The 190,345-nt window shown below is 71.2% G+C and carries 155 protein-coding genes, 3 tRNA genes, 3 pseudogenes and 1 CRISPR repeat array; of the genes and pseudogenes, 100 read left to right on the top strand and 61 right to left on the bottom strand.

Annotated elements, in window-relative coordinates:
• Nucleotides 1-8: 8 nt before the first annotated feature.
• Nucleotides 9-1,410: direct repeats of the CRISPR family, unit length 36 nt; unit sequence CCCTCAACGAAGGTCCCGGGCCGAAGCCCGGGAGAG.
• 394 nt (nucleotides 1,411-1,804) lie between these two features.
• The 5 genes from VB059_RS04335 to VB059_RS04315 are packed head-to-tail and all read right to left on the bottom strand — an operon-like array spanning nucleotide 1,805 to nucleotide 6,870.
• Complete coding sequence (locus tag VB059_RS04335; protein ID WP_323420797.1) at nucleotides 1,805-2,962, bottom strand: amidohydrolase family protein; 1,158 nt, start codon at nucleotides 2,960-2,962, stop codon at nucleotides 1,805-1,807.
• A 22-nt stretch (nucleotides 2,963-2,984) separates the two neighbouring features.
• Nucleotides 2,985-3,851 carry a hypothetical protein gene (locus VB059_RS04330; RefSeq protein ID WP_323420796.1) on the bottom strand — a complete coding sequence of 289 codons (867 nt, stop codon included), beginning with the start codon at nucleotides 3,849-3,851 and terminating at the stop codon, nucleotides 2,985-2,987.
• Complete coding sequence (locus tag VB059_RS04325; protein WP_323420795.1) at nucleotides 3,851-4,210, bottom strand: hypothetical protein; 360 nt, start codon at nucleotides 4,208-4,210, stop codon at nucleotides 3,851-3,853. Before VB059_RS04325 ends, VB059_RS04330 begins: the two co-directional genes overlap by 1 nt.
• On the bottom strand, nucleotides 4,207-5,493 hold the full coding sequence (locus tag VB059_RS04320; RefSeq protein WP_323420794.1) for a 4-hydroxybenzoate 3-monooxygenase: 1,287 nt from the start codon (nucleotides 5,491-5,493) through the stop codon (nucleotides 4,207-4,209). Before VB059_RS04320 ends, VB059_RS04325 begins: the two co-directional genes overlap by 4 nt.
• Nucleotides 5,494-5,520: 27 nt before the next feature.
• Nucleotides 5,521-6,870 carry an aromatic acid/H+ symport family MFS transporter gene (locus tag VB059_RS04315; RefSeq protein ID WP_323420793.1) on the bottom strand — a complete coding sequence of 450 codons (1,350 nt, stop codon included), beginning with the start codon at nucleotides 6,868-6,870 and terminating at the stop codon, nucleotides 5,521-5,523.
• Between the two features lie 131 nt (nucleotides 6,871-7,001).
• Between VB059_RS04315 and VB059_RS04310 the strand changes: the two genes are divergently transcribed.
• Complete coding sequence (locus VB059_RS04310) at nucleotides 7,002-7,916, top strand: LysR family transcriptional regulator (protein WP_323420792.1); 915 nt, start codon at nucleotides 7,002-7,004, stop codon at nucleotides 7,914-7,916.
• 108 nt (nucleotides 7,917-8,024) lie between these two features.
• Here VB059_RS04310 and VB059_RS04305 read toward each other — a convergent pair whose 3' ends face one another.
• From VB059_RS04305 to VB059_RS04295, 3 genes are read right to left on the bottom strand one after another with little or no spacing between them, the layout of a single operon-like run.
• A complete protein-coding gene (locus tag VB059_RS04305; protein ID WP_323420791.1) occupies nucleotides 8,025-8,666 on the bottom strand; it encodes an ATP-binding protein in 642 nt (213 codons plus the stop codon).
• A complete protein-coding gene (locus VB059_RS04300; RefSeq protein WP_323420790.1) occupies nucleotides 8,663-9,388 on the bottom strand; it encodes a carboxymuconolactone decarboxylase family protein in 726 nt (241 codons plus the stop codon). The genes VB059_RS04305 and VB059_RS04300 overlap by 4 nt, the downstream gene beginning before the upstream one ends.
• A 5-nt stretch (nucleotides 9,389-9,393) precedes the next feature.
• Nucleotides 9,394-10,050 (bottom strand): isoprenylcysteine carboxylmethyltransferase family protein, encoded by a 657-nt coding sequence (locus tag VB059_RS04295; protein WP_323420789.1) that lies wholly within the window; start codon nucleotides 10,048-10,050, stop codon nucleotides 9,394-9,396.
• A gap of 62 nt (nucleotides 10,051-10,112) precedes the next feature.
• Between VB059_RS04295 and VB059_RS04290 the strand changes: the two genes are divergently transcribed.
• Nucleotides 10,113-11,498, top strand: coding sequence for a DUF2252 domain-containing protein (locus tag VB059_RS04290; RefSeq protein ID WP_323420788.1), 1,386 nt, complete (start codon nucleotides 10,113-10,115; stop codon nucleotides 11,496-11,498).
• 40 nt (nucleotides 11,499-11,538) lie between these two features.
• On the opposite strand, the gene VB059_RS04285 is transcribed toward VB059_RS04290, so the two are convergent.
• The 3 genes from VB059_RS04285 to VB059_RS04275 all read right to left on the bottom strand — a co-directional run bounded on the left by VB059_RS04285 (nucleotide 11,539) and on the right by VB059_RS04275 (nucleotide 15,374).
• Nucleotides 11,539-12,669: an ATP-dependent 6-phosphofructokinase gene (locus tag VB059_RS04285; RefSeq protein WP_323420787.1), complete on the bottom strand. Its 1,131-nt coding sequence runs from the start codon at nucleotides 12,667-12,669 to the stop codon at nucleotides 11,539-11,541.
• A 147-nt stretch (nucleotides 12,670-12,816) separates the two neighbouring features.
• Nucleotides 12,817-13,419, bottom strand: a complete 603-nt coding sequence (locus VB059_RS04280; RefSeq protein WP_323420786.1) for an alpha-ketoglutarate-dependent dioxygenase AlkB — start codon at nucleotides 13,417-13,419, stop codon at nucleotides 12,817-12,819.
• Nucleotides 13,420-14,405: 986 nt separating this feature from the next.
• A complete protein-coding gene (locus VB059_RS04275) occupies nucleotides 14,406-15,374 on the bottom strand; it encodes a hypothetical protein (RefSeq protein ID WP_323420785.1) in 969 nt (322 codons plus the stop codon).
• A gap of 335 nt (nucleotides 15,375-15,709) precedes the next feature.
• On the opposite strand from VB059_RS04275, the gene VB059_RS04270 reads away from it, so the two are divergent.
• Together VB059_RS04270 and clpB are read left to right on the top strand one after the other, a co-directional pair.
• Nucleotides 15,710-17,488 carry a S49 family peptidase gene (locus VB059_RS04270; RefSeq protein WP_323420784.1) on the top strand — a complete coding sequence of 593 codons (1,779 nt, stop codon included), beginning with the start codon at nucleotides 15,710-15,712 and terminating at the stop codon, nucleotides 17,486-17,488.
• Nucleotides 17,489-17,717: 229 nt separating this feature from the next.
• Nucleotides 17,718-20,291, top strand: a pseudogene (gene clpB, locus VB059_RS04265) (ATP-dependent chaperone ClpB); the annotation flags it as partial.
• A 118-nt stretch (nucleotides 20,292-20,409) separates the two neighbouring features.
• Here the strand turns inward: clpB and VB059_RS04260 are convergent.
• A complete protein-coding gene (locus tag VB059_RS04260; RefSeq protein WP_323420783.1) occupies nucleotides 20,410-21,342 on the bottom strand; it encodes a putative ABC transporter permease in 933 nt (310 codons plus the stop codon).
• Nucleotides 21,339-21,905 carry a GyrI-like domain-containing protein gene (locus tag VB059_RS04255; protein ID WP_323420782.1) on the bottom strand — a complete coding sequence of 189 codons (567 nt, stop codon included), beginning with the start codon at nucleotides 21,903-21,905 and terminating at the stop codon, nucleotides 21,339-21,341. Before VB059_RS04255 ends, VB059_RS04260 begins: the two co-directional genes overlap by 4 nt.
• Before the next feature lie 325 nt (nucleotides 21,906-22,230).
• Here VB059_RS04255 and VB059_RS04250 point away from each other — a divergent pair, with 325 nt between their 5' ends.
• Both VB059_RS04250 and VB059_RS04245 read left to right on the top strand, forming a co-directional pair.
• Complete coding sequence (locus tag VB059_RS04250; RefSeq protein WP_323420781.1) at nucleotides 22,231-23,115, top strand: CoA ester lyase; 885 nt, start codon at nucleotides 22,231-22,233, stop codon at nucleotides 23,113-23,115.
• Nucleotides 23,116-23,295: 180 nt separating this feature from the next.
• Nucleotides 23,296-25,113: a choice-of-anchor G family protein gene (locus VB059_RS04245; RefSeq protein ID WP_323420780.1), complete on the top strand. Its 1,818-nt coding sequence runs from the start codon at nucleotides 23,296-23,298 to the stop codon at nucleotides 25,111-25,113.
• Between the two features lie 164 nt (nucleotides 25,114-25,277).
• Here VB059_RS04245 and VB059_RS04240 read toward each other — a convergent pair whose 3' ends face one another.
• Together VB059_RS04240 and VB059_RS04235 are read right to left on the bottom strand one after the other, a co-directional pair.
• Nucleotides 25,278-25,970 carry a hypothetical protein gene (locus VB059_RS04240; protein WP_323420779.1) on the bottom strand — a complete coding sequence of 231 codons (693 nt, stop codon included), beginning with the start codon at nucleotides 25,968-25,970 and terminating at the stop codon, nucleotides 25,278-25,280.
• Nucleotides 25,971-26,292: 322 nt separating this feature from the next.
• Nucleotides 26,293-28,230, bottom strand: coding sequence for a polysaccharide biosynthesis tyrosine autokinase (locus tag VB059_RS04235; protein WP_323420778.1), 1,938 nt, complete (start codon nucleotides 28,228-28,230; stop codon nucleotides 26,293-26,295).
• Nucleotides 28,231-28,335: 105 nt separating this feature from the next.
• Between VB059_RS04235 and VB059_RS04230 the strand changes: the two genes are divergently transcribed.
• Both VB059_RS04230 and VB059_RS04225 read left to right on the top strand, forming a co-directional pair.
• Nucleotides 28,336-29,382 carry a nucleotidyltransferase family protein gene (locus VB059_RS04230; protein ID WP_323420777.1) on the top strand — a complete coding sequence of 349 codons (1,047 nt, stop codon included), beginning with the start codon at nucleotides 28,336-28,338 and terminating at the stop codon, nucleotides 29,380-29,382.
• On the top strand, nucleotides 29,379-29,636 hold the full coding sequence (locus tag VB059_RS04225; protein WP_323420776.1) for a PqqD family protein: 258 nt from the start codon (nucleotides 29,379-29,381) through the stop codon (nucleotides 29,634-29,636). Before VB059_RS04230 ends, VB059_RS04225 begins: the two co-directional genes overlap by 4 nt.
• Nucleotides 29,637-29,741: 105 nt before the next feature.
• Here VB059_RS04225 and VB059_RS04220 read toward each other — a convergent pair whose 3' ends face one another.
• Genes VB059_RS04220 through VB059_RS04210 form a run of 3 tightly spaced genes read right to left on the bottom strand, consistent with a single transcriptional unit; the run spans nucleotide 29,742 to nucleotide 33,366 of the window.
• Complete coding sequence (locus VB059_RS04220; protein ID WP_323420775.1) at nucleotides 29,742-30,449, bottom strand: hypothetical protein; 708 nt, start codon at nucleotides 30,447-30,449, stop codon at nucleotides 29,742-29,744.
• Nucleotides 30,440-32,689, bottom strand: a complete 2,250-nt coding sequence (locus VB059_RS04215) for an N-acetylneuraminate synthase family protein (protein WP_323420774.1) — start codon at nucleotides 32,687-32,689, stop codon at nucleotides 30,440-30,442. The genes VB059_RS04220 and VB059_RS04215 overlap by 10 nt, the downstream gene beginning before the upstream one ends.
• On the bottom strand, nucleotides 32,686-33,366 hold the full coding sequence (locus VB059_RS04210) for an acylneuraminate cytidylyltransferase family protein (RefSeq protein ID WP_323420773.1): 681 nt from the start codon (nucleotides 33,364-33,366) through the stop codon (nucleotides 32,686-32,688). Before VB059_RS04210 ends, VB059_RS04215 begins: the two co-directional genes overlap by 4 nt.
• A gap of 249 nt (nucleotides 33,367-33,615) precedes the next feature.
• On the opposite strand from VB059_RS04210, the gene VB059_RS04205 reads away from it, so the two are divergent.
• The 6 genes from VB059_RS04205 (at nucleotide 33,616) to VB059_RS04185 (ending at nucleotide 40,372) form a co-directional block, all read left to right on the top strand.
• Entirely contained in the window at nucleotides 33,616-34,683 is a 1,068-nt protein-coding gene (locus VB059_RS04205; RefSeq protein WP_323420772.1) for an acyltransferase, read from the top strand.
• A gap of 586 nt (nucleotides 34,684-35,269) precedes the next feature.
• Nucleotides 35,270-36,271: a glycosyltransferase family 2 protein gene (locus VB059_RS14525; RefSeq protein WP_416339493.1), complete on the top strand. Its 1,002-nt coding sequence runs from the start codon at nucleotides 35,270-35,272 to the stop codon at nucleotides 36,269-36,271.
• A gap of 29 nt (nucleotides 36,272-36,300) precedes the next feature.
• Nucleotides 36,301-37,380, top strand: a complete 1,080-nt coding sequence (locus tag VB059_RS04200; protein ID WP_323420771.1) for a glycosyltransferase family 4 protein — start codon at nucleotides 36,301-36,303, stop codon at nucleotides 37,378-37,380.
• Nucleotides 37,377-38,459 (top strand): glycosyltransferase family 1 protein, encoded by a 1,083-nt coding sequence (locus VB059_RS04195; protein WP_323420770.1) that lies wholly within the window; start codon nucleotides 37,377-37,379, stop codon nucleotides 38,457-38,459. The genes VB059_RS04200 and VB059_RS04195 overlap by 4 nt, the downstream gene beginning before the upstream one ends.
• Nucleotides 38,456-39,385: a glycosyltransferase family 2 protein gene (locus VB059_RS04190; RefSeq protein ID WP_323420769.1), complete on the top strand. Its 930-nt coding sequence runs from the start codon at nucleotides 38,456-38,458 to the stop codon at nucleotides 39,383-39,385. Before VB059_RS04195 ends, VB059_RS04190 begins: the two co-directional genes overlap by 4 nt.
• A gap of 60 nt (nucleotides 39,386-39,445) precedes the next feature.
• Nucleotides 39,446-40,372 carry a polysaccharide pyruvyl transferase family protein gene (locus VB059_RS04185; protein ID WP_323420768.1) on the top strand — a complete coding sequence of 309 codons (927 nt, stop codon included), beginning with the start codon at nucleotides 39,446-39,448 and terminating at the stop codon, nucleotides 40,370-40,372.
• A gap of 22 nt (nucleotides 40,373-40,394) precedes the next feature.
• On the opposite strand, the gene VB059_RS04180 is transcribed toward VB059_RS04185, so the two are convergent.
• From VB059_RS04180 to VB059_RS04135, 10 genes are all read right to left on the bottom strand, one after another.
• Entirely contained in the window at nucleotides 40,395-41,531 is a 1,137-nt protein-coding gene (locus VB059_RS04180) for a glycosyltransferase (protein WP_323420767.1), read from the bottom strand.
• Between the two features lie 137 nt (nucleotides 41,532-41,668).
• Entirely contained in the window at nucleotides 41,669-44,734 is a 3,066-nt protein-coding gene (locus tag VB059_RS04175) for a glycosyltransferase (RefSeq protein ID WP_323420766.1), read from the bottom strand.
• Nucleotides 44,731-45,510 carry a hypothetical protein gene (locus VB059_RS04170; protein WP_323420765.1) on the bottom strand — a complete coding sequence of 260 codons (780 nt, stop codon included), beginning with the start codon at nucleotides 45,508-45,510 and terminating at the stop codon, nucleotides 44,731-44,733. Before VB059_RS04170 ends, VB059_RS04175 begins: the two co-directional genes overlap by 4 nt.
• Nucleotides 45,511-45,764: 254 nt before the next feature.
• Entirely contained in the window at nucleotides 45,765-46,781 is a 1,017-nt protein-coding gene (locus VB059_RS04165; protein ID WP_323420764.1) for a CgeB family protein, read from the bottom strand.
• Nucleotides 46,778-47,347, bottom strand: coding sequence for an acyltransferase (locus VB059_RS04160; protein ID WP_323420763.1), 570 nt, complete (start codon nucleotides 47,345-47,347; stop codon nucleotides 46,778-46,780). Before VB059_RS04160 ends, VB059_RS04165 begins: the two co-directional genes overlap by 4 nt.
• Nucleotides 47,344-48,504 (bottom strand): zinc ABC transporter permease, encoded by a 1,161-nt coding sequence (locus tag VB059_RS04155; RefSeq protein WP_323420762.1) that lies wholly within the window; start codon nucleotides 48,502-48,504, stop codon nucleotides 47,344-47,346. The genes VB059_RS04160 and VB059_RS04155 overlap by 4 nt, the downstream gene beginning before the upstream one ends.
• A 225-nt stretch (nucleotides 48,505-48,729) precedes the next feature.
• Complete coding sequence (locus tag VB059_RS04150; protein WP_323420761.1) at nucleotides 48,730-49,788, bottom strand: NAD(P)-dependent oxidoreductase; 1,059 nt, start codon at nucleotides 49,786-49,788, stop codon at nucleotides 48,730-48,732.
• A gap of 119 nt (nucleotides 49,789-49,907) precedes the next feature.
• Nucleotides 49,908-51,833, bottom strand: a complete 1,926-nt coding sequence (locus VB059_RS04145; protein WP_323420760.1) for an ABC transporter ATP-binding protein — start codon at nucleotides 51,831-51,833, stop codon at nucleotides 49,908-49,910.
• Nucleotides 51,834-52,017: 184 nt separating this feature from the next.
• Complete coding sequence (locus VB059_RS04140; protein WP_323420759.1) at nucleotides 52,018-52,968, bottom strand: glycosyltransferase; 951 nt, start codon at nucleotides 52,966-52,968, stop codon at nucleotides 52,018-52,020.
• Nucleotides 52,969-53,061: 93 nt separating this feature from the next.
• Nucleotides 53,062-54,342: a hypothetical protein gene (locus VB059_RS04135; protein ID WP_323420758.1), complete on the bottom strand. Its 1,281-nt coding sequence runs from the start codon at nucleotides 54,340-54,342 to the stop codon at nucleotides 53,062-53,064.
• Nucleotides 54,343-54,685: 343 nt separating this feature from the next.
• Between VB059_RS04135 and VB059_RS04130 the strand changes: the two genes are divergently transcribed.
• The 3 genes from VB059_RS04130 to VB059_RS04120 all read left to right on the top strand — a co-directional run bounded on the left by VB059_RS04130 (nucleotide 54,686) and on the right by VB059_RS04120 (nucleotide 56,590).
• A complete protein-coding gene (locus VB059_RS04130) occupies nucleotides 54,686-55,189 on the top strand; it encodes an ElyC/SanA/YdcF family protein (RefSeq protein WP_323420757.1) in 504 nt (167 codons plus the stop codon).
• Nucleotides 55,190-55,400: 211 nt separating this feature from the next.
• Nucleotides 55,401-56,084 carry a glycosyltransferase family 2 protein gene (locus VB059_RS04125; RefSeq protein ID WP_323420756.1) on the top strand — a complete coding sequence of 228 codons (684 nt, stop codon included), beginning with the start codon at nucleotides 55,401-55,403 and terminating at the stop codon, nucleotides 56,082-56,084.
• Nucleotides 56,084-56,590: a DUF2304 domain-containing protein gene (locus VB059_RS04120; RefSeq protein WP_323420755.1), complete on the top strand. Its 507-nt coding sequence runs from the start codon at nucleotides 56,084-56,086 to the stop codon at nucleotides 56,588-56,590. The genes VB059_RS04125 and VB059_RS04120 overlap by 1 nt, the downstream gene beginning before the upstream one ends.
• 20 nt (nucleotides 56,591-56,610) lie before the next feature.
• Here VB059_RS04120 and VB059_RS04115 read toward each other — a convergent pair whose 3' ends face one another.
• Together VB059_RS04115 and VB059_RS04110 are read right to left on the bottom strand one after the other, a co-directional pair.
• On the bottom strand, nucleotides 56,611-57,738 hold the full coding sequence (locus tag VB059_RS04115; protein ID WP_323420754.1) for a glycosyltransferase family 1 protein: 1,128 nt from the start codon (nucleotides 57,736-57,738) through the stop codon (nucleotides 56,611-56,613).
• On the bottom strand, nucleotides 57,735-58,904 hold the full coding sequence (locus VB059_RS04110; protein WP_323420753.1) for a glycosyltransferase family 4 protein: 1,170 nt from the start codon (nucleotides 58,902-58,904) through the stop codon (nucleotides 57,735-57,737). Before VB059_RS04110 ends, VB059_RS04115 begins: the two co-directional genes overlap by 4 nt.
• A gap of 99 nt (nucleotides 58,905-59,003) precedes the next feature.
• On the opposite strand from VB059_RS04110, the gene VB059_RS04105 reads away from it, so the two are divergent.
• From VB059_RS04105 to VB059_RS04090, 4 genes are all read left to right on the top strand, one after another.
• Entirely contained in the window at nucleotides 59,004-59,909 is a 906-nt protein-coding gene (locus VB059_RS04105; RefSeq protein ID WP_323420752.1) for a hypothetical protein, read from the top strand.
• Nucleotides 59,906-61,063 (top strand): hypothetical protein, encoded by a 1,158-nt coding sequence (locus VB059_RS04100; RefSeq protein WP_323420751.1) that lies wholly within the window; start codon nucleotides 59,906-59,908, stop codon nucleotides 61,061-61,063. The genes VB059_RS04105 and VB059_RS04100 overlap by 4 nt, the downstream gene beginning before the upstream one ends.
• A gap of 3 nt (nucleotides 61,064-61,066) precedes the next feature.
• A complete protein-coding gene (locus VB059_RS04095) occupies nucleotides 61,067-63,289 on the top strand; it encodes a DUF6541 family protein (RefSeq protein ID WP_323420750.1) in 2,223 nt (740 codons plus the stop codon).
• Nucleotides 63,290-63,412: 123 nt separating this feature from the next.
• Entirely contained in the window at nucleotides 63,413-65,404 is a 1,992-nt protein-coding gene (locus VB059_RS04090; protein ID WP_323420749.1) for a DUF6541 family protein, read from the top strand.
• A gap of 125 nt (nucleotides 65,405-65,529) precedes the next feature.
• Here VB059_RS04090 and VB059_RS04085 read toward each other — a convergent pair whose 3' ends face one another.
• Nucleotides 65,530-65,712, bottom strand: coding sequence for a PspC domain-containing protein (locus VB059_RS04085; protein ID WP_323420748.1), 183 nt, complete (start codon nucleotides 65,710-65,712; stop codon nucleotides 65,530-65,532).
• 40 nt (nucleotides 65,713-65,752) lie between these two features.
• Nucleotides 65,753-65,941, bottom strand: a complete 189-nt coding sequence (locus tag VB059_RS04080) for a PspC domain-containing protein (protein WP_323420747.1) — start codon at nucleotides 65,939-65,941, stop codon at nucleotides 65,753-65,755.
• A 283-nt stretch (nucleotides 65,942-66,224) separates the two neighbouring features.
• Between VB059_RS04080 and VB059_RS04075 the strand changes: the two genes are divergently transcribed.
• The 19 genes and pseudogenes from VB059_RS04075 to VB059_RS03985 all read left to right on the top strand — a co-directional run bounded on the left by VB059_RS04075 (nucleotide 66,225) and on the right by VB059_RS03985 (nucleotide 87,675).
• A complete protein-coding gene (locus VB059_RS04075) occupies nucleotides 66,225-67,136 on the top strand; it encodes a fused MFS/spermidine synthase (RefSeq protein ID WP_323420746.1) in 912 nt (303 codons plus the stop codon).
• A 162-nt stretch (nucleotides 67,137-67,298) separates the two neighbouring features.
• The gene (locus tag VB059_RS04070; RefSeq protein ID WP_323420745.1) at nucleotides 67,299-68,006 is read left to right on the top strand and encodes a class E sortase; all 708 of its coding nucleotides are present in this window, start codon (nucleotides 67,299-67,301) and stop codon (nucleotides 68,004-68,006) included.
• A 79-nt stretch (nucleotides 68,007-68,085) separates the two neighbouring features.
• On the top strand, nucleotides 68,086-68,652 hold the full coding sequence (gene pyrE / locus VB059_RS04065; protein WP_323420744.1) for an orotate phosphoribosyltransferase: 567 nt from the start codon (nucleotides 68,086-68,088) through the stop codon (nucleotides 68,650-68,652).
• A gap of 120 nt (nucleotides 68,653-68,772) precedes the next feature.
• Nucleotides 68,773-69,531: a LemA family protein gene (locus tag VB059_RS04060; RefSeq protein ID WP_323420743.1), complete on the top strand. Its 759-nt coding sequence runs from the start codon at nucleotides 68,773-68,775 to the stop codon at nucleotides 69,529-69,531.
• Between the two features lie 618 nt (nucleotides 69,532-70,149).
• On the top strand, nucleotides 70,150-70,869 hold the full coding sequence (locus VB059_RS04055) for an RNA methyltransferase (protein WP_323420742.1): 720 nt from the start codon (nucleotides 70,150-70,152) through the stop codon (nucleotides 70,867-70,869).
• A 330-nt stretch (nucleotides 70,870-71,199) separates the two neighbouring features.
• Nucleotides 71,200-71,967 carry a GntR family transcriptional regulator gene (locus VB059_RS04050; RefSeq protein WP_323420741.1) on the top strand — a complete coding sequence of 256 codons (768 nt, stop codon included), beginning with the start codon at nucleotides 71,200-71,202 and terminating at the stop codon, nucleotides 71,965-71,967.
• Nucleotides 71,968-72,198: 231 nt separating this feature from the next.
• The gene (locus tag VB059_RS04045; RefSeq protein WP_323420740.1) at nucleotides 72,199-72,861 is read left to right on the top strand and encodes a hypothetical protein; all 663 of its coding nucleotides are present in this window, start codon (nucleotides 72,199-72,201) and stop codon (nucleotides 72,859-72,861) included.
• 766 nt (nucleotides 72,862-73,627) lie between these two features.
• On the top strand, nucleotides 73,628-74,647 hold the full coding sequence (fbaA, locus tag VB059_RS04040) for a class II fructose-bisphosphate aldolase (protein WP_323420739.1): 1,020 nt from the start codon (nucleotides 73,628-73,630) through the stop codon (nucleotides 74,645-74,647).
• Between the two features lie 341 nt (nucleotides 74,648-74,988).
• Complete coding sequence (locus tag VB059_RS14520; protein ID WP_416339492.1) at nucleotides 74,989-75,621, top strand: DUF3151 domain-containing protein; 633 nt, start codon at nucleotides 74,989-74,991, stop codon at nucleotides 75,619-75,621.
• Nucleotides 75,622-75,811: 190 nt separating this feature from the next.
• Nucleotides 75,812-77,110: an adenylosuccinate synthase gene (locus VB059_RS04030; RefSeq protein ID WP_323420738.1), complete on the top strand. Its 1,299-nt coding sequence runs from the start codon at nucleotides 75,812-75,814 to the stop codon at nucleotides 77,108-77,110.
• Nucleotides 77,111-77,179: 69 nt separating this feature from the next.
• The gene (locus VB059_RS04025) at nucleotides 77,180-77,995 is read left to right on the top strand and encodes a nucleoside phosphorylase (RefSeq protein ID WP_323420737.1); all 816 of its coding nucleotides are present in this window, start codon (nucleotides 77,180-77,182) and stop codon (nucleotides 77,993-77,995) included.
• Nucleotides 77,996-78,104: 109 nt separating this feature from the next.
• A complete protein-coding gene (locus VB059_RS04020; protein WP_323420736.1) occupies nucleotides 78,105-78,800 on the top strand; it encodes a DedA family protein in 696 nt (231 codons plus the stop codon).
• Nucleotides 78,801-78,910: 110 nt separating this feature from the next.
• The gene (gene purD, locus VB059_RS04015; protein WP_323420801.1) at nucleotides 78,911-80,167 is read left to right on the top strand and encodes a phosphoribosylamine--glycine ligase; all 1,257 of its coding nucleotides are present in this window, start codon (nucleotides 78,911-78,913) and stop codon (nucleotides 80,165-80,167) included.
• 153 nt (nucleotides 80,168-80,320) lie between these two features.
• The gene (gene purB / locus VB059_RS04010; protein ID WP_323420735.1) at nucleotides 80,321-81,754 is read left to right on the top strand and encodes an adenylosuccinate lyase; all 1,434 of its coding nucleotides are present in this window, start codon (nucleotides 80,321-80,323) and stop codon (nucleotides 81,752-81,754) included.
• A 16-nt stretch (nucleotides 81,755-81,770) separates the two neighbouring features.
• Nucleotides 81,771-82,625 (top strand): annotated as a pseudogene (locus tag VB059_RS04005) (phosphoribosylaminoimidazolesuccinocarboxamide synthase); the annotation flags it as partial.
• A gap of 722 nt (nucleotides 82,626-83,347) precedes the next feature.
• Nucleotides 83,348-84,649: a TIGR04053 family radical SAM/SPASM domain-containing protein gene (locus VB059_RS04000; RefSeq protein WP_323420734.1), complete on the top strand. Its 1,302-nt coding sequence runs from the start codon at nucleotides 83,348-83,350 to the stop codon at nucleotides 84,647-84,649.
• 101 nt (nucleotides 84,650-84,750) lie between these two features.
• Nucleotides 84,751-85,005 (top strand): annotated as a pseudogene (gene purS, locus VB059_RS03995) (phosphoribosylformylglycinamidine synthase subunit PurS); the annotation flags it as partial.
• Nucleotides 85,002-85,679, top strand: a complete 678-nt coding sequence (purQ, locus tag VB059_RS03990) for a phosphoribosylformylglycinamidine synthase subunit PurQ (protein WP_323420733.1) — start codon at nucleotides 85,002-85,004, stop codon at nucleotides 85,677-85,679. The pseudogene purS and the gene purQ, both read left to right, overlap by 4 nt.
• A 4-nt stretch (nucleotides 85,680-85,683) precedes the next feature.
• The gene (locus tag VB059_RS03985; RefSeq protein WP_323420732.1) at nucleotides 85,684-87,675 is read left to right on the top strand and encodes a hypothetical protein; all 1,992 of its coding nucleotides are present in this window, start codon (nucleotides 85,684-85,686) and stop codon (nucleotides 87,673-87,675) included.
• A gap of 100 nt (nucleotides 87,676-87,775) precedes the next feature.
• Here VB059_RS03985 and lysX read toward each other — a convergent pair whose 3' ends face one another.
• From lysX to VB059_RS03970, 3 genes are read right to left on the bottom strand one after another with little or no spacing between them, the layout of a single operon-like run.
• Nucleotides 87,776-91,036 carry a bifunctional lysylphosphatidylglycerol synthetase/lysine--tRNA ligase LysX gene (gene lysX / locus VB059_RS03980; RefSeq protein WP_323420731.1) on the bottom strand — a complete coding sequence of 1,087 codons (3,261 nt, stop codon included), beginning with the start codon at nucleotides 91,034-91,036 and terminating at the stop codon, nucleotides 87,776-87,778.
• Nucleotides 91,033-92,187 carry an alpha/beta hydrolase gene (locus VB059_RS03975; protein WP_323420730.1) on the bottom strand — a complete coding sequence of 385 codons (1,155 nt, stop codon included), beginning with the start codon at nucleotides 92,185-92,187 and terminating at the stop codon, nucleotides 91,033-91,035. Before VB059_RS03975 ends, lysX begins: the two co-directional genes overlap by 4 nt.
• A 5-nt stretch (nucleotides 92,188-92,192) precedes the next feature.
• Nucleotides 92,193-92,969, bottom strand: a complete 777-nt coding sequence (locus VB059_RS03970; protein WP_323420729.1) for a PrsW family glutamic-type intramembrane protease — start codon at nucleotides 92,967-92,969, stop codon at nucleotides 92,193-92,195.
• Between the two features lie 127 nt (nucleotides 92,970-93,096).
• Here VB059_RS03970 and VB059_RS03965 point away from each other — a divergent pair, with 127 nt between their 5' ends.
• Nucleotides 93,097-94,500, top strand: coding sequence for a sensor histidine kinase (locus VB059_RS03965; RefSeq protein ID WP_323420728.1), 1,404 nt, complete (start codon nucleotides 93,097-93,099; stop codon nucleotides 94,498-94,500).
• Here VB059_RS03965 and VB059_RS03960 read toward each other — a convergent pair.
• Genes VB059_RS03960 through VB059_RS03950 form a run of 3 tightly spaced genes read right to left on the bottom strand, consistent with a single transcriptional unit; the run spans nucleotide 94,497 to nucleotide 97,167 of the window.
• Nucleotides 94,497-95,168 (bottom strand): response regulator transcription factor, encoded by a 672-nt coding sequence (locus VB059_RS03960; RefSeq protein ID WP_323420727.1) that lies wholly within the window; start codon nucleotides 95,166-95,168, stop codon nucleotides 94,497-94,499. The two genes, VB059_RS03965 and VB059_RS03960, sit on opposite strands and share 4 nt — an antisense overlap.
• 29 nt (nucleotides 95,169-95,197) lie before the next feature.
• A complete protein-coding gene (locus VB059_RS03955) occupies nucleotides 95,198-95,908 on the bottom strand; it encodes a hypothetical protein (RefSeq protein WP_323420726.1) in 711 nt (236 codons plus the stop codon).
• Complete coding sequence (locus VB059_RS03950) at nucleotides 95,905-97,167, bottom strand: AI-2E family transporter (RefSeq protein ID WP_323420725.1); 1,263 nt, start codon at nucleotides 97,165-97,167, stop codon at nucleotides 95,905-95,907. The genes VB059_RS03955 and VB059_RS03950 overlap by 4 nt, the downstream gene beginning before the upstream one ends.
• 131 nt (nucleotides 97,168-97,298) lie before the next feature.
• Between VB059_RS03950 and VB059_RS03945 the strand changes: the two genes are divergently transcribed.
• The 11 genes from VB059_RS03945 to VB059_RS03895 all read left to right on the top strand — a co-directional run bounded on the left by VB059_RS03945 (nucleotide 97,299) and on the right by VB059_RS03895 (nucleotide 112,980).
• Nucleotides 97,299-98,147 carry a fumarylacetoacetate hydrolase family protein gene (locus tag VB059_RS03945; RefSeq protein ID WP_323420724.1) on the top strand — a complete coding sequence of 283 codons (849 nt, stop codon included), beginning with the start codon at nucleotides 97,299-97,301 and terminating at the stop codon, nucleotides 98,145-98,147.
• Between the two features lie 156 nt (nucleotides 98,148-98,303).
• Nucleotides 98,304-100,949 carry an aminopeptidase N gene (gene pepN / locus VB059_RS03940; protein ID WP_323420723.1) on the top strand — a complete coding sequence of 882 codons (2,646 nt, stop codon included), beginning with the start codon at nucleotides 98,304-98,306 and terminating at the stop codon, nucleotides 100,947-100,949.
• 417 nt (nucleotides 100,950-101,366) lie between these two features.
• Nucleotides 101,367-102,629, top strand: coding sequence for a benzoate/H(+) symporter BenE family transporter (locus VB059_RS03935; RefSeq protein WP_323420722.1), 1,263 nt, complete (start codon nucleotides 101,367-101,369; stop codon nucleotides 102,627-102,629).
• Nucleotides 102,630-102,854: 225 nt separating this feature from the next.
• Nucleotides 102,855-105,104, top strand: coding sequence for a phosphoribosylformylglycinamidine synthase subunit PurL (gene purL / locus VB059_RS03930; protein WP_323420721.1), 2,250 nt, complete (start codon nucleotides 102,855-102,857; stop codon nucleotides 105,102-105,104).
• Nucleotides 105,105-105,255: 151 nt separating this feature from the next.
• A complete protein-coding gene (locus VB059_RS03925) occupies nucleotides 105,256-106,620 on the top strand; it encodes a dipeptidase (protein WP_323420720.1) in 1,365 nt (454 codons plus the stop codon).
• 129 nt (nucleotides 106,621-106,749) lie between these two features.
• Nucleotides 106,750-106,965 carry a hypothetical protein gene (locus tag VB059_RS03920; protein ID WP_323420719.1) on the top strand — a complete coding sequence of 72 codons (216 nt, stop codon included), beginning with the start codon at nucleotides 106,750-106,752 and terminating at the stop codon, nucleotides 106,963-106,965.
• 400 nt (nucleotides 106,966-107,365) lie between these two features.
• The gene (purF, locus tag VB059_RS03915) at nucleotides 107,366-108,946 is read left to right on the top strand and encodes an amidophosphoribosyltransferase (RefSeq protein WP_323420718.1); all 1,581 of its coding nucleotides are present in this window, start codon (nucleotides 107,366-107,368) and stop codon (nucleotides 108,944-108,946) included.
• Nucleotides 108,943-110,061, top strand: a complete 1,119-nt coding sequence (purM, locus tag VB059_RS03910; RefSeq protein ID WP_323420717.1) for a phosphoribosylformylglycinamidine cyclo-ligase — start codon at nucleotides 108,943-108,945, stop codon at nucleotides 110,059-110,061. The genes purF and purM overlap by 4 nt, the downstream gene beginning before the upstream one ends.
• Before the next feature lie 145 nt (nucleotides 110,062-110,206).
• Complete coding sequence (locus VB059_RS03905) at nucleotides 110,207-110,449, top strand: DUF3073 domain-containing protein (protein WP_323420800.1); 243 nt, start codon at nucleotides 110,207-110,209, stop codon at nucleotides 110,447-110,449.
• Between the two features lie 50 nt (nucleotides 110,450-110,499).
• Complete coding sequence (locus tag VB059_RS03900; RefSeq protein WP_323420716.1) at nucleotides 110,500-111,645, top strand: alpha/beta hydrolase; 1,146 nt, start codon at nucleotides 110,500-110,502, stop codon at nucleotides 111,643-111,645.
• Nucleotides 111,646-111,657: 12 nt separating this feature from the next.
• Nucleotides 111,658-112,980 carry an NAD(P)/FAD-dependent oxidoreductase gene (locus tag VB059_RS03895; protein ID WP_323420715.1) on the top strand — a complete coding sequence of 441 codons (1,323 nt, stop codon included), beginning with the start codon at nucleotides 111,658-111,660 and terminating at the stop codon, nucleotides 112,978-112,980.
• Between the two features lie 110 nt (nucleotides 112,981-113,090).
• Here VB059_RS03895 and VB059_RS03890 read toward each other — a convergent pair whose 3' ends face one another.
• The 3 genes from VB059_RS03890 to VB059_RS03880 all read right to left on the bottom strand — a co-directional run bounded on the left by VB059_RS03890 (nucleotide 113,091) and on the right by VB059_RS03880 (nucleotide 114,326).
• On the bottom strand, nucleotides 113,091-113,855 hold the full coding sequence (locus VB059_RS03890) for a fructosamine kinase family protein (protein ID WP_323420714.1): 765 nt from the start codon (nucleotides 113,853-113,855) through the stop codon (nucleotides 113,091-113,093).
• A 260-nt stretch (nucleotides 113,856-114,115) separates the two neighbouring features.
• Nucleotides 114,116-114,189, bottom strand: a tRNA-Phe gene (locus VB059_RS03885).
• A 63-nt stretch (nucleotides 114,190-114,252) separates the two neighbouring features.
• A tRNA-Asp gene (locus VB059_RS03880) sits at nucleotides 114,253-114,326 on the bottom strand.
• Between the two features lie 442 nt (nucleotides 114,327-114,768).
• On the opposite strand from VB059_RS03880, the gene VB059_RS03875 reads away from it, so the two are divergent.
• Nucleotides 114,769-115,332: a hypothetical protein gene (locus VB059_RS03875; RefSeq protein WP_323420713.1), complete on the top strand. Its 564-nt coding sequence runs from the start codon at nucleotides 114,769-114,771 to the stop codon at nucleotides 115,330-115,332.
• A 95-nt stretch (nucleotides 115,333-115,427) separates the two neighbouring features.
• Here VB059_RS03875 and VB059_RS03870 read toward each other — a convergent pair whose 3' ends face one another.
• On the bottom strand, nucleotides 115,428-116,873 hold the full coding sequence (locus VB059_RS03870) for a serine hydrolase domain-containing protein (RefSeq protein WP_323420712.1): 1,446 nt from the start codon (nucleotides 116,871-116,873) through the stop codon (nucleotides 115,428-115,430).
• A gap of 78 nt (nucleotides 116,874-116,951) precedes the next feature.
• Entirely contained in the window at nucleotides 116,952-117,626 is a 675-nt protein-coding gene (locus VB059_RS03865; protein ID WP_323420711.1) for a helix-turn-helix domain-containing protein, read from the bottom strand.
• Between the two features lie 263 nt (nucleotides 117,627-117,889).
• Here VB059_RS03865 and VB059_RS03860 point away from each other — a divergent pair, with 263 nt between their 5' ends.
• The 3 genes from VB059_RS03860 to metK all read left to right on the top strand — a co-directional run bounded on the left by VB059_RS03860 (nucleotide 117,890) and on the right by metK (nucleotide 120,333).
• Entirely contained in the window at nucleotides 117,890-118,387 is a 498-nt protein-coding gene (locus VB059_RS03860; protein ID WP_323420710.1) for a flavodoxin domain-containing protein, read from the top strand.
• 101 nt (nucleotides 118,388-118,488) lie between these two features.
• The gene (locus VB059_RS03855; RefSeq protein WP_323420709.1) at nucleotides 118,489-118,920 is read left to right on the top strand and encodes a thioesterase family protein; all 432 of its coding nucleotides are present in this window, start codon (nucleotides 118,489-118,491) and stop codon (nucleotides 118,918-118,920) included.
• Between the two features lie 216 nt (nucleotides 118,921-119,136).
• Complete coding sequence (gene metK, locus VB059_RS03850) at nucleotides 119,137-120,333, top strand: methionine adenosyltransferase (RefSeq protein WP_323420799.1); 1,197 nt, start codon at nucleotides 119,137-119,139, stop codon at nucleotides 120,331-120,333.
• Between the two features lie 7 nt (nucleotides 120,334-120,340).
• Here metK and VB059_RS03845 read toward each other — a convergent pair whose 3' ends face one another.
• Both VB059_RS03845 and VB059_RS03840 read right to left on the bottom strand, forming a co-directional pair.
• Nucleotides 120,341-122,848 carry a DEAD/DEAH box helicase gene (locus VB059_RS03845; protein WP_323420708.1) on the bottom strand — a complete coding sequence of 836 codons (2,508 nt, stop codon included), beginning with the start codon at nucleotides 122,846-122,848 and terminating at the stop codon, nucleotides 120,341-120,343.
• A 117-nt stretch (nucleotides 122,849-122,965) separates the two neighbouring features.
• Nucleotides 122,966-124,156, bottom strand: a complete 1,191-nt coding sequence (locus VB059_RS03840) for a glycosyltransferase (RefSeq protein ID WP_323420707.1) — start codon at nucleotides 124,154-124,156, stop codon at nucleotides 122,966-122,968.
• A 124-nt stretch (nucleotides 124,157-124,280) separates the two neighbouring features.
• Here VB059_RS03840 and VB059_RS03835 point away from each other — a divergent pair, with 124 nt between their 5' ends.
• Nucleotides 124,281-125,825 carry a methyltransferase gene (locus tag VB059_RS03835; RefSeq protein ID WP_323420706.1) on the top strand — a complete coding sequence of 515 codons (1,545 nt, stop codon included), beginning with the start codon at nucleotides 124,281-124,283 and terminating at the stop codon, nucleotides 125,823-125,825.
• A gap of 110 nt (nucleotides 125,826-125,935) precedes the next feature.
• Here the strand turns inward: VB059_RS03835 and VB059_RS03830 are convergent, their stop codons facing one another.
• The 4 genes from VB059_RS03830 to VB059_RS03815 form a co-directional block, all read right to left on the bottom strand.
• On the bottom strand, nucleotides 125,936-127,450 hold the full coding sequence (locus tag VB059_RS03830; RefSeq protein ID WP_323420705.1) for a sugar transferase: 1,515 nt from the start codon (nucleotides 127,448-127,450) through the stop codon (nucleotides 125,936-125,938).
• A gap of 152 nt (nucleotides 127,451-127,602) precedes the next feature.
• Entirely contained in the window at nucleotides 127,603-128,820 is a 1,218-nt protein-coding gene (locus VB059_RS03825; RefSeq protein ID WP_323420704.1) for a glycosyltransferase, read from the bottom strand.
• Between the two features lie 69 nt (nucleotides 128,821-128,889).
• Nucleotides 128,890-129,225: a hypothetical protein gene (locus tag VB059_RS03820; protein WP_323420703.1), complete on the bottom strand. Its 336-nt coding sequence runs from the start codon at nucleotides 129,223-129,225 to the stop codon at nucleotides 128,890-128,892.
• Complete coding sequence (locus VB059_RS03815) at nucleotides 129,222-130,136, bottom strand: hypothetical protein (protein ID WP_323420702.1); 915 nt, start codon at nucleotides 130,134-130,136, stop codon at nucleotides 129,222-129,224. The genes VB059_RS03820 and VB059_RS03815 overlap by 4 nt, the downstream gene beginning before the upstream one ends.
• A gap of 85 nt (nucleotides 130,137-130,221) precedes the next feature.
• Between VB059_RS03815 and VB059_RS03810 the strand changes: the two genes are divergently transcribed.
• The gene (locus VB059_RS03810) at nucleotides 130,222-131,544 is read left to right on the top strand and encodes a hypothetical protein (RefSeq protein WP_323420701.1); all 1,323 of its coding nucleotides are present in this window, start codon (nucleotides 130,222-130,224) and stop codon (nucleotides 131,542-131,544) included.
• A gap of 122 nt (nucleotides 131,545-131,666) precedes the next feature.
• Here VB059_RS03810 and VB059_RS03805 read toward each other — a convergent pair whose 3' ends face one another.
• The gene (locus VB059_RS03805; protein ID WP_323420700.1) at nucleotides 131,667-133,367 is read right to left on the bottom strand and encodes a polysaccharide biosynthesis tyrosine autokinase; all 1,701 of its coding nucleotides are present in this window, start codon (nucleotides 133,365-133,367) and stop codon (nucleotides 131,667-131,669) included.
• 133 nt (nucleotides 133,368-133,500) lie between these two features.
• Here VB059_RS03805 and VB059_RS03800 point away from each other — a divergent pair, with 133 nt between their 5' ends.
• The 10 genes from VB059_RS03800 to VB059_RS03755 all read left to right on the top strand — a co-directional run bounded on the left by VB059_RS03800 (nucleotide 133,501) and on the right by VB059_RS03755 (nucleotide 145,900).
• Nucleotides 133,501-135,594, top strand: a complete 2,094-nt coding sequence (locus VB059_RS03800) for a glycosyltransferase (protein WP_323420699.1) — start codon at nucleotides 133,501-133,503, stop codon at nucleotides 135,592-135,594.
• Nucleotides 135,594-137,003 (top strand): O-antigen ligase family protein, encoded by a 1,410-nt coding sequence (locus VB059_RS03795; protein WP_323420698.1) that lies wholly within the window; start codon nucleotides 135,594-135,596, stop codon nucleotides 137,001-137,003. Before VB059_RS03800 ends, VB059_RS03795 begins: the two co-directional genes overlap by 1 nt.
• Nucleotides 137,003-138,118 (top strand): glycosyltransferase, encoded by a 1,116-nt coding sequence (locus VB059_RS03790; RefSeq protein WP_323420697.1) that lies wholly within the window; start codon nucleotides 137,003-137,005, stop codon nucleotides 138,116-138,118. Before VB059_RS03795 ends, VB059_RS03790 begins: the two co-directional genes overlap by 1 nt.
• Complete coding sequence (locus VB059_RS03785; RefSeq protein ID WP_323420696.1) at nucleotides 138,115-139,140, top strand: glycosyltransferase family 4 protein; 1,026 nt, start codon at nucleotides 138,115-138,117, stop codon at nucleotides 139,138-139,140. Before VB059_RS03790 ends, VB059_RS03785 begins: the two co-directional genes overlap by 4 nt.
• A 116-nt stretch (nucleotides 139,141-139,256) precedes the next feature.
• Nucleotides 139,257-140,411, top strand: a complete 1,155-nt coding sequence (locus VB059_RS03780) for a glycosyltransferase (protein WP_323420695.1) — start codon at nucleotides 139,257-139,259, stop codon at nucleotides 140,409-140,411.
• Nucleotides 140,408-141,586 carry a glycosyltransferase family 4 protein gene (locus tag VB059_RS03775; RefSeq protein ID WP_323420694.1) on the top strand — a complete coding sequence of 393 codons (1,179 nt, stop codon included), beginning with the start codon at nucleotides 140,408-140,410 and terminating at the stop codon, nucleotides 141,584-141,586. The genes VB059_RS03780 and VB059_RS03775 overlap by 4 nt, the downstream gene beginning before the upstream one ends.
• Complete coding sequence (locus VB059_RS03770; protein WP_323420693.1) at nucleotides 141,586-142,545, top strand: glycosyltransferase family 2 protein; 960 nt, start codon at nucleotides 141,586-141,588, stop codon at nucleotides 142,543-142,545. Before VB059_RS03775 ends, VB059_RS03770 begins: the two co-directional genes overlap by 1 nt.
• 135 nt (nucleotides 142,546-142,680) lie before the next feature.
• Nucleotides 142,681-143,898: an ABC transporter ATP-binding protein gene (locus VB059_RS03765; RefSeq protein ID WP_323420692.1), complete on the top strand. Its 1,218-nt coding sequence runs from the start codon at nucleotides 142,681-142,683 to the stop codon at nucleotides 143,896-143,898.
• A complete protein-coding gene (locus VB059_RS03760) occupies nucleotides 143,895-144,713 on the top strand; it encodes an ABC transporter permease (RefSeq protein ID WP_323420691.1) in 819 nt (272 codons plus the stop codon). The genes VB059_RS03765 and VB059_RS03760 overlap by 4 nt, the downstream gene beginning before the upstream one ends.
• 26 nt (nucleotides 144,714-144,739) lie before the next feature.
• Nucleotides 144,740-145,900 (top strand): glycosyltransferase family 4 protein, encoded by a 1,161-nt coding sequence (locus VB059_RS03755; RefSeq protein WP_323420690.1) that lies wholly within the window; start codon nucleotides 144,740-144,742, stop codon nucleotides 145,898-145,900.
• A gap of 78 nt (nucleotides 145,901-145,978) precedes the next feature.
• Here VB059_RS03755 and VB059_RS03750 read toward each other — a convergent pair whose 3' ends face one another.
• Genes VB059_RS03750 through VB059_RS03735 form a run of 4 tightly spaced genes read right to left on the bottom strand, consistent with a single transcriptional unit; the run spans nucleotide 145,979 to nucleotide 150,193 of the window.
• Nucleotides 145,979-147,163: a glycosyltransferase family 4 protein gene (locus VB059_RS03750; protein WP_323420689.1), complete on the bottom strand. Its 1,185-nt coding sequence runs from the start codon at nucleotides 147,161-147,163 to the stop codon at nucleotides 145,979-145,981.
• On the bottom strand, nucleotides 147,153-148,025 hold the full coding sequence (locus VB059_RS03745; protein ID WP_323420688.1) for a hypothetical protein: 873 nt from the start codon (nucleotides 148,023-148,025) through the stop codon (nucleotides 147,153-147,155). The genes VB059_RS03750 and VB059_RS03745 overlap by 11 nt, the downstream gene beginning before the upstream one ends.
• Before the next feature lie 4 nt (nucleotides 148,026-148,029).
• Nucleotides 148,030-149,034, bottom strand: coding sequence for a glycosyltransferase family 2 protein (locus VB059_RS03740; protein WP_323420687.1), 1,005 nt, complete (start codon nucleotides 149,032-149,034; stop codon nucleotides 148,030-148,032).
• Nucleotides 149,018-150,193 carry a glycosyltransferase family 4 protein gene (locus VB059_RS03735; RefSeq protein WP_323420686.1) on the bottom strand — a complete coding sequence of 392 codons (1,176 nt, stop codon included), beginning with the start codon at nucleotides 150,191-150,193 and terminating at the stop codon, nucleotides 149,018-149,020. The genes VB059_RS03740 and VB059_RS03735 overlap by 17 nt, the downstream gene beginning before the upstream one ends.
• Before the next feature lie 133 nt (nucleotides 150,194-150,326).
• Here VB059_RS03735 and VB059_RS03730 point away from each other — a divergent pair, with 133 nt between their 5' ends.
• From VB059_RS03730 to VB059_RS03695, 8 genes are all read left to right on the top strand, one after another.
• Nucleotides 150,327-151,382, top strand: a complete 1,056-nt coding sequence (locus VB059_RS03730; RefSeq protein WP_323420685.1) for a glycosyltransferase — start codon at nucleotides 150,327-150,329, stop codon at nucleotides 151,380-151,382.
• A 221-nt stretch (nucleotides 151,383-151,603) separates the two neighbouring features.
• Nucleotides 151,604-152,059 (top strand): hypothetical protein, encoded by a 456-nt coding sequence (locus VB059_RS03725; RefSeq protein WP_323420684.1) that lies wholly within the window; start codon nucleotides 151,604-151,606, stop codon nucleotides 152,057-152,059.
• 130 nt (nucleotides 152,060-152,189) lie between these two features.
• Nucleotides 152,190-152,834, top strand: a complete 645-nt coding sequence (gene lepB / locus VB059_RS03720; protein ID WP_323420683.1) for a signal peptidase I — start codon at nucleotides 152,190-152,192, stop codon at nucleotides 152,832-152,834.
• Nucleotides 152,835-152,936: 102 nt separating this feature from the next.
• Nucleotides 152,937-153,935: a dTDP-glucose 4,6-dehydratase gene (rfbB, locus tag VB059_RS03715; protein WP_323420682.1), complete on the top strand. Its 999-nt coding sequence runs from the start codon at nucleotides 152,937-152,939 to the stop codon at nucleotides 153,933-153,935.
• A 19-nt stretch (nucleotides 153,936-153,954) separates the two neighbouring features.
• On the top strand, nucleotides 153,955-155,361 hold the full coding sequence (locus VB059_RS03710) for a sugar nucleotide-binding protein (protein WP_416339491.1): 1,407 nt from the start codon (nucleotides 153,955-153,957) through the stop codon (nucleotides 155,359-155,361).
• 62 nt (nucleotides 155,362-155,423) lie between these two features.
• A complete protein-coding gene (locus VB059_RS03705; RefSeq protein WP_323420680.1) occupies nucleotides 155,424-155,984 on the top strand; it encodes a hypothetical protein in 561 nt (186 codons plus the stop codon).
• Between the two features lie 182 nt (nucleotides 155,985-156,166).
• Entirely contained in the window at nucleotides 156,167-156,529 is a 363-nt protein-coding gene (locus VB059_RS03700; protein WP_323420679.1) for an RNA-binding S4 domain-containing protein, read from the top strand.
• Nucleotides 156,530-156,615: 86 nt separating this feature from the next.
• Complete coding sequence (locus tag VB059_RS03695) at nucleotides 156,616-157,854, top strand: glycosyltransferase 87 family protein (RefSeq protein WP_323420678.1); 1,239 nt, start codon at nucleotides 156,616-156,618, stop codon at nucleotides 157,852-157,854.
• Nucleotides 157,855-157,967: 113 nt separating this feature from the next.
• Here the strand turns inward: VB059_RS03695 and VB059_RS03690 are convergent, their stop codons facing one another.
• The gene (locus VB059_RS03690; protein WP_323420677.1) at nucleotides 157,968-158,396 is read right to left on the bottom strand and encodes an Hsp20/alpha crystallin family protein; all 429 of its coding nucleotides are present in this window, start codon (nucleotides 158,394-158,396) and stop codon (nucleotides 157,968-157,970) included.
• A 429-nt stretch (nucleotides 158,397-158,825) separates the two neighbouring features.
• Here VB059_RS03690 and topA point away from each other — a divergent pair, with 429 nt between their 5' ends.
• The 8 genes from topA (at nucleotide 158,826) to VB059_RS03650 (ending at nucleotide 170,447) form a co-directional block, all read left to right on the top strand.
• Nucleotides 158,826-161,618 carry a type I DNA topoisomerase gene (gene topA / locus VB059_RS03685; protein WP_323420676.1) on the top strand — a complete coding sequence of 931 codons (2,793 nt, stop codon included), beginning with the start codon at nucleotides 158,826-158,828 and terminating at the stop codon, nucleotides 161,616-161,618.
• Between the two features lie 187 nt (nucleotides 161,619-161,805).
• Complete coding sequence (locus tag VB059_RS03680; protein WP_323420675.1) at nucleotides 161,806-163,443, top strand: hypothetical protein; 1,638 nt, start codon at nucleotides 161,806-161,808, stop codon at nucleotides 163,441-163,443.
• A complete protein-coding gene (tmk, locus tag VB059_RS03675) occupies nucleotides 163,436-164,089 on the top strand; it encodes a dTMP kinase (RefSeq protein ID WP_323420674.1) in 654 nt (217 codons plus the stop codon). The genes VB059_RS03680 and tmk overlap by 8 nt, the downstream gene beginning before the upstream one ends.
• The gene (locus tag VB059_RS03670) at nucleotides 164,086-165,285 is read left to right on the top strand and encodes a DNA polymerase III subunit delta' (protein WP_323420673.1); all 1,200 of its coding nucleotides are present in this window, start codon (nucleotides 164,086-164,088) and stop codon (nucleotides 165,283-165,285) included. Before tmk ends, VB059_RS03670 begins: the two co-directional genes overlap by 4 nt.
• A gap of 116 nt (nucleotides 165,286-165,401) precedes the next feature.
• On the top strand, nucleotides 165,402-166,634 hold the full coding sequence (locus tag VB059_RS03665) for a DoxX family protein (RefSeq protein ID WP_323420672.1): 1,233 nt from the start codon (nucleotides 165,402-165,404) through the stop codon (nucleotides 166,632-166,634).
• 467 nt (nucleotides 166,635-167,101) lie between these two features.
• Nucleotides 167,102-167,941 (top strand): regulatory iron-sulfur-containing complex subunit RicT, encoded by an 840-nt coding sequence (locus tag VB059_RS03660; RefSeq protein WP_323420671.1) that lies wholly within the window; start codon nucleotides 167,102-167,104, stop codon nucleotides 167,939-167,941.
• Nucleotides 167,942-168,149: 208 nt separating this feature from the next.
• Nucleotides 168,150-168,222 (top strand) — tRNA-Thr (locus VB059_RS03655).
• Between the two features lie 407 nt (nucleotides 168,223-168,629).
• A complete protein-coding gene (locus VB059_RS03650; protein ID WP_323420670.1) occupies nucleotides 168,630-170,447 on the top strand; it encodes a polysaccharide deacetylase family protein in 1,818 nt (605 codons plus the stop codon).
• A gap of 320 nt (nucleotides 170,448-170,767) precedes the next feature.
• On the opposite strand, the gene VB059_RS03645 is transcribed toward VB059_RS03650, so the two are convergent.
• Nucleotides 170,768-171,526 carry a transglycosylase family protein gene (locus VB059_RS03645; RefSeq protein WP_323420669.1) on the bottom strand — a complete coding sequence of 253 codons (759 nt, stop codon included), beginning with the start codon at nucleotides 171,524-171,526 and terminating at the stop codon, nucleotides 170,768-170,770.
• A 178-nt stretch (nucleotides 171,527-171,704) separates the two neighbouring features.
• A complete protein-coding gene (locus VB059_RS03640) occupies nucleotides 171,705-172,172 on the bottom strand; it encodes a GatB/YqeY domain-containing protein (RefSeq protein ID WP_323420668.1) in 468 nt (155 codons plus the stop codon).
• 160 nt (nucleotides 172,173-172,332) lie between these two features.
• Here VB059_RS03640 and VB059_RS03635 point away from each other — a divergent pair, with 160 nt between their 5' ends.
• A complete protein-coding gene (locus VB059_RS03635) occupies nucleotides 172,333-173,571 on the top strand; it encodes an NAD-dependent epimerase/dehydratase family protein (RefSeq protein WP_323420667.1) in 1,239 nt (412 codons plus the stop codon).
• Nucleotides 173,572-173,589: 18 nt separating this feature from the next.
• The gene (locus VB059_RS03630) at nucleotides 173,590-174,741 is read left to right on the top strand and encodes a glycosyltransferase (RefSeq protein WP_323420666.1); all 1,152 of its coding nucleotides are present in this window, start codon (nucleotides 173,590-173,592) and stop codon (nucleotides 174,739-174,741) included.
• A gap of 63 nt (nucleotides 174,742-174,804) precedes the next feature.
• On the opposite strand, the gene VB059_RS03625 is transcribed toward VB059_RS03630, so the two are convergent.
• The 3 genes from VB059_RS03625 to VB059_RS03615 form a co-directional block, all read right to left on the bottom strand.
• Nucleotides 174,805-175,581, bottom strand: a complete 777-nt coding sequence (locus tag VB059_RS03625) for a class III extradiol ring-cleavage dioxygenase (RefSeq protein WP_323420665.1) — start codon at nucleotides 175,579-175,581, stop codon at nucleotides 174,805-174,807.
• A gap of 145 nt (nucleotides 175,582-175,726) precedes the next feature.
• Nucleotides 175,727-176,245, bottom strand: coding sequence for a SixA phosphatase family protein (locus VB059_RS03620; RefSeq protein ID WP_323420664.1), 519 nt, complete (start codon nucleotides 176,243-176,245; stop codon nucleotides 175,727-175,729).
• A gap of 105 nt (nucleotides 176,246-176,350) precedes the next feature.
• Nucleotides 176,351-177,391 (bottom strand): site-specific DNA-methyltransferase, encoded by a 1,041-nt coding sequence (locus tag VB059_RS03615; protein WP_323420663.1) that lies wholly within the window; start codon nucleotides 177,389-177,391, stop codon nucleotides 176,351-176,353.
• A 158-nt stretch (nucleotides 177,392-177,549) separates the two neighbouring features.
• Between VB059_RS03615 and VB059_RS03610 the strand changes: the two genes are divergently transcribed.
• The 3 genes from VB059_RS03610 to crcB are packed head-to-tail and all read left to right on the top strand — an operon-like array spanning nucleotide 177,550 to nucleotide 178,966.
• Nucleotides 177,550-178,092 (top strand): universal stress protein, encoded by a 543-nt coding sequence (locus VB059_RS03610; RefSeq protein ID WP_323420662.1) that lies wholly within the window; start codon nucleotides 177,550-177,552, stop codon nucleotides 178,090-178,092.
• Complete coding sequence (locus tag VB059_RS03605; RefSeq protein WP_323420661.1) at nucleotides 178,089-178,592, top strand: CrcB family protein; 504 nt, start codon at nucleotides 178,089-178,091, stop codon at nucleotides 178,590-178,592. The genes VB059_RS03610 and VB059_RS03605 overlap by 4 nt, the downstream gene beginning before the upstream one ends.
• Nucleotides 178,589-178,966: a fluoride efflux transporter CrcB gene (crcB, locus tag VB059_RS03600; protein WP_323420660.1), complete on the top strand. Its 378-nt coding sequence runs from the start codon at nucleotides 178,589-178,591 to the stop codon at nucleotides 178,964-178,966. Before VB059_RS03605 ends, crcB begins: the two co-directional genes overlap by 4 nt.
• Before the next feature lie 150 nt (nucleotides 178,967-179,116).
• On the opposite strand, the gene VB059_RS03595 is transcribed toward crcB, so the two are convergent.
• Nucleotides 179,117-179,680 (bottom strand): inorganic diphosphatase, encoded by a 564-nt coding sequence (locus tag VB059_RS03595; RefSeq protein WP_153572455.1) that lies wholly within the window; start codon nucleotides 179,678-179,680, stop codon nucleotides 179,117-179,119.
• A gap of 83 nt (nucleotides 179,681-179,763) precedes the next feature.
• Here VB059_RS03595 and dacB point away from each other — a divergent pair, with 83 nt between their 5' ends.
• The 11 genes from dacB to VB059_RS03540 all read left to right on the top strand — a co-directional run bounded on the left by dacB (nucleotide 179,764) and on the right by VB059_RS03540 (nucleotide 190,284).
• On the top strand, nucleotides 179,764-181,170 hold the full coding sequence (dacB, locus tag VB059_RS03590; RefSeq protein ID WP_323420659.1) for a D-alanyl-D-alanine carboxypeptidase/D-alanyl-D-alanine-endopeptidase: 1,407 nt from the start codon (nucleotides 179,764-179,766) through the stop codon (nucleotides 181,168-181,170).
• Between the two features lie 26 nt (nucleotides 181,171-181,196).
• On the top strand, nucleotides 181,197-182,126 hold the full coding sequence (locus tag VB059_RS03585) for a zinc-dependent metalloprotease (protein WP_323420658.1): 930 nt from the start codon (nucleotides 181,197-181,199) through the stop codon (nucleotides 182,124-182,126).
• Nucleotides 182,126-183,253, top strand: coding sequence for a tRNA lysidine(34) synthetase TilS (gene tilS / locus VB059_RS03580; RefSeq protein WP_323420657.1), 1,128 nt, complete (start codon nucleotides 182,126-182,128; stop codon nucleotides 183,251-183,253). The genes VB059_RS03585 and tilS overlap by 1 nt, the downstream gene beginning before the upstream one ends.
• 11 nt (nucleotides 183,254-183,264) lie before the next feature.
• A complete protein-coding gene (hpt, locus tag VB059_RS03575; RefSeq protein WP_323420656.1) occupies nucleotides 183,265-183,816 on the top strand; it encodes a hypoxanthine phosphoribosyltransferase in 552 nt (183 codons plus the stop codon).
• A gap of 164 nt (nucleotides 183,817-183,980) precedes the next feature.
• On the top strand, nucleotides 183,981-186,212 hold the full coding sequence (gene ftsH, locus VB059_RS03570) for an ATP-dependent zinc metalloprotease FtsH (RefSeq protein WP_416339494.1): 2,232 nt from the start codon (nucleotides 183,981-183,983) through the stop codon (nucleotides 186,210-186,212).
• Complete coding sequence (gene folE / locus VB059_RS03565) at nucleotides 186,205-186,822, top strand: GTP cyclohydrolase I FolE (protein WP_323420654.1); 618 nt, start codon at nucleotides 186,205-186,207, stop codon at nucleotides 186,820-186,822. The genes ftsH and folE overlap by 8 nt, the downstream gene beginning before the upstream one ends.
• Nucleotides 186,823-186,869: 47 nt before the next feature.
• Complete coding sequence (gene folP / locus VB059_RS03560) at nucleotides 186,870-187,724, top strand: dihydropteroate synthase (protein ID WP_323420798.1); 855 nt, start codon at nucleotides 186,870-186,872, stop codon at nucleotides 187,722-187,724.
• A 10-nt stretch (nucleotides 187,725-187,734) separates the two neighbouring features.
• Nucleotides 187,735-188,112 carry a dihydroneopterin aldolase gene (gene folB, locus VB059_RS03555; protein ID WP_323420653.1) on the top strand — a complete coding sequence of 126 codons (378 nt, stop codon included), beginning with the start codon at nucleotides 187,735-187,737 and terminating at the stop codon, nucleotides 188,110-188,112.
• A gap of 171 nt (nucleotides 188,113-188,283) precedes the next feature.
• A complete protein-coding gene (gene folK, locus VB059_RS03550; RefSeq protein WP_323420652.1) occupies nucleotides 188,284-188,832 on the top strand; it encodes a 2-amino-4-hydroxy-6-hydroxymethyldihydropteridine diphosphokinase in 549 nt (182 codons plus the stop codon).
• The gene (locus VB059_RS03545; RefSeq protein WP_323420651.1) at nucleotides 188,829-189,389 is read left to right on the top strand and encodes a DUF3180 domain-containing protein; all 561 of its coding nucleotides are present in this window, start codon (nucleotides 188,829-188,831) and stop codon (nucleotides 189,387-189,389) included. Before folK ends, VB059_RS03545 begins: the two co-directional genes overlap by 4 nt.
• Nucleotides 189,390-189,609: 220 nt before the next feature.
• Complete coding sequence (locus VB059_RS03540) at nucleotides 189,610-190,284, top strand: hypothetical protein (RefSeq protein WP_323420650.1); 675 nt, start codon at nucleotides 189,610-189,612, stop codon at nucleotides 190,282-190,284.
• Nucleotides 190,285-190,345 lie beyond the last annotated feature (61 nt).

Genomic DNA, 190,345 nt, shown 5'->3' with positions numbered 1-190,345 from the left:
CCGGCCTCCCCTCAACGAAGGTCCCGGGCCGAAGCCCGGGCGAGATCGCGTTGGGGGAGTCGGACCGGAGGACGACTTCCCCTCAACGAAGGTCCCGGGCCGAAGCCCGGGAGAGCTTGACGGCGAGCTGCAGCTTGCCGTGGTCCATCCGCCCTCAACGAAGGTCCCGGGCCGAAGCCCGGGAGAGGGGCCAGGCGCGCCCCGCTGAAGTCGCGGAGCTTCATCCCTCAACGAAGGTCCCGGGCCGAAGCCCGGGAGAGGCCCGGGTGTGGCGTGTCGTCGACACCATCCCCCTCCCTCAACGAAGGTCCCGGGCCGAAGCCCGGGAGAGGACCGTCGACTTCGGGCGAGACCCGGGCCAGACGGCCCTCAACGAAGGTCCCGGGCCGAAGCCCGGGAGAGGTGTTCTTCCACGACGACGTCGACATGGCCGCCATCCCTCAACGAAGGTCCCGGGCCGAAGCCCGGGAGAGCCCCTGGACGGTCTTCGCCGTGGGGGAGGGCCCGGTGACCCCTCAACGAAGGTCCCGGGCCGAAGCCCGGGAGAGCAGGGGACGGGCACCGTCCGCCCATCGGGGTAGATCCCTCAACGAAGGTCCCGGGCCGAAGCCCGGGAGAGTCCGCAAGGGCGACCGGAACACCCAAGGCGCCGGCCCTCAACGAAGGTCCCGGGCCGAAGCCCGGGAGAGAGCCGCGTGTTGGGGGCGACCACTCCCCCGTTGACACGCCCTCAACGAAGGTCCCGGGCCGAAGCCCGGGAGAGCCGCTGGTAGCGAGATCGACATCAGCCTCCTCCGCCCTCAACGAAGGTCCCGGGCCGAAGCCCGGGAGAGCCGAGGACGTGCAGGTACCAGCGGACGTGGGTCAACCCTCAACGAAGGTCCCGGGCCGAAGCCCGGGAGAGGAGGGGGTGCTCGGAGTGAGCTTGCCGAGGATGAGGCCCTCAACGAAGGTCCCGGGCCGAAGCCCGGGAGAGGGCCGCGCGGGCCGCAGTCCGGGACGACGCTATCTGCCCTCAACGAAGGTCCCGGGCCGAAGCCCGGGAGAGGGCCGGCCCGGCCGAGCCCCCCATCGAACGGGGCGCCCCCCTCAACGAAGGTCCCGGGCCGAAGCCCGGGAGAGTTCATCTTTCTCCTGGTTCGCTGTTGGCTCCTGCCCTCAACGAAGGTCCCGGGCCGAAGCCCGGGAGAGCCGGAACGGGATCCACCCGTCGAGCCACACCTCAGCCCCCTCAACGAAGGTCCCGGGCCGAAGCCCGGGAGAGCGGCGAAGTTGCCGACCTGACCCGGCGGGGCGCTCTTCTCCCCTCAACGAAGGTCCCGGGCCGAAGCCCGGGAGAGAGTCGGTTGCCTTGGCGTGGACTAGCGCACGGAGCCCTCAACGAAGGTCCCGGGCCGAAGCCCGGGAGAGTGACGCCCAAATCATGGCACGTCGACTAGGGGGGATGCTGACCGACGCGAGCGGTGATATCGACTTGGAACAGGCGAGCCTTTGTTGCATCTGAGTCGAACCTGACCGTTCGCTGATCACCAGTCCTGATGCGGGCGCCAGACTCGCGAGCGGCGCGCCATGTTCTCGTGGCCACCAGCTGCTCGCGCCGCAATGGTGTCGTGGCAGGGGCCCTCGATGCCCGCTACGTGGGATTGGGCAAGGAGGCGGATCATGATCGAGACGTCGGCGCGCGTGCGGTTCTGTGACATCAAGCCGTACGAGGCTCCTACGTCTGGCCGAGTTGTGCGGGCCACATGACCGCCGGGCTGAGGAGACCGCCCAGTCACCCCTGCCCCTCTCAGCTCATAGAATCTCAAGCCCGCACCGACATCGCCGGGCTGAGGAGACCACCCAACAGTCCGGCCGCGGTCCGACCGAGGATCGAGGCTTCCGCTGACGCGCCCAGGTCCGCCGATCGGACGAAGCCCACGGGGTCCTTCTCGGCCAGGTCGAAGGGATGGTCGGTCCCGAGCAGCACCTGGCCGGCGCCCACGGTGTCGACGAGGTGACGCAGCGCCTCGGGGGCGAACACGGCGGTGTCGTAGTACAGCCGGTCGAAGAGCTGGGACGGCGGCACCGAGGTCGTGTGCGCGACCCGCTTGCGTTCCCAGCCCATGTCCAGACGGCCCCGCAGGTCGCCGAGACAGCCCCCGCCGTGCGCGAGGCACAGCACCAGCGGCGTACGTTCCAGAACGCCACCGAACGCGAGGCGAGCGGTCGCGATCGCCGTCTCCATCGGGTACCCGACGAGCTGGGGGAACCAGAAGTCGCCGAGCCGGTCGGGGTCCGGCACGCCGGAGGGGTGCAGGAAGGTGAACGTCCTCCGTTCGCTGAGCAGGCTCCACAGGGGATCGTTGACCGAGGCGTCCAGGTCACGGCCGCCGCCCCTCGAGCCGATCGCGATGCCGGCGAAGCCGAGCTCGTCCAGGCAGCGGCGTGCCTCGTCCGCCGCCCCTGGCCAGCCCAGCGGCACCGCCCCGAGCGGTCGCAGCCGCTCGGGGGCCGTCGCGCAGTAGTCGGCGAGCGCGTCGTTGCCGCGTCGGACCACCTCCGCGACCAGGGCCGGATCGTCACAGGTGGTGGCGAACAGGAACGGCGGCAGCGAGACGAGCCCCATGTCGACGCCGGCGTTGTCCATCTCCCAGAGGCGTTCTGCCGGGTCGTGCATGGAGCGGGCGAGCGGCAGCGGGGCACCCGGGCCGACGCCGGAGATCCTCGGGTCGAGCACGACGATGTTGTCGTCCGTACGCGACAGGTCCGCCAGCCCCCGGTCCGCCAGCCAGCGCAGCACCGGCATCGGCATCGCGTGCGCGTGGACGTCGATCACCGGGGCATCGATCACGGCGACAGGGGGCTCCTGGCCCGGGGCCGCCTGCCCCGGGGTCACCGGGGTACGGGTCACCCGGTCGGGGGCCGCTGGCTCGGGGGTCGGCGGGGCGGTGGCGTCCGTGTCGATCACGGGGTCGGTCATGATGGTCCTCTCGGGTTCCCGTTCAGGGGACGAAGATGCTGGCGGGAGCCTCGACGGCCTCCCGGCCGGCCGGCTCGTGCAGGACGACGCCCATGCCGTTGATCCACTCGCTGATCGGTTCGTACGCCAGTGCGGTCGTCCGCGAGCCCTGCATCGCGCCGGCGCAGGCGGCCCAGGCGCGGACCTCGCCGGTGCCGTTGCCGGCGATCATCAGCTCGTCGTTGTCGATGTCGAGCAGCTCGGGCGGGCAGCCGAGCTCCAGTTGGCGCAGGAACCACAGGTCGAAGTCCTCGTCGATGTCGCCGACGCGCGGCTCGCCGACGAAGTGCGACAGCCCACCGGCGCCCATCAGCACGACCCGGTCCAGACCGGCGTACGCACGGATCGCCTCGCCGACCGCGGCGCCGAAGTCGTACGCCTGGCGCAGCGTCATGAGGGGCGGGGTGGTGCAGTTCATCACGATCGGCACCAGCGGCAGGTCCATCGCGGGGGAGAGCTCGTGGTAGACGGTCATGAAGCCGTGGTCCACCGTCAGCCGGCTGGCGAGGGAGGGCTGGAAGCCGCGCCGGACGGTGCCGGCCAGGATCGCGCTCCCCAGACCGGGGTCCCCGGGGACGAGCGTGCGCGGGATGCCCAGCCACTTCTCCACCGGGCCGAGATGGGACTCGCCGAGGCCGACGCTGAGCTGGGGCAGGTTGTCGAGGAAGAAATTGGTGAAGTGCTCCCCGGACATGAGCACCACCGCCTGGGCCCCGGCCTCGTGGACCCGGCCACGTACGTAGCCCATCGCGGCGAAGAAGCGCTCCCGCATCTCCGGCGGGGCCGATGCGGGGTCGGCGGACATCATCGGGGCGTGGGAGGCCGAGCAGGCCAGCACGATCTCGGCCATCATGCCTCCCGTACGGCGCCGCTGAGGTGGAACCGGCCGTCGGCCCCCAGGCGTCCGTCGGTGCGGGAGCCGTACCCGCGCCAGCGCGGGTGGCCGGTGACGGCGTCGGAGCCGGCGGGGAAGAGGACGCGGTAGTCCGCCCGCTTCCATCCGTTCGCCCGGCAGTACGCGTTGATCAGCACGGGGTGGACGCCGCGGGCGTAGAAGGCCGCCACGTCGCCGGCCCTCAGCGCAGCGCGTTCCTCGGCGGTGAGCTCGTAGCCGGTGACCGCCACGTCGTCGGGGCGCCGGGTGTCCGCCGGATCCTCGAGCCGGCGCAGGTGGTCGAAGATGGCCTGCTGCATCTGGTAGCTGCTCATCGGGTCGCCCCCACGCTCTCGGGCGCCGTGAGGGTGCCCGTTCCGGTCGCCGGCTCCTCCGGCCCCAGCAGATCGTACGGCCAGCCGGTGTAGCACTCGGCGAGGTACTTCATCGAGTCCGGCGACGACGTCACCGACATCAGCTCGCCGAGCTGGCGCTTCTCGGTGAAGCTGTTGGCGTCGGTGTGGGTGTGCAGCATCTGGGTCATCCAGTAGCTGAAGTTCTGCGCCTTCCAGATCCGCTTGGCCGCCCGCTCGCCGTACGTGTCGAGGGCGGAGCGGTCACCCGTCCGGGCCCACCGGACCAGCGCCGGGGCGAGCAGCGCGACATCCGCGAAGGCCAGGTTGAGGCCCTTGGCGCCGGTCGGCGGGACGGTGTGGGCGGCGTCGCCGGCGAGGAAGAGATTGGCGTGCTGCATCGGCTCCTGGACGAACGAGCGGAACTGGAGCACGGTCTTCTCGATGATCTCGCCGCGCTGCAGCCGGAAGCCGTCGGGGCCGTCGAGGATCTCGTCGAAGCGGTCCCAGATCTGCTCGTCGGTCCAGTCCGCTGCCTTCGTGGACGGGTCGCACTGGAAGTACATCCGCTGGATCTCGGGGGTGCGCTGGCTGATCAGCGCGAAGCCGGACTCGCCGTGGCAGTAGATCAGCTCGTCGGCCTGGAACGGGGTCCTCGCCAGGATGCCGAACCAGGCGAACGGGTAGGTCATCGTGTGCTTGACCCGGCCGGGCACCAGGTCGCGGCACTTCGACCGGGAACCGTCGGCGCCGACGACGATCCGGCACTCGATCCGCTTCGGCGTGCCGTCGGCATCGGTGAAGTCGATCGTCGGCCGGTCGGACTCGATGCCCTCGACGGTGACGTCCGAGACGCCGAACCGTACGTCGCCGCCGTCGCGCTCCCGGGTGGCCGCGAGGTCGAGGAACGCATCGTTCTGGGGGTAGAGCCAGACGGTCCGGCCGACGAGCTTCTTGAAGTCGAGATGGTGGTTCTCGCCGTTGAAGCGCAGGTAGATGCCGGCGTGCTCATAGCCTTCGGTGGGGATCCGGCTGATCGCGCCGGTCTCGGTGAGCATCCGTACGCTGCCGGCCTCGAGGATGCCGGCCCGGTGGGTGGTGGCGATGGTGTCGTGCGGACGGTTGTCGATCACGACGTTGTCGACGCCCTCGCGGGCGAGCAGGTGGGACAGCATCAGGCCGGCGGGGCCGCCACCGACGATGCCGACCGTGGTGCCGACGATCTCACGATCCTGGGCGTGCGCAGTCATGGTGTGCTCGGTCATGGTGTGCTCCTGGAAGGTGGTGGCGGGTCAGCGGCCGGTGGCCGGGCGGTCGTCGGTGAAGAGGCTGTTGTCGCGGTCGTCGACAGCGGCGTTGCTGCCGTGGTCATCGGGGGTGGCGCTGCTGTCGAGTGTGCTCCTGTCGGCGGCGTGGTGACCGAGCGGGGCGGGCGGGTCGGCCGGCACGGTGAGGAGGGCCACCAGGCCGAGCACGGCCACGACGGCGAAGAACCAGAAGCCCCATGGGTGGCCCAGCCCGTTGGCGACCAGTGCGCCGGTGACCATCGGGCCGGCGATCGAGCCGAGCCGGCCGATGCCGGAGGTCAGGCCCATCGCGGTGCCGCGGATGTCCGAGGGGTAGAGGTGGGCGACCAGGGCGTAGATCAGCGTCATCGCCGAGAAGACGAAGACACCGGTGACGAAGACCACCGCGTTGAGGGCGAGGGTGTGGGTGAACCTGATGCTCAGCAGGGCCAGGAAGACGGCGCTCAGCGCGAACCAGACGAGGGCGGAGGGCCGGATGCCCTTGGTGTCGGCGATCCAGCCGGCGAGCAGCAGCCCGACCACGGCGCCGACGTTCATCACGAAGAGCATCACCAGGGAGCTGTCCAGCGAGTACCCGGCCGACTTCATGATCTGCGGGAGCCAGGTGAGCAGGCCGTAGACGAGGAGCAGGCCCATGAAGGCGCCCACCCAGGTGCCGATGCTGGCCCGCCGGTAGGGGCGGCTGAGCAGCGCGGACAGCGGGAGCTTCTCGGCGCCGGAGTGCTGGGGGCGCGAGTCGGGCAGGGCGAAGAACTGGAGCACGGCGAGCACGAGGCCCAGACCGCCACCGACGTAGAACAGCAGCGTCCACTGGTGACCGCTGGCGAGGGCGAAGAGGGAGGCGAGGACGGCACCCAGGTGGTAGCCGGTCATGGTGACGGTGGTCGCCTTCGCCTTGTGCTTCGGTGGGGTCACCTCGCTCATGATCGTCAGGGCCACCGGCTGCACGGCGCCGAGGCCGACACCGGCGACGAACCGCAGGATCGTGAACATCGCCACGCTGGTGGCCAGCGGCTGGAGCAGGGTGAAGACCGAGAACAGCAGCACGGAGCCGATCACGGCGACCCGGCGGCCGAGACGGTCGGAGATCGGGCCGACCAGGCTGGCGCCGACCCCGACGCCGACCAGGGACATCGTGGCCAGCAGGGTCGCGGAGCTCGGGGTGAAGCCCAGGTGCTCGGTGCCCAGCAGGGCGGGGATCACCGCGCCGAGCGTCACGAGGTCGAATCCCTCGAGGATGACGCTGCTCCAGCACAGTGCGGCGGTGAGCACCTGCGCGCCCGACGTCCGCGGGCCGGCGTGCTCGTCGACCGAGGTCTGGGTGAGGGGGGTCATGGTTCGTGTTCTCCTCGTCGTTGAGGTCCGTCTCCGGAGTCGGGGGTCCTCCGGATGCCATGAGGCTAAGTGACCTGCATCACCCAAAGCGAATAGATGTTGAATGATTGGCATATAGATATCCTCTATGTGTGGCGGAGGATCTGAACTCGTTGCGTACGCTGCTCGTGCTGTACGAGACGCGGAGCGTGACCGCGTCCGCGGAGCGGCTGCACGTGTCCCAGCCCACCGTGAGCTACACGCTCGGGAGGTTGCGGCGCCGGTTCGGTGACGAGCTGTTCCGGCGGGCGGGCAACACCCTGGTCCCGACCAGCCGTGCGGCGGCACTGTACGACGCGCTGCGGGAGCCGCTGTCGACGATCGATTCCGTCACGGCCGCGGCAGCGGGTGAGTTCGACCCGGCGGCACTGCGCGGGGAGTTCGTCCTCTCGCTGTCGTCGATGGGCGAGATCTCCTGGCTGCCGACGATCGTCGGCGCGGTGGAGCGCCGGGCTCCCGGGGTGCGGCTGCGGGTCACGCCGCTCGACGTCGGTACGGTGGAAGAGGGGCTCGTCCGTGGCGTGGTCGACCTGGCCATCACCATGACCGTGCTGCGCAGCGAGCGGCTCTGGCGAGAACCTTTCTACGACGTCGAGTACGTCGCGGTCACCGGCGCCCGGTATCCGCTCGAGCCCGGTCAGCAGGGCCTGCAGTCGCGGCGCTTCGTCGAGGTCACCGGCACCGGAGGCCACGTGTTCCTGCGCGAGGCGCTGCACGAGCACGGGCTGGCCGAGCGGGTCTTCCTGGTCGTCGACGGATACGCGGCGGTGCCCCATGCGCTGGAGAGCACCGACCTGGTCGCGCTGCTTCCGCGCTACTTCGCGGAGACCTTCAAGCGGCGCCACGATCTGGCCATCCGGGCCCTGCCCTGGCCGGTGCCGAGCCCGCCCACCGCGGTCTACTCCCGGATCGGCTCCACGCTGTCACGTGGCCAGGCCTGGTTGCGTGGTGTCGCGCTGGAGGCACTGCGCACCGATCTGCCGACCTACCCCCGGCTCAAGGGCTGAGCCGGTCCGTCGAGAGTCGGCGGGACCAACAGCGCCGACCGTTAGCCGGTCCAGCCGGTGGCCGCCGCAGCGTCGGTCGACGGCGCCGACGCCCGGCCGGTCCGATCGTCAGGGCCAGCCGTCGTCGGCGTCCGGGTCGGGCGCCTCGCCGCCGCAGCAGTGCGGCACTTCCTGGCGTAGCAGCTGGATCGCCCGGCTGACCTTGTCGAGGAACGCCGGCGACGGGTCCACCACGTAGTGGTGCGGGTGGCTCGACCAGACCGCCAGGATGCGCTCGTCGATGGCCATCGCGTCCTCGGCCGATTCGACCCGCAGCGGGTTGAGCCGGTTGTAGCCCTGCGCCGCGGTGGGCGTACGCAGGTGGATCACCGCGTCGTAGCGGGAGAGCTCCTGTTGCAGGGTGGTGCCGACCGAGGCCCAGTATTCCTCGGGGCTGCCCGGCCAGTACGCGGCGCCGTCGACGGTGCCCCGGTCGCACAGCAGGATCGCCGGCTCATGGCTGTCGCCGACCGACTCCAGCTCGCGTTGCACGTAGTAGATCGCCCGTTGCCCGGCCTGCCGGGCGATCAGCGAGCCGTCGCGTGGGAAGCCACCACCGAACACCACCCCGGCCGCCTCCTGCACCACCACCACGTGACGGCAGAAGCTCTGCCGGGCGAGCTCGAGGAAGGCCGTCTTGCCCGCGCCCGGTCCGCCGGTGACCGCCACCCGGCGGGTCTCGTGGGAGCCGGTGCAGCCGCAGTCCGTCATGATGCGTCCTCCGTTCCGGGGCGGGGCCGCTCCCCAGGCTGTCGGGCGGGGGGTGCATCCTCTGGCTGTCCGGGATGGGGAAGATCCTCTGGCCGTCCGGGATGGGGATCCGCTGGCCGTCCGGGGTGGGGCGCGTCTCCTGGCTGTCGGGGACGGGGCGCGTCCGTCGGCTGTCCGCCCGCGAGGCAGTGGTCCCCGAAGCCGGCCGGCGGGACGTCGAGCGCCTGGGCGAGCCGGGCCCAGTGGTTCACCGCCGCGATCGCCGACGCCAGCTCCACGAGCCGGCGTTCGCCGAAGGTGGCCGCCATCGCGTCGCGGATCTCGTCGTCGATGTCGATCGGAGTGGCCGACATCCCCCGGGCGTACGCGATCACCAGCAGCTCGTCGGGGCTGAAGCCGTCCGCCGCCGAGGCCCGCCCGTCGCGCAGCGCGTACACCTCCTCGTCGCTGATCCCGGCCCGGCGGTGCCCGCTGGCGTTCATGTCGAGGCAGAACGCGCAGTTCACCGTCAGTGAGGCGGTCAGCCGGGCGAGCTTGAGCGTACGTTCCGGCAGTCCCGGGCCCGGGACGGGAGTGGTGGCCTCGAGCAGGCCCGCGCCGATCGCCACCCGCGGCGACCAGGCCAGCAGTCGCGCGATGGTCAGCCGGCGGCCGACGATCCGCTCGGAGACGGCCACGCCCAGCCGCATCAGCGGGTTGCGCAGCCGTGGCTCGGCGATCACGGGCGTCACGGGACGCCGCCGCTGGGCTCGTGCTCGGCCCGGCCGCTGGGCTCGTGCCCGGCCGCATCCCGGCGGCTGCGCTCGGCTCGGCTGCCGGGTCTCCGGTCGTGCTCCCGGCCGGCGTCGCTGTCAGATCCGTGCCCGGCCCGGCCGTGGTGCCCGGGCTCGGGGTCGCGCCGGCCGCCGTGACCCGGCACGCCCAGCCAGCGCGGGACGCGCCGACGGTAGTCCTCGTACGTCTCGCCGAAGAGGTCCTGCAGGGCGCGCTCCTCGGGCAGGATCTGGACCGCCGTGAGGATCCCGGCGAGCGCCGCCACCGGGGCGACCGCGCGGACCGAGCCGAGCCAGGCCGCGTTGGTCACCAGTGCCCCGGTGAGCGAGAGGTACATCGGGTTGCGGGTGAAGCGGTAGACCCGCTCGGTGACCAGCGTGCTGGCGTGTTCCGGGGTGCCGGGGTGGACCGTCGTGCCGCGGCGGATGAACTCGCTGACCGCGGCGATGCCGAGCACGGCACTGGCCGTGCCCACCGTGCCCGCCACGAGGAAGCGCGCCGGGCCCGGCCGGCGGCGGTAGTCCGGCCGGCCCGCGAGCAGCCACTGGACCACTCCGAGGCCCAGTGTCCACGCCGGCGGCGGGATGCGCGTGTCGAGCGGCGTTGCCATGACGGGAGCCTAGTCGCGAGTGTCCCGCGACAGGAGCGGTTCGGGGTGTCGATACTGTGCTCATGGACATCGTGCACGGGCAGGCGCGGGTGAACTCACGGGCGGAGGCGCTCGCCGAGGGCAGGGCCGCGCGGCGACGGTTGCCCCGCAAGGGCCTGGCCCGCAGCGTCCCGCACGGGCGCGACCCGATCGCCATCCTGGAGGAGCAGAACGCCATCCGGCTCCAGGACCTCATCCCGCTGCGTACGGAGCGGATGCTCGCCAGCCCGTTCGCGTTCTATCGGGGCACCGCGGCGCTGATGGCCGCCGACCTCGGCGAGGACCCGCACACCGGTCTGATCGTGGCGTCCTGCGGGGACGCCCACCTCAGCAACTTCGGCTTCTTCGCCTCCCCGGAGCGGCGCCTGGTCTTCGATCTCAACGACTTCGACGAGGCCGGCGTCGCGCCCTGGGAGTGGGACGTCAAGCGGCTGGCGACCAGTGTCGTCGTCGGCGGGGTGGACGCCGGCTACGACGAGGCCGCGATCCGCGCCATCACCACCGACACGGTCCGCACCTACCAGCGCTCGATGGCCTCGCTGCTGGCCATGTCGCCGGTCGCCCGCTACTTCCTGCACGGCAACATCGACAACTCCCGCGCCGCCCTGGACGACAGATCCCGCGGGGCGCTCGACGCCGCCCTGGCCCGGGCCCAGAAGCGTACGTCCGAGCGGGCCGTCCGGCGCACCACCGAGGTCGGGGCGGGTGGCGTCCGCCGGTTCGTCGAGGAACCACCGCGGATGACCCACATGGCCGTCGAGCAGGACGAGATGCTGCGCCTCTACGCGGAGTACCGCGCCGGCGTCGGGGTCGACCTGAGCCTGGTGCTGTCGCAGTACGCGCCGGTCGACGTCGTCCGCCGCGTCGTCGGGGTGGGCAGCGTCGGCACCCGCTGCTTCCTGGTGCTGCTGGAGGGGGCCGATGGCGACACCCTCCTGCTGCAGGTCAAGGAGGCGACGGAGACGGTCCTCAACCGCTACGGCGGGATGACCTTCCCCGACGCGGTCGTCGAGCGTTTCGGGGCGTACGGCGACGGCCACCGGGTCGTGGCGCTGCAGCGCGTCCTGCAGGTGGTGTCCGATCCGTTCCTGGGGCACTTCCGACTCGACGGCCGCGACTACTACGTACGCCAGTTCCACGACATGAAGGGCTCGATGGAGCTCGACGGCCTCGGACCGGAGGCCTTCGGGGCGTACGCCGCCACCTGCGCCACCATGCTGGCCCGGGCCCACGCCCAGAGCCCCGGCTTCGCCCGGATCGTCGGCTACCTGGGGCGGAACTCGGCGGCCGCGGACGCCATCGTCGACTGGTCCTTCGACTACGCCGAACAGTCCCTGCGGGACTTCCGGGCGTTCCGCGACGCGGTGGCCACCGGTCGGCTCCCGTCCCCGCCGGAGACGGTCGACTGAGCGCCGCCTCGGGGCGGCGCTCAGCTGCCGGCGTCGGGCGTCAGTCGCCCATGCCCGTCCCCACGTGGCGGGCGGCGAGCAGCCAGGGGTGGTCGAGGGGGACGGTCTTGAGGTGGCCGGCCACGTCCTCCAGCGGCACGGGCACCGCGGCCTGTCCCTGCGCGGTCACCGTCACCCCGTAGTGTCCCTCCGCGATCAGCGCGGCGCCGGCGCCGCCGAGCACGGTGCCCAGCACCCGGTCCTGGGCGTCGGGGGTGCCGCCGCGCTGGACGTAGCCCAGCACGGTGACGCGGGACTCCAGGCCGGTCGCGGCCTCGAGCGCGGAGGCCAGGTCGAAGGCGTTGCTGCGATGGGCGGCGACCACGGCGTTGAGGTGGGTCTTGGCGGCGGTCTTGGCCTCGGGGGTCGTCGCGCTGCGGACCAGCGCCTCGGCGGCGGCGAGATCGGCGGTGCGCTGGAGGTCGCGGGCACCCTCGGCGATCGCCACGACGGAGAAGTTGTGGCCGTGGGCGGCCCGCTCCTGGATCGAGGCGGCCACCGACTCGATGCTGTACGGGATCTCCGGCAGCAGGATGATGTCGGCGCCGCCGGCGATCCCGGCCCCCAGGGCCAGCCAGCCGGCCTTGTGGCCCATCGTCTCCACCACGATGATCCGGTGGTGGGAGTGGGCGGTCGAGTGCAGCCGGTCGATCGCGTCGGTGGCGATGCCCAGCGCGGTGGAGAAGCCGAAGCTGGTCTCGGTGTGGGCGATGTCGTTGTCGATCGTCTTCGGCAGGTGGATGATGTTCAGCCCCGCCTTGGCCAGCTTCAGGGCGTTCTTGGCGGTGCCGCCACCGCCGATGCAGACCAGGGCGGTCAGCTCGTCCCTCTCGTAGTTCTCGACGATCGTCGGCACCATGTCGACGGTTTCGTCGCCGACCCGGAACTTGTGCGGCTTGTCGCGCGAGGTGCCGAGGATCGTGCCGCCGGTGGTGAGGATGCCGGACAGGGCCACCGTGTCGAGCGGGACGTAGCGGTTCTCGACCAGGCCGCGGATGCCGTCGCGGAAGCCGATCACCTCCATGCCGTGGTGCCCCACAGCCGCCTTGCCGAACCCGCGGATCGCCGCGTTCAGCCCCGGGCTGTCGCCCCCTGCGGTCAGCACTCCGACCCGGTGTGTCTTCTTGCTCATCCGGCCCTCCTTGCGCGTACGGTCCGCCCAGCCTAGCGGCCTGGTCGCCCGTCCAGGCGGTCTCAGCCGGTCCCGACGTCAGCCAGGGCCGTACGTCCGGCGGGTCTGTACGGTCGGCGAGGGGTGCTCGGTCGGCGAGGCTGTATGTCAGGCGAGGGTGGTCACGGCGATGTCGATCCTCCCCTCGGTGAGGCCGCACCAGTCGGGGGCCGTGTGCGGGCGGGTGCGGGGCATCCCGACGAAGCTGGCCCGGGCGACACCGCCGTAGACGAACGCGTCGCCGGACTCCAGCAGGACGTTGCGATAGGGCCGGGTGGGCGTCTGTGTGTTGCCCAGCCGGAACTCGCCGGCGTCCCCGACGGACAGGATGACCACCGGGCCGGTGCCCTTGGGGCGGTGGAGACGCAGGAATGTGCCGGGCGCGAGGTGGGTCACCAGCGCACTGTCGGGCGTCCAGTGCTCCGGGTCGAGGCCGGCATGCCCGGCCGTCGGCAGGGCGTGGCCGAGCGCGGTGCGGGCGAGGTCGACCAGCCAGTCGGGCAGCTCGGTCACGTGCCGGCGCCGTGTCGCGCCGCGCGCGGTGATCTGCTGGCCGGGCCAGGACCGCGAGCCCGCCACGAGGCGGCGCTGGTCCTCCAGGGTGAGCAGATCCGGCACATGGGTCGCGTCCGGGCCGACGCGCCGGACCGGACGCTCCACCACGTCGACGGGGAACAGCGCCTCCAGCTGACTCATCGCGGTCCCGCCCATGTCGCTCCACCTCGCTCTTTCCGGCCCTCCGGCCCTCCGGCCCTCCGGCCCTCCGGCCCTCCGGCCCTCCGGCCCTCCGACCCTCCGGCCCTCCGGCCCTCCGGCCCTCCCGGGCTCATCGACCTTTTGGCCTTCGGGCCTCATCGGCCGTCGGGCTTCTGTTCTTCGACCTCCCGGCGCCCTGGTCGCCTGGCGTTCCGCCCCTTGCCTCTGCCCCTCTGCCCCTCTGGCCTTCGGGCACTCGGGCACTCTGACCTTCCGGCCCTATGGGTCGTCCTGCTTCCCGGTGCTCGAGTCTCGACTGAAAGCGTACATATGTTCTAGTGGTGGGGGTGTGTCACGCGCCGTGGCGTGCCGGCCGCGCGTCGACCCGAACCCTCCAGACGCTGCGGACCCTCCAGACGCTGCGGACCCTCCAGACGCTGCGGACCCTCCAGACGCTGCGGACCCTCCAGACGCTGCGGACCCTCCAGACCCTGCGGACCTTCCAGACGCTGCGGAAGTGTGCATACGCGGTGGGACTTCCAAACGCTGCGGGAAATGTGTAGACGCTGCGGGACTTCCGGTCGCGTTCGGTATTCCACGCAGCGTCTGGCCATGCCGCAGCGTCTGGCGCTGCCGCATCGTGTGTCGGTAACGCCCAGGCATAGGTGACCTGGCGTGGGAAACCTGGGAGTGGGGCCCGCCCGCTGGGCCCGGGGGCGTGGGGCCAATGGGGCGTGGGGACTGCCGGCCCTGGGGCCAGGTGTCGGCATGGGCTCGGCGGGCGTGGGTCCCTATCGGGTGTGGGGACAGGGGCGAGCACCGGGGGCGCCTGGATGTGGGGCCGCCTGCCGGCGTAGGTTCCGCCGGCGCCTCCGCTGTGACGTTCCGATCGTGAGCTGGTCTGACCGTGAGCTGGTCTGGCCGTGAGCTGGTCCGCTCCGGGCGGCGGGTCCGGCGGCCACCGCGTACTGCGGGCGAAGGGGCCCCTCCCGGGCGCCCGTTCAACCCTGGAGGCGCGGCCACCGCGTACCGCGGGCGAAGGCCTGACGCAGCTGGGCGGCGATCCGATCGGGCCTTCTCAGGTCCGCCCAGACGACACGCACCACCTGCCAGCCGAGGGCCCGCAGTCTGTCCTCCCGGCGCTTCTCGGCGACGAGGACCTCGTGGCCGGGCCGACCGGACGGGTTGCCGGCGCGGTATTTCACCACCCCGTCGAACTCGAGCAGCGTACGCATGTCGGGCCACCCGAGATCGGCGAAGGCCTCGAAGTACGGGTCCGACGGATCGGTGACCCGGTACTGGACGATCGGCGCGGGGAGTCCGAGGACGTGCAGCGCCACGCGTACGGCGGACTCGCCACCGTTCGCTGCACCCGGGTCGGCGAACGCGATGACCCGCCGGGCCCGTTCGATGCCCTTGCATCCCCTGAGACGTTCGGCCACCCGGGCCATCGCCAGCCGGATCTCCTCGGGTCGTCGGTCGCTGCGCAGGGCCCGGTCGGCCACGGTGACCGCCTGGTCGAAGGGCAGCGTACGGGCACAGTCGACGACCGTCCGTGCCAGGGCTGTCATGGGCAGCGGGTCGGCCGTGACGTCGTCGGGGCCGAGCCGGGTGGCGTGCACCTCGCGGTCGCCCCGGCTCCAGCCGCCGTCCGCGCCGGGGCGGCTGATGTGGAGCGCCGTGCCCACGATCCGCTCGTCCCGGGTGAGGCCGTGCAGCATCGCCGCGGTCGTGTGGCTGAACACCATCCCTGGCAGCAACCGCGGCGCCGAGGCGTACGCGCGGGCCACCAGTCGTGACGCGGCATCGGACGTGGGCTCCTCGACGTACGTCCCCCGGATGACGCGCTGCAGCCGGCCGGCCTTGGCGGCGCGTGCGACGTCGGCCGGGGTCCGCCCTTCCAGCTCCATGGTCCGGAGGCGGAGCAGGCGCGGCACGGCGGGCGGTTCGAGCGGTTGGACGGTGCGCATGGCTCCATTGCAGGGGCCGCCCGGCCGGACAACAAGGTGCCACCCGGGATCTGTGGACAGGTGTCGGGCTGTCCACAGGCCACGCCGGTCGTGTGGCTTCCGGGCACCCGTGGTGCCCCTCAGCTGACACAATCAGTGCGGCATGGCAGACGGTGGCTTCCGGGCACCCGCGGTGCCCCTCACCAACCAGGAAGGAACCTCCGCATGACCGAGGTGGCTTCCGGGCACCCGTGGTGCCCCTGCTTTGCCGGTCGCGGACATCGAACGGCGGTCCCAGGGCCACACGGCCGTACGAGTCCCCGCCGCGGCGAGAGGGGCCGACGTACCGTGGAGGCGTGCCGAACCTGACCTCCTTCCCGGACCTGCCGAAGCTGCTCCGACATGCCGTGGGGCGTGACGTCGAGGACGACGCCTCCACCTGGGCCCTGGTGGACCTGCACGGCGACTACCCGACCTTCCAGGGGCGCCCGCTGGAGTCCCTGCTGGGCCGCGCCGAATCGCTGGAGTCACTGACCGCGCGACTCGACCAGCTGGCCCACCTGGCGTCGGTCACCGGCGTGCTCGTCCGGATCGTCAACCTGACCGCCGGCCTGGCCGCGTGTGAGGCGATCAGCCGTGCCCTGGCACGCCTGCAGGACCACCGGCGAGTCGTCGCCTACCTTCCGCAGGTCACCATGCGCAGTCTGCTCGCGGCCGGTGGCGTACGTGAGGTGGTGGCGCCGGAGTCCGCCGAGGTGATGCTGCCCGGATTCGCCGCCGAGCGGGTCTACTACGGCGAATTGCTCAGCCGGCGCGGGATCGGCTTCGAGAACCTCCGGATCCGCGAGTACAAGTCGGCCCTGACCAGCTTCTCCGACGACCACATGGACGAGTTCGAGCGCGAGCAGCTCACCGCCTACCTCGACTCCGCGGAACGTACGTGGCTCGCCGCCGTCGGTCGCCATGTCGCCGAGCCCGTCGAGCCCGCCGAGCCCGCCGAGCCCGCCGAGCCCGTCGAGCCCGTCGAGCCCACCACGAGTGCGGCGCCCGATGCGCCGAGGACCGAGTCGGACACGCAGAGCGCCGCGCCCGCTGCGGAGCATGTCGAGTCGGCGCCCACCGCGCTCACCGCGGAGGTCCTCGACGCCGGGTTCAGCAACGCCGCCCAGTTGCTCGACGCGGGGCTGATCACCCGGATCGCGTACGACGACGAGATCGCCGTCCCGACCGAGCAGGACTGGTCGCGGGCGCTGCAGCTGGCCGGTGCCCGGATGGCCGGCCGGCGTCGGTCGAAGAAGGCGGACGGGATCGCCGTCGTGCCGGTGGCGGGCGCGATCGTGTCCGGGCGCAGCCGCCCGTCCGCGCCGCTGTTCGGCGGCGGGACGGCCGGCTCGGAGACGGTCGTGGCCGGGCTCCGCCGGGCCGAACGTGACGAGCACACCAAGGCGATCGTCCTGCACGTGGACTCCGGCGGTGGCTCCGCGCTCGCCTCGGACGTGATCTGCCGGGCGGTGGCGCGCTGCACCAAGCCGGTGATCGCCGTGATGGGCGAGGTCGCCGCATCCGGTGGCTACTACGTCCTCGCGCCGGCCGACCACGTGGTGGCCAGCCCGTTCACCCTCACCGGCAGCATCGGTGTCGTCGTGGGCAAGCCGGTGATCACCGACCTGAACGGCCGGATCGGCCGCAACCCGGAGACGGTCGGGCGCGAGATGGCGCTGTTCGGCAGCCCCAACCGGGCGTTCTCCGGGGGCGAGCGCGCCTGGGCGGAGCGGATGATGGACGAGGTGTACGGGCGGTTCGTCGCCCGGGTGGCCGAGGGCCGCCACCTCGACCGGGGCCGGGTCGACGAGATCGGGCGCGGGCGGATCTGGAGCGGGGCCGATGCCCTGGACCGTGGGCTGGTCGACGAGTTGGGGGACCTCGAGGCGGGCCTCGCCGCGGCGCGTCGGCTCGCCGGGCTGCCCGATGACGCCCCGGTGCGGCCGGTGTCGGGTGGCTTCTCGCTGCCGGGGATGCCGTCGTTCGGCAAGGATCCGGGCGCGGCGGTCGTCGGCGCGGCACTGGCCGCGGTGTGGCCGTTCGGGGAGGAGCGCGTCCTCGCCTGGTTCGACTCGTCGGTGACGATCCGCTGAGCCGGGCAGCGGAGGGATATCCGTCGGACGGGGAATAACCCGCCGCCTCACAGGGTTGAGTCGATGACGCTCAACTTTGGTCGCTGATCCCCGGCGGCACTACCGGGCCGCGGATCCCGGCCGAACGACGGCGTCGGAACCCCATCAGTGGCAGGCTCGGGAACGGGCCGGCCCCGAGCCGGAGCACCAGGGCCGGAGAACAGCACCAGAGCCGGAGAACAAAGGACACATGGACGCCAACAAGCTCACCACCAAGAGCCGTGACGCGTACTCCACCGCCGTACGCGACGCGCTCACCAACGGCAACCCCAACGTCGAGGCCGTGCATCTGCTGCACGCGCTGCTGATCACCCCGGAGAACACCGTCGGGCCGCTGCTCGAGTCGATCGACGCCGACCCGCGGACGCTCGAGGCCGAGGCGGAGAAGGCGATCAAGCGCCTGCCGGCCGCCTCCGGGTCGTCGGTCTCCCAGCCGCAGCTGTCCGGGGCGGTGGCCCGTGTGCTCGCCGACGCCGAGACCCGCGCCGAGAAGCTCGGTGACAGCTACATCGCCACCGAGCACCTGCTGATCGCCCTGGCGGCGATCGACTCCGAGGCGAAGAAGCTCCTCGAGCGGCAGGGGGCCGGCGCCCAGGCCCTGACCAAGGCCTTCCAGGACGCCCGCGGCTCCAAGCGGGTGACGTCGGAGGGCCAGGAGGGCACCTCGAGCGCGCTGGAGCAGTACGGCTACGACATGACCGCCGCGGCCCGGGAGGGCAAGCTGGACCCGGTCATCGGCCGTGACCAGGAGATCCGCCGGGTCATCCAGGTCCTCGCGCGGCGGACGAAGAACAACCCGGTGCTGATCGGTGAGCCCGGCGTCGGCAAGACCGCTGTCGTCGAGGGGCTGGCCCAGCGGATCGTGGCCGGTGATGTGCCCGACTCGCTGAAGGGGCGCCGACTGATCAGCCTCGACCTCGGCGGCATGGTCGCCGGCGCGAAGTACCGCGGCGAGTTCGAGGAGCGGCTGAAGAGCGTGCTCGCCGAGATCAAGGACGCCGAGGGCCAGATCGTCACCTTCATCGACGAGATCCACACGGTGATCGGCGCCGGCGCGACCGGCGACTCCTCGATGGATGCCGGCAACATGCTCAAGCCGATGCTGGCCCGCGGCGAGCTGCGGCTGATCGGCGCGACCACGCTGGACGAGTACCGGGAGAACATCGAGAAGGATCCGGCGTTCGAGCGGCGGTTCCAGCAGGTGTTCGTCGGCGAGCCGAGCGTGGAGGACTCGATCGCGATCCTGCGTGGCCTGCGGGAACGGTACGAGGCGCACCACAAGGTGGCCATCACCGACCAGGCGCTGGTCGCGGCGGCGACCCTGTCGCACCGCTACATCACCGGCCGCAAGCTGCCCGACAAGGCGATCGACCTGGTCGACGAGGCGGCGTCGCGGCTGCGGATGGAGATCGACTCCTCCCCGGTGGAGATCGACGAGCTGCGCCGCAAGGTGGACCGGCTGACGATGGAGCGGATGGCGCTGGCGAAGGAGTCCGACCCGGCCACCCAGGAGCGGCTGGCCCGGCTGAACGCCGAACTGGCCGACACCCAGGAGACCCTGCGCGGCCTGGAGCAGCGCTGGGAGGCGGAGAAGCAGGGCCTGAACCGGGTCGGTGAGATCCGCAAGCAGATCGATGCCAAGCGCTCCGAGGCCGACCGGGCCCAGCGCGACGGTGACCTGGGGCATGCCTCGGAGATCCTCTACGGCGAGATCCCGGCGCTGGAGAAGGAACTGGCGAGGGCCGACGAGGCCGAGAAGAACACCAAGCCGATGGTGTCGGAGGAGGTGACCGCCCAGGACATCGCCGAGGTGGTCTCCGCCTGGACCGGCATCCCGGTGGGGAAGATGCTGCAGGGCGAGTCGGAGAAGCTGCTGCACATGGAGGACTACCTCGGCAAGCGGCTGATCGGCCAGTCCGAGGCCGTCACCGCCGTCGCCGATGCCGTACGGCGGTCGCGGGCCGGGATCTCCGATCCGAACAAGCCGACCGGCTCGTTCCTGTTCCTCGGCCCGACCGGTGTCGGCAAGACCGAGCTGGCGAAGTCGTTGGCGGAGTTCCTCTTCGACGACGAGCAGAGCATGGTCCGGATCGACATGAGCGAGTACTCCGAGAAGCACTCGGTGGCCCGTCTCGTCGGTGCCCCTCCGGGCTACATCGGCTACGAGGAGGGTGGCCAGCTGACCGAGGCCGTCCGTCGCCGCCCGTACTCGGTGATCCTGCTCGATGAGGTCGAGAAGGCCCACCCCGAGGTGTTCGACATCCTGCTGCAGGTGCTCGACGACGGCCGGCTGACCGACGGTCAGGGACGTACGGTCGACTTCCGCAACACGATCCTGATCCTCACCTCGAACCTGGGCTCGCAGTTCCTCGCCGACCAGTCGCTGCCCGAGGACGCCAAGCGGGAGGCGGTGATGGGGGTCGTCCGGGCCTCGTTCAAGCCGGAGTTCCTCAACCGGCTCGACGAGGTGGTGCTGTTCAAGCCGCTGACCCGGGCGGAGCTGACCCGGATCGTCGACATCCAGCTCGGCCGGCTCAACCGCCGGATGGCGGATCGGCGGATCTGCGTCACGGCCACCCCGGCGGCGACGCAGTGGCTGGGGTCGAAGGGCTTCGACCCGGTGTACGGGGCGCGGCCGCTGCGCCGGCTGATCCAGTCGACCCTGGAGGACCAGCTGGCCCGCGCGGTGCTGTCCGGGCGGCTGCACGAGGGCGACAACGTCGTCTTCGACGTCACCCCGGACCACGAGGGCCTGCAGATCCTCGAGTCCGGGCTGTCCGGGGAGGGGGCGGTCGCCCGCACCGGCGACGAGTTCACCGATCGTCGCGACGAGATGGCCTCCGGCGAGGACCAGGGCTGACCCCGGCCCCGCGCGCCTCGGCTCAGTGTCCGTCGGCGCTGCGCGCATCGGTGCCGCGGCCATCGGCCCCGCGCTGATCGACCCCGTGCTGATCGACCTCGCGGCCCGGTCCACGGCGCTGCATCCGGCCGCGTGGGAACGCCTGGTCCAGACGACCGAGCGTCCCGCGCGACCGGCGCAGCACGCGCTGGTGGCGCAGCGCCGTGGTGGGGGAGGGCAGGGACGGCAGCGCGGCGCGGGCCTCTTGGAGCCGGTCGCGGGTCTGGTCGGCGTGCTCCAGCAGCCGGTCGCGGCCCTCGGTGAGGCGTTCCCGGCTCTCGGCGAGGCGCTCGCGGCCGTCGGCCACCTGCTCGTCGAGGGTGGCCGCCAGTTCGTCGAGCCGGCTCTCGAGGCGGGTCTGCAGGGCGGCGAGACTCTCCACCGCGGACTCGACCTCGGGCCGGACCCGGACGACCGCGACCACGGCGTGCACGAAGTCCACGACGACCAGGGTGGCCAGCACCGAGGCGACCGACAGTGAGGTGAGCAGGCCCAGGCCGTCGACGAACCGCGACAGCCACGGGTCGGCGACGTACACCACAAACAGCCCGGCGACCCCGAACCCGAGCGCATTGGTCAGGCAGACCCGGCCCTGGACGTTGGCGAACCGGCCGGTGTAGTCCCACAGCACCAGACCGAGCAGCTTCTCCAGCCCGAGGTGGCCGATGAACTCGATCACGCTGGCCGCCACCACGCCCACCACGAACACCAGCCACGGCTGGGAGCGGACGGGCGCGGTGAGCAGCAGAATCGCGACCGCGCCGAAGCCGTAGATCGGCAGCACCGGCCCGGTGAGGAAGCCCCGGTTGATCAGCCGGTGCTTCTCGATCAGCATGACGACGCCCTCAAGGATCCAGCCGAGGAAGCCGTACGCCAGGAACGAGATGATCAGGCGGCTCCACCACTCTGCCGTCATCGACGCTGGTGCCTCTCGTCATCGTCGCCGGACGGGGTGCCGGGCCCGACCAGGAGCCAGCTCAGCTGGGTGAGCATGTCGTCGGGGTTGCCCTCGGGCGTCGGCATGGTGAGGTAGGTCTCCCACACGATCGGCGCGGCGGTGTGGCCCTGCTCCCGCATCCAGTCCTCCAACTTCTGGTAGCTGGCGGCGAGGGTGTCGTACGACCCGCGGTGGATCATCTCGGCGACGCGGCCACCGGGCAGCTCACCGGGTGCGACGTCGCCGTCGGGGAGCACCCGGCCGGAGACCGGGAAGCCGGCGGCGAGATCGACCGTCTCGCCCGGTTGGCCGTAGTAGACGCCGACCGGGGCGCCGAGCCGGTGCAGGCCCTGCCGCTCGATGGTCTCGAGGACCTGCCGATAGGCCCGGTCGAAGAAGGCCGGCAGTTCCTCCATCCCCACGGTGTCGCGGATCACCGCCAACGCGACGGGACCGACGTCGCGGACGTGCGGGACGAACGCCTCGGGGGAGGGCATCGGGGATCGGGGAGTGGTCGACGGAGTGCCCGGGTCAGGAGTCATCGGAGTGCCTCTCCAGGAAGGGGGTCGGGGTGGGAAACAAGGGATGTATTGGGGTGGGCGAAAGGGCTGTGAGGACAGAAGGTATGAAGCCAGGAGCGTGCCAGCGGGTGGCGAAGACGGGCATGCGCGATGCGATGCGGGTGCGGTCTCCCTGTCAGTCTCACCCGTACGCGACCGGCCCGCCAGCGGTTCGACGCCCCGGTCGGCGGCGCTGGAGGAACAAGCCTTGACGATCCCTTGGAGGGCGCTCCACGGGATGTGACGCGGCGCGCATCCGGGGCGTGGGTGCGCTACCCTCGACCCACCTCCTGGAAGGATCATGCAGATGTCGATCATGCCCGCCACCGCTGTCGGAGCCGAGCTCGCCCGCTCCTGGCTGCTCGTGAACGCCGCGCACCCCGACCGCTTCGACCCGGCCGTCGCCAGCGCTGCTGATGTCGTCCTCCTCGACATCGAGGACGCCGTCGCCCCGGAGGGCAAGGACCAGGCCCGGGCGAACGTCGTCGAGTGGCTGTCGACCAACGGCAACCAGGGCTGGGTGCGGGTCAACGGCTTCGGCACCGAGTGGTGGGAGCAGGACCTGCGCGCGCTGGCCGAGGCGCCGGGCCTGCAGGGCATCATGCTGGCGATGGTGGAGTCGCCCGAGCACGTCCACCGCGCCGCACAGCACCTCGACACCAAGATCGTCGCGCTGGTCGAGACGGCCCGCGGCGTGCAGAACCTGCCGGCCATCGCCGACTCCCGGCACACCTTCCGCCTCGGCCTGGGGCTCGGCGACTACCGCCGCGACACCGGCTTCGACGACGACCCGATGACCCTGGCCTACACCCGCTCGCAGTTCACCATCGCCTCCAAGGCCGCCGGCCTGCCCGGCCCGATCGACGGCCCGGCCGTCGGTGCGCTCGGGGTGAAGCTGGCCGACTCGGCCGGGGTCACCGCGCAGTTCGGCATGACCGGCAAGATCTGCCTGATGCCCGAGCAGACCGCGACGGTCAACGAGATCCTCTCCCCGTCGATGGCCGACCGGTCCTGGGCGGTGGAGTTCCTCTCGGAGTTTGAGGCGCATGGCAGCCAGATCCGCAACGGCTCCGACCTGCCCCGCCTGGCCCGGGCCCGCAAGGTGCTGAGCCTGTCCCAGGCCTTCGGGCTGACCGTGCCGGAGGGCTACGACCTGCACTTCGAGGCTCCGCTCGACACGTACCACTGCTGAGGCCCCTCAGCGCCACGCCACGTAGGCCGCTGTCGGGGACCGGCGTCCGGGGACCGGCGTCCCTGACAGCGGCACATTCCTACAGGTTCCGTAGATCCGGCGTGGCGGTGCACCCCAGCGGTGTATATTCCATGCCCGGCACAGTCCGTTCACAGAGTCGTCCCCACGGGAGTAGCTTGCATGTCCGACCCAACGAGTAGCCCGGCGCCGTCAGGCGCGGCAAATGCGAGTAATGATCCGTTCCGCAAGCCTTCGCGGCGCAGCATCGTCGTCGGTGCCGCATGGGCCGTCCCGGCCGTAGTGGCTGTGCAGGGGACACCGGCCTGGGCGACCAGCCCGACCACGTGTCCGACCCTGAACTACACGCAGCTCCGCGGCGCCAGCCAGTTCCTCAGCGGTGTGCTGCTCGGCTTCCCGCTGAGTAGCATCTTCCCTGATCAGGGCGGGCCCGGTACGTTGGTCGACCTCAAGGGCCTGGAGGCCACCTGGACATCGGCGTCAGGCACGACCGTCGCCAACCCGGCGACCGCGAGCCCGGCCGGGCCGCCTGGGGCATACATCATGCCCGTCGACCTGTCGTTGTTGCACGCCATTGAAGTCGCCCTCAGTCTCCCGGCCCAATCCCTGATCACCACAGGCGCCGGCGCGATCAACGAGTGGGCGCAGGCGGCCGCCGGAGGGATCGCCAACGGGTCCACCGGCGCGATCGACAACAGCAGCGGCGCCATCAACTTCGCCCAGGCGAGCCAGCCGACAACCTGGGCGAGCATCAACCTGAAGAACCTGCTTAATAACGCCCTGAACGGGGGCCTCAACGGCCTCGGCGGCGCGGTGGCTGGCAACGTCACCGACCTGTCCCTCGACCTCGGGGCGATCGCCGGGCGCGCCTGGTGGAGCACTACGCCACCGGACTGCAACTGCGTCAAGCGCGACTACCTGCTCGCGTGGGCGAAACTGGTCCTAGACTCGCCGCTGCTCACCGCGCTCTACAACCTGCTGGTCCCGATCATCAACGGTCTGCAGGGGACCCTGAACACCGCGATCGGCCAGAGCGGCATCATCAACGGCCTGCTCACCCAGATCACTAACGCCATCAACGCGATCAACATCGCCGGGCTGGTCGGGCTCACGTCCTCTGCGAATCTTTCCGTCACGCTTAACGCCAGCACGGCGCTGAGTGCCCTCGGGAACGACCTGTTCCCGAGCTCGGACCTGATCGACGTCGGGCTCGGCGCCGGCAAGAAGATCACCGTTGACCTCGGTGTCCTCCTCGGCGGGGCCTACCAGCCCGATGGGACGAACAGTGCGCTCAACGGACTTGCCCCGAACACGAGCCTCCTCGTCAACGGCAGCGCCGTCACCAATCTGGTTGCCCAGCTCGGCCAGATCGGCACGAACGTCGTCGAGATCCTCCAGCACGCGATCAAGGTCAATCTCCACCTCGACGTCTACCTCACACTGACGGTTGTCAAGACCAAGGTCATCACAATCGACCTGTACTCGGGAAACAGTGGCACCAACCCAGCCTCCCTGTACGACCTACTGCACAACAACTTTTACCTCAAGGCCGAAGCCCTGAGCGGCCTTCCGATCGTGGGCCAGCTGCTGACCGCCGTCACCGCGTTGATCACGAGCACCCTCAACGGGCTCGTCGGCCAGATCGGCACCGCCATCAATACCCTCGTGGTGCAGCAGGTTCTCACAACCGCCGTCAAAACAGCGATCAGCAACCTGACCGGTTTCGTCAGCGACCTGCTTACCAAGCTATTCATCACCCCGGGGGTGCTCTCGCTCACCGCGAACGCCCAGAACGACCCGACCGTCGCCTGCACCCCGCCAGGCACCTACGGACCTGAACCGACGGACTGGACCGGGATCACGGACGGTGAGTACGACGTCGCGGCGCTGCGTCTGTCGGTGCTAGGGGCGGTGTCGACGAAGCTCGTCACCCTCTACCTCGCCCGGGCCGCAGTCGGCCCGATTACTCACACTCCGTGATGACCTAGCGGCCCGGCTTAGGGAACACAGAACCCCCTTTGCACCCTTCGGTGCAAAGGGGGTTCTGCGTCAACACCGTGGCCTTCGTCGCGAGGGAGCCGCAGCCGTCGTTCGCTGTGCCTGCGTTCACGTCGTGGGACCCTCCCGCGCCAATACCTCCGCGTTCACGCTCCGGCAATCACGACTGGCGAAACCGGGCTCCTTCGGCGACCGAACAGTGCGCCCGCAGCTTCACCGCGACGATCCCCCGAACCGGCCGGCCGCCCGCGCCACCGGTGGGGCCGGCGATGGACCGTCAGGGGGGCCAGCGCAATGAACACGGGGATGAAGCACAGGCCCCAGTAGTCGCCCCAGTTCCCGGTGCTGAACGCGGTCAGGAAGCCCAGCGGCAGCACCACCGCGGTGGTCAGGGCGATGGCCAGTCCCCGTGGACGTACGGTGAGCGCGCCGATCAGGGCCAGCACCGGCGTCAGGATCGTGACCACTTCGGGGAAGGGCGCCGCGTCCCATCCGAACCTCGCGGCCGCGTACAGCGCCTGGAGCCCGCCGTGCAGCCAGCGGGCGATCGATCCTCGGTCACCGGGCATTGTGGGGGCGAAGATGACGTGCAGGAGCAGGATGACGGCGGGCCCGACGGTGGCGATCGCCGGGAACCACCACGTACGGCGTCGGTCCGCGTGGCGGCCGCGTCGGGAGTCCCCGAACCACCACGCCACGAGCCACACCGGGATGAGCAGCACCATGAACTCCCGGCTGGCGACCGCAGCCAGCAGCAGCACCAGCGAGGCGACCCGCCAGCCGCGTACCAGGCACATCAGCGCCCCGAGCATGAAGAGCGCCGCCCAGATCTCCATCATGGTGAACCAGGGGAGCCGGTCCCAGGAGATCCCGGGGTGTCACGTCCCGGGGTGTCACGTCCCGGGGTGTCCTCGTCGTTGCTGATGAGGTAGGAGGGGGTCATCGTGGAGAGCTGATGTTGCTCTGTGGGAGACCCAATGTTGCTCTGTTGTCCAAAGCAATGGAGACGCCTCAGGACTTGACCCGAGGCGTCTCCGACAAACGATGCACCAGTGCCAGACGCTGCAGGGAATACCGAACGCGACCGGAAGTCCCGACGCGTATGCACATTTCCCGCAGCGTTTGGAGGTCCCGCAGCGAGTTTCAGTGTGGACCGGGCGCTCAGATGCCGCGACGCGGGGCGGGGGACCCGCTTAGGTCGTCGGCACGGTGCCCGCGCTGGCCGTACGTGGCGGCCGCGGTCTGGTCCTCCCAGCCCGTACGGTCGGAGAGCGCCTCGGTCCCGGGCATCTGCTCCGTCGCGAAGCTCTGGTCCGTCATGGCGGGGCCGGGCACTTCGGCCCGCGCCGCCTGCTGCCAAGGCTCCGCCGGTGCGTACGAATCCGCCGCCGCGTACGACTCCGCCGGCGCGTAGGGCTCTGCCTGGGTGTAGGACTCTGCCGGCGCGTACGGAGCCGCGTCCCGTGCTGCCGGGGCCGCGACGGGGCGAGCCGGCGCTGCCAGCGGCGCCACCGCGGGTGAGCCCGCCATGGTCGAGCCCACCTGGGGTGAGTCAGCCGGGGCCGAGTCTGCTGCACGCGAGCCGACCAGGGGTGAGTCAGCCGGGGCCGAGTCTGCCGCACGCGAGCCCACCGCAGGCAAGCCAGCCGGGGTCGCATCCGCCGTCGAGCCGGCCGCAGACGCCTCGGCCGCCACGCGCCGCCCGGACTTCCCGCGCTTGCGCTTGTGCTTGCGGCCGTCCTCGCTCACGTAGCCGTAGTAGTCGGAGGAGTAGCCGCCGTAGCCGGCGCCGTAGTACACCGACCCGACGCCCTTCTTCGGGGCCTTGTTGAGCACCGAGCCGAGCAGGCGCCCGTCGACCTGGGCGATCACCTTGGCGCAGTGGCGCACCTGTTCCTTCTGCGTACGCCCCACGGACATCACCAGGAGGGCGCCATCAGCGGCCGCGGTCAGCAGGCCGGCGTCGGTCACCGGCAGCATCGGCGTGGTGTCGATGATCACCATCTGGGTGGCGGTCAGAGAAGTGATCAGGTCACTCATCCGCTGCGAGCCGACGAGCTCGGAGGGGTTCGGCGGGATCCGGCCGGCGGGCAGCAGCAGCAGCCCCGGTGTGTCCGTCTCCTGCAGGGCCTGGTCGACCAGGACGTCTCCGGCGAGCACCTGGGTGAGCCCGACCGACCCGTCGATGCCGAACCGGCGGTGCTGGGTGGCGCGGCGCAGGTCGGCGTCGATCACGACGGTCGGCACGCCGGCCTCGGCCAGCATCCGGCCGAGGTTGGCGGCGACGGTGGACTTGCCGTCGCCCGGCTGGGCCGAGGTGACGACGATGCTGCGCGGCGGGTGGTCGACGTCGACGAAGCGCAGGTTGGTGCGCAGCTGGCGCAGTGCCTCGGCGGCGGGGCTGTGGCTGCCCGGGCCACCGGTGCGGCTCTTGTCGAGCTCGGGGGTGACCGGGATGACGGTCATCGCGCTGGCCCCGGTGAGCTGCTCGACGTCGGCGGTCGTCCGCACCCGCGAGTCGGTGCTGTGGCGCAGGAAGACGATCAGGAAGCCGAGGACCAGGCCGGCGCCGAGACCGGCGGCGAGGTTGCGCGGCCAGTTCGGCGAGGACGGTGCCCCGGGCAGACCGGCATCGGTCATCGGGACGATGCGGACCACCGGCTCGGCCTTGTTGCCGAGCTTCTCGAAGGCGACGGCCTCATCGGCGGTCGCCCGGGCGAGGGCGTTGGCCTGGTCACGGGCAGCTTCACGCGAAGTGGCCGTGGCGCTGAACTGGATCACCGAGGGGATGCTGCCGGCCTTCGCGCTGAAGCTTCCGAGCCCCTGCGCCCCGATGTCCTTGGCGATACGGTCGCGCACTCCGGCCGAGCCGGCCAGCGCCGCGTACGTCGAGGCCCGCGAGGTCGCGAGCCCGGAGCTGGCCTGGGCCTCACCGATCGAGCCGGCGCCGCCGGCGGTCACCACGCCGGTGGACGTCGAGGTGTAGAGCGTGGGCTGCAGGGCGGTGTAGCCGGCTGCGAGTGCCAGACCCGCCACCATGGCGATCAGCAACAGTTTCGCGTTCGCTCGGGTCAGGCGGATGACGTCCAGCAGTGTCACAGTGTCCTCTTCACTCGATCGATCGCGGCGACCCACACGTACGCGTCGACGCCGCCGGCGGATACATCAGACGCCCCCGGCGGGATTCATCATAGGATGCTGGAGATGCATGCTCCGATCGATGTCCCGGTGTGGCAGCGGATCCAGCTGGGTCACGCCGTCCTCGAGGTCATCGCCGAGGACGCCGGGGTGGACATCCTGCACCTCAAGGGCCCCGCGCTCGATCCGGTGCTGGCGCCCGCGCCGCGCTACTCCACCGACGCCGACGTGCTGGTGCGGCCCTCGCAGCTCGAGACGTTCCTCGCCGAGGTGCCGCGCCACGGCTGGTCGCTGGTCGCGGGCTTCGCCGACGGGTCACCCTTCGAACATGCCGCCACCTTCCGGCACCCCGAGTGGGGCTACGTGGATGTCCACCGCCGGTTCCCCGGGCTGCCGGGCGACGAGGCGACCTTCGACCGGCTGTGGCGGGACCGGAGCGCCCGGGTGATCGCGGGGCGTCCGTGCCCGACCCCGTCGGTGGTGGCCCAGCGGCTGGTGCTGATGCTGCACGCCGCCCGCAAGGACTCCCCGCACGGCGTGGAGGACATGCACCGCGCCTGGGGGGAGGCCGACGACGCCACCCGGCAGGACATCCGGGACCTGGTCGTCGAGCTGGGGGCCGAGATCGGCTTCGCCGCCGCCACCGGGCACCTCGACGACTTCCGCGGCACCCCCGAGGGCCGGCTGTGGGCGGCGTTCACCGGCCACGGCAGCCGTCTGGGGGAGTGGCGGGCCCGCTTCGGCCTGGCCCGCGGCTGGCGGGCCCGACTCGGGATCCTGGCGGTGATGGTCCGGGTGAACCGCCCCCGGCTCGAGATGGAGCTGGGGCATCCGCCGACCCGGTCCGACGTCGCGCGTGCGTACGTCGCCCGGGTGACCCGGGCACTGCGCGAGATCGGGCAGGCGATCGGGCGGCGGGCCACTGTGCTCCGACCGAGGCATCGGGGAGCCGAGGCCGAGGCCGAGGCGCGGGACGCCGGGGATCAGCACCCGACGCGTACGGAGCACCCGAGCGGACCCACGGACAAGCCGAGCGAACCGACGGACAATCCGAGCGAGCCCACGGACAATCCGAGCGGATCCATGGATCACCAAGGCGGAGGGCCACGATGAGGTACCGCTGGCCGGAGCGCATCGGCCACGTCGCCGACGGCGACCGGATCATCGTGGTGCTGCTGCCCGACGGGGTGCCCAAGGCCCTGGACGGCAGCGGCGCGGCCATCTGGCAACTCGCCGACCGCGCCACGGCCGAGGAGATCGCCGCCGACCTGGGCGAGGCGTACGGCACCGATCCGGCCGCGATCCTGCCGGGAGTGCGGGAGTTCTGCGAGGAGCTCGCCGGCCTCGGCCTGCTCGAGCGGGACTGATCCCGCTCGGCGTTCGCGCGGGAGGACCATCGGTTCCTCGACCGTGTACCACGGTCTGGGCAGTCGTGTGGTCTGGGCGGTCGTGTGGTCTGGGCGGTCGTGTGGTCAGGACAGTCGGGGCAGCAGCTGCAGCAGGTGCTCGTCGATCAGGTCGGCAGCCTGGTGGGCGGCGGCCGGCCCACGACCGTACGGGTCGGGCACGTCATCGGCGGGGTCGGCCGGTGGTCGGCGGGCGGCGACCCAGGCGACCAGGTCACCGGGCCCGAGCCGGCGCCCCGCCGACGCGACGGCGCGGCTGAACTGGCCGAGGGTGAAGACCCGGGCGTGGCTCGCGGGCGCCTCGTCGAGGAGCCGGGCGCGTTGCCGGGCCGTCATGGTCAGCACCAGATCGACGGCGGCGAGATCCTCCGGGGTGACCCGGGTGCCGAAGACCCCGGACGGGTCACCGCCGCGGGCGATGAGCTCAGCGGCCATCGGGCCGTCCATCGGCCGGGGCGACAGCCCGTCGGTCCCGGCGCTCGCGAAGCGCGTCATCCCGCGGCGCCCCACCAGGGCGCGGCTGCGGCACTCGGCGTAGGCGGAGCGGCAGATGTTGGCCGCGCAGATGTACAGCACGGTGAACGACCGCGGGAGGGCCCGCCGCGGGACGGACGGCAGGACGGCTGCCGAGCCGGTGTCGATCGCCCGACGGCCAGCGGCTGTCGGGCGACCACCGGTCGCTGACCCGGCGCCAGTGCCCGGGCCGCCACCGGCCGGGCCGGTGCCGAACGGTGTGCCGGACCCGGACGGCGCCCCGGGGCGACTCAGAACCACTGCTCCAGGATGTTCAGCGCGTGCCAGAAGCCCTGACCATTGTTGACGTGGCCCATCCAGATCTCCGGGATGAACGACTTACCCGGTGCCATCCGGTCCATCGCCTGCGCCAGGGCGGCGAAGTCGACCTCGCCCTCCCCGACCTGCACCCCCTCGCCGTCCACGCCGGTGGCATCGACGACGTGGAAGTGCTCCGACAGCGGCGTCAGCCGCTCCACGTACCGGGAGAACGGCACGCCGGTGAAGTTGGCGGCGAGCTTGGAGTGGGAGATGTCGAAGGTCAGCCTGTAGCCGTACGTCTCGGCGAAGGCGACGGTGTCGTCGAGGTGCAGGAAGAGGTTGTGGTACTGCTGGCCACCCATCAGCCACGGGTAGGGCGGCAGGGTCTGCGGGCACAGCCGCACCCCTGACGCGTCGACGCGCTGCAGTCCGTCGGCGATCCGCTCGTACATCGCCGGCACCCGGTCGCGGTCGACGAAGCCGTCCTTGGTGAAGCCGCCCAGGGTGGCGATGAAGATCGGGTCCTCGTCCTGGGTGAAGTAGGGCCGCAGCTGGCGGGTGCGGTCGATCGAGCGCTGCATCTCCCGGATCGAGCGCTCCCACACCTCGTCGTCGAACGACGCCAGGTCGAGGATGAAGTCGCCGGCGAACAGGTCGGGCAGGTGACAGGTGTAGCCGATCGGCAGCTTCTCGGAGAAGACCTCCGACGGCTCGATGTCGAGGTCCTTGTACGAGTAGTGGAACTCGACGAAGTCCGGGTCGGAGCCGGCCTGCAGGATCGGGAACAGGTCGTGGTAGCGCACCGGCACGCCCCACGGACGGTGGAAGGTGTAGGGCCGGGGGCGGGCCGCGGTGTCGTCGACGTCGCCGTCGTAGAAGAAGTCGCCCGGCTCGATGACCCGGACGCTCTGGCGGCCGAGCAGCTCGGGCAGCCGGTTGGGCTGCAGGCCGCGGCCGGGGCTCTTCACCGCGACAGCGTCGGCCTCGATCCGCATCCCGACCTCGATCCGCCGGGTGGCGACCAGGCTCTTGGCGAGGTTGGCGCGGTTCATCACCTCACCGGCCGACACCACCCGGGGGGCGGTGCTGCCGAGGGACTCCTCGACCTCGCGGATCTCGCGCACCATCGTGGCGAACTCGTCGGGCAGCAGCGACACCACATGGTCGTTGCCCTCCATCGACCGGTCGACGGTGAAGTGCTTCTCGATGATCTTGGCGCCGCGGGCGACGGCGGCGATCGGCACGTGCCAGCCGCGCTCGTGACCGGAGTAGCCGACCGGGCAGGCGCCGATCTCGGCCAGCCGGCCCATGTAGGCGAGGTTCAGCGACGCGTACGGCGCGGGATAGGTGGACTGGCACTGCAGCAGCGCGAACGGCACGCCGGCGCCCTGCACGAGGCGGACGGACTCGCGGATCTCCGCCTCGGTGGACATGCCGGTCGACAGCACCATCGGCAGGCCGTGCCCGGCGGCGGCGCGCAGCAGGGTGTGGTTGGTCAGGTCGGCGGAGGCGATCTTGAGCGCCGGGACGCCGTACGCGGCCAGCGCGTCCAGGCTGGGGATGTCCCACGGCGTGCACATCACGTCGACGTCGCGGGCCCGGGCGTGGTCGAAGACCTCGTACATCTGCTCGGCGGACAGCGAGAACCGGCTGAGCAGATCGAGGGTGTACTGCGCGCCGAGGTCCTCCCCGGAGGTCAGCGTCTCGCCCTGGTGGCGATAGAGCGCCGCCATGTCGCGCAGCTGGAACTTGACGATGTCGGCGCCGGCGTCCACGGCGAGGTCGATCAGCTGCTTGGCCAGGTCGACCGAGCCGTTGTGGTTGTTGCCGATCTCGGCGATGACGACCGCGGGGGCGTCGGGGGCGACCCGGTGGCGGCCGAGGTGCAGCTCGGCCGGCTGCTGCACGGCGATCGCGACCAGCCGCTCCTGCGCATCGACGACCGGGATGTGGGTCACCCCGGGCCGGAACAACGCCTCGATGTCGGCGACCGGCGTGCCGTCGGTGACCCGGGTCAGCGCGGTGTTCGCCACGGCCACGGTGGCGGTCGACAGGTCCGGGGTCGGCTGGTCGACGATCCAGCGGCGGAAGTCGCCGTCGGAGAGGGACCCGTCGAGGTGGCCGTGCTCGTTGACGCAGAAGATCTGGCGGGCCTTGTTGGCGGTGATCTTCTGCAGGGCGGTCAGCACCGGGTCCTCGGAGAAGACGACGTACGGGGCGAGCTGGCGCTCGATGATCATGCGGTGATCCATTCGGGGTGCGAGAGGTAGGCGTCGGCCAGGTGCAGGTCGGCGAGGGTGTCGATGTCGATGCCCTCGACCTCGTGCATCACGAACAGGCCGATCCGCCCGCCGATCCGGTTGTGCTGCTCCCGGTAGACCGACGTCCGGGTGAGGTAGAGCGAGCCGTTCTCGTAGTAGCGCAGCTGCTCGGGGCGCAGCTCCTGGCGGCGCGGGCGGTGATCCACGTCGTAGTCGGCGGTCGGCGGGTCGGAGGCCCACCAGAAGAACGGCGACTTCGGGATGACCCCGATCAGCGAGTCGACACCGCTGTCGGTGTACTGCTGGACGGCCCGATCGAGCGTGCCGGGCAGGCGGATCGGTGAGGTGGCCTGCAGCAGCAGGACCGCCTCGGGCTCCGCGCCGGTCGCCTCGGTGACCCTGTCGATGGCGTGCTCGACGGTCGGCTCGGTGGCAGCGGTGTCGACGGCCAGCTCGGCCGGCCGCAGCCACGGCACATCGGCGCCGGCAGCCCGGGCGACCTCGGCGATCTCCTCGTCATCGGTGGAGACCAGGACGTGCAGGTCTGCATGGGCCGACAGGGCCTGCTCGATGGTCCAGCTGATCAGCGGCCGGCCCCCGACCTCGCGAAGGTTCTTCCGCGGGATCCCCTTGGACCCGCCACGCGCCGGAATCACACACAGAATGCTCAACAGTCGCCCCCGCGAGTAGTCACAGAACGCGATCGACTCTATCCGGTGCGGCGGGCGGGTCGGCACCGGTGGACGGGCTGCTTGGAGACTCCGGACGGTGGGGCACAGTGTGTTAAGGTCCCGTGGGGCCCGGTGGATCTACTTCGGAAAACCCCGCCGCAGCTCTGGAACAGTGAGTTGCGCATCCCGGGGGGCAGGCAGCACCTGTCGGAACGATTCAACAGGGGGACGACGGTGCCGCGGTTTCGTGAGCTGGACGGTCTGCGGGGCATCGCCGCACTGTGTGTGGTGCTCCACCACTTCACAGGGGGCTATCAGTCTCGCTATCCCGACGCGCCTCCGCCGCTGATCGAGGCCGCTTGGGGGGCGTACGGGGTTCAGCTGTTCTTTTTCATCAGTGGGTTCGTCATCCTGATGTCTGCGGGACGTGCACAGCGGCCCGGTGACTTCGCGATCTCCCGAGTCTCGCGCCTCTATCCCGTCTACTGGATCGCCGTCACGTTGGCCATCGTGTTGACCATCATCTTCCGGGTGCCGCAAACCCCCCAGAGCCTGTGGGACAGGGCGCTGAACTACACAATGGTCCAGCGATGGCTCCAGGTCCCGAACGTCGATGGCGTCTACTGGACGTTGGCGGTCGAGATGCAGTTCTATGTGATGGTGTTCATCCTCTTGTGGTGGACCAAGTGTCGGCTCGCGGGGCGGGTCGTCACCATCGCCGCAGCGGTCTGGATGGCGGTGGCACTGGTCGTGGCGGTCTGGGCCGGCCCATCGAGCCGGGGTCTGGACCCGCAGCTCGTGGCAGGGCCTGTGAAGATGGCGCTCAACATTACCCTGGCCGAGTGGGCTCCGCTCTTCAGTGCGGGCATGTTCGCCTTCCTCGCCCGCTCGGAGTCGGAGCACCGTCGCCGCTACCGACTCCTGGCGGCGGGAAGTGCCGGACTCGGCGCGGCAGTCGCGGGCATCCTGCACTCCCCTCAGCAGGCCCTGATCGTCCTGGGGCTGGGGGCTGTCTTCCTGACTGTGGCCTCACGGGAGACCACCCGACCACTCCTGTTGCGGCCGATCCAGTGGTACGGCAAGGTCAGCTACTCGATGTACATCGGCCACGGCATCACCGGGATGGTGCTGCTCACCCTGCTGATCCCTCTGCTCGGCCGGACCGGCGCCATGGTCGCTGCCTTCGTCGGGGTGTCACTCGTCGCCTGGGTGTTGCACGACCTGGGAGAGGTCCGTGGCACCCGTGTCCTGCGGACGGCTCTGCGTTCCCATCGGCCGGTGAAGGACGCCGTGCCGTCCTGACCGGCCGCCTCAGCTGACCGAGACCGCCTCAAGCGGAGCGGAGCGGGGTCGGTGTCGCGTCGACCGGTGAGGGACTGTGAGTCATCCGGTGACCAGGGAATCCCTGCCGGTGCCGCTCCGCGGATGGTAGGGAGCGAGAAGAGGCCGGGTCGCTCGGATTGCCACCCCGAAACGCCACAGCACGAGCAGATCTGCCACGCCGGGAGGCACGGTCATCGGCGTACGAGTGTCGTCGCTCGCAGTGGTGGCGGCCACACCGTCGAGTCCCTACGCTGCCAGGCTGATCAGTGCTACACCCACGAGCGTGACCGGGCCCGCAGCACGGAACGCCGTGGAAGGCTCTCCTTGCCCTCGACTGCACCGAGTCGACGCCCGCCCAGCCGCCCGACCGATGGTCGGCGATGGATGTCTTGATGGCGCTGTCATTGCCGTGCCTCCACCGCAGCACGTCCAGCTCAGTGAAGAGGGCCTGGAGCCGTGCCCGGGCCGCTCCGGGGGGCATGGCCTGTTCCGCGGTTGAAACCGCGTCACAGACGGACCACAGTGTGGTGGTAGAGTGCGCCCATCTGCTGGGTGATCCGGGGGGATGTGCGTGCGAGGCCAGTCACCGTCGTCTGGTTCCGCTCTGGGGGCAGTAGACATCAGTGTCATCATCCCGGCTCTCAATGGCGCGGCGCTGATTGGCAACCAGCTCGATGCTTTGGCCCAGCAGGAGACCGGACTCCGTTGGGAAGTCATTGTTGCCGACAATGGTTCCACGGACGCCACACGGGATATTGTCCGTCAGCGGATGAGTTCCTTCCCCGTCGACCTGAGGCTCGTGGATGCATCACGGGCCGGCGTGGGGCCTGCCCGTAATGCTGGTGCACGCGCTTCACGCGGATCTCGGCTCTTGTTCTGTGACTGTGATGACGAAGTCATGCCTGGCTGGCTTGACGGGGCGTACGAGGCACTGGAGCGTTACGACCTGGTCGGCGGTCCGAACCATGAGCTCCGAGAGCCCCGTGATCGGCATTCTCCTGTCGTCAATCCTGCGACGCTGTGGGGGCGTGGCGAGGTGAAGTCGGCTCAGGGCTGCAATTTCGGAGTGCGGCGGGATTCCTTCTTTTTGGTGGGCGGGTTTGACGAGTCTTTCCCTCCCTATGGCTGTGAGGATGTGGAATATGCGATCCGGCTACACGAAGTCGGAGGCACCGTGGGGCCGGCACCCTCGATGCGCATCCACTTCCGCCGAACCACAGGACTGGTCAGCTCGCTGCGCAAGGTCTACCGCTCCGGCGTCGCTGAGGCGCTCGTCTGGGAGCGGCACCCGGACCGCTTCGGATCCCTGCGAGGCCGGCGGGCGGCCTGGCGATCGCTGCTCGCCCTGCCGTGGGATCACACGGTCCGCGCTCTACGCACTCGCCGCGTCGACGCAAAGGGAACAGTGCGAGACGCGGTGACCAGATGGGGCCACGTCCGTGCATACCATACGATCCTCAAGGGTGGCCGGATCCCAGCGCCTCAGCTCCTCTCGCCGGCGGACGACCCGCGTGCCGCAGTATCGACCGGGCACCCCCGGACCGAACCCACTGGTGAATCGGAATGACCGAGCCGATCGCCTTGTGGGTGACGCCCGTGTCCAACCTGGCAGGCGTCGCCCGACACATCCTGGATGTGGCCCGGGTCGGGCTGCCCGGCTGGCGCCTTGTCGTGACCGCTCCGGAGGGGCCGCTCCTGCAGCGGCTACGTGACCTCGGCTGCCCGGTGATCCCATTACCGATCGACGGCGTACGAACAGCCGCCTCGGTGCGGGCCCTGCGACACACGCTGACGCGGCTGCGGCCGGTGGTCGCGCATTCGCATCTGGCGAAGGCGGACATCCTGCTGGCGCTCGCCGGGGCCGGGTTGCCCGTACCGCTGGTGACCACCGAGCACCACATCCCGCCGGACCGCTTCATGTTCCACTCATCGCTGCCCGCGGCCGTCGCCATGGAGACCGTGCATCGGGTCCGGCTGACCCGCTTCCAGCAGGCCATCGCCGTCAGCGCCTCGACCCGGCGCGACATGCAGAAGTGGTGGCATACGGCCACGCCGATCACCGTCGTCCTCAACGGTGTTGACCGGCCCACCGCACCCCCGGTGCGGCCGTCGGGGCTGCGGATGCTCTCGCTGACCAGGCTCTCGCCGGAGAAGAACCTCGATATGACACTTCGGGTCTTCGCGCAGGTGGCGGAGTCTCACCCGGAGGCGACGCTCACCGTGGGCGGCACCGGGCCGGAGCTCGACCACTTACGGACGATGGCGCGAGACCTCGGGATCGGTGACCGGGTGGAGTTCCCCGGTTTCGTCGACGCCGACGCGGCTATGGCTGAACACGATGTCCTGCTGCAGCCCTCGAAGTCCGACAACTGCTCCTATACGCTGCTCGACGCCGTTGCGAGCGGGATGGGGGTCGCAGCCAGCCCGATTGGCGGCAACCCGGAGATCCTGCCGGAGCGGTGCATCGCCCAACTCGACGACGATGGGGGACTGGCGCGCATTGCGGTCGAGCAGGGGCTGGACCCCACCGTCCGGCCGACTCTGCCGGATGCGGTGCCGACTGTGGCGCAGATGGCAAAGCGGATCACCGAGGTGTACGTCCGCCGCAGTGCTTCAAACGGACCCAACTCCGCGGGGTCACGATCTGAAACGAATGGGGAGGCTGATCCTACGTGAATCCCATCCTCTACGACTCCCGGTGGTCGGGGCGGCACGGCATCGGGCGATTCTCCGCCGAGGTACGCCGCAGGTTGCCGGATGCCTACGTGACTGACCTCGCCGGCCACCACCCCGTGTCACCGGTGGGCATGATCGAGACGGAGCTCAAGCCCCACGTTGGCGCTGGTCCTCGCGAACCTGAGATGACCTTCTTCTCCCCTGGGTATACCCCCTCGGTCACTTGGCGGGGGAGGCGAGTCTTCACCGTGCACGACCTGATCCACCTCGATGTCCCCACAGAGGCATCCCGCATCAAGGCAGCGTATTACTCGAAAGTGGTCCGTCCTCTGGTCCGCCGTCACGACACCCTCGTGCTGACGGTGTCGGAGTTCTCTCGTCTCCGCATTGCGGAATGGGCTGACGTCGACCCGGACAGGATCCTGACGGTCGGCAACGGCGTCGATGACCGCTTCTCACCCGCGGGACGCCGGATCCAGCGCAACCGCCCGTACGTGCTGCACCTCGGCAACAGCAAACCTCACAAAAATCTTTACCGACTGGTCGCGGCGATGGCCAAGATCCCGGATGTCGACCTGATCCTCAGCTCTGCCCCGGAGATCTCGCTGTACGAGCACGCTCATGCGGTAGGCCTCGAGGGCCGACTCATATGCCAGTCCGGGATCCCTGAGGAGGACCTCGCGGCGTGGCTCCGCGGAGCCGCCGCGGTCGCCATCCCATCACTCTATGAGGGCTTCGGCCTGCCGGCCCTCGAGGGCATGGCCTGCGGTGTTCCCGTTGTTGCTTCGAACGGGAGCGCGCTGACCGAGGTCGTCGGTGACGCAGGCATCCTCGTCGAGCCCACGGATGTCGACTCGATCATGGTCGGTCTCGCAACCGCCTTGGGCGATGAGGCCGTGCGCGCCGAACTGGCGCTGGAAGGTCCACGCCGGGCCCAGAAATTCAGGTGGGATGAAGTGGCCAGGTGTGTCCAGGGTGTCTTGGGGATCCCTGGCGGCAATGCCGCGCAACGAGTACCCCGAGGCCTGTCAGCCCGCCCGCATGAGCCGGACGCCTACTGGAAAGAAGGAGCAGCATGACCTCCGCCAGCGTCGTCATTCCCAGCCGTGGTGGAGCCGAGCGCTTGCCGCGGCTCCTGTCCGCCCTGGCCGCCCAGGACTACCCGGACTGGGAAGCCATCGTCGTCATCGATGGTGACATCGACGGTTCCCAGGCGGTCGTCGAGGAGTATGCCCATCTGCCGATCCGCCCGATCGTGTTTCCGGAGAACCGCGGTCGGGTGGCCGCACTCAACGCTGGCTTCGCCGAGGCAACCGGTGACGTGCTGATCCGGTGCGATGACGATCTCGTGCCGCGACCGGATTTCATTGCTGAGCATGTTCGGGTGTCCGGTGCAGGGGATCGCGCGGCCGTCGGGTTGTGCTTGAACGTGCTGCCTGACACCCCCTACGCGCGGATCTACGGACGGCCCGCCGACGCGCAGCACGCACGGGACGCGTACGAGCTGCCGGCCCACCTGCGATACCGGTTGTGGGCCGCCAACTGCTCGCTCTCACGGGCTCTCTACGAAATCCTCGGGGGCTACGACTCCCGCTACCACGCCTATGGCTGGGAGGACGTCGACTTCGGCTACCGGCTGAGCGAAGCGGGGGTCCCGATCGAACTGTTGCCCGGGCTGGAGACGCCTCACTACGCGGCATCGGTGACGACCGCGATCCGGGTCCGGCGGGCTTACGCTTCAGGCGAGGCACGATGGCTGTTCGACAGCATTCATGGGCTAGGCGTGAGCGGTCCCGCTGGCCCGACCGAGGCGTCACTCTGGAACCGCATGGTCAACACGCTGGCCGATCACCTGACGGACGTGACGGCGCAGCGTCTGGCGCGAATCGTTGACGGACTGCTACCAGTGATACCTACTTTCATGGGGCGCAAAGCAGTCGCCGCTGTCGTTGAGGCATCAGGCGTTGCCGGCTACCGGTCGGCAAATGACGTCTCGAGAAACTGACCACCGCCAGACCCCGTCAAGAGAGCAAGTGGTCAGTTCCTACGGATCACATCGACGTCTTTGCTGCGGGAGCTCTGGTTCAACCCAAAAATTGAAGGGGCCGAGCTCTCCGTGAATGTGAAAGCTTTCGTCAGAAAGTCGGTGTACAAGCCGCTACTGTGGCGAGCGACCCCGATCCGTCTCGCGTGGGCAGGCGGTGAGGATGAAGAGGGCAACTTCGGGGACCAACTCGGCCCGCTGCTGATCAGTCGGATATTTGGAGTCCGGGTGAAGCATTCGGGAGTCTCCGCTGCGGACATGGTCGCGCTGGGGTCGATGATGGAGGGCGTCGAGGAGCTGGTAACAGGACTGCACCCGTATATCTGGGGGACAGGATTCATACAACCCGGCCCTGACTACTCTGGCCGCGCGCTGCGCATTCGTGCCGTACGAGGGCGGATGACACTCGAACGCTTAGGATCGTTGGCTCCCGAAAATACTGCGCTCGGAGATCCTGGCCTCCTCGCCAACATTGCCTTCCCCGAGTTCCAGTCCCTTCCGAAAAGATTTAAGGTCGGCCTCATTCCCCACTATGTGGATCAGGGTGATGTCCGTGTCAGACAGTTTTCTGCCCTTTCTGGTGTACGTCTGATCAATGTTCTTCGCCCCGTTCCGGAAGTCCTTCGAAATATTTCAGAGTGTGATCTGATCCTTTCTTCGAGCCTCCATGGGTTGATTGTTTCGGAGTCGTATGGAATCCCGAACTATTGGATCCAGCTGGGGGATGATGTCATCGGTGGTCGCTACAAGTTCGACGACTACTACTCCACCTTCGGGCGGAGGGCGCGGAGTGTCGATGTGCAACGAGCCGTGGCATCTGCTGAGGAACTCACGAGATCCTGGCAGCCGCTGCCAAATGTTCCGCAGGTGCAACGTGACCTTATCCAGGCTTTCCCCGGATATCGGACATTCGGAAGCGGCGTTGATGTCCGGAACATCGGCGGGTAGCGAAAGGGTTTTGTGTGGGATCCTAGGGCTGCTCAGTCCTTCTTGAACGGGGATGATCGCCGGCCGCGGCGACCGCGATCTTGCCGAAGTCATCGACGACCCGCTCCGGCGCGTACTCCGCCGACATTCTTGAGGCAAGAACTCCTCGTCGGTTCCTCTCAGAGTTATCCCGCATCGCCTCGCGCAGTGCCTCTGCGTATGCCTCCTCGTCATTTTCAGGCACCAGATAGCCGGTATCGGGCCGGACGAGGCTGCGGACACCGGGGGAGCAGTCGAAGACGACTGAAGGGACTCCGGCTGCCGCTGCTTCCAGGATGGTCAGCCCAAAACCCTCGAATCGAGAGGTGAGCAGGTTGAGAGAGGCGGGACGAAGTGCCGCGGCCGCATCATCTGTTCGTCCCATCAGCATTACCCGTCCACCAACACCGAGTTCCCGGATGTAGGTCTCCATCTGCTCATAGAGGTCACCCTCGCCGTAGATAAGGAGTTTCCAATGACCGAGATCCGGTGACGCTGTTGCAGCGACGAAGGATCGGATCATGACGTCGATCTGCTTCTCCCATGTGAACCTCACCAAGGCAACGGCGATGGGCCCGTGCGAAGTTCCGGGGATAATCCCGCCCGGAAGAGGGTTCCTGAGGTGGTAGCACGGGACTCCCGTGAGTTGCTCCAGCTGGGCCGCATCCTGTGGCGTCAGAGCGGTGATTGCATCCATGTCTGCAAAATTCTCGGGGAGCGCCTCGCAGAGCCAAGTCTCGTATTTCAGTGCATCAAACGATGTGTGGTGCTGCCCGATGAAGACGGGGCCGCTTTCCTTTCGCGTGAATCCGGACTCCTTGAGGACCATTCTCGACTTTACGTCTGTGAAGACGACGATCGTGTCCGACCCGAGACCGGAGATGAAACGGCGGAAGCGCCTCAGCGCCCAGAGGCGGTCCATTCTCTTGAATGCCACGAAAGGCAGCGCCCACAGCCTTTTCATGGGGTTCCCGTTACCGCGAAGCAGTGGGCCCGCATGCAGTCGTTCTCGGCGGAAGACGACAACAGTGGGAAATTTTGCTGGGCTCGTTCCCGGCCACAACGATACGTGAGTTACGGCGACGCCGGCAGTTGAAAGCGCTTCCGAAATGGTCTCCATATACGTGGATCGCCCGCCCATGTGGGGAAGTCTTGGGTCGACGAAGATGACCCGGTTAAATTCTTGGGGCCACACCGGTCTCAGCCTTTCCATACTCGTGCCGTGCCGCCAGATCCGGGTCCTGGCGGGGTATCTTCGGGGAAGGGGAAGGGAGGAGATCAATCCTGAAGGCTTTCGGGAACGGTGAGCGGGGGATTCGTTTCACGATTCAGGATCCAATAGTATTCGTTTTCTGGCAAGGTCTCCGTCTTGGCCAGCCGGTTTTGATCGACATCCATTGTGTGCAGCTGAGATGTGTATTCCGAAATGTGTTCGTTTTTCCATCTTCGGTCGACAATGAGCCGTCTCTTGGTGGCATTCAGGCCATTCTTGGCTGCCGCTTCCTTTACGGCATCATCGGCCGGATGCCACCACAAGTAGGGGAGATCCTCCATGAGCACGACTGTCACGCGAGGATCGCGGCGCAGGAGTGCTAGGGCGGTGTCCCGGACCGCTCGGTGGTCCTCATTGACTGCCAGGCCTTGTCCCTGTGCGCTCCGGCGGCGATGTTGGTATAAGCGGTGTTTGAGGCCACGTAGAGGTTGAACGAGAGGCGCGAGAATTCCTGGTGTACTTGCGATCCTGTGGGTGACATGAGCCATCCGATCGCCGAGGGGATCAGCCACAGGGACGCCCGCACCGGCGGGGAGCACCACTATCGGCTGGTCTCCAGAATGCTGCTCGATCCAAGCAGAGAGCTCACGTCGGAGATCCTCCAAGTCGGCCGCTCGCCGTTCGGGGGTCGTATAGGCTCCGTCCAGGTAGGGCAGGTGCCGAATGTCGGCCTGCGTGTCTGCAAATGCTCGCTTGTCCTCATCGAGACGTTCGATCATCAGGGCGTGAGAGTCGGGGAATCCGCAGGTGCGGTCCCATGCCGTGGTCAGGGCTGGCTGTGGTTCTCCTGCAAAGACGGTCCAGACCTCTGTCGTGGTGCTGCGGATCACTTCTGAAGCGCTGAACAGTGCGTCGTCAAGGTGCGGCGACAGCACGAGTACGGGGCGGCCATGGAGCCAGTCTGCATCGTCTGGTCCGGCGCTGGAGCCGGCCCGCGAGGCCGTGAGAAGGTCGGACAGCCGCTGAGCGAAGTGGGGGGTGTCGAACTCGCGTGCTCTGTCCTGGCAGCGCTGGGAGAGGTCGGTGAGATCTGCCGGCGGGAGGGTGAGGATACGTCTCGTTTCGTCCATCAGTTGCTCGGGTGTTACCCAGTGACCGCAGCCGGGAACCTTTTCGACCACCTCGCGGGGGCCTGCGGTGTCGATGACCACCGGAATCGTTCCACCCGACATGGCCTCGACCGTCGTCATGCCGAAGTGCTCCTGGGTCTCGGGGTGTTCTGAGGCGTCCTCGCCGTACCCTTGGGCATGCCAGTAGAGCGTCGATGTCGCATAGAGTGCCCGAAGCTCGTCATACTCCGCATCTCGATGGAACACGACGGGAGTTCCGCCAGCGAGTCTCTTCAGCTCATCGAGGTAGGGTCGGCTCCGATCTGGGCAGGCGCCCACGACGTGGAGCTCCCACCCGTTCTCATGAAGGTCGTCCATGCGGGCGAATGTCGACACCAAGATGTCCAGCCGCTTGTTCGGAACACCGGGGACCGGGGCTTCCATACGCCCGACCACCAGGATCCGCTGTAGACGGTCGGTCATCGCTGGCATCGCCGGACATGGAGGGTAGAGGATCTGGGGTTCCACGTTCCACCTATCCCGGATGTGACCAGCAGTGAATTCTGAGTTGGCGCACACCATGTCATATGTTTCACGAAAATCTTGACCCTTGTGAAGAAATTTATTTCGCAAGAGTTTGATGGTCGCCATGTAGATTCGGCGCGGCCCGCGGTAAGAGATGCCCAGACGGTGGGGGAAATGGCAGATGTAGACACTCAGATCGCCCATTCCGGCAAGTTCGCTGCGATACAGGCAGTCGACGAAGACGGCAGGGGAGCGTCGTGACATCGTCCGTTGCCAGGACCACTCCTCGAGTAGGTCGAAGATCGCTCTGGGTAGTGCATGCATCCAAGCTGGGAGCTCGGGGAGTGGAAGGACCTTGGCGTTGCCAAGGTCGACGCCGAAATGATCGTCGATCCAGCCGGGGTCGGTCGAGTCATTGGTGGCGAGGATCGGGTCGTAGCCGAGCTCGGCGAGGGCGCACACCATGGCGACGGCGTATCTTTCCGCCCCGCCCCCGCTGGTGATCCCCGGCATGAAGACCAGGGCTTCGCCGGGATGAGGTGTAGCGGAGGCCGTACCGCCGATGCCGGTCTCCGGTCCAGGGAGTTTCTTGCGGACGCCGAACCGCCACCATCCCTGCCACATGCCGATCGCCAGGCCCATGCGGGAGGCGAGACCTGCCCAGTCCCGATTCCGGGGTGACAGTGTCATCCTCACGGCGTTGGCGAGACAGCGGAGCGGCTCCACCCGCCATGCACCGCCACGCAAGTGCGGGGATGCCTTCCACAGATCGTGGCGTTCGCACATCGCCATATGCCACTCACCGGACAGCCGAGAACTGTGAAAACGAGCGCCTACGCCTGCTCGCTCGCGGTAGAGGATACGGACGCCGGGTGCCGGAGTGATGAGGTGGCCGGCTGCCTGGAGCCTTGCGGCGAGATCGTTGTCCTCGATGCCATGGGAGAGCGCCGCGTCGTACCCGCCGACCTCGATCGCCAGGTCGCGGCGAAGGCCGGAGTTTCCGCCGAGGAGGATCGGCCATGGTCGTGCAATCGGTTGCCCGAGTGGTTCGCCCGGAGCGAGGCCGGCGTCTAACGTCTGCCAAGCCTGTGGTAGTCCGCGACGGAGTTCCTCGTCGGTCGCCCGCAGGCCGGGACCGCTGAAGACCTCGACGCTACCGAGGGCAGAGCTTCCCTCGGCGACCCAATCACGTGCGACGACATCATCCGAGTCGCAGAACAGCCACAGGTTTCCGTCCGCGACGGACATACCGACGTTACGGGCATAGGCAGGGCCCTGGCGGTCGCGGGCCTCGACGTACCGAAGATTCAACCGCTCCTGCCACGGCCTGATGAACTCGTCCAGCCCGTCGCCGGATCCGTTGTCCGCAATGATGACCTCAAAGGGCGGGGCCCCCACTTGCTGGGCGAGGGCATCGAGCTGTAGTCCCAACGTGCCGGTGCTGTTGTGACAGGGGATGATGACGGAGACGTCGACGGTGCTGTCAGGCCGAATCACGACTGCACCAACCGTGCGATGGTGCGGGCGGGCTCCGTCGAGGGAAGTGAGATGGGGGAAGTGGGGGCGCTGCCGTAGGGAGACAGGCCATAGCGATTCCAGAAGGAGCTCAGCCAAGCAGGAGGAGACGGGTGATGGACCCAAGCCGGGAGCCCGTGGTGTGCAGCCTCAAGGGTGCCGGTTGAGAAGATCGACACGACCGGTCGGCCCATCTCAGTGATGGGGCCCCGTGCCGAGACGAAGTGAACGCCAGCCGCACGCATGACGCGATGCTGGAGACGGGAAAGGACGTCGGCTTCGTTCGGATGCGGACGGTATTCCGCGCCGGTCCGTCGGGTGAAGTCGATGTAGAGCCGCTGTTTCTGGCTGCGAGGGAGCTCAGTGCCGTGCAACTGACCCAGCAGGACCGGATGCTCGTCGAGGACCGGGGCCGACGGCTGTCGGGAGGCGTCCCACAGCATCTGGGAACCAACCGTGCGCCACGAGACTCCGGTGCGCCCGGCGGTCCAGTAATCGCCGTCCTCCTCGGACCAGGCCAGGAGGTGCGCGCCGTCGTTGAGTGGTGGAGCCCAAGGGGTGAGCAGGCCGTGCTGGACGACGAAGTAGCTGGCATCGTGTCGCTGGGCCCATGGTTCCACGCGCCCAGCGAGGTCGTTGTAGGCGCCCAGCGTGACGATGGCCCGGATCGAGTGTGGGAGCTGGTCGAGGCTGCCGAACTCTGTGTCGTGCTTGTCCGGCCCGAGATCCCTGATTGCCGCCGGGACGCTGGTCAGCACAGCTGTGCGTCGAGGGTCCAAGTGCTCCAAGGGGGCGCCGATGGCAAACCGACAGCTGGGGGACCACACATCAATCACGACGAGGACATCGGGCTCATCGGCCGGGAGCAAGAGGTGCGCAGACGGCCGTACCTCTGGTCTTCCTCTCCGTCGTGTCCACGACATGATGCGCCGTGCTCGTCGCTGGGACGCATCCCACGCCCGCCACGCTGCAAGGTCGGTGGGGAAGGCCAAAGATCCGTCTGCCGGGGCCGTCACTCTGCCCACAGTGCCTCCAGGTCGTGTGCTCGGTGTCGGAAGGTATGGCTGTCCAGCGTCCGGCGGCGTCCCTGCTCCCGGAGCCGGCGCATCTCCGGTGTGTCCGCCAGGCACTTCCTGCAGAGCTCGGTCAACTCGTCCTCGTTCTTGAAAACGAGGATTTCGGTCCCTGGCTCATAGAGGTCCGCCACATCGGAGCGATCGATCAACTGCACCGCACCGACCCCACAGGCTTCGAACGTCCGCATTGTGAAGCCGTCCTGGGCGCCGTGGATGTTGAGCGTCGCCGCCGACCCGTGCATGACGCCGTAGCCCTCTGCCAGGGGGAGGTCCCGGCCGTTGGGCACTCCGATCGAGGACGTGCGCCATGTACGTAGACGGTCGACCGGGTGGTCGGACCAGTCACGGCCATAGGCCCGCACCGGCAGGCCACGCTCCACCAGGCCGTGCAGCAGCGCCTCACGCTTTGGATATCGGGCGCCGATGAAGGAGATAGTGGCGTCGTATGGCCGGTGTCTCACCGTGATTCCCGGGTCGAAGGCCAAGGGGACGTGCAGTGCGGGGATCCCCTGGCTCACCAACTGGCGGACGTCTGCTGCGCTGTAGCTGGCGATCCTTGCCCGGTCGGCCAGCTGCGGGAGATCCTGGTCCATCTTGGTCAGCTCGTCATAGAACCAGATGCCTGCAGGGATCCGGGCGTCGGCGACCGCCTGCCAGAACCGGTCGGTCAGGGCGTCTCCGCGTACCACCAGCAGGAGGCCCGGGCGGGTCTCCCGCAGGACGTCGATGGCCCGATCTGTGGTCTGTTCCCGGGACAGATGCTGCCCAGTGCCCCTGATCTTTGCGGGCAGCTCATGCCGGACCTTGTTGTAGACCTTGTCACCGGCCGAGACGTCGTCGTAGCGGTGGGACCTCACGTCATAGCCGAGCGCCATGAACGCGTTCTCGATCGATCGCCAGTAGCCGTGGAACTTGGGCGTGACGATCAGGAGCTTCCGGGGTGAGCGGGTCACAGCTGCTGCCGCCCCTCCGTTCGTGTAGCCGAAGGGATGATCCTGGCCGGAACGCCACCGGCGACGGCCCCAGCAGGGACATCGCGCACCACGACGGCCCCTGCAGCCACCGTAGCGCCGTCGCCGATGGTGACACCGCCGAGGACCACGACATTCTGCCCGAGGAACACGTGGTCGCCGATGATGATCGGGCCGGTCCCGCGTACCGTGTGGCGGTCCTCCCGTCCGTGGTCGGTTGTGGAGACCATGACGTTGTCAGCCAGCACGCAGCCACGCCCGATGGAGACGGGGTCGATCGAGTGGAGGTGGCAGCGGTGTCCCACATAGGTGTCGGCGCCGATGCTCAGGCTGCTGTGATCGCCCTCCGTGGCGAGCCAGGCGCCGTCCCGGATCAGCACGCGGTCAGCGATGCTGATCCGAGGAACCCCTTGGAGGAGGAGCGGCCGGATGATCACCGTGCCGTGCCCGATGTGGGCGAACGCGCGGCGCAACACGGGCATGGTTGCTCGCGCGATGTGGAAGCGCAGCCCGGCTCTCTTCTCTACCAGGAATTGGGCCACGTTCATGGTTGCGCATCCTCGTGCAGTGGTGTGCTGAGCCGTTCGTACAGAGCGATCCCCAGCACGAGGAAAGCCAGCGAAGTAAAGAAGACCTCCCCTAGCTGCCAGGCACACACCAGCAGAACGATGATGGCGCCCTCGGCGGCGCACAGGTTGGATCCGACCTGACGCTTGACGCTCAGCAGGCCCAAGCCGATGCCCCCGAAGAGGACCAGGATCGCGACGAACATCGGGATGCCGCCCTCTACGCGCAAAGCCGCGTAGGAGTCATGGAACCACATGCTCTCCCAGTGCATGACCGAAACGGTGGCGGTGTTCAGCCCATCGCCGTACCAAGGCGATGCGGCGAGCTTGACTTGCTCGGCGGCGTGGATCTCGGAGCGAAGCAGGTCCGTGCCGGTCCGATCGGCGAAGGGGCCAATCTGAGACGTCGTCTCTTCCACGGCGGTCAGTGCCCAGATGCCGAGGCCGAACGCCGCGAGGCGGGCCGGCAACGGAAGTCGGTTGCGGATCAGCCACCATCCCAGCCCACAGACCAACGCGGCGATCGACGTGCGTGAGCCCGTCGCCCAGACCAATGCGAACATGACGACGACCAGGACGACTTGGTGCCATCGCTTGCGCGCCAGAGGCAAGCCGAGTAACGCGAATGCGGCATAATACAACCCTGCGACGTTCTTGTCACCGAGCCATCCGGTGAGATATGGCGGGTAGTCGTTCGGTGCCAGCCCGGCATAGAACGCGGGGACGTTGACAAGCACCAGGCTGGCCAAGCCCCCCACCACGATCGAGCGCCAATGCAGCCGCCCCTGAGCCACCATCACGGCGAAGAGGAAGAGTAAGACGAACCGGAACGATCGCTGGGCCCACGGTTGGCCGACGATGACCGAGACAACGACCACATGACCCAGCATGGCGAAGTAAAGCAGCGTCGCCCACTTCAGGCTCGGCGTCTCGACCGATGGCCGGACGAATATCCAGCACGCCCCGACCACCGCCGCGAACACCCCCACGTCAAGAGGCATACCGGGCGGAACGCCGACCCGCCAGAAAGGAATGCTCAGCCCCACCAAGAGCTCAGCGAAGCGCAGATCGCGCCATGAATCGGTCGGCCTCTGGACAAGCGGCAACCGATAGCGGTCATCCACCACTATCGCGGTCATGCGCGCCTCCCCATCTGCGAGGACAGGTCGACCGACCCGCCCTCATGCATCCGCTCCGTAGAGTCCGGCAGAAGTACCGGGAATATTCTAGGACGCGGCTGTGGGGTAGGGGCAACCGTTGGTCCACCGGTAACCCCGCGTGGTGCCGCCTTCCCGGGGGGAGTGTGAATCCAGAGGCAGTGTTTGGATGAGCGAGCGCAGAGTGGCCACGGCCCGTCCAAGCGATCAGTGGGAGAGGCCGCGGTCGGCCAACTCCTGCAACGCGTCGTCCCAGAGCTGCGATGAGACGCCGGGCTTGTCCCAGGACCATGTGATGAACGAGGCGACTGCGTCACGTGTCGTGATCGCCGGCTGCGGTGCGCCGAGCTCCCTGCTGGTGCTCTGGTCGCTGCAGGCGTGGATGATGTCGCCGGCGCGATGAATGTCCACATGCTCGATCCCGTGCCCGCCGTCGGGAGCTCCGGACAAGGCGTACTCGGCGATCTCGTTCATCGCGGTGCGCACGCCGGTGCCCACGTTGAGTGTCCGGACAGCACCGAGCGGGGTGGGATGCTCGGCCAGCCAGTGCAATAGGACGGCGACGTCCTGCACCGCCACGAAGTCACGGGTCTGCAGACCGTCGCCGTAGACCAGCAGCGGCTTGCCCTCGCGCATCCTGGCGAGGAAGGCGGCGAGGACCCCGGTGTAGGGGTTGTGCAGGGCCTGGCCCGGGCCGACCACATTCTGCGGGCGTACGACGCTCACCGGGATCTGACGGGCGGTTGCGGTGAGCAGGGCCTCGGCCTCGCTCTTGGTCTCACCGTAGACCGAGACGGGCCGATGATCGTCCGACTCGCGTGAGGCCTCGGGTGAAGCGTCGGGGTCTTCGGGGGAGTCGAACGTTACCGTCCCGTCCGGGTGTCGATAGCGGCCCTCTCCGTATACCGCGCGGGAGCTCATGGCGACCAGAGGAACGCCCCACTCACTCGCCTGATCCGCTGCCATGCGAGTGCCGCCGACGTTCACGCCGCGATAGCGCTCCACCTCATACATCGACTGCGCGGTGCCAGTCTCGGCGGCGAGATGGATGACGACATCCGGCCGCGACGACTGCCTCCACACCGACCGATCGGTAACGTCTCCGCGGATGACCGTGCCCGGGAAGGCGCGAACGGCGGAGTCGGGGTCGGCATGCACCTGTGGCGACAAGGAATCAAGGGCGACGACGTCCCAGCCCCTCGACGCCATGCGCCGGGCCGTCCACTGTCCGATGAATCCGACGCCACCCGTGATGAGGGCCTTCATGTCTCCCGGTCACTTCCTCGCTCTTGCGGCGTAGACACACTCGAGGTGGGGCTACGCCTCCTGCAGGACGCACGCATGCGCTTGTTCGTGTGGTTGCCGTCCATGACGGCAACTGGTCATCAGGTGAGCTGCCCGAGCTCCACCAGCCGGGCGAACTCGTCGTTCGTCTCCCTCAGGTCACTCATGGTCCCGCGGTCCGCAAGGCGTCCCTGGGAGAAGAAGAGGATCTCGTCGGCATTGCGTACTGTTGACAGACGATGGGCGATCACGATCACGGTCATCTGGCCGTGTAGGGCCTCGATGGTCGAGGTGATCTCGTGCTCCGTCTCGTTGTCGAGGGCGCTGGTCGCCTCGTCGAGGATGAGCACTTGCGGCTGGGCATAGAGGGCCCGTGCGATGCCGATGCGCTGGGCCTGCCCCCCCGAGAGTCTGGTGCCGCTCTCCCCGACACGGGTGTCCAGGCCTTCTGGCAGAGAGTCGAGCAGGCTCTCGAGCTGGGCCTGTCGGATCACACGCACCAGCAACTGCGGATCAATATCTTCCACCGGCTGCCCATACGTGATGAGGTCTCGGATGGTGGCGTCCCACAGGTACACCCGTTGGGACACCGCCGCCACGCTGCGACGCCAAGCACCGGGGTGTGCGACGACATCGACGTCCCCGACAGTGATGGTGCCCGAGGTCGGCGAGAAGAGCCCCAGCAGAATGTCGGCGAACGTTGTCTTGCCCGCTCCGGAGGACCCCACCAAGGCGACAGTGTGACCGCGGGGGATAGTGACTGACACATCCTCCAGGACCGGCGTGTCCGCATCCGGATAGGTGAACCCGAGCCCGCTCACGACGATGTCGGACTCCGGTAGGCCACCGGCGTCGTCTCTGGATTCAGGGGCGGCGTCCTGAGTGGCGTCGAGTTCCGCGATCTGGTCCACGAGCCGGTCCACGGCGGGCAGGCTCGTGCGGATCGTGTTGACACTGGTGACCGCTCGGTTCAGTGACGGTGCTATGCGTACCGAGGCCGCAGCGAAGATGGCGAGCAGCCCGAATGCCGTGGACTGTGGGCTTGTCGCGAACAGCAGTAGGCCCACCAGGAGGATCCCGAAGATCATCACGATCTCCATCAGATACCGGGGGAGCTCGCCGAGGATCTGCTGCTTGCGCTCAGGCTGGACGATCTCGCGTCGATTCCGGGCGAATTGCTCGACGAAGAAGTCCTCACGCCCGAAGATCCGCGACTCGCGGAAGCCCTCGACCGCAGGGTTCACATAGGACCACATCCGTGTGTTGAGGCGAAGGGTCTGGACCCCGAAGCGGAGAGCGTGGGGCTTGACCACCCGGACCATCAGTAGAGCGGCTCCGCCGAAGATGACCACGGCGACCAAGGACGGCAGGGGGGCGAGGACAAGCAGGGTGCCGAGGAGTGCCACCGCCGTGGCGAGGTCGGTGATCAGGCTGATCACACTGACCCAGGCCTGCGTGAATGCGATGTTGACAGTGCTGGTCACCGTCTGAAGGATCTCGGGCTTCGTCCGGCCGCGGTGGGAGGCGTACGTGGCATGGACGTAGCGGTGAAGCAAGGCGGCCTGGGCGGCGGCTGATGCCCGCCCCATCTGCCCGATGCTCCACCAGCGTAGGGCGAGCATCACCAGGTCCTTGAGGATGAACATGACTCCGACGAAGAGAGCGCAGTACAGAAGAAGTCTCTGATGGTCGTCGGTTCCGAAAAGGGGAACTAAGTAGCGCGTGACGGTTGACGGCAGTTCCGTGGTGTTCGTCAGTAGCTGGGTCAGGGGCATCATCGCGATCACGCCGAGCAGGTCAAGACCTGCCATCAGGATCGCGGCTACGGCCATCAGGACCAAGGTGCCTCGCATCCGCCATGGCACCAAGGTGAGGGGAACACGGATCCGTGCCAGGAATGACAAGTCACCCGCATGCTGCGTCGGCATGTCCATCCCGCGAACCTCCCCAAGGCAGCTGAAGTCGCCCGCGATGCTCCAGCTTTGATCCCCCTGTGCCTCTTGCTGCGGCACCTGCGGATCGGTCACATGTTACCCAGCGATCATACGAGGGTGTGCCGACGAGTTCGACCCCGACCGCTGCGCGAGATCGGGCCTGGGGGTGCCTCTCGAGTGGTGTGCGCGGAGCCGGGCGTGTCGCGATTCTTGGCGTTGTGGGGCGGCCTATTTGAGCACCTCTTATTTGAGCACCTTTAAATTTCTCATCAAACTGCTAATTTTTGTTATTGGATTCCTTTCTGGCCCATCCTCCAGCGATGCGAAACCTGACTTGTCCCTCCAGATTTCCCAAGATTCCACCGGCTTGATGGGCGAATTGGAGCCGCTTCAGATTCCCACCCCTTCTTGACCTTATGTAACTAGGGAGAAGTTTGACGGTTTGAGTTACTGCCCAGCGGAATGACATCCCTCTGACCGGACGCCCAATTTGGCGACTTTTGGCCCACAGGTGGACTTGTGACCGCATGTAGTTGCGCTTCTGTCTGAGTATCCCTGCCGGCTCGCTCCTTAGGCGATAATTTACGATGGCGTTGGGTGCAACTTCGATCCGCACACCATTTTCAATTGCTCGCCATGAAAATTCGACATCTTCGGAGCCGCCGAGGAGGCTGACATCCATTCCTCCTAGCCGTAGGTACGTTTCACGACGAATTGCAATGTTGCATCCGTAGGCGAATCGCTCGTAGTTCAAGTATGTGAATGGATTGAGGAGGACCGGTCTCGCGACCGCCGTGCCGTTTTCAATATTTAGGAAGGCTCGCCAAACAGGTTCGCTGTTCAGGGAGTCGAGCCTCAGTGGGCCAGTTGCAAGGACGTCGGATTCTCGGAGGATCTCAATCAAAGAGCTCAACCAGTGAGGAGCTACAATGTCGTCAGAGTCGCAAAAAGCGATGTATTCGCCTCGGGATTCCTGAACTGCTCGATTGCGTGCTGGGCCGACCCCCCGTGCTTGATAGGCATCAATAACTCGGATCTGGAGACGGTTGTGGTAGCGCTCCGCTACCTCGTTGAGGTGGTCTGCCCGTTCATTGTCGGCGACAAGGACCTCGAATAATGGTGGATCATCTTGAGCTGCCAAGGCGTCCAGTTGGGCCGGAAGAGTTTTGAGCGATTTGAAGTAAGGGATCAGTACGCTTATTTCAGGCTTACTTGATTCAAGTGTCACGGGGGCTCCCGGTGGGGTAAGGGGTATGCTTACCGGCTATAGGGCGATCTTTATTGTAGGGGTAGCGGGTGGCTAGAAGTCTTGATCAGTGGGCTATTGGCCACCCGTAGGAAGGAGGAACGAAGTGCCCCATCGGGGCGGGAGTTGCGGGCCCGCTCCCGTCGCCGCACCGGACGTTGCGTTTGTGGCTGACTCCGCATCGGCGTCCGTCCGATGTCCATAGAGGATGGCGATGCGCGAGTCATCCCTGCCGGGAATGGTCGGGCGATCAATCTGGAGCCCCTGCTTAATTCCCATCGTGAGCGCGCTGACCAACGTGAGCCCTGCCCCAGCTACAAGCGCCCCCGCGGCAAGGGCGCTCAAGCGGCGGGTGTCGCCATTCGTGCGGCCCATCGTCAATACTCCTATAAAGACGGTCGCGGCCGATAGGACTCGTTCCCCGGGATTGACAAGTACCCCAACCTGTAAGGGTAACAACAGGTAGACGAGGATCAAGGATCCCGTGATGATCAGCTCGGCTGGCTGGTCCGTCCAGATTTTCTTACGGTTGCGCACTATCGAGCCGACCAGAAGGACCAGAAGCAGCGCCAAGGAGAAATTTGCTGCGACTCCGAGCCAATAGAGGACCGGCATGGCATCGCCGTCACCAGCGGTGCCGACCTGAAGATTGCCGTAGGCGCCGAGCTTCGTGGCCGTGTAGCCCTTATAGAAAAGATGGGAAAGCAGCCCGGATCTGCTGACGCCGCCGGACTCGGCCTGTTTGAAGGATGCAAGGGAATACCACACCGCGAGGCCGATACTTGGCAAGATCCCCATGGCATAGGCAAGGACACGCTTGGCCCGCCAGGCAAGGCCCAAGCCCACTACGCAGTAGACCGCGTAAGCGATGCCGTGTGACGCGAACATCAGGAGGGAGCAGACCAGCACCCCAACGGGCGACACGATCCAGGCGCGGGGAAGGCCAAGGACGAACATCAGCAGCACCAAGCCCAGCTGGCTACCGATGTAGCCGTTCCAGAAGCCAGACCCCACCACGATGGTCAAGGTGAAGAAGACCCCGCCCGCCAGCGGACGAACATCGTACTTGCGGACGAGGATGTCGACTGCTGCGGCACCGAGTGCCAAGTAGAGCATGACGTAGACGAAACCTGCGGACATCGGCCCCATGACGAGGTTTAACCCAGTGAGGACAGCCTGTCCGAGCGCATAGGGCACGGGGTATGTCGCAAATGACATCCCCTCAGCAGCGTGTCCGGTCAGTATCCAGGAAGCTGCAAACGCTTCATACATCCACCCGCCGAAGTCCTGGAAAGCTGGCCATCCGGCCACTACCAGGAATGGCACCACCAGTGCGAGGCTCAGCGTCAGCGACACCAGCCCCGCGGCATGCAACCGTGACCACGTCCGGATGTCCAATCCAGCTCCCCCCGAGCCACAAGATCCCTTATCGGAGCTAGGCCCCTCATGATGGCGCACGAGCACCCGCGACCTACCTGCGTCAGGTGCTGGCGGGTACGACGCCCGGTGAGCGTCCTGATCGGCAGCTTCTCAGGCGGCGGCCCCTTCGAGCAACATACATGCCTGTGGGAGAGGTCTCGCCCAGGGGAGCCAGGGAGCTCCGGGCGTTGATCCCGCCGGGCAGACTCTGACCATGCGGATGCGGGGGACAGTTAAGAGGCATCACCGGCGTTGGCCGGCAGTGCTGACGGTGCTCGGTGTGGTGCTGCTCGGTTGCGTGGCGGTGGCGACAGTCCTCGTCCTACACCCCCGCATCGACCCGGTGGCGCCGGTGGATGCGCTCTATGTGATCGGCCCGGCTGACAAGCGGATCGCGGAGGCCCGCCAGCTGATGGCGGCCGGAGCGGCGCAGACGTTGATCGTGACGGTGAGCGTGGACCCGAAGACCGGCGAGGTCTACACCAAGGACTTCTGCGATCCCCAGCCGTACGAGGTGATCTGCGTCCAGCCCGATCCGTACACCACGCGCGGTGAGGCCGGCGTGCTGGCGCGCCTGGCCAAGGAGCACGGCTGGTCGCGGGTGGCGGTGATGACCGAGACCAGCCATGTCGCCCGCACCCGGATGTGGATGGATCGTTGCGTGCCGGTCCCGGTGTCGGTCTGGGCCTCCGCCGAGCGGCGTACGCCGTTGTCCTGGGTGGGCGCGATCGCCTATCAGAGCGGCGCATGGGCCAAGGCCCAGGTCCAACGCGGCTGCCCCTGACGCCCCTTGGCGCCGACGCGCCGCCGGTGCGCCACGTGACGGCTCGCCTGACGTACTTCCCTCGGAGCCTGACGGCGAACCGGATCCTGGCTGCCCCGTCACCCTGTGACGTCGTCGGGACGTACGCGGACGGCCGCTATGATCGAGCGGGTGCCCCACGGCTCAGGGGTCATCCCGGCGGATCCGGGGTGGGAGCCCCGGAAAGGTTGAGATGCGCTCGGACGTGGCCTTCATCATTCCCGTGTACAACGAGGAGACCGTGGTCCGTGGCGTCGTCGAGAACGTGTTGCGCGAGTACGCCCACGTGGTGTGCGTCAACGACTGCAGCCGCGACGGGTCGGCCGACCAGGTCGCGGCCACCGGCGCCTATCTGATCAACCATCCGATCAACATGGGCCAGGGCGCGGCCCTGCAGACCGGCATCGAGTTCGCGCGCCGCATCCCGGGCGTCGACTACTTCGTCACGTACGACGCCGACGGCCAGCACCGGCTGGAGGATGTCGCGACGATGCTCGACACCATCGCCGAGACCGGCGACGACATCATCCTCGGGTCGCGGTTCCTCGGCACCGAGGCGGTCGGGATGACCCGCACCAAGCGGATCGTGCTGCGGCTGGCCACGTCCTTCAGCAACGTCCTGTCCGGGCTGAAGCTGACCGACACCCACAACGGACTGCGGGTGTTCAACCGCAAGGTCGCCCGGGAGATGCAGATCACCATGCCGGACATGGCGCACGCCTCGGAGATCCTCGAGATCATCGCGACCCGCAAGTACCGCTACCGGGAGGTGCCGGTGACGATCATCTACACGGACTACTCGCGCGGCAAGGGACAGTCGATCGTGAACGCGATCAACATCGCCTTCGACGCCCTGCTCAGGAAGGTCAGCCGCTGATGCTCGTCCAGATCGCCATCATCGCCCTGGGCATCCTGCTCGGCTATCTGATCCTCGCCTCCCGCGGCTCCCACGGCGCCAAGGCGTCGGTCAAGGTCGGGCTGGTCCTGCTGGTCGTCGTGATGATCGTCACGGTGCTCAACCCGAACCTGATGACCCGGATCGCCAACCTCGCCGGCATCGGCCGCGGCGCCGACCTGTTGCTGTACGCGGTCACCGGCGCGTTCCTGTTCTACGTGCTCACCCAGTACCTGAAGTCCCAGTCCCAGCGCGACGTCATCGTCCGGCTCGCCCGGCGGGTGGCGCTGCTCGAGGCAGAAGGCCGCTACGCCGCAGTGCTCGCCCCGGCGGGCTCGCCGCAGTCCGACGCCGAGCGGGCGGGACTGCCGCGGCCTGACTCCGACCCGGCGGGACTACCGCGGCCCGGCTCCGCCCCAGCGGGCTTGCCGCGGCCCGATTCCGACTCCGAGGGGAACGGCCCGCAGCAGGTGCCGCCGACCTCCTGAGCGGCCCGTACGGCATCCCCTCAGGCGCGCCTCGGGCGGGCCGTGGCCCGCAGCGTCGCCAGCGTCTGCCGGGCCGTACGTTCCCAGGAGAATTCCGCGGCTCGGACGATCCCCGCCGCCGACAGCCGGGCGCGCTCCTGCGGGTCGTCCAGCAGCGCCACGATGGCGTCCGCCAGCGCCTGCGGATCGCGCGAGTCCACGTACGTGGCCGCGTCGCCGCCGACCTCGTGGAGCACGGGCAGATCGGTGCACAGCACCGGGCAGCCGGCCGACATGGCCTCCAGCACCGGCAGCCCGAACCCCTCGAACAGCGTCGGGAAGACCAGCAGGGTCGCCTCGGCGTACCACCGGTCGATCTCGTCGGCCGGCACCCATCCGGCCAGCTCGACCCGGTCGCCCAGCCCCAGCCGGTCGACCTCGGCCGCGAGCGGATCATTGTCGCCACCACCGCTGATCAGCAGCCGTGGACGCCGGGCGGGGTCGATCAGGGCCAGCGCCTCCAGCAGACCGACGAAGTTCTTGTGCGGCATCCGGTTGCCCAGGCTGAACAGCAGGTCGGTCCGCCGCGGCGTGTCCCGCGCCGGCCGGCCGCTGCCGGCGGGATGGACGACCTGCACCTTCGCCGGCGGCAGGTGCAGGTAGTGCACCAGGTCCGCGGCGGTCGCCGCGCTGACGGTCAGGACGCGCCGCGCCGCCCGCGCGCCGGCCCGCAGCAGTCCGCGCTGCAGCCCGGCGAGCCGACCGGGGACGTACTCGGGGAAGCGGAACGAGATCAGGTCGTGGATCGTCAGCGCCACCGGCACCGGCGAGACCGCCGGGCCGAAATTGGCCGGACAGTGCACCACGTCGGCGCCCAGCCGGGCCGCGACGAACCCGACGATCTGCTCCCCGAGTGCCCAGCCGAGCCGGCCCGAGGATGCGATCCGTGAGTCGATCACCCGCCCCGGGAACCAGGACGTGTCGGTGGCCGCCAGCTCCCGGGAGGCCAGCGCGACGAGCTGCACGTCGGCCAGCATGTCGGGGGTCATCGCGCCGTAGAGGTGGCGGGCCACCGACTCCATCCCGCCGCGGGTCCCGGTGCAGAACAGCAGGTCGACGAGGATCCGGGTCGGCCTGCCGGTGGGCGCGGGGCCGGCCGGGGCGCTCATCGGCGGGCCGTCCGGGCGGTCTCCAGCGCCTCGAGGATCCCTCGGGCGGTGTTCGCGATCGTCCGGGTGCGGATCGCCTCCTCGTACCAGTCCCGGGTCGTACGGCGCAGCGCATCGCCGCCGCGGACCGCCGAGACGATCGCCCGGGCGAGGTCGGCCGCCGCTGCGGAGCGGGCGACGAAGCCGTTGCGGCCCTCCTCGATGAGCTCGGTCGACGCGTTGGTCGGGTGGTCGATGACCACCGACGGCGTCCCGTACGAAGCGGCCTCGACCACCACGAGGCCGTAGCCCTCCCGCCGCGACGGGTTGACCAGGCAGGCCGCCTCCGCGAGCAGCCGGTGCAGCTCGTCCTCCTCGACGAACCCGGGGAACTCCACCGCCTCCCGGACGCCCGCCTCCTCCGCCGCGCGGATCACCCGGTCCCGCTCCGGGCCCTCCCCGGAGATCACCGCCCGCAGACCGGGCAGCTCCGCGCGGGCCAGTGCCAGGGCCGGCGGCAGCGCGTCGACCTGCTTGTCCTGGATGTGGCGGCCCACGAACAGCACCGTGGGCGCAGCGCCCGCCGGGGTGTCGAGCCGCGGGGTGACGTCGCGGACCGCGGAGATCAGCCCCGGGCTCCGGACCGGCTCGTGGGGCACGTGATTGGCCCGCAGCCCCTGGATCGTGTGCGCCGAGTGTCCCAGGGCCACCGGCGAGAGCCGCACCGCGAGCTGCTGCAGGGCGTCGGCGACCCGGCCCATCACCGGGCCGGAGTACTCCCGCCACTGCTGCCCGGTCCACACCTCCAGCCAGTCGACCGCCAGGACCACCCCGGAGCCGGCCAGCGCTGCGCGGGCGGCGAAGACGTTCAGCACCGGGGTGGCCGAGACGATCACCGCGTCGTACGTGTCGCGGTGCCGGACCAGATGGCGGAACACGTCGATCGCGAAGCGCAGGGCGGTGGCGGGCAGCCGGACGCCCTCGCGGTCGTACAGCTCGTACGCCGGGGCGATCGCCCGGGCCCGGACGCCGTCGAGCACCGGATCGGGGCCCTCCCACAGCCGGCGGGTCAGATAGTCCACCGTGTGTCCGGCCTCGGCGAACTCCTCCGCGAACTGTCGGTACTGCTTCTCCCCGCCACCGGTGGTGAACGGGTACAAGCAGTCGAAGACCACGGCAATGCGCATCGGGACCTCACCCTCGGGACGTGTCGATCGGCGCTGTCAGCTTACCGAGCGGCTGTCGTCGGTCGAGTCGCCCGGCACGGGGCCGTAGACTTCCGCATCATGAGCCTTCCCGCCGACCGGCTGGCCTTCGTCATCACCACCCTCGGGCGTGTCGCCCCCCTCGGCCAGCTGCTGGACAGTCTGCTGCCGCAGCTGGCCGCCGGGGACCAGGTCGTCATCGTGGCGCAGGACCACGTCGAGGAGGTGGAGCGGCTGGTCGACGAGCGGCGGCCGGTCGGCGACGACGGCACCGCGCCGCGGCTGGTCGTGGTCACCTCGGGGCGGGGTGCCGCCCGGGGGCGCAACGTCGGCGTCGAGTGCGTCGAGGGTGATCCGGTGCTGCAGTTCCCCAACGACTCCAGCGTGGCGCCCGAGGGATTCGTGGCGGCCCTGCGCGCTCTGGCACCGCGGCTCGGTGCCGGCGCGATCACCTTCCGGGACGAGCACGGGCCGAAGTTCGTCCTGCCGGCGCCGGGCACCGCGCTCGACCGGTGGAACGTCTGGAGCGTGATGGAGGTCGGCCTGCTGATCCGCCGTTCGGTGTTCCTGGCCGCCGGCGGCTTCGATCCGGACATCGGCACGGGTGCCGCCACGCCGTGGCAGGCCGGTGAGGTCACCGACCTGCTGCTCCGGGCGATGCAGCGCGGCCTGACCGAGGACTTTGTCTGGGCCCCGGCCGACGTCGCCATCGCCGGGGTCGGGGAGGCGACCGGGCTCAGCGTCACCGAGCACCGGCGCAAGGTCCGCGCCTACAGCCGGGGGACGTCGCGGATCCTGGCCCGCTGGTCGTATCCGTTGTGGTGGCGGCTGGCCTTCGTCGCCGCCGGCCTGGTGATCGGCCTGCGCCACGGCTCCACCCACCGCCCCGAGGACGGCTGGTGGGCCTTCCTCGGCCGGCTCGAGGGCTTCGTCGGCCGGGTGTCGGCGCCGCGCGACGGCCGTACCCTGACCGCGGTGCCCCGATGATCGGGGCGGTCAACCTGGGCGAGTTCAGCGTACGGGGCGCCCTGCGCAGCGCCGGGTCGATGGTCGGCGGGGCGGCCCTGGCGGTCATCCCGGCCACCACCCTGTCGATCTCGTCGCGGCTGTTCGACACCCAGGCCCAGGGCATCATCTCGACGTTCGTGATGGCCGGGACGTTCCTCGGGCAGCTGTCCTTCGCCATCATCGTCGAGTCCCGGCTCAGCACACCGGGGACCGCGCGGCGGGTGACCTTCCCCCGCTGGTTCGTCGTGCTGGGGGTGGTCGCCTCCCTGATGGTGATGGCCGCGCCGCTGCACCCCGCGCTGGTCTGCCTCAGCGTGCCGATCCTGCTGGCCTGCCTGGAGGTGGGCCGTGGCGTCTCGGTGGCGGAACGCCGCGACTCCCAGGAGATGATCAGCTCCCTCGCGGTCGGCCTGGGCGCGGTGCTGGGGCTCGGGCTGGCGTACACCCCGTACGCCGTGCTCGCCTTCATCCCGGTCGGGGCCGGCATCGGGACCGCGACCCTGGTCCGGGCCCGGCACATGGACCACGAGGCCAGCCGGGCCGACCCGTCGATCCGCAACTGGGTGCTGCTCGACACCGCCATCACCGGGGTGTCGTACCCGGTCGTCAACGCGCTGCTGCTGGGCCTGATCGGGCCGGTGCAGGCGGTGCTGTTCACCGCCGTCTCGACGGTCACCGGCCTGCTGGCGATCCCGCTGACGTTCATGCGGCTGCGCCTGCTCAAGGAGCACTCCCCGCTGGACATCGCCCTGGCCGCCACCGCACTGGTGGGCGCGGTCGGCGTGCTGATCGTCCTCGACGTCACCGGGCTGCTGGGCTTCGTCTTCGGTGAGGCGTGGCGTACGACGCCGATGCTGCTGCCGTTGCTGGCGGCCAGCGCCTGGCGGGCCGCGTCGCTGCCCACCACGATCACCTTCACCTCGCTGCGGCGGGCCGGACGGGCCCGACTGATGACCGGCCTGCGGGCGCTGTCGGCGGTGCTGACCTTCGGCCTGGCGATGGCCGGGGTGCTGAGCGGTCAGCTCACCCTCGTGTTCGTCGGGCTGCTGGTCGCCGAGCTCGCCTCGGCCGTGCTCTACGAGGTCGTGCACCGCCGGGTGCTCGGCCGCTCGTCGTACCGCGGGGCGCACTGAGCCGTGCTCGCCCCCGACTGGACCTGGCCCTCGGCCGTCCCGCTGGTGCTCGCGGCGGTGGCCCTGCTGTGGGTGCCCGGCGCGGCGCTGGCCGCCGGACTCGGCGCGGGGCGGTGGCCCGCGGTCGCGCTGGGGCCACTGATGACGACCGGACTGGTGTCGGTCGGGGGGATCATCACCCCCTTCCTGGGCCTGCGCTGGACCCGGCCCGTCGCGGTGGCCTGGCTGCTCCTGCCGCCCCTGCTCGCCTGGGGCGTACGGCTGCTCCTGCCCCGCCTCGGTGTCCTCCGGCGACACGCCGGTGCCCGGCCCCGCAGCGACGCTCGGCCTCGCGTCGGGGTCGAGTCTCGCAACGGGGTCGAGTCTCGTGTCGGGGCCGCGCAACAGGTCGGTGCCCGATCTCGCGGCGCTGCCCGGCCGTGGTCGCTGGCGGCACCCCCGGTCCGCTGGTGGGAGGTCGCCGCCGGGTGCGTGGTCGCCGTGCTGGTCGCCGTCCGTGTCTTCCGCTCGGCGACCGTACGGCCCGGCAACATCCCCCAGCAGTCGGACCAGATCTACCACCTGGGCCTGGTGCGGTGGATGCTCGACAACGGCAACATCTCCTCGCTGACCGCGGACGGCTTCAACTTCCCCGACGAGCCCCGCTTCTATCCGGCCGCCTTCCACGACCTGGCCGCCACCCTGGTCCAGTTCACCGGCGCGCCGGTCGTGGTCGCCGAGAACGTCCTGCTGCTGGTCGCCTGCGCCCTCGTCTACCCGCTCGCGATGATGTTCCTGCTGAACACCCTGTTCCCCGGCCGCCGCGGCCTCGTGGCGCTGGCCGGGGCGCTGGCGCTGGCCTTCACCGGCTCGCCCTGGAAGGTGATGGTGTGGGGAGCGGTCTGGGCCCAGGCCTTCGGCACGGTCTTCATCCCGGCTGTCGTCGGGGTCTACGGCTGGGGCCTGCACCAGATGTTCACGCGGCAGCACTGGGGCAGCGCCGCACTGCTGCTGGCGGTCGGCCTGCCGGCGATCACGCTCGCGCACCCCAGCGCGCTGTTCGGCGCCGCGGCGGGCTGCCTCGTGCTGTCGGTGGCGTTCGCGCTGCGGCATGCGCTCGCGGGTCCGCGCGACGTACGCCGGTGGCTGCCCGTCGCCGGGTTCCTCGCCCTGGCCGTGCTGGGGCCGGTCGCCGCCACCGGGTGGGCCCCGCGGGGGCTGAGTCTGCCGGGGGACCGCAGCCTGTCGCTGACCCGTACGGTCATCGGCGTCCTGACCTTCTGGGGTGAATCCCACCTGGCCACACAGATCGCCAGTGCCGGGCTGTTCCTGTTCGCGCTGATCGGCATGGTGGTCTGCGTCCGCGGCAGCCGCCGGGGCGACTGGTGGCTGGCGGCCACAGGGGTGATCTTCATCGTGCTGGGGAGCCTGCTCGACGCCCATGGGACGGCGTGGGTCTGGCCCTGGACATGGCCCTGGTACAACTGGGCCTTCCGGGTCCAGGGGGTCACCGACGTCTACGCCCTGGCCCTGGTCGCCATCGGCGCGGCGGCACTGCTGGGCCGGGCGAGCCGGCTGCGGCGGGCCGTTCGACCCGCCGCCGGACCTGTCGGACCCGTCGCCGGGCCTGGCGTCAGAGCCGTCGCCGACCCCGTCGGGCCCGCCACCCCTACCGGCGTCGGACCCGCCGCCCAACACGCCATCGGGCCGGCCGCCGGACCCGTGGCCGGGCTCCTCTCCGGGCTCGCTGCCGGGCTCGTCCTGGCCGGCGTGCTCGCCATCGTCGTCGTCCAGAGCAAGGCCGCGATCCGGCTGGTCGGCCCGCTGTACAAGCTGTCCGGTACCGCCGCCTGGATCACCACGGACAAGGCCGAGGCCCTCACCGAACTGTCGCGGCGCATGCCGGCCGACGCCGTCGTCGCGGCGAACCCCTGGCGTGGCGGTCAGTTCCTCTATCTCCTCGGACCGCAACGCACGGCCATCCCGACCGAGAAGACCTACGGCGACGACGTCGGACTCATCTCGCACGGCCTGGCCGACGTCATGTCCGACCCGGCGGTCTGCGCGGCCGTCGAGCGACAGGGGGTGACGTACGTCATCACCGGCGGCAACATGACGGCCGGCAACGAGCAGTGGTACGGCAAGTACGCCGCGGTCGACGAGGTGAGCACAGCCGGGGGCTTCCGGGTGGTCGCCCACGTCGACCCGTACACGCTGTGGTCGGTCCCGGCGTGCCCTGCACGCTGATGGGTGCTGGGGTGCTGGGGTGCTGGGGTGCCGGGGCCGGGGTGCCGGGGCCGGGGTGCCGGGGTGACCGAGCGACCGGCGCTACGGTTCGGCCGTCGGTGACGTCCGGCTAAGCTGTCAGCCATGCTTGCCCCCGATTGGACCTGGTGGACGAGCGTGCCGGTCATCCTCGTGGCCGTCGCTCTGCTGTGGGTCCCCGGGGGGCTGCTGGCCGCGGGACTCGGTGCCGGACGGTGGCCGTCGATCGCGCTCGCCCCTGCCCTGACCACCTCCCTGACCGCCGTGGGAGGCATCGTCTGCGGCGTCCTGCATGTCCGGTGGGACCTGGCCAGCATGCTCGTGGTGCTGCTCGTCCTGCCGGCCGCGGTCCTGCTCGTCCGACTGCTTCTCGTCCGGGCGGTCCCCGTACGACCCTCCGCCCGGCCGCCCCGGGGGCGGCGTCAGCATCCGGGCGGGCTGCAGGCCCCGGCAGCACCGGTGCGGGAGATCGTCATCGGCGGGGCGATCGCCGCGGCCGTCGCCGCGGCCACCGTCGTACGCGGCCTGGCGCACCCCGGCGATTTTCCGCAGCAGCCCGACACGATCTACCACCTCGGCATCGTGCGCTACCTCCTGGACACCGGGTCGATCTCCTCGTTGACCGCCGACGGGTTCAACTTCCCCCAGGAGCCCTCCTTCTATCCCGCCGCGTTCCACGGGGTCGCCGCATCGCTCGTCCTCCTCACCCACGCGCCGGGCATCATCGCGGTGCAGTGCCTGTTGTTGGTGACCGCGGCGCTGGTGTGGCCTGTGGGCCTGATGTTCCTGATGACGACGGTGTTCCCCGGGAACCGACCACTGGTCCTGGTCAGCGGCGCCCTGGCTTCGGCGATCCCCGGTTTCCCCTTCCTGCTGTCGGTCTGGGGCCCGGTCTGGCCACTCGAGTACGGCTACGCCCTGATCCCCGCCGTGCTCGCGGTGGTGGCGCTGGGACTGTCCCAGGCGTTCGGCGGACGCTCCTGGGCGAGCGCGGCGGTGCTGCTGGTGGTCGCCCTGCCGGGGATGAGTCTGGCGCACACCAGCGCGACCTTCGCGGCCGCCGTGGGAGGTTTCGCCCTGGCGGCCGCCGAATGCTGGCGCTTCGCCCACGACCCGAGCCGTGAGGCGAGCCGGAAGCCGGTGAGGCGGTGGCTCCCCCTGGCGGTGCTCATCCTCGCCGGGGTGGCCGGCCTGCTGGCCTCCACCGCGGTGGCCCCGCAGGGCATGCTGGAGACCAGCTACGACCGGGTCGACGTCCACCGGGCGGTCACCGGCCTGCTCAGCCTCTGGGCCCAGCGCAGACTTCCCTTCCAGCTCGGCGGGGCTGCCGTGCTGGTCCTGGCGGTGCTGGGGGTCGTGGTCGCCGCGGTGCGCCGGCAGGGCATCTGGCTGGCCGCCACCTGGGTGCTGTTCCTGGCCCTCGGCTTCCTGACCAGCTTCCTGCCGGGGAGCCTCACCTGGCCTCTCACCTGGCCCTGGTACAACCTCCAGGTCCGGGTGCAGGGCGTGGCCGCCGTCTACGGCGTGCCGCTGGTGGCGGTGGGGGGCGCCTGGCTCGTCCGGGCGGTGCCCGTCGACGCCCGGCCCCTCCGGAGGGTCGGACGGGTGGCGGTGATCGTGGTCGTGGCGGGTGTCGTCGCACTGCAGGCCCTGGGCAACGCGTACGCGATCTCGCGGATCACCCGCTTCGGCGGCACGTACGCGTGGGCCGATGCCACGAAGATCGCCGCGCTGCGCGAGTTCTCCCGGATCCTGCCGGACAACGCGGTGGTCGCCGCCGACCCCTGGAAGGGCGGGATGTACCTGTACGTGGTGGGGCCCGAGGACACGCTGATCCACACGGAGAAGTCGTGGGAGAGCGACGGCATCCGGCTGGCCGCCGGGCTCGATCGGCTGCGCTCCGATCCCGCCATCTGCGCCGCCGTGCACCGGACCGGCGTCACCCACGTGATCACCGGGGGGAGCACGTACGTCACGGCGGGTGCCCGCACCGACGACTATGCCGGCATCGACGATGTCACCGTCGCCGACGGCTTCGAGGTGGTCGACCGCGCCGGCCCGTACACGCTGTGGGCGGTGCCGTCCTGCCAGGAGTGATCACCTGGGCCCGGAGAGCGGGGGACTCTCCGGGCCTTCGGTCGTACCGGGCGACGTCCGTGGTGGGGGCCACGAGGCAGGGGAACCTCCGGTGACGCCGTCCGGGGCTCAGGGGCGGGCGCCGATCACGGCTCGTTGGGCATCAGGATCCAGCCGATCAGGTAGACCCACAGCGGGACGCCGGCGAGCCAGATCAACAGGATGAAGGCGAGGCGCACCCAGTTGGCGCCGATGCCGAGCTTGCGGGCGATGCCGGCGCACACACCGGCGATCACACGATTGTTGCGGGGGCGGTACCAGGTCTTCATGTCCGGGACCTTTCGGGAGTGAGCGGGAACGGGGTGGGGGTCACTTCTCGCTGGGCATCAGCACCCAGAGGATCGCGTAGACGATGGCGCCGGCGCCGCCCCAGAACAGCGAGACAGCGAACACGATGCGCAGGATGAGCGGGTCGATGCCGAACTTCTTGCCCAGGCCGGCGCACACGCCGGCGATGACGCGGCCCTCGGCCGGACGGGTGATGCCGATGTCGAGCATGGCGGGTTCCTTCCGCTGTCGGGCGGGCCCGTCGTCCGGGCCCGTCGTGATCGTGAGGCGCCCTCGGTGGCGCCTTCCTCTCCAGCGTGACCCCTGACCGGGTCACGGTAAAGGGTTTGGGCGGTGCTTCCGGGAGCAATGGGGGACAACAGTGAGCGCCCTGGGGAATCGTCCCGGGTTGTCGCTGCGCTCGCCGGGTCGCACCCCCACCGGCGTCACACCTCGACCGACGTCACACTTCCACCGGGTCGCACCCCCATCGGTGTCACGTACGGTTGGGGGCATGTCCCGTCGCCGACCCCGTCCACGCGACCCGGATCGGCTCCGCGGGCGTGATGCCGCCGCGTCCGCCTCGCCGACGGCCGCCTCACCCGAGGCCGCAGTCCCCGGGGCACCCGCGCGGGTGCTGCCCAACCCGGACCGGCCGGGGGCCTGGCTGGTCCGGATCGGCACCACCGACCAGTCCCACGTCGACCCCGACCATCCGACGGTGCTCGAGTTCGACTATCTGCAGCGCATCGCCGAGGCGGTCGATGCGTACGCCCCGGCGGGGGAACGGATCCGGATCGTGCACATCGGCGGGGCGGGGATGAGCCTGGCCCGCTACGTCGCCGCGACCCGGCCCACCTCGGCGCAGATCGTCCTGGAACCCGACGCCGACCTCACCCAGGAGGTCCGCGACAAGGCTCCGCTGCCGCGGCACTCGGGGATCAAGGTGCGCCCCGTCGACGGGCGGACCGGGATCGCCGCGATCCCCACCGACCACGCCGACATCGTGGTGCTCGACGCGTTCGCCGGGGCCCGGGTGCCGGCCGAGCTGACCACCCTGGAGTTCCTCGCCGACGTCCGCCGCGTGCTCGCGCCCGGCGGGCTGTTCCTGGCCAACGTGACCGACTCCGGCGCGATGGACTGGGCCCGCCGGGTGGCCGCCGGCGTACGGTCCACCTGGGCCCACGCTGCGATCTCCGCCGAACCCTCGACCTGGCGCGGCCGCCGGTTCGGGAACGTGATCCTCTACGGCTCGGCCCGGCCGCTGCCCACCCAGGCGCTGGCCCGCGAGGCGGCCGGCGCCGTCTTCGCCTACCGCTTCCTCGACGAGGAAGCGCTCGCGGCCTGGTGTGCCGGGGCCCGCCCGTTCACCGACGCCGACGCCGAAGCGTCACCGACACCGCCGGAGATGTTCCTCGGGCACTGACCCCCCGGGGCAGGGGCCCGGGCCATCGTGGCGTACGGCCACTCGCACTGTCAGGCGTGCAGGCGCGTTCCTTCAGGCGTACGGGCACCCACGCGGTCAGCGCGGACACTCCGTACGCCCGGCTGACTTGGGCCTGGGCCCGCTGACCACGAGAATGGGCCCGTGAGTTCCAGAGCCGCCCGCCGTGCAGCCGCGTCGAGACGTTCGCCGGTGGGCCTCGTCGTCGGCATCGTCCTGCTCGTGGTGGGGATCGCGGTGCTCGGCTGGTTCGGCTACCAGTACATCGGCACGACCATCGTCTCCCAGCAGTCGTACGGCCGGACGGCCACGCAGCTGGAGCAGCAGTGGTCGACGTCCGGGCCCACGGGCTCGTCCGGGACCACGGCCTCGGCGACCAGCGGTGACGTACGCCCCGACGGGACGGTGACCCGGATCCCCGGCGGGGCCGTGGGGATCATGCGGGTGCCGGCCTTCGGCGGCTCGTGGGCGGTGCCGATCCTCGACGGGACCGATGAGGACGTGCTCGCCCGTGGCCTCGGCTGGTACGAACAGACGGCGGGCCCGGGCCAGGTCGGCAACTTCGCCGTCGCCGGTCACGTCGTGACCCACGGTCAGCCGTTCCGTCGGCTCCGGAGTCTGCAGCCGGGCGCCACGATCGAGGTCGAGACCCGCGATGCCACCTACACGTACGTGGTGGACTCCTCCGCCACCGTCAAGGACACCGACACCTGGGTGCTCCAGCCGGTTCCAGGACACCCCGGGGCCCAGCCGACGGACAAGCTGATCACGCTGACCACCTGCGCCGATCTCTTCCGATCCCCGGATCGCTACATCGTCTTCGGCCATCTGGTCAGCACGCGGCTCAAATAGCCCGGCGCGGCTGGGGCCCGGATCGCTCGGCGGGCCGCCCGGTCGTGGCGCAGTGCTCGGGCTCGCTAGAGTCGCGGGCATGGCTCGCTCCGATATCTCCGCTGCCGATCGTGAAGCCCTGATCGGTCTCGTCAACGACCTCGCCGTGGTGCGGGAGCACGTGGTGCTCTCCTCCGGACGGGAGGCCGACTTCTACGTCGACATGCGCCGGGTCACGCTGGACGGTGTCGCCGCGCCGATCGTCGGCCGGGTGATGCGGGCGCTGACCTCCGACCTGGACTACGACGCGGTGGGCGGGCTGACCCTGGGCGCCGACCCGGTCGCCGGCGCGATGCTGCACTCCGCGGCCGCCGACGGCGGGCGACTCGACGCCTTCGTGGTCCGCAAGGAGGCCAAGCAGCACGGGCTGCACCGTCGGATCGAGGGGACCGACGTCGCCGGTCGCCGGGTCCTGGTGGTCGAGGACACCTCCACCACCGGCGGGTCGGCCCTGACGGCCGTCGAGGCGCTGCGCGAGGCCGGCGCCGAGGTCGTCGCGGTCGCGGTGATCGTCGACCGGGGCACCGGCGCCGCGGAGAAGGTCGCCGCAGCCGGGCTGGAATACCGCTACGCACTGTCCGCGGCCGACGACCTCGGCCTCGTCTGAGCCGCTCGGAGCTTTCCCGACCGGCGCGAGGCTGCCGGCTGTGGCCGCCGCGCTTTCCGGGGGGCCTGGTCCGGGCCCGGCTAAGCTGGCTGTGCCCCTGCATCGACGAACAGGAGACCCATGAACGGCCTCATCATCTTCCTCATCATCCTCGTGCTGCTCGTCATCGGCGTGGTCGGCTGGACGATCGGGGCGTACAACGGCCTGGTCCGCCTGCGCAACCGCGTGCAGGAGTCGTGGCGCCAGATCGACGTCGAGCTGAACCGCCGCTACGAGCTGATCCCGAACCTCGTGGAGACGGTCCGCGGCTACGCGGCGCACGAGCACAACACGCTCGAGGACATCACCCGGCTGCGCAACCAGGCCGCGTCGCTGGCCGCGCACGAGGGCGCCACGCCGTCGGCGCAGCGGGCCCAGGCCGAGGAGCAGTTGTCGGGGGCCGTCCGCAACCTGCTGGTCAGCGTGGAGGCGTACCCGGACCTGAAGTCGAACACGAACTTCCTCGAGCTGCAGCGCGCCCTCGCCGAGACCGAGGACCGGATCGCGGCGGGTCGGCGCTACTACAACGCGAACGTGCGGGAGTACAACACCAAGACCGAGTCGTTCCCGACGAACATGATCGCCGGCAACTTCCACTTCGAGAAGGCCGCCTACTTCGAGGTCAATGACGTGGCCCGTACGTCGCCCGGGGTGAACTTCGGCGAGATCTCCTACCGGGGCGGCCAGCCGGGGCAGAATGCGCCGCAGGCGCTGCCGCAGCAGCAGTCGGGCACTCCGACGATGCCGACCGACTGGAACCAGGGCCAGCAGCAGCCGCAGTACGGGCAGCCAAACCAGCAGCAATGGCCCCAGAACCCGCCGCAGCCGCCGCAGCAGTGAGCGCAGCGGCTTCGGCTCCTTGAGTGCATCCGGCACGGGCTCGTGAGCGCATCCGGCACAGGCTCGCGAGCGCATCCGGCACAGGCTCGTGAGCGCATCCGGCACAGCTTCGCGAGCGCATCCGGTGCAGCAAGTGAGCGGGGCTGTCTGCTGAGGAGCATTGTGGTGGCCCGGACTTCGGCTCGGGCCACGCTGTTTGGTGCAGTTGTTTGTTCGTCCCGGAGTCCGGAGCCCAGGGCCTAGGGGCTGTGCCATGACGCGTTGAGGCTCGGCTCGCGATGTGACGGTGGCCCTTGGCGGCTGTCGCCCGCGCAGACGCTGCGTCAAATACAGACGCTGCGCCAAATAGCGTTCGCGGGCGGATATCCGGTCGCGGATGCACATTTCCGGTCGCGTTTGGGGCAGGCGGTCGGCGGTCAGGGGAGCCAGCGACCGGGGGCCCGGCTGACTGGGACCGGCGGTCAGGGGGCCGGCGGTCAAGGGGCCAGCGACCGGGGGCTCGGCCGACCGGGACCGGCGGACACGGGGTCCGGCGGTCACGGGGCCAGCGACCGGGGGCTCGGCCGACTGGGCCCGGTGGCCAGGGGGCGTCCCGACCGGCCGCACTAGGGTGGCGGCATGAGCGCCGGTCCTGTCCCGTCTGACCCGTCCCAGGCCGCCGGCGGCTCGGCGGATGAGACCAGCGTCCGGGGTGGCGTTGCCCGCCCAGCCGGTGCAGAGGCCGTGGCCGGCCCCGGGGTCGGCCCGTACGCGAAGCCGTGGCCTGACGACCCCCGGCTGGATCCAGCTCTTCTCGCGGCCGGTGACCACCGCAATGTCGTCGACCCCTACCGCTACTGGAGCGTCGAGGCGATCGTCGCCGATCTGGACACCCGGCGCCACCCGCTGCACATCGCCATCCAGAACTGGGAGCACGACTTCAACATCGGCTCCATGGTCCGCACCGCCAACGCGTTCAACGTCGCCGGTGTCCACATCGTCGGCCGGCGCCGCTGGAACCGGCGCGGCGCGATGGTGACCGACCGCTACCTGCACGTCCGGCACCACCCCGACGCCGCCGACCTGGCCGCCTGGGCCGAGCGCGAGCGGGTCCCGCTGATCGGGGTGGACAACCTGCCGGGATCGGTCCCGCTGGAACGTACGACCCTGCCACAGGCCTGTTGCCTGGTGTTCGGCTCCGAGGGCGCCGGCCTCACCGACGACATGCTCGCCGCCTGCCGCCAGCTCGTCGCCATCACCCAGCACGGCTCGACCCGGTCGATCAATGCGGGCGCCGCTGCGGCGATCACGATGTACCACTGGGCCCTGCAGTGGGCGGGCCCGGACGCCGGTCCGTGAGCCCGGGGGCCGCGCCCGGCCCGTGGCGGGTGCCGTCCCTGCGGGGGTGCCGGTACACGGCCGCCGCGCTCGAGAGGTTCAACGAAGGCGGTGCCGTCCCTGCGGGGGTGCCGGACCGCGAACCCGGCCCGCGCGGGGCGGCCTGCGGCGGGACAGCCCGCTCGCGTCGATCCCGGGCGGCATCCGCTCGCGACGGTGTGTTCGCCGGAGGAAACCGCTCCCAGATTTCTCCGGGTCCCGTAGGATCCGGTAGGGGACGGCCGTGGTGGGACGACCGGGCAGGACGCGATGATCGACGACCCAGCAGAAAGGTGACCCGTGGATCCGACGGTGAGTACGTCCGGCGACCCGCTGGCCAAGCTCCCGACCGAACAGGCCGGCCGCACCACCACGAAGCGTGTCCTGGTGCGTCGACGGCTCGAGAAGCTCATCGAGACCGGCCTCAAGCCCGGTGACGCCATCCCGTCGGAGCGTGCCCTGGTCGCCGCGCTCGGCGTGAGCCGGGTGACCGTCCGTCAGGCGATCGCCGACCTCGTTGATGTCGGCCGGCTCGAACGCGTGCACGGCAAGGGGACGTACGTCACCGGTCCCCAGGTCGACTCGCAGCTGCACCTCACCTCGTTCTCCCGCGAGATGCGCGAGCGCGGCCTGCACCCGGAGACGAAGGTGCTCGCCGCCAGCCAGGAGGCCGCCGACGCCGAGGTGGCCGAGAAGCTCAACGTCCCGATCGGGCGCGCGGTGGTCCGGGTCGAACGGCTCCGGCTCGCCGACGGCACCCCGATGGCGCACGAGGTCGGCTACTACCCGTCGGCGCTCTTCCCTGGCCTGCTGGAGCAGAAACTCGACACCCTCTACGACGTCTTCGCCACCAAGTACGGATTCGTGGTGTCGTCGGGCTACCAGACCGTACGTTCCGAGGCCGCGGACGCCGTGCACGCGCACGTCCTGCAGATCCCGCGCAAGGCGCCGTTGCTGGTGCAGGAACGCGTCACCAAGAGCGGTGACACGGTGATGGAGTTCGCCACGTCGTGGTACCGGGCGGACCGGTACCGGATCCACATGAAGATCACCCCGTCGGGCGCCGGCAACGGCGGGTGATCCGGCCGCCGCGGGTGGCGCGGTGCTGCGGGTGGCTCGACCGTAGGCGGGCGGTCTCACGGCGTCGAGTCCGTACCGGGCGGTCGGTCCGGCAACGGCAGGTGATCCTGTCGCGACGGGTGGTGTGGCCGCCACAGGTGGCCGCGGCGCGCGGGTCCGGCCACGACGCGCGGGATCGGCCACGACGTCCGACGCGGTGTGCCCGCTGGGGTCGCCTGGCAGACTGGCCGCATGCGACCCGCACCGCCCGAGAGCCTCGAGGACTTCCTCCACGTGGCCTGGGACCCGGCGCCCGCCGAGGCGCGCGCGGCGACGGCCAAGCGTCGGTTCGTCGCCGCGGTCAGCGGGCTGGTCGTCACCCTCCTGCTCTGGGGCGGGTACTACGCCTGGTCGCGCCACGCGGGTGACTCCTGGCGCGGCACCGGCCTGTGGGGCGTCACCGCGGTCGTGCTCGGCCTGTACGTGGCGCTGCTGGTCGTCCGCCTCGTGGTCTGGCGGGTGGCCGTACGACGGCGTCGACGGGTGGGCGACGGGGAGGTCGTCACGGCCTCGTGGCCGGGCCTCCAGATCGCCGGGCACTACTGGGACTGGGACAGCTTCGCCGCCGCGGACCGTACGGCCATGGTCGTCACCGTGACGGGACGGTCTCCCGGTCCGGCCGACCGTCAGGAACCGGCCGGCCGCGAGGGGCAGATCGTGCCCGAGCAACCGGCCGTCGTGCTGACACTGCGCGGCACCTGGCGGTGCGGCGACCGCTACCTCTTCACCACTCCCGACGGGCCCTGGGAATGCCCGGTCGAGGCCCTCGGCGTGACCCCCGCCGCCCTCGAGCAGGCGCTGCGGCTCTACTCCCGGGGGCGCTGTCTGGTCGACCTGTCCGGGATCAGTCACTGAGCCTGGTTGCCGACCGGCGCTGTGGTCGCCGCTGACCATTGGCCAATGGTGGCCCGGGCTTCGCCGCTGACCAGCACTGGCCGTCGGCCGGATGCAGACCAGCACTGGTCGTCGGCCGGATGCGGACCAGCATGCGCCCTCAGTCGGATGCAGACCAGGAGAGGGCCGCGGCTTGGTGCTGACCCGCCATCGGCCGGATGCTGACCAACAGTGGGCACTGGCTCGGTGTCGACCAGGGGCGGGCGGGTGTGACTTGCTGATCGAGGCTGCCCTGACGTCGCAGACGCGGCGGCTCGCCCAGACGCGACCGTCAATGTGCAGACGCGGCGGGATCTCCGGTCGCGTTCGGTATGTACTGCAGCGTCTGGACATGCCGCAGCGTCTGGGGTGGCCGCACGATCGGAGGGGATAGTCGGAGGGGATAGGGGACAGTGGCTCGCCCGAGAGGAATGGGACCCGTCCAAAGGGCACCCGAGGACAGGGCATCCGGGGGGACAGGGGATCCGGGGAGGGAGAGGGCATCCGGGGACAGGACATCCGGGGATCGATCTGACCTTCCCCTGAACCGCAGGCGACCCGGTCGTAGCAAACGGAGGGGGTCCCCGCAGCGCGAAAGCGGCACACACTACGCTTGTTCCCGTGAGCACTACCGCCGTCGGTGCCGCCGATGGAGTCTGGAAGAACAGACGGCGGAGTGCCGACGCCGGTGACCGGTGCGGGGCCCCACAGGGCGATCGGACCGGCACGATGAGAGAGAAGAGAGCACATGCCCATCGCAACTCCTGAGGTCTACGCCGACATGCTGGATCGGGCCAAGGCGAACGGCTTCGCCTACCCGGCCATCAACGTCACCTCTTCGCAGACCCTGACCGCTGCGCTGCGCGGATTCGCCGAGGCCGAGTCCGACGGCATCGTCCAGATCTCCACGGGTGGTGCCGAGTACCTGTCCGGTTCGACCATCAAGGACAAGGTCACCGGTGCGGTCGCCCTCGCCGAGTTCGCGCATGTCGTCGCCAAGCAGTACCCGGTGAACGTGGCGCTGCACACCGACCACTGCCAGAAGGACAAGCTGGACTCCTACGTCCGTCCGCTGATCGCCATCTCCCAGGAGCGCGTCGACGCCGGCAAGGAGCCCCTCTTCCAGTCGCACATGTGGGACGGCTCCGCCGTGCCGCTGAAGGAGAACCTGGAGATCGCCCAGGAGCTGCTCGCCAAGGCCGTCGCCGCCCGGATCATCCTCGAGGTCGAGATCGGCGTCGTCGGTGGCGAGGAGGACGGTGTCGTCGGCGAGATCAACGACAAGCTCTACACCACCCCCGAGGACGCGCTGGCCACCGTCGAGGCTCTCGGCCTCGGTGAGAAGGGCCGCTACATGACCGCCCTCACCTTCGGCAACGTGCACGGCGTCTACAAGCCGGGCAACGTCAAGCTGCGCCCGGAGATCCTCAAGCAGTGCCAGGACGCCATCCAGGCCAAGTACGGCAAGGAGAAGGCCCTCGACCTGGTCTTCCACGGTGGCTCCGGCTCGCTGCCGCAGGAGATCGCCGACGCCGTCACGTACGGCGTGATCAAGATGAACGTCGACACCGACACCCAGTACGCCTTCAGCCGCCCGGTCGTGGAGCACATGTTCCGCAACTACGACGGTGTGCTGAAGATCGACGGCGAGGTCGGCAACAAGAAGCAGTACGACCCCCGCACCTGGGGCAAGGCTGCCGAAGCCGGCATGGCTGCTCGCATCGTCGAGGCCTGCCAGAACCTCAACGCGGTCGGCACCCACAAGTGACCCGCACCCTCGGCTGAGCCGAGGGCGGCGACCTGCACGGGGATCCCGGACACTGTCCGGGGTCCCCGCTCCGCGTTCCGCTGGGTCCGCGGCGCGCCCGGCTCCTCCCGCCGTGGTGCTCGCGTGGGGATACCCAAGTCGCGGTGCCCGTGTGGGCGCTCGGGTCGCGGTGCCCGTGTGGACGCTCGGGTCGCGGTGCCCGTGTCGACGCTCGGGTCGCGGTGTGCCCGTGTCGATGCTCCGGTCGCGGTGCCCGTGTCGATGCTCCCGCCGTGATGCTCCTGCGACGACGCCGGGGGCCGGGCATCCCGGCGGGACACGATAATGGCTAGGCTGATGACATGAGCGAGACCCACCACAACCTGCTGGCCGATGAGGCTCCGGTGACGCGACTGCCTGAGGATCCGGCCGTCGCGGAACTCGCCGACCACGGTCGGGAGCGGTTCCTTGACATCGTGTGCGCGCACCCGCAGTCCAGCCTGTGCTGGGCGCTGCTCGCGGAGGGTTCGCTCAACATGGGTTCCCGTGACGGCGACGTCGCGGCGTACGCGTACGCCCGGACCGGCTACCACCGCGGCCTCGACCTGCTGCGGCGCAACGGCTGGAAGGGCGCCGGCGCGGTGCCGTGGGAGCACGAGCCCAACCGCGGCTTCCTCAAGGCGCTGTGGGCGCTGGCGGTCGCGGCCCACCGGATCGGTGAGGACGACGAGTACGAGCGCTGTGCGCAGTTCCTCCGCGACTCCTCCCAGACCGGCTACGACGTCCTCACCACCGCGCGCCCGCTCGCCCGCGGCACCGGCAACGAGGGCGTCGGGGACGGCACCGACGAACAGATGGACGAGGTGGTCGAGGAGGCCGGCGGCCGGCAGACCGGCTCGCCGATGTCCGGCCCCGACCGCGACGAGCGCGAGGCCTGGGCCGCGGGGGAGGACGAGCCCTCCGACCACGTGCTCGACAGCCCGTACGCCGGCTGACCCAGAGGCCTGGGCAGCGGGAGGCCGTCCGCTGCGTGTCCCGGCGGAGCGCTGTCGGTGCCGCTCGGTAGAGTGAGCGGGTCGGTCCGGCGAACGAGGGCCGTCCCGGGGCGACCGACGTCGTACGACCCGGTCGAGGAGGCCTGCGTGCTTCGCGGGGGCGTCGCATCTGTGGAGAGGGTGGCACTTCGTGTCCGGAATCATCGTGATCGGCACCCAGTGGGGGGACGAGGGCAAGGGGAAGGCGACCGACCAGCTCGGCGACTCCGTCGACTACGTGGTGAGGTACTCCGGCGGCAACAACGCCGGGCACACCGTCGTGGTGGACGGGGAGTCCTTCGCCATGCACCTGCTGCCGTCGGGCATCCTCAACGAGAACGCCGTCCCGTGCATCGCCAACGGTGTCGTGGTCGACCTGGCCGTGCTGTTCCAGGAGATCGACGATCTGGCGGCCCGCGGGGTCTCCACCGACCGGCTGCTCATCTCGCCCAACGCCCACCTGATCACCCCGTACCACCAGACCATGGACAAGGTCACCGAGCGGTTCCTCGGCAAGCGGAAGATCGGCACCACCGGTCGCGGCATCGGCCCCGCGTACGCGGACAAGGTCAACCGCCTCGGTCTGCGGATCCAGGACCTCTTCGACGCGTCGATCCTGGGCCAGAAGGTGGAGGCCGCGCTGGCCCAGAAGAACCAGCTGCTGGTCAAGATGTACAACCGCCGCGAGGTCGACGCGGCCCAGATCACCGAGGGTCTGCTGGCGTACGCCGAGCGCGTCCGTCCGCACGTCGCCGACGTCGCCCGCGTCCTCAACGAGGCGCTGGACGAGGGGAAGACGGTGCTGTTCGAGGGCGCCCAGGCGCACCATCTCGACGTCGACCACGGCACCTACCCGTACGTCACCTCCTCCAACCCCACCGCCGGTGGCGCGCTGACCGGCTCCGGTGTCGGCCCGACCCGGATCGAGCGGGTGATCGGCATCGCCAAGGCCTACACCACCCGGGTCGGCGAGGGGCCGTTCCCGACCGAGCTGTTCGACGAGGACGGTGAGAAGCTGCGCGAGATCGGCCACGAGTACGGCGTGACCACCGGGCGCAAGCGCCGGTGCGGCTGGTTCGACGCCCTGGTCGTGGAGGCCGCGACCACCTACAACGGCGCGACCGACATCTTCCTCACCAAGCTCGACGTGCTCTCCGGCTGGGACCGGATCCCGGTCTGCGTGGCGTACGACGTCAACGGCGAGCGGGTCGGGACCCTGCCGGCCAACCAGACCGACTTCCACCACGCCAAGCCGATCTATGAGTACCTCGACGGCTGGAGCGAGGACATCAGCGGCTGCCGTTCCTTCGAGGACCTGCCGGTCAACGCCCAGCGCTACGTGCACCGCCTCGAGGAGCTGTGCCGCTGCCGGATCTCCGGCATCGGGGTCGGCCCGGGCCGTGAGCAGGTCGTGATGATCAACGACCTGGTCGGGCCGGTCACCGCCTGAGCCGGCGTCCCGGCCTCAGCAGCCCCAGCAGACCCCTTCCCGGAGGATCCCGATGACTGATAGGTCCCGATGACCGATCGTGAGCCCGCCGAGGCACCGTTCCCGCTCGACTCGACCGCCGACCTGGTGGCAGACCTGGAGCAGGAGGGGTTCCTCGAACCGTCGGCGCTGTACCCCCGCGGTGACGTCCCCGGGGCGGTCGTGCTGGCCTTCCTGCCGCAGACCGTCCACGCGGTCGGGGCCCGGGAGGGCTCGCGGGTCAGCCGGACGATCAGCGACGTCCTGGAGCCCCGACCGCTGTACGAGCGGGAGCACAAGGGCGTACGCGTCGGCTGGTGCTACCCCTCGATGGGCGGCCCGCACACGGCGATGGTGATGGAGGAGCTGATCGCGCTGGGGGTCCGGCGGATCATCGCCGTGGGCTCGGCGGGCGTGCTGCGCTCCGAACTGGTGATGGGGCACCCCTTCGTGGTCACCAGCGCCCTGCGCGACGAGGGGACCAGTGGGCAGTACCTGCTGCCGGCACCGGTCGTCGAGGCCGATCCCGTCGGCGTCCGCGCCTGCCGGGAGGCTCTGGTCGAGGCCGGGGTGGGGTTCTCCGCCGGACGGACCTGGACCACCGACGCCATCTACCGGGAGACCCGCGGCCGGGTGCAGCGCCGGATGGACCAGGGCTGTGCGGTCGTGGAGATGGAGGCCGCGGCGATGATGGCGGTGGCGCGCTACCGCGACGTCCACTTCGGCCAGATCCTCTTCGGCGCCGACTCGCTGGCCGGCGAGGCCTGGGACTCCCGCGCCTGGCCGACCGCGGCCGACGTGCACGAGGCGATGTTCTGGTGGGCGATGGACGCGGCCGTACGACTGGGGGAGTTGACGGCTTCCTGAGGATAAGCTGAGAAAAAGGCCTCTTAACCTGTGAATCTCATGAGGATCTGTGGGGGATTGTGCCGGTTCGACGCTCCGGTTCAGAGCCTGCACAGGTGGATGCCGCACCATGGGACTTATGGATTTGGTGACACTTATTCCGCAAGCGATTCCCGGACTGCACTATCTCAGTGATCCGGCGTCGCTCCTGCACCAACTCGGCCCTTGGGCGCTGGTCGGTGTCGCCGTGATGGTGTTCATCGAATCCGGTCTGCTGTTCCCCTTCCTGCCGGGTGACTCGCTGCTGTTCACCGCCGCGCTGCTGCACATGGCGCTGGGCATCAACATCTGGGTGCTGATCGGTGTCGCGTTCGTCTGCGCCTTCCTCGGTGACCAGATGGGCTACTTCCTCGGCAGCCGCTTCGGCCGTGGCCTGTTCAAGGACGACGCCCGGGTGCTGAAGACCGAGCACCTGCACCGCGCCGAAGAGTTCTTCCACAAGTACGGCGGCCGCTCCCTGGTGCTGGCCCGGTTCGTCCCGGTCGTCCGGACGTACGTCCCGCTGGTCGCCGGCATGGTCCGTCACCCGTACCGCCACTTCATCGGCTGGAACGCCCTGGGCGGCTTCCTGTGGGTCGGCATCATGTCGGCCGCGGGCTTCTTCCTCGGTGGCGTCCCGCTGGTCGCCAACCACGTCGACCTGATCGCCATCATCATCGTCTTCGTGTCGCTGCTGCCGATGGTCTTCGAGATCCTGCGCTCGCGGTCGAAGGGCTCCGCCCCCAAGCGCGCGGCAGCGCCGTCGCCCGAGCACGAGATCGTCTGACCTGATCCATTGCGTGCCCACCTCGCCCGCCGCCCCGTCCGGGACGGCGGGCGAGGTGCGTTCCACACCACCTGAGGCACCCGGGCGCGGATCGGTAGGCTGGGGGGGTGATGCAGCCGCAGTCTGTCCTGGTCATCGGCTCCGGTGGCCGCGAGCACGCGCTCGCCCTCGCCATCAGTCGGGACCCCGCCGTGTCGCGGGTCCATGTCGCTCCGGGCAATCCGGGCACCTCCGCCTTCGCGACCAACCATCCGGTGGACCAGAACGATCCGGCCGCCGTGGCCGCCCTCGCGACGTCCCTGGGGGTCGACCTGGTGGTCGTCGGCCCGGAGGCGCCGCTCGTCGCGGGGGTCGCCGACGCGGTCCGCGCGGCCGGGATCCCGTGCTTCGGGCCCTCGAAGGCGGCCGCCCGGCTCGAGGGCTCCAAGGCCTTCGCCAAGGAGGTGATGGCGGCCGCGCACGTCCCGACCGCCGATGCCCGGGTCTGCACGACGGTCGAGGAAGCCGCTGCGGCGCTGGACGAGTTCGGCGCCCCGTACGTGGTGAAGGACGACGGACTGGCCGCCGGCAAGGGGGTGGTGGTGACCTCCGACCGGGCCGAGGCGCTCGCGCACGCGCAGGCCTGTGGCCGGGTCGTGATCGAGGAGTACCTCGACGGCCCGGAGGTGAGCCTGTTCGCCATCTGTGACGGAAGCAACGTGCTGCCCTTCGACCCCGCCCAGGACTTCAAGCGCGTCGGCGACGATGACCGCGGCCCCAACACTGGCGGGATGGGGGCGTACACCCCGCTGCCCTGGGCGCCGGCCGACATCAAGCAGCAGGTCGTCGACGCCGTCATCCAACCGACGGTGGACGAGATGGCCCGCCGCGGCACCCCGTTCGTCGGCCTGCTCTACGCCGGCCTGGCGCTCACCTCGAAGGGCCTGCGGGTCGTCGAGTTCAACGTACGGTTCGGCGACCCGGAGACCCAGCCGCTGCTGGCCCGGCTGAGCTCCCCGCTCGGCCAGGTGCTGTACGCCGCCGCCACCGGGGCGCTCGACCCGGAGATGCCGCTGGCGTTCGGCTCCGGCTTCGCCGTCGGCGTGGTGCTCGCCGCCGACGGCTACCCGGCCGCGCCGCGCAAGGGGGACGTGATCATCGGCGTGACTCCCGACACCGAGGGCATCATCCAGGCCGGCACCGCGCTCGACGACAGGGGTCGGCTGGTGTCGTCCGGCGGGCGCGTCCTCACCGTCGTCGGCACCGGCGAGTCGCTCGCCGAGGCGCGGGTCCGCGCCTACAACCGGATGGAGGACGTCCACCTGCCCGGCGGCTTCTTCCGCACCGACATCGCGCTGCGGGCCGCCCGCGGCGAGGTGTCGTTCTGACCCAGCAGCCGGGCTGATCCCAGCAGCCGGGCTGCATCCCGCAACCGAAGCGTCGAACCACCCCGCCGCAGGGGCGGATCCCCAGGGCCGCATCCCGCCCCGAAGCGTCGAACCCCCAGCCGCAGGGCAGACCGCCCCGCCGAAAGGACCACCGTGACCGTCCCCAACGTCCTCGCCACCCGTTACGCGAGCGAGCAGATGCGGCGCATCTGGTCGCCGGAGAACAAGATCATCGCCGAACGCCGGCTGTGGATCACCGTCCTGGAGGCCCAGCGCGATCTCGGGGTGGATTTCGGCGGGGACGACCCGGACACGGTGATCGAGGCGTACCGGGCGGTCATCGACCGGGTCGACCTCGACTCGATCAACGCCCGGGAGAAGGTCACCCGCCACGACGTCAAGGCGCGGATCGAGGAGTTCTGCGCGCTGGCCGGCTACGAGCACATCCACAAGGGGATGACCTCGCGCGACCTGACCGAGAACGTCGAGCAGTGGCAGACCCGCGAGGCACTGCAGGTGATCCGCGACCGGATCGTCGCGGCGCTGGCCCAGCTCGGCCGCCTCGCCGTCCAGTACGCCGACCAGCCGATCGCCGGGCGGTCGCACAACGTCGCCGCCCAGATCACCACCCTCGGCAAGAGGTTCGCCACCGGCGCCGACGAACTGCTGGTGGCGTACGAACGGGTCGAGGACGTGTTGCGGCACTTCCCGCTGCGCGGCATCAAGGGCCCGGTCGGCACCAGCCAGGACATGCTCGACCTGCTCGACGGGGACGAGGCGAAGCTGGCCGAGCTGGAGCTGCGGGTGGCCGCCGGCCTCGACTTCGGGACGGTGCTGACCTCGACCGGTCAGGTCTATCCGCGGTCGCTGGACTTCGACGTGGTGTCGGCGCTGGTGCAGGTCGCCGCCGGGCCGTCCGACGTGGCCACCTCGATCCGGCTGATGGCCGGCAACGAGCTGGTCACCGAGGGGTTCAAGCCGGGCCAGGTCGGTTCCTCGGCGATGCCGCACAAGATGAACACCCGTTCGTGTGAGCGGGTCAACGGCATGTCGGTGATCCTCAAGGGCTACCTGACGATGATCGCCGACGTCGCGGGCAACCAGTGGAACGAGGGCGACGTGTCCTGCTCGGTCGTCCGCCGGGTCGTGCTGCCGGACGCGTTCTACTGCCTGGACGGGCTGTTCGAGACCTTCCTCACCGTGCTGCACGACTTCGGCGCCTTCCCGGCCGTCATCGAGGCCGAGCTGCAGCGCTATCTGCCGTTCCTCACCACCACCAAGGTGCTGATGGCCGCCGTCCGCAAGGGGGTGGGCCGTGAGCACGCCCACGAGGCGATCAAGGAGAACGCGGTCGCGGTGGCGCTGGAGATGCGCGAGACCGGCCGCAAGGACAACGACCTCTTCGACCGGCTCGCTGCCGACCCGCGGCTCGGCCTGGGCCGGGACGAACTCGCCGGGCTGGTCACCGACCCGCTCGACCTCACCGGCACCGCCCGCCACCAGGTGACCCGGATCGCCGAGCGGATCCAGACGCTGGTCGACGCCCACCCGGACGCTGCCGCGTACGTCCCGGGCGCCGTGCTCTGAGTGGCAGGATGACGCTGTGAGCCAATACGGGGAACTGGGACTGCCGCTGATCCATGCGGGCAAGGTGCGCGAACTCTATGCGCTGCCACAGGACGACCGGATGCTGATGGTCGCCACGGACAACATCTCGGCCTTCGACTGGGTACTGCCGTCGACGATCCCCGACAAGGGCGCCATCCTGACGCAGATGTCGCTGTGGTGGTTCGACCAGCTGCGCGACATCGTGCCCAACCACGTGATCTCCACCGACGTGCCCGCCGCGGTCGCCCGCCGGGGGCTGGTCGTGGAGAAGCTGCAGATGATCCCGGTCGAGTGCGTCGCGCGCGGGTATCTCACCGGCTCCGGCTGGGCCGAGTACCAGCAGTCCCGTACGGTCTGCGGCATCCCGCTGCCGGACGGGCTGGTCGACGGGTCCCGGCTCGAGCAGCCGATCTTCACCCCGGCGACGAAGGCCGAGCTGGGCGAGCACGACGAGAACGTCGACTTCGGGACCATGGTCGGCACCGTCGGGCGGGAGACCGGTGAGGCGATCCGTGACCTGACCCTGCGGATCTACCGCACCGCCGAGGAGATCGCCCGCGGCCGCGGCATCATCCTGGCCGACACCAAGTTCGAGTTCGGCGTCCGCCCCGACGGCACGATCGTGCTCGCCGACGAGGTGCTCACCCCCGACTCGTCACGCTTCTGGGACGCCACCACCTGGCAGCCGGGCGGACGCCTCGACTCGTACGACAAGCAGTACGTCCGCAACTGGCTGCTGCACGACTCCGGCTGGGACCGCGGCTCCGGCGAGGCGCCGCCCGAGCTCCCCGCGGCGGTGATCGCCCAGACCCGTGAGCGCTACGTCACGGCGTACGAGCAGCTCACCGGTCTCACGTTCGCCTGAGTCGCGCCCGGGCTGCGTGCCGGGTGCCGGGTGCCTGCCGGGTGCCGGGCTTCTCGGCCCGGCGTTCGCCTGAGTCGCGTCCGGGTCGGGTGTCGGGCTGCCGCCGGACGTTGGTGGCTTCCTGCGGATGCCGTGGGGCTGCCGTGGGGCTGCCGCGGACGTTGTCGGTTTGCCTCGGACACTGCCGCGGATGTTGTTGGCTTCCCGCGGACGTTGTTGGTTTGCCTTGGACGTTGCCGCGGATGTTGTTGGCTTCCCGCTGATCTGAGGGGATCCGCGGGAACGCCCGAGCATCCGCGGGAAATCGCTACGCGACCGAGACGGCCCGAGGTGCTGCCCATGGCGATCCGTGGCGATCCACAAGGCCCCTCGTTCGTCTGAGACGGGTCCTGGTCGCAGGCAAGGGTTGCCGCGGACATTGGTGGTTTCCCGCTGATCTGAGGGGATCCGCGGGAACGCCCGAGCATCCGCGGGAAGTCGCGACGCGACCCGCGGCGATCTGATGGACTACCCCAAGGCAACCCCGAGGACCAGGCGAGGCGACGGAGGCTGCCCCAGGGGTTGTCCAGCGTGACCAAGGGTTACCCAAGGCGACCCGAGGGCCACCCGAGGCCACCCTCGGACCCCGAGGACGTGGGCCGAGGCATGTGACACGAGGCATTTGACACATATACCCCGTGCATAATGAGGGCTGATCGGAGGCCTTCATGACGCTCACCAGCATCGGCAGCAGCACCAGTATTGGCAGTAGCACTGCCAGCACCAGCGGCCGTACCAGCAGCGCTGCCAGCACCAGCGGCCGTACCAGTAGCACTGCCAGCACCAGCACCAGTAGCGGCGCGAGCACCGCGACCCGGCGGGTCGTACGGCACCAGCACCAGGACATCGGGGACAAGCCGTTCATCGTGATCTGGGAGGTGACCCGGGCCTGCCAGCTGGTGTGTCGGCACTGCCGGGCCGATGCCCAGACCCGGGCCGATCCGCGTCAGCTCTCCACCGACCAGGGCAAGGCGCTGCTGGACGACATCGCCCGATGGGACACGCCACGCCCGTTGGTCGTGCTGACCGGTGGCGACCCGTTCGAGCGGGCGGACCTGGCCGAGCTGGTCGCGCACGGGACGGCGGCCGGGTTGTCGGTGGCGCTGTCGCCGTCGGTGACGCCGAAGTTCACCGCCGAACGGCTGGCCGAGCTGCACGCCGCGGGGGCGAAGGCCGTCTCGCTGTCCCTGGACGGGGCCCGGCCGCAGACCCACGACGCCTTCCGCGGCTTCGAGGGGACGTACGCCGCCACCCGGCGGGCCGCCACCATGGTCCGCGACGAGGGCCTGCGGCTCCAGGTGAACACCACTGTCACCAAGGGCAACGTCGACGAACTGCCGCAGCTGCTCGGTGACGTGCTGGAGATGGGCGTCGGCCTGTGGAGCGTGTTCTTCCTGGTCCCGACCGGCCGCGGGGAGAACCTCGGGGCGCTGGACGCCGCGGAGGTCGAGGATGTCCTGCACTGGCTCGCGGACGTCTCTTCCCTGGTGGCGATCAAGACCACCGAGGCCCCGCAGTACCGCCGGGTGATCATCCAGCGTGCCGCCGCCCGGGCCCGTGACCTGCCGCTGCCCGCCACCGGGGCGCTGCACGACCGGTTGGTCGCCGGCACCGTCGAGGTGCTCGGCCATGAGATCGTCCCCACGCGGGTGCCGCGGCCGCCGATCGACGTCAACGCGGGGCGCGGGTTCGTCTTCGTCGACCACACCGGCGACGTCTACCCGTCGGGGTTCCTGCCGTTCCACTGCGGCTCGGTGAAGGACGACGGCCTGCGGGCGATCTATCGCGACTCGCCGATCCTGCAGTCGCTGCGGCGCCCGGAGGGCTTCGGCGGCGCATGCGGCGTCTGCGAGTTCCGCGACGTCTGCGGCGGCTCCCGTTCCCGGGCGTACGCGGTGACCGGCGACCTGCTGGGCCCGGACCCGTCCTGTGTGTGGACGCCCGGGGAGGGGCGACCCGCAGGGGCGTGACCTGTACGGCACCGTTCGGCCCCGTGACCTGGGCCGGGCGTGCCGGGCAGGGGCCGGCGCCCGCGGACGGGACCCGGCGCGGGGGTGGGAGCCGACACGCTAGGATCGGCGCCATGGCCCGTGTAATTGTGGACGTCATGCCCAAGCCGGAGATCCTTGACCCCCAGGGCAAGGCTGTGACCGGCGCGCTCGGCCGCCTCGGGTTCGCCGGGTTGTCCGTACGCCAGGGCAAGCGCTTCGAGATCGAGGTGGACGGCGACGTGACCGAGGAACGCCTGGCCGAGGTCCGGGAGGCCGCCGAGCGTCTGCTGGCCAACACGGTGATCGAGAACTTCGACGTGCGGGTGGAAGAGTGACCGCCCGGATCGGCGTCGTCACCTTCCCGGGCACGCTCGACGACTCGGACGCGGCGCGTGCGGTCCGGCTGACCGGCTCGGAGCCGGTCGCCCTCTGGCACGGCAGCGACACCCTCGAGGGGGTCGACGCGGTCATCCTGCCCGGCGGGTTCTCGTACGGTGACTACCTGCGCTGCGGTGCGATCGCCCGGTTCTCCCCGGTGATGGGCGAGCTGATCAAGGCCGCGCGCGACGGGCTGCCGGTGCTCGGCATCTGCAACGGGTTCCAGGTGCTGGCCGAGGCCCACCTGCTGCCCGGCGCGCTGATGCGCAACGCCTCGCGGACCTTCGTCTGCCGTGACCAGAAGCTGCGCGTCGAGACCCGCGACACGGTCTGGTCGAACGCCTTCAAGCGTGGCCAGGAGATCACCATCGTCCTGAAGTCGGGCGAGGGCAACTACATCGCCGACGAGGACACGCTGAAGCGGCTCGAGGACAATGACCAGGTCGTCTTCCGCTACGTCGACAACCCGAACGGATCTGCCCACGACATCGCCGGGATCACCAACCAGCGTGGCAACGTCGTCGGGCTGATGCCGCACCCGGAGCACAACGTCGACCCCGACGCGGCGCCGACCACCGACGGCGTCCCCTTCTTCGCCAGCCTGATCGACTACCTGCAGCGGGTGTCCTGAGGCCGTGTCCACGACCTGGTGGCAGCACCGCTGGCTGCGCCACCTCGTAGGGCTGGCGGTCGTCCTGGGGGTCCTGCTCGGCATCGCCCGTCCGGTGCAGGTCACGCCGTCACCGGTCGCCGCCGAGCATCTGGTGGTGATCGGGGCGGGGGAGCGTACGTCGCTGCTGCCGCTCGACCGGGAACTGCTCGACACCCGATCCGCCACCGCCGCGTACGGTGTCGTGTCCGCGGGCCGCGACGAGGGGGACTGCGTCTCCGCGGCCTGGCTGAGCCTGGGCGCCGGCGCCCAGGCCCGCACCGGGGACCAGTGCGCCCCCGAGCTCGTCCTCACCCCGGCCGCCCGGCTGAGCGGCAGCGGCCCGGCCGCGATCTCCAACTGGTCCCAGCTGACCGCGCTCAACGCGCCGTACGCCGTCGACCTCGGTGCCCTGCAGCGCTCCATTCCCGCCGACGCGACCGATCCGGCCGCCTGCCTCGACGCGGTCGGGCCGGGCGCGGCACTGGCCGCGGCCGGCCCGGACGGCTCCGTCGCCCACTACCTCGAGCCCAGCACCTGGGCCGCAGGCGACTACGCCTCCGACTGCCGGGTCACCCTGGTCGACCCGGTGCTCGGCTCGGAGGCGATGATCCGGCGGCTGACCGAGCGCTCCGACACCACCGTGCTGGTCGTCGGCCTGGGGCCCTCGGGCCCGCTCGCCCGACCGTTCCGGCTCGACCCGACCGCGACCCGGACCGTCTCCTCGGTCCAGCTCGCCTACCGGATCGATCCGGCCGGTTCGACGGCACCGGCCGGCGCGCTGTCCTCGACCACCACCGCGCGCAGCGGAGTGATCTCGCTGGCCGACGTCAGCGCCACCGTCATCGCCCAGCTGCGTGCCGCCTCCCCCGGCACGTCCCCGGCCGCCCCCTCAGCGGGCGCGGGAACGCCAGCAGGAACGGGAACGCCCGCCGGTGCGGGAACGCCAGCAGGAACGGGAACGCCAGCAGGAACGGCAGTGGCACCGGGAGTGGCAACGGGAACGGCGCCGCGCACCGGACCGGTCCGGACGACCGGCGCCGCCCTGGGCGTGGTGCCGGGGACGGTCTCATCGGCGGCCGCGGAGCGGTTGCTCACCGACGCCGCCGCGCTGCAGCGGCGCGGCCCGATCATGGCCACCGCCGCGGGTCTCTTCGCCGCGCTGCTGGTCGCCGCGCTCGTCATGGTGCTGCGCCGCCGATGGTGGCCGGCACCCTGGCTCGCGGCCGCCCTCACCACCTGGCCGGTGGCACTGCTCGCCGGTGGGCTGGTGCCCTGGTACCGCGCTCCGCAGCCGGCCCTGGCCGGGATCGGTGCTGTCGTCGGCTGCTGGATCGCCGCCGCCGTGCTCGCCCGGCTGCTCAGCACCCCACGCCGTCCCACGGCGATCGCGGGTGCCGCGCTGAGCCTCACCGCGACAGCCGCCTCCGCCGTGGCCGGCGACGGCCTGCAGTGGGGCGCCCTGCTGGACTCCACGACCGCGTTCGGCCCCGACTGGCGCGGCGTCGGCCCGGGGGCGGCCGGGGTGTGCGTGGGTGCCGCGCTGGCGATCGCCGCCTGGTGGGCCGACCGGCTGCCCCGCAAGCAGAGCGTGGTCGCGATCGTCGGACTGGTGGTCATCATCGGCATCGCGCTGTGGCCCGACCTGGCGTACGCCCTGGCCCTGGTGGCCGGCGGCGTTGTGCTCACCTTCGCCGACACCGCGCGTGACTGGGTCCGCCGGGCGATCCCGTGGGCCGACCCGCTGTTCGTCGGCACCGCCGCGGCATCCCTGGTCGCCGCTCTCGTCGGCACCCTGTTCGCCTCGCTGGCGTCGGGCACGGCCCTGCTGCAGGTCGTCCCGGACAGCCCACGCTTCGGCGGGGTGGTGATGGGCTGGCTGGCCTCGGTCACCCTGGCGGCGTGGCTGCAGCTGCGCGCCCCGGAGTGGTTCGCCGCCCGCGACGAGGGCCGGCTGCCGGACCCGACGTCGTTGTGACCGGCCGGGTGGTGACCGGAGGGAAGGGGCCGAGGTCCCTGTCGGTGGCGACGCCCCAGGGGCCGGCCCGAGCTGCTCAGGGGATGGACGTACGAGCCGGTCAGCTCCGCGGGCGGACGAACGGGAAGGTCAGCACCTCGCGGATCGGGCGGTCGGTCAGCGCCATCACGAGGCGGTCGACGCCGAGCCCGAGCCCGCCGGCGGGCGGCAGCCCGACCTCGAGGGCGGTGAGGAAGTCCTCGTCGACCTCCATCGCCTCGGGGTCGCCGGCCGCGGCTCGCCAGGACTGCTCGACGAAGCGGCGGCGCTGCTCCAGCGGGTCGGTCAGCTCCGAGTACGCGGTGCCGAGCTCCATCCCGCCGGCGACCAGGTCCCAGCGCTCGACCAGGCCGGGCCGGGTGCGGTGCGGGCCGGCCAGCGGAGAGGTCTCGGCCGGGAAGTCGGTGTAGAACGTGGGCCGTACGGTGACCGGCTCGACCAGCTCGCCGTACAGTTCCTCGATCAGCGCGCCGGGCCCCCAGCCGTCGCGGACGTGGATGCCGTACCGGTCGGCGAGGTCCAGCAGCGTCTCCAGGTCGGTGTCGATCGTCACCGTGGCGCCGACGGCCGCCGACACCGCGTCACAGACGCTGACCACCGGCCATTCGTCGGCGATGTCGACCAGCTCGGTGCCCTCGCCCAGGTCGAGCGGCATCACCTCGCGGCCGTGCACGGCCACCGCGGCGGCCCGGACCAGCTGCTCGGTGAGGTGGCGCATGTCGGTGTAGTCGGCGAAGGGTTCGTACGCCTCGAGGGAGGTGAACTCGGGATTGTGGGTGGCATCGGCGCCCTCGTTGCGGAAGTTGCGGCCCAGCTCGAAGATCGGGCCGAGGCCGCCGACCAGCAGCCGCTTGAGCATCAGCTCGGGGGCGATCCGCAGCACCAGGTCGGTGCTGTAGGCGTTGATCTCGGTGCGGAACGGCCGGGCGCTGGCGCCGCCGTGGACCGTCTGGAGGATCGGCGTCTCCACCTCCTGGTAGCCCCGGGTGCGCATCGTGGTGCGGATCGCGTCAATCGCCCGGGAGCGGGCCAGCAGGATGTCGGCCTCCTCGGGGTGGACCAGCAGGTCCAGCGAGCGGTTGCGCAGCCGCGCGTCGGGGTTGTCGAAGCCCTCCCACGGCACCGGCCGCAGCGACTTCGACAGCATCCGCCACGAGCCGACGCCCCACGACGCGGTCCCGGTGCGGGTCACCATCGGCTCGGCGCCGAACTGGACGAGGTCGCCGGAGTCGACCAGCCGGGCGAACTCCCGCACCGCGGCCCGGCCCATCCGGTCGGCCAGCAGGACGAACTGGGCGCTCACCCGGCCGTCGGTCACGTCGACGAAGCACGCTCCGCCGTGGTCGCGGATCCGACGGACCCGGCCGACGATGTCGCGCCCGTCGAGGTGCTCCGGGTCGACCGTCGAGAGCCGGACGACCTCGGTGCGGCCCAGCGGGTAGCCGGACCGGCCGGCGGCCCGCAGGCCGGCGAGGTGGGACAGCCGGTGGCGGGTCTGGTCGTCGCGACGCGGGTGCAGGCGCTCGAGCGGCCGGCGGGTCTCCAGCTCCCGCACCGCGGCCACGTGGTCGGCGTCGAGGACGCCGTCGACCTCGACGCCGCGCTGCCACGGGGTCAGCGGCAGGAACCCCTCCGCCCGGGCGGAGGCGATGGCGACCGGCACCAGGTCGATGATCGACGGCAGGCAGACGTAGCGCGACTGCCAGGTCGGCTGGTACTTGGCGTTGGACAGGTAGAGCCGCTCGACCTGCCAGTAGCGGTCCATCCAGCTCAGCACCTGGGAGTTGAGCCGGGTGAGGGCGCCGGCGCTGACGTCCTCCGCCTCGGCGAACACCCGTCGGAAGAACGCGAAATTGAGTGAGATCCGGGAGACACCGTTGTCGGTGCACCAGGCGATCAACTCGGTGATCAGCAGCTCGTTGGTGCCGTTGGGTGCCTCGGCGGAGCGCCGCATCAGGTCCAGCGACAGCCCGCGCCGGCCCCACGGCACGAAGCTGAGCAGCGCGATCGGCTCGTCGTCGGCGTCGTACGCGGTGACGAGCAGGCTGCGCCCGTCCGCCGGATCACCGAACCGGCCCAGCGCCATCGAGAATCCACGTTCGGTGCCGCCGACCCGCCAGTCCCCGGACAGCTGCGCCAGCCGTGCCGATTCGACCTCGTCGAGATCGTCGGCCCGCTGGATCCGTACGGTCACCCCGCTGCGGCGGGCCCGGCGTTGCGCGTGCCGGACGGTGGTCATGCCGGTCGAGTCCAGCCGGAACCGCTCCGGGTGCAGGATCGCCTCGTCGCCGAGGTTGATCACCTCGGTGCCGATCGAGGTCGCGTACACCCGGGCGCCGGCCTCCGAGCAGGCCAGCACGGCCGGTGTCCAGCCGTACGTACGGGCGTACGACGCCCAGGCGTGGACGAGGTCGGGCCACATCCGGCGGTCCCCGATCGGGTCGCCGCTGGCCAGGCAGACCGACCCGATCACCCGGTAGGCGATCACCGCGCGGCGGTTGTCGGAGAAGTAGAGCATCTTGTCGCGCCGGGTGGCGTAGTAGCCCAGTGAGTCGTCCTCGCCGTACTCGGCCAGCAGGCGGCGCAGGTCCAGCTCGTTGTCCTGCTGCCAGCTACCGGTGAACCGGGCCGACCGGAGGAACGCGCCGACCGCGAACAGCAGCGAGAGGCCGGCGATCGCGCCGGTCAGCTGCGGGATCATCCGACCGACCATGACGTGCCAGGCGTGCGGGCCGGGCAGCCCGACGGCGTTGAGCAGGGCGACCAGGAGGACCTGCCAGGTGGGGCCCTGGGCCTCGGTGGTGGTGCGGATCAGCAGGTGGGTCAGCCCGAGGTCGAGCAGGATCCCGACGGTGAGGATGCCGATCGCGATGCCCCACGAGCCGCGTTTGACCCGGGCCGGGAAGGCCGGCCGCAGCCAGAACATGGTGACCAGCAGGGCCAGCGAGATCGCCAGGTTGATCGCCGACATCACCCCCCGGTCGATGTCGGTGAGCGGGATCGACGGCATCGGGCGGTGCTGCAGGGCGAAGACGAAGCCGGTGATGTCGGCCGCCACCCCGATCACCTGGAAGACGGCGATCACCATCAGCGCGAAGCGTTTGCGCTTGCTGACCGCGGCGGCGAGCAGACCCAGGCCGATGACCGAGACGAGTGAGGCGGTGACCGGGACGTTCAGGGTGACGAAGAACTCCTGGATCAGCCACCGGGAGGCGCGCCGGACGAAGCGGTGCCGGAGCCAGTCCGCCGCCGCCACCACGGTGGCGATGACGTAGAGCCAGGTGAGGATCTCGGCGGCGACGCGGCGCGCCCGGGTGGTCATGAAGCGCGCCAGGCGAAGGCCGGCGCCACCTGACCGAGCCACTGCAGGCCGGCGGGCAGGCCCTGCATCCACACGCCCCACTGGTGGCCGCCGGACTCCTGCAGCGTGGTGACCAGGCCGGTGGGCGGGTGCACCGCCTTCTGGAACTCGGTGAGGGCCGCCATCGAGGTCTTGTCGTCACGGGCGGCGTACGCCCAGATGTCGACCTTCGGCTTGGTGTTGTGGACGATCGTGGCCAGGTCGTACGTCTTGTCGTTCGCCGGCCGGTGGGCGATCTTGCCCCATTCCGGCGCGAAGTAGCCCGACATCGCGATCGCCCGGGCGTAGTGCTCGGGGTGCTTGACGGCCAGCATCGGCGCGCAGAAGCCGCCCGCGCTGTAGCCGACGGTGACCCAGGCGTCGGGGGCGGTCTCGGTGCGCAGGTTGGTCATCGCCCAGGTGCGGACATCGGTGTCGACGTACGTCTCCCACAGGCCCTGGTCGGGCCCGGAGCTGAAGTCGGTGCATTCGGAGTCGAGGGCGCCGGGGAAGGTCGTGGGGACGACCACGATCGACTCCCGCAGCCGCTTGTCGCTCTCCATCGCGGTGATCATGCTGCCGATGTTGAGGTTGTTCTTGTACGTCAGGGGGCTGCCCGGGCTGCCGGTGAAGCCGAAGATCACCGGGTAGAAGCGGTTCGGGTGGGCCTGGTACGACGCCGGCAACCAGACCAGGGCGGGCTGGGAGATGCCTGACTTCGGCCCGGCGATCGTCACGGTCAGGTACTGCCCACCGCCCGCCTCGGGCGAGTAGCCGGCGAGGGCGGGATTGTGCGCCGGGTCCGCCTGCAGTGCGGTGGCCTGGCCGACCGCCTCGGGGGCGGCCTGGACGGCCTTCTCGTTGGCCCCGCGGCTGGTGTGGGTGACGCTGCTCGCCGAGGTGATGCCGAAGACGTCGGCCCAGGTGGTGTACCAGCCGTTGTTGTTGTTGAGTGCCAGGCCGATCAGCAGCACGGACAGGGCGATGCTGCCGGTCAGGGCGAGGAACTGGTGGAGCGCCGCCCGCCAGAAGCCGCTGCGATGCCGCGGCAGCCAGCCGATGGCCCAGCCGAGCAGGGCGGCCAGCAGCAGGCCGACGAGTGCGAGGAGCCACGGGGAGGTCAGGCTGAACACTCCGGTCACCTTACGGCACGCCTGATCGTCTTTCCTTGAAAGACGATGAGGATCGTCAGGCTCACCGCCGCCAGCACGATGTGCGCGGCCCAGGACGCCGCGAAGGTGTCCCAGGCCGCATGCAGCAGCACGACGAGGACGTACGTCGCGGCGAAGACCAGCAGACCACGGCCGGCCGGGCGGGTCGGGATCCGCCACAGGGCGGCCGCCAGCAGGCCGGTCCAGGCCAGGTGACAGGCCGGGGCGAAGACCCCGCGGACCAGCAGCGTCTGGTCGACCGAGGCGACGCTGCCCGAGGACAGCAGCGTGGTGAAGCCGTAGCCCATCGTCTCCAGCACGGCGAAGCCGGCCCCGGACGCGACGCCGACGACCAGCCCGGTCCGGGGCTGCGCCAGGGTGCGGGAGGTGCCGACCAGGACCCCGATCGGGACCAGGATCTTCAGCGTCTCCTCGATGACGGCCACGGTGAGCATCGGCCAGGACTCCCGGCGCGTCGCGGTGGCGTACTCCAGGATGCCGGCCAGCAGGACGCCGAGGACACCGCTCACCGCGGCGATCCAGAGGACCGTACGGCCGTCCACGATGCCGTCCCCGGTGGGCCAGTTCAGGTAGGCGAGCACGGTGGCCGGGGCCACCAGCGCGCCGAGCAGCAGCACGGTGGGGAAGAGGTTCGGGTTCGAGGTGATGAGCATCGTCAGCAGCACCAGCCAGTAGAGGACCCCGGTCCCGCTCAGGACGAGGATCCAGCGCCAATTGCGTACGGTCCTCGCACTGTGCACCATGCCCCGAACGTAGGGCGAGCGCACTGAAAGCCCGCTGAGCATCTCGTACGGCAGGCAGGATGGAGGCATGTCGGAGCCGCGTGGTCCCGGGGGGCCTTCCGCGCCGGACGGGCAGGCGCAGGGACGCGTGCCCGAGGGATCCGGTGTGCGCGGCCAGGCCGCGCTGGTCGCCGTCCTCGTTCTCGCGTTCGCGCTGTTCACCGGCGGCGGGATCATGCTGGGGGTGCTCGGCTCGACCCTGCGCCGGGGGATCGAGGACAACCAGCGGGCCCGGCTCAACGAGGCGGTGGCCATCATCGCCGCGCAGGGCATCACCGGCCTGGCGGACGCCGAGGCCCATCCGATCGGGGTGGGCGGGACGTTGCAGGTGATCGACCCCTCCGGCGCGGGGCGGGCCACGGTGGTGTACGCCTCCGACAGCCGGTGGGACACCCCGGTGACCTCGGCCCGGCCCGCGCCGGGCCTGACCACCGTCGACCGCCATGCCCGCACCCCGCACAGCGACACCCCGATGCTGGCGGTGGCCGAGGGGGTCCGGTCCGGCGGGACCGCGTACGTGGTCGTGACCGCCGGCACCCTGACCGGGGTGGACCGGGCCCTGCGCCAGGACGCCCTGTTGCTGGTCGCGGGGGTGCCGCTGCTGTCGCTGCTCGGCGGCTGGGCGGTGTGGCTGCTGGTGGGACGTACGCTCCGGCCGGTCGAGGAGCTGCGGACCGCGGTGGAGGAGATCGGCGCGGCCGACGTGTCGGGCCGGGTCCCGGTCCCGTCGCGCCACGACGAGATCGGTCGGCTCGCGGTCACCATGAACGCGATGCTGACCCGCATCCAGCACTCCCGCGACAGCCAGCGGCGCTTCGTCGCCGACGCCAGCCACGAGTTGCGCTCGCCGGTCGCCGCACTCGGGGCGGGGCTGGAGATCCTCCAGCAACGGCCCGAGGAGCTCCACGCGGTGCTCCCGCTGCTGGTCACCGAGACCCGCCACCTCGCCTCGCTGACCGACGGGCTGCTGGTCCTGGCCCGGGCCGACGCCGGGATGCTGCGGCGCCGCAGCATCGACGTCGACATGGACGACATCGTGGGGGCGGAGGTGGCCCGGCTGCGCACCGCCAGCGACCTGACCGTCGAGGCCCACCTCGCCGCGGCCCGGGTGGTGGGGGACCCCGACGACCTGTTCCGCGCGGTCCGCAACCTGGTCGACAATGCGACGCGCGTCGCCCGCGGCCGGATCGGCCTGTCCGTCGGTCCGGAGGGCGACCGGGTGGTCGTCCGGGTGGACGACGACGGGCCCGGGATCCCGCCGGAGGAGCGGGCCCGGGTGTTCGGCCGGTTCGTCCGGCTCGACCCGGACCGGGGGCGCTCCCACGGTGGTGCCGGCCTCGGTCTGGCGATCGTGCACAGCATCGTCACCGCGCACGGCGGGACGGTCACGGCGGGCGGGTCGCCGTGGGGCGGGGCGCGGTTCGAGATCCGGTTGCCGTCGACCGGGCGGCCCGTCCCCGACGCGGACGACCGTGGGCCGGAACGGTCCTAGCCGGCGGTCAGCCGGTAGCCACGGCCGCGGAGGGTCTCGATCGTCCGCACCCGGAACGGTTCGTCGATCTTGCGGCGCAGGTAGCCGATGTAGACCTCGACGATGTTGAGGTCACCGTCGAACGCCGCGTCCCAGACATGGTCGAGCAGGTCCGCCTTGGACACCACGTCGCCGGCGCGGCGCATCAGGTACTCCAACAGGGCGAACTCCTTGGCGGTCAGCCGGATGTCGGTGCCCGCGCGCGACACCCGCCCGCTGGCGGGGTCCAGTTCGAGGTCGCCGACGGCCAGCACCGACGGGCGCGGCGGGGTGCCGCGGCGGACCAGGGCGCGCAGCCGGGCACTCAGCACGGCCAGGCTGAAGGGCTTGGTCAGGTAGTCGTCGGCGCCCAGGTCGAACGCGTCGACCTGGTCCAGGTCGCCGTCCTTGGCGGTGAGCATGATGACCGGCACCCAGATCTCCGCCTTGCGGATGCCCTTGAGGACGTCGTAGCCGTTGAGCCCCGGCAGCATGATGTCGAGCACCACCGCGTCGTACGGCTGCTCGGTCGCGGCCCACAGCCCGTCGGGGCCGGTGGGCGAGACGTCGACGCTGAATCCGTCGGGTGCCAGGCCCCGTCGGACGAGCTCGGCCAACGACCGGTCGTCCTCCACCAGCAGGACTCGCACGTGCGGCACCTCCCCCGTCCGCGGGCCCCTCACCCGATCAGGAACGCCCCTGTGGACAGCCACAGTACGACATCGGCCCCGAGGGCGAGGCCGGCCAGCAGGATCAGCGCAGTGCCGATCCGGCCCAGCGGGCCGACGACCCGGCGCCAGGCGCGACGCATCCAGCGCCCGACCGGGTCACCCGCGCCGAGGACGATGGCGACGGCGAGCGCCACCAGCGGGGACTGGCTGAGCAGCCACCACAGCGCCGCGATGCCGAGGGCCGGGCCGGCGTCGAGGCGGTGCACCAGGGCCACCAGGCCCCAGAAGCCCGGATCGCCGAGGACGGTCAGCCCGTACGCCAGGCCGGCCAGCGCCATCGCGGCGGTGCCGGTGCCGCGCAGCCGGCGCGGGACCTCCGCGGCCGTGTCGTCGGCAGGGCCGGGCCGGGCGCCGTCGCGGCGCCGGGAGCGCAGCCGCCGGATGCCCCAGAACAGCAGGCCTGCCGCCGCGAGGGCCTCCACGGTCCCCCAGACCACGTCGGGCAGCTGCGGCACGCCGTGCGGGAGCAGGGCGACGGCGACCAGGTCGAGCAGCATCGCGGTGGCGACGATGACCGCGGCACCGGCGGCGGTGAACGCCACCGCCGCGGCGCGCCCGGCTCCCCGCGCGGTCGCCGCCAGCAGGGCGAGGGCCCCGAACGGGTCGAAGCCGGCGATCGACAGTGCGACGCAGGCTCCGATCGCCTGCCAGCCGGTCATCCGGTCGGCAGATCGTCGCCCGTGGCCGGTCCGTCCGCGTCCGGTCCGCCCGTGACGGGTCCGCTCGGGCCACCCGGTCCGTCGGGCGCGTCATCGCCGGGCGGTGTGGTGGGAGACGGCGGGGTGGCCGGAGACGGTGCGGTCGGGGACGGCTCGGTGGGTGGCACTGTCGGGCGGCGGGTGGCGACCTTGGCGTACGTACGGATCCCGGCGTTGGCCATCGCCAGGGTCGGCACGGCGAACAGGGCGCCGACGACGCCGAACATCATCGACCCGGCGGTCACCGTGAAGATCACCGCGAGCGGGTGCAGGGCCACCGCCCGACCCATCAGGAACGGCTGCAGCACGTGTGACTCGAGCTGCTGGACCCCGGTGACGATCGCCAGCATCACGAGGGCGGGCACCCAGCCCTGGAACAGCAGGATGGTGATGATCGCCACGCCGCCGCCGAAGACGACCCCGATGACCGGAACGAAGGCGGTGATGAACACCAGGATCGCCATCGCCATCGCGAACGGCGACCCGAGGATCGCGGCGCCGGTGCCGACCAGGACGGCGTCCAGTGCGGCGACCAGGAGCTGGGTGTGCATGTACGCCGACAGGCTGCGCCAGCCGCTGCGGAAGGCGGCGTCGATGCGCACCCGGGAGCCCAGCGGGAAGCCGCCGATCAGGAAGGTCCAGATCCGCCGGCCGTCGGCCAGGAACATGATCGTGGTGATCAGGCACAGGAAGGTGCCCACGATGGTGTCGATGGCGGAGGACCCGACCCGGAACGCGCCCTGGGTGAGGTTGGTGGTGTGCTGGCTGAACCAGTTCTGGATCTCCAGCAGCACCCGGTCGATCTGGCCGGGGCGCAGGTGCAGCGGGCCCTGGGACAGCCAGGTCTGGAAGTTCAGCACGCTGCCGGAGAAGTCCAGGTGGCTGTGCGTCACCCCGCTGGCGATCCGCTGCCCGACCAGGGCGAGCAGGCCGCCGGCGATCGCGGCGGTCAGCAGGACGCTGATCACCGCCGCCAGGCCCCGGTGCAGGCGGGCCCGGCGGTGCAGCCAGGCCACCAGCGGCCCGAGCAGCACGGCGAGCAACAGGGCGACCATCGTGGCCGTGACCAGGATCGGCACCTGTCGCAGCACCCAGGAGACGCCGTAGCCGACGACGGTGAGGACGATCAGCCGCCAGCCCCACGCGGCGGCGATCCGCAGGGCCCGGGGCACGGCCTCGTCGATCGCGGTGGGAGGTGGTGCCGAGGGGCTGGTGGTCACAGACCAAACCCTACGGCGGCTGTGCCTGAGAGTGGACTGAATCCGTTGCCCGTCCGCCGGGTGCAGGCAATGATCATGGCGACCGTCGGCCGATCGCCCGGCGGGACCCGTGCACCGAAGGAGCTGCCCCCATGCGTCTCGCCACTCTCCGTACCGCCGACGGCACGGCCGCCGCCCGGCTGGACGGTGCTCCGGACACCCCCGGGGCCACGTACGTCCTGATCGAGGGGTGCGCCGATGTGAGCGAACTGCTCGCCGACCCCGAGTGGCGCGACATCGCGGCCGCGGCGGACGGGGTGAGGGTCCCGGCCGGTGAGGCCGAGCTCGCGACCCTGGTGCCGGCCCCCGGCAAGGTGATCTGTGCGGGGCTCAACTATGCGACGCACATCCGGGAGATGGGCCACGACCTGCCCGAGCACCCGACGCTGTTCGCCAAGTACGCCGACAGCCTCACCGGCCCGTACGACGACATCGTCGCGCCGGCCGAGGACCCGATGCTGGACTGGGAGTGCGAGCTCGGCGTGGTGATCGGGGCGGACGCCTACAAGGTCGCGGAGGAGGACGCCGCCGCGTACATCGCCGGCTACACCGTGGTCGACGACGTGTCGATGCGCGGGTACCAGCGCCGCACCGGTCAGTGGCTGCAGGGCAAGATCTGGCAGTCCGCCACCCCGGTCGGCCCCGTCCTGGCCACCCCCGACGACTTCGACCCGACCGACGCGGTGATCACCACGACGGTCAACGGTGAGGTGCGCCAGCAGGCGAACACCGGTGACCTGGTCTTCACCCCGGCCCGGCTGGTGGCGTACCTGTCGACGATGATCACCCTGCGGGCGGGTGACCTGGTGCTGACCGGCACGCCCGGTGGGGTGGGCGTGGCCCGGGACCCGCAGGTCTTCCTCCGCGCCGGGGACGTCGTCGAGGTCGCGATCACCGGCCTGGGCCGCCTGACGAACCACATCGTCGCGCCGCAGGCCTGAGGTCGCGTCGCGGCCGTCGCCGGGCGCCGCGTCCGGGGCCGTCGTCGCCCTCCGGGTCTGCGGGGCGGAGTGATCCTCGCGCCGCGAACCGGACGTCGGAGCCGGGCCCTCCCGGCCACCCGGAGAGCCCCGGAGACGCGCGGTTAGGCTGGTCGGGTGAGCAGTGCGAACCTGACCAGGGCCGAGGCGGAGCAGCGTACGGCGAGCCTCGAGGTGCATGCGTACGACGTCGACCTCGATCTGTCCGCGGCGCCGGATCCCGTGGCCACCGGGTTCCCCACCACGACGACGGTGTCCTTCGTCAGCACCGCGGAGGCGACCCGGCTGGACTTCATCGGGGAGTCGGTCACCTCGGTGGAGGTCAACGGCCGGTCGCTCGACCCGGGCCGGGTCTGGGACGGCGCCGCGCTGCAGCTGACCGGGCTGGCGCCGCACCGGTCCAACCGGGTGACCGTACGGGCCGTTGCCGCCTATTCGCGGACCGGTCAGGGGCTGCACCGGTTCGTCGACCCGCTGGACGGGGAGACCTATCTCTACTCCCACCTCGAGCCGGCCGACGCGCGGCGGATCTTCGCCACCTTCGAGCAGCCCGATCTCAAGGCCGCGTGCATCCTGCACGTCACCGCGCCGGCGGCCTGGTCGGTCGTCGCGAACCAGGCGATCGGCTCCCAGGTCCCGGTCGACGACCGCTTCGTCCGGACGACCTTCCAGCCGACGCCGCCGCTGTCGACCTACCTCACCGCGGTGTGCGCCGGGCCGTGGCACCACGTCCACGACCTGTGGACCCGCCGCAGCGGCGCGACCACCCTCGAGGTCCCGCTCGGCCTGTGGTGCCGCGCCTCGCTGGCCGACCACCTCGACGCCGACGAACTGTTCGCGACGACGAAGCGCGGCCTGGACCGCTACCACGACCTGTTCGGCTTCCCCTACCCGTGGGGGAAGTACGACCAGCTGTTCGCGCCCGAGTACAACATCGGCGCGATGGAGAACCCGGGCTGCATCACCTTCAACGAGAAGTACCTCTTCACCTCCCGGCCCACCCGCCAGGAGCTGGAGCAGCGGTCCACCACGATGCTGCACGAGATGGCGCACCTGTGGTTCGGCGACCTGGTCACGCCGGCCTGGTGGGACGACCTGTGGCTCAAGGAGTCCTTCGCCGAGTACATGGGCGTACGCACCGCGGTGGAGGCCGACGGCCGCTCCGAGGGGTGGGTGACCTTCGCCGGGGCCCGCAAGGCCTGGGCGTACGCCGCCGACCGGCGCCCCACCACCCATCCGGTCGCGGCGGACATCCCCGATCTGGAGGCGGCCAAGCAGAACTTCGACGGCATCACGTACGCCAAGGGCGCCGCGGTGCTCAAGCAGCTCGTCGCCTACGTCGGGGACGAGGCCTTCTTCGCCGGCGCCCGGCTGTACTTCGCCCGGCACGCGTTCGGCTCGGCCCGGTTGCTGGACCTGCTCGACGCGCTGGAGGAGGTCTCCGGGCGCAACCTGCGCGCCTGGGCCGAACAGTGGCTGCAGACCTCCGGGGTCGACGAGCTGACCACCGAGGGGCCCGGTCCCGACGGGGTGATCCACCTGCGGCGTACGTCGCCCGACGCGGCCCGCCGCCCGCACCGGCTGTCGGTCGGCCTCTACCTGCCCGATCCGGACGGCCGGCTGCGCCGGACCCATCGCGTCGAGACCGACCTGATCGGTGCCGGGGTCGACCTCGACCTGGTCGACGCCGACCCGGCGGGGGAGGGGCCGCGGCTGGTGCTGCCGAACGACGACGACCTGACGTACGCCATCACCCGCCTCGACCCGACGAGTCGCGACACCGCCCTGGCGTACGTCGGCGGGATGGTCGACCCGCTCGCCCAGTCCCAGGTCTGGGCAGCGCTGTGGAACGACGTCCGCGATGCCCGGATGCCGGCCACCGCGTTCATCGGGGCGGTGGTGGCGCACGGCGGGCGGCTGGACGGCCGCGCCGACGAGAGTGCCACCCAACTGTTGCCGCACCTGACCGGTGACCTGGCCACGGCGATCCCCGACCTGCTGCCGCGGGCGCTGCGCTCGGCGGCCTGGGCCGACGCGTTCGAGGGGGCCTGGGCCCGGCTGGTGGCCGCCGCCCCGGGCAGCGACCAGCAGCTCGCCTGGGTGCGGGCCGCGACCCTTTTCGCCGGGCAGGTCGGCGAGGAGGACGCCCCGGGGGTCGCCAGCAGGCTCGGCATGCTGCTCGACGGGCCGGTCCCGGCCGGGCTCGAGGTCGGCTCGGAGCTGCGCTGGCGCGCCCTGATCGCGCTGTCGGCGCTCGGCCGGGTCGGGCGCCAGGAGCTCGACGCCGAGCTGGCGGCCGACCGCACCGCCCGGGCCCGGGCCCACCACCTCACCGCCATGGTCGGGCGGCCCCAGGCGCAGGCGAAGGAATGGGCCTGGCAGCAGGTGCAGGAGTATCCGTCGGTCTGGTCCAACGAGGAGATCAGCGCCGCCCTGGCCGGCTGGGGGATGCCGGCGCACCGCGACCTGGTGGCCGAGTACGCCCGGCCCTACTGGGAGCGGCTGACCCGGTGGTGGGAGCGGTTCCCGATCGAGATCTCCTCCCGGCTGGTCAGCGGCCTGTTCCCGGCCGTCGTGGACGTCGACCTGGCGCAGCCGGTCGCCGAGCACCCGGTGGTGGCCGAGGCCCACCGCTGGCTCGCCGAGCACTCCGGCGCCCCGCGCGCGCTGCGCCGACTGGTGCTGGAGCACGCGGACGGCGCCGAACGGGCCGTCCGGGCCCAGACCGCGGTGCTCGGCCTGGTGACCGCCGAGAACGGCTGATCCGGGCCCGGTCGGTCCCGCCGCGAGCGTTTCTGGTCGTCCCGGCCCGGGCGTTCCTGGTCGGTCGGTCGGTCCCGGCCCGGGCTTCCTGGTCGGTCGATCTCGGGTCGACACAGCCCCGGTCGACCCGGACATCTACCCGGTCCCGCCCCGGACAACTGCCCGGCCACGGTCGCCCCGGTCCCCCTCCCCGGAACGTCCGGTTCCCCCGGTCCCGCACGCCCGGTGTGATGGGTGCCACAGTGGTGCGGCCCGACCGCGCCTTCGACGTCGCCCCTGGCGGGCCCGCAGGACCAGGACGGTGCAATGGACCAGCAGTCGCCGACCGCGACCGACCCCACGACGGGCACGGTGCCCGAGGTACCTGCGGCAGACGTACCCGGGACCCGCCCCCGCGGGACCGTCGCACCCGAGACCGTGGCATCCAGGACCGGCGTACGCGGTGCCGGTGTCCCCGGGGCCGACCGAGGGAAGCGGCCCGCAGGCCGTCGGCGGCGGAGCCTGCGCGCCGACCTGTCCGGCTCGGCGATCGTCGCCGGTTTCGTCGCCGTCGCGATCTCCTATGCCGGCCCGCTGCTCGTCGTCCTCCAGGCCGCGCGCGCCGGCGGTCTGTCGAACGACGTGACCAGTTCCTGGGTGTGGGCCATCTCCGTCGGGTCGGGGGTCGCCTGCATCCTCGGCAGCCTGGTCACCCGCCAGCCGATCATGATCGCCTGGTCCATCCCGGGCGCGGCGGTGCTGATCGGCACCCTGGGCAGCTACTCGCTGAACGAGGCGGTCGGGGCCTACATCGTCTGCGGCGTGCTCAGCGCGCTACTCGGCGCCACCGGCCTGATCGGGCGCCTGCTCGCGATGGTGCCGCGGCCGATCACCCAGGCCGTGCTCGCCGGGGTGCTGATGCCGTTCGCGATCACCGTCGCCGGAGCCGTCGTCAAGGCCCCGATCGTCGCCGGCGGGATCGTCGTCGGCTACCTGGTGGGCCGCCGGTTCGCCCCGCGCTACGCCGTGTTCGGCGCGATGGCACTCGGCGGCATCCTCGCCATGGTGACGGGCACCTCGAGCACCCTCGACGTGCACCCCGGGATAACCGTGCCCACCCTGCTCGTCCCGCAGTTCAGCGTCGGCTCGATCCTGGGCATCGCCGTCCCGCTGTTCATCGTCACCCAGGCCGGCCAGAACGCGCCCGGGCTGATCGTGATGCGGGCATCCGGGTTCGAGCCCGACGACCGGCTGCTGCTCACCGGCTCGGGCATCATGTCGGTCGTCTTCGCCCTCTTCGGTGCCCACGCGCTCAATCTGGCGGCGGTCACGGCAGCCATCGCCACCAGTGCCGAGTCGCATCCGGACCGGGGCCGTCGCTACGTCGCCGGCATCTCCACCGGCATCTTCTACGTCCTCGGCGGGTTCCTCGCCACGATGATCGTCGGGCTGTTCGCCGCGATCCCGCCGGCGATGCTCACCGCGCTGGCCGGGGTCGCGTTGCTCGTCCCGACCCAGAACGCGCTGCGTGCCACCATGCAGGAGGGCGAGTACGGGCCCGCGGTGATCGAGGCGTCCCTGGTCACCCTGGTGGTCTCGGTGTCCGGCATCCATCCGTTCGGCATCGTTGCCGCCTTCTGGGGGCTGCTCGCCGGGATCGTGACGTACGCGGTGCTGCGGCGCCGTCCGCTGAAGGCGTGACGCCGAGCCGCTGAAACCACCGGCCCGCTGAACGCGTACCGCCGGGCCGCGAAACCACCGGCCCGCTGAACGCGTGACGCCGGGCCCCGGAGGCGTGAACCGCCCGCTCCGCGGACCCGACCGCGCCGGCTCCCGGACCCCGGAAGCACCTGCCACGGGTGACCGGAAGCATCTGCAACGGTGACCGGAGTGCCGCAGCAGTGCCTGAACCGATAGATTTGGCCCGTGGCCGACACCGTGAAGAACGCGCAGGAGACCCCCGACGTCGAGCAGCCCTGGGCTGAGCTCGGGCTGAAAGAGGACGAGTACCGGCGCATCCGCGAGATCCTCGGACGGCGCCCCACCGGGTGCGAACTGGCGATGTACTCCGTCATGTGGTCGGAGCACTGCTCGTACAAGTCCTCCAAGATGCACCTGAAGCGGTTCTCCGTCCTGCCCCAGACGACACCGCGCGGCCCGTTGCTCGCCGGCATCGGCGACAACGCCGGTGTGGTCGACATCGGCCAGGGCTATGCGGTCACCTTCAAGGCCGAGTCGCACAACCACCCGTCGTACGTGGAGCCGCACCAGGGTGCCGCGACCGGCGTCGGCGGCATCGTCCGCGACATCCTCGCCATGGGCGCCCGGCCGATCGGGGTGATGGACGCCCTGCGGTTCGGTCCGCTGGACGCGGCCGACACCGCCCGGGTGCTGCCCGGCGTGGTGTCCGGCGTCGGTGACTACGGCAACTGCCTCGGCCTGCCCAACATCGGCGGCGAGGTCGAGTTCGATGCCTCGTACGCCGGCAACCCGCTGGTCAACGCCCTGTGTGTCGGCGTGCTGCGTCACGAGGACCTGAAGTTCGCCAAGGCCACCGGCGTCGGCAACAAGGTCATCATGTACGGCGCCCGCACCGGCGGCGACGGCATCGGCGGCGCCTCGATCCTCGCCTCGGAGACCTTCGACGAGGGCGGCGAGGGCAAGCGCCCGGCCGTACAGGTCGGTGACCCGTTCATGGAGAAGCTGCTGATCGAGTGCACCCTCGAGCTCTTCGCCGCCGGTGTCGTGACCTCGATCCAGGACTTCGGCGCCGCCGGCCTGTCCTGCGCCACCTCCGAGCTCGCTTCTGCCGGAGACGGCGGCATGTGGGTGAACATGAACGAGGTCAAGCTCCGCGACCACACGCTGTCGCCGGAGGAGATCCTGATGAGCGAGTCGCAGGAGCGGATGATGGCCGTCGTCCACCCCGGCGACGTGGACCGGTTCATGGCGATCTGCGCCAAGTGGGACGTCGAGGCCGCGGTCGTCGGTGAGGTCACCGACGGGGACCGGCTGATCATCGAATGGAACGGCGAGGTCGTCGTCGACGTCCCGCCGCGCACCGTCGCCCACGAGGGCCCGGTCTACGACCGCCCGCAGCAGCCCCGCGCCGACCAGGCCCGGATCGAGGCGGACACCACCGCCTCGCTGGCCCGTCCCGCCGACGGCGAGGCGCTGGGTCGTACGGTCCTGCAGGTGATCGGGTCGCCCAACCAGGCCGACAAGTCCTGGGTCACCGACCAGTACGACCGCTACGTCCGCGGCAACTCCGTGCTGGCCCAGCCGGACGACTCCGGCATGCTGCGGATCGATGAGACGACCAACCTCGGCATCGCCCTGTCGACTGATGCCAATGGCCGCTACACCTGGCTGAACCCCTACCTCGGCGCCCAGCTGTCGCTGGCCGAGGCCTACCGCAACGTCGCCGTCACCGGCGCGACCCCGGTCGCCATCACCGACTGCCTCAACTACGGCTCGCCCGAGGACCCCGAGGTGATGTGGTCCTTCGTCGAGTCGATCAAGGGCCTGGTCGACGGCTGCGCCACCCTCGGCACCCCGGTCACCGGCGGCAACGTCAGCTTCTACAACCAGACCGGCGACACCGCGATCCTGCCCACACCGCTGATCGGCGTGCTCGGCGTCGTCGACGACGTCACCCGGCACACCACGACGGGCTTCCGCGCCGCGGGGGACGAGGTCTGGCAGCTCGGCGCCACCCACGAGGAGCTCGACGGCTCGGTCTGGGCCGGCGTGGTGCACCAGCACCTCGGGGGCGTCCCGCCGCGGGTCGACTTCGCCGCCGAGCAGCGGCTCGCCGCCGTGATGGCCACCGCCGCACAGGAGGGGCTGCTCACCAGCGCCCACGACCTGTCCGCCGGCGGCCTGGCGGTCGGCCTGGTCGAGTCCGCGCTGCGCCACGGTCAGGGCGTACGGGTCCGGCTGGAGGGCGACCCGTTCGTCGGGCTGTTCTCCGAGTCGGTGGCCCGCGCCGTGGTCTCGGTCGCGCCGGAGAAGGCCGGTCGGCTCGCCGCACTGTGCGCCGAGCACGGCGTCCCCGCCGGGCGCCTGGGTGAGGTCACCGACGACGCGGCCGTCGAGGTCGAGGGGCAGTTCCGCCTCGGTCTCGATGCGCTGCGGGCCGCCTGGGCCGCCCCGATCCGGGCCGCACTGGCCTGAGCGGTCGGGACTCCCGCCCGGTTCGCCTGAGCCGGTCGGGCTCCCGGCTGCCGGCCTGAGCCGGTCGAGTGCTCGCGTGCCTGAGGCGGCCGAGTGTTTCCGCCGGTGTCCCGCCGGCCGCCGGTCCGCCCCGACGGCCTAGGGTGGTGCCATGACCGATGCCGTCCTCGCTCCGACCCGTGATGCCCTTGCCGCCCGTCTCGACGAGCTGCTGCCCGGGGTGCTCGACGACCTGGCGCGTCTGGTGGCGATCCCGTCGGTCAGCGTCGATCCGGGCCACGCGCAGGACGTCCGGGCGAGCGCCGAGACGGTCGCGGCACTGCTGACCGACGCCGGCTGCCCCGATGTCCGGATCGTCGAAGCGGGCGGCGGCCCGGCGGTGCTCGGCCGCTACCCGGCACCGCAGGGCGCCCCGACCATCTGCCTCTACGCCCACCACGACGTCCAGCCGACCGGCGACGTCAGCCAGTGGACCTCCGCCCCGTTCACGGCGACGGAACGCGACGGGCGGCTCTACGGCCGGGGGACCTCCGACGACAAGGCCGGGATCGCGGTGCACCTGGCCGCACTGCGCGCCTTCGACGGCCGCCCGCCGGTCGGCGTGACGCTGTTCGTCGAGGGCGAGGAGGAGGCCGGCTCACGGACCCTGCGGACGCTGCTGGAGCAGCACCGCGAGGAGCTGACCGCCGACGCGTACGTCATCGCCGACTCCGGCAACTGGGCGGTCGGCGTCCCCGCCTTCACCACCACCCTGCGTGGCGTCCTCGACTGCACCGTCACCGTCCGCACCCTCGACCATGCGCTGCACTCCGGGCAGTACGGCGGGGTCGCCCCCGACGCCCTGACCACGCTGTGCCGGCTGCTGGCCACCCTGCACGACGACGCGGGCAACGTCGCCGTCGACGGCCTCGTCTCGCGGCCCGGCCCCGGCCTCGACTACCCGGCCGACCGGCTGGCCGAGGAGAGCGGCGTGCTGCCCGGGGTCGCCTACCTCGGCGACGGGCCGGTCACCGACCGGCTGTGGACCCGGCCGGCCGTCTCGGTGATCGGTCTCGACGCCACCCCGGTGGACAGTGCCTCGAACACGCTGGCGCCCAGCGCCCGGGCGAAGGTCAGCCTCCGGCTGGCCCCCGGCCAGGACCCGGCGGCCGCGATGGACGCCCTGGTCGGGCACCTGGAGGCGCACGCCCCGTGGGGCGCCCGCGTCGAGGTGGTCCGCGGTGAGATGGGCGCCCCCGGCGAGGCGCCGCTGGTCGGGCCGTACGCCGACGCCGCCGTGGCGGCCTTCACCGCCGCCTGGGGGATCGAGCCGGTGACCATCGGTCAGGGCGGCTCCATCCCGATGGTGGCGGACTTCCAGCAGCTGGTCCCCGAGGCCACCGTGCTGGTCACCGCCGTGGAGGATCCCGACTGCCGGGCGCACGGCATCGACGAGTCGCTGCACCTGGGCGACTTCCGGCACGCCTGCCTGTCCGAGGCGCTGCTCCTGGCCACCCTGGGAGCCACCCGCCACTGAGCTTCTGGCTGTCACCGGGTCCGGCACCAACAGCGCGCAGCCGCCGAGCACCCGCCCCTGAGCTTCTGGCTGTCACGCGCGCGGGGCGGGATCGGCCCGCCGGCCGGCGGGGGCGTCCTCAGCCCCTGGGTGTGGATCGATGCCACGCTGACCCGGATCAACGAGGTCCGGTCCGACGACGACGGCCGCCGCCTCGTCGGAGTCGGCGCGAACGGCACGATCGCCTCGTGGGACGTCGACGTCGCCCGGGCGCGCCGGACCGTCCGCCAAGGGCGCGGCGCGCCGTTGACCGCGGCCGAATGGGCCGTACGCCTCGTCGGGGCCCGGCCCCGGGAGCTGTGCTGAGGCCCGGGGCGATGCGCAAATCGTGAGTGTCCGGTGTCGGGATCCGGGGTCCCGATGGGTTTCGTCAAGCGGCCGCATCGGCGGTCGGGCGGCGGAGGAATGCGGTGTGCAGCGGTGGGGTGGAGGGCGCGGTGAGGGGTGTTGCGTTGGCCGACGATTCCCGCGGTCGACGACTTTCCTCGCGTCGGCCGACGGAGGACTGGCGTTGAAGTCGGCGAACGTCGGCTGATGCGCGCTACGTCGCCCGATGCGCAGGCTGGCGGCGAACCTGCCCGCGGCGGGACGGCGGGACGGCCTCGAGCAGTCGGGGTCGTCCCACAGCAGCTCGGATCCCACGGTGGCGCGCTCACGTACGGTGCACCCGGGTTGAGGATCCGGGCCGGGCTGTTAGGCTGACGAGGTGCCACGCCCCGATGGCCGGCTGACCGCCGAGCTCGACCCCCTGGAGAAGTCCCCGCAGGATGAGTGCGGCGTGTTCGGCGTGTGGGCGCCGGGGGAGGACGTGTCCAAGCTCTCCGACTACGGCCTCTACGCCCTGCAGCACCGCGGCCAGGAATCGGCCGGCATCGCCGTCTCGGACGGCGAGCGGATCATGGTGTTCAAGGACATGGGCCTGGTCTCGCAGGTGTTCGACGAGGGCACCCTGAACTCGCTGACCGGTGACCTCGCCATCGGCCACACCCGCTACTCCACGACCGGTGCCAGCGTCTGGAGCAACGCCCAGCCCACCTTTCGCGCCACCTCGTCGTACGGCATCACCCTCGCCCACAACGGCAACCTCATCAACACCGACGACCTCGAGGGCTGGCTGCACGAGCGCCGCCCCACCGAGGAGGTGCCGCACAAGAACTCGATGGATTCCACCAACGACACCTCGATCCTGACGGCCCTGATCGCCACCTTCGACGACCAGCCGCTGGGGGCCGCGGCGCTGCAGGTCCTGCCGCACCTGCGGGGGGCGTTCTCGCTGGTGTTCATGGACGAGAAGACGCTCTACGCGGCCCGTGACCCGCAGGGCTTCCGGCCGCTGTGCCTGGGCCGTCTCGAGCGCGGCTGGGTCGTCGCGTCGGAGACCTGTGCCCTGGACATCGTCGGCGCCTCGTTCATCCGCGAGGTCGAGCCGGGGGAGTGCATCGCGATCGATGCCGACGGCCTGCGCTCGACCCGGTTCGCCGACGTCCGGCGGAAGGGCTGCGTCTTCGAGTACGTCTACATCGCCCGCCCCGACTCCACCATCTTCGGCCGCTCGGTGCACGCCTCCCGGGTCGAGGTCGGCCGGGCGTTGGCCCGCGAGCACCCGGTCGAGGCCGACCTGGTGATGCCGGTGCCGGCCTCCGGTGTGCCCGCCGCGATCGGCTACGCCCAGGAATCCGGCATCCGCTACGCCGAGGGCCTGGTCAAGAACAACTACGTGGGACGTACGTTCATCCAGCCGTCCCAGACCATCCGCCAGCTCGGCATCCGGCTGAAGCTCAACCCGCTGCGCCACGTGATCGAGGGCAAGCGCCTGGTCGTCGTCGACGACTCGATCGTGCGCGGCAACACCCAACGGGCGCTGGTCCGGATGCTGCGCGAGGCCGGCGCGGCCGAGATCCACGTCCGGATCTCCTCCCCGCCGGTGCGCTGGCCCTGCTTCTTCGGCATCGACTTCGCCACCCGGGCCGAGCTGATCGCCGCCGGCCTGAACGTCGAGGAGATCTGCCGCTCGATCGGCGCCGACTCGCTGGGCTACGTCAGCCTGGAGGGCATGGTGGCCGCGACCGACCGCGAGCCGGACAGCCTGTGCCGGGCCTGCTTCGACGGGGTCTACCCGGTCGACCCGCCGCCGCACGCGCTGGGGATCCTCGGCGATGGTTTCGTGACCCCGCCGAGCAGCCAGCCACCGCTGCTGCCGGGCGGCGGCGACACGTACGCGACCACCCCCACCACCGATCCGGCCGGGCAGGGTGCAGCGGCCGCCAACCCCGCGGAGGACCGATGACCCAGCAGCCGACCACGTCCGATCTCCGCCCGACCGATCCGCCGACGGCCGGGGCCGCGCCCAGCGCGTACGCCGCCGCCGGGGTGGACATCGAGGCGGGTGACCGGGCCGTCGAGCTGATGAAGGCCTCGGTGGCCGCGACCCACCGCCCGGAGGTCCTCGGCGGGCTGGGCGGCTTCGCCGGATTCTTCGACGCGTCGGCGCTGGCCGGCTACCGCCACCCGGTGCTCGCCACCTCCACCGACGGCGTCGGCACCAAGGTCGCCATCGCCCAGGCGATGGACCGCCACGACACGATCGGCCAGGACCTGATCGGCATGCTCGTCGACGATCTGGTCGTCGTCGGCGCCGAGCCGCTGTTCGTCACCGACTACATCGCCTGCGGCCGGGTCGTCCCGGAGCGGATCGCCGGCATCGTCTCGGGCATCGCCCGCGGCTGCGAGCTCGCCGGTGCCGCCCTGCTCGGCGGCGAGACGGCCGAGCACCCCGGTCTGCTGGACCCCGACGAGTACGACATCGCCGGCGCCACCACCGGTGTCGTCGAGTACGACCGGATCCTCGGCGCTGACCGGGTGCGCCCGGGCGACGTGGTGATCGCGATGGGCGCCTCCGGGCTGCACTCCAACGGCTACTCGCTGGTGCGCCACGTGCTGCTCGAGCAGGCCGGCTGGGCGCTGGACCGCGAGGTGCCCGAGCTCGGCGGGACGCTGGGCGAGGAGCTGCTGGTGCCGACCCGGATCTATGCCCGCGACTGCCTGGCGCTGGCCGACGCCACCGAGGTGCACGCGATGAGCCACATCACCGGCGGCGGGCTGGCCAACAACCTGGCCCGGGTGGTCCCCGACCACCTCACCGTCCGGATCGACCGGTCGACCTGGACCCCGCAGCCGATCTTCTCGCTGGTCCAGCAGGTCGGCGCGATCTCCCAGCCCGACATCGAGGCGACGCTCAACATGGGCGTCGGGATGGTGGCCCTGGTGCCGGCCGGGAACGCGGACGAGACCCTCGCGCTGCTGGGTGCCCGGGGGGTCGCTTCCTGGGCCTGTGGTGAGGTCCGCGAGGCGGGTGCCGAGGACGGCGGAAGGGTGATCCTGCAGGGTCGTCACACGGCGTAGATCTGGGGGTGGACCCGGGGTGTTCACGGCCGGTGGAGGACTTTGATTCATCCACCGGCTCGGGTAGCCTGTGTCTCACGACAGTTACCAGATACATGCCGCGGCCCAGCCGCAGGCGCTACCAGATGCGAGGGGGTCGACCCAGATGGGGCGCGGCCGTGCGAAGGCAAAGCAGACCAAGGTTGCTCGCGAGTTGAAGTACCGCTCGGTAGAGACGGACTTCTCCTCGCTGGAGCGTGAACTCCGAGGAGAGTCCTATCAGGACGAGGATCGGAGCGACTCCCACGATGATGACGTGCCGGACGCGTACGCGGATCTGGCTGCTCGTTACAACGTCGACGAGGATGACGAGTACGGCGGGTTCGGGGACATGAGGAAGTCGGGCTGACGCCCGACCGTCCCGGTCCTGACCCGTCGGATCCTGTGTCCGTCCCCGGGGTGCCTGTCGCCCCTGTTGCCTGGCGTCCGGACATCCTCGACGGCTTCTCGTGCACCGACCTCCCGCTGGTGCCGGATGCGCGTGCCGTCGGGGAGCCGGAGACCGCCGTCGGAGGTGTCCTGGTCCGCCGTGACCACGACCGCCCCGTGCCGGAGTGGACCCTCCCGTACGCCCCACGTGCCGACGACCACTCCCAGTGGACCGACGGCCATTCCCGGCTGACCGAGGGCCACGTCTCGCGGGGCGTCGACCCGGTCCGCCGGGCCGACGACCACCACGCCGTACGTGCCGGTGACCCGGCGTCACGTACGCGAGGGCACCGTCGCGCGGCGGTGCTGTACCTGCACGGTTGGAACGACTACTTCTTCCAGGCCCACGTCGCCGATTTCTGGGCCCGCCTGGGGTACGACTTCTACGCGCTCGAGCTGCGACGCTACGGGCGGGCGCTGCGGCCCGGCCAGTTGTTCGGCTACATCGACGACCTCGGGGACTACTCCCGGGAGATCGACGACGCCGTGGCGGTGCTGCGGGCCGAGGGCCACGACACGCTGGTGCTGATGGGCCACTCCACCGGTGGTCTCACCGGCGCCCTGTACGTCGACGCGCACCCGGGGGTCTTCGAGGCCGTGGTGCTGAACTCGCCCTGGCTCGAGCTGTCCGGCAACCCCGTGTTGCGCCAGGTCGTCTCCCGGGTCGTCACCGGTGCCGCACGGATGGCCCCCACCACGGTGCTGCCGATCGCCGACCAGGGGTTCTACCGACGGACCATCCTGGCGTCGGAGGACGGCGAGTGGGCCTACGACACCACCTGGAAGCGGCCGAACGCCCCGATCCGGCTCGGCTGGGGGCGGGCGATCGTGCAGGGGCAGGAGCGGGTCGCCGCCGGCCTCGGCATCGAGGTCCCGGTGATCGTGCTGTGCTCCGACCACTCGGCCACCGGCACGACCTGGTCGGACGACATGGCCCGGGCCGACACCGTCCTGGACGCCGACGGCATCGCCCGTCGGGCGCCCTACCTCGGTCGCCAGGTGACGGTGGTGCGGATCCATGACGGTCTGCACGACCTCACTCTGTCCCCGCCGCCGGTCCGGGCGGAGTTCTTCGGGGCCGTTGGGACGTGGGTGGCCGCCTACTGTGAGCTGTGACACGATTGCGTGGTGAATCAAGGGCCACATGTCGTCGTCATCGGTGCCGGTTTCGCAGGGATCCAGGCGTCCCGGGAGCTCGCCCGCCAGGGCTGTCGTGTCACCCTTGTCGACCGGCATCCGTACAACACCTTCCAGCCCCTGCTGTACCAGGTCGCGACCGGTGGTCTCAATCCGGGCGACGTGACCTATTCGCTGCGCAACTTCGCCGGCAAGCACCCGGGCGTCCGGTTCATCTGCGGCACCGTCACCGCGATCGATCCTGACCTGCGGACCGTACGGCTCGAGGACGGGCGCACGCTCGACTACGAGTACCTGGTCCTCGGCTTCGGTGTGACGGTCAACTTCTTCGGGCTGCCCGGGGTGGCCGAGAACGCCCTGCCGATGTACACCCGGGCCCAGGCCATCGCCTGCCGCGACGCGGTCTTCGGGCGCCTCGAGCACTATGCCGCGATGCCGGCCGAGGAGCGGGCCGGCAAGGACCTGCACATCGTCGTGGTCGGCGGCGGCGCGACCGGTGTCGAGATGGCCGGCTCGCTGGCGGAGATGCGCTCCACCGGGGTCCCGAACATGTACCCCGAGCTGGATCGCAAGCGGGTCAAGGTGCACCTGATCGAGGCCGGCCCGGTGCTGCTCGGCCCGTTCGACCACCAGCTGCAGGAGTACACGTACGACGAGATGGTCAAGCGTGACGTCGACGTCCGGCTCAACACCTCGGTCGCCGAGATCGACGCCGCCCACATCATCCTCAAGGGTGGTGAGGTGATCGAGAGTGACGTGGTCATCTGGGGCGCCGGTGTGGGGGCGTACGACTGGGCCCGCGGCCTGGGCCTCGAGCTCGGCCGTGGCGGCCGGATCGTCGTCGATCAGATGCTGCGGGTGAAGGGCCAGGACCGGATCTTCGCCGCCGGCGACTGCTCGATCATCGAGGACCAGGCGCTGCCGCAGCTGGCCCAACCCGCGATGCAGATGGGCGTGCACATCGCCGGTCAGATCGTCGCGCTGGCCCGGGGCGGGCAGCTGCAGCGCTTCGAGTACTGGGACAAGGGCACGATGGCCACCATCGGCCGCAACGCGGCCGTCGCCGAGATCGCCCTGCCCGGGCGCAGCGCGCCGCTGCCGTTCACCGGCTTCATCGCCTGGGCGCTCTGGGTCGGGGTGCACCTGTTCATGCTCCTCGGCGGCCGCAACCGGGTCGGCGCGATGATCAATCTCGGCTTCCGCTACATCGCCTGGGGATCCAACACCTGGAACATCGTCGGCGACCTGAAGTCGCCGCGGCGCGCGAAGCGGGTGGCGGCCGAGACCGAGTCAGGCGCCGACCAGCTGTCCTGACCCGGGTCGTGAGGTACGGCTTCGGGCACCGGTCAGGCGCTGCCGCTGGCCGGCCAGGACCCGGGTGGGCCGGCGCCCGGCAGCGGGGACCGGCGCCGGGCGGGGTCGGGTCAGAGGAACCGCTCGGCGAGGCGTACGCCCTGGGTGCCGTACGCGGCCGAATGGGTGACCGCGTGCACCAGCAGTGGGTGCAGCTGGTGCAGGCCGATCAGGCCCCGCCAGCCGTCGGCCAGCCGGGCGCTCTCGGCGTACGCGTCGAGGATCACGTCGATGTGCGGGGCGCCGAACAGCGACAACATGGCGAGGTCGGTGAGGCCGTGCCCGCCGTGCGCCGCGGGGTCGATCAGGACGACGCCCTTGGGGGACCACAGCACGTTGCCGGCCCACAGGTCGCCGTGGATCCGTGCCGGGGGCTGCCCGTCGTCGAAGACGCCGTCGGCGAGCCGGGCGGCGATCCGTTCGATGGTCCGCATCCCGGCGTCGTTCAGGTTGCCCAGGTCGTGGGCCGCCTGGGCGTACGGCAGCACCCGCTGCTCGGCGAAGAAGACCCCCCAGGTCTCCTCCGGCCGCAGTGACATCGTCTGGACGCCGATGAACCCGTCGCCCTCCCAGCCGTCCGGCCCCTGCCCGAAGGCCGCCGCGCCGGCCGCGTGGGTACGGGCCAGAGCATGGCCGAAGGCCTCCGCCGCAGCTTTGGAGGGCCTGGCGTTCGGGACGTTGTCGAGCTCGATGCGCCCCTCCTCGACGGAGCGGACGCGGACGACCCGGGCGCTGCCCGGGCCGGCCTGCGCGAGCCACCTCAGGCCCGCGGCCTCGACCTGGAAGTAGCCCTCCGGTGCCGTCGCGGATTCCTTGGTGAACGTCTCGTGCGCCATGTCGGAAGCCTATCTGTAGAAAGCGCCTATCTCCTACACGCGCCGTAGTGCGAGCCCGCTGCTGTGGCGGCAGACGATGTGGCGACGATCACATCGGGCGAGGGTCCCCTCAGGGTAGTGCGGGCGGCGGCTGCCGGGCCAGGGAACGGCAGGGCTAAGGAAAAGCAGACCGCAGGAAGGCGGATCTCGGGAAAAGCAGACCGCAGGAAGGCGGATCTCCGGAAAAGCAGAAGGGCCGCACCTCAGTGCGACCCGTGCTGTGGCCAGGACCGGGCTCGAACCGGTGACCTTTCACTTTTCAGGCGAACGCTACTACCAACTGAGCTACCTGGCCGAAGGATGACTCCTTCAACAGAAAAACGGTGACACGAGCGATTCGTTCGTTTCACCGCTTCCGCGACCCCGACGGGACTCGAACCCGCGACCTCCGCCGTGACAGGGCGGCGCGCTAACCAACTGCGCTACGGGGCCATCCGGTTTGCGCACTTCCTGCCGGGTGATGTCGACGATCTGCTCGTCGGACCCAGGGCGGAAGCTCGTTTCCGAGTGACCTGCTGCCGTTTCAGGCAGCTCGAGAACTATAGCGCGACCCGGAAGGAAAAGTGAAATCGAGGTGTCCCGGAGCCGCCGGAGGGGCCTCGATCCGCGCCGTGACGCCGATCGACAGCTGTGGACGGCTGTTCCGTCCGTGGACCCGGGTGCCGGATCGCCGAGCCGAGCCGAACCGGGTCGGGTCGGCTCGAACCGGGTCGGGCTGGGCTGAGTCGGGTCGGGGTGAGGTGGCCGGAGTCGGGTGGACGGCGTTCCTCCTGCCGTCACTCCTCGCGCGGCGGACGCGCCGGCCCGGTATCGTCTGAGCGGACGGATCATGGCGAGCGGATGCGCGCGACAGGGAGATGACGGATCAATGACGATGGCCGGAGCTTGGATCTACACCCAGGGCACGCGCAGCGGGCGGTGGGCCAACATTTCGCTGCTCGGGATCGAGGATGCCGGCGGCATCCCCTCCGCGGAGTGGAACAACCTCACCACCGGGGCCGGGCTGCTGCTCTACCCGGACGGCAAGTGGAACCAGGGGGGCCGGTTCCACCTGTTCTACAAGTCGGCCGGTGCTGAGGCTGCAGCCCAGGTCGACACCCTGCTCGAGCCGGCCGATCCGCTCTACCCGTCGAGCCCGACAGCTTGGCAGCAGGTCTGGCGCCGGTGCGTCGACTACGTGAACCACCTGGCCGGCGGTGAGGTCGTCGCCCTGGAGGATCTGGCCGCTGCATGGCGCGCCGAGGTGGACGAGCGCGAGGTCGCCGCTGCGGCGGCCCGCAAGGACGTCGAGCAGCCCGACCTGGAGGACGCCGTCCGTCGGGCCGCCGACAAGGCCAAGGAACGCCTCAACGGCATTCGCGCCCGCCGGGTCGAGGAGCGGGAGGCCCGGGAGGCTGCCGAGGCCCGGGAGGGCTCGACGGACCCCGCCGTCTCCTGAGCCGACGGTCTCCTGCATCGGGTCTGCGCCGCCCCTCGAGGCGATGCAGCAACCCGGCGCGACACCCTGGGGATCGACACGTCGGTCCCGACGCCTCAGCGCCAGGCGTCCTCAGGGTGCGCCCCCGGGGTGTCGGTCCCCGGCTCGTACGGGGAGCGGGTGAAGAGGAACGTGCCGATGTCGAGCGCGTACGGCCCCTGCTCGCCGTCCCGGGTCAGCGGGCGCAGCTCTTCGCCGAGCCAGTAGTCCCCGTCGACCCCGAGCCAGCGGTCCGCCGCCGGGATCAGCGCGAACGTGGTCCGGCGCCGGCCGCCCTCCAGCGGGGTCAGCGCGAGCCGCGGTGACCGGCCCGGGCCGGTCGCGGGCAGCGCGGTGATGGTGTAGGGGTTGGGCCCCCAGTACCAGATCCCGCAGAGGTCGACGACGGATGCCTGGGCCGGATCGAGGGCGTACGGCTGCGGGGGCGCCGGCTCGGTCGCGGCCAGCAGGTCGAGCAGTGTATGGGCTGCGCCGACCGGGTGGGTGGCCGCGCCGCACACGGCGGCGACGTCGCGGGTCGCGGGGTCGCACCACAGCTCGGCGGTGAACCCGGGCACCGAGCCGCCGTGGCCCCAGCGACGTGCCCCGCCGGTGTTGACGACCATCAGGCCCAGCCCGTGCGCCGACGTCCAGGGCGCCTCGGGGGTGTCGGCGAGGGCCCGGGGCTCGTACATCTGTGCCAGCAGGTCGTCCGGCAGCACCGCGCCCGCCCGCGGGCCCAGGCCGAGCAGCCAGGACCCGAACCGCACCAGGTCCGCCGGTGTCGACCAGATCGCGCCGGCCGGGGCCATCGCCCGGTACTCGGGGACCGGCTCGGGGTGCCAGACATCGGCGTACGGGTGCACCGCGACCCCCACGGCGGACGACCCGTCCGCATGGACGCCGGTGTGGGTGAGGCCCAGCGGGTCGAGGACCCGGCGCCGGACGACGGTGTCCCACGGCGCGCCGTCGACCACCTCGAGCAGGCGGCCGAGGACGGCGTAGCCGACGTTCGAGTAGTGGTGTCGGCGGCCGGGCGCGGACAGCACCTGTGGCGGGGCCGCGACCAGCTCGTCCCAGGACGGGCCGGGGGAGCGCTCCCACCAGGGGCCGGTGGGCTCCGCGGCGAGGCCGGAGGTGTGGCTCAGGTAGTGCGCCACCGACGCGGTGGGCGAGAGCGCATCGGGCAGCACCTCGGCGATCGGGGACTCCAGTGCGACCTTGCCCTCGGCGACGAGCTGGAGGACGGCCACCGCCACCAGCGGCTTGGTGATCGAGCCGACCCGGTAGCGGGTCGCGGTGGTGACGCTGTCCGGCCCGACGGTCCTCGCGTCACCGGTCCCACCGAGCCTCGCCGCACCGGTCGTCGGGCGGCCGGGGTCCCGGACGCCGACCGCGCTCGCCCACACCGGCGCGCCGTCACGGGCCACCGCCACGGACAGCGAGGGGACCCGGCGGTCGCGTTGGGTGCGGAGCAGCCACTCGTCGAGGGCATGGACGGTCGCGGGACGCAGCGTCGTCATGGGTCGACGGTAGCGGGGCCGGGACGTGCTGTCGCGGGACCCGCTGATGTCGGCCGGGGCGCCGCCGGGCGCTGTCCGTCAGGCGGATCCTGCGGCGGGGTGCGGCGCCGGGAACCCGGCCCGCAGGGTGTCGGCGGCGGTCCGGAGCGCAGCGCGCACCGCGGCCGCGTCGTCGTCGGTGAGCGTCGGTGCCCCCGAGGGCCCGCTCAGCCGGTGCAGGAAGTGTCCCGCCGCTGCCCGCAGCGTGGCCACCGCGGCCTCGACCAGCACCACCGGGTACGGGTCGACCATCGGGTCGGTCCCCATCCGCTCGGCGACCGCCGTCACGAGCATCCGCGACGTCTCCCGCGACGATCCCATTGCCAGCGGGAGCAGCTCGGGGTGCCGTGAGGTCACCTCCTTCACCAGCCGCCAGGTCGTCCGGTCGGCGGCGAGCTCGAGGGCGTAGTCGATCAGCACCTCGAGCAGCACGTCGCGGGCCTCCTGGCCGGGCGGCGCCGCGAGGATCCGGTCGCGCAGGGCGACGCCGTGGTCCGGGGTCGGGTCGACCAGCGCCTGTTCCTTGCTGGTGAAGTAGTTGAAGAAGGTCCGCGGCGACATCTTCGCCCGGTGGGCGATGTCCTCGACCCGGACGTCGGACAGGCCGCGCTCGGCCACCAGCTCGAGGGCGGCGATCTGCAGCGCCCGGCGGTTCTCCCGCTTCTTGCGCTCGCGCAGGCCGCCGGTGTCGTCGCGGTCGGGTGGGCTGGCCATGCCCCCCAGACTACGAACCCCCGTCCCCGTACGCAGGTGGACAGGGTGCAGGGGGCGGGCATGCAGGCGGCTGACGGCCGGGGCGGGCGCCATGCAGGCGGAGGTAGGCGGACGGAAGGCATCAGGTCGGCGGGCGTGCAGGCGGAGGGCGCGCCGTCCGGGCAGGCTCAGGGCTGATCCGGTGATCAACCCCATCGTCCCCTCTCGCTTCGCCGCCTACGGTGGGGACGTACGCAGCTCGGTCGGGGAGGCGAGGAGAACAGATGACCAATGTGCTGGTGGCCTTCGCCACCAAGGGGGGCATCACGCAGGCGATCGCCGAGCGCCTGGGGGCGCGGCTCCTCGACGCCGGCCATGCGGTGACCGTGGTGTCGGTCCAGGACGACCCGGACCCGACGGCGTACGACGCGGTCGTGGTCGGCTCGGGCATCGTTGCCGGCAGCGTGTATCCGGCCGCCGGGCAGTGGCTCACCGCCCATGCCCGAGGCCTGGTGGACAGGCCGGTCGGGGTGTTCGCGGTCCATCTCAGCGCGACCCGGGAGCCGGCCGGGCTCGAGGCCGCCGTCGGCTGTCCGGACCAGCTCGCCTCGACGCTGCCGCAGCCGCCGGTCGCGACGACGTTGTTCACCGGCTCGTCCGACCCGGCCGGGCGGCACTGGTGGGAGCGGGTCGCCGCCCGGCTCGCCCGGGCACCGCGGGGCGACTTCCAGGACTGGGCGGCGGTCGACGCCTGGGGCGGTGAGCTGGCCGAACGGCTGTGATCGGCCGTTAGGATCACGTCAACACGTCAACACGTCACGTCAACTACGTCAACACGCCAACAGCCGAGCAGGCCAACACCGCCGACAGCCGAGGAGCCCCGATGAAGCCAGGTCTCGTGCCGGGACAGACCCACACCGTCTCCGTACGGGTCGACGACTCGCTCACCGTGCCGGCCGTGTCGGCGAAGTTCCCCGGATTCGCCGAGATGCCGAGGGTGTTCGCGACCGCGTACATGGTCGGCTTCGCCGAGTGTGCGGCGATGGGTGCGCTGGCCGACTATCTGGAGCCCCACGAGAGCAGTGTCGGCATCGACGTACGGTTCGACCACACCGCGGCGACCCCGGTCGGGATGACGGTGACGGCGACCGCGGAGGTCACCGCGGTCGAGGGCCGGGTGGTCAGCTTCCGGGTCGTGCTCCGCGACGACCTGGAACAGATCGGCGAGGGCACCCACCAGCGGGCGGTCATCCACCGGGACAAGTTCCTGGCCAGGCTCGCCGGCAAGGCGGAGAAGGCCGGCCTGGCCGGCTGAGGTCGCCCGGGCCCCGGCCGCCCCGGTTCGGACCCGCCCTGGTCCTGCCGTCGGGCCCCGATCGTCCGCGCCCTGCCGTTTGGTTCCGGCCGCCGGCGCCTTGCCGTTTGGCTCCCGACCGTCCGGGTCCGGCCGCTCGGAGGCTACCTGCCCGTTGGACCGGAGCAGGGGGTGTCGGCACCGCCATCTAGGATCGGGGTCGTGCCCTACACGAACATGCACCTCTTCACCTCCGAGTCGGTCACCGAAGGCCACCCGGACAAGGTCTGTGACCGGATCTCCGACGCCATCCTCGATGCCATGCTGGAGCAGGACCCGGCGGCGCGTGTGGCCGTGGAGACCCTGACCACGACCGGCCTGGTGCATGTCGTCGGCGAGGTGACGACCAGCGCGTACGTGGAGATCCCGCAGATCATCCGCCAGGAGCTGCAGTCGATCGGCTACACCTCCTCCAAGGTGGGCTTCGACGGGGCGTCCTGCGGCGTGATCGTGTCGATCGGCCAGCAGTCCCCGGACATCGCCCAGGGCGTCGACAAGTCGCTGGAGTTCCGCACCGACACCGGCGAGCACGACCGCTACGACCTGCAGGGTGCCGGCGACCAGGGCCTGATGTTCGGCTACGCCACCGACGAGACCCCGACGCTGATGCCGGTGCCGATCTTCCTGGCGCACCGGCTGGCCGAGCGGCTCACCGCGGTGCGCAAGCAGGGCCTGGCGGTGGGCCTGCGCCCGGACGGCAAGACCCAGGTCACCATCGCGTACGACGGGGAGCGCCCGGTCGGTATCGACACCGTTCTGGTGTCGACCCAGCACGACGAGGACGTCACCCAGGAGGAGCTCGCGGAGATCATCCGTACCCTCGTGGTGGAGCCGGTGCTGGCCGAGTCCGGCCTCGACCTGGCCACCGACCGGATGGCGCTGCTGGTCAACCCGACCGGTCGGTTCGTCGTCGGCGGCCCGATGGGCGACGCCGGCCTGACCGGACGCAAGATCATCGTCGACACATACGGCGGCATGGCCCGCCACGGTGGCGGCGCCTTCTCCGGAAAGGACCCCTCGAAGGTGGACCGCTCCGCGGCGTACGCGCTGCGCTGGGTGGCGAAGAACGTGGTGGCCGCCGGGCTGGCCAAGCGCTGCGAGGTGCAGGCCGCGTACGCCATCGGCCGGGCCCGACCGGTCGGGGTGTACGTGCAGACCTTCGGCACCGGCACCGTGTCGGACGAACGGATCCTCGAGGCGATCCGGACCGTCTTCGATCTGCGTCCGGGGGCGATCGTCGACCAGCTCGACCTGAAGCGCCCGATCTACAAGACGACCTCGTCGTACGGCCATTTCGGCCGCGAGCTGCCGGAGTTCACCTGGGAACGTACCGACCGGGTCGAGCAGCTGCAGGCGGCCGTCGCCAGCGCCTGACGCGCCATCAGGCCGGTCCCCGCGCGGCGGTCGGGGCGACGGCGTCCGTGGGGAGCAGGTCCGGGCCGCCCGCGGCGGCCGAGCGGACGGCGTTGGTGGGGAGGACGTCGAGGGCGCTCCCGGGGAGCGCATCGACGGTGCTCGTGGGGAGCACCTCGGGGCCGCCCACGGGGAGCAGGTGGTGCAACAGCACCCGGGCCGCCTCCTTGTCGAGGACCTGGTTGGCGTTGCCGCACTTGGGGGACTGCACGCAGCTCGGGCAGCCATCGGTGCAGCGGCAGGTGCTGAGCCGCTCGTAGGCGGCCTGCCACCAGCGTTCGGCGATCCGGAACCCCTGGGCGGCGTAGCCCGAACCGCCGGACTGTCCGTCGTGGATGAAGATCGTCGCCGCACCGGTGTCGGGATGGAAGACGGTCGAGACGCCGCCGATGTCCCAGCGGTCGCAACTGGCGAACATCGGTAACAGTCCGATCGCGGTGTGCTCGGCGGCATGCACCGCACCCGCGAGCTGCACCTGGCTGAGGCCGGTCGCCCGGACCACCTCGTCGGGAACGGTGATCCACATCGCCTGGGTCCGCAGGCTGTGCTCGGGCAGCACCATCGGGGTCTGGTCCCAGACCTCGCCGGTGAGCTCGTCGCGGCGCAGGTAGCCGACCACCTGACCGGTGAGGCGTACGGACCCGCGGTGCACCTGCGCGGGACCGAACGGGCGGCTCTGCGCCGTCGCGAGGACCTCGATGTCCATCGTGCTGACCGGCTGGGTGGTGTAACCAGGGCGGTCGCGGTGGACGATCGCCTCGAAGTTGTCCAGATCGAGGGTGTCGACCTTCCAGGAGTCGCCCTGGTGCAGGTAGACCGCCTCGGGGTGGACGGCGCGGTCGGCGGAGCCGACGTCGGCGACCCCGACCAGCCGGCCGGTGTCGCGGTCCACGATGTCGACCGCCCGGGCCCCGCCGCCGCGGATGTCGATCATCGTCGCGGCGCGCTCGGGGCGGGTCCAGTACCAGCCGGCCCGGCGCTTGCGCAGCACCCCTTGGGTGGCCAGGGTGTCGGCGATGCCGGCCATGGCCGGGCCGAAGAACGTGGCGTCTGCCTCGGTGAGCGCTGCTTCCTGGGCGGCCGCCGCGAGGTGCGGCCCCAACACGTACGGGTTGGCCGGATCGAGGACCGTACGCTCCACCGAGCCGTCCAGCAGCTCCTCCGGGTGGGCGAAGAAGTAGGCGTCCAGTGGGTTCTCCCGGGCCACCAGGAACACCAGCGCGTCACCGCCGCGGCGCCCGGCCCGGCCGGCCTGTTGCCACAGCGCGGCCCGGGTGCCCGGATAACCCGACACGATGACGGCGTCCAGCCCGGCGATGTCGACACCCAGCTCCAGCGCGTTGGTCGCCGCCACCCCGTGCACCCGGCCGGTCTGCAGATCGTGCTCCAGCCGGCGCCGGTCCGGGGGCAGGTAGCCGGCCCGGTAGGCGTCGATCCGGCCGGCGGGCCCGGCCAGCTCCTGGGCGGTGACGGCGACCCGTTCGGCCATCGCCCGGGAGGCGATGAAGGCCACCGTCTGGCGTCCCTCGGTGACGCAGTCGGCCAGCAGATGCGCCGACTCGGTGTCGTGGTTGCCCTCCGGGCGCCACAGCACCAGGTCGACCTGACCGTGCGGTGAGGTGTCCTCGGTGACCGTCACCACGTCCTCGGCGGCGACCCCGGCCAGATCGGCCAGCAACTCGGCACCCCCGTCGACGGTCGCGGAGGTCGCGACCACCACCGGGTCGGCACCGTACAGTGCGGCGAGGCGACGCAGCCGGCGGATGATCGCCGAGACGTGGGCGCCGAAGACGCCTCGATAGCGGTGGCACTCGTCGAGGACGAGGTAGCGCAGCGAGCCCAGCAGTCGCGCCCACCGGGCGTGGTGGGGCAGCACCGAGTAGTGCAGCATGTCCGGGTTGGTGAGGACGTACGTCCCGAAGTCGCGGGCCCAGTCCCGCTCGGCGTCATCGGAGTCGCCGTCCAGGGTGGTGACCCGCCAGCCGTCCAGCCCCAGCTCGCGGCAGGCCCGCAGCTGGTCGTGGGCCAGCGCCTTGGTCGGAGCGAGGTAGAGGGCGGTGCCGGTCCGGCGGGCGGCGCCGAGATCGGCGCGCAGCGGGGCGGCGGTGAGCCGGGGACGGGCGGTGGTCCCGGTGCCGGCCCCGGCGCCGCCACCCGGGTGGTGGGCCGCCACCGGGGTCGGTCGGGTGTCGTCCGGCGGGGTGCCGTCCGGTCGTGCGTCGCGGGTCGCGGTGGCGACCGGCACGAGGTACGCGAGGGACTTGCCCGAGGCGGTGCCGGTGCTGAGCAGCACGTGCCGGCCGGCGTGGACGGCGTCCATCGCCTTCGCCTGGTGCTCCCACGGGGTCCGGATGTCGAGGCGGGCGAAGGCCTGCACGACATCGGACGGCACCCAGCCCGGCCAGCAGGTGGTGCGTCCGGGGCGCGCGGGGATGCGGTGGAGGTGACTCACCCGCGCATCGGTGGACTGGAACACGCGGTCAGTCTAGGTCGGCCGTCGCCGGGATCGCCCGGTCCGGTCCGGGCAATCCCGCGTGCCTGCCCGGTTGAGGCCGGACGGGCACGCGCCCACCGGCTCGAGGCCGGTCGCGTCTCAGCGGTCGGCCGCGGTGCGCCAGACGGTCTGGATCGTGTCAGCGGTCCGGGTAATCGAGAAACGCTCCTGGACCGAGTGCCACGCGGCGAGGGCCCGCGGCCGGGCCAGGTCGGGGCGCTCCAGCACGGTGATGATCGCCTCGGCGAGGGCCGCCACGTCATGACCGGGGACCAGCCAGCCGAGTGGCTCGGACTGCGGGGTGGGCTGCACGATCTCGGTCACCCCGCCGCCGCGGGTCGCCACGACCGGGACCCCCCGGGCCATCGCCTCCACGATCACCTGGCCGAAGGGTTCGGGCTGGCCGGAGGCGTGCACGCACACACTCATCCGGTCCAGCTCGACCGTCGGGTCCGCGAGGAAGCCGGTGAACACCACGGCGTCGGCCAGACCGAGGGTCTCGACCTCCGCCCGTACCTCCGCGTCGTAGGCGTCCTCACCGAACAGCGGGGCACCGACCACGAGGAAACGGACCTCGGGATGGCGGTCCAGCACCATGGCGGCGGCCCGGACGAACTCCAGCTGCCCCTTCGTCGGGCTGATCCGCCCGACGATCCCGACCACCGGTGGGCAGGGGGAATCGCGGGTGACGGGGGAGGGGCCCAACTGGGCCGGGCTGAACCCGGGGTAGGCGATGGCGAGGCTCTTGGCGTTCGGCAGGGTGGCGGCGGTGCCGGCGGAGTTGACGATCACCCGGCTCGGGGCCCAGCGGGCCAGGCCGCGCAGCAGCTGGACCATCGGCGCGGGCAGGTAGTCGGGACTGATCCGGTCGTGGATGTGCCAGACCACCGGACGCCGGGCCACCCGGCCGGCGACGAGACCGATCAGGTCGGCCTTCAGCGAGGTGGTGTGGATGACATCAGGGGCGAGCCGGCGCAGATGACCGCCCAGCCGCACCGCGTACGGCAGCACCCGCAGGGCGTTCACCAGCGCGGTGAGCCGGGTGCCGCCGGAAGCGCGCCGGTCGGCCGCGGCGATCCGTGGGTCGAGCGGCCACACCTCGACGTCGTGTCCGGCCTCGGTCATCAGCTCGGCGAGCGGCCCGTCGCTGAACAGGATCGTGTGGACCCTGATGTCGTCGTCGAGGTGGTCGAGCAGCCGGATCAGGGCGAGCTCGGCACCCCCCACCGCTCCGGTGTGGTCGAGCACGACGACGCGAAGGCCGTCCCCTGGATCCTGCCTGTCCCCCATGGGGACACACTAGTCGTCGGAGCTGACATCTCTGATATACGCGCGGACGGGCTCCGCCTCGTCGCGACCGACCATGCCGTGGGGGACGGTGACCGGACGGGCGGGAGCATGCCACGATGGGGCCATGCCCGCCGATCCCGCCGCCGACGCCCGATCCACCCGCTTCGCCGCACCGTCGTACGCCGCCGATCCGCGCCGGCTCGCCGATGCGCTGCGCGCCGCCGACTTCACCGTCGACCGGGTCGCCGAGCGGCTGGGGCAGCGGGCCGGCGCCGCGCTGGGCCGCAACACCACTCTGGCGGCGTTGCGGGCGTTGGCCGGTGACGACGATCCGCAGGCCACCCTGCTGCGGCTGTTCGTGCTGCAACGGACCGTGGGGCGCGACGCCGCCGAGCGGGCGCTGCCCGGCCTGGTCGGTCCGTCGCTGGCCGACGGGGTGCTGGAAGAGGCCGCCGGCCGGGTGGCGGCGACGGTCGACGTACGACCCTACGGGGCCGACGAGGCCTCCGGGGCGGCGGTGGACGGTTGGGTGGTCGCCGACCACGTGCCGGGACTGGACGGCCGGGTGACCCGGACCCGACCGGACTACGTGCTGTCGGCGAGCCCGGCGTCGGCGACGCTGACCCAGCTGACCATCCGCCGACCGGTCGGCCGGGCCCTCGATCTGGGCACCGGCTGCGGGGTGCAGTCGCTGCACCTGGCCACCCACGCCGAGCAGGTGGTCGCCACCGACCTCAATCCCCGGGCGCTGCGGCTGGCCGACCTCACCCTGCGGCTGAACGGTGTCGAGGACCGGGTCGAGCTGCGCGAGGGCAGCCTCTACCAGCCGGTCGCCGAGGACCGGTTCGACCTGATCGTCAGCAACCCGCCGTACGTGATGTCACCGCCCCGCGCCCCCGGGGCCCGGCTCACCTACCGGGAGGGCGACTTCCCCGCCGACGAGCTGGTCGCCCGGGTGGTGCGCGGCGCCGGCGAGATGCTCACCGAGGGCGGCACGCTGCAGGTGCTGGCGAACTGGGCCCATCTGGCGGGCCAGGACTGGACCGATCGGTTGCGAGGCTGGATCGAGCCGACCGGCTGCGACGCGCTGGTGCTGCAGCGGGAGGTGCTGGACCCGTACGAGTACATCGAGCTGTGGCTCAACGATGCCGGGCTGGTGGGGTCGGAGGAGTACGCCGGGCGGTACGCCCAGTGGCTGGAGTACTTCGACGGTCTCGGCATCGAGGCGGTCGGGCTCGGCTGGGTCAGCCTGCACCGGGCCGGTCACGACCGGCCGCACCTGCAGCTCGAGGACTGGCCGCACAGTGTCGTCCAGCCGGTGGGGGCGGCGTTCGCCGCCCAGCAACGCGGCGTGGCCCTCGCCCGCCGCAGCGACGAGGAGCTGCTCGCCACCTCCTGGCATCTGGTCGGGACCGTCCAGGAGACGTACGGAGCCCCCGGGGCGGCCGACCCGGAGCACATCGTGCTGCGGCAGCGGACCGGATTCGCCCGGGCGGTGGAGGCCGACACTGCGCTGGCCGGCGTGCTCGGCGCCTGTGACGGGGAGCTGCCGCTCGGCGTGATCATCGGGGCGGTGGCCCACCTGCTGGAGGTCGACGCCGAGGCGCTGCGGGCCGAGCTGATCGGCCGGATCCGGCCCCTGGTGATCGACGGGTTCCTGATCGGCTGATCCGTAGCAGTTGCGGCTGCGGCAAAGTGGTTGCGGTTGACGCGGCCGGACGGTTCAGTGAGCCGCGGCCGGCTCGGTGGGTCCCGGCCGGCCAATAGGCCTCGGCCGGCTCAGTAGGCGCCGGCGGAGGCCAGTACGGCGCGTGCGGTCCGCATCAGGATCATCACGTCCTTGGCCATCGACCAGTTGTCGACGTAATAGAGGTCCAGCCGCACCGTCTCGGTCCACGGCAGATCGGAACGTCCCGACACCTGCCACAGCCCGGTGATGCCGGGCCGTACGTCGAGACGGCGGTGGACGTGATCCTCGTACAGCTCGACCTCGGAGGGCAGAGCGGGCCGCGGACCGACCAGGCTCATGTCGCCGGACAGCACGTTGAAGAACTGCGGGAACTCGTCGAGGGAGAACCTCCGGATGACGTGACCGACCCGGGTGATCCGCGGGTCCTTCTGCATCTTGAACAGCACCCCGCCCTCGGACTCGTTCTGCGCCCGCAGATGCGCCAGCAGCTTCTCCGCATCGACGACCATGGAACGGAACTTGAGGCAGTGGAACAGGGTGCCGTCCTTGCCCACCCGGACCTGACGGAAGAACACCGGGCCGCCGTCGTCGAGCTTGATGGCCAGCGCCACCAGCAGCATGACCGGGGCGCTGACCACGATCAGGGCGGTCGAGCCGACGATGTCGAACAGCCGCTTGCCCCATCGTGACGCGGCCTCGGACTGCGGCTTCTCCACGTGCACCAACGGCAGGCCGGCGATCGGCCGCACCTGGAGGCGCTCGGCGGAGACATCGGTCATCGTCGGCACGACGATCAGCTGGGTGTGGCCGCTCTCGAGGTCCCAGGCGAGCCGGCGGAAGTCCCGACTGCCGGGGAAGGAACCCTCGCTGCAGATCACCGCCTCGGCATTCGTCGCCCGGACCGCGTCGCCGAGCCGGTCCGTGTGGCCGATCACCGGGATGCCCCGGGGCGTACGGGGGGACGGATCGGCGGTCGGGGTGATCGCGCCGACGATCTGGTACCCGAGCCACGCCTCGCGCTGGATCACCGTGGCGATCTCGTCGATGTGCCCGGGATCGCCGGAGAGCACCACCCGGTTGAGCAACATCCCCGCCGTCCGCGCCCGCTGGACACCGCGTCGGACGAGCAGCCGGCCGAGCAGCAACAGCACCAGGCCGACGGAGAACTCGATCACGAAGAACCCGCGGGAGAGCTGGCTCTTGCTGAGGTAGAGCACGGCGGCGGTGAGACCGGCGGTGATCCCGGTGGCGGTCAGGATCGACTGGTACTCGTCCGACCCGGCCCCCATGTTCTTGGTCCGGTAGAGCCCCCAGGCGGCGAGGACCGCGATCCACAGCGGCACCTGCCACACCACCAGGCCGGTGACCACGGAGGTCACGTCGTCGGCCGCGTCGAAGAAGATCAGTGAGTTGCGGCCCATCACGCCGATCACCGTCGCGAGCAGGATGGCCACCAGATCGGACAGCATCGCCGTGGCGCTGATGAAGCGCGAGGCCCCGCGTCCCACCAGCGTGGATCGCTCGGTCCCGGACCGGTCACTCCTGGCCGGCGCAACGTCGACGTGCGCCTGCGCTTCTTGACCGGTGGCTGTCTCGATGCTCATGTTCCCCCGAAACCTGAACGGCATGAACCGTCGTCGGCGGTTCCGGTGCCGATGGCGGCCCCATCACCGTCCCGCAACTGACCCGCACATTCAAACACCGCCCCATGACATTGCGCCAGTCGGTCGTACTGTGCGGGACATCTCACGCGATGTCAGCGGCCGGCCAGAGCGGCCACCTCAGCACGGATCCGGGCGATGAAGCGGGCCTCCGAGAACGCGTCGGCATGCCGCCGGATCGCGTCCCGGTCCCACTGCCGGGCGGAGGTCGCCTCGATCGCGCCGGCGATCGCCGCCGCGGCGGCCGTCTCGAAGAATGCACCGTTGGTCGCCGGGTCGATGGTGTCGAGATAGCCACCGGCGTGCAGGGCGAGGGTGGGACACCCGAACGTCGCCGCCTCCAGCGGGGTGAGACCGAAGTCCTCGTACGACGGGGCGATCAGCGCCCGGGCATGGGCGTACGTCCAGCGCAACTGGGCGTCGCTGAGGCCGGAGACCAACCGGGCGTTCGCCGGGGCGATCGCCCGCAGCTGGTCGGCGAGCGGACCCTTGCCGACCACCACCAACCGCTCGCCGGGCAGCGACCGGAAGGCCTCCAGCGCCCGATCGACGTTCTTGTACGGCTGGAGGCGGGAGACGATCAGGTGGAACCCGCCCCGCCAGTCGACCAGCTCGGGGAGCGGCTCCTGGGCCCCTGAGGCGTCGATGCTGTGCGGCGGTGGGACCAGCCCGGCCTCGAGGCCGTACGTGTCGGCGATCCGCTGGACGACCACCCGGGAGTTGCCCAGGTAACGGTCCGCCCGGTGCGCCGCCCGCTGGTCCCAGACCCGCAACGGGCCGCGCAACGCTGTCAGGGCCAGCCGCTTCGGCGACAGGGCACCGGCCTCGCCGAGGTACTCGTTGCTCTGGTAGAGCCAGCGGGCCGGGTTGTGGCAGTAGACCAGGCGGCGGCCGTCGGTGGGGAAGGCGTGCGCCCAGCCGCTGGAGGACGCCACCACGACATCGGCGTCGATCCGCATCCGTCCGGATGCCCAGGCCAGCAGCGGGAGGGCCAGCCGGGGGTCGCGGCGCAGCGCGCCGATCCGGTTGAGCGGTGAGGTGACGATGTGGGCGTCGCGGAAGGCGGGGAAGGTGCCGTCCGGGTCATAGAGGGTGGTGTGGATCACCGCGTCGGGAAAGGCGCGCAGCAGGGAGAGGACGACCCGCTCGGCGCCGCCGCGCTGGGTCAGGTAGTCGTGGGCGACGGCGATCCGCAGGCCGGTCAGATCGGCCGGGTCGGCCCCGTCGGCCGGGTCGGCGGCATCGCGCTGTCCCGGTGTCGCCGCGCCGGCTCCGACGACGGCGTCCGTGTCGTGTTCGGTGACGTCGTCCACTGGTCCCCCCCTCGCACTGTCCCGGTGCGGCAGCCTAACAGGGCGGCCCGGCGCGCCGGTCGGAGGGACTCAGCCGGCGCGGGGGACCCAGCCGGTGGGAGGGAGACGGCGCAGCACCCCGTCGGAGAGCAGGTCCCGGATGACGCACGCGGTCGCCTCCGCCAGGTCCCCGTCCGGAGGCGTGCCGAAGATGTCGACCAGATGTCCGGCGATCTCCGCCTCGCTGTGCGGCTGCCGGCACAGGTCGACGACGGTGCGGCCGAGCTCGCTGAGCCGCACCACGGTCCGCTCGAACAACAGCAGCGCCCCGTCATCCAGCTCGAGCACGTCCACCGGTTCGACACTGACCAGGACATCCATCGGCTCCACGCCGGCCCGGACGTCGGACGGCTCGGTCGGTGTCATGCCGCCGCCACCAGGGCGGTGAGGAGCGGGGCGAGGTCCTCGGCCTCCCGGTAGGTGCAGCGCAGCACCGGCCCGGCCGCGGCGATCAGGTCGGCCAGCAGGTGCAGGGGACGCTCGAGGCTGCTCAGCGCGGATGTCTCCGGTGCCAGCGCGATGATGGCGTCGGCCACCTCGAGCTCGGTGCAGCGCGGGGGGCCGGCGTGGTCATCGGTGCGATCCAGCAGCACGATGCGCCGCAACCACGGGGCCGACGGCGCAGCCACCAGCTGCAACTCGTCCGGTGATGTCTCGGTCTTGGGCCCGGCCCACCCGTTGGTCCGGATCGACAGCGGCTTGGGGTACGGCAGGATCCGGCCGGTGGCCGTGATCCCCACCGTCTCGTCGGTGAGGTACCCCAGGGACCGGCCGAGGACACGCGACAGAGTGGTCTTACCAGTGCCCCCGGGGGCCACGTACACCACGGCGGCGCCGGACTCCGGATCGGCGCACGCGCCCGCGTGCAGCATCAACAGTCGACCGGTCTGGGCGGTGATGAAGGTCCGGGTGACGGCCTGGGTGGTCTGCTGGAGCAGGGCGTCGAGTCGGGTCGCGGCCACCGAGGTCTCCGGGTCCGGGGCGCTGTCGCCCGCCGGATTCTCGGGGGTGGGGTCCTCGCCCGCCGGGTGCTCGTGACCCTCGACGGTCGACGGATCCTCGAGGACGAGCCGCAGACCGGGCGTCGGGGTGGTCGGTGCAGCGTCGGTCGGTGCCAGGCAGCGGGACCAGGCCCGCGCCAGCGCGTCCCGGAGCTCGGCGGAACGCGATCCGCGCAGCGTCAGGGAGGTGGTGCAGGCCAGCCCGTGCACGGTCATCGAAGCGGCCGGGATCCCCTCCCGGAGGTCCGCAGGAGGCGGGGGTGACGCGGCGGGCATGCGGGCAGCCTACCCCGGGTCGGGCCGGCGGTCCGACCCGTACGGAGGCGGCCGACGGCTGCCCGGCCGCGGATAGGCTGCCACCATGACCGACCTGCACCCGGAGCCGCCGTTGGCGGCCGTCGTCCAGCTCGGTCACGCGGCCGTCCAACGGGTGGCCGAGCTGTCCGGTACGGACCTGCTGCACATCAAGGGCTACGCGATCGATCCGACGCTCACCGAGGAGGGACGCATCGGCACCGATGTCGACGTGCTGGTCCGGCCCGCTCAGGTGCGCGACTTCCTGCACGCTCTGGTCGCCGCCGGCTGGACACGGGTGATCGGGTTCCGCGCCGGCTCCTCGTTCGGCCATGCGGCGACCCTGCACCACACCTGCTGGGGCTACGTGGATGTGCACCGGATGTTCCCCGGCATCGGCGTCGATCCGGGGGAAGCCTTCGAGCTGTTGTGGTCGGGCCGTCGGACGGCCGACATCGGCGGCATCGCCTGCCTCGTCCCCGACACCGTGGCGCAGACGGTGATCCTCGTCCTCAACGCCGGCCGTACGGCCACCGCCGGTGCCATCGCCCCGGACGTCCTGACCTCATGGGGGAGGGCCGACGGGGCACAGCGGGCGGCTGTCGAGGCTCTGGTCCGCCGGCTCGGGGCCCAGCTGGCCTTCGCGGCAGGAACAGGGCATCTGGAGGAGTTCCACGCGCAACGCGAATATGCCCTCTGGAGGGTGATGTCGGAAGGCGGCACCCGGCTGGAGGAGTGGCGGGCCCGGATCGTCGCGGCCCCCACCTGGCGCGACCGGCTGCACCTCATCCTGATCGCCCCACTGGTGAACGTCGAACACCTGGCGGTGCTGCTGGGGCGACGACCGACCCGCCGGGAGATCGCCCTCGAGTTCTTCAGGCGACCGGTCCGCGGGGTCCACGAACAGCTCCTGGCCCCGGCGCGCCACCGCGGCGCGACCGCCACCGTCCCCACAGACGCCGTCCGCGGCGCGACCGGCCCTGAGGGGATCGGCGCCGACCTGACCGATGCCGACGGGATCGGCGCCGACAGGACCACCACCACAGGGTCTGCGCAGCCGGATCGGCCCGGAGCGGTCCCTGCGAGCCCGCAGCGGGAGCAGCGCGCGGCGGAGGAGACAGGATCAGGTGCAGGGGGCTATCGGCTGCCGGTCGGCGTCGGCGCGGTGGACGTCGACGGTGTCATCTACGTCGCTCCGGTCCCCGAAGGGCCGATCCGGATCCTCACCGGCAGCGCGGCGGAGATCTGGGTGGCCGTCTTCACCGGCACCCCGGACTCGGTGGTCGAGCGGGTGGCGCTGACCTTCGAGGCGGAACTGATCGACATCCGGTCCGCGGTGGAGGGTTTCGTCAGCGGGTTGCTCGCCGACGGCCTGGTGGCCCGGCGCTGACCCGGGTCATCCGCGGGTCGTACGCAGGTCGTACGGCGACGCGGGCGTTCGCCCGGACAGAGGCTGGGTCGTTGGCCACCCGAGCGAGGGCGAGCTGCTCGGCACCCGGGGCGAGGGACGGGCTATTCGGCGAAGCGACGTCCGTGCGGCAGCGACCCGGCGGTGTCCCGCTCCCCTCGCTCCTCAGTGGTAGGCGCGGCCATCGGGGTGGCCTGGGACGTGGGTGCCGCCGGCGAGGTGGGACCCGCGAAGTCCACGGGATCCTCGCGGCGCGTCGCCGCGGAGGGCCGCCCGTAGGGGGTGTGAGCGGCCGCTGCCGGCGGTGCGGCGGTGCGGCGGTGCGTACGCACCGTGATCTCGTCGCGGGAGTCCTCCTGGGCGGGAGAGTCGAGGATCGCGGCGGAGGTGACCGGCACCGCCTCGTCCAGACTGCCGTGCCGCGAGGCGACGGCCGCATGCTTGCGCTTGTCCTTGCGCCCGCGGCCGTACGCGTAGTAGCCGCCGTAGCGGCTGGAGGAGTCGTCGTTCGGCATCCGGTTGAGCGCGAAACCGGCCACCTTGGCGTCGACCGTCTTCAGCTGCTTCACCGCCTGGGCGAGGTCCCGCTTCAGGGTGGTGTTGACGCTGACCACCATCAGCATGCCGCCGACCAGCCGGTCGATCAGCACCGGGTCGATGACGGGCAGCACCGGGGGGCTGTCCACCAGGACATAGTCGTAGGCGGCGAGCAGCTGCTCGAAGAGGGTCTCGGTCGCCCTGGAGCCGAGGAGCTCGCTCGGGTTCGGTGGGATGGCGCCGGAGGGCAGCACATAGAGGGTCGAGTCCCCCCACTTCTGTGCGGCCTCACCGACGGTCGCCCGGCCGAGCAGCACGGTGGTGAGACCGACGTTGCCCTCCAGCCCCATCGCGGCAGCGACGGACGGGTTGCGCAGGTCGCCGTCGACCAGCAGCACCCGCGCCCCGGAATCGGCCAGCGCGATGGCCAGGTTCACCGCGGTGGTGGTCTTGCCCTCGCCCGGCATCACCGACGAGATCACGAACGAGTGCTTGCCACCGGTGGTGACATCGGCGAACTGGAGGTTCGTCCGCAGCCGGCGGTACTCCTCGGCCGCCACCCCGTGCGGGTCGCTGTTCATCACGACCGCGTTGGCGGTGCCCTTCGACAGTTGGCGCAACTTGCCCAGGAGAGGCCGGTCGGAGATGGCGCGCAGATCGCCCTCCGACCGGACCCGGGTGTCGAGGAAGTGGCGCAGCAGCGCCAGGCCGATGCCCAGGGCCAGGCCGGCCAACAGCCCGAGTACGACGTTCTGCACCAGGTTGGGGGCGACCGGCCTGGTCGGCACAGCGGCAGCCGAGATGGTCGTCGCCTTGACGTTCTGCCCCGCACTGTTGAGCAGCGGGGCGAAGTCCTTGCCGATGGACGCCAGTTGCGGCCCGGCGGCGTTCGCGGCGTCGGCGGCCATCTGGGCCGAGGACGATCGCGCCGTGATGTCGAGCATCGGCGAGCCCTCGGCGACCTTGGCGCTGATCGTCAGCGGCGTCCCTGCAGGGAGCTTCAGCTGCTGCCGCAGCGGGTCCATCACGACGGGGGAGCTGATCAGCTGCTGGTAGGTGCCGAGATCGTTGGTCGTCAGCACGTAACCGTTGCCGGTGTTGTTGGCCGTCCTGGGCGCCTCTGCGGAGAAGAACACCTGGGCGGTCGTCTCGTACGTCGGGGTGATCCGCAGCGTCGTCACCACGGTCGCCGCGAGCACCAGGAGCACGCTGACCAGCACGGTCTTCCAACGCGAGCCGAGGATGGCCAGGAACTCTCGGAACTGCACGGTTGCTCTCCAGTCATCGGTCGATTCGGTGGGCCTGCCGGGATCATTTTCACACAGCACGAGCAGAGTCCGAGGGGTGAGCCGGGTCGGTTAGGGTGTGGCTGCAGTCTTCTCGACCGGAGGGGGGTCGGCCGTGCGGGTCCTACGCGTCTTCCACAGCGCTGTCGTCGACGCCTGGCGGGAACGGGAACGCGCACTGGCACGAGCCGGCGTCGAGGTCACCACGCTCACCGCGCGACGCTGGGACGAGGGCGGCCAGGTCGTCGAGCTGCGAGCCCGGCCGGACGAGCAGGTCCGTGCCGCGGCGACGATCGGCCGCCATCCCGCCCTCTTCCTCTACGACCCCCGACCGATCTGGCGGGCTCTCGGGGAGGACTGGGACATCCTCGACCTCCATGAGGAGCCCTTCGCCCTGGCCACCGCGGAGATCCTGCTGCTACGGGCCCTGCGGGGCCGGCGGATGCCGTATGCCCTGTACTCGGCGCAGAACATCCGCAAGCGGTACCCGATCCCGTTCCGGCACCTGGAACGGCACGCTCTGCGGCATGCGGCCGGCCTGCAGACGTGCAACGCCGACGCCGCACGGATCTGCCAGGACAAGGGCTTCCCGGGCGCTGCCCGGGTGATCCCGCTCGGGCTGGACCCTGACCACTTCACCCCCGGCTCCACCAGTGGTGGCCTCCCGACCGGCCACGCGGTACCGACCGGCCACGCGGCGCCGACCGGTGACGGTGCCGCAGACGTCGTCGTCGGCTATGTCGGCCGACTGGCCCCCCACAAGGGGATCGACGTGCTGCTCGAGGCCGTGGCCGGCGAGCCCCGGCTGCGCCTGCGGATCGCGGGCGCCGGTCCGGAGGCGGAGACGCTGCGCCTGCGGGTCGCGGCCGGTGGCCTGCGCGATCGGGTCGAGTTCGTCGGGCCGGTCGACCAGGCCGAGTTGCCCACCCTCTATCGGGGCCTCGACGTGCTGGCCGTGCCCTCGCTGACCACTGCCTCGTGGGTCGAGCAGTACGGCCGGGTCGCGGTCGAGGCGATGGCCTGCGGCACCCCGGTCGTGGCCAGCGACACCGGAGCCCTGCCCGAGGTGGTCGGTGGTGCCGGACTGCTCGTCGCGCCCGGCGACCCGGTCGCACTCCGGGCGGCGCTGGTGCGGGTCGGGAGCGACCCGCAGCTGGCCGCCGACCTGCGGGCGCGGGGCCTGGGACGTGCCGCCGCGACGTCGTGGGAGCGGGTCGCCGAGGACTTCCTCGCCCTCTATCGCAGCATGCTGCATCGCCCCGCCGACCGGGACGGTCAGGATGGCGATGCTCGCCGGGTGGACGAGCCTCATGTGGACGAGCCCCATGGCCCGGACCAGACCCGCGGTCCGAACGAGCGCCGCGGCGTGGAGGTGGTGCTGGTCGCCTACCGGTCCGCCGATCTGGTCCGCCGGGCCCTCACCCCGATCGCCGGTGCCCTGCCGGTCACCGTGGTGGACAACTCCTCGCTGCCCGAGATCCGGCAGCTCTGTGCCGAGCTGGGCTGCCACTATGTCGACGCCGGTCACAACGGAGGTTTCGCCGCCGGGGTGAACCTCGCGCTGCGTCACCGACAGCTGCCGGACGCCGATGTGCTGCTGCTCAATCCGGACGCCGTGGTGTCGGTCGAGGACATCGACACCCTCCACACGGCCCTGCTCACCGACCCGGACCTGGCCAGTGTCGGGCCGTCCCAGGTCGACGGGGCCGGCCGGCCGGCCCGGGTGTCGTGGCCGTTCCCGTCGCCGCGGGGCAGCTGGCTGGAGGCGCTCGGCCTGGGCCGGTGGGCGGGGCCGGACCGCTATGTGATCGGGTCGGTGCTGCTGCTGCGGGCCGAGGCGCTGGCCCAGGTCGGGAGCTTCGACGAGCGCTTCTTCCTCTACGCCGAGGAGACCGACTGGGCCTACCGCGCCCACCTGCTCGGCTGGCACCATGCTGAGGTGACCACCGTGACGGTCGAGCACCTCGGTGCCGCCACCAGCACCGACCCCTCGCAGCGCGATGCACACTTCTTCGCCTCCCAGGAGCGCTACCTGCGCAAGCACTTCGGTGCCCCCGGGTGGCAGGCCGCCCGGGTCGGGCAGGTGCTCGGTGCCGGGCTGCGGGCGGTCGTCCTGCCGGGCGGGCGGGGCCGGGCCGCCGCTGCGCGGGCCCGGACGTTCGTCCGTGGCCCGATCCGGGCCGAGGCCACCACGGGGAGGGGAGCCTGATGGGCGCGCTGCTGGCGACCCGGCTCGGACGGCGCTTCACCTGGCTGGTGGGCACCCTGCTGGCCGTCGGGCTGGCGCTGGGGATCGGACACCTCGTGCCGGGCCGGCCGCTGATCGCGATCGGTGCCGTGGGGGTGGTGCTCGCCCTCGGCGTCACCGTGGCGGACCCGGCGACGATTCCGCTGATCGCCATGCCGGTGTTGCTGGTGGTCCACCGGGTGGGGGGCGGGACGCTGGACCTGTCCCTGTCGGACGCCGCGCTGGGGGTGGCGACGATCACGGCACTGTTCTTCGCGCCCCGCCCGTTCAGCCCACCGCTGCGCAACCTGCTGTGGCTGTCGGGGGTCTACCAGTTCGCCACCCTGTTCACCGTCGTGGCGAACCCGTACGTCTCCGGTGTGATCGAGTGGTTCCATGCCTGGGTCCTGGTCGCCGGTGCGCTGATCGTCGGCTGGACGGTCGGGCGCAGCGGGCACGCCCGGGCCGGGCTGACCCTGTTCCTGCTGGCCGCGCTCGGCCTGGCCGGCCTCACCATCGCCCAGGGGGCACTGCAGTACGCCCACGGGAACTTCGGGGCGGTCTTCGTGTCCTGGCCGTACGGCATGCACAAGAACTTCCTCGGCACGGTGCTGGGGTTCGCCGCCGTCATCGCCTACACGCGGCCGCTGTGGATGGGCTGGCGGAAGGGCTGGGCGCTGACGGCGTTCACTGTGCTGGTCGCCGCGCTGGCGATGACCCAGTCCCGCCAGGCCCTGGTCGGACTGGCCGTCGCCCTCCTCGTCGTCGCGCTGCGCGGTGACGCCCATCGCCGCCGGTCCAAGCTCATCGTGGTGCTGGTGATCCCGGCCCTCGTGGTGGTCGCCACCACGGTGCGGGACCAGATCGCCACCGGCAACATCCACAACTCGATCTTCCAGCGGGTCACCTGGTTCCAGGAAACCGTCACCTACTGGCGGGCGTCGCCGTGGGTCGGGCACGGGCTGCGGTACTGGTACCGGCCCGGTGAGCCCGGGTTCCAGCCGCCCAACGCCGAGCTGGAGCTGCTGGCCACGGCCGGGATCATCGGACTGATCGCGTTCCTCGCCCTGATGATCGGCGCCCTGGGCATCCTGTGGGGGGTCGACCCGGCGTACGGCACCCTCGCGGTCGCCATCCTGTTGTCCCGGCTGGCGCAGGCCCAGCTCGACCTGTTCTGGATCTCGGTGCAGACCCCGATCCCCTTCGTGATCATCGGGGTCTGCCTGGGCGCGCTGGCCCTGGCCCGCGACCGGGCCGACGCCGGTGCCGCCACTCGGGCCCTCGCCGGTGCGACCGGGGCCGACGCGACCGTGGCCGGTGCGACCGGGGTCGGGGACGTCGGTGCACCGGCCCGAGCGGGGCGCGGGGCGCCGGTCGGATCGGGGAGCTGATGAGGATCGTCCAGATCGTGCCCGAGGTGCGGGCCGGCAGCGGGGTGGAGGGCGTGGCGTACGCCCTGGAGCAGGCGTTCGATCGCCGCGGCGTCCCCACCGAACGGTTCACCCTCGACGAGGCCGGCGCCGGCTGGCTGGCGTTGCCCGAGGGGCAGCTCGGCCGGACCGTGGTCCGGGCCCTGCGCACCGTCTGGTTCTCCACCGTCGGCACGGCCCGGGCCCGCCGCTTCCTGGCCCAGCGCCCCGACGCCGTCGCGATCTGCCACAACGATGTGCTGGCCGGTGAGGTGTACGTCAACCACGGCATCGTCCGGGCGGCGATGAAGGCCCGCGGGCAGTTCGCCTGGCGGATGGTGCGCAACCCGCTGCACCTGTTCACCTCGGCCCGCGACATCCTGCGCTACCGCAGCGGCGTCCACCGGGTGGTGGTCAACCTCACCGAGGGGGAGCGCCGGCTTCTCGAACAGACCTATCCGCGGCTGCGCCCGGCCACGGTGGTCATCCCCAACGGGGTCGACACCCGGCGGTTCCGACCGGTCGGGCCCGCCGAGCGCGACGCGCTGCGGGCCCGGCTCGGGCTGCCCACCGATCGGATGCTCGCCGTGTTCGTCGGGCACGAGTTCGACCGCAAGGGGCTCCCGCTCACACTGGCGGCGCTCGCCGACCGGTCCGGGACCGATCTGGTCGTGGTCGGCGGGACCCCGGCGATGATCGCGGCGGCCCGGCACCGGGCCGAGGACCTCGGCATCGCTGATCGGGTGCACTTCGCCGGGCGCCAGGACGATCCGGTGCCGTGGATCCAGGCCGGTGACGTCTTCGTGCTGGCCAGCGCGTACGAGGCGAACGCTCTCGTGGTGCTGGAGGCACTGGCCTGCGGTCTGCCGGTGATCGCCACCCGGGTCGGGTTCGCCCCCGACCTCCTCGACGGCCACAACGGGCTGCTGATCGACCGGGACGCGGCGTCGTTGGCCGCGGCCCTGCGCCGGCTCGAGGCGGCACCGCTCGCCCCCTGGCGGGACGCCGCCCGGGCGACCGCCGAGCGCTGGTCCTGGGACGCGGTGGCCGCCCGCTACCTCGACCTGGCCGAGACCCTGCGATCCGGTGCCGGATGACGATGCGGATCGTGCACGCCGTACGTTCCGACGGGTTCGCCGGGGTGGAGAGCCACATCGCCCGGCTGGCGGTCGGCCAGGCCCGGGCCGGGCACCGGGTCGCGGTGATCGGCGGTGACCCCGAGGCGATGCGCCAGGCGATGGCCGGCGCCGACGTACGGCAGCGGCCGGCCGCCACGGCGTCCGAGGTGGTCCGGGGGCTCGACGCCTACCGTCACAGCGACATCCTCCCCGGGCACATGACCGCCGCCGCGGCCGCCGCCGTGGCGGCGGTCCGGGCCTGGCCCCGCCCGGTGGTGACCACCCGGCACTTCGCCGCACACCGGGGGGCGACCCGACGCGGCCGGCTGGCGGCCACCCTCGTCGCCCGACGGATCGCGGCGCAGATCGCGATCAGTGAGTACGTCGCCGCCGCGGTCGAGGGGGACAGCGTGGTGGTGCCTCCCGGACTGCCCGCCGCGCCGGTGGTGCCGGCCTCGGAGCGGACCCGGACCGTCCTGGTGGCGCAGCGACTCGAGGCGGAGAAGCGGACCCAGGACGCGATCGAGATCTTCGCCCGCTCCGGTCTGCTGCAGCGCGGCTGGCGGCTGGCGATCGCCGGCGACGGGGCCCGGCGGGCGCACCTCGGTGACACGGCCCGCCGCTGGGGGGTCGCCGCCGCCACCGACTTCCTCGGCCATCGGCGCGACGTGCCGGAGCTGATGCGGACGGCCGGCCTGCTGATCGCACCGTGCGACATCGAAGGGCTCGGTCTCACCGTGGTGGAGGCGATGGCCGTCGGGCTGCCGGTGGTGGCCTGCGCGGCGGGCGGCCATCTGGAGACCGTCGGTGCGGCGACCGCCGGGGCCCTCTACCCCGTGGGGGACCTGTCCGCCGGGGCCGATCTGGTCCGGTGCCTGGCGGTCGACGACGAGCGTCGGGTGGCGTACGGGGCCGAGCTGGCGCAGATCCAGTCCACCCGGTTCACCGTCGAGGCCCAGGTCGCGGGCGTCGACGCCGTCTACCGGGCGGTGCTGTCGTGACCACGGGGGCGATGTCCGGGGGGCCGGTGTCCGGGGGCCGGAAGCCGAGGGGGCGCATGCCGGGGGGCCGGATGTCCGGGGCCCCGGAGACAGGAAGGCCGGCGACGGACCTGGTGGTGCTCTCCCTGGAACCCTGGGACCGGGTGTGGCGGCGCAACCAGCACCTGGTGGCGGGGCTGCTGCGGGCCGACCCCGGTCTGCGGGTGCTGTTCGTCGAGCCGGCCGCCGATCCGCTGCACGACCTCGTCTCCGGCCGCCGGCCGCGCCGGGGCAGCGGGCTGCGGACCGTGTCGCTCGACGGGGTGGCGGAGGGCCGGCTGCGGGCCTGCCGACCGACCAAGCTGTTGCCCCGGCGGTGGGACCGGGCCGCCGACCGGCGCCTTGCGACGGGGGTCCGCCGGGCCGCGGCCCGATCGGGCTTCACCGGTCCGCTGCTGTGGGTCAACGACCCGGGCGGTGCCGCCGTCCTGGCGCTGACCGGCTGGCCCGCGTTGTACGACATCACCGACGACTGGCTGGAGGCGGACCGTACGCCCGCCGAGCACGCCCGGCTGGTGCGCGACGAGGCGCTGTTGCTGGAACGCTGTGCCGAGGTCGTGGTGTGCAGTCGGGGCCTGCAGACGACGAAGGGAGCGAGCCGGCGGGTGACGCTGATCCCGAACGCCGTCGAGGTGGCCGACTACCGCCGGCCCCGGCCGCGGCCCGCCGACCTGCCCACCGGACCGGTGGCGGTCTACGTCGGCACCGTCCATCGCGACCGGATGGATCTCGACCTGTGTGTGGCCACCGCGCGTGCCCTGGCCGGTCGTGGTCACCTTGTGCTGGTCGGGCCTGCTCCGCTCGGGTCCGCCGATCGGGCCCGGCTCGTCGGGGCCGGGGTGGTCCTGCTGGGCGCCAAGGACCGCTCGGCGGTGCCGGGCTACCTGCAGCACGCCGACGTGCTCGTCGTCCCGCACGTCGTCACCCCGTTCACCGAGAGCCTGGACCCGATCAAGCTCTACGAGTACCGGGCGGTGGGCCGCCCGGTGGTCAGTACCCCGGTCGCCGGCTTCCGGGACAGTGACGACCCCCGGGTGGTCGTGGCCGGCTCCGACGACTTCCCGGCGGTGGTGGCCGGCGCTGTACCGGCCACCACGGCGTTCCCCGTCGGAGTCGGCGGCGAGACCGGCAACGAGGTCCGCGGCGAGACCGACGACTGGCAGGACCGGGTGATGCGGATGCGGGCCGTGCTGGACCGCCTGGTGGGGCCCGACCGAGGTGGGATCGGATGAGCCGGCCACGACACGTCCACGTGATCACGCCGGGTGACCACTTCTCACCGCGCACCGGCAGTGCCATCCCGACAGTGGTGCACGGGTTGTGCGGCGGCACTCCGCCGGGGGAGCCCCGCCCGGCGGTCGTGGTACGTCGCGACACCTACCCGGACCGGTACGACAGCGCCGACATCCTCGAGTACGACCGGGCACCCGAGCTCCCGATCCGTGGTGCCCGGGCCCGGAGGTACCTGGACGCCGGCCTGGGATTGCTCGGCCTCCCGCGACCGGCCGCCCGCCATGACCTGACCGCCGCCGTGCGTGAGCAGAACACCTGGGAGCCGTCGATCATCTTCGCCCACAACGCCCCACAGCTGGTGCCGCTGGTCGACCGGGATCGGCACCTACCGGTGCTCTACGCCCACAATCACCTGTTGCGCAGCTACCGGACCTGGGAGTCGGGCCGGGTCCTCGAGCGGGTCGCGGCGATCATCGCGGTCAGTGATGCCCTGGCCGATCAGCTGGCCCCGCGGTTGCCCCGCCATCTGCGCGAGCGGATCCGGGTCGTGCACAACGGCGTCGATACCGCCGCCTTCCGCCGTGACGCCGCTCAGGACGACCGCACCCCGGGCGACGGGTCGGGACCGCTGACGGTGGTCTTCCTCGGGCGGATGATCCCGGAGAAGGGCCCGGATGTACTGGCCCGGGCCGTCGAATGTCTCGACCGCCCCGACATCCGGCTGACCCTGGTGGGCTCCAGCGGCTTCAGCGCCGAGGACCGGCTGACGCCCTATGAGCGCGACGTACGGGCCACGGTGGCGCGGCTGGGCGACCGCGCCGAGGTGCGCCCGTTCGTTCCGCGCGCCGAGGTGCCGCGGCTGCTGCAGAGCGCCGACGTGGTGGTGGTCCCGTCCCGCTGGCCGGATCCCTGCCCGCTGACCGTGCTGGAGGGGATGGCCGCGGGGGCCGCGGTGATCGGCTCGGAGATCGGTGGGATCCCGGAGACCCTGCGCGGTGTGGGGATGATGGTCCGGCCGGGGGATGCCGACGAGCTGGCGGCGGCGCTCGAGGCGCTGGCCGACGACGGTGACCTTCGCCGGCGGACAGCGGCGGCCTGCGCCGCGTACGCCCACGTACATGACTGGGGTGCCGCTGCGGCTGAGCTCGAGCGGGCGCTGGAAGGGGTGGGCTGATGGGCGAACAGTCGTCGGAGTCGGAGTCGGAGTCGGAGTCGGGACAGAGACGGTCGGACCGGCGGCCGGTGGTGTCGATGATCCTGGCGACCAATCGGGTCTCCCCGTTCCTGGCCGAAGCGCTCGACAGCATGGCCGGGCAGTCCTTCGGCGACATGGAGATCATCGTCGTCGATGACGGCTGTCCGGACCGCGTCGGTCTCGGCGCGGTCCTGGCGCGCTATCCCGACCTCGTGGTGATCCGGCGGGAAGCCGCCGGGGTGTCGTCGGCGCGGAATGCCGGGGTCGATCACGCCCGGGGCCACCTGGTGGGCTTCTTCGACGATGACGATCGCTACCCGAGTGACTGGGTCGAGCGTCATGTCCGGGCGCACGCCGCCCGGCCCGACGTGATGCTGACCTACGGCGACGTACGCTCCATCGACGTCGCGGGCCGTGAGCTGGCCGTCGACCGCTCGGGACCGACGGACGTCCACGCGCTGCACCGTCGGGAGGTCAGCATCATCGCCGGCTCGATGGTCTTCCGCCGCGACAGCTACATCGGTGCCGGCGGGATGAACCCGTTGTTCCGGCTCGCCGCGGACCTGGACCTCGTCCTGCGGCTGGCCGGCCGAGGACCGGTGGCGTACGTCCCGGGCCTGGTCCGCGACTACCGGACTCATCCCGGCAACGTGACCCGCCGGCATCGCGAATTGGTGGCGTGCATCGACGGCATCCTCCGGATGCACCGTGCGGCCGCGATCAGGGCCGGTCGCGACGACCTGGTGGCGGACCTGCGGGTGGGTCGGGCGGCCAACGGGCGATTCGCCTTCTGGAGCGCCGCGCGGGCCGCGGGGACGGCGCTCAGGTCACGGCGTCCGCTCGGGGCGGTCGGGGAGCTGGCGTGGGCCTTCCGGGTGGCTCCGACGGCACCGCTGAGCTGGTTGGGCCGTCGGCTTCCGGCCCGGCGGGACCCCTGATGACCCCGGGGGGAGAAGGTCTCGACCGTGTCGCTGGACCGCTCCGGTATCGGCATCGAGGCTCGCGCCGAGGTCCGGGCCCCGATGTTAGGGTTCCGGGGAATGAAGTGGACGACCAGTTTCAGTGGGGGATGAGTGGACTCGACCACAGCGATCGCGGTTTCCGGCCTGTCCAAGGCCTATCGCATCAGCCGATCCGGTCACCGCCCCACCCGGGCCACCGAAGCCATCGTCGAACGCCTCAGGCATCCGCTCCGTCGCGAGGAGTACGAGGTCTTCGAGGCGCTGTCCGACATCGATTTCGCGGTGCCGTTCGGTGAGGCCGTCGGGATCATCGGCCGCAACGGCGCCGGCAAGTCGACTCTGCTGAAGATCCTCACCCGGATCACCGCCCCGACCACCGGGCGGATCGAGCTGGGCGGCCGGGTGGGCAGCCTGCTCGAGGTCGGCACCGGCTTCCACCCCGAGCTCACCGGTCGGGAGAACATCTACCTCAACGGCACCCTGCTCGGCATGCGACGCCAGGAGATCCGTCGGCGCTTCGACGACATCGTCGAGTTCTCCGGAGTGGCCAAGTTCCTCGACACCCCGGTCAAGCGCTATTCCTCCGGCATGTACGTACGCCTCGCCTTCTCCGTCGCGGCACACCTGGAGACCGAGATCCTGGCCATCGACGAGGTGCTCGCGGTCGGCGACGCCGAGTTCAAGAACAAGTCCCTGGCGAAGATGCGCGATGTGGCCAAGGACGGTCGGACCGTCCTCTACGTCAGCCATCAGATGGCCACGGTGACCGCGCTGTGCACCAGCGCCCTCTACCTCGACGCCGGCAAGCTCGTCCACAACGGCCCGGTGGACGGCGCCCTGCAGCTCTACCGCGACAGCTTCGAGTCCTTCGCCGAGTCGACCCGCGTCGCCCACCGGCGGCCCGGCACCGGCGAATTGCGCGCCGCCGACGTACGGGTCTCCGAGGCGTCCTTCACCTCCGCCGAGGACAAGATCATCGAGATCGACATCCCGGCCAACCCGGCGATGACCGGGGACTACTTCATCTCCTGCCACCTCAACGACGCCAACGGCGTGCTCCTCACCAAGTGCGACTCCCGGCTGGTCGAGACCTGGCTCGATCCGAGCACGGACCAGCGGGTGCGACTGACCGTCACCGGGATGTGGTTGCGACCGGGCCGCTACACGGTCGACGTCTTCGTCTGTGCGATGGGCATCCTCGATGCCTGGGAGGCGGCCGCGACCTTCGACGTGCTGCCCGAGCTGCCCTACCCGGAGACGTTCAACGACGAGGCGATCGGCGGCGCACTGGTCCTGTCGGACTTCAGCTATGAGAGGAGCGACGCGTGACCCGTACGGTCATCACCCCTCCGGGCCGGCTCAACCTCCCCGACCCGCGCGAGCTGTGGGAGGCCCGCGAGGTCGCCTACCGGTTCGGTCAACGCGATGTCGTGCTGCGCTACCGCCAGACGGCCGTCGGGGTCGCCTGGGTGCTGCTGCAGCCGCTGGCGTCGGCCGGCATCTTCACGGTCGTCTTCGGCAACGTCGCCAAGCTCCCCAGCGACGGCGTGCCGTACTTCCTGTTCAGCTTCATCAGCATGCTCGCCTGGACCCTCTTCAGCGGCGTCGTCAGCCGGGCGTCGAGCTCGGTGATCGGCAATCAGGCGCTGGTGTCGAAGGTCTTCTTCCCGCGGATGCTGGTGCCGCTGTCGACGCTCTTCTCGGTGCTCCTGGACTTCGCCGTCGCGTTCGTGCTCGGCATCGTCCTGCTCATCACCTATGGCGTGGACCCGGGGTGGCCGATGCTCCTGGTCCCCCTCTGGATCCTGATGGTCCTGGGCCTCGGTCTGGGGATCGGCCTGGCCGCCTCGGCCATCATGGTCAAGTACCGCGATGTGGCGTACGTTCTGCCGTGGCTGTTGCAGATCGGCCTGTACGCCACGCCGGTCGCCTACTCGCTGTCCGCGGTGCCCGGGAAATACCACTGGTTGTTCCTGGCGAACCCGATGTCCTGGCTGCTGGAGTGCTTCCGCTGGTCGATGCTGGGCACGGCGATGCCGCCGCTGTGGCAGATCCTCGGCTCGGTGGCGGCCGGGGTGCTGGTGCTGTTCGGTGGCGTGCTGGTGTTCCAGAGCCGCGAACGCGTCTTCGCCGACCTGATCTGAACGGACGGACCGATGGATTCCCGATCATGAGCGCGTCACCGCCGGTGGTCTTCCTGAACAACAGCCGGGAGACGTTCACCCCGACCCGGAGCGGTGCCATCGCCACCTGCCTTGTCGAGGTCGGCCGGTCCGCCCTGGCGGCCGGTACCACCCCGGTGGTGATCAGTCGCGGGCACGCGGAGGAACCGCGGACCTACGATTGGCCCGATCTGCGACTCGTCGACCCGATCGGGCCCGCGGGCCCACCCGTCGTCGAACGGGCCCGGCGGGTCCGGCGGCGGCTCAACGGCTGGGCCAGACCCGACCAATGGCAGTACGCCCGCGAGATCGTCCCGCTGCTGCGCGAGATCGCGCCGCGTGCCGTGCTGCTCAGCAACGACCCTGAGCTCGCCGTCCACCTCAGGGGACGGTTCCCCGGGCTCCGGGTGGTGCACTGGTTCCACAACCTGGAGCTCAGCAGCGACCGGTTCCGGCGTGCGTACGCCGCGGATCGCGGGATCGTCTCCGTCGCGGTGAGCCGTTACCTGGCCAGGGCGATCGAGAACGTCTACCGACTGCAGCCGCTCAGCGTGCATGCCTCCCTCAATGGCGTGGACGCGGCCGCGTTCCGCTGCGACGAGCGGCCGACGCGGATCCCGGTCATCGGCCACCTGGGCAGGGTCGGCATCGAGAAGGGCCTGGACGTCCTGTTGGACGCGGCCCGGATCCTGCATGCGCGGGGTGCGCAGTTCGCCGTGCAACTCGTCGGGGACACCAACTGGGGGGAGCACCACGAGAATCCGTTCTCCGCAGGGGTCGGGCGACAGATCGCCGAACTGGCCGCAGCAGGGGTGGACGTACGCCGCCTGGGGCACGTCCCGCGCAGCCGGATCCCCGCTGCGCTGGCGGGCTCCGACATCCACGTGGTGCCGTCCCGGTGGGACGAGCCCTGCGGGCTGACCACCCTCGAGGGACTGGCCAGCGGTCAACCGGTGGTGGGGAGCGCGACCGGTGGCACGCCCGAGGTACTGGCCGGGGCGGGGTTGTTGTTTCCCCGGGAGGACCCGGTGGCCCTCGCGGACGTCCTCGAACCACTCGTCCGGGACGCCGACGTACGACGCCTGTGGGGGGCGCGGGCCGCCGCCCGGGCGGCCGCGCTGCCGTGGTCGGCGACCTGGCGGTGTCTGGAGGAGGCGCTGATCCGGTGACCGGCATCGGGACCACGGCGCGCTCCGCGACCCTGGACATCAGCGGCGCGTGGACGTGGGCGGCGGGACCGTCGGTCGTCAGCAGGCCCCGGGGCGGAGGAGATCGATCAGGCCGGCCGCCGTCGCCGACCACGGGAACCGTTCCGCCTGTCGGCGCGCGTCCCGCTTGGCCGTGGCGAGGGCCTCCCGGTGCAGGACCCAGTGCCGGAGCGCGTCCGCGACCTTTCGGGGGGCGTCCGCGTCGACGAACACGCCGGCGGCCCCGACGGCCTCGGGGATCCCACCCCGGCGCGTGGCCACGATCGCACAGCCGGACGCCATCGCCTCCAGATTGACCAGCCCGAAGGGTTCGTCCACCCGGGAGAGCACGCAGGCAATGTCATGGGTCCGGAGTTCCTCGGCCAGGGCCGCATGCGGCAGCCAGCCGACCTGTGTCCCGTCCGCGCTCGTCACCGCCGCCTCGAGCCGGCGGCGGTAGGCCTCTTCGGCCTGCCGGCTGAACCCGAACGTCCTGACCTGCCCGATGAGCGTGAACTCCACCGGCAGACCCTCCTCGCGGAGGAGACGTACGGCCTCGGCGGCTGACTCGTGCCCCTTGTTGGGATCGAGGCGTCCGTGACAGACGACGCGCACCGGATCGCCTGCGTCGAGCCAGTCGGTCCGGGGCGCGAACTGCCGCAGATCGACCCCGCTGTGGATGACCCGGATGTCGCGCCGAGGGAGGTAGCGGTCGCGGGTCCACGCGGCCACGGCCTCACTCACCGCGACGACTACGACCTCGGCCGGCAGGTCCCGGAGCGGCTCGGCCTCCGCACCCTCCAGCCGATTGTGCAGCCAGAGGAGGACCCGGCGCCCCACCCGCCGACGCGAGAGGCGAGCCGCGGCCAGGGGATCGTTGGCCACGACCACGGCATCGACCGGTCCCGGCAGCTCGGCGAGGCTGCGCGTGACCGCCCGCAGGTAGCGGCGGTGGTCGCCGGAGCCGGCGGAGCGGTCCGCCCGGGCCAGCAGCCCGGAGGCGGCCCGGTCCAGGGTGGACACGGCATGCGCCGGCCCGTACGCGAGGCGCCGGGGCGAGCCCTCGGCGTACAGGGCCGCGCCGTCGTCGGGGGCCAGCACGATGGCCTCGTGGCCGAGGACGTCCAGTTCGCGGGCAAGATGCCGGGTGATGGTGGCGATGGCCCCGGTCCACTCCTGGCTGTAGTACTCCCCGACCGGCAGGACGAAGACGATGTTCACGATCTGCCGAGGGTCATGACTCACCGACCCAGTACCGGCGTTCGGCCGGCAGCCGGGTGAGGCGGAAGCGGTTGTCGACCGGCTGGAACGGCGCACTGAGCACGGTCAGCAGCGGATGCTTCATCCGCCACTGCCAGTCATGGAGCCGTTTCGGCTGGGAGTACGTGTCGGCGTGACCCGACCAGCGCGTCTTCCGGACCATGTTCTCCTCGCTGCGGACCCAGTAGTAGTGCAGGATGCCGGCGTCGGGTGACACCGCGCGGTGGACGACGGCGTCGAAGGGGTGACGCGGATCGGTGTTGTGGGGGGAGAAGTCGACCCGGAAGAGATCCACCTCGGCCTGGCGCGCGTGTCGGGGCGTGGTGCCGGCGACGACGGCCACCGGCCCCGGGTAGTTGCCCATCGTCCCCCACCATCGCGAGGACATCTCGAGGAACTTCCCGTGGGGGGTCCGCGCGTACAGGTAGCGTGACGGATACTCCAGCCCGGTGGCGCCCCTGCCGGCGGCCTCCGCCAGGCAGGACCGGAAGGTGTCGGGGTCCTGCAGCACCTCGTCCGTGTCGAGCTGGATCACCCAGTCGCAGCCCTCCGAAGCCTGCCCGAGCGCGACAGTGCGCTGGTGGGTGTCGTTCTCCAGGGGCTCGTGGTCCGGACGGGCGAAGCGACCGGGGCGGTAGTCGCATTTCCCCTCGACGTCGATGGCCCGCAGGCGGCGGAGGCACTCCTCCACCGGGAGCGGGGTGCCGGTCCACGAGGTCGCATCCTGGTCGTACGACACGACGATCCGATCCACCAGGTGGTAATAGCTGCGGACGCTCTCCTCGAGCCACCACGGGTCTGCGGCGAGGACGTAGGCGTTGAGCCGCAGGTCACGGGGCGCCGACATGGCCTCAGGCATCCGCACGCATGGCCGACTGGCGGGCGCGGTCGCGGCGCACGGCGCGTCGAGCAGCGGGGAACCCGGCCACCACCCCGGCCGCGACGACCCCACCCCGGGACAGTCCGCCGAGGACGGTCCGGATGGCGCGGCGGGGCCCCACCTCGCGGATCGCCAGCGCGCCCCGGGCGGCCCGGCGCAGGTCGTGGATCACTTCGCGGGCGGCGGTGACCACGAACCGTCGCACGACCGGGGCATCCGTTCCGTAGACCCGGGACAGCAGGACGACGCTGTTGCGGTTGGCGTAGAAGACGTACCGACGGTCGAACCGCTTGCCCTTGGCATATTCACCGGGCAGGTGGTCGACCACCGCGGCGGGTGTGTAGACGAGCCGATGACCGCGGGCCCTGATCCGCAACGCCAGGTCGCTCTCCTCGCGCAGGCAGGTGCCGGGATAGTCGCCGTAGATGCCGCCGATCTCCTCGATGGCCGAGCGCCGGAACGACATGTTCGCGCCGAGCAGGTGGTCGACGTCGACATCGTGCCCGGGATCGGCCGCGAAGTTGCCGGTCAGCCGGCCGTCGGGCAGCAGCAGGCCGATCGAGCCGATCCCGGCCTGCCGCTCACCGGGCACACCGTTGAGGGCGGATCCCCCCACACCGCCGATCCCTGGTGAGTCGTAGCGGGCCAGGAGCTGCTCGAGCCAGTCGGGCCAGGCATTGGCGTCGTCGTCGAGAAAGGCGACGATGTCCTCCCGGGTCATCGAGTAGCCGATCTGGCGTGACTCCGGCGTCCGGCCCCGGCCCATCGGGTTGCGGGCGTAGAGCACCCCCGGGAAATCGCGCACGACGCGTTCGGTACGGGCGTCGGGGGAACTGTCCACGACGATGACACGGTCGGGGGCGGTCGACTGCCGGGCGAGATGGTCGAGGCAGTCCCGGACCCGATCCGGACGGTTGTACGTCGCGATGACCACGGCGGCGGACAGCGGTGCCGCGGGCTCAGGCTTCTCGGCCATCTCTCTCCTTGTGTCGGGCCGTGTCGTAGACGGCCTCGTAGTCGTCGGCCGTCCGGGTCCAGGTGAACGCTCCGACCGTGCGCCGTCCCGTGGCACCGAGACGGTCCAGCGTGGCTCGGTCCGACAATAGGGCCGACAGCGTCGTGGCGAACCCCTCTCGGTCCTCGGGATCGACGAGGATCCCGTCCACCCCGTCGGTGATGAGGTCTGCCGGGCCGCCGTGGGAGGTGGCGAGCAGCGCGGTCCCGCTGCGCCACGCTTCCAGCACCACGATGCCGAAGGCCTCGATCCGGCTCGGCACCACGATCAGGTCCGCGCCGGCCATCGCCTCGATCACCTGGGAACGATCCCGGCGGCCGAGGAAGTCGACCTGTGCGCCGATCCCGAGTCCGTCCGCGAGCGCCGTGAGGCCCGCCAGCTCCGGGCCGTCGCCGCCGATCACCAGGCGGGTCCGGGGTGGGAGGACGGCTGCGGCGAAGGCACGGATGAGCAGGTCCAGGCCCTTGACCCGGACGGCCCGTGCCACCGCGAAGACGGTCGCAGGCCGATCCGGGTCCCGGGGGAACGGGCCGATGCCGAGCCGATCGGCCTCCTGCAGATCCACACCGTTCGGAACGACGACCCCCTGCCGGTCCAGGCCGAACCGGGTGGACAGATCGTCGAGCACCAGTTGCGAGCACCCGGTCACCACGACGGCGTCCCGGATCGCGCGCCGCAGGCTCCAGCGCATCAGACGCGACCGGGTGAAGACGTCGTCCTCGTCCATGAAGGTCTCCCCGTGCGCGCTGACGATCAGGGGGACCCCCGTCACCCGGTGCAGCGCCCAGGCGTACGCCCCGTTGGGGCCGAAGCACTGGACGTGCAGCACGTCGGGATGAAAGTCCCGCTGGGCCCGGCGCCAGGCGGCCCAGGCCGGGAGGGCCGCTGCGGTGAAGTGCGCCACCCCGCGCGGTGAGGCGGCCGGCAGCGGTGTCGGCAGGTGCCGGACGACGATGCCGTCGACGGTGCGCTCACCGAGGTGCTCGCCCCGGTCGACGGTCCAGACCTGGACGGCGTGACCACGGTCGTGCAGTTCGCGCGCCACGTTGCGGGTGTGTTCCTCCACACCCCCCGGATAGGGGTGGTAACTGGAGGAGATGAGCGCTACACGTCGTGCCACCGAGCTGAACCTCCCCCCATGGTGTCGCGGTCGGCGAGCGGGATCCGTGCCATGGATCCGTGTCATCATAGGCGAGACATCCGTACGACCTTCCTTGCGGCAGGTCCGGCAGCATCTCCTCGGAGCCCGCCCTGTGCCACACCTGAGCATCGCCACACTGGCCACCGACGCACCGATGGGGGCCCAGGTGTACCAGGAGGAGATCGCCTCCCGAGCAGCCGCCGCACTGGAGGCGCTGGAGCCGGGCTGGACCGTGGATCGTACGATCGCCCGTTCGCTCCGTTCACCCCTCCCCGGTAACCGGCGCCTGCCGATGGGCTGGCTCACCCACGCCTCACCCGCTGCCCGCCGGGTGCTCGGCCGGTCGATCTACCCGCGCGGCGCCGTGGTGCACCGGATGAACCTCGAGCTGCCACCGGCGCCCGGTGCTGATGTCATCACGCTGCATGACGTGGTGTCGTGGCGGTTCCCCGACGAGTCCGCTCCGGTCGCGGCCGCTGCGGAGGAGGCCCGCCGGGCGGACGCGGTGATCTGCGTGTCGCGGTTCAGCGCCCAGGAGGCGGTCGACCTGCTCGGGATCGCCGACCCGTACGTCGTCCACAACGGCGTCGACGACCGCTTCTTCCGGGCAGAGCCGTTGGGCCACGATCGGCTGACGGAGCTCGGCGTGACCGGGCCGTACGTGCTGACCGCCGGCGGCGCCTCGCGGCGGAAGAACCTCGACGGGCTGGCGGCGGCCTGGCCCAAGGTGCACAGCTCCCGCCCGGACCTCACCCTGGTGCTGTCGGGCCCCGAACACCCCCGGCGGACCGAACTGTTCGGCGGCATGCCGGGAGTCCGCCTGGTCGGTCGGGTGCCGGATACGACTGTCCCGGGCCTGATCGCGGCGGCTGCGGCGGTGGTCGTCCCCTCGCGGTACGAGGGGTTCGGGCTCCCGGCGCTGGAGGGGATGGCCGCAGGCGTGCCGGTGGTGGCGGCCCGGACCAGTTCGCTGCCCGAGGTGGTCGGGGACGGAGGCATCTTGGTGGAGCCCACCCCGGATGAGCTTGCAGAGGGCATCATCTTCGCGACCAGCGGCGACGCGGCCCTCGGGCCGATCGTCGACTCCGGCCGGCGCCGAGCCCGTCGATTCACCTGGGAGACGAGTGCGGCGGGTCATGCCCGGGTGTGGGCGACTGTGGGCGCCTGAAGCACCCGGGGTGGATCACAGAACGGAACGACGGGCCTCGCCGGCAGATCCGTCGGATGACAGGAAACCCCGACGGGGTCCGGCCAGGTCGACTGCCGGGTAAGAAGTCGGGATCGAACCTTTGCCGGGCAGACCTCGGGTCTGCTAGCCTCACAGCGTCTCGACACGATATGGGGGCCGCTATGACTTCTGATACCCACCCACGCATCTCTCGTCGCGCAGTGACCAAGGGTGTGGCTTGGGCCGTCCCGGCCGTCGCTGTCGCGTCGGCAGCTCCGAAAATCGCTGCTTCGCCGATCGTCACCGTCTCCCAGGCGGGCTCGGCGTGCAAGCTGCCCGGTAACTCCTGTGCTCCGCAGTGGTCCAAGGGCTACCTGCAGCCGCTGCGGATCTGCAACAACTCGACTGTGTCCATCACCGTGACGATCACCACGCCGGCGTATCTCACGTTCAATGGCGTGTCGACCCAGTTCACCCCGAACCCGGCGTCCTTCACGCTGGCCTCCAAGGGCTGCAAGGATGTCGTCCTGAACCTCAACCTGCAGGACAACAGTCAGCAGTCGTCGATCACCGGCGCGCTCAACTGGAGCTACACGTCGACCGACGGCCAGAGCGGCACCGGCACGACCTCGATCAATACCGCCCAGACCCCGCCCTGCGTCAACTGCACCGTCTAGCTTTTCGGTGAGCCGCGGGATGGGCGAATGAATCGGTGCGTGAGGGCCGGCGGTGACTGACCGTCGGCCCTCACACCGTCGTGCCTCACACCGTCGTCGTTCGGCGCGACGTCCCACCTGGTTGGTGGGGTTGGCGGACCTGGTGGTGGCGGTTGCCGTCCTGTCGCTCCTTCAGGCCTTCGTGGTGCGGCTGCACCAGGTGTCGTCGGGCTCGATGGAGCAGACGCTGGGGGTGGGGGACCGGGTCCTCGCATCCCCACTGCCCTATCTGTTCGGCGCGCCGGCGCGTGGTGATGTCGTCGCCTTCGCCCACGGCAGCACGTGGGAGTCCCGGACCCTGCCGCCGTCGGCCGACCCTGCCGTCAGGGTGGCGCGGTTCGTCGGTGGCCTGACGGGGATCGGGCCGAGCAGTCGGGCCTACACCGTGAAGCGGGTCATCGGCGTGGGCGGTGACCGGGTGGGCTGCTGCGATGCCTCCGGTCATGTCGTCGTCAACGGGCACGCGATCGATGAGCCCTATGTCTATCAGGACATCGATTTCCGCCCCGGGCAGTTCGACTGCAGTACGACACCGCGCTCGCCCCGCTGCTTCCCGACAGTGCAGGTGCCACCCGACGAGCTGCTGCTTCTGGGAGATCACCGGTCGAACTCGGCCGATTCCCTCACCGACTGCCGCACGGCGGCTCCCGCTGTGGACTGCGCCCACTTCGTCCACGTTGAGCAGGTCACCGGCAAAGTGGCGGCGAAGGCTTGGCCACCCGGGCCGATCGGTTGATCCTGCTCGGCCCAGCAGTGGGAGTGTCGGCCCATCCATCGGTAAGGTGCCGTCCGGTGGCCGTGCTCAGACGCCGGTCGCCGCTCGACAGGAGGAGAGAGCGTGAGCAGGTATCTGGTGACGGGGGGCGCGGGGTTCATCGGGTCGAACTTCGTGCATCAGGTGCTGGCGACGACCGATCATCAGGTGACGGTGCTCGATGCGTTGACGTACGCGGGTAACAAGGACTCGTTGGCAGGGCTGCTGGGCGACCGGCTGACGTTCGTGCAGGGTGACATCGCGGATGCGGGCCTGGTGGAGGATCTGGTCGCCGGCGCGGACGTGGTGGTGCACTTCGCCGCGGAATCGCACAACGACAACTCTCTGCGTGATCCGTCGCCGTTCATCCGGACCAACCTGGTCGGCACGTTCACGTTGCTGGAGGCGTGCCGGCGCCACGACGTACGGCTGCACCACATCTCGACCGATGAGGTGTACGGGGATCTGGAGCTGGACGATCCGGCGAAGTTCACCCCGGACACCCCGTACCGGCCGTCCAGCCCGTACTCGGCGTCGAAGGCGGGCTCGGATCATCTGGTCCGGGCGTGGGTGCGCTCGTTCGGGGTCGCGGCGACCCTGAGCAATTGCTCGAACAACTACGGGCCCTACCAGCACGTGGAGAAGTTCATCCCGCGCCAGATCACCAACATCCTCGACGGCGGCCGGCCGAAGCTCTACGGGGCGGGGGTGAACGTACGTGACTGGATCCATGTCGAGGACCACAATGCGGCGGTGCTGGCGATCATCGAGCGCGGCCGGATCGGGCAGACCTACCTGATCGGTGCCGACGGTGAGAAGGACAATCGGACCGTGATCGAGACGATCCTGCGGCTGATGGGCCGGCCGGCCGATGCGTACGACCATGTCGCCGACCGCTCGGGCCATGACCTGCGCTATGCGATCGACTCCTCGAAGCTGCGTGACGAGCTCGGCTGGCAGCCGGCGTACCGCGATTTCGAGGCGGGGCTGGCGGCGACGATCGCCTGGTACGAGGCCCATGAGGCGTGGTGGCGTCCGCAGAAGGCGGCGGTCGAGGCCGGCTATGCCGCCCGGGGCCAGTGACGGATCGACCCAGGGAGGTATGACGGTGGGGGAGTTGGGCATCCGCGGGACGGCGATCCCGGGGCTGTTGGTGATCGATCTGCAGGTCCACGGCGATGCCCGGGGCTGGTTCAAGGAGAACTGGCAGCGGGAGAAGATGACCACGCTGGGGCTGCCGGACTTCGGTCCGGTGCAGAACAACGTGTCGTTCAATCCGCAGGTCGGGGTGACCAGGGGGATCCACGCCGAGCCGTGGGACAAGCTGGTGTCGGTCGCCACCGGGCGGGCGTTCGGGGCCTGGGTCGATCTGCGGGCCGGCGCCTCGTTCGGCACCGTGGTGACGGTCGAGCTGGCCCCCGACACCGCGGTGTTCGTGCCGCGCGGGGTGGCGAACTCCTACCAGACCCTCGAGCCGGCCACCGCGTACTCCTATCTGGTCAACGACCACTGGAGCCCGCAGGCACGGGCCTCGTACACCTACGTCAACCTGGCCGACCCGCAGCTGGCCATCGGGTGGCCGATCCCGCTGGCGGATGCCGAGATCTCCGACGCCGACCGGCACCACCCGCTGCTGGCCGACGTGGTGGCGATGCCGCCGCGCCGCACGCTGGTCCTCGGCGCCAACGGCCAGCTCGGCCGCGCCCTCACCACGGCCCTGCCCGAGGCGGAGGCCTGGGGGCGTGACCGGTTCGACGTCACCGACCCGGGTGCGTACGACACGGTGCGGTGGGCCGACTACGACACGGTGATCAACGCCGCCGCCTACACCGAGGTCGACGCCGCCGAGACACCCCAGGGGCGCCGCGATGCCTGGGCCGCGAACGTCACTGCGGTCGGCCGATTGGCGAGCGTCGCGACCGAGCACCGGCTGACGCTGGTACACGTCTCCTCCGACTACGTCTTCGACGGCACCGCGCCGTGGCACGACGAGGACGAGCCGGTCAGCCCGCTCGGCGTGTACGGGCAGACCAAGGCGGCCGGCGAGGCGCTGGTCACGACCGTGCCGCGGCACTATCTGGTGCGGACCAGCTGGGTGATCGGCGACGGCCCGAACTTCGTCGCGACCATGGCCGGCCTCGCGGCCAGGGGCGTCACGCCCACCGTGGTCGACGACCAGTACGGACGCCTCACGTTCACCGACGAGCTCGCCGCCGGCATCGTCCACCTGCTGGCCGGCCGGCCGGCGTACGGCACCTACCACCTCACCGGTGCGGGGCCCGTCCAGTCCTGGGCCGACATCGCCGCCGACGTCTACGAGCTGTGTGGCCGCCCCCGGGCCGACGTCACCCCGGTCTCCACCGCCACGTACGCCGCCGGCAAGCAGACCGCTCCCCGTCCGCAGCACAGCGCGCTGTCCCTCGACAAGATCGCCGCCACCGGGTTCACCCCCCGACCGGTCGCGGAGTCGTTGCGGGCGTACCTGGCCGAGCTGACCCGGGCGGACTGATGGGTGTCCGGCGGCCCGCCCCGACGTCGCCGGACGGGCCGACGTCCCCGCCCCGTCGGGCGGTGCCCCGGCGCCGGCGGTGGGGCCGTACGGTCCTGGTGCTGGTCGGGCTCGGGCTGGTCCTGGTGGGCGTGTGGCTGGGCCTGTGCATCCGCTACGTCGCCCACCCGCGGATCGACCCGGTCGAGCACGTCGACGCGATGTACGTCATCGGCCCGGTGGAGACCCGCTGGCCCGAGGCGCTGGCCCGCGGTGACGAAGGGGTGGCCCCGGTGTTCCTGGCCACCCGGTCGCTCGACCCCGCCGGGACGTCCTATTTCCCGCCGGACTGCGGCGAGCAGCGCGCCGGCTACGTGGTCACCTGCGTCATCCCCGATCCGTACACCACCCGGGGTGAGGCCCGCCTGCTGGCCGAGCAGGTGCGTGAACACGGCTGGACCCACGTGGCGGTCTTCACCAGCACCGCCCACGTCGCCCGGACCCGGATGCTGATGGAGCGCTGCGTGCCCGCGCAGGTGAGCGTGTGGGACTATCCCCGCCGGCAGACGATCGTGGGCTGGCTCGGGGAGTTCGCCTACCAGTCCGGGGCATGGGTGAAGGCCCAGTTCATCCGGGGCTGCTGAGGCCCGGCGCTCCGCGTCCCCCGTGCCGAGCCCCGCGCGCCCGCTCACCGGGGTCGCCACCGGCACCAGCATCGACCGCGCCCCCGAGCACCGAGCGCTACGATGGCTCGATCACCGGATCGCGCCGGCGTGTCCGGCCGTCGGGACCAGCCCGTCGGCCCCCCGGACGAGAGGAGCCGTCCATGGCCCGTGTCGACTCCTGGCTGTGGGCCGTGCGGATCTACCGGACCCGCACGATGGCCGGCGATGCCTGCAAGGGCGGCCACGTACGGGTCAACGGGAGGCCGGCCAAGCCGGCGCAGGACGTCAGGCCCGGCGACCGGGTGGTGGTCCGCAGCCCCGGCTGGGACCGCGAGTTCGAGGTGGTCGACCCGATCACCAAGCGGGTCGGCGCCGCGATCGCGGTCAAGGCGTACGTCGACCACTCGCCGGAGCGCCCGGCGTACCTGTCCGCCGCCGTGGCCCGCCGGGACCGCGGCGCCGGCCGGCCGACCAAGAAGGACCGGCGTCAGCTCGACGAGCTCCGCGGCCGCCACGGCTTCTGACCGGCCCGCCACGGCTTCTGACCGGCTGTCCGGCGCCCGGGTGACACGATCCGGGTCCGCCGCCGGACGGGTGACAGGATGACGGCGTGGATGATCGACCTGCGCCCTCTCGAGGCTTCTGGATCGACCGGACGGCGAAGGTGGCCCTGCCGCTCCTCGCCGGGCTGGTGTCCTGGTTCGTCCCGCTGCTGTTCCAGGGCGGCTGGCCGCACGGCGGGATGGCCGACTTCGACATCTATGTGGCGGGCGCCCGGACCGCGCTGCAGGGCGGCGAGCTCTACCGCTCCGGCCCCGACGCGTTCGTCTATCCGCCGGTCGCCGCGCTGCTCTTCCTGCCCTTCACCCTCGGCCCGGTGATCGTCTGGAAACTGCTGTGGGCGGTCGCCGGCTGGGTCGGCATCATCGCCATCGTGCACCGCTCCGGGCTGCGCAGCTGGCGCGCCAGCGTGGTGGCCGCCGCCTGCATCGCCACCGCCGCCCCGGTCACCCTGGGCACCGAGCTGGGCCAGATCGAGCTGATCCTGACCTGCCTGGTGGTCCTCGACCTGGTCCCCGGGCCGCGGCTGTTCGGCCGCAAGCTGCTGCCGATCCCGGACGGCTGGATGGTCGGGCTGATGACCGCGATCAAACTCACCCCCGGGCTGTTCATCGTCCACCTGCTGATCAACCGCCGCTGGAAGCAGGCGATCACCGCCGCCGTGAGTGCCGCGGTGTTCACCCTGATCGGGTTCATCGCCTACCCGCAGCTGTCGATCTTCTACTGGCACCGGCTGCTCGTCACCCGATCGGTCGGCTTCGAGTCCGACCCGGTCTACATCGACAACCAGTCCTTCCAGGGCGCGGCCCTGCGGCTGTTCAAGCTGTCGTCGCTGGCCTCCGAGGTGGGCACGCTGCTGTCGGTCCTCACCATCGTGGTGGGCCTCACCGCAGCCTGGGCGCTGCTCCGACGGGGTCAGGAGGCCCCGGCCGTCGCGGTCATCGGCGTCTCCACCGCGCTGGCGTCACCGGTGTCGTGGACCCATCACTTCGTCTGGATCGTGCCGCTGGCGGTGGCCCTGGCGACGCACCACTCGACGCGACCGGTCGGCTTCGCCGGAGCGCTCTTCGTGCTCTGGGTGTGGATCGCCCCGTACCGGGTCCTGCCGGGCGGCGGGATGCTCGAGCTCGGCTACACCCGCCCGGAGGCGATCTTCAGCGCGATCACCCCGGTGCTCGGGCTGGTGCTGCTGGTCGCCTCGATGCTGGCCGGCTTCCGGCATCTGCCGCGGCGACACCGGGCCCCGGTCGGCGCGGCGGCCCCGCCGACACGACGATCCCCTCGGTGACGTACGACCGGCGTACGTCACCGAGGGGATCGGTCACGTGGTGGGCCTCAGGCCCGGGCGGTGAGGCCCAGGCCTGGGCGGTGGGACCCGGTTCTGGGTGGTAGGGGCAGGGCTCAGCCCTCGACGTTGCCCTCGAGCTGGCTGTCGGTCTTGTGGGCGACGGCGATCTTGCGCGGCTTGGCGGCCTCGGCCACCGGGATGGTCAGGATCAGCACCCCGTCGGTGTACTCGGCGTCGATGCTCTCGGCGGCCACGCCCTTGCCGAGGGTGAGCTGGCGGGCGAACGTGCCGACCGGACGCTCACGGCTGAGCCACTGGACGCTCTCGCCGGCCTGCGGCTTGCGCTCGGCGCGGATGGTCAGGGTGGAGTCGTCGAGGTCGACGTCGATGGTGGCCGGGTCGACACCCGGTAGGTCGATCCTGACGAAGTAGTTGTCGCCCTCGCGGTAGAGGTCCATCGGCATCGCGGTCGAGGCGGGCGTACGCAGCGCCTGGGTGAACAGCTGGTCGACGTCGCGGAACGGGTCGAAGGTACGAGCCATGATCGTGCATCTCCTGTGGCAGTGGAACAACAGAGCCTGATGGTCGCCGCCTGCCTGTTCGGCCACCATCGATGAGTACAACGCCGCCGGTCCGGACGGCTATTCCAGGATTTCGTAAAAGTTGAGTCAGGTACGCTCAACTTGCTGTGATCTCCCGGACACCACGTCGCGACGGGGCCCGGCGGCTCAGGACGTGGCCCGGGCGGCTCCGCACGTGGCCCCGGCGGCTGCTGCTGGGGGCCGCGGCGACCCGACGCATGGATCTCGGCGGCTCGGGGGCCGTTTCGCCGCGATGAACGGTGCTGGAGGTGTGGGCTATCGTGTGCCACGTCGTCGGACGCACTATCGCCGCCGGTCCGGACTCGGCCATGATGGCGCGCAGTCGGCCGGATCCGGGACGGGCCGGAGGCACAACAGGGAGAGGTAACCGTGGCGGGTCAGGAACTGGGGCACAGCCTGGTGATCGTGGAATCACCGACCAAGGCCACCAAGATCCAGGGATACCTGGGGCCGGGCTACGTCGTCGAGTCCAGCCGCGGGCACATCCGTGACCTGCCCACCGGTGCCGCCGAGGTCCCCGCCAAGTACAAGGGCGAGAAGTGGGCCCGCACCGGTGTCGACATCGAGGGCGGCTTCGTCCCGCTCTACGTCGTCGCGGCCGACAAGAAGGCGACCCTGCGCGGGCTGAAGGAAGCACTCAAGGGCGCCAAGGACGTCTACCTCGCCACCGACGGTGACCGCGAGGGCGAGGCGATCGCCTGGCACCTGCAGCAGGAGCTCCGGCCCAAGGTGCCGGTCCGCCGGATGGTGTTCCACGAGATCACCGAGGACGCCATCAAGGACGCCGTCTCCCACCCGCGCGACATCGACACCGATCTGGTCGACGCCCAGGAGACCCGTCGCATCCTCGACCGCCTGTACGGCTACGAGGTCTCCCCGGTGCTGTGGAAGAAGGTCATGCCGCGGCTGTCGGCGGGCCGGGTGCAGTCGGTCGCCACCCGGCTGGTCGTCGACCGGGAGCGGGAGCGGATCGCCTTCGGCTCCGCCGGCTACTGGGACCTCGAGGCCACCCTGGACGCCGGCGCCGACGCCGCACCGCAGACGTTCCCGGCCCGACTCACCACGGTCGACGGTCGGCGGGTCGCCCAGGGCCGCGACTTCGACTCCCACGGCACCCTCCAGCAGCCCACCGCCAAGGGCCGGCAGGCCGCCGAGCCGCTCGTCCACCTCGACGAGACCCGCGCCCGGGCGCTGGCCGCCGGTCTGGAGTCGACCCCGATGCGGGTCGTCTCGGTCGAGGCCAAGCCGTACGTCCGCCACCCGTACGCCCCGTTCCGCACCACCACGCTGCAGCAGGAGGCCGGTCGCAAGCTCGGCTTCACCTCCCAGCGGACCATGTCGGTCGCCCAGGAGCTGTACGAGGGTGGCTTCATCACCTACATGCGTACCGACTCCGTCGAGCTGTCCGGCGAGGCGATCCGGGCCGCCCGGGCCCAGGCCACCAAGCTCTACGGCCCCGACTACGTGCCGGCGAAGCCGCGGCTCTACACCTCCAAGGTGAAGAATGCCCAGGAGGCGCACGAGGCCATCCGCCCGGCCGGGTCGACCTTCCGTACGCCACGGGAGACCGGGCTGTCGGGTGACCGGTTCCGGCTCTACGAGCTGGTCTGGATGCGCACCGTCGCCTCCCAGATGACCGACGCCCGCGGCGAGTCGGTGGCGATCACCCTGGGGTCGACCGCGACCACCGGGGAGGCCTGCACCTTCGTCGCCCGCGGCCGCACCATCACCTTCCCCGGCTTCCTCAAGGCCTACGTCGAGTCGGTCGACGACGGGATGGCCGACGACTCCCAGCGCCGGCTGCCGCAGCTGGCCGAGGGCCGGTCGGTCGACGTCGCCCGGATCGAGGCCCAGGGCCACGAGACGAAGCCGCCGGCCCGCTACACCGAGCCGTCGCTGGTCGCCAAGCTCGAGGAGCTCGAGATCGGCCGGCCGTCGACGTACGCGTCGATCATCCGGACCATCACCAGCCGCGACTACGTGTTCAAGAAGGGCACCGCCCTGGTGCCGACCTGGCTCGCCTTCGCCGTCACCCGGCTGCTGGAGGAGCACTTCACCAAGCTGGTCGACTACGCCTTCACCGCCGAGATGGAGCAGGACCTCGACAAGATCGCCAGCGGCGAGGCCGAGCGGCTCCAGGTGCTGAACGACTTCTACTGGGGCGGTCAGCCGGGCTCCGACCACCTCGACCACGCCGGCCTGCACGATCTGGTCAACCAGCTCGGCGACATCGACGCCCGGGCGCTGTCGACCTTCCCGGTCGGCGACATGGACTCCGGCATCGTGGTGCGCGTCGGTCGCTACGGCACGTACGTGGAGGAGGTCGCCACCGAGAAGCGGGCGAACGTCGCCGACGAGCTGCCGCCCGACGAGCTGACCGTCGAGGTGGCCCGTGACCTGCTGTCGCGCCCGATGGGCGAGGAGCGGGCCCTGGGCCTGGACGCCGGGTCGGGGCACCCGATCGTGGCGAAGGCCGGCCGGTTCGGCCCGTACGTCACCGAGGTGCTGCCCGAGGACGCCGCCAAGGGCGCCAAGCCGCGGACCGCCTCGCTGTTCGCCTCGATGGACCTGCAGACGGTCACCCTCGACGATGCGCTCAAGCTGCTCTCCCTGCCGCGTACGGTCGGCACCGCCGAGGACGGCACGCAGATCACCGCGCAGAACGGCCGCTACGGCCCGTACCTGAAGAAGGGCACCGATTCCCGCTCGCTGGGGTCGGAGGACCAGATCTTCACCATCACGCTGGCCGAGGCCGAGGCGATCTACGCCCAGCCCAAGCAGCGTGGCCGGGCCGCGGCCAAGCCGCCGCTCAAGGAGCTGGGCCCCGACCCGGTCTCCGGCAAGCCGATGGTGGTCAAGGACGGCCGGTTCGGGGCGTACGTCACCGACGGCGAGACCAACGCGACGCTGCGCAGGACCGACGTCCTGGAATCGCTGACCCCGGAGCGGGGCGCCGAGCTGCTCGCCGAGAAGCGGGCCAAGGGCCCCTCGACGCGGAAGACCGCCGCGAAGAAGTCGACGGCGAAGAAGTCGACCGCGAAGAAGGCGGCAACAACGAAGAAGGCCGCCGCTTCGACGACCACGAAGGCCGCGACGGCTACGAAGGCGACGAAGAAGGCCGCTCCCCGGAAGACCGCCACGAAGCGGGCTGCCGGCGAGTAGGGCACGGCCGGGACCCGCGTCGGAGCGGGGATCGGCGTTGCGGGGGCGGCGGCGGAGCTGGCACGGAGCGGAGGGGCCGATATTCTCCGGGCGGTCCCGGGCGGTCCAGGGCGGTGCCGACATCCCCGGGGCGGCCCCCGGGCGGTGCAATAATGAACGATCCCGTCCGAGCCTGAAAGGCAGCACCGTGCGTCGCTACGAGATGCGTGACCTGGCCGCCGCGCCGCGCTTCGCGAACCCCGATGTCGATCTGGGCAACCCTGCGCTGGTCAGCCCCAGGCCCGCCGTCTGCGACCTCACCGTGCTCGACACGGCGGATCGGCGGCTGCTGCGGGCCGGCATCGTGCTGGCCCACCGCGCGACCGACGGGGTGGGGGAGTGGCTGATGGCCGCCCCCGGCTGGGCCCCCCAGCTGTCCGCCGAGTACGTCGAGGCGATGACCTCCGGGGAGGTGCCGGAGCGGATCCGCACCCTGCTCGCACCGTTCCTGCGACACGCCGGGCTGGTGCCGGTCGGCACCCAGCACCGCACCCGGACCACCTACCTGATCCGGACCGCCGAACGGGAACCGGTCGGATCGCTGATCGACGACGTGTTCGCCGTACGGCGCGACGGCACCCTGGTCACCCGCTACCGGGAGGTCGACATCGACACCGGCTCGATGTCGCGCGAACAGGTCGACTGGCTCGACGAGGCCCTGCACGGTGTCGGGGCGGTGCGGGTGGACCGCCACCTCTGCCTGCCCGACCGGCTCCGGGTGCTGATCGAGGAGGTGGCCGGTGAGGACCCCGCGGCCGTCGGGCCGGTCGACCTCGCCGCCGAGGGAGCCGTCGGTGCCGACGCCTCGATGGCGGACATCGTCGCGCGGTTCGTCGCCCAGGGCACCCGTCAGGTGCTGCTGGCCGATCTGAACGTACGGTCCGGGCGCACCCGCAAGGTGCAGCCGCTGGTCCGCGGCCTGCGGGCCTTCGCCGCCGAGCTGCCGGTGCTCGCCCCGGTGCTGCCGGCCGGGGACCTGGACGACCTGGTGGCCGCTCTGGGGGCCGCGGCGGACCGGCTCGACGGTGCCTTCGGCGAGGACCAGCAGGAGCTGCTCAACGGCGACGACTATTTGGGGATCTTCGAGTGGACCAGCGCCCTGGGCCGGCCCACCCTCGCCGAAGGGATCGGTCGTCGACCGGCGCGCGAGGAGATCGCCGAGATGGTCGCCGGCGCCACTCGCGTGATGCTGGCCACCGGCGAGGCGGCGCCCCAGGTCGCGGACGACTCCGGCTGGCACGCCGCGGCCCTCGCCGCGGACCGGCTCGTCTCCACCGCCGAGGTGGCCTCGTTGCTGGCCCCCAAGCAGGCCAGGAAGCTGCGCGACCGGGCCCGTGACCTCTACGACGAACTGGTCGGCTGCGACAACGAGGAGCTCGAGGCGCTGCGCGCCTCCCTGGAGGGCGCCTCCGTCGAGCAGGCCTTCGGCATCGGCCGGCAGTACGCCGATCTGGCCGAGAGCCGTACGGCTGCCCGGACCGGGTTCGTCGAGCACTGGCACAAGGCCGGCCGCAAGCTCCGGCGTGCCGGCGCCGAGCTGTTGGACCGCCTCGGTGCGGGCGACGTCGACATGTCCGGGCCCGGTGCGGCGGAGGCGCGTACGTCCGAGCCCGGTGCGGCCGAGGCGAACATGTCCGAGCCCGGCGCATCTGAACCCGGTGCAGCCGAGGGCACGCCCGGGACCGGTACAGCCGAGGACGCACCCGCGACCGGTACAGCCGAGGACAACCCTGAGCCCGGCACATCGCCGGCCGGGACCGACGGGGGCGGGACCGCCGATGAGTGAGGCCCGCGGTCTGTTCCTCGTCCTCGAAGGGGGCGACGGGGTCGGCAAGACCACCCAGGGCGGCCTGTTGGCCCGCCACCTGACCGACCACGGGTACGAGGTCGTGGTGACCCACGAGCCGGGCGACACCGCAGCCGGGGCGGTGATCCGCCACCTGCTGCTGGACCCGGCGACGGGTGATCTCGACCCCCGCGCCGAGGCCCTGCTCTACGCCGCGGACAAGGCCCAACACCTGGCCGAGGTGGTCCGGCCCGCCCTCGCCCGCGGGGCGATGGTGGTCTGCGACCGCTACGTCGACTCGATGCTGGCCTACCAGGGCGCCGGCCGGGTGCTCGACATGGACGAGGTCGCCGGCCTCGCCGACTGGGCCACCACCGGGCTGCATCCCGACCTCACCGTGCTGCTCGACCTCGACCCGGGCGAGGCGGTCGGCCGGATCGTCGAGAAGGATCGGCTGGAGGGCGCCGGGGACGACTTCCACCGCCGGGTGCGGGAGCAGTTCCTCGGGCTGGCCGCCGCCGACCCGGACCGCTACCTCGTCCTGCCGGCCCGGCACGACCGGGAGGACATCGCCGCCCGGATCGCGGCGGCGGTCGACGCCCTGCTCACCCGGATGTCTGCGCAACACGGGACACTGTCCTCGTGACCGATTCCGTGCACGCGACCACCGGCCGCACCACTCCGGCGGCGGACCAGGGGGTGTGGGCCGATCTCGTCGGCCAACAGGCCGCCATCGAGGTGCTGCGCCGCGCCGTCGTCGGTGCCGCCCACGCGATGACCCATGCCTGGCTGGTCACCGGCCCGCCCGGCTCGGGCCGCTCCAACGCCGCTCGCGCCTTCGCCGCTGGCCTGCAGTGCCCCGACGGGGGCTGCGGCGTCTGCCGTACCTGTCGTACGTCGCTGTCCGGGGCGCATCCGGACGTGACCCTGATCAGCACCGAGAAGCTCAGCATCGGCGTCGACCAGGTCCGGGAGTACGCCCGCCGGTCGATGATGGCTCCCACCGTCGGGCGCTGGCAGGTGATGATCGTCGAGGACGCCGACCGGATCACCGAGGCCGGTGCCAACGCGCTGTTGAAGAGCGTGGAGGAGCCGGCGCCGGCGACGGTGTGGATCCTCTGCGCCCCCACCCCCGAGGACGTCATCCCGACGATCCGGTCGCGCACCCGTGCGCTGACCCTGGCCACGCCCCGGGTGCGCGACGTCGCCGCCCTGCTGGAGCGTCGCGACGGGATCGATCCGACCACCGCCGATGCCGCTGCCCGGGCCGCGCAGGGCCACATCGGCCGGGCCCGGCACCTGGCCCGCGACGAGGCCGCCCGGCAGCGGCGCCGCGACGTGCTCCGCATCCCCAGCCACCTCGGCAGCCTCGGCGCCTGCCTGCGGGCCGCGACGACGCTGGTCGAGGCCGCCGCGGCGGAGGCCGGCGACCAGACCGCCGAGATCGAGGTGCGGGAGCGGGCCGCACTGGAACAGGCGCTCGGCGTGGGGACCCGCGGCGCCCGCCCCCGCAACACGGCAGCGGCCCTGAAGGAGCTCGAGGACGAGCAGCGGCTGCGGGTGAAGCGGCTCCAGCGCGACGCGATCGACCGCGCCCTGACCGAGCTCACCACGTGGTACCGCGACGTGCTGAGCGTCCAGCTGGGCACCGGGGCCGACCTGGTCAACGTCGAGCTCGCCGGTGCGGTCGCCGAGGAGGCGGCCCGGGCCACCCCGGACCGTACGATCGCCCGGATCGACGCGATCCTGGCCTGCCGCGAGGCGCTCGAGGGCAACGTCGCGCCCCAGCTGGCGGTGGAATCGATGCTGGTCAGCCTCGGTGCCGACGAGCCGCTCGACTGAACAGGGCGCGGTCGCGCCGGACCGGTGCGGCGACACTCCCGCGGGGATACCGGATTGCGGACCGTTCAGCGACCAGAATGGCCACGAATGTTCCCCCGACCCTGAGGACGTGAGCCGTGACTACTCGTGACCACGACGAGGCCGACGAGGCCGACGAGGCCGGCGCCGACGTCGACCGTCCCGAGGCGTTCGGCACCGACGACGAGAACGAGCCGACGGTGACCCGGCTCTCCCGTGCGGACCTGCGTCTCGACACCCGGGAGCCGACTGCGGAGCCGGCTTCGCGGCCGACGCCCCGGGAGCGTCCCGTCGTGCCGGGGACGATCGCCGCCGCCGGCCCGGACGCCGGGACGGTCGCCTTCGGCGAGGACGCCGGTGAGTCGACCCGACCGCTGGAGAAGGCGCCGATCCCTGCACCGGAGCCCGCCCGTCCCATCAGCCCCGCGGCCCCGGCCGCCTCTCCGGTGACCTCGGTCAGCCCGGCAACCCCGGTCAGCTCGGCAACTCCGGTCAGCTCGGCCACCCCGACCGGCCCCGCGACCCCGGTCAGCTCGGCCGGGCCCCTCATGGCGGAGGAGACCCCGGTTGCTTCCCCGGCGCCCCGGGCCGCCTCGCCCGCGACCCCGGCGGCCTCGCCGTCGACCGTGCCGCTCGTGGGGCCGCGACCGGCCGTACGGCCGATGCCGGCGTCCCCGGTCACGCCCCCGGCGCCGGCTCCCGGCCCGACCGTCCCGATGGCGGCTGCGGCGCCGTGGGGGCAGGAGCCCGAGGAGGACACCGACCGGGCCGCACTGCTCGCCGAACGCCGCGCCGACCGCGATCGCGCTCTCGGCAAGCGTCGTCCGCAGCCGACCCCGGCTGTCGTCGCGGACCCGCCGTCGACGAAGCTCGCCCGGACCACCGACCGCTTCCCGGTCGCCGCCGGGGTGTTTCTGCTGCGGCTGGCGGTGGCCGCCGTCCTGGGCATCCGCGGCGCCCAGCAGCTGATGGACATCCCTGGCACGATCGCGCTGTTCGCCGGCACCGCGCTGCCGTACCCGGAGATCTTCGCCTGGGTCACCTCGGCCGCCTCGGTCCTCATCGCGGTGGCGTTGGTGTTCGGCCTGGCCACCCGCGTCGCAGGTCTGGGTACGCTGCTGATCGGCGCCGGTGCACTGGTCTTCGTCTACTGGTGGAAGAGTCCGTTCGAGGCGGGAGTGGCCGGCTTCCACGGCGAGACCGAACTGCTGCTGGCGGTGCTGGGATGCTTCCTGCTGCTGTCCGGCGGCGGCAGCTGGGGCATCGACGCCGCCGTCCGCAAGGGCCGGCTGCAGCGCAAGGCGGACAAGCACAACGCCGAACTGATCTGACCCGGGCGCCGGAGCTGTGTCCCAGGACTGGGCCTGCTCCCGGGACGTGGGGTGCCCCGGGGCGTGGGGTGACCCGGACGATGCTTAGGAGGCGGGCTGATGGGTCAGGGGGGTGCCCCGGGGCGTGGGGAGGCCGCAGTCGCTGTGACGGTTGTCCTGTGACGGCTGGCGCCCGCTCAGACGCAGCGCCAGATACAGACGCTGCGCCAGATACAGACGCTGCGCCAGATAGCGTTCGCGACCGGATTTCCAGACGCGAATGCACATCTACGGTCGCGTTTGGCCCAGGGGCCCGGGCCAACGCCTTGGGCCGGGGCAGGATGGAAGCCACCGCCTGCGGCACGGCCCAAGGCCACGAACCAGCGCCAAGGCCACGAACCAGCGCCAAGGCCACGAACCAGTGCCAAGGCCACGAACCAGCGCCAAGGCCACGACCGGGGCCTCCCCGGACCGTCTAGGCTTGCTCCGTGCAACAGGTGATGGCGGTCACGTTCGAGAAGCATGGTCAGCTCCACTACGTGGACCCGGCCGGGCATCGAGTGTCCGTGGGGGACCACGTCATGGTCCCCACCGACGAAGGCCCGGAGGTGGCCCAGTGCGTCTGGGCCCCGGAGGGGGTCGTCCAGGCCGACTTCGGTGAGTTGCCGGTCTGCCAGGGCCTGGCGACCGAGGCGGACCTGGCCCGGGACAAGGCCAACCGCCGGTTCCGGGCCCAGGCCCGGCTTGTGGTGAACCGGTTGGTCCGGATGCACGAGCTGCCGATGAAGGTGGTCGGGCTGGACTACCTGGACCGGTCCGCGGAGTTCGACCGCGAGGTCATCGTCTATTTCACCGCCCCCCACCGGGTCGATTTCCGCCAGCTCGTCCGTGACCTGGCCAAGACCCTCCAGGCGCGGATCGACCTGCGTCAGATCGGAGCCCGGGACGCGACCCGGGTGACCGGTGGGATCGGCAGCTGTGGGCGAGACCTGTGCTGCTCCACCCATCTCAGCCGTTTCGAACCGATCGGGATGCGCCTCGCCAAGGACCAGGACCTCCCCTCGAACCCGCTGCGGGTGCAGGGTGCCTGTGGGCGGCTGATGTGCTGCCTCAAGTACGAGCACCCGCTCTACCAGGACTTCATCAGGAAGGCCCCGAAGGTCGGTTCCCGGGTCCGCACCCCCGAGGGTGAGGGCCGTGTGATCGCACACTCCGTTCCGTCGGACTCCGTGGTCGTCCGGGTCGACGGCACCGGTGAGGTGACCCGCTGCCCCCAGGCCGACGTCTGCCCGGCCCGACGCGCGTACGAGTCGCGGCCCAAGGACTGAACCCGCGCGTACGGGCCCGACACGGTACCGACAGGTACAGACCGACACACGGACCGACACGTACGAGTCCGGCGTGTGGGGGCCCGGTCCGTACGAGCCTGGCACATCCGGACCACGCGGTCGGGGGCCGATGGGCCTCGATTGGAGCTCCGTCGCGGTGGCCGCTATAGTTGTCGCTTGTCCGCCCGGGCTTGGCCCTCGGTGGTCGGCCACCTTAGCTCAGTAGGTAGAGCGACGCTCTCGTAAAGCGTAGGTCACCGGTTCGATTCCGGTAGGTGGCTCCCTTGGTACCGGTAGGTGGCGCCCCTGAGGCATCCCAGCAGCCGCTGCCGCGCCGGCCGGCCACGTTCCGCGCCAGTCGGCCACGTTTCATGTCAGCCGCATTTTGCGCCGGCCACGTCCATGTCAGCCGCTGCCGCGCCGCCACGTTCCGTGCCGGGTGCATTCCGCGATTCGCGGTCTTCCCCGATCGCCTGTGAGCCGGGCCGGGCTGCCCTAGCCTTGTGCTCAACCAGGGAGCAGCGATGTAGGGGAACCCGACAGCCCTGGGGCCACGAGGGGGGCAGATGCCATGAAGGCTGGACGTCGTCGGCCGGGAGTCCTGGCAGCAGCCTTGTTCCTGGGAATGTCGTTGCCGCTGGGGGAGTATCCGGTTGCGTACGGCGCTCCGGCATCACCGGAGCCGACCGTGACGACCGCCCCCGCGACCGGTGCGGCGACCCCGGCTCCTGCGCCCGCCGCGGCCCCCACCACGACGGCCCCCACCGTGAAGGCGCCGGCCACCAAGGCCCCGGCCACCACCGCGCCGACCACCACGGCGCCGGGGCCGGCGGCCTCCACGCCGGCGGTGCCGCCGACGTCGGGTGCTGCTCGTGCCCCGTCGCCCGCCCTCGCGGCTCCGCCGTCGCCCGCCGTCACGGCGGCAACGACCGGGCCCGAGGCCATCGCCGCCAAAGCCGCCAGTGACGCCGACTTCGTCGGCTCCGCGGTGTCGACGGTGAAATGTGGCCTGGTGAACGACGGCTGCCTGCAGACGTACCAGTCGGCCACGATCTACTGGTCACCGGCGACCGGCGCCCACTGGGCCCGGGGCGGGATCCTCAACGCGTGGGGGCGCAATCGCTGGGAGGCGGGCCCGCTCGGCTATCCGGTGACCGACGAGAGCTGCGGGCTGGGCCGGGGCGGATGCCGGCAGGACTTCGAGAACGGGGCGATGTTCTGGTCGCCGGCCTCGGATGCTCATTGGGTGGGAGGTGCGATCCGGACGAAGTGGGAGAGCGCAGGGGGCGAGGACAGTTTCCTGGGGTATCCGACGTCGGATCAGTACTGCGGTCTGGTGCGCAGTGGCTGTGGGGCGCACTTCCAGGGTGGCCTGGTGTACTGGTCGCCGTCGACCGGCGCCCACTGGATCGTGGGCGGCATCGGCGGAGCCTGGGGACGCAACCGTTGGGAGACGGGCCCCTTGGGCTATCCGGTGAGTGACGAATGGTGCGGGCTGGGCCGGGGCGGATGCCGGCAGGACTTCGAGAACGGGGCGATGTTCTGGTCGCCGGCCTCGGATGCTCATTGGGTGGGAGGTGCGATCCGGGCGAAGTGGGAGAGCGCAGGGGGCGAGGACAGTTTCCTGGGGTATCCGACGTCGGATCAGTACTGCGGTCTGGTGCGCAGTGGCTGTGGGGCGCACTTCCAAGGTGGCCTGATGTACTGGTCACCCAAGACCGACGCGCATTGGATCGTCGGCGCCATCAGCGGTGAGTGGGGCCGGAACAGCTGGGAGACCGGGCGCTACGGCTACCCGACCTCCGACGAACAATGCCGGACCGGCAGCGGCGGCGGGACCCTGTGCCGGCAGAGCTTCGAGAACGGCACCATCAAGTGGCGCAACGACATCGGCATCATCGACTGCTCCCGACTGAAGTGCATGGTCCTCACCTTCGATGACGGTCCCAGCCAGCACACCAGCCGGCTCGTCGACCTGCTGGATGCGAACAACGTGCAGGCGACCTTCTTCGTCGTCGGGCAGAACGTCGTCAACTTCCCGGCGACCACACAACGGTCCTTCGCCAACGGCAACGAGATCATGAACCACAGCTGGGACCACCCGGACCTCGCCACCCTCGGACCCGCCGAGGTCGCCTCCGAGCTGTCGCAGACGTCGAATGCGATCGAGTCCATCGTCGGCGTACGACCGAAACTGATGAGGCCGCCCTACGGGTCGTACAACGCCACCGTGACCTCGGCCGCCGGACAGCAGGGCATGTCGGTCATCCTCTGGAATGTCGAGACCTCCGACTGGTCCGTCCAGGTCACCTCGGCGGTCATCGACAATGCGACCTCGCGCGCACAGCCGGGAGGGATCGTCCTGATGCACGATCTGTACCCGACCACGGTGGACGCGGTTCCCACCATCATCTCCAACCTCAAGGCGCGCGGTTACGCCCTGGTCACGGTCTCGGACCTGCTCGGCCCCACCCCGCCCGGGCAGGTCTACGTGGGCCGTCTCTGACGGTGCGCCCGTGCGTGGCGGTGCTCCCGTTGCGAGGGCGCTCCCGTCATGACAGTCCACTCGTAACGACGGTACGCCGGCAAGACGGTACGCCCGCAGAGGCCAGGAAGACCAAGGAGGCCCGCTCCCGGAATGGGGGCGGGCCTCCTGGCATGCCGGTCCCCCGGTACGGGGGTCACCCGGCGTGGTGTCGTCACCCCGGTACGGGGGCCACCCGGCGTGGTGTCGTCACCAAGCACAGTCGTCACCCGGCAGGATCCGGCGACCGTGGTGGCCGGATGGCGTACGGGAATCCGTGCGGTGAGCGCGGAGCCGATCAGCTACACGCCGGCCTTGGCCGAACACACCGGCCAGGCACCCCAGCCCTGGGCGGCCTGGACGCGCTGGGCCACGGCGATCTGCTGCTCGCGGCTCGCGTTGCTCGCCGAGCCGGTGCCGCCGTACGCTGCCCAGGTCGACGGGGTGAACTGCAGGCCACCGGAGAAGCCGTTGCCGGTGTTGATGGACCAGTTGCCGCCGGACTCGCACTGGGCGATCCGGTCCCACACGGTGGAGCCGGCGGCGGAGGTCGTGGCGGACGAGGTCCGCTTCGTCGACGTGGTCGAGGCCTTGGTGTGCGACGTGGTCGTCGCCTTGGTGCCGGACCGGTGCGAGGACGTCGCCGCCTGCTTCGAGGTGCTCGAGGAGGTCGGCGCCACTGTCGTGGTGGTCGGCTGGGTCAGGTAGTGGGTGTACACCCAGCGGTGCTTGCCCTGGTAGTTGATCTGCGTCCAGTGCTCGGTCGTCGCCCCGGTCAGCGTGACCTTCGTGCCCTTGGGCAGGGTGGTGAGCCGGGTGGAGTCGATCGAGGCACCGGTGCGGACGTTGAGGTTCGCGGTCGTGTACGCGACGCGTACGGTCCTCCCGGTCGCGCTCGAGGACGATGTGCCGCCGGACGCCTTCGTGGTGGATGCCGTGCTGACCGCGGCGGTCGACCGGGACGGCGTCTGGGCGTGGGCGGAGGCGGCCGGCACGCTGATGGCGAGCGCGGACAGCCCGACCAGGGCGCCGAGGGTACGAGTCATGGTCTTGCTGGTCATGTTCCTCCCGGAGATCCGGATGGGGGTCGTGCGGACGTCCACGACACTAAGCAATGATCACGGAAAGATAAAGCCCAGATCACGAACGGGTAACGTCGCGGCGTCCCGCCGGGGACGGCAGAACCCCGGCGGAACGTGGATCCGCCGGGGTTCTGTGAGATACGTCACGCGTGGGGTGTCAGGCCTGCAGTCGGCCCTTCACCATGCCGGCGACGGCGCCACCGTCGAAGCGGCCGGCGATCCTCGCGTTGACCGCCTTCATGATGGCGCCCATCTGCTTCATCGTCGGCGCGGTCCCGGTCTCCGCCTCGATGGCGGCGAACTCGGCGTCGATCAGCGCCCCGACCTCCTCGGCGGTCAGCGGCCGGGGGAGGTAGGCCTGGAGGATCTCGGCCTCGGCGGTCTCCTTGTCGACCAGGTCCTGACGGCCGGCCCGGCCGTACGTCTCGGCGGAGTCGCGGCGCTGGCGCACCTCCTTGACGATCAGCTTCTGCTCCTCCTCGGCGGTCAGGTCGTGGGCGGTGCCCTCCACCTCGGCGTTGCCGATCGCGGCCAGGGCCATCCGGATCGTGCCCAGCCGCTGCTGGTCATGGGCCTTCATGGCGACCTTCATGTCCGCGCGCAGTCGGTCCTTGAGTTCTGCCATCGTCTGCTTCTTCTTCCTTCGTGGCGTCCGGTGTACCCCTCATCCTGTCACGCAAGGTGGCGGCCCGTGCGGGCCACGACGGCGCGGAACGACGGGGGCCGTGGGTTATCGTGGGGCGAGCAGCCGGTGGATCCGTGGCCGGCGTACACCTGGAGGCGTTGTGAAAGTTCTGGTCCTCGGCGGCGACGGTTTCTGTGGCTGGCCGACCGCACTGCACCTGTCCGACAGGGGCGATGAGGTCGTCATCGTCGACAACCTGTCCCGCCGCGCGATCGACCAGGAGCTGGGGGCCGAGTCGCTCACCCCGATCGCCTCGGTCGAGGACCGACTGGCGGCCTGGCGTGAGGTGTCGGGCAAGGAGGTCCGGTTCCGCGACGTCGACCTGGCCCAGGACTACGACGGCCTGCTGACCCTGCTCGAGCTCGAGCGGCCCGACGCGGTGGTGCACTTCGCCGAGCAGCGTTCCGCCCCGTACTCCATGAAGGACTCCGGGCACAAGCGCTACACGGTCGACAACAACGTGAACGCCACCCACAACCTGCTCGCCGCGGTGGTGGAGTCCGGGCTGGACATCCACATCGTCCACCTCGGCACGATGGGTGTGTACGGCTACGGCACCGCCGGGATGGAGATCCCCGAGGGCTACCTGGACATCGAGATCCCGCGCCAGGACGGCGGCGAGCCGGTCAAGCAGCAGATCCTCTACCCGACGAATCCGGGCTCGGTCTACCACATGACCAAGACCCTCGACCAGCTGCTCTTCGCCTACTACGTGAAGAACGACCGGCTCCGGGTCACCGACCTGCACCAGGGCATCGTCTGGGGCACCAACACCCCCGAGACCAAGCGCGACGAGCGTCTGGTCAACCGCTTCGACTACGACGGTGACTACGGCACCGTGCTCAACCGCTTCCTGATGCAGGCCGCGGTCGGCTACCCGCTGACGGTGCACGGCACCGGTGGCCAGACCCGCGCGTTCATCCACATCGTCGACACCACCAAGTGCGTCGCGATGGCGCTGGACAACCCGCCGGCCCGCGGCGAGCGGGTGAAGATCCTCAACCAGCAGGCGGAGACGCTGCGGGTGCGGGACCTGGCGGCGAAGGTGGCCGCGATGACCGGCGCCGAGCTGGCACTGGTCCCGGACCCCCGCAAGGAGGACCAGGAGAACGAACTGCGTGTCGCACACGACACCTTCCTGTCGTACGGCTGGCAGCCGATCACCCTCGACGACGGGCTGATGATGGAGGTCACCGAGATCGCCCGCCGCTACGGCGACCGCTGTGACACGTCCAAGATCCCGGCCCGTTCGCTGTGGACCAAGGAGCAGCGGGCCGGCGTTCCGGAGGGCTACGAGGCGGACCTGCCGGACAGCCGGGAGGCCGGCGTCCGGGCCTGATCCAGCTGCTCCACCACTGTGCGCATCGCCATCTTCACCGAGGTCTTCCTGCCGAAGATCGACGGCGTCGTCACCCGGCTGGTCCGGACGATCGAGCAGCTGAGCGACCTCGGCCAGGAGGTCGTGATCTTCTCCCCCGGGTCGGACCTGGAGGAGTTCTGCGGCTACCCGGTGGTGCGGGTCCGGTCGGCGCAACTGCGTCCGTGGTACCCGGAGATCCATGTCGGCCTGCCGACCCCGCGGATCGCCCGGACCCTGGAGGAGTTCACCCCCGACGTCGTGCACGCCGTCAACCCGGTGGCGCTGGCGGCGTACGGGGTGCTCTCCGGCAAGCGACGCAACATCCCGCTGCTGGCGTCGTTCCACACCGACCTGCCGAAGTACACCGAGGCGATGGATCTCGGCTTCCTGCAGAACTTCGCCAAGCGCTACATCGGCGGGCTGCACAACCTGGCCGATATGAACCTGTGCACTTCCCCGCAGATGGTCGATGCGGCCCGGGCGATCGGGATCCGGCGGGTCAAGCTGTGGCCGAAGGCCGTCGACACGGTGATGTACCACCCGGACAAGCGCAGCGCCGCGATGCGGGCCCGGCTGACCGACGGCCATCCGGAGCAGCCGCTGGTGGTGTACGTGGGGCGGATCGCCCCGGAGAAGAAGCTCGAGGTGCTGCGCCGGGCCCTCGACCGGATGCCCGGGGTGCGCCTGGCGATTGTCGGGTCGGGCCCGGCGCGTGCCCAGCTGGAGCAGGACTTCGCCGGCACCCCCACCGTCTTCACCGGCTACATGAGCGGGGAGGACCTGGCGGCGGCGTACGCCTCGGCCGACGTGTTCGCTTTCCCGTCCACCACCGAGACGCTCGGGCTGGTGGCGCTGGAGTCGATGGCCAGCGGGGTCCCGGTGGTCGGGGCCCGGGCCGGCGGCATCCCCGACGTCATCGCCGACGGGGAGAACGGCTTCCTGTTCAGTCCCGGCGACGCCCAGGAGCTCGCCGACCAGGTGATGCTGCTGGTGAACGACCCCGAGCTGCGGCACCGGTTCGCCGCAGCGGGACGCGCCGAGACCGAGAAGTGGGGCTGGCGGGCCGCCACCGAGCGACTGCTGGACTACTACCAGCACGCCCAGGAGATCCACTGGCGGGCCTGGCGCAACCGGCAGTACAGCGACTGACGCCGCCGGCCGAGGTCCGGGCTCGCCGGCGGTATCAGCCGAGGTCCGGGCTCGCCGGCAGTGTCAGCCGAAGGTCCAGGATCTTTTCGACAGGCCGAGCCAGGTGCCCTCGATCTCGGTGGCGCCCTGCTCGTCGCCGGTGTCGCTCACCGCGCCGAGGATGGCGTGGATCGGGGCCCAGTGCTCGGTGCGGGGGTGGGCGATCCGGGCCTCGGGGGCCTGCGTCGCGAAGTCGAGGACCGCGTCCACGTCGCCGTGGGTCACCGCGTCGGCGGCCCAGGCGTCGAACTCGGCCAGTTGCGGCAGCGGCGGGGCGTCGACGTACGGCGTCAGCGCCCGCAGGTTGTGCGTGGTGAAGCCGGAGCCGACGATGAGCACGCCCTGGTCGCGCAGCGGCGCCAGCTGTCTGCCGAGGGCGAAGAGCCGGCGCGGGTCGAGGGTGGGCAGCGAGAGCTGCAGCACCGGGACGTCGGCCTGCGGGTACATCTCCACCAGCGGGACGTACGCCCCGTGGTCGAGGCCGCGGGTCTGGTCCGCCTGCACCTCGGTGGTGGCGTCGAGCAGGCCGCTGACGGTCCGCGCCAGGTCCGGGGCGGTGGGCGCGTCGTACGTCACCGTGGAGTACTTCTCCGGAAAGCCCCAGAAGTCGTGCACCAGGGGCGCGCCGACCGTCGAGGACACCGTGACCGGTGCCTGCTCCCAGTGGGCGGAGATCATCAGGATCGCCTCGGGGTGGGGCAGCTTGCGCGCCCAGGCGTTCAGCTGGTGCGGCCAGACGGGGTCATCGGCGAGCGGCGGGGCGCCGTGGCTGAGGAAGATGGCGGGCATGCGAGCGGGCATGTCCCCAGCCTAGCTTTTAGTTCAACATTCAATAAGAGTGGAGGTGCAGGACGGCACGCCGCTGTGCCGGGATGAGGCGCCGGGGCGGGGAGGGCCTGAGCTGGGAGGACGCCCCGGCGCGGGAGAGGGTGTCGGCCCCGGGGGGTCAGTCCACCCGGGCGTGGGTCAGCCGGGCCCGGTCCAGATCGTGCCAGGTGCCGTCGAACTCCAGTCGGACGATCGTGGCGGGCGGGAACCGCTCGGCGATGGTGCCCTTCGCCGCATGGTCGGACTCCGCGGGCTCGATCAGGTCCCCGGCGAGGGCCGGGATGCCCGGGGCATGGCCGACCACGAGGAGCGTACGGACGCCCTCGTCGACCGTACGCAGCTCGGAGAGGATGTGGTCGGCGCCGGAGTTGTAGAGCTCCCACAGGTGGCTGGTCGGTGCGTCCAGCCCGAGATCCTCCAGGGTCTGCCGGGTGCGGACCGCCTCGGAGCACAGTGCCAGGTCGATCGGATCGCCGCGCCGGGCCAGCCAGCGGCCGACCGCGTGCGCCTGCCGATGGCCGCGGGCGGTCAGCTCGCGCCGGTCGTCGGTCTCGCCGGCCCGGAGCACCTCGGCCTTCGCGTGTCGCAGGAGGTAGAGGACGTGTGCGGCGGGGGCCGCGGCGGAGCGCTTCTCCATGCGGGCCAGCCTACTGGGCGGGCATCGCCACGGCGCCCGGCTCACCCGACGGGGCGTCTCCGGGGTGCCCGGCTCACCCGACCGGGCGTCTCCGGGGTGCCCGGCTCACCCGAGCGGGTCGGTGAGGGGCTTCACCGCGACCAGCACGTCGCGCTGGATGGAGGCGTCCACCCGGTGCTCGAAGTCGCGCCAGGGCCCCTCGTCCAGCACCACCAGGCCGGCGTCCCCGACCATGGCGACCAGGTCGGCGCGGTCCAGTCCATGGGTGTTCCAGGCCAGGCCCAGGGCGCCGCCGTCCTTGAGCTGGTGGGCCCAGACCCCGATCGAGCCCTTCAGCAGGCCCGCGGGGGACCGGTCGCGCTTCCCGGTGGTCCCGACCACATCGGAGCGGGAGCCGTGGACGACACCGTACGGGGCGTCGGTGACCACCGCGTCGAAGCGGCGCTTGCCCCACAGCTTCGCCGACGCCCGGGTGTCGCCGGTGAACACCCCCATCGTCAGGTCCCGGTCGGCGAGGTGGACGGTCGCCTCGAACTTGCGGCCCAGGCTCTTGCCCTCGCGCCGGACCGGGACCAGGTCGGCCTTGTGCTTGAGCCGCTTGCGGCGCAGGTAGGTCTTGAGGAAGGCCGAGAGCTGCTCGACGGCCTTCTCCTCGACCTCCACCCCGGCGGCATTGAGCCCGGCCGTCCACGCGGTGGTGAGGGTCGTGCCGCGTCCGCAGAGCGGGTCCAGCACCGTCGAGTGCTCGTCCAGCGGGCGTCGGACGGCGGCCAGGGTGATGTTCAGCAGCAACCGGGTGAACTGTTCGTTCGTCTTGCCCTGGTACTTCGGGATGGTCAGCAGGTCGTCCTCGAACAGATCCGGGTCGGCGACCTCGATCGGCCGCAGCAGGCCGTCCGGCAACTCCTCGAACAGTGCCAGGAACGTCGACTGGCGCCCGATCAGCCGTAGCGCCTCCGTACGTTCCGGCGCCGGGCCCTCCAGCGCGTCGGTCTCGAACCCCAGGTAGGTGACCCCGGCCAGGGACCGCGGGGCCACCTCCCGGGCGCCGGGGGCGCAGACCGCCAGTTCGGCGGCGGCCAGGGTCATGGCGTGGGCGGCGTACACCCGGTTGGCACCCGGATTGGCGAGCATGAGCAGACGCATGGGATGCATGATCCCACGGCCGTGCCGGGCACCGGCGCGCCGCTCGCACCGGGCACGTGCGGAGTAGGGTGACGTCGGCTGATGGTTCCTGCCCGGTCACGTGGGTGCGGGCAGGCGTGGGTGCGGGCAGCGTGTGCCGCCCGCGGGAAGGGGATCCGATGTCACCCGTCGTGCCGCAGCCCGAGCCGTCCCGGCTCACCCCGTTCGGCGGCCACCCGATCGTCGTCGGTGTGGTGCCCGCGCTGCCGGAGCTGGTGGTGCTGACGGCCGTCTCGCTGGCCCGGGCCACCGGGGCGGTGCTCTGGTTCGCGTACGCCGATCCGGAGCGGGTCACGGTCGAGGAGCACCCCGACGGCACCGTCACCCACACCCCGGTCGATCCCGACGGGGTGGCCGCGGACTGGCGTCGCACCGACGAGGAACTGCGGGCCCGGCTGGCCGAGCAGCTGGCCGAGGTGCCCGACGTCGCCTGGCAGTTCCGCTACCTCGCCGGCCGGCCGGACCGAGCACTCACCCACCTGGCCCGTGCCGTCGACGCCGCGGCCTTCGTCATCGGCGCCCGCACCCCGGGGGTGCGCGGCCGGGTGCGGGAGCTGCTCGACGGCTCGGTCGCCGTGCAGCTCACCCACCACCAGCACCGGCCGGTGCTCGTCGTCCCGCTGCGGGTCGTCGACTGGGCCGAGCCGGTGGGGCCGGCATGACCGCGGCGGGCCGCGTGGTCCGGCCGCGGCCGGCGCACCTGCAGGGGCGCTTCCTCGGCCCGGTCGCGGCCGGTGGTGCCGTCGGCACCGGCGTACGCCAGGGGCTGGGGTTGCTCATCCCTGCGGCGGGCGCCTTCCCGCTGGCGATCTTCCTGATCAACCTCACCGGGGCCTTCGTGCTCGGCGCGCTGCTCGAGGGGCTGCTGCGGGCGGGCCCCGACGAGGGGCGTCGCCGGGACGTACGACTCACCGTCGGCACCGGGTTCCTCGGCGGCTACACCACCTACAGCAGCCTGGCGGTCGCGACCGGCCAGCTGTTCCTGCACGGGCGGCCGGTGCTGGCAGTGGCGTACGGGCTGGGCAGCGTGGTGCTCGGGGTGGCGGCCGCCGCGCTGGGGATCGGCATCGTCCGCCGGCTGCCGGGGCGGGCCGGGCGGACCGAGCTGCCGGGGTCGTCCGGGCGGGCCGGCCGGCGGACGGGACGCGGGGGTGCCCGATGAGTGTGGCGGTGTTCCTGGGCGTGTGTCTGGCCGGGGGAGCGGGGGCGGCGCTGCGGTTCGTCGTCGACGGCTGGGTGCGCTCGGCGCTGCCGATGCGGTTCCCGCTGGGGACGACGGTGATCAACGTGACCGGGTCGTTCGTCCTCGGTGTCGTCACCGCCCTGACGGCCGGCCACGTGCTGCCGACGACGTGGAGCACAGTGCTCGGCACCGGCCTGATGGGCGGCTACACCACCTTCAGCACCGCGAGCGTGGAGACCGTACGCCTGCTGGCGTCCGGTGACGTACGACTGGGCCTGCGGGCCGGGCTGGGGACGCTGGTCATCGGCGTGCTGGCCGCGCTGGCCGGGCTCTGGGCCGGGTCACTGGTCTGAGCGCCGGGCCGCTCGGGCCGGGCCGAGGCCGGTCCGGCCCGATCGGCCCGAGCCGGACCCGAGGACGCCGATGGCCCCGCCGTCCGGGGGACGGCGGGGCCATCGGGAGCCGATGCGTGTCGCGGAGAGACCGGACCCGTGTCGGGGAGCTCAGTAGTGGTTGACCTGCAGCTGCTCGTAGTCGGTGCCCTTGGCGCGGTCCATCGAGGCGCGGATCTCGGCCTCGGCGTCGTCGCGGGACGCCCAGGTGGCGCCCTCGACCGACTTGCCGGGCTCGAGGTCCTTGTAGACGGTGAAGAAGTGCTCGATCTCCAGCAGCTGGAACTCGGGGATGTCCTCGAGGTCCTGCAGGTGGTCGCGGCGGTGGTCGGCGACCGGCACGCACAGCACCTTGTCGTCGCCGCCGGCCTCGTCACGCATCCGGAACATGCCGATCGCGCGGCACTTGATCAGGCAGCCCGGGAAGGTCGGCTCCGGCACCAGCACCATGGCGTCCAGCGGATCGCCGTCCTGGCCCAGGGTGGTCTCGATGAAGCCATAGTCGGAGGGGTACTGCGTCGCGGTGAAGAGCGTCCGGTCGAGGACGATGCGGCCCGTGTGGTGGTCCATCTCGTACTTGTTCTTGGTGCCCTTGGGGATCTCGATGGTCACGTAGAACTCCAGCCCACTGGGCTGCGTCGCCGAACCACCAGACACGCGGTAATCGTCAGTCACCTTTGGCTCTCTCTATGATTTGTGCGGACCGGTCACGGGCGAGACTACCGAACCGGGTGCCGGGGTGTGAGGAGTGTGCTGCTATGCGTCGACCGGGTGGCCGTCGACCCCTGATCGTCGCGGGCGCCGTGGTCTGCGCGGTGGCGCTGGCCGCGGTGGCGACCGACGCCGGTGCCGGCGCCTGGATCGAGGCCCGTACGGGCACCGCCCCCGCCCTGACGGCGACCACCGACGCCGACGCCCGGGCCCTGATCACCGCCCCGCTCCCGGCCGGCCACATCATGGCCCTGCCCACGGTGTCGGGCGGCACCGTCCCGGACGCCGCCACACTCGCGGCCGCCATCGCCGCGGCACCGACCGACGGGCTGAAAGGGGGCCGCTACGGCATCGTGACGGACCCGGCCGGCGGCACGGTCCTCTATGACCAGGGCGCCACCCAGGCGGTGATGCCGGCCTCGACGATGAAACTGCTCACCGTCACCGCCGCCCTCGACCTGCTCGGTCCCGACCACCGGTTCACCACCCGGGCGGTGCGGACCGCGCCCGGCACCGTCGTGCTCGTCGGTGGCGGGGACCCCTATCTGTCCTCCGGGTCGGTCGCCGCGGCCCACCCGGAACGGGCCGGTCTGGACGACCTCGCCGCGCAGACCGCCGCCGCCCTGACGGCGGCCGGTAGCACCAGCGTGGCGCTGCGCTGGGACGCCTCACTGTTCAGCGGCCCGAGCCTGCACCCCGACTGGCCGGCCGCCTACGCCGACCAGGTCACCCCGGTGACGGCCCTGATGACCAACGAGGGCCGGCTGTCCGGGGTGAGCCCTGGGCCGCGGACCAGGACCCCGTCGGCCGACGCGGCCCAGGCGTTCGCCGGCGCCCTGTCGGCCAGGGGCATCACCGTCACCGGCACCACCGCCCTCGACGGGGCCCTCCCGGCGGGGGCCGAGGAGTTGGGCCGGGTCGAGTCGATGCCGCTGTCCACCATCGTCGAGACCCTGCTCACCAGCTCCGACAACGACGCCGCCGAGGCGATCGGGCACCAGGTCGGGATCGCCGCGGGGGCCGGCGGCTCGTTCGCCGGTGGGGCGAGCGCCGTCGAGCAGGTGCTGCGCCGCCGCGGTCTGTGGGACGAGGGGGCGGTGCTCCGCGACGGGTCCGGCCTGTCCCGCGACAACCGGGTCACCCCGCAGATGCTCGCCCGGGCCGTCTCCCTGGCCACCACTGACGCCGCCTTCCGGCCGCTGCTGACCGGGCTCCCGGTGGCCGGCGCGACCGGGACGCTCACCTCCCGCTTCGCCCGCCCCGGCGCCGAGGCGGGCCGCGGCGAGGTCCGGGCCAAGACCGGCACGCTGAGCGGTACCAGCGCGCTGGCCGGCTATGCCGTCACCGTCTCCGGGGGTGTGGTGACGTACGCCTTCGTCGTCAACGACGCCAACAACGACGACACCGCCCGGGCCTGGCTGGACCGGGCATCCTCCGCCGTGGCGGCCGGCTGACGTCGGGCACGGGCTAGCCTCGCAGCATGAGTTCTCTGCCGCGGGTCGACTGGGCCACCGCCGCCGCGACCGCCGCCCGGCTCACCCCCGCCGGTCCCGTCCCGGGTCCCGCGGAGGCGGCCGCGGTGGTCGCGGACCTGCGCGACGCCTCGGTCCGGGCCCAGGCGTACGTCCGGGAGATCACCCGGATGGACCCACCCGGGTCGCGCCGGACGTACGTCATCGACCGCGGCTCGTGGATCCGGGCCAACCTGGCCGGCTTCGCCGAGGTCTTCGACGGCCCGGACCAGGCCGGGTCGGCCCGGATCCGGGAGGCATCGGCCGGGGTGATGGCGGGTGCCGTCCTGTCCGTGCTGTCGCCGCGGGTGCTGGGCCAGTTCGACGTGTTCCACGGCCTTGCGGATCCGGCCGTGGACCGGGGCCGGCTGCTGCTCGTCGCCCCGAACATCCACGCCATCACGGGCAAGCTCGGACTGGACGGCGCCGACTTCCGGCTGTGGGTCTGCCTGCACGAGGAGACCCACCGGGTGCAGTACGGCCGTGCCCCGTGGCTGGCGGACCGGCTGGCCGAGCTGGTCCGGGTCGCGGTGAGCGCCGGGCCGGCCGCGTCGGATCACGCCACCGACGCCATCACCGCGCTGATGAGCGTGGTCGAGGGCCACGCCGACGTGGTGATGGACCAGGTCGGCCCGCAGGTGATCGGGACCCTGCCGACCATCCGGGCCCGCTTCGACAAGCGCCGTGAGGGCCGCCCCGGCCTGGCCCGGATCCTCGGGCGACTGCTCGGGATGGAGAAGAAGCTCGCCCAGTACCGCGAAGGGGCGGTGTTCTGCCGCTCGGTGCAGCGGCTGGCCGGAGTCGAGGCGTTCAACCGGGTGTTCGACTCCCCGGACCTGCTGCCGAGCCTGGCCGAGGTCCGCGACCCGGACAGCTGGATCAGGCGGGTGCGGCCCTGATGGCCCGGCGCGCCCTCGGGCCCGCGACCCTCGCTGTGGTCCGGGCCGTGGCCGACGCCTGGCGGGACCCGGCCCGCGACCCGGCCGGCAGCTGGCTGGTCGGCTGCTCGGGCGGCTCGGACTCGCTCGCCCTGGCCGTCGGCGCCCGCCTGGCCTGCGACCGGGCCGGCGCTGCCGATCGGCTCGGTGCCGTGGTTGTCGACCACGGCCTGCAGCATGGGTCGGCGGAGGTGGCCGCGACGGTGCGCGACCGGCTGATCGGGATCGGCTACCGGCCGCAGGCGGTCCAGGTCCGGCGGGTCGTCGTCGAGCCGGCGGCGATCGCCACCCGCGGGCTGGAGGGCGCCGCCCGCTCCGCGCGGTACACGGCGTACGAGCAGGCCCTCGGTGCGATCGGCGGGCCGGCGGCCGGGTCCGAGGTGCTGCTCGGGCATACCCGTGACGACCAGGCGGAGACCGTGCTGCTCGGCCTGGTCCGCGGGTCCGGGGTGCGGTCGCTGGCCGGCATCGCGCCCCGCCGGGGGCCGTACGTACGCCCCCTGCTGGAGCTGACCCGGTCGACACTGCGGGAGTGCTGCCGGGAGAACGACCTGACCTGGTGGGAGGACCCGTTCAACGCCGACGACCGGTACGCCCGGGTGCGGGTGCGGCACCGGGTGTTGCCGGCGCTGGAGGACGCGTTCGGCGGCACCGGCAGCGTGACCGCGGCGCTGGCCCGCACCGCGGCGCTGGCCCGCACCGATGCCGACTTCCTCGACGCGCTCGCCGAGGCGGCCGAGGAGGACGCCGTCCGCCCGCCCGACGACCTCGACTGCGCCGAGCTCGCCTTCCTGCCCGAGGCGCTGCGCACCCGGGTGGTCCGCCGCTGGCTGGTCCGGGCCGGGGCCCGCGAACCGGGGGCGGTGCACGTCGAGGCGGTCTGCCGGCTCGTCACCCATTGGAACGGGCAGAAGGGCATCGACGTGCCGGGCCTGCGGGTCGTCCGCCGGGACGGCCGCGTCGTCGTCGCCGGGGCCGAGGCGGCGACCGGGGAGGCCGTCCGGGACCTGCCCGGGGACGCGACCGGATGCGACCGGCGGGCGGGCCGTCAGGTGCCCCCGGGTGACGGCGCGGCGTCAGGTGTGTGAAGCTGTGACACGTGGATGCTGACGCGATCGCAGGTGACCTGACCACCGTTCTCTACACCCCCGAGCAGATCCGGTCCCGGGTGGCGGAGCTGGCCGCGGAGATCGACCGCGACTACGGCGGCCGGGACGTCCTGCTGGTCGGCGTGCTCAACGGCGCCGTGATGGTGATGGCCGACCTGTGCCGGGCCATGCAGAGCCACTGCGAGATGGACTGGATGGCCGTCTCCTCGTACGGGTCGGGGACGAAGTCCTCCGGCGTCGTCCGGTTCCTCAAGGACCTCTCCGTCGACATCCACGACCGGCACGTCCTGGTCGTCGAGGACATCATCGACACCGGCCTGACGCTGAGCTGGCTGCTGTCCAACCTCGCCTCCCGCAAGCCGGCCAGCCTCGAGGTGGCGGCGATGTTCCGCAAGCCGGACGCGATGCAGGCCGACATCGACTGCAAGTACGTCGGGTACGACATCCCCGCGGAGTTCGTCGTCGGCTACGGCCTCGACTTCGACGGCAAGTACCGCAACTACGACGGTCTGGCGATCCTCGACCCGCGCGTCTACAGCTGACCCGGCCGGGCCCGTCGGCCGGCCCCCGTCGGCCCGGACCGGTCGGTGGGCTCCTACCGGAGGGCCCCTGTGGGTGGGCGTCCGCCGGGGCGGCGGCGGTGCCGGTGGTCCGGAACCTGTGGGATGTTGGGCGTGCAAGGTAGAGTCAACATGCTCGTCCAAGCCTGAGTCAGGAAACAACTGTGCAGCGAATCTTCCGCGGTCCTCTGATCTGGGTCGTCATCGTGCTCGTCGCGCTGGTGGCGATGAGCCAGTTCGCCGGGAACTCGTCCGGTTACCAGCCGAAGGACACCTCCCAGGTCGTCCAGATCCTCGACGGGAACGACAAGATCGACAACGTCGTCCTGCAGACCGGTGAACAACGGGTGCTCGTCACGATGGCCGACGCACAGAAGACCAAGTACAGCACCTACTGGGCCGGCAACCAGGACGACCTGATCATCGCCCGGCTCAATGAACGGGTCAGCCAGGGCACGCTGCGGACGTGGAACGCCACCAGCGCCAAGCCCAGCTTCTGGGCCGGGCTGCTGACGACCCTCGTGCCGTTCCTGCTGCTCGGCGCCCTGTTCTTCTTCATGCTGAACGCCATGCAGGGCGGCGGCTCGCAGGTGATGAAATTCGGCAAGTCCCGGGCCAAGGTGGCCAACAAGGACACCCCGAAGACGACCTTCGCCGACGTCGCCGGCTGCGAGGAGGCGATCGAGGAGCTGCAGGAGATCAAGGAGTTCCTCGCCGAGCCGGCCAAGTTCCAGCGGGTCGGCGCCAAGATCCCCAAGGGTGTGCTGCTCTACGGCCCGCCCGGCACCGGCAAGACGCTGCTGGCCCGCGCGGTCGCCGGCGAGGCCGGCGTGCCGTTCTTCTCGATCTCCGGCTCCGACTTCGTCGAGATGTTCGTCGGCGTCGGTGCCTCCCGGGTCCGCGACCTGTTCGAGCAGGCCAAGGAGAACCGCCCGGCCATCATCTTCATCGACGAGATCGACGCTGTCGGCCGGCACCGCGGTGCCGGCATGGGCGGCGGTCACGACGAGCGCGAGCAGACCCTCAACCAGCTGTTGGTCGAGATGGACGGCTTCGACGTGCACGGCGAGGTCATCCTGATCGCCGCCACCAACCGCCCCGACGTGCTCGACCCCGCGCTGCTGCGCCCGGGTCGGTTCGACCGGCAGATCCCGGTCGAGGCGCCGGATATGAAGGGCCGGGAGAAGATCCTCCAGGTGCACGCGGCCGGCAAGCCGATGGCCCCGGACGTCAATCTGTCCACCGTCGCGAAGCGTACGCCCGGCTTCACCGGCGCGGACCTGGCCAACGTGCTGAACGAGGCGGCCCTGCTGACCGCCCGTAACAACGCCCCGGTGATCACCAACGCGGCGCTGGACGAGGCGATCGACCGGGTCATCGCCGGCCCGCAGAAGCGCACCCGGCTGATGAACGAGCACGAGCGGCTCGTCACCGCCTACCACGAGGGCGGCCACGCCCTGGTCGCCGCGGCGATGCCCGGCACCGACCCGGTGCAGAAGGTGACCATCCTGCCGCGTGGCCGCGCCCTCGGCTACACGATGGTGATGCCCGACGCGGACAAGTACTCCCAGACCCGCGGCCAGCTGCTCGACCAGCTCGCGTACATGCTCGGTGGCCGGGCGGCCGAGGAACTGGTCTTCCACGACCCGTCGACCGGCGCCTCGAACGACATCGACAAGGCCACCAAGACGGCCCGGGCGATGGTCACCGAGTACGGCATGTCCGAGCGGATCGGCGCCGTGAAGCTCGGCAACGGTGACGCCGAGCCGTTCCTCGGCCGTGACTTCGGCTCCCAGCGCGACTACTCCGAGTCCGTGGCCGGCGTCGTCGACGAGGAGGTGGCCAGGCTGGTCGGCAGTGCCCATCAGGAGGCGTTCGACTGCCTGGAGGAGAACCGGGCGGTGCTCGACGAGCTGGTGCGCCAGCTGTTCGAGAAGGAGACCCTGGGCCGCGACGAGGTGGAGAAGATCTTCGAGCCGCTGAAGCGCCACCCCGAGCGCGGCGCCTGGACCGGCTCCGCCGACCGTCGCCCGTCGATGATCCCGCCGATCACCCCGCCGCAGAAGCCGCTGACACCGGCCCCCGCCCCGGTGCCGCTGCCGGTCGGCAGCCCCGGGCAGACCCCGGTCACCTCGGCCCCGGTGGACCCGAACTGGCCCGCGCCGATGCCGCCGATGGCACCGCCGCCGGCCCCCGGCGCACCGGCCCAGCAGGGCCCGTCCACCGGTCCCTGGCAGCCGCCGGCGCCCGGCGCCCGGCCCGGCCCCTGGGACGGCCGGGAGCACACCGCCGACGGCACCTCGCCGAACGGATCCCAGAGCGGCCCGCAGAACGGCCCGCAGGACTCCGATGACCGGTGGGGTGGCTCGCGTGGCTGACCGTGACACCACCGCGAACCCGGAGACCTGGGGCAGCGCGCAGCGCGACTTCGACCACGAGCGGATCGCCGCTGCCGTCCGCGAGATCCTGATCGGTATCGGTGAGGACCCTGATCGCGAGGGTCTGCTCGAGACCCCTGAACGGGTCGCCCGGATGTACGGCGAAGTGTTCGCGGGCATGCGCCGGTCCGGCGGCGAGGTGCTGTCGACGACCTTCGACATCAACCACGGCGAACTGGTCCTGGTCAAGGACATCGAGGTCTGGTCGATGTGCGAGCACCACCTCGTGCCGTTCACCGGGGTCGCCCACGTCGGCTACATCCCCGGCTCCGACGGCCAGGTGACCGGTCTGTCCAAGCTGGCCCGGCTGGTCGACGTCTACGCCCGCCGTCCCCAGGTCCAGGAACGACTGACCACCCAGGTCGCCGAGGCCCTGGTGACGCACCTGCACCCTCGCGGCGTCATCGTGGTGATCGACTGCGAGCACCTCTGCATGACGATGCGCGGGGTGCACAAGCCGGGGGCCCGGACGGTCACCTCCGCGGTCCGCGGCATCCTCCGCAACCCGGCGACCCGGGCCGAGGCCATGGGCCTCATCATGGGGCGGTGAGCCCGGCCGCCGTGACCAGTATCCCGCTCGCCCCCCGCACCCAGGTGATGGGCATCGTCAACGTCACCCCTGACTCGTTCTCCGACGGCGGGGAGCACTTCGGCACCGACAGCGCGGTGCGGCACGGGCTGCGCCTGCTCGACGAGGGGGCCGACATGCTCGACGTCGGCGGGGAGTCGACCCGGCCCGGCATCGCCCGGACCCCGCAGGCCGAGGAACTGCGCCGCGTCGTCCCGGTGGTCGAGCAGCTCGCCGCGCGTGGCGCGATCGTCTCGGTCGACACCATGCGCGCCTCGGTGGCCCGGGCGACCGCCGCCGTCGGCGCCCGGATCATCAACGACGTCTCCGGCGGCCTGGCCGACCCGGAGATGTACGCCGCGGTCGCCGACGCCGGCTGTGCGTACGTGGTGATGCACTGGCGGGGCCACTCCACCGAGATGGACCGCCGCACGACGTACGACGACGTGGTCGGCCAGGTCCGCGACGAGATCGCCGAACGGGTGGAGCTCGCCGTGGCCGCCGGGATCGCCCGCGACGACATCATCGTCGACCCGGGCATCGGCTTCGCCAAGACCCGGGAACAGGACTGGGAGCTGCTGCGCCACGTCGATGTGTTCGGCGCCCTCGGTCACCCGGTGCTGATCGGGGTGTCCCGCAAGCGGCTCCTCGGGGAGGTGGTGGCCGGCACCCGGCCCGAGCACTCGCCCAAGGACCGCGACTTCGCCACCGCGGCTGTCACCGGCTGGATGGCCGAACGGGGCATCTGGGCCGTCCGGACCCACGAGGTCCGGGCCCAGCGCGACGCGATCGCGGTGGTCCGCGCACTGCGCGGGGACGGTCCTCGCGACGCCGCGACCGACCGGGTCGTGGACACCTTCCTCGCCGGCGCCGACGAACCCTGAGGAGACTCCTGTGGCACTTTTCCCGCCTGACCTGGACCGGATCACCGTCACCGGGATCCGGGCCACCGGCCACCACGGGGTGCTCCCCGAGGAGCGGCGCACGGGGCAGCCCTTCGTGGTCGATGTAACGTTGGGGCTGGATCTGTCGACGGCGGGAGCCACCGACGATCTGACCACCACCGTGGACTACGGTGTGGTGGCCCGGCAGGTCCACGACGACATCGCCGGCGAGCCGCTCGACCTGATCGAGGCACTCGCCGATCGGATCGCCCGTACGTGCCTGGGGCACCCACGCGTCCATGCGGTGGAGGTGACCGTCCACAAGCCGGAGGCGCCGATCACGGTGCCCTTCGGGGACACCAGCGTGACGATCACCCGCACCCGCTGACCCGCGGCGGTGCGACCCGCCGTCCACCCGGACGGCAGTTCACTGCAGGTTCGCACCCCGAGCCTTCCGGCACGATGACGTGCCGGCCCCACGGAGCCCCCTCCGACGTCGACCGACCGGTCCGGCGTCGCGACCCTCCGCGGAGCCACCCCTACGACGAGAGGAACGGACATGTCCACCACTCCCTTCGGGATCAACGCCGACACACTGTCCCTGCGCCCGCTGCGCAAGGTCGTGTTCGCCCTCGGGTCCAACCTCGGCGACCGCCTCGACCAGCTCGACCAGGCCGTCGCCCAGCTCCGCGCCACCCCGGATCTGCGGATCGTGGCGGTCTCCCCGGTCTACGAGACCGCGGCGGTCGGCGGCCCGGCCGACAGTCCGGCGTTCCTGAACGCCGTGGTCGTCACCGAGACGACCCAGTCCGCCGAGGCGATGCTCGCCCGGATCGGTGCCATCGAGGAGGCCGCCGGACGCACCCGCGAGGTGCACTGGGGGCCGCGTACGCTCGACGTCGACATCATCGTGTACGGCGACCGGATCATCGACGAGCCCGAGCTCACCGTGCCGCACCCGCGGGCGCACCAGCGCGCGTTCGTGCTGGCGCCGTGGGCCGACGTCGAGCCCGACGCCGTCATCCCGGGGCACGGCCCGATCGCCGAGCTGCTCGCCGGGCTGGAGACCGGCGGCATCCGCCGGCTGGAGGAGTGCATCGCCGCATGAGCCGAGAGCTGCCGCCCGAGGACCTGCCGGAGGAGCCCGTCGACGAGTCGGTCGAGCCGAGCATTCTCCCCACGCCGCCGCGGATGCTGGTGGTCGCCGCGCTCCTCGGCGGCGTGGTCGGGTGGCTGCTCGGCCCGGTGGTCGAGCACACCGGGCGTACGCCCCTGTACGTGCCGTGGACCGCGCCTGCGCTGCTCGCGGTCGCCGCGGTGGGGCTGGCCGTGGTCGCCCGGCGGATGTGGCGTACGGTCCACGTCCTGCGGCACCCGGTGGCCCCCGAACGGGGGCTCCACTCCCTCGTCCTGGGCAAGTCGGCGGCGCTGCTGGGGGCCGCCCTGTTCGGCGGTTACCTGGTGTTCGGCCTGTCGTTCCTGCCCCGACTGGAGATCGCCGCCGGGCTCGGCCGGGTGGTGAACTCCGGCATTGCGGCGCTGGCCGGCGCCGGGCTGTCCGCGGCGGGGTATGCGCTGGAACTGGCCTGCCGCGTCCCGCAGGACAAGGGCCCCGGCGATCGCGGGGGTGCGACCCCGCCCGGAGGCGATGACCAGCAGGCCTGAACAGGCCTGAACAAGGTCCGAGCAGGGCCGACCGGGCCTGAACAAGGTCCGAGCAGGTCCGACCGGGCCTGAACAAGGTCCGAGCAGGTCCGGACAACAGGCCGGAGGTGGCTCGCCCGGCCCGGGCGGCGTCCCTGTAGCCCATATCTCGGTGGGATAACGCTGAGCGACACGCGTGTCAGCGGGCACAGTGCTGGCGCGGCCGACTAGTCTCGTCCTCGTGAGTAGTGCAGCTTCCGGCCATCGCGCCGTTTCTTCCCCCGCACGTAAGGTGACCGTCGGTGTGCTCGTCGCGGGCATCGTGCTCGCGGCCGCCCTGGCCATCGGTGATGTCTGGGTCGTCCGTGCCGGCGTGGCGCTGGCCATCGCCACCGCCGTCACCGGTGTCGTCCTCGCCTGGCGCGAGGCCACCATCGACCGTCGGGCCGCGGCCCGCCGCGACCTCGAGATCGCCCGCGCCCAGGGCCTCGAGCTGTCCCGCGAGCGCCGGTCCAACATCTCCGTGGTGAACTCCCTGGAGGCGCGCAACAACGCGATCGCCACCCGGGTCGACGACCTGACCACCGAGATCCGCACCCTGCGCGCGGAGATCGCCACCCTGCGCAAGGTCAAGGGCGAGCTCGTCCAGGACATCGCCGAGCGTGACGTCGATCTGATGGCCCTGCGCAACGAGCTGCTGAAGGCGCAGCAGGAGCTGCGCAAGCTCGTCGGCGACGAGGCCGAGGTCTTCGCGATGCCGCGCCGCGGCGCACTGAAGGCCCACTCCGCCGAGTCGGAGTGGGCGACCCTGCCGACCGCCGAGGAGCTGTGGTCGGACGGTGACCACCCCACCGTCGTGGACATGAAGGCGCTCGTCTACCCGACTCCCGAGCAGGAGCAGCGCCGGCACGCCTGAGCCGGCCACGAGACGCTGCACCGGAACCGCCGGAGGCCGCCCCCCCCTGTTGTGGGCGGCC

It is taken from the genome of Raineyella sp. (genome assembly GCF_034933565.1).
Lineage (GTDB): Bacteria > Actinomycetota > Actinomycetes > Propionibacteriales > Propionibacteriaceae > Raineyella.
Note: the sequence above shows the minus strand (reverse complement) of the source record. Positions and strands in the feature narration are given on the sequence as shown.

Excerpts from the sequence above, each read along its gene's own strand:
- VB059_RS03745 (WP_323420688.1), bottom strand. The coding sequence starts at position 148,025 with ATGTCGGCGCCCCGTGACCTGCGGCTCAACGCCTACGTCCTCGCCGCA.
- VB059_RS03870 (WP_323420712.1), bottom strand. The coding sequence starts at position 116,873 with ATGACGACGCTGCGTCCCGCGACCGTCCATGCCCTCGACGAGTGGCTG.
- VB059_RS04090 (WP_323420749.1), top strand. The coding sequence starts at position 63,413 with ATGCTTGCCCCCGATTGGACCTGGTGGACGAGCGTGCCGGTCATCCTC.
- VB059_RS03545 (WP_323420651.1), top strand. The coding sequence starts at position 188,829 with ATGAGCCGAGAGCTGCCGCCCGAGGACCTGCCGGAGGAGCCCGTCGAC.
- VB059_RS03620 (WP_323420664.1), bottom strand. The coding sequence starts at position 176,245 with ATGGAGAAGCGCTCCGCCGCGGCCCCCGCCGCACACGTCCTCTACCTC.
- VB059_RS03775 (WP_323420694.1), top strand. The coding sequence starts at position 140,408 with ATGAGCCGGCCACGACACGTCCACGTGATCACGCCGGGTGACCACTTC.
- VB059_RS03740 (WP_323420687.1), bottom strand. The coding sequence starts at position 149,034 with ATGGCCGAGAAGCCTGAGCCCGCGGCACCGCTGTCCGCCGCCGTGGTC.
- VB059_RS04330 (WP_323420796.1), bottom strand. The coding sequence starts at position 3,851 with ATGGCCGAGATCGTGCTGGCCTGCTCGGCCTCCCACGCCCCGATGATG.
- fbaA (WP_323420739.1), top strand. The coding sequence starts at position 73,628 with ATGCCCATCGCAACTCCTGAGGTCTACGCCGACATGCTGGATCGGGCC.
- VB059_RS03810 (WP_323420701.1), top strand. The coding sequence starts at position 130,222 with ATGACCGACCTGCACCCGGAGCCGCCGTTGGCGGCCGTCGTCCAGCTC.
- VB059_RS03835 (WP_323420706.1), top strand. The coding sequence starts at position 124,281 with ATGCCCGCCGATCCCGCCGCCGACGCCCGATCCACCCGCTTCGCCGCA.
- VB059_RS04110 (WP_323420753.1), bottom strand. The coding sequence starts at position 58,904 with ATGCGCATTGCCGTGGTCTTCGACTGCTTGTACCCGTTCACCACCGGT.
- VB059_RS03830 (WP_323420705.1), bottom strand. The coding sequence starts at position 127,450 with ATGAGCATCGAGACAGCCACCGGTCAAGAAGCGCAGGCGCACGTCGAC.
- VB059_RS03905 (WP_323420800.1), top strand. The coding sequence starts at position 110,207 with ATGGGGCGCGGCCGTGCGAAGGCAAAGCAGACCAAGGTTGCTCGCGAG.
- VB059_RS03840 (WP_323420707.1), bottom strand. The coding sequence starts at position 124,156 with ATGGGGGACAGGCAGGATCCAGGGGACGGCCTTCGCGTCGTCGTGCTC.
- VB059_RS04315 (WP_323420793.1), bottom strand. The coding sequence starts at position 6,870 with ATGACCCCCCTCACCCAGACCTCGGTCGACGAGCACGCCGGCCCGCGG.
- VB059_RS03820 (WP_323420703.1), bottom strand. The coding sequence starts at position 129,225 with ATGACACCGACCGAGCCGTCCGACGTCCGGGCCGGCGTGGAGCCGATG.
- VB059_RS04280 (WP_323420786.1), bottom strand. The coding sequence starts at position 13,419 with ATGGGCGGGACCGCGATGAGTCAGCTGGAGGCGCTGTTCCCCGTCGAC.
- VB059_RS03865 (WP_323420711.1), bottom strand. The coding sequence starts at position 117,626 with ATGGCCAGCCCACCCGACCGCGACGACACCGGCGGCCTGCGCGAGCGC.
- VB059_RS04285 (WP_323420787.1), bottom strand. The coding sequence starts at position 12,669 with ATGAGCAAGAAGACACACCGGGTCGGAGTGCTGACCGCAGGGGGCGAC.
- VB059_RS04125 (WP_323420756.1), top strand. The coding sequence starts at position 55,401 with ATGCGCTCGGACGTGGCCTTCATCATTCCCGTGTACAACGAGGAGACC.
- VB059_RS04060 (WP_323420743.1), top strand. The coding sequence starts at position 68,773 with ATGAACGGCCTCATCATCTTCCTCATCATCCTCGTGCTGCTCGTCATC.
- VB059_RS03770 (WP_323420693.1), top strand. The coding sequence starts at position 141,586 with ATGGGCGAACAGTCGTCGGAGTCGGAGTCGGAGTCGGAGTCGGGACAG.
- VB059_RS03945 (WP_323420724.1), top strand. The coding sequence starts at position 97,299 with ATGCGTCTCGCCACTCTCCGTACCGCCGACGGCACGGCCGCCGCCCGG.
- VB059_RS03785 (WP_323420696.1), top strand. The coding sequence starts at position 138,115 with ATGACGATGCGGATCGTGCACGCCGTACGTTCCGACGGGTTCGCCGGG.
- VB059_RS04230 (WP_323420777.1), top strand. The coding sequence starts at position 28,336 with ATGCATGCTCCGATCGATGTCCCGGTGTGGCAGCGGATCCAGCTGGGT.
- VB059_RS04250 (WP_323420781.1), top strand. The coding sequence starts at position 22,231 with ATGTCGATCATGCCCGCCACCGCTGTCGGAGCCGAGCTCGCCCGCTCC.
- VB059_RS04000 (WP_323420734.1), top strand. The coding sequence starts at position 83,348 with ATGACGCTCACCAGCATCGGCAGCAGCACCAGTATTGGCAGTAGCACT.
- VB059_RS03585 (WP_323420658.1), top strand. The coding sequence starts at position 181,197 with ATGAGTTCTCTGCCGCGGGTCGACTGGGCCACCGCCGCCGCGACCGCC.
- VB059_RS04335 (WP_323420797.1), bottom strand. The coding sequence starts at position 2,962 with ATGACCGACCCCGTGATCGACACGGACGCCACCGCCCCGCCGACCCCC.
- VB059_RS04080 (WP_323420747.1), bottom strand. The coding sequence starts at position 65,941 with ATGCTCGACATCGGCATCACCCGTCCGGCCGAGGGCCGCGTCATCGCC.
- crcB (WP_323420660.1), top strand. The coding sequence starts at position 178,589 with ATGAGTGTGGCGGTGTTCCTGGGCGTGTGTCTGGCCGGGGGAGCGGGG.
- VB059_RS04255 (WP_323420782.1), bottom strand. The coding sequence starts at position 21,905 with ATGACTCCTGACCCGGGCACTCCGTCGACCACTCCCCGATCCCCGATG.
- VB059_RS04045 (WP_323420740.1), top strand. The coding sequence starts at position 72,199 with ATGCGACCCGCACCGCCCGAGAGCCTCGAGGACTTCCTCCACGTGGCC.
- VB059_RS04150 (WP_323420761.1), bottom strand. The coding sequence starts at position 49,788 with ATGAAGGCCCTCATCACGGGTGGCGTCGGATTCATCGGACAGTGGACG.
- purD (WP_323420801.1), top strand. The coding sequence starts at position 78,911 with ATGCAGCCGCAGTCTGTCCTGGTCATCGGCTCCGGTGGCCGCGAGCAC.
- VB059_RS03700 (WP_323420679.1), top strand. The coding sequence starts at position 156,167 with ATGGCCCGTGTCGACTCCTGGCTGTGGGCCGTGCGGATCTACCGGACC.
- VB059_RS14525 (WP_416339493.1), top strand. The coding sequence starts at position 35,270 with ATGTGCGTGCGAGGCCAGTCACCGTCGTCTGGTTCCGCTCTGGGGGCA.
- VB059_RS04105 (WP_323420752.1), top strand. The coding sequence starts at position 59,004 with ATGAGCCTTCCCGCCGACCGGCTGGCCTTCGTCATCACCACCCTCGGG.
- VB059_RS04160 (WP_323420763.1), bottom strand. The coding sequence starts at position 47,347 with ATGAACGTGGCCCAATTCCTGGTAGAGAAGAGAGCCGGGCTGCGCTTC.
- VB059_RS04245 (WP_323420780.1), top strand. The coding sequence starts at position 23,296 with ATGTCCGACCCAACGAGTAGCCCGGCGCCGTCAGGCGCGGCAAATGCG.
- VB059_RS04295 (WP_323420789.1), bottom strand. The coding sequence starts at position 10,050 with ATGGCAACGCCGCTCGACACGCGCATCCCGCCGCCGGCGTGGACACTG.
- VB059_RS04075 (WP_323420746.1), top strand. The coding sequence starts at position 66,225 with ATGTCCCGTCGCCGACCCCGTCCACGCGACCCGGATCGGCTCCGCGGG.
- VB059_RS03790 (WP_323420697.1), top strand. The coding sequence starts at position 137,003 with ATGAGGATCGTCCAGATCGTGCCCGAGGTGCGGGCCGGCAGCGGGGTG.
- VB059_RS03755 (WP_323420690.1), top strand. The coding sequence starts at position 144,740 with ATGAGCGCGTCACCGCCGGTGGTCTTCCTGAACAACAGCCGGGAGACG.
- tmk (WP_323420674.1), top strand. The coding sequence starts at position 163,436 with ATGAGTGAGGCCCGCGGTCTGTTCCTCGTCCTCGAAGGGGGCGACGGG.
- metK (WP_323420799.1), top strand. The coding sequence starts at position 119,137 with ATGCACCTCTTCACCTCCGAGTCGGTCACCGAAGGCCACCCGGACAAG.
- VB059_RS03605 (WP_323420661.1), top strand. The coding sequence starts at position 178,089 with ATGACCGCGGCGGGCCGCGTGGTCCGGCCGCGGCCGGCGCACCTGCAG.
- VB059_RS04115 (WP_323420754.1), bottom strand. The coding sequence starts at position 57,738 with ATGAGCGCCCCGGCCGGCCCCGCGCCCACCGGCAGGCCGACCCGGATC.
- VB059_RS04290 (WP_323420788.1), top strand. The coding sequence starts at position 10,113 with ATGGACATCGTGCACGGGCAGGCGCGGGTGAACTCACGGGCGGAGGCG.
- VB059_RS04260 (WP_323420783.1), bottom strand. The coding sequence starts at position 21,342 with ATGACGGCAGAGTGGTGGAGCCGCCTGATCATCTCGTTCCTGGCGTAC.
- VB059_RS03970 (WP_323420729.1), bottom strand. The coding sequence starts at position 92,969 with ATGGTGCACAGTGCGAGGACCGTACGCAATTGGCGCTGGATCCTCGTC.
- VB059_RS04155 (WP_323420762.1), bottom strand. The coding sequence starts at position 48,504 with ATGACCGCGATAGTGGTGGATGACCGCTATCGGTTGCCGCTTGTCCAG.
- VB059_RS03640 (WP_323420668.1), bottom strand. The coding sequence starts at position 172,172 with ATGGCAGAACTCAAGGACCGACTGCGCGCGGACATGAAGGTCGCCATG.
- VB059_RS04320 (WP_323420794.1), bottom strand. The coding sequence starts at position 5,493 with ATGACCGAGCACACCATGACTGCGCACGCCCAGGATCGTGAGATCGTC.
- VB059_RS14520 (WP_416339492.1), top strand. The coding sequence starts at position 74,989 with ATGAGCGAGACCCACCACAACCTGCTGGCCGATGAGGCTCCGGTGACG.
- VB059_RS03955 (WP_323420726.1), bottom strand. The coding sequence starts at position 95,908 with ATGACCGGCTGGCAGGCGATCGGAGCCTGCGTCGCACTGTCGATCGCC.
- VB059_RS03710 (WP_416339491.1), top strand. The coding sequence starts at position 153,955 with ATGACGGTGGGGGAGTTGGGCATCCGCGGGACGGCGATCCCGGGGCTG.
- VB059_RS03815 (WP_323420702.1), bottom strand. The coding sequence starts at position 130,136 with ATGCCCGCCGCGTCACCCCCGCCTCCTGCGGACCTCCGGGAGGGGATC.
- VB059_RS03860 (WP_323420710.1), top strand. The coding sequence starts at position 117,890 with ATGACCAATGTGCTGGTGGCCTTCGCCACCAAGGGGGGCATCACGCAG.
- VB059_RS04100 (WP_323420751.1), top strand. The coding sequence starts at position 59,906 with ATGATCGGGGCGGTCAACCTGGGCGAGTTCAGCGTACGGGGCGCCCTG.
- VB059_RS04275 (WP_323420785.1), bottom strand. The coding sequence starts at position 15,374 with ATGCGCACCGTCCAACCGCTCGAACCGCCCGCCGTGCCGCGCCTGCTC.
- VB059_RS03610 (WP_323420662.1), top strand. The coding sequence starts at position 177,550 with ATGTCACCCGTCGTGCCGCAGCCCGAGCCGTCCCGGCTCACCCCGTTC.
- VB059_RS04120 (WP_323420755.1), top strand. The coding sequence starts at position 56,084 with ATGCTCGTCCAGATCGCCATCATCGCCCTGGGCATCCTGCTCGGCTAT.
- VB059_RS04180 (WP_323420767.1), bottom strand. The coding sequence starts at position 41,531 with ATGGGCGGGCGATCCACGTATATGGAGACCATTTCGGAAGCGCTTTCA.
- VB059_RS03615 (WP_323420663.1), bottom strand. The coding sequence starts at position 177,391 with ATGCGTCTGCTCATGCTCGCCAATCCGGGTGCCAACCGGGTGTACGCC.
- VB059_RS04240 (WP_323420779.1), bottom strand. The coding sequence starts at position 25,970 with ATGATGGAGATCTGGGCGGCGCTCTTCATGCTCGGGGCGCTGATGTGC.
- VB059_RS03855 (WP_323420709.1), top strand. The coding sequence starts at position 118,489 with ATGAAGCCAGGTCTCGTGCCGGGACAGACCCACACCGTCTCCGTACGG.
- VB059_RS04305 (WP_323420791.1), bottom strand. The coding sequence starts at position 8,666 with ATGACGGACTGCGGCTGCACCGGCTCCCACGAGACCCGCCGGGTGGCG.
- VB059_RS03690 (WP_323420677.1), bottom strand. The coding sequence starts at position 158,396 with ATGGCTCGTACCTTCGACCCGTTCCGCGACGTCGACCAGCTGTTCACC.
- pyrE (WP_323420744.1), top strand. The coding sequence starts at position 68,086 with ATGGCTCGCTCCGATATCTCCGCTGCCGATCGTGAAGCCCTGATCGGT.
- VB059_RS04055 (WP_323420742.1), top strand. The coding sequence starts at position 70,150 with ATGAGCGCCGGTCCTGTCCCGTCTGACCCGTCCCAGGCCGCCGGCGGC.
- folP (WP_323420798.1), top strand. The coding sequence starts at position 186,870 with ATGGGCATCGTCAACGTCACCCCTGACTCGTTCTCCGACGGCGGGGAG.
- VB059_RS04225 (WP_323420776.1), top strand. The coding sequence starts at position 29,379 with ATGAGGTACCGCTGGCCGGAGCGCATCGGCCACGTCGCCGACGGCGAC.
- VB059_RS03795 (WP_323420698.1), top strand. The coding sequence starts at position 135,594 with ATGGGCGCGCTGCTGGCGACCCGGCTCGGACGGCGCTTCACCTGGCTG.
- VB059_RS03645 (WP_323420669.1), bottom strand. The coding sequence starts at position 171,526 with ATGACCAGCAAGACCATGACTCGTACCCTCGGCGCCCTGGTCGGGCTG.
- VB059_RS03890 (WP_323420714.1), bottom strand. The coding sequence starts at position 113,855 with ATGGCGCACGAGACGTTCACCAAGGAATCCGCGACGGCACCGGAGGGC.
- VB059_RS04215 (WP_323420774.1), bottom strand. The coding sequence starts at position 32,689 with ATGATCATCGAGCGCCAGCTCGCCCCGTACGTCGTCTTCTCCGAGGAC.
- VB059_RS04325 (WP_323420795.1), bottom strand. The coding sequence starts at position 4,210 with ATGAGCAGCTACCAGATGCAGCAGGCCATCTTCGACCACCTGCGCCGG.
- dacB (WP_323420659.1), top strand. The coding sequence starts at position 179,764 with ATGCGTCGACCGGGTGGCCGTCGACCCCTGATCGTCGCGGGCGCCGTG.
- VB059_RS03925 (WP_323420720.1), top strand. The coding sequence starts at position 105,256 with ATGACCGATGCCGTCCTCGCTCCGACCCGTGATGCCCTTGCCGCCCGT.
- VB059_RS03875 (WP_323420713.1), top strand. The coding sequence starts at position 114,769 with ATGGCCGGAGCTTGGATCTACACCCAGGGCACGCGCAGCGGGCGGTGG.
- folK (WP_323420652.1), top strand. The coding sequence starts at position 188,284 with ATGTCCACCACTCCCTTCGGGATCAACGCCGACACACTGTCCCTGCGC.
- VB059_RS04085 (WP_323420748.1), bottom strand. The coding sequence starts at position 65,712 with ATGAAGACCTGGTACCGCCCCCGCAACAATCGTGTGATCGCCGGTGTG.
- VB059_RS04025 (WP_323420737.1), top strand. The coding sequence starts at position 77,180 with ATGACCGATCGTGAGCCCGCCGAGGCACCGTTCCCGCTCGACTCGACC.
- VB059_RS04190 (WP_323420769.1), top strand. The coding sequence starts at position 38,456 with ATGACCTCCGCCAGCGTCGTCATTCCCAGCCGTGGTGGAGCCGAGCGC.
- VB059_RS04020 (WP_323420736.1), top strand. The coding sequence starts at position 78,105 with ATGGGACTTATGGATTTGGTGACACTTATTCCGCAAGCGATTCCCGGA.
- tilS (WP_323420657.1), top strand. The coding sequence starts at position 182,126 with ATGGCCCGGCGCGCCCTCGGGCCCGCGACCCTCGCTGTGGTCCGGGCC.
- VB059_RS03625 (WP_323420665.1), bottom strand. The coding sequence starts at position 175,581 with ATGCCCGCTCGCATGCCCGCCATCTTCCTCAGCCACGGCGCCCCGCCG.
- lysX (WP_323420731.1), bottom strand. The coding sequence starts at position 91,036 with ATGACCACCCGGGCGCGCCGCGTCGCCGCCGAGATCCTCACCTGGCTC.
- purM (WP_323420717.1), top strand. The coding sequence starts at position 108,943 with ATGACCCAGCAGCCGACCACGTCCGATCTCCGCCCGACCGATCCGCCG.